Genomic DNA, 230,686 nt, shown 5'->3' with positions numbered 1-230,686 from the left:
GGTGGTGCCCGAGTGGTCGGGGTCGGCGTCGTACAGCGACTCCACGTTCCAGCCGCGGTCGGCGGGGAACGCGGACACCGCGTCCGTACCGGACTCGACGAGTCGCCACAGGTCCTCCGGCGACTCGACTCCACCGGGGAAACGGCAGCTCATGCCGACGATCGCGATCGGCTCGCTGTCCTTCTCCTCGACCTCGCGGAGCCGTTGCTTGGTCTGCCTCAGGTCCGCGGTCAGGCGCTTCAGGTAGTCGAGGACCTTGTCGTCGGTCGACATGTGCTTGCTGCCCCTTTGGGTGAGATTCCGTACCCGTAGTGATGAGGTCCGTACCGGACGCCGCAGTGGTGCGGTCTGTGCCGGGCGGACTTGCTGTCGGTCCGAGAACTGGCTGGTCAGGACTTTCCGAGTTCCTCGTCGATGATGTCGAAGACGTCGTCGAGGGTGGCCGCCGAGCTGAGGTCGTCCGCCGCGGGCTCGGGCTCCTTGTCGTCCCAGGTGGACAGGAGGGAACGGAGCCGCAGCCGGATGTCCCCGGCCAGGTCGTCGTCCGGGTCGAGCTTGGAGATGGTGACGGTCAGCTTGTTCAGTTCGCTGAGCACTCCGGCGGCGAGGGTGCCGCCTCCGGCGAGGACCGTCGTCCGCAGGTGGGTCGCGAGCGCCGCCGGGTTCGGGTGGTCGAACACGAGGGTGGCGGGCAGGCGCGAGTCGACTTCGGCGTCGAGCCTGTTGCGCAGCTCCACGCCGGTGAGCGAGTCGAAGCCGAGTTCCTTGAACGCCCGGTCCGGCTCGACGGCATCCGGTCCCGCGAAGCCGAGCACGGCCGCGGTGTGGGTGCGCACGAGGTGGACGAGCGCCCGGTCCTGCTCCGCCTCGGTGAGGCCCGCCAGGCGCTGCGAGAGCGGAACCGCGCCGGAGCCGCCGGACCGCGCGGCCCTGCGGGCGGGGGTGGGGACCAGGCCGCGCAGCATCGGCCGCACCTGCTCCGGGTGGGCCCGCAGCGCGGCCAGGTCGATCGCGGCGGGCACCGCGGTGGCGGCGCCGGTCGCGTGCGCCGCGTCGAAAAGGGCCATGCCGTCCGCGGAGGACAGCGGCACCAGGCCGCCCCGCGCCATCCGCTGTACGTCGGCGGTGTCGAGGTGTCCCGTGATGCCGCTGGCCTCGGCCCACAGGCCCCAGGCCAGCGAAGTCGCGGGCAGTCCCGCGGCCCGACGGTGCTGGGCGAGCGCGTCGAGGAACGCGTTGGCGGCGGCGTAGTTGCCCTGCCCGGGGCCGCCGAACACGCCGGCGACGGCGGAGAACAGCACGAACGCCGTGAGGTGCGTCCCGAGGGTCAGCTCGTGCAGGTGCCGCGCGGCATCCGCCTTGGGGCGCAGCACGGTGTCGAGGTGCTCCGGGGTGAGGGACTCGATCACGCCGTCGTCCAGTACGCCCGCGGTGTGGACGACGGCGGTCACGGGGTGCTCGGCCAGGAGTGCGGCAACCGCGGCACGGTCGCTCACGTCGCAGGCCACGACCGAGACCCGCGCGCCCAGTTCCTCCAGTTCCCGGCACAGTTCACCGGAGCCGGGCGTGGCGGCGCCGCGCCTGCCGGTGAGGACCAGGTTCCGGACTCCGTGACGGCTGACGAGGTGCTGTGCGGTCACGCCGCCGAGCACTCCGAGACCGCCGGTGATCAGCACCGTGCTGTCGGGGGTGAACGCCGTCGGCTCGGACGTGTCGGCCGGTACGGCGAGGCGTGCGAGCCTGGGCACCGTGGCGGTGCCGTTCCTGACCGCGATCTGTGGTTCGCCGGTCGCCACCGCGGCGGGCAGCTTCGCGAGGGACTTCTCCCGCCCGTCCGCGTCGACCAGTACGAAGCGCGTCGGGTGCTCCGACTGTGCCGACCGCACCAGGCCCCACACGGGGGCACGCACCAGGTCAGGGACGTCCTCATCGGGCCCGGCCGCCACCGCGCCGCTGGTCAGCAGCACGAGCCGGGACGCGGCGAACCGGTCGTCCGCGAGCCACTGCTGGAGCAGGCCGAGGGTGAGGCGCGTGGCCTCGCCCGGGGTCGTCGCGCCCTCGCCGGGCGTCACCACCACGTCGCGGGGCACGGGCGCGCCCCCGTCGACGGCGGCCATGAGGGCGGCCAGGTCGCTGTGCTCGTCGACCGGCTCGCCCGCCGCGGTGAGCGCGTGGGCCGTGCGCGCGGTGTCGCCGCCGAGCACCGCCCAGGTGCCGGTGTCGGGGGCGGCGTCCGGCATGGGTACCCACTTCACCTCGAACAGCGAGTCGCGGTGGGCGGACCGGGCGAGGTCGAGCTGGTCGGCCGACAGGGGGCGCAGGGTCAACTCGTCGACGGCGGCGACCGGTTCGCCGGCGCCGTCGGCGACAAGCACCGCCACGGCGTCCACGCCGACCGGTGTGAGGCGGACCCGCAGCGTCGTCGCGCCCGTCGCGAGGAGCCGTACCCCGGCCCACGAGAACGGGAGCCCGTCCGCGCCCACCCCGAGCCCGACGGCCTGCAACGCGCCGTCGAGGAGGGCCGGGTGCAGGCCGTAGCCCTCGTCGGCGAGGCCGTCCGGCAGGACCACTTCGGCGAACACCTCGTCGCCCTTGCGCCAGGCCGTGCGCGGGCCCTGGAAGGCGGGGCCGTGGTCGAGGCCGGAGGTGGCGGCGACGGTGGTGCGGTACGCGTCCAGGTCGACCGGTTCGGCCTCGTTCGGCGGCCAGGCGACGAGGTCGTCGGTGACGGGTGCCGCCTCGGCGGCGAGGGCTCCGGTGGCGTGGCGGGTCCAGTCCCCGCCTCCGTCTCCCCGCGAGTCCACGGTGAACGCCCGCCTGCCCGCCGCGTCCGGCCCGGCGAGGCTGAGCCGCAGCTGCACGCCGTCCCGCTCGGGCAGCACCAGGGGCGCCTCCAGGACCAGGTCGTCCAGTGCCGTGCAGCCGGCGTGGTCACCGGCGCGCAGCGCGAGGTCCACGTAGGCCGCGCCGGGGAGCAGCGCGGTGCCCTGTACGCGGTAGTCGGAGAGCCACGGGTGGGTGCGCAGGGACAGCCTGCCGCTGAGGACGAGGCCCTCGGAGTCCGCGAGTTCGGTGACGGCGACGAGCACGGGGTGGTCGACCCGCCCGAGGCCCGCCGAGGTCACGTCGCCGGACGCGGTGTGCGTCGCCGTGGGCCAGAAGCGCTCACGCTGGAACGGGTACGTGGGCAGGTCCACCCGGCGTGCCCCGGGCAGGTCCCACCGGACCCGGCCGCCGCGCGCGAACAGTCCGGCCGCCGAGGTCATAAGGCGGGCGGGGCCGCCGTCGCCGCGCCGCAGCGATCCGGTCACCACGCCGTCGGCGCCGACCAGTTCGCCGAGGCCCGCCACGAGCACCGGGTGTGGGCTCACCTCGACGAAGGTCTTGTGGCCCTCCGCCACCAGGGTGGAGACGGAGTCCGCGAACTCCACCGTCCGCCGCAGGCTCCGGTACCAGTACGCGGCGTCCATGTCACGGGTGTCCAGCCATCCTCCCGTGAGCGGGGAGAAGTAGGGCACGTCTCCGGAGCGCGGTGTGACGTCCGCGAGGCCCGCGAGGAGTTCCGCCTCGATCCGCTCGACGTGGTGGGAGTGCGGGGCGTAGTCCGCGAGGACCCGCCGCGCCCATACACCCCGCGCGCCGCAGGCCTCCATCAGTTCGTCGAGAGCGGCGGCGTCACCGGACACGACGACCGAGGCCGGGCCGTTCACGACACCCACCGCGAGCCGCCCTTCCCAGGGCGCGAGGAGTTCCCGTACGGCGTCCACGCCGAGCGCGACCGACACCATGCCGCCCTGGCCGGAGAGCGCGGCCAACGCCTTGCTCCGGACGACGGCGAGGCGCGCCGCGTCCTCCAGCGACAGGGCGCCCGCGACGCACGCCGCCGCGATCTCGCCCTGCGAGTGCCCGAGGACGGCGCTCGGCTCGACGCCCCACGACCGCCAGGTGGCGGCGAGCGACACCATGACGGCGAACAGGGCGGGCTGGACGACGTCCAGCCGCTCCATCAGCTCCGGATCCCGGATCGCGGCCGGCAGCGACCAGTCGACGTGCTCTTCCAGTGCCTGTGCGCATTCCGCCATCCGCGCGCGGAACACCGGTGAGGACTCCAGCAGTTCGAGCGCCATGCCGACCCATTGCGTACCGTGGCCGGGGAACACGAACACCACGCCGGTGCCGTGGTCTTCCGCCACGCCGGTCACGACGTTCGGTGCCTCGCGGCCGGCGGCCAGAGCGGTGAGGCCGGAGAGCAGTTCCTCCCTGCCCTTGCCCACCAGGACGGCCCGGTGGTCGAACGTCGACCGGGCCCGCAGCGAGTGGGCCACGTCGGCGACGGACACGGCCTCCGCGTGCTCAAGCCGCTCGCGGAGCCGAGCGGCGTGTTCCCGCAGCGCTTCGCCTGACCGCGCCGACAGCACCCACGGCACGACCGCGCCCTGCGGCAACGGCTCCGAGCCCTCCACCGGCTCCAGTACGGGGGCCTGCTCGATGACGGCATGCGCGTTGGTGCCACTGAAACCGAACGACGACACACCCGCCCGCCACGGCCGATCCACCACAGGCCACTCACGCTCACCGGTCAGCAGTTCTACCGCTCCTGCGGACCAGTCCACGTGCGACGACGGCTCAGACACATGCAACGTGCGCGGCAGTATCCCGTGCTGCATCGCCATGACCATCTTCATCACACCGGCGACGCCAGCAGCAGCCTGGGTGTGGCCGATGTTCGACTTCACCGAGCCGAGCCACAGCGGACGATCGGCGGGGCGATCCTGCCCGTAGGTGGCGAGGAGTGCCTGGGCCTCGATCGGATCGCCCAGCTTCGTGCCCGTGCCGTGGGCCTCGACCGCGTCCACATCTGACGGGGCCAGGCCCGCGCTCGCCAAGGCCTGGCGGATCACCCGCTGCTGAGACGGGCCGTTCGGAGCGGTCAGGCCGTTGGACGCGCCGTCCTGGTTCACCGCAGAGCCACGTACCACCGCAAGGACCTGATGCCCGTTGCGCTGGGCATCCGAGAGACGCTCGACGACCAGCATGCCGACACCCTCACCCCAGCCCGTGCCATCGGCGCTGTCGGAGAACGCCTTGCACCGGCCGTCCACCGACAACCCCCGCTGACGGCTGAACTCGATGAACGCACCCGGCGTCGACATCACCGTCACACCACCCGCAAGGGCCAGCTCACACTCACCCGCACGCAACGCCTGAGCAGCGAGATGCAACGCCACCAGGGACGACGAGCACGCCGTGTCCACCGTCACCGCCGGACCCTCGAAACCGAACGTGTACGAAAGGCGCCCGGACATGACGCTCGCCGCGCTGCCCGTCGCCACGTGTCCGCCCACGTCCTCCGCCGCCCCGTCGAGGACCAGCCCGTAGTCCTGCACGTTCGAGCCGACGAACACACCCACTCGCTCACCGCGGACCGCGTTCGGGTCGATGCCCGCCCGCTCGATGACCTCCCACGAGGTTTCCAGGAGCAGCCGCTGCTGCGGGTCCATCGCCAGGGCCTCACGCGGCGAGATGCCGAAGAAGCTGGCGTCGAACTCCGCCACGCGGTCCAAGAAGGCACCCATGCGGGAGTACGACGTACCCACGCCCTCGGGGTCCGGGTCGTACAGCCCCTCCAGGTCCCAGCCACGGTCGGCCGGGAACTCCGCCACCGCGTCACCGCCCTCGGTCACCAGACGCCACAGGTCCTCCGGCGACTCGACCCCGCCGGGGAAACGGCACGCCATCGCCACGATCGCGATGGGCTCGTCGGTCGCGCCCGGCGCGGTGGTGTCCGGCGCGAGGTGCGGCCCGCCGTGCGGTTCCAGTACCTCCGTCAGCAGGTGTTCGGCGAGGGCCGCCGGGCTGGGGTAGTCGAAGACCACTGTCGTCGGCAGCGCCACGCCGGTCGCGGCCGTCAGCCGGTTGCGCAGCTCGACGGCGGTCAGCGAGTCGAAGCCCAGCTCGCGGAACGCCCGGTCGGGGTCGACCGCGCCCGCCGAGGCGTGGCCAAGGACAGCGGCGGCCTCCGCGACCACGAGGCCGCGTGCCAGTTCACGCTGCTTCGCCGCGTCGAGTCCGGTGAGGTGGCGGGCCAGCTCCGAGCCGTCCTCGTCAGGTCCATCGGATTCGGCGGTGCGGTCCGCCGTCGCGGCACGTGCCTCGTCGAGGTCGGAGAGCAGCGGGCTGGGCCTGCCGATCGTGAACGCGGGGGCGAACCGCTCCCAGTCGACGTCCGCGACGACCGTGCTCGCCGTATCACCGCCGACCGCGTCGGCGATGGCGCCGACGGCGAGGTCGGGCGACAGCGGTAGGAGCCCGCGCCGGGACAGTTGCCGCTGCGCCTCGCCCTCGGCCATCCCGCCTCCGCCCCACGGCCCCCACGCCACCGCCGTGCCGGGCAGGCCGTGCGCGGCGCGGTGCTCGGCGAGCGCGTCGAGGTAGGCGTTCGCGGCGCTGTAGGCGACCTGGCCGCCGCTGCCCCAGGTACCGGCGATCGACGAGTACGACACGAACGCGTCGAGCGGTGTGCCGGCCAGCAGCTCGTGCAGGTGCGCGGCGCCCGCCACCTTGGCGGTGACCACGTCCGCGAAGCTCGCGAGGTCGGTATCCCCTGCGGGGGCGCTGGCGTTGAGGCCGGCGGTGTGCACGACGGCGCGGACCGGGTCACCCGCGGCGGCCAGGCCGTCGAGAAGGGCGGCAAGGCCGTCCTTGTCGGCGATGTCGACGGCTGCGATCGTGACGCGCGCGCCCAGTTCGACGAGTTCGGCCTCCAGCTCTGCCGCGCCTTCGGCGGCGCGGCCCCGGCGGCTCGCCAGCACGACGTGCTCCGCGCCGTTCGCCGCCGTCCACCGGGCGGCCCTGGCGCCCAGGGCGCCGAGACCGCCGGTCACCAGGACCGTGCCGCTCGGTGTCCAGCCGGAGGCCGTGGCGGCACGTCCGGTCCGCTTTGCCCGCTCCGCGCGCCGGAGCCGGCGCGCGAAGACGCCGGTCGCTCGTACGGCGACCTGGTCCTCCGGCCCGCCCAGCAAGCCGCACAGGGCTGCGACCGCCTGCTCGTCCACCGTCTCCGGCAGATCGACCAAGCCGCCCCAGCGGCCCGGGTGCTCCAGGGCCACGGTCCGGCCGAGGCCCCACACCATCGACTGCGCGAGCCCGGTGACCGTGTCACCGTCGACCACCGACACCGCACCCGACGTCACGCACCACAACGGCGCCTGTATGTCCGCGTCGCCGAGCGCCTGGACCAGCGCGAGGGTGGCCGCGACGCCGTGCGGTACGGCGGGGTGGTCAGGGTGCGGGGACTCGTCGAACGCCAGCAGGGACAGGACCCCGCTGAACTCCTGCCGCGCGCCTTCACGCGTCTCCTCGGACGCGAGGGCCGCACTGACCGCCTCGGCCAGCTCCGCGCGATCCGTACCGTCGGCTTCTACGGTGACGAGTGCCAGGCCGGAGCCCTCGAGCAGGTCGCGGAGCGCGTCGGCGCGCTCGTCGTTCCCGAGCGCCACGACGAGCCAGGTGCCCGAGGCGCGCGTCGTCTCCGGCCGGCCGACGGCCTTCCAGTCGACGGCATATCGCCACTTGTCCACGGTGGACTTCTCGCGGCTCTGGCGCCGCCACGACGACAGCAGTGGCAGCACAGTGCGGAGTGACTCGCTCACGCCGTCGTCGGTGATGCCCAGGGTCAGCGCCAGCTCGTTCGCCTCCTCACTGTCCGCCGAAGCGTCCACGGAGGCGTCCACCGCTGCCCAGAACCGCGCCTCGTCCGCGTCCTGCACGACCTCGCTGATGTGCGGCCGGGCGTCCAGCCAGTAGCGCTTGTGCTGGAAGGCGTACGTAGGCAGGTCGACGCGCCGCGCGCCACTGCCCGCGAAGTACGCGGCCCAGTCGACCGCCACGCCCCGCGCGTGCACCGCACCGACCGCCGTGACAAGGGCGTTCTCCTCGGGCCGGTCGGCCCGCAGCACCGGCACGAAGGCGGCATCCGGCGCCGACTCCTGCCCCAGCGCGGACAGCGTTCCACCCGGCCCGACCTCGACGAACGTACCGACACCCTCACCCACAAGGGTGCTCACAGCATCGGCGTACCGCACCGACTCGCGGACGTGCCGGACCCAGTACTCCGGCGAGGCCAGTTCGTCGGCACTCGCGCGCACGCCCGTCAGCGTCGACACGATCGGCGTCTTCGGGGTGCCGTACGAGACGCTTTCCAGCACCGCACGGAAGTCGTCCAGCATCGGCTCCATCAGGGGTGAGTGGAAGGCATGGCTGACCTTGAGCCGGGTCACCTTGCGGCCCGCCTCGCGCCAGCGCTCGCCCACTGCCTCCGCGTCGGCCGCCGCGCCCGAAATCACCACCGACGTCGGGCCGTTCACCGCCGCGATACCCACCGTGTCCGGCAGGCCCTCAGCGACCTCCTCCTCCGTCGCCTGGATCGCCACCATCGCACCGCCCTCAGGCAGCTCCTGCATCAGCCCCGCACGGGCCGACACCACCTTCACCGCATCCGCCAGCGACCACACACCCGCCACATGCACGGCAGCCAGCTCACCGATCGAGTGCCCGGCGAGCGCATCGGGACGGACGCCCCACGACTCAAGGAGGCGGAACAGCGCCACCTCCACCGCGAACAACGCGGGCTGCGTCACCCCGGTCTGGTTCAGCGCATCGGCGTCCTCACCGAACAGGACCTCACGGACCTCGGGAGCCAGGAGATCCAGCACCTCGTCCAAGGCCTCCGCGAACACCGGGAACCGCGCGGCCAACTCCCGGCCCATCCCCAGCCTTTGCGACCCCTGACCAGAGAACAGGAAACCCACCCGGCCGGACTCGTCAGCCGCTCCCCTGGTCACGGCACCGCTCGCCCGGCCCTCGGCCAAGGCCGCCAGAGCAGCCAGGAACTCGGAACGGTCGGAGGCGACCACCACCGCGCGGTGCCCCAGCGCCGACCGTGACGTGGCGAGTGAGTAGCCGATGTCAACGGGCGCGTGCTCGTCCACCACGGACAGCAGCCGCTCGGCCTGGCCACGCAGCGCGCCCTCGTCACCCGCCGACAACACCCACGGCACCAGGCCGTCGTACGCGGACTCCGGCTCCGGCGCCTGCTCGGGGGCCTGCTCGATGACAGCGTGCGCGTTGGTCCCACTGAACCCGAACGAAGACACACCCGCCCGCCACGGCCGGTCCACCACCGGCCACTCACGCTCGCCGGTGAGCAACTCCACAGCGCCTGCGGACCAGTCCACGTGCGACGACGGCTCAGACACATGCAACGTACGCGGCAGTACGCCGTGGCGCATCGCCATCACCATCTTGATCACACCCGCCACACCGGCGGCAGCCTGCGTGTGGCCGATGTTCGACTTGATCGACCCCAGCCACAACGGACGATCATCGGGACGGCCCTGGCCGTACGTGGCCAGGAGCGCCTGGGCCTCGATCGGGTCGCCCAGCTTCGTGCCCGTGCCGTGTGCCTCGACCGCGTCCACATCTGACGGGGCCAGGCCCGCGCTCGCCAGGGCCTGGCGGATCACCCGCTGCTGCGAGGGCCCGTTCGGAGCGGTCAGGCCGTTGGAGGCGCCGTCCTGGTTCACCGCCGAGCCACGCACCACCGCGAGGACCTGGTGCCCCTTGCGCTGGGCGTCCGAGAGGCGCTCGACCAGCAGCATGCCGACACCCTCGCCCCAACTGGTGCCATCGGCACTGTCGGAGAACGCCTTGCAGCGGCCGTCCACCGACAGCCCCCGCTGACGGCTGAACTCGATGAACGCACCCGGCGTCGACATCACCGTCACACCACCCGCAAGCGCCAGCTCACACTCACCCGCACGCAGGGCTTGCGCAGCGAGATGCAGTGCCACCAGGGACGACGAGCACGCCGTGTCCACCGTCACCGCCGGGCCCTCGAAACCGAACGTGTACGACAGGCGCCCCGAGGCCACGCTGGCCGCGTTGCCGGTGGCCATGTAGCCACCGACGTCCTCGGCTGCGTCGCCCACCACAAGGCCGTAGTCCTGCGCGTTCGACCCCACGAACACGCCGACGCGTTCGCCGCGCAGCGACGCCGAGTCGACCCCGGCGCGCTCCAGCAGTTCCCAGGAGGTTTCGAGCAGGAGCCGCTGCTGCGGGTCCATCGCGGACGCCTCACGCGGGGAGATCCCGAAGAAGCCCGCGTCGAAGCCGCTGACGTCCGAGAGGAAGGCGCCCGAGCGCAGGTACGTGGTGCCCACCGCGTCGGGGTCCGGGTCGTACAGCGCCTCCACGTCCCAGCCGCGATCGGCCGGGAACTCCGCCACCGCGTCGCCGCCCTCGGTCACCAGGCGCCACAGGTCCTCCGGCGACTCGACGCCGCCGGGGAAACGGCAGCTCATCGCGACGATCGCGATCGGGTCGTCGGTCACAGCCACGAGGGGGCCGCCGGCCTCGGCCTCGTCGAGGACCGCGCCCAGCAGCTCGGCGCCCAGGTGTGCCGCGAGCGCGGCGGGAGTCGGGAAGTCGAAGACCAGCGTGGACGGCAGAGCCGACTCGGTGGCCGCGCCCAGGCGGTTGCGCAGCTCGACGGAGCTGAGCGAGTCGAAGCCGAGTTCCTTGAAGGCGCGGTCGGGTGCGACGGCGTGCGCGGAGCTGTGGCCGAGCACGGCGGCGACGTGGCCGAGCACGAGGTCCAGCAGGGCCTTGTCCCGCTCGGCCTCGCTCAGTCCCGCCAGGGACTGAGCCAGCGCGGAGCGAGCCGCTACGGGCGCGGCGGTCCTGCGTGCCGCGCCGCGTACGAGACCACGCAAGAGGTGCGGTATGGGCTGCGAACGTGCCTGTCGGCGCAGCGCCGGCAGGTCCAGCGGCACCGGCGCCACCACGGCCCGCCCGACGGCACCCGCCGCGTCGAACAGCCTCAGCCCCTCGGCCTCGCTGAGCGGGACCGCACCGCTGCTGGTCAGGCGCCGTACGTCGGTCTCGTCGAGGCTTTCGGCCATGCCGCCTTCGGCCCACAGACCCCACGCCAAGGAGGTGGCGGGCAGGCCTTGGGCGCGCCGGTGCTCAGCGAGTGCATCGAGGAACGTGTTGGCGGCCGCGTAGTTGCCCTGGCCGGGGTTGCCGAAGACGCCCGAGGCCGAGGAGAAGAGTACGAACGCGGACAGGTCCATGTCGGCGGTCAGCTCATGCAGATGCCAGGCCGCGTCGACCTTCGGCCGGAACACCGTGTCGATCCGCTCGGCATTCAGTGAGCCGATCGTCCCGTCGTCCAGCACACCAGCCGTGTGCACCACGGCGGTCACGGGGTGCTCGGCGAGCAAGGCCGCGAGAGACTCCCGGTCCGATACATCACAGGCCGCGAGGACGATCTCGGCGCCCTGCGCGGTGAGTTCGTCCCGCAGGGCCTCCGCGCTCTCGGCAGCCGCACCGCGCCTGCTCACCAGCAGCAGGTTGCGCACACCGCGCTCGGCGACCAGGTGCCGGGCCACCAAAGCGCCCAGCGTGCCCGTCGCCCCGGTGACCAGGACCGTGCCCGCGCCGAAGCCGGGGTCGTCCACAACCGGCTGCCCGGCCCTGGCCAGACGGGGTACCAGGACCTCACCGCAGCGCACCGCGAGCTGCGGCTCGCCGGTGGCCAGTGCCGAAGGCAACACCTCACGCGAGCCCGCTTCGTCGTCGACATCGACCAGCACGATCCGGTCCGGGTTCTCCGACTGAGCCGAGCGCACCAAGCCCCATACCGCTGCCTGCGCGAGATCCGCACCCCGGGTCACGACCACAAGACGAGCCGCCTCGAACCGCTCCCCCGCAAGCCAGGCCTGGACCGCCTCCAACGCCCAGGACGCAGCCTCACGCGCACCCGCCACCGGATCCGACCCGGAACCGACCGGGCACGGCAGAACGACGAAGTCCGACGACTCCGCGTCCTGCGACCGCCCCAGCTCCTCCAGGTCGGTCCACCGAGTCGCCGGGAGGTCACCGTCGGGCAGAGCGACCGGCACCCAGTCGACGCCGAACAGCGCATCCCAGTCCTGCCGCGCCGCCAGCACCTCCGACACCGGCCGCAGCTCCAGCGAATCCACAGTGGCCACCGGAGCACCCGCCCCGTCCGCGACCACCACAGCCACCTCGCCCGAGCCCGTCGGCGTCAACCGCACCCGCAGCACCGTCGCACCCGAAGCATGCAGCCGCACACCCGACCACGACACCGGCAACCGGCCCAAATCCTCGGCCTCACCCATCAGCCCAACAGCGTGAAACGCCGCATCCAGCAATGCCGGATGCAGACCAAAGCCTCCCGCGTCCAGACCCTCCGGAAGTACGACCTCGGCGAACACCTCGTCGCCCGCGCGCCAAGCCGACCTCAAGCCCTGGAACACCGGCCCATAGCTCAAACCGGCATCCGCCAGCCGGTCGTAGAACCCGTCCAGCTCCACAACCTCCGCCCCCACAGGCGGCCACGCCTCCAAAGACACCCCACCCGAGCGCCCGCCCTCACACAACACACCCGTGGCATGCCGCGTCCACGAACGCCCCTCCTCCACCTCACCCACACTGGAGTGAACCGTCAGCTCCCGCCTACCCGACGCACCCTCACCACCCACCCACACCTGCACCCGCACCGAACCACCCACCGGCAACACCAAAGGCGCCTCCAGCGACAACTCCTCCACCAGATCACACCCGACCTGATCCCCCGCCCGCACCGCCAACTCCACAAACGCCGAACCCGGCACCACCACCGAACCCCGCACCACAAACTCACCCAGCCACGGAAGCGACTGAACCGACAACCGCCCCGTCAACAACACACCATCCGTACCGGCCAGAGCCACACTCGCACCCAGAAGCGGATGCTCCGCAGCCCCCAGACCCGCCGCCGACACATCACCCACCGACGGCACCACGTCCAGCCAGAAACGCTCACGCTGGAAGGCGTACGTCGGCAGGTCCACCACCCGCGCCGGGCCGCCCGCGAAGAACGCAGCCCAGTCGATCGTCACGCCCCGCGCGTGCAGCGCGCCGACCGTGGTGACAAGGGCGGCCTCCTCGGGCCGGTCGGCCCGCAGAGCGGGCAGGAACACCGCGTCGGGCGCGCTGTCGGCACCGAGTGCGGACAGGGTTCCGCCGGGCCCGATCTCGACGAACGTAGCCACACCGTCGTCCGCCAACGTGTTCACGGCGTCGGCGAACCGCACCGACTCCCGCACGTGCCGCACCCAGTACTCCGGCGACGCCAACTCCTCGGCACTCGCCCGCTGACCGGTCAGCGTCGACACGATCGGAAGCGCGGGCGTGTCGTACGAGACGCCCTCAAGCACCGCACGGAACTCGTCCAGCATCGGATCCATCAACGGCGAGTGGAACGCATGGCTGACCTTCAGCCGGGCCACCTTCCGACCCGCCTCACGCCACCGCGCGGCCACCGCATCCACATCAGCGGACACACCCGAAACGACCACCGACGAGGGGCCGTTCACCGCGGCGATACCCACGGTGTCCGGCAGGTCGGATGTCACCACCGCCTCGGTCGCCTGGATCGCCACCATCGCGCCGCCCTCGGGCAGTGCCTGCATCAGCCCGGCACGGGCCGACACCACCTTCACCGCGTCCGCCAACGACCACACACCCGCCACATGCGCGGCAGCCAACTCGCCTATGGAGTGCCCGGCGAGGGCATCCGGACGCACACCCCACGACTCAAGCAGACGGAACAGCGCCACCTCCACCGCGAACAGCGCAGGCTGCGTCACCCCCGTCTGATTCAACGCATCCGCGTCCCCACCGAACAGGACCTCACGGACCTCAGGCGCCAAAAGATCCAGGACCTCGTCCAGGGCCTCCGCGAACACCGGGAAGCGGCCCGCCAGTTCACGCCCCATGCCGAGCCGCTGCGAACCCTGGCCCGAGAACAGGAAGCCCACCCGGCCGGACTCCTCAGCCGCTCCCCTGGCCACGGCACCGCTCGCCCGGCCCTCGGCCAAGGCCTCCAGAGCGGCCAGGAACTCGGAACGGTCGGAGGCGACCACCACCGCCCGGTGCTCCAGCGCCGCGCGTGAGAACACCAGCGCACGGCCCACATCCGCCACGGTCGGGGCCGACGGCTCAGCCATGAAGGACCTGAGCCGCGCGGCCTGCTCCCGCAATGCCTCGGGCGTGTGCGCCGACAGCGCCCACGGGACGGCCGCCCCATCCGGGAGCGGCTCGGAGACGTCCGCCGGCTCCAGTACGGGGGCCTGCTCGATGACGGCGTGCGCGTTGGTGCCGCTGAAGCCGAACGAGGACACGCCTGCCCGCCAGGGTCGGTCCACCGCGGGCCACTCGCGCTCACCGGTGAGCAGCTCTACGGCGCCGGGGGACCAGTCCACATGCGGAGACGGCTCAGATACGTGCAGGGTGCGCGGCAGTACGCCGTGGCGCATCGCCATGACCATCTTGATCACACCGGCGACACCGGCGGCGGCCTGCGTGTGGCCGATGTTGGACTTGATCGAGCCGAGCCACAGCGGCCGGTCGGCGGGGCGGTCCTGCCCGTAGGTGGCCAGGAGCGCCTGGGCCTCGATGGGGTCGCCCAGCTTCGTGCCGGTGCCGTGTGCCTCTACCGCGTCCACATCGGACGGGGTCAGGCCCGCGCTGGCCAAGGCCTGGCGGATGACCCGCTGCTGCGAGGGCCCGTTCGGAGCCGTCAGGCCGTTCGAGGCCCCGTCCTGGTTCACCGCCGAGCCGCGTACGACCGCGAGGACCTGGTGGCCGTTGCGCTGGGCGTCCGAGAGGCGCTCGACGACCAGCATGCCGACGCCCTCACCCCAGCCCGTGCCGTCCGCGTCCGCTCCGAACGCCTTGCAGCGGCCGTCCACGGCCAGGCCCCGCTGGCGGCTGAACTCGACGAACGCGGCAGGCGTCGACATCACCGTCACACCGCCTGCGAGGGCCAGTTCGCACTCGCCCGAGCGCAGCGCCTGCACCGCCAGATGCAGGGCCACCAGGGACGAGGAGCAGGCCGTGTCCACCGTGACGGCGGGGCCCTCGAAGCCGAACGTGTACGACAGGCGGCCGGAGATGACGCTCGCCGCGCTGCCGGTGCCCAGGTAGCCGTCCACGCTGTCCGGCGCGGCCATCATCAGCGTCGTGTAGTCCTGGCCGTTGGTGCCGACGAACACGCCGGAGCGGCTGCCCCGCAGGGAGTTCGGGTCGACGCCGGCCCGCTCGAAGGCCTCCCAGGAAGTTTCCAGGAGCAGCCGCTGCTGCGGGTCCATCGCGAGGGCCTCGCGCGGCGAGATGCCGAAGAACGCCGGGTCGAAGTCCGCCACGCCGTCGAGGAAGGCACCCATGCGGGAGTACGACGTACCGACGCCGGCGGTGTCCGGGTCGGGGTCGTAGAGGGACTCCAGGTCCCAGCCGCGGTCGGACGGGAATTCCGTCACCGCGTCCTCGCCCGCCAGGAGCACCCGCCACAGGTCCTCCGGGCTCGCCACGCCGCCGGGGAAGCGGCACGCCATCGCCACGATCGCGATCGGCTCGTCGGTCACCGCGGAGACGGCGGCGGGAGCGGCGGACGCGGGGGCCGCGCCGGACAGTTCGGTACGCAGATACGTGGCCAGGGCGGTGGCCGTCGGGTAGTCGAACACCACGGACGCGGGCAGGGCGAGGCCGGTCGCCTCGCTGAGGCGGGCGCGCAGTTCCACCGCTGTCAAGGAGTCGAAGCCCAGCTCCCGGAACGCACGCGTGGCGGAGAACGCGTCGCCGGACACGTGGCCGAGGACGGTGGCCGCCTCGTACCGGACCAACTCGGTGAGCTGGCGCTCCTGTTCGGCCTGGTCAAGGCCTGTGAGTCGCCGCGGGAGCGGTGATGCGCCCGTCCGGGCCTTCGGCTCCGCGTCGAGCGCGGCGCGGACCTCGGGCAGTTCGCTCAGGAGGGGGCTGGGCCGCTGTGCCGTGAAGGCGTCCGTGAACCGGGGCCAGTCGACATCGGCGATGGTGACCTGCCTGTCGCCGTGTTCGAGGGCCGTTCCGAGTCCGGCGAGGGCCGCCTCGGGGGCCATGGCGGCCAGGCCGCTGCGTCGCAGGTGGGCGGCCTGTCCCGAGTCCTCGACCATGCCGCCGCCGTCCCACGGGCCCCACGCGACGGCCGTGGCGGGCAGGCCCGCCGCCCTGCGGTGGTCGGCGAGGGCGTCCAGGTAGGCGTTCGCGGCGGCGTAGGCGGCCTGGCTGCCGCTGCCCCACACGCCTGCGATGGACGAGAACAGCACGAACGCGTCCAGCGGCTTGTCGGCCAGCAGCTCGTGCAGGTGCCGTGCGCTGTCGGCCTTCGTCGCGAGGACGGCGGTGAAGTCGCCGAGGTCCGGGGGGAGTTCGGCGAGGGCGGCGGTGCGCTCGATGCCCGCCGTGTGGACGACGGCGGTGAGCGACGGGACGCTGTCCAGCAGGGTCGCGACGGACTCCCGGTCCGCCACGTCACAGGCGGCGATCGTGACGCGCGCGCCCAGCTCGACGAGTTCGGCCTCCAGTTCGGCGGCGCCATCGGCGGCCGGGCCGCGGCGGCTCGCGAGGACCAGGTGCTCGGCGCCGCGCGCCGCCAGCCAGCGCGCCACGTGGCCGCCCAGGGCGCCGGTGCCGCCGGTGATCAGGACCGTGCCGCGCGGTGTCCAGCCCTCCGTGGACGCGTTGCCCAGGGGTGCGGGGAGCAGCCTGCGGCCGAGGAGGCCGGTGCCGCGTACGGCGATCTGGTCCTCGCCGGTCGTTCCGGCGAGCGCCGAGGCGAGGAGGTCCCCGGTCGTCTCGTCCCGCGCGTCGGGTAGGTCCACCAGGCCGCCCCAGCGGCCGGGGTGCTCAAGGGCTGCCACCCGGCCGAGGCCCCACACCATCGACTGCGCGAGCCCGGCGGGCGCGTCGCTCCCGGACGCTGCCACCGCGCCCGAGGTCACGCACCACAGCGGTGCGGCCACGTCCGCGTCGCCGAGCGCGCGTAACAGGCCGATCGTGGCCGCGAGGCCCGCGGGCACGGTCGTCCCGGCCTCGTCGGCGAGCCCCAGCAGCGACACGACGCCGCGGGGGGCGGGCTGCCCGCTCAGCTCCCGTGCCCAGTCGGCCGTCAGCGGGTCCGCGTACAGGACGTGGACGTCCGCGCCGTTGCGGGTCAGTGCCTCGCCGACCCACTCGGCGCGGTCCTCGTCGGCCGGTGCGACGACGAGCCAGGTGCCGTCGAGGCGACGGGAGCCGGGGGTGACGGGCCGCCAGTCGACGCGGTAGCGCCAGGCGTCGGCGGTGGAGCGGTGGCGCTCCTTCGTGCGCCACGCGGAGAGGCGGGGCAGCACCGCGCTCAGCGGGTCGTCGGACGAGACGCCCAGGGTCCGGGCGAGGTCGGCGGGGTCGCCCTCCTCCACGGCCTCCCAGAACTTCGCCTCCACCGGCGATGTCCGCTCGCCGGCCGCCGCGGCGGCCGGTGCGTCCAGCCAGTAGTGCTCGCGCTGGAAGGCGTACGTCGGCAGCTCCACCCGGCGGGCGCCTGCGCCGTCGAAGCAGGCGGCCAGGTCCACCGCGACACCGCGGACGTGGAGCCGGCCGACGGCGGTGGTCAGCGCGACGAGTTCGGGCCGGTCGCCGCGCAGGGCGGGGACGAAGACGGCGTCCGGGGCGCCGGCCTGCCCGAGGCCGGACAGCACACCGCCGGGGCCGATCTCCAGGAAGACGTCGACGCCCTGCTCGCGCAGCGCCGTGACCGCGCCGTGGAACCGTACGGACTCGCGGACGTGCCGCACCCAGTACTCCGGCGAGGCGAGTTCCTCGGCACTCGCCCGCGTGCCCGTGAGCGTCGACACGACCGGAATCTCGGGCGTCCCGTACGACACCTCCTCCAGCACCGCGCGGAAGTCGTCCAGGATCGGGTCCATCAGCGGCGAGTGGAAGGCGTGGCTGACCTTGAGCCGGGTGACCTTCCTGCCCGCCTCGCGCCACCGCTCGGCCACTGCGTCCACATCAACGGCCGCGCCCGAGACGACCACCGAGGAAGGGCCGTTCACGGCGGCGATACCGACGGTCTCCGGCAGGTCCGACGCCACCTCCGCCTCGGAGGCCTGGATCGCCGTCATGGCTCCGCCGGCCGGCAGCGCCTGCATGAGGCGGCCCCGGGCCGACACCACCTTCGCGGCGTCGGCCAGGGACCACACGCCCGCCACGTGCGCGGCGGCCAGCTCGCCGATCGAATGCCCCGCCAGCGCGTCCGGGTGGACGCCCCAGGACTCCAGGAGGCGGAACAGGGCGACCTCGACGGCGAACAGCGCGGGCTGCGTCACGCCCGTCTCGTTCAGCGCGTCGGCGTCGTCACCGAACAGCACCTCACGCACGGCCGGGTCGAACTCGCCCAGTACGGCGTTCAGCGTCTCGGCGAACGCGGGGAGGTGCTCGGCCAGCTCGCGGCCCATCCCGAGGCGCTGCGAGCCCTGGCCGGAGAACAGGAAGCCGAGGCGGTGGTGCTCGGCCTCCCCGGCCACGACGCCGGGCGCGCTGTGGCCCTCGGCGAGCGCGGTGAGCCGGTCGAGGGTGGCGGCCCGGTCGTCGGCGAGGAGCACGGCGCGGTGTTCGAACGCCGACCGGGTCGTGGCCAGCGAGAAGCCGACACCCACCGGGTCGAAGCCGGTGTCCCCCGCCACGGCGGACAGCAGCCGGGCCGCCTGCGCGCGCAGCGCATCGGGGGTGCGGCCGGACAGCGCCCAGGGCACGACGGGGACGGTGCGCGGGGCGGTGTCGCCGGAGGGCGCGGCCTCGGGGCCGGCGTCGGGGCCGGGTGCGGGCGCCTCCTCCAGGATGACGTGGGCGTTGGTGCCGCTGACGCCGAACGAGGACACGCCGGCGCGGCGCGGTTCGTCGGCCCGCGGCCACGGCTGCCGCTCGGTCAGGAGCGCCACGGTGCCCGCCGACCAGTCGACGTGGCTGCTCGGCTCGTCGATGTGCAGGGTGCGCGGGAGCACGCCGTGGCGCATCGCCATCACCATCTTGATGATGCCGCCGACCCCGGCGGCCGCCTGGGCGTGGCCGATGTTCGACTTCAGCGACCCCAGCCACAGGGGGTGGTCGGCGGTGCGCTCCGCGCCGTAGGTGGCGATGAGGGCCTGTGCCTCGATCGGGTCGCCGAGCGTGGTGCCGGTGCCGTGGGCCTCGACGGCGTCCACCTGCTCGGGGGTGAGGCGGGCGTTCGCCAGGGCCTGGGTGATGACCGCCTGCTGGGACGGGCCGTTCGGGGCGGTCAGGCCGTGGGAGGCGCCGTCCTGGTTCACCGCGGAGCCGCGGACGACCGCGAGGACGGGGTGGCCGTTGCGGCGGGCGTCCGACAGGCGCTCGACGAGCAGCATGCCGACGCCTTCGCCCCAGCCGGTGCCGTCGGCGCTGTCGGAGAACGCCTTGCAGCGGCCGTCCTGCGCGAGGCCGCGCTGGCGGCTGAAGTCGACGAACGTACGCGGCGTCGACATGAAGGTGGCGCCGCCCGCGAGCGCGAGGGAGCACTCCTCGCGGCGCAGCGCCACCATCGCGAGGTGCAGGGCCACCAGCGAGGACGAGCACGCGGTGTCGACGGTCACCGCGGGGCCTACGAGGCCGAGGGTGTAGGCGATCCGGCCGGACGCGATGCTGCCCGCGCTGCCGTTGGCGAGGAAGCCCTCGAACCCTTCGGGGGCCTGCGGAAGGCGCGCCGCGTAGTCGTTGTACATCACGCCCGCGAACACGCCGGTCCTGGAGTCCCTGGCCCGCGCCGGGTCGATGCCCGCGCGCTCGAACGCCTCCCAGGAGGTTTCGAGCAGCAGGCGCTGCTGCGGGTCCATCGCGAGGGCCTCGCGCGGGCTGATCCCGAAGAACGCCGGGTCGAAGCCCGTGGCGCCCTGGAGGAAGCCGCCGTGCCGGGTGATGGAGGTGCCCGCGTGGTCGGGGTCGGGGTCGTAGAGCGCGTCGACGTCCCAGCCGCGGTCGGTGGGGAACTCCACCACGGCGTCCCCGTCGTCGGCCAGCAGCCGCCACAGGTCCTCCGGCGACTCGACGCCGCCGGGGTAGCGGCAGCTCATGCCGATGATGGCGATGGGCTCGTTGTCGCGCTCCTCGACCTCGCGCAGGCGGCGGCGTGCGGTGCGCAGGTCGGTGGTGGCCCGCTTGAGGTAGTCGCGGAGCTTGTCCTCGTTCTGCATCTGGCGTGTGCTCCTTGTAGCGGTGCGGGCGGGATCGGCGCGGTCGGGCCCGGTCACGAGGTCTCGAGTTCGTTGTCGAGGTAGCCGAAGAGTTCGTCGTCGGTGGCGGAGGCCACGTCGGACGCGGCGTCGTCGTCCGCGTCGCCGGCCCGTGCGTCGCTCCACTTGGCGAGCAGGGCGCGCAGCCGCAGGTCGGCCTTGGTGGCGGCGCCGTCGTCGGTGAGGGCGAGCAGCGCGTCCTCCAGCTGGTCGAGCTGGTCGAGCACGTTGGTGCCGGGCTCGGGCTCGGTGCGCGGCAGCAGCGTGAGGACGTGCCGGGTGATCGCTGCGGCCGACCCGTGGTCGAACACGAGCGTCGAAGGCAGCCGCAGGCCGGTGGCCTCGGTGAGCCGGTTGCGCAGTTCCACCGAGGTCAGCGAGTCGAAGCCGAGGTCCTGGAGGCCGCGGCCGGGGTCGATGTGGGTGCCGGCGGCGTGGCCGAGCACGGCCGCGACCTGGGCGCGGACGAGGTCGAGCACCGTCTGCTCGCGCTCCGCCGCGGACCGGCCCGCGATGACGTCGGCGAACGCGATGGTGGCGGGGGGCGCCGTGGTGACGCGGCGCGCGGGGGCGCGGACCAGGCCCCGCAGCATCGGCGGCAGGGTGCCGTCGGCGGCCTGCCCGCGCAGGGTCGCGGTGTCCAGGAGGACGGGGGCGAGGACCGCGCGGTCGTCCCGCGCCCCGGCGTCGAAGAGCGCGAGCGCGTCCTCGGTGGGCAGTTCGAGGACGCCGGAGCGGCCGAGCCGGGCCCGGTCGCCCCCGTCGAGGCCCGCCGTCATGCCGCTGGCGGCCGCCCACAGGCCCCAGGCCAGGGAGACGCCGGGCAGGCCGAGCGCGTGGCGGCGCCGGACGAGGGCGTCGAGTGCGGCGTTCGCGGCGGCGTAGCTCGCCTGGCCCGCGCTGCCGAGGATCCCGGCGGCCGAGGAGAACACGACGAACGCGGACAGGTCGGCGTCCCTGGTGAGTTCGTCCAGGTGCAGAAGCCCGTCGACCTTGGGGGCGAACACGTGGTGGAGCCGCTCCGGCGTCAGGGACTCCAGTACGCCGTCGTCGACGACGCCCGCCGTGTGCACGACCGCGCCGAGCGGCCGGTCGAGGGAGGCGAGGAGGGCCGCGAGGGCGTCGCGGTCGGCCACGTCGCACGCGGCCACGGACACCTCGGCGCCCAGCGCGGCCAGTTCGTCGCGCAGTTCACGGGCGCCTGCGGTCGCGAGTCCCTTGCGCCCCGCCAGGACGAGGTTCCGGACGCCGCGTTCGGTGACCAGGTGCCGGGCCACCAGGGCGCCGAGCGTGCCGAGGCCGCCGGTGACCAGGACCGGCCGGTCGGGGTCGAGCGGAGCGGGCACGGTGAGGACGGCCTTGCCGGTGGGCCCGGGCTCGCCGAGGTGGCGGTACGCCTCGGCTGCACGGCGTATGTCCCAGGTGCGCGTGGGCAGGGGGCTGAGGGCGCCCGCCTCGAACAGGGCCAGTACGTCGGTGAGGATCTCCTGGAAGCGGTCGGGGTCCGGCCGCTTCCCGTCGTACGCGGCGTCGAGCACCACGTCCGCGCCGTCGCCGGTCCCGGTCGTGTGCGCCTTCGCGCCCCAGTGGCGCGCGAGTTGCACGGCCGCCGTGCCGACGTCACCGTCCGCCGCGTGGACGAGGACGGTCTGGCCCCGGCGCAGCCGTGCCAGGTCGTGCAGGGCGTGGTAGGCGGTGACGAAGGCGTGGGCCTGTGCCGCGGCGCGGGCGAAGGACCAGTCGGCGGGCATCGGGGCGAGCAGCCTGCGGTCGGTGACGGCGAGCGGTCCGCGGCCCGTGGCGGCGCGGCCGAGCACGCGCTCGCCCACCGCCAGGTCGGTCACCTGCGCGCCGACCTCGGTCACCACGCCCGCGACGTCGTCGCCGTACGGTACGCCCTGGAGGTCGAGGCCCGCCGCGCGGACGGCGACGCGGACCTCGCCGGGCGCGAGGGGCGCGGCGGCGTCGGGGTGCGGCACGAGGGCGAGGTCTTCCAGGGAGCCGCCCGCCCCGGCGTCGAGCCGCCACGGGCCGCCCGCGGGCGGGGTGAGCAGGCCGTCAGGGGTGGCACGGGTGAGCCTGGGTGTCTTCACCTGGCCTGCGCGCACGGCCGTCTGGGGCTCGCCGGAGGCCAGGGCGGCGGCCAGGGCGAGGGCGGGGTCCGTGGTGTCGTCGAGGTCGACGAGGGCGAACCGGCCGGGGTTCTCCGTCTGCGCCGAGCGCACCAGGCCCCACACGGCGGCCTGCGCCGGGTCGGGCGTATCGGTGTCGACGGCGCCGCGGGTCACGAACACCAGGCGGGCGTGGGCGGTGCGCTCGTCGGCGAGCCAGTCCTGGGCCAGGCCCAGGGCCCAGGAGGCCGTCTCGCGCAGGGACTCGCCGCCCGTGCCGGAGGGGCGGGGGCAGGGGGCTAGCAGGTCGGTCACGCCGTCGAGGGCGTCGAAGCCGGACACGGTCGGCGCGGCGGTGCCGAGGTCGTCCGTGCCGAGGACGGCGGGCTCGGCCTGCCTGTCCCTTGCCTCTTCTGACTCTCCTGCCTCTTCTGACTCGTCAACGGGGACCCACTCCAGTGCGAGCAGGGCGTCCGCGGTGCGGGACGCGACCTTGCGCAGCTCCGCCGGGCGCATCACCAGGGACTCGACACTCGCCACGGGCCGGCCGGCCGGGTCCGCGACGGCCAGGGCCATCTCGTCCTGCCCGGTGGGCGACCAGCGCACCCGCAGGGTGGACGCGCCGACGGCGTGCAGCCGTACGCCGGTGAAGCCGAAGGGCAGCCGGGGGCCGCTGCCGGTCTCGTCGAGGGCGCGCAGCACGGGCGCGTGCAGGGCGGCGTCGAGCAGGGCGGGGTGCACGCTGAAGCCCTCGCCTCCGGTGCCGTCCGGCAGGCCCACCTCCACGTACACGTCGCGGCCGAGGCGCCAGGCGGCGCGCAGGGCGCGGAACACGGGCCCGTAGCCGTAGCCGAGTTCGGTGAGGCGGTCGTAGACGTCGTCGACGTCCATGGGCGTCGCGCCCTGCGGCGGCCACGCGGCGAGGTCGGTCGCCTGTGCGTCGCCGGTCGTGAGCGTGCCGGAGGCGTGCTCGGTCCACGGCGCGTCCCGGTCGGCGTCGCCGGCCCGGGCGTGCACGCGGACGCTCCGCCGTGCGTCGGTCTCCGCGCCGACGGCGACCCGCAGGTCGACGCCGCCGCGCTCGGGCAGGACGAGCGGTGCGTGCAGGGTCAGTTCCTCGACCGTGTCGAGGCCGCAGTGCGTGGCGGCGTGCAGGGCGAGGTCCAGGAAGCCCGTGCCCGGGAACAGGACCCGGCCGCCGACGCCGTGGTCGGCGAGCCACGGCTGGGTGCGCGTGGACAGCCTGCCGGTGAACACGACGCCGTCGGAGTCGGGAAGCGCGACCGCGGCGCGGAGCAGCGGGTGGCCGCCCGTGGCGACGCCGAGGGCGGCCGTCGCCCCGTCGCCCGCGGGGGCGGCGGTGAGCCAGTACCGCTCGTGCTGGAAGGCGTAGGTGGGCAGGTCCACGCGGCCGCCCCGGCCGCCGATGGCGGCGGCGAGGTCGAACCGCGCGCCGCGGACGTGGAGTCGGGCCGCCGCGTGGGTCAGCGCGTCCGGTTCGGGCCGGTCGGCGCGCAGCGTCGGTACGAACACGGCGTCGGGGGCGCTGTCCTGGCCCATCGTGGCGAGTGCGCCGCCGGGCCCGAACTCCACCATCGTCGTGACGCCCTGCGCGGCGAGGGAGGTGACGCCGTCGGCGAACCGCACGGGTTGGCGCACGTGCCGCACCCAGTAGTCCGGTGTGGTCAGCTCCTCGGCGCCGACGGGGGCGCCGGTCAGCGTGGACACGATCGGAATCGCGGGGGCCGCGAACGACACGCCCTCCAGGACCTGGCGGAACGCGTCGAGCATCGGCTCCATGAGCGGCGAGTGGAACGCGTGGCTGACCCGCAGCCCCGTCACCTTGCGTCCCTCCGCCTTGAGGCGGTCGGCGAGGGCGAGCACCTCGAGTTCGCTGCCGGAGAGGACCAGGGAGTTGGGGCCGTTGATGGCGGCGATGCCGACGTGCTCGGAGCACTCCGGGGCGATCTCGTCCTCGGTGGCCTGCACGGCGACCATGACGCCGCCGGAGGGCAGGGCCTGCATGAGCGCGCCGCGCGCGGCGACGATCGCGCAGGCGTCGGCGAGCGAGAACACGCCCGCCACGTGGGCGGCGGCGAGTTCACCGATCGAGTGGCCCGCGAGCGCGTCGGGCCGCAGCCCCCAGGACTGCCACAGCCGGTACAGCGCGACCTCGACGGCGAACAGCGCGGGCTGCGCGTACTCGGTGCGGTCGAGGAGGGCCTGGTCGTCGCCGAAGACCACGTCGCGCAGCGGCCGGGCGAGCAGCGGGTCGAGGTGGGCGAACACCTCGTCGAGCGCGTCGGCGAACACGGGGTGCGCCTCGTACAGGCCGCGGCCCATGCCGGTGCGCTGGGAGCCCTGGCCGGAGAACAGCACGGCGAGCGTGCCGCCGTCGGGGGCGCCGCGCAGGACCGCCGGGTGGTCGGCGCCCTCGGCCAGGGCGTCGAGGCCCGCGAGCAGTGCGTCGGTGTCGGTGCCGACCACGACCGCGCGGTGGTCGAGTGCGGCCCGTCCGGTCGCGAGGGTCGCGGCGACGTCCACCGGCGAGAGGCCGGGCCGCTCGTCCACGGCGGCCGTGAGGCGGGCGGCCTGCTCGCGCAGCGCGGTGGTGGTGCGGGCGGACAGGGCCCAGGCCAGCGTGCGGCCGTCGGGCTCGGTTGCCGGGGCTGTGGCGGGCTCGGCCTGTTCGAGGATGACGTGGCCGTTGGTGCCGCTGACGCCGAACGCGGAGACAGCTGCCCGCCGGGGCCTGTCGGCCTGCGGCCACGGCCGCTGCTCGGCGAGGAGTTCCACGGCGCCGGTCGTCCAGTCGACGTGCTGGGACGGCCGGTCGACGTGCAGGGTGCGCGGCAGTACGCCGTGGCGCAGGGCCTGCACCATCTTGATGACGCCGGCGATGCCCGACGCCGCCTGGGTGTGGCCGATGTTGGACTTCAGCGCGCCGAGCAGCAGCGGCCGCTCCGCGGGGCGGTCCTGGCCGTAGGTGGCGAGGAGGGCCTGCGCCTCGATGGGGTCGCCGAGCCGGGTGCCCGTGCCGTGGCCCTCGACGGCGTCCACGTCCGCCGCGGACAGGCCCGCGTTGGCGAGCGCCGCGCGGATGACGCGCTGCTGCGCGGGCCCGTTGGGCGCGGAGAGGCCGTTGGACGCGCCGTCCTGGTTGGTCGCGGAGCCCCGGACGACGGCCAGTACCTCGTGGCCGTTGGCGCGGGCGTCGGAGAGCCGCTCCAAGAGGACAAGGCCCGCGCCCTCGCCCCAGCCGACGCCGTCGGCGGCGTCGGCGAACGGCTTGCACCGGCCGTCGGGGGCGAGGCCGCCTTGGAGGCTGAACTCGGCGAAGGCCGTGGGCGACACCATGATGGCGGCGCCGCCCGCCAGGGCCATGGAGCACTCCCCCGACCGCAGGGCCTGGACCGCGAGGTGCAGGGCGACCAGGGACGACGAGCACGCGGTGTCCACGGTGACGGCGGGCCCGCGCAGGCCGAGGGCGTAGGCGATCCGGCCCGAGACGACGCTCAGCGCGTCGCCGGTGAGCCGGTAGCCGTCCATCTCGGGCGTGGCCTGCTCCAGGGTGCCCGCGTAGCTCTGCGGCGAGGCGCCGACGAACACGCCGGTGAGGCTGTCGCGCACCGAGGACGGGTCGATGCCCGCCCGCTCGAAGGCCTCCCAGGCCAGTTCGAGCACCTGCCGCTGCTGGGGGTCCATCGCGAGGGCCTCGCGCGGGGCGATGCCGAAGAAGCCCGCGTCGAAGCCGTCCGCGTCGTAGAGGAAGGCGCCCTCCAGGGTGCGGCTGCGGCCCTGGGCCTCGGCGTCGGCCGGGTAGAGCCGGTCGGGGTCCCAGCCCCGGTCGTCGGGGAAGGGCCCGATGGCGTCGCGCCCGGCGAGGACGAGGGACCACAGGTCCTCAGGTCCGCTGACGCCGCCGGGGAAGCGGCAGCTCATCGCCACCACGGCGATCGGCTCGTCCGCGTCGCGGGCCGCGGTCCGGCCCGGCGCGGCGGTCTGCCGCTCGCCGAGCACCAGCGTGCGCAGGTGCTGGGCGAGCGCCGTCGGCGTGGGGTGGTCGAACACGACGGTCGTGGGCAGCCGCACGCCGGCGGCCGTGTTGAGGCGCTTGCGCAGCTCGATGGCGGTGAGGGAGTCGAAGCCCAGTTCGCGGAACGCCCGGTCCGGTGTGACGGTGTCGGGCCCCTCGTGGCCGAGGACCGCCGCCGCGTGGTCGCGGACCAGGTCGAGCAGGAGCCGGTCGCTCTCGGCGTCGGTGAGCCCGGCGAGGCGGTCGGCGAGGCCCCCGCCTGCGGCGGGCCGCTCGGCCGCGTCCTGCGCGGCGAGGGCGAGGACCTCGGGAATCTCGCTGATCAGCGGGCGCGAGCGGGCGGCGGTGAAGCCGGGGGCGAAGCGGGCCCAGTCGACGTCGGCGACCGTCAGGGTCGGCTCGCCCGTCGCGAGGGCGGTGGCGAGCGCGCCGACCGCGAGTTCGGGCCGCATGGGGCGCATGCCCCTGCGGCGCAGCTGCTCGTCCAGGTCGCCGGTCACCATGCCGCCGCCCGCCCACATGCCCCAGGACACCGAAGTGGCGGGCAGGCCGGCGGCGCGGCGGCGCTCCGCGAGGCCGTCGAGGAAGGCGTTGGCCGCTCCGTACGCGCCCAGTTCGCCGCTGCCCCAGACCGCGGAGCCCGAGGAGAACAGGACGAACGCGTCGAGGTCGCGCCCGGCGCACAGCTCGTCGAGGTGGGCCGCACCGCCGGCCTTCGCCGCGAGGGCGTACGCGAGGTCCGGGACGTCGGTGTCGGCGAGGGGCAGCGACGGCACGGTGCCCGCCGCGTGGAAGACCGAGCGGACCGGCGTGCCGTCGGCGTCGAGCCGCGCGAACAGGTCGGCGAGCGCGGCGCGGTCGGCGGCGTCGCAGGCGGCGACGGTGGCCCGGACGCCCAGCGCGGTCAGCTCGGCCTCCAGTTCGCGGGCGCCGGGGGCGTCCGCGCCGCGGCGGCTGGTCAGCACGATGTGCTCGGCGCCGTTGCCCGCGAGCCAGCGGGCGACATGGCCGCCGATGGCGCCGGTGCCGCCGGTGATGAGGACGGTGCCGGCGGCCCGCCAGGCGGGGGCCGCCGCCGGCGCGGGGGCCGGTGTCAGGCGCCGTACGGAGGTGCCGGAGGCCCGGATCGCCAGCTGGTCCTCGTCCGTCCGGCCGGCGAGGGCGGCGGCGAGCCGCGTCGCGGCCCTGGCGTCGGGGGCGGGGGGCAGGTCGACGAGGCCGCCCCAGCGGTCCGGGTGCTCCAGGCCGACGGCGAGGCCGAGGCCCCACGTCTGGCTCTGCGCCGGGTGGGTCAGCGGGTCGGAGCGGCCCACGGACACCGCGCCCGTGGTGGCCAGCCACAGCGGCGCGCCGATCCCGGCGTCGCCGAGCGCCTTCACCAGCGCGAGGGTGGCCGAAAGGCCGCTCGGGACGGCGGGCGCCGCCGGGTCGGGCCGCTCGTCGAGCGCCAGCAGGGACAGTACGCCGCTGGGGGCGACGGCCGCGGCGCGCAGCGACTGCGTGGAGCCGTCGACCTCCAGGACGTCGGCGCCGTGGGCGCGCAGCGCCTCGACGGCCGCCGCGCGCCACGGGTGCTCCGCCTCCGAGGGCGAACCGACCACCAGCCACGTGCCGGTGAGGGCGGGCGCGGTGGCGGCGCCGAGCGGGCGCCAGGTGATCCGGTGGCGCCACGCGTCGACGGTGGACCGCTCCTGGCTGCGGCGCCGCCAGTCGGCGAGGCTGGGCAGGACGTCGGTCAGGGGCGCGTCGGCGGGCACGTCCAGGGTCGCGGCCAGGTCGCCGCGCTCCACCGCGGACCAGAACTCCGCGAAGGCGGGGTCGTCGCCCGCGGTCGTACGGGCCGTCTCCTCCAGCCAGAACCGCCTGCGCTGGAAGGGGTAGGTGGGCAGGTCCACATGGCGTGCGGCGGGCACCGTGGCGCGCCAGTCGAAGGGCAGGCCCTCCACGTGGGCCTCGGCGGCGGACAGCAGGAAGCGGTCGAGGTCGCCGTCGGTGCGGCGCAGCGTGCCCACGACGACGGCCTCGGTGTCGGCCGCGTCCAGGGTCTCGCGCACTCCGAAGGTGAGCACGGGGTGCGGGCTGCACTCGACGAACACGCCGACGCCCCGGTCGAGGAGGCCGCGCGTGGCCTCCTCGAAGCGCACGGTGTTCCGCAGGTTCCGGTACCAGTAGCCGGCGTCCACCTCGGCCCCGGTCAGCCACTCCCCGGTGACCGTGGACAGCATGGGCACGCGTGCGGTACGGGGCTCCACCGCGGCCAGCAGGCCCGCGAGTTCCTCCTCGATGTGCTCGACGTGCGGCGAGTGCGACGCGTAGTCCACCGGAATGCGACGGGCCCGTACCTCGTCGGCGGCGCAGGACTCGACCAGCTCGTCCAGCGCGTCGGCGTCGCCCGCCACCACCACCGAGCGGGGGCCGTTGACCGCCGCGACCGAGATCCGGCCGGCCGAGGGCGCGATCCGCTCGCGCGCCTCCTCGGCCGTCACGGCGAGGGACACCATGCCGCCCTGGCCCGAGAGCGCCAGGATCGCCTTGCTGCGCAGCGCGACCACCCTGGCGGCGTCGACGAGGGACAGCGCACCCGCCACGTGCGCGGCGGCGATCTCGCCCTGGCTGTGCCCCACGACCGCGTCCGGCTCCACGCCGTACGAGCGCCACAGCGCGGCGAGGGAGACCATCACCGCCCACAGCGCCGGCTGCACCACGTCGACGCGCTCCAAGGCGGCCGCGTCGGCCAGGACGTCGTACAGCGACCAGTCCACGTACGGGGCGAGCGCGTCGGCACACGCGTCCAGGGAGGCGCGGAAGACCGGCGACGAGCGTGCCAACTCCGTGCCCATGCCCAGCCATTGCGAGCCCTGGCCGGGGAACACGAACGCCACCTTGCCCACGGGCCGGGCGACGCCGATCGCCACGCGGGCGGACTCGGCCCCGTGCGCGACGGCGGCCAGCGCGTCGGCGCCGCCTCCGATCACCACGGCCCGGTGGTCGAACACCGCCCGGGACAGCAGCGTGTCCGCCATGTCGGCAGGCGCCGACACCTCGGCGGCCAGGGCCAGTCGGGCGGCGTGGGCGCGCAGGGCGCCCTCCGTGCGCGCGGAGAACACCAGCGGCAGGGGCGTCGACGCGGCCGGGGTCTCCGGGTGCGCGGGGGTGTCGTCGGGCGCCTGCTCCAGGACGGCGTGGGCGTTGGTGCCGCTGATGCCGAACGAGGACACGGCGGCCCGCCGGGGGCGCGCGACCTGGGGCCACGGCGTGGTCTCGGTGACCAGGGACACCGCGCCCGACGACCAGTCGACGTGCGGTGTGGGCTCGGTGATGTGCAGGCTCCTGGGCAGCACGCCGTGGCGCAGCGCGAGCACCATCTTGATGAGGCCCGCGACGCCGGACGCCGCCTGTGTGTGGCCGATGTTGGACTTCACCGAGCCGAGCAGGAGCGGCCGGTCGGCCGGGTGTTCCTGGCCGTACGTGGCGAGCAGCGCGTCCGCCTCGATCGGGTCGCCCAGGCGCGTGCCGGTGCCGTGCGCCTCGACGGCGTCGACCTCGGCGGCCGGTACACCGGCGTCGGCGAGCGCCTGCCGGATCACCCGGCGCTGCGCGGTGCCGCTGGGGGCGGTGAGGCCGTTGGACGCGCCGTCCTGGTTGATGGCGGTGCCCTTGATCAGGGCGAGGACGGGGTGGCCGTTGCGCCGGGCGTCGGAAAGGCGTTCCAGGAGCACCATCGTGGCGCCCTCGGCGAGTCCGAAGCCGTCCGCGCTCGCCGAGAACGCCTTGCACCGTCCGTCGGGGGCCAGCGCGCGCTGCCTGCTGAACTCCACGAAGAGCCCCTGCGACGGCATGACCGTGACGCCGCCCGCGAGGGCCAGGGGGCACTCGCCGCGCCGCAGCGACTGCACGGCCACGTGCAGGGCGGCCAGCGACGAGGAGCACGCGGTGTCCAGGGTGACGGCGGGGCCCGCGAAGCCGAAGGTGTAGGAGAGCCTGCCGGAGGCGACGCTCGCGGTGTTGCCGGTGAGGAGGTAGCCCTCCAGGTCCGCGGGCGCCTCGTGCAGGCGCGGGCCGTAGTCCATCGTCATGGCGCCCACGAACACGCCGGTACGGCTGCCGCGCACCTCGGCGGGGTCGATGCCGGCCCGCTCCAGCGCCTCCCAGGAGATCTCCAGGAGCAGCCGCTGCTGGGGGTCCATCGCCAGTGCCTCGCGCGGCGAGATGCCGAAGAACTCCGGGTCGAACTGGTCGGCGTCGTGCAGGAACCCGGCCTCACGCTGGTAGTAGCCACCGGCGCGCTCGGCGTCCTCGTCGTAGCGCCCGTCGAGGTCCCAGCCGCGGTCGGTGGGGAACGCGGTGACGCCGTCGCCGCCCTCGGACAGCAGCGCCCACAGGTCCTCGGGGCTGCGCACGCCGCCGGGGAGGCGGCAGCTCATCGCGACGACGGCGATCGGCTCGTCGTCACCGGCCGCCGTGCGGGCCACCAGCTCTGCGTTCTCTGCGTTCTCTGCGTTCTCTGCGTCCTCGGTCGGCGTGCCGAGCAGGACCCGGTCGATGTGTGTGGCGAGCCCCCGGCACGTCGGGTTGTCGAACACCGCCGACACGGGCAACTTCAGGCCGGTGGCCGCGTTGAGCAGGTTGCGCAGGGTCACCGCGCCTGCCGAGTCGAGGCCGAGTTCCAGCAGCGGCGCGTCCATGTCGGCGGTGGGCTCGACCTCGCCGACGACGGCGGCCAGTTGGGCGCGGACCAGGTCGAGCAGGAGTCCCCGGCGGTCGGGGGCGTCCGTGAGCCGGTCGGCGAGCGACGGGGCGGGCTCGGCCGCGGGCTCCGCGTGCAGGGGGTAGCCCGGCAGCGGCACGGCGCGGGCGTCCCGGCCCGCGAACACCGCCTCCCAGTCGGGGAGTACGCCGTGCGTGTGCAGTTCGCCGAGGGCGGCGGCCATCTGGTCGGCGCCGCCCCGCCCCTTGCGCAGCGTGCCGACGGCGACGGCGTCCACGGCGGCGTCCTCGGCGGTCTCCTGCACGGCCTTGGTGAGGACAGGGTGCGGGCTCGGTTCGAGGAACAGGCGGTGTCCTGCGGCCAGTGCGGCGCGCGTGGCGCTCTGGAAGTCGGCGGTGCCGCGCATGTCACGGCACCAGTGGTCCGCGGTGAGGGTGAGCGGGTCGACCCTCCCGCCCGTGGTGGCCGTGTAGATCGGCACGTCCGTCGGGCGGGGGCGGATCGGGGCGAGTCCTGCGCGCACCTGGTCGAGGACGGAGTCGACCTGGCGGCCGTGCGCCGCGATGCGGATGGCGATGCTCCGGGCCCTGACGCCGTCGGCGGCGAGTTCGGCGATGAGCGCCGTGGCCTCGTCCTCGGTGCCGGAGACCAGGACGGACCCCGGAGCGTGCACGGCGGCCAGGTCGAGTCCGTCGTAGCGGGTCAGGCGCTCGCGTACGTCGTCGGCGGAGGCGAGGACGGAGATCATCACACCGCGTTCGAGCAGGTCCGTCTGTGCCTGGCTGAACAGGGCCATGGCCCGCGCGCCGTCCTCCAGGGACAGCGCGCCCGCGACCGTCGCCGCCGGGATCTCGCCGGCGCTCGATCCGATCACGGCGCCGGGCCGCACGCCCCAGAACCGCCACAGCGCGGACAGGGCCACCATCATCGCCCAGAGGGCGGGCTGCCCCACGTCCGGCCGGTCGAGGGACGGTGTGTCCGTCTTGCCGCGCAGTACGTCCATCACGGGCCAGTCCACGTACGGCGTGAGGGCGTCCGCGCAGGCGTGCAGGTGCTCGGCGAACACCGTCGACGCGGCGAGGAGTTCGTCGGCCATGCCCAGCCACTGCGGGCCGTGCCCGGGGAACACGAAGGCGATGCCCTCCGCGGGGTCGCCGGCCGGGGACGGTGGGACGAGACCCGGCAGGGCCGAGCGGCCCTCGCTGAGGGCGAGGAGGTCGTCGGCGAGCCGGGCGCGGTCCCCGCCGATCAGTACGGCGCGCCGGGCGAGCGCGGGCCGGGTGGTGGCGAGGGAGTAGGCGAGGTCGACGACCGGCAGCTCCGGCTCGGCGTCGAGCAGTGCGCGCAGGTCGGCGGCGCGCGTCCGCAGCGCCTCCGGGCTGTGTGCCGACAGGGGGACGGGCACGGCGGGCCCGTCCTGCACGGTACGGCCGGGGCCGGGCCTGCCCGAGCGCAACGCGGCTTCGACCAGGGCGGGGACCGTGTCGGGCCACTCGCCTTCGCTGCCATCGCTGCCTTCGCTGCCCAGCCGGTAGGCGAAGACCGCGTTCCGCGCGCTGTCCTCGCGCCCGAGCACGACGAAGGCTCCGCCGTCCCCGACGAGCGCCACGTCGCAGTCACCGGACCGGAGGGCGGCGAGGGCCTCGGCGAGAGGGGTGTCCGACCGGCGCGAGAGGCCAGAGGGGCCCGAGGAGCCCGAGAGGCCGAGCACCCGCGCCAGCTCGCCGGCGGCGCCCCCGCCCGCTTCGCCCTCGCGCGCTCCGTCGCCGCCGCCCGCTCCGGCGGCTGCCGCGAGGAAGACTCCGACGCCCGTCCGGTCGCCCGCGCCGATGCCCGCGTCCTCACAGGCCGCCCACGCCGACTCCAACTCGCCCGTGCGGTCCACGGCGTCGCCCGCCCGGTCCACGGACTCGCCCGCCCGGTCCACGGACTCGCCCGCCCGGTCCGCGAGTGGCGCCGTCCGGTCCACGGGCAGCGGCACACCGGTCAGCTCGGTCAGTACACCGGGATTCCGCTCTGCCCGCACTGGTGCCACGGGCGCGGCCCCGATGACGACGACATTGCTGGTGCCCACTCGTCGTGATTCGCACATGGCAGTCTCCGCCCCCGTGAGTCGTCCACTAGAACTGAACGCGTGGTTCGTGACCCGAATTGGATCGAGCCTTTCTCAGCCAATACTCCGCAACAACGAGCGCAAGTCAAAACCAGCTCTTCAAAAAATGTCAACCGACGACCATTTTCGGACTGGCGCGCTCGCGCTGTCGTTTACATCGCGCTTACAGCACGTTTACGAGCGGCGCCAGGCCGGGCAATGCCCGCCGGGCGTACGGACTCCCGGAGTTCACTGAGCGGACTTCCCGAATCTGCGCGTTCCTAGACGGCCACCGGTAGATCCGCAGGGCTCACTCCTGCCTCATGGCGCAGGAAGTGTTGCCCCATCGGGCAGAAATCGCGGGAAACCCCGGATGGCCAGAACGGCCACATCAGAGCCATGCGCCGGGCGCTACCGACCGGACAACCGCCCGGTTCTGGCCACGAGGTCGTGTTATCGCGCCACGCCTTAATAAGTCATTACTGTCGTGGAACGTCGGCGGAAAGAGATGCCTCACCCCTTGCGCGAGGGGCGCCACGCCCGGGTACGCGCGGATCTGCCGCCGAGAGGGAGCTGGGCCACGGCGGGCCGACGCGGCTCCGGCGGCCACACCCCGAGAAACTGCATGTCGAAGCGCTGCTGAGCGGCCTCTGACCGCTGGGCGCAGAGCACACTCGGGGCGATGTGGCGAGAGCGCCGCCCTCCCGGGTGATCACTTCACGCCACCGCCGGAGGACTGCCCAGGGCGGCGAGACGGCCGGTCAGGTCACGGCCGCGAGGAGGGAAGAGGGGGCCGGCACGATTAGCGCGCACGATTAGCGCGCACCGGCCGCTCACAGGGGCGCGGAAAGGCATCGCGCACACGCCAATTTCCCCGACCGGAGTCAGGCCAGAGTCGGGCCGGGTTCGGTGCTGGCGATACGTGAGCTGATTTCTTGATGCCGTATTCAGCGCGGCTCGGGCAGAGCCGACCGTCCGAATGGGCCTTCAGGTGACAGTTCAATGCGGCACGCCGCGAAGTACCGGAATTCACAGGGCGGCCACGGGGGTCAAGCCCCTCTTCTCCACACCCCCCGTGCGGACATCGGCCTCGTCGCAGATATCCAGGAAGCCACACCCCGTGAAGCCTGGTCGGATGCGCAGCCACCTCACGCCGGGGCGGGCGGGTGCGTTATCCGTACTCTCAAGCAGGAACCAACCCTAGCCCGATAGGTGCCGCCCGCACCAGACGCTCTTTCTGTGGCCATCGGCGACGAAAACAACATTCCCCCACCCACCCGTCGGGCCCGCGTCCCGGCCAGGAACGCCCGCGCGGATATGCCGCAGCGAACCATCGGGCCCACCGTCACCTGGCGTTACTCTGCGTAATTTTGCGACTGCGATAGTTGCCTGTGGCACATGCCAGTGGCCGGGCGCGGACTTCGAAGAGGAAGCTTCCGTGCCCGTTTGGTCACTCCGGCGCTCCGTTTCCTGCCCGCTTCGGGCCCTTCCACATGCTCTCCGTGGCCCAACTCACATGCCCGGGGCCGCCGGTGCGACACAACCGGCGGCAGCGACACGAGCACCGCCGCCGGGGCCGGGAAGCGGACCGCTCAGCGCGGGTGAACAGCGAACCGATGGCGGCCACCAGGGCAGGCAGGCGGAGGCGACGCCCAACCCCCCGGGGTCTAGGCTCCGTTGACATGCATGTAGTCGCGGTCCTGGCGCTCGACGGGGTGTCGGCGTTCGACCTGTCCATCCCCTGTCAGGTGTTCGCCCTCGCGACCCGCCCCGACGGCTCACCCGTGTACGACGTACGTGTCTGCGCCGACCGGACCGTGACCGCGATGGCGGGGCCTTCGGCTCCGTTCCGGCTCTCCACCCCCTACGACGTGGAGGACGCGCGCGGCGCGGACACCGTGGTCGTCCCCGGGCTGCCCGCGGAGCGCCCCCCGCACCCGCGTGCCGTACGGGTGTTGCGGGACGCCGCGGACCGGGGCGCCCGGATCGCGTCCATCTGCACGGGGGCCTTCGCCCTCGCCCACGCCGGGCTGCTCGCCGGGCGGCGCGCCACCACGCACTGGCGGTTCGCCGACGCCCTGTCCGAGCGGTACCCGGACACCCACGTCGACCCGTCCGTGCTCTACGTCGACGAGGGGCAGGTGCTCACCTCGGCCGGGATCGCCGCCGGCCTCGATCTGTGCCTGCACATGATCCGCCTCGACCACGGTGCGGCCCTCGCCGCCCGCGCGGCGCGGATGCTGGTGATGCCCCCTCAACGTACGGGCGGACAGGCGCAGTTCATCGAGTACCGCACGCCCGAGGGTGACTCGGCGGACCTCGGCCCCACCTTGCAGTGGATGCGGGACAAGCTCGGCGAACCCCTCAGCCTCACCGACATCGCCGCCCACGCCACGATGAGCCGCCGCAGCCTGGCCCGCCACTTCCGCGCCCAGACGGGCACCACGCCCTTGCGCTGGTTGCTCGCCCAGCGCGTGCAGCGCGCCCGCGAGTTGCTGGAGACGACGTCGCTGCCGCTGGCAAGGGTGGCGGAGACCACCGGCTTCGGCTCCCTGGAAGCCCTCCGCCACCACTTCGTCCGGCAGGTCGGCACGACGCCCTCCGCCTACCGGACGTCCTTCCGCGCCTGAGCGTGCTCCACGGAGCGGCTGAGCGCACTCACCGGGGGCAGCAGAGCACGCGCTTGGGAGCGGCAGAGCACGCGCTTCGGTGCAGCAGGGCACGGTCTTCGGAGCGGCTGAGCACGCTCTTCGGAGCCGCTGAGCCGTACGCAACCCTGTGCCGCCCGGCCCGGTGGCCTGGCCGCATCTTGCGCGTCGCAGGCACGCGCACCGGTGCCGCTGCTCGCCGACGGCCGCGAGACTGAAGGCGTTTCCGCGCCCCGGCCCCGGCCGGGAGCGCGCCCTCCCGCCGTCTTCCCGGAGGCCCCTTCATGCCACCCCTGTCCGGAAGCACCCCTTCGCTCCCTGCGGCCGCCGACCGTCCCCCGCGCCGCGTGCGGGTGCACACCGTGCTCTACGACGGCGTCGAGGAGCAGGACTTCGCCGGTCACGTGGAGGTGTTCGGCATCGTCGGCGAGGACCGGCTCACGCAGTCCTTCGTCACCCCGGACGACTCCCGCCGGGTCAGGACGTCCGCGGGGATCGACATCGTCTGCCGGGATCCGTGGTCGCCCCGCGGAGCGGACGTGATCGTCGTGCCCGGGGCGGGGTACGGCGACGGCTCGGCCCTCCAGCGGGAGGTGCGGCGCGGTGTCCTGCCCGCCGCCCTGGCTGCCGCCCGCAGGCACGGGGTGGTGCTCGCGGGGGTGTGCACGGGCACCATGCTGCTCTCCGCCGCCGGGCTCACCGCCGGGCGTCCCTGCACCACCCACCACGTCGCGGTCGACGACCTGCGGAAACAAGGCGGGCGCGTGGTCGCGGGCCGGGTCGTCGACGACGGTGACCTCGTCACCTGCGGAGGTGTCACCTCCGGCATCGACCTGGGGATCTGGCTCGTCGAGCGGTTCTTCGGAGCCGACACGGCCCTCTTCGCCGAGGAAGTACTCGAATACGAACGCCGTGGAGCGGTCCACGTGACGTGACCGACCCGCCCGCGCGCCCGGACACCCACCCCGCGCACACCCCCCAGCCGCCCGCACCCACCCACCCCACGAGACGAGACGAGACGACCCCGTGAACCGACGTACTCTGCTGCGCACCGCGACAGCCCTGGGGGCCACGGGCCTCGCGACCGGCGTCTCCACCGACGCGTCCGCCACGACCAGTTCCTCGTCCCCGGGACGCCGCGGCCCGCTCCGCGTGCACGTCGTCCTGTTCCAGGGCGTGGAGGAACTCGACCTGGCCGCGCCCTACGAGGTGTTCAGCGCCTCCGACCACTTCACCGACCGCGACGTCGAAGTCCACTACGTCACCCTGGACGGCCTGCGCACCGTCAAGGCCGCCTACGGGACCACGCTCCGCGTCGACCGGCGGTGGGCCCCGGACAAGGCGGACCTCCTCGTCGTGCCCGGTGGCGGGTACGCCCGCAAGGAGGCCCCCGGGGTCTGGGCGGAGATCCGGCGCGGCGCCCTGCCCCGCGCCCTGGCCGAGGCGCGGCGCCCGGGCCTTACCATCGCCGGTCTGTGCACCGGCGTGATGATGCTCGCCGCCGCCGACGTCACGCGCGACCGCCCCTGCACGACCCACCACAAGGCGCGCGCCGACCTCGCACGACAGGGAGGCGTACTGAAGAACGCGCGCGTCGTCGACGACGGTGACCTGGTGACCGCCGGAGGTGTCACCTCGGGCCTCGACCTCGCGCTGTGGCTGGTCCGCCGCGAACTGGGCGCCGACGCCGCGCTGGGAGTCGAGCAGATCCTCGAGTACGAGACCCGCGGAACGGTCTGGACGGCCCCCCGGCACACTCCCCTCCCGCAGCGCCCCTGAGCCCCGTGAAGCGGCGGGGTGTCGTGTGAGTAGGGTGCTCGGTGGTGCTGCCGTGACGACGGGATGACGCTCGCCCCACCGGCGGCACCGCTCACACGAACAGGGGGGTGCGGGGGCGCCGCTGTGGAGAGGGATGGATGATGCGCAAGGTCACGGCTGCGATGGCACTGGGCCTGTCCGTCGTGCTGCTGACGGGCTGCGGCGGAGGTGACTCCGACTCCGAGGGCACCAAGGGTTCGACTCCGCACGCGGGCAACAAGACACAGCAGGCGCAGCAGGACGAGGGCAAGGACTCCGCCGCCGGGGCCACCGGTGTCGACGGGATGTGGAAGCCGATCAACAAGAGCCCGATCGCCACCATGAAGATCACCGGGAACACCGTCACCACCACGGGCAAGTTGGCCTGCCCCGGCACCCTCAAGCCCGGCAAGAAGAAGTCGGTCATCACGCTGGACTGCGAGACGAAGGACCCGGAGCGCTCGCGGGGCACCCTGGAGCTGGACAAGGACGGCACGCACCTCTACGTCTCCTGGGACGGCCCCGCCTGGGGCAACATCCTCGACTCGCTCCGCCGGGCCTGAGCAGGCAGTCCGCACCTCACCCGCACGGCCCGGCCGAGGCGGTCCGCACCTCACCCGCACGGCCCCGCCGGGGTGCTCCGGCCTCCCGGAGTACGCAGGATGGTGCATCGGGCCAGGTGGAGAGGTGGAGCACGGCGTGGCGGGACATGCACGGGCAGGGCACGAGTGACGGCCTCGGGCAGGGCCGCACGGCTGCTCGCGCGCCTGGCGCTGCTGGCGGCGGCCGGCACCTTGGTGGTGCTGGTCGTCGCACTGCGTGAGGGCGGCCTCCTGATCCTCGGGGCCGGGCTCCTCGGGCTCGTCGTCTGTGCCGCGGGCGTGTGGTGGCTGCTCGCGCACCGGGGCGCGGTGCGCCTGCTGGGGGCGCTCGTCGCGGTGGCCGCGCCCGTCGCGGTCCTGGTGTACTTCGCGTACGACGGCCTGTGGCTGGCGGCGCTCGTCCTGATGCTGTGCTGGGGCGCCACGCTGCTCTGCGCCCGGGCCGCGCTGCGCCAGTCGGTCGCGCGGCGGACCCGGCGGGCGGTCACCGCGGCGCGGCCGCGGCAGCCGGTGCTCATCATGAACCCGAAGTCCGGCGGCGGAAAGGTCGACGACTTCCAACTGCCGCAGCGGGCCCGGGAGCTGGGCGCCCGCGTGCTCCTGCTCGACCCGGACGCCCCGGCCGATGTCGCGGACCTGGCCCGCCAGGCGGTGGCCGACGGCGCGGACCTGCTCGGCGTCGCGGGCGGCGACGGCACCCAGGCCCTGGTCGCGTCGATCGCCGCCGAGCACGACCTGCCCTTCCTCGTGATCTGCGCGGGCACCCGCAACCACTTCGCCATGGACCTCGGACTCGACCGCTCCGACCCCGCCCGCTGCCTCGACGCCCTCACCGACGGCGAGGAACTGCGCGTCGACCTCGGCGACGTCGCGGGCCGCGCCTTCGTCAACACCGTCTCCTTCGGCGTCTACGCCGACGTCGTACAGCGCCCCGAATACCGCGACGACAAGGCAGGCACGGCCCTGAACCTCATGCCCGACCTGCTGACCGGCGAAGCGGTCCGACGGCTCGACGCGCGGGCCGACACCACCGCGCTCACCTCCCAGCAGGCGCTCCTGGTCAGCAACAACCCCTACGGCTCCCCCGACGACCTCGGCGCCAGCGGCCGCCGCCCCCGGCTCGACAGCGGTGAACTGGGGGTGCTCGGCATCCGCGTGGAAGGCGCGGCCCAGGCCGCGGACCTGGCCGTGCGCGGAGCACAGTCCACCGGCCTGACCGTCCTGACGGCGCGCCGGGTCGAGGTGACCTGCGACGCGGACGAGATCCCCGTGGCGGTCGACGGCGAGGCCCTGCGGATGCCCACACCCGTCGTCTGCACGCTGCGCCCGGGCGCCCTGCGGGTCCTGGTGCCCCGCGACCGCCCCGGCAGCGTGCCTCCCGCACCGCCCGTGAACTGGCGGCGCGTCATCGACCTCGCCCTCAGCCGACCCGGACGAGCCCCGGAAGGGGGGACCCGTGACTGACCAGAGCCCCGAGCCGGCCGCCGGCTCGACCCACCACGCCGAAGCCTCGGCAGCCCTGTCGGCCGCGTCAGCCGTCCTCACCGATCTCCGCGCGGTCGACGGCGCGCTGTACGCCGCCGTGGCCGCGACGCCCACGCCCACCCTGGACCGGGCCCTGCGACGCCTCTCGCACGCGGCCGACCACTCGAAGATCTCCCTCGCCGTCGCGGCCGGCCTCGCCCTCGTGCCGGGGCGCCCCCGGCACGCGGCCCTGGTCGGCGTCGGAGCGGTCGCGCTGGCCTCGGTGACGGCGAACCTGTTCGGCAAACGCATGGTCCGCCGCCGACGGCCCGACCGTGAGCAGGCCCGCGTCGTCGTGGACCGGCACGTGCCGATGCCGGAGTCGGCGTCCTTCCCCTCCGGCCACACGGCCTCGGCCACTGCCTTCGCCACCGCCGTGGGCGTCGTGCTCCCGGTGGCGGCGGTCCCGCTCGGGGCCCTCGCGGTCGCCGTCGGCTACTCCCGCGTCCACACCGGCGTGCACTACCCGGGCGACGTCGCGGCGGGCGCCGTCCTCGGCTTCGCCGCCGCGGCCACGTCCCTGACCGCCCTGCGCGCCCCGCTGCGCCGCCTCACGATCTGAACCCTCCCTGGCGCCCGGGGCCGCCTGCTAGAATGATCCAGTTCGCCTTCGGCGCCCCAACGGGTGCGTCCGGAGGCTTTTTTCATGCCTTCAGACACCTCGGCGTCCAGTACGCCCGCCACCACCAGTTACCGAAACCTGCTCCGCAACCGCGAGTTCACCGGCCTGTACGCGAGCCTCACCCTGGAGGTCGCCGCGAGCACCCTGTCGGGCTTCGCGCTCGGCACGCTGGTCGACCAGCGGACCGGCTCCCCGTTCCTGACAGCCGTGAGCATGTACGGCGCCACCTTCGCCACGGTGCTAGGCGCGTTGACGCTGATGTCGGTCGCGGACGGGAGCCGCCCCCGCCGGACCCTCGTCACGCTCCAGTGCGTCTCGCTCATAGGCGTCGCCGCACAGGCGGTACCGGGGCTGCCGCTGGCCGCCCGGTTCGGCCTGCTCCTCGTCCTGGGGTTCTTCCAGTCCCTGGGAACCGGCACGCGGATGGGCCTGCTCGCCGAGGCGGTGCCGACCTCCTCGTACGCCCTGGCCCGGTCGCTGATGAACATCACCACGGGCGGCATGGCCGTCCTCGGCTACGCCGTCGGCGCCGTACTCCTGCGGTACGTGAGCCCGCAAGAGGTCTTCGCCGCCGCGACGACCCTGATCGGAGGGGCGGCGGCCGTGGTGGCGATGACCGTCCGGGAGCGCTCGATCCGGCTGGCCCCCCGGCCCGGCCTGCGCCGGACCTGGACCACGAACGTCGCGCTCTTCTCCCACCCCGGCCGGCGCGCGCTGCTGCTGAACCTGTGGGTGCCCAACGGTCTGATCGCCGGCTGCGAGGCGCTGTTCATCTCCTACGCCCCCAAGCACGCGGGCACCTTCCTGGCCGCGGGCTCGGCGGGCATGCTCCTCGGTGACCTCACCGTCGGCCGGCTCCTCACCGCCGACCAGCGACGCCGCTGCGCCTTCGCCCTGCGCCTGCTGCTCGCGCTCCCCTACCTGCTGTTCGCCGTGCACCCGCCCGTGCCGGCGGCGACAGCCGCGGTGTTCATCGCCAGTGCCGGCTTCGCCGCCACCCTGCCGCTCCAGGAACAGCTCCTCGCGCTGACTTCCGACCCGGTCCGCGGCCAGGTGCAGGGAGTCGAGTCCGCCGGCCGCATGACATGGCAGGGCATCGGGGCGGCGATCGCCGGTGGTCTGGCGCAGCACTCCACGCCCCAGACGGCGATCACGGTCGCGGCGGCCCTCTCCGTCGCCGTCACCGTTGTCTCCCGTCCCTTCGTGGCGCGCGCCCGAACCGTCCGCGTGGAGACGACCGACAAAACCTGCTGATCGCTCACCGGCGGCAACCGCCCACGCGAACGACATCGCGCGAGGTCGACGGGGAGCGCCCCGGTCACTCCCCCGTGTGCGCTCGCGAGGCACCGCCCGCGGTGCTCTTCCCGGGCAGGCCCGAGCGGGCCGCAGCCGCGTGCAGGGAGCGCAGGGCCAGCACGAGGACGCCGATGTCGTCCAGGTAGATGGGGTCCGGGAGGAGGTCCACCGGCGAGATCACGTAGATCAGAGCACCCCAGAAGGCCAGCTTGTTCTCCACGGGAATGCCCGCTTCGCGCAGCAGGCGCCGGGCCCGCACGAGCCGTACGAGCAGCACGAGCGCGGCGACCGCAGCCGCCACGAGTACCACCGCCACGATCACGAGCAGCACCACCGGCCAGTGATCCGTCATGGTTTGCCTCCGGCTGTGCGGCCCGGGCCTCGCGTGGCGCGGGGCCGTCTGTTGCGCGACGGGTACCCCGGCGGCCCGCGACCCACGCAAGGGGGCGGGTTCCCTCACCCGACAGGCGGTGCGACCGTCAGGCAGCCTCGCGCAGGGCCGACTGGCGTCAGCACCCGCTGACGAACCACCGGGCACCGAGGGGCCGGTCGCCTCCCGGTGCCCGGGGGCGCGCGTCTGACGCCGCATAGGATCCGATCACCAGACGCGGCCTGCTTCAGCGCCGTGCCGACTTCGTCCCTGGAGGCGACATGAGCAGCGCTCTTCTCGTGATGGACGTCCAACGGGCCATCGTGGACATCGCCGACGACGGCTCCGGATACCTGCCGCGCGTACGCAAGGCGATCGACGGGGCCCGGGCGGCGGACATACCCGTGATCTACGTAGTCATCGCGCTGCGCCCCGGGTTCCCGGAAGTCGGCACCCGCAACAAGGCCCTGGCGTCCATCGCGCGAGCAGGCCTCTACGTCGAGGGCTCCCCCGGCACCGAGATCCACCCCGACATCGCGCCCCGGCCGGGGGACGTGGTGGTCACCAAGAGGCGGGCGAGCGCGTTCTCGGGCAGCGATCTCGACGTGGTGCTGCGGGCTCGCGGCATCGACAACCTCGTCCTCACCGGCATCGCCACCAGCGCGGTCGTCCTTTCCACGCTGTGTCAGGCCAATGACCTGGACTTCGGCCTCACCGTCCTGTCCGACGCCTGTCTGGACACCGACCCGCAGTTGCACCAGGTCCTCATCGACCGGCTGTTCCCGCAGTGGGCCGACGTGGTCACCGTCGACGACTGGGTCAAGGCGAGCGGGCCTCAGTAGCGCCCCTCGCGGAGGCCGGCCACGAGGCACTACGCGCCGCCCCGCGAGCGCGGCTCCTCCATGCGCGCCAGCCACGTGGTGAGCAGCTCTTCGAGTGAGGCGGCCTCCGCGGGGGTCAGGAGGCTCAGCAACTGGCGCTCGTTGCGCATGTGGTCGGTGAACGCCTCGTCGATCAGCTCGCGTCCGGGCTTGGTGAGGGCGACGATCCGGCCGCGCTGGTCGTCGGCGGAGCGGCGCCGGGTGACCAGTCCGGCCCGCTCCAGGCGGTCGATCCGCTTCGTCATCGCCCCAGTCGTCACCATGGTGTGCGCGGCCAGCTCGCCGGGCGCCCGCTCGTACGGGGCGCCGGCGCGGCGCAGGGCGCAGAGCACGTCGAACTCCCCCTCGCCGAGGCCGTAGTGCCCGTAGACGAGGCAGAGCTGCTCGGTGAGCTGCTCGGCCAGGCGGTGCAGGCGGCCGATCACCCCCTGCGGGGAGACGTCCACGTCGGGCCGCTCGCGGCGCCAGTCGACCTGAATGCGGGCCACGCGATCCAGTGACCGCCGGTCTTCCACGCCCACCACTTCCACCTCTTCCACGCACGCCTCCTGACCTGCGCACCCATATTAGCTTCCCGGGAAGCTATATTGCCTTCCATGGAAGCTAATGCACGATGGGTAGCGCTGACCGCGGTCGCCCCGGTGGCCTGGGGGACCAACTACTTCGTCACGCACGAGTACCTCCCCGCGGACCGCCCGCTGTCCGGAGCCGCCCTGCGCGCGCTGCCCGCGGGGCTCCTGCTGCTCGCCCTGTGCCGGCAGCGGCCGCGCGGCGCGTGGTGGTGGCGGTCCGCGGTGCTCGGGCTGCTGAACGTGAGCGTGTTCTTCGTGCTCGTCTACATCGCCTCGCAGCTCCTGCCGACGAGCGTCGCCGCCACGGTCATGGCGGTGTCCCCGCTGACGATGATGCTGATCGCCTGGCTCCTGGTGGCCGAACGCCCCAGCGTCACGCACCTGTCGGGCGCGGCGGTCGGACTCGCCGGGGTGTGCCTCATGGTGCTCACGGGGGTGGAGGGGGTGAGCGTGCCGGGTGTCCTCGCCTCGGCCGCGGCCATGCTGATGTCGTCCTTCGGCTACGTCCTGGCCAAACGCTGGAGCGGGGACGCCGACGTCCTCGCCTCGACCGCGTGGCAGCTCACCGCGGGGGGCTTGTATCTGCTCCCGGCCGCCGCCGTCGTGGAGGGGCCGCCCGCCGCGCCCTCCCTGTCGGAGGTCCTCGCGTTCGTGTACGTCGCGCTGGCCGGCACCGCCGTGGCCTTCGCGGCCTGGTTCGCGGGGCTGCGTCATCTGCCCGCGGGGACAGTGGGCCTGATCGGGCTGCTCAACCCGTTCGCGGGCGTGCTGCTCGGCACGGCGGTCGCCGCGGAGGTGCTGACCGTGCAGCAACTGTGCGGCCTCGCCCTGGTGTTGGCGGGGGTCGTCCTCGGCCGCCCCGCAGGCGCGCGCCGCCCCGAGGAGACCCCTGTCTCCGGCGGGGACCCCGCGCGAGAAGCCTCTGCCTGCGGCCCCCGGTGAGGTCCCTTCCAGCCCGGCGCCCCCGAGGCGCGCCAGCGACCCGGGCAGGAGACCCCGCCGGGTGACCAGCGTGGAGGCGCCGGCGCGAGGCCGGCGCCAGAGCAAGGTCAGGCGCGTCGCTGGGCGGCGGCCCGGCGCTGCCGCTTGCCGAGCGGCGCCTGGGAGAGGTCCTCGGCCTGGGCGCGGAGGTTCTTGTAGCCGTAGCCGCGCTGCGTCAGCCATGCCTTCGCCGTCTCCTCGGCGTGCTCGGTGGCCTCCAGGATGTCCTCCTCTTCCTCCCCCTCGGCCTGGAAGCGGAAGGTGAAGGCGGGCCGCGCGGCGATGTCGTAGCTGAGGTGCCCCTCGGGCGTGAAGGCGGCGCGCAGCATGTCGTGCTCGGCGGCCCGGGCCAGGAGTTCGGCCCGCTGGTCGGGGTCAAGCCCGTCGAAGACACCGCGCACAGTGATGCGGAAGGTACGAGTACTCATCCGGCGACCTTAACCAGCGGGAGCGTACCGGCTCCACCGCGTTACGCGGTGCCCCGGCCGTCACGCCTCGCCCGGCTCCCGCGCCTCCATGCGGCGCCGCACCTGGTCCTCCTGGGCCAGGCGCCGCAGCAGTTCGAGTACGGGACCGGAGAGGGCGAGGACGATCACCGCCTGCTCGGCCAGGGCGGGTGAGTCGTCGAAGTCGGCCGCGCGTTCGAGGTCGAGGCGGGCGATCGACCGGGCCAGCTCCCCATAGGCGGCGAGCCGGTCCAGGCGGTAGTTGGCGTCGAGCCGCCGCAGCTCCCGCAGGACCGTCGTCAGGCCCTGGACGTGCGGGGAGTCGTCGGGGACCTGCCAGTCCATGGCCGCGATCAGGTCCGCGGCGTCCGCCTCGGCCGCCGCTTCGGCCGCCGCCTCCAGCCGCTCGTCCCCGGCCGGGGCCTGGGCGACGGGCACCGGAAGGGCGTAGCTGATCGCCTTCAGCGTGCCGTCGGTGCTGTCGGCCTGGTCGACCGCCGCGAGGACGTCCCCGGTGGCGGCGATGGACAGGCCGCCCAGCGTCGTCAGGGCCTTGATCAGGCGAAGGCGCTGGACATGCTCCTCGCCGTACTCGGCCAGGGTCGCGGCCGTCGCGCGGCCCGCGGGCAGCAGCCCCTGGCGCCGGAAGTACTTGATGCTGGCGACCGGTACGCCGGTCCGCTGGCTTAGCTCGGAGATTTTCACGCGGCTTCCTCGACGACGGGGGACGCGTCCCGGCACCCCCTCACGGCAATTGGACACCACCAACTCGATACTGTCACTATCTAACGCTGGATACCTCAAGTATCTAGTTACGTAGCGTCATCGCACTGGAGCGTCCATGCCTTCCCCTCAGCCCTCGTCCGCGCTCCGCAGCCCCCGGCTGTGGATCGGGACGGGCATCATCGTCGCGGTGGTCTCCACCTTGTTCGCCCTGCTGTATGTGGGCGGCAACGTGAACCCCAAGGGCAACCTGCGCGACCTGCCCGTCGCGCTGGTCAACAACGACCGCGGCGCGGGCGAGGGTGACCGGCACGTCAACATCGGCGACCAGGTCGTCTCCGGCATCAAGAAGGCCGCCGCGGACAACGACAGCTTCGACTGGCAGGTCCTCAGCCAGGCCGAGGCCGACAAGCGCCTCGGCCAGGGCAAGGTGTACGGCGCCCTCGTCGTGCCGAAGGACTTCACCGCGACGGTCAGCGGGCTCACCGGCGCCCAGCAGAAGAACCCCGCCGCGCCGACCCTGAAGGTCCTCACCAACCAGGCGGCCGGCAGCTTCGGCTCGTCCATGGCCAGCCAGGCCACGCAGAAGGCCGCCCACGCCGCGTCCGCGCAGCTCGGCAAGGAACTCCTCAGCCGGGCGGGCCAGCAGAAGGCCCCGCTCGCCCCCGCCGCCCGGCTGATGCTCACCGACCCGGTGACCGTGCAGGTCGCCGACGGCCACCCGCTGGACACCCACAGCGCGATGGGCCTGAGCGCCTTCTACTACGCCCTGGTCCTGCTCGTCTCCGGCATGCTCGCCGCCAACGTCATCCACTCCCAGGTCGACACCGCGCTCGGCTATCTGCACTCCGACTTCGGCCCGTTCCGCCAGCGCAACCCGCTGCGCCGGACCAGCCGGGTGCGCACCCTCGCCGTCAACTCCGTCCTGATGCTCGGCCTCTCCGTGGTCATGGGCTCCCTCGTCGAGCTGGCCACGGTCGGCGTCCTCGGCATGGACGCGTCCCACCTCGGCCTGCTCTGGCTCTACTCCGTGGGCACCATCGCCGTCGTCGGGCTCAGCGCCCTGGGCCTGCTCGCCGTCTTCGGCACCCCCGGCATGCTGCTCTCGACCATCGTCTTCGTCGCCATGGCCGTCCCCTCCTCCGGCGCCACGGTGCCGCTGGAGGCGCTGCCCGGGTTCTTCCGCGCGCTCGCCGAGTTCGAGCCGCTGCGCCAGCTCACCGGCGGCCTGCGCTCCCTGCTGTACTTCGACGCCCAGGGCGACGCCGGACTGACCCGCGCCTGGCTGTCCATGGGCATCGCCCTGGTCGTCTCCCTGCTGTTCGGCTTCGGCATGACCCGCCTGTACGACCGCAAGGGCCTGCACCGCGTGCCCGCCGTGCCGGCCGGGGCCACCGAGGCCACGCCGGAGCCCGCGTCGGTCTGACGCGAACCCCCGGGCGGACCTCTCCAGCGGCCGGGCCGGAACGGTGCACACCGTTCCGGCCCGGCCGTCGTCATGCCCGGGGCCCCCCGACCTCCAGGCACGGCCAGTCCGCGAGGTCCCGTAGCAACTGCCGGTCGTGCGTGGCGACGACGACGGCCGCGCTCGTGCCGCGGATGGCCTCGGTCACCTCGTCGACCAGGGCCGACGACAGGTGGTTGGTCGGCTCGTCCAGCAGGAGCAGGCCGGGCCGCCCGGCAAGGGCGAGGGCCAGGTCGAGGCGCCGCCGCTGCCCCTGCGACATCCGCCCGACCGGGGTGCGCAGCGCCTCGGAGTCCAGCAGGCCGAGCGCGCCGAGCGGTACCGCGTCCGCGTCGCGGAGCGCCCCGCTCGCCACCAGGCGCCCCACATGGCGGGCGTGCGCCTCGCGGGCGGTGAGCGCGGGGTCCTGCCCGGCGGTCTCCTGAGTGACCCGGACGACCCGCGCGCCCCGCGCCGTCCGGACGTACCCCTCGGTGGGCGCGAGCGCACCGGCGAGCACGGCGAGGAGCGTGGACTTCCCCGCGCCGTTCGGCCCGGTGACGAGAAGCCGGTCGCCGCCGTCGACGCTGAGGTCGACCGGCCCCGCGAGGCGCCCGTCGACCGCGACGCCGTGCGCGCGCAGCTGCGGCGCTCCCCGCCGGACGCCCGGGTCCGGCCAGCGCAGCGCCGCCGGGGGCTCCGGCACGTCGACCCGGTGCGCCTCCAGGGCGTCCTGCTGCCGCTTGAAGGCCTGGACGACGCCCGGCGCGCGGGACTGGCGCTGGTGCTTGCCGGTGCCCTTCTCCGGCCGCCAGCCGGTGGAGAGCCGGTCGCGGGCCTGCGCCACCGCGTCCTTCAGGCGCCGGTGCTCGGCCTGCTGCTCCTCGTGGTCCTGCTCCCAGCGCTCGCGCTCACGGCGCCGGGCGTCCTGCCAGGCGTCGTAGCCACCCGCGTACAGGCGCGGTCTCCCGTCGCGGGCCGGATCGAGGTCCAGGAAGCGGTCCGCGACGTCGCGCAGCAGCGCACGGTCGTGGCTGACGACGGCGAGGCCGCCGCCGTGCGCGCGCAGCCTGCGCGTCAGGAAGTCCAGGCCTTCGGCGTCGAGGTGGTTGGTCGGCTCGTCGAGCAGCAGGACGTCGTGGTGCGCGCCGAGCAGGCAGGCGAGGCGGACCCGGTAGCGCTGCCCGACCGAGAGGGTCGCCAGGGGCCGCGCGCGGTCGGCGCAGGCACCGAGGGCCTCCAGGGCGATGTCGACGCGGCGTTCGGCGTCCCAGGCGTCGAGCCGGGTGGCGGCGTCGAGCGCGGCGGCGTAGCGGTCGTCGGCGCCGGGGTCGCCCGCGGCCAGGGCCGCGGTCGCCGCGTCCAGGGCGGCGAGGGCCGCGAGCGAGGCGGCGAGGGCCTCGGAGGTCAGGGTGCCCACGGTCGCGCCGTCCGCCACGGCCAGCTCCTGGCGGGCCAGGCCGATCGTGCCGGCCCGGTGCACGGTGCCCTCGTCGGGCGTGATCAGTCCGGCGAGGGCGTGGAGCAGCGTGGTCTTGCCGCGGCCGTTCTCGCCGACGACGGCGATCCGCGCCCGGGCGGAGACCGTGACCGATACGTCGTTCAGGACGCGCCGGGATCCTCGGGTGACCGTGACGCGGTCGGCGCGGACGTGGGCGCTGTCGCCCGCCTGGAGGGGCAGGGACAGGGCTTCGGGGGTGGGCGTGAGGTTCAAGGGGTGCTCCGCAGCTCGCAGGGGAGCCGGGCAGCGGAAGGTGGCCGCCCGGCGGGAACCGGGACGGCGAGCGCGGATTCAGCAGGAAGGGGGCGCCGCCGTCAGCGGGCGGAGCGGACCTTCTGCGACCAGATGCCTCGTGCCATGTAGATCATCGTAACAATGGCGGCGCCGCCGCTCATCCGAATTTCCGCCGCCCCTCCGACTGTGGTGTTTCCGGCCCACCGCACTGCACCCTGGTCGCCGGATCGCCGCACCGGGGCGGCGGCCGGGCGGAGAGGCAGGGGCATGGGGCAGGCATTCGGTTCCTACCAGAACGAGATCTACCTCAACGGGCTCGGCGGGGTCGTGCCGGACTTCCCGATGGGCTTCGCGGAGTGGGAGGCCAGGGCCGAGGCCGCGCTGCCGCCTTCGGTGTGGTCGTACGTCGCGGGCGGCGCGGGGGACGAACGCACGCAGCGCGTCAACGTCACCGCGTTCGAGCACTGGGGGCTCGTCCCGCGCATGTTCGTCGGCGCCGCCGAGCGTGACCTGTCCGTGGAGCTGTTCGGCTTGACCCTGCCCTCCCCCGTGCTCATGGCGCCCATCGGCGTGATCGGCCTGTGCGCGCAGGACGGGCACGGGGACCTGGCCACCGCCCGGGCCTCGGCCCGTACCGGCGTGCCGATGATCGCCTCCACGCTGTCCGTCGACCCGATGGAGGACGTCGCCGCCGAACTCGGCGGCACTCCCGGGTTCTTCCAGCTCTACACCCCCACCGACCGCGACCTGGCGGAGAGCCTCGTACGCCGTGCGGAGGCGGCCGAATTCAAGGGCATCGTGGTCACGCTCGACACCTGGGTCACCGGCTGGCGCCCACGCGACCTGAGTGGCGGCAACTTCCCCCAGCTGCGCGGCCACTGCCTCGCCAACTACTTCTCGGACCCGGTCTTCCGCGCCCAGCTCGACCGCACGCCCGAGGAGGCACCGCAGGACGCCGTCCTCAACTGGGTACGCGTCTTCGGCAATCCGCTCACCTGGGCGGATCTGCCCTGGCTGCGCTCGCTGACCGAGCTGCCGCTGATCCTCAAGGGCCTCCACCACCCCGACGACGTGCGCCGGGCCAAGGACGGCGGCGCCGACGCCGTCTACTGCTCCAACCACGGGGGCCGGCAGGCCAACGGCGGGCTGCCCGCCCTCGACGCGCTGCCCGGCGTGGTGGCGGCGGCCGACGGGCTTCCGGTGCTCTTCGACTCCGGCGTCCGCAGCGGCGCGGACGTGGTGAAGGCACTCGCCCTGGGAGCCACCGCCGTCGCCGTCGGCCGCCCCTACGCCTACGGGCTCGCCCTCGGCGGCACGGACGGCGTCGTCCACGTGCTCCGCTCACTGCTCGCCGAGACCGACCTGATCATGGCCGTCGACGGCTATCCCACGCTCGGCGACCTGACGCCGGAAGCACTGCGGCGCGTGGTCTGACGTCGTGGCGTGTCGAGCCGGGGAAGCGGGGTACTGGGATTCTCACGCCGCCTCGATGCCGAAACCGCGCGGTCGCGTCGAGCGAGGTGGATTCACGTCCGGCGGTCCCTGCCGCCGGACGCCTTCGCTGACGACCCAGCCGGTACAGCGTCCCGAACCAGCCGGTACGACATGGCGGAAACGGGCGCATACTGGTAGATATCTGGACATGGGAGGACCCAATGATCGCGATCGGGCTTGTCCTGCTCATCATCGGCCTGGTGGCCGGAATCTCCATCCTCTGGACGATCGGCGTCATCCTCGTCGCCGTCGGTGCCGTCCTGTGGGTGCTCGGCGCCGTCGGGCACGCGGTGGGCGGCCGGCGGCACTACTGGTAGGGCGCCTGACGGCCACGGCCGCCGCGCGCTCCCCCGAGCCGCGGCGGCGCCCGCACCAGCCCTGAGAGGGAGTCGCCATGCCACGCCCCGCGATGGTCGACGAGTCGTACTGGCTGACCACCACGCCCGCAACGCGCTATCCGACCCCCGACGCGGACCTGACGGCGGACGTCGCGGTCGTCGGCGGCGGCATCGCCGGCCTCTGCACGGCGTGGGAGCTGACCCGCGCTGGCCTCGACGTCGTCGTCCTGGAGGCGGACCGGATCGCCGCGGGCGTGAGCGGCTACACGACGGCCAAGCTCAGCGCCGCCCACGGGCTCATCTACGCGCGCCTGGAGGCCGAGCACGGCGCCGACGGCGCCCGCCGCTACGCGCTCTCCCAGCAGGACGCCGTCGAGCGGGTCGCGGACCTGTGCGCGGACCTCGGCATCGACGCGGACCTGGAGCGCGCCCCCGCCTTCACCTACCTCCAGGACCCCGAGCGCGTCACTGAACTCCAGGAGGAGGCCGCGGCGGCGCGGCGGGCCGGGCTCGACGCCTCCTTCGTCTCCGACACCGAGCTGTCCTTCGACGTCGCGGGCGCGGTGCGCGTGGACGGCCAGCTCCAGTTCCATCCGCGGAAGTTCCTGCTCGCCCTGGCCGAGCGCCTCACCGCGGCCGGGGGCCGCGTCTTCGAGCGCGCCCGGGTCACCGAGCTGCACGACGGCCACCGCTGCCGCCTGACGACCGAGGCCGGGGTCACCGTGGAGGCCCGCGACGTGGTCATCGCCACGCACTACCCCGTCTTCGACCGCACCCTGCTCTTCACCCGGCTCACCACCCACAGGGAACTGGTGCTCGCGGCGCCCGTGCCCTCGGCCGCGGCCCCCACGGGCATGTACCTCACACCGGAAGGCGGGACCCGTTCGGTGCGCAGCGCGCCCTACGACGACGAGCGGCGCCTCGTCATCGTCACGGGCGAGTCCTTCACACCGGGCACGGCCGACGTGCGCGAGCGCTTCGCCCGCCTCGACGCCTGGGCCCGCGCCCACGTCCCGCACTTCGCCGAGGCCGACAGCGGCTACCGCTGGGCCGCGCAGGACAACGACTCCCTGGACCACCTGCCGTACGTCGGCCACGCCCACCCCGGCACCCAGCACGTCTACGTGGCCACCGGCTTCGGCGGCTGGGGCATGAGCAACGGCGTCATGGCGGGCCGGCTGCTCGCGGCCCACATCACCGGCGGGCCGCGGCCCGACTGGACCGAGCTGTACGACCCGCGCCGCCTTCCGCCGATCCGCGAGGCGGGCCAATTCGCCGCCCATCAGGCGGCCGTGGCCAAGCACTTCGTCGGCGACCGGCTGCACACCGGTCACGTCGACTCCGTCACCGACATCCCGCCCGGCAGCGGAGCCGTCGTACGCCTGGACGGCCGGCGCTGCGCCGTCTACCGCGCCGAGGACGGGCAGGTCAGCGCGGTCTCGGCCCGCTGCACCCACCTCGGCTGCCTGGTGCACTTCAACAACGCCGAACAGGCCTGGGAATGCCCCTGCCACGGCTCCCGCTTCGCCACGGACGGCTCCGTCCTGCACGGGCCCGCCACCCGGCCCCTCGAACGGCGCGAGACCCCGGACCCGCCCGCTTGACGCTCCCCGACAGCTCGCACGCCACCCCCGCGAAAGGTTGTACGCGGCGCACGTGGCGATCACCACGGTGATGAAGACGCGGTGAAGACCGTAAGGTCACCTCGTTCACATCTGTCGCCGGGAGGCACGCGCGTCCCGGCACCACACGTGGGGGATCAGTCATGCAACACCGCACTCGCATCGCCGTGTTCGGCTCCGTGCTCGCCGCGGCCGCCGTGGGCTTCGCCGCCCCCGGGGCCCAGGCCGCCGCGCCCGAGGGCATCACGATCACGAAGGTCACGGTGAACGACGGCAAGCCGGTCGTCCTCGGCACCACCGCGGGCAAGACCTTCAAGGTCTCGGTGACGGCGGACACCGACTCCGCGATCACCGAGTCCGACATCACCCTGTTCGGCCCGGACTCGAACCTGGCGCAGCCGCAGACCACCCCCAAGTGCACCTCCGAGGGTACGAAGGCGACCTGCACGGGGACGTTCACGATCGACCCCGACGTCGACTTCTACGACAACAAGCCCGCGGGCACGTGGTACGTCAACCCCCTGCTGGTCTCCGACACCGACAGCATCTACGCGGAGAAGGCCGGCAAGTTCAAGCTCCAGCGTGAGTCGAAGCTGACCGTCAACGCCTCGCCCGAGCCGATCAAGAAGGGCAAGACGCTGACCGTCACCGGCGCCCTGACCCGTGCCAACTGGGAGACCCACAAGTACGCCGGCTACACCGGCCAGTCGGTGACCCTGGAGTACAAGAAGAAGGGCGCCACCGCCTACACCGCGGTGAAGACCGTCAAGTCCGACAACAAGGGCAACCTGAAGACCACGGTCAAGGCCTCGGCCGACGGCTACTACCGCTACAACTTCGCGGGCACCTCCACCGCCGGCGCGGTCGCGGCCGCCGGTGACTACGTCGACGTGCGTTGATCACTTCGCCGTAGTCGCCGTGCCCCGGGCACAAGGTGAGCGGCGGGCGCGCGGGGCACACCGCGCGCCCGCCGCGCCGTTTCACAGGACCGGCCGCTCCTGAGCCCATGGAGCGGCCGATTCCAGTTGTCCGGCGAGGGCGAGCAGCAGCCCCTCGCTGCCGAGCGGCCCGCCGAACTGCACCCCCAGGGGCAGGCCTTCGGGCGTGCGGTAGAGAGGGACCGACATGGCGGGGCGGCCCGTGATGTTGGCGAGCTGCGTGAAGGGGTTGGGCGCGAGGTTCCGCACGACGGCCTGCTTCCACAGCGTGGTCCTGCTGAGCCGGCCCGCCACACCCGCCTTGAGCAGGGCCTTGCCGACCTGCCGGGTCAGCCAGGGCGTGTCGAGTTCGCCGATCCTCACCGGCGGCCGGGCGAGCGTCGGCGTGAGCAGCACGTCGTACGTCTCGTGGAACACGGTCAGTTGACGGGCGTAGGTGTTCCAGCGGGCGTGCCGCACGGAGTGCTCGACGGCGCCGACCGCGCGGCCCGCGGCGGCGATGAGGTGGGTGTCGAGTTCGAACCGGTCGTCGCCCGCGCCGGTCCTGTGCTTCAGCTCCGCAAGGGCCGCGGCGTTCTCCACCGCGTACATGGTCATGAAGTCGTCGGCCATGCGCAGACCGTCGACGGCGGGCTCCGCCTCCTCCACCTCGTGGCCGAGGCCGGTCAGGAGCTTGACCGCCACCTCGACGGCTTCGACCGCCTCGCGCGCCACCGGGGTGCCGATCGGCGAGCGGGTGCTCACGCCGACGCGCAGCTTCGGCGGGGTGCGCCGGGCCAGTTCGGCGTACGACTCCTCGGGGCGGGCCGCGAGATAGGGGCCGCCCGGGTCGGGGCGGGCGGTGAGGACGTCGAGCAGGGCCGCGCTGTCACGCACCGTGCGCGAGATCACGCCGTCGCTCGCCGCGCCCGCGAGCAGCTCCCCGTACGCGGGGCCCGCGGGCACCAGGCCACGCCCCGGCTTGAGGCCGAAGAGGCCGCAGCACGCGGCGGGTATGCGGATCGAGCCGCCGCCGTCGTTGGCGCCCGCGGCCGGGACGATGCCCGCGGCGACGGCGGCCGCGGAGCCGCCGGAGGAGCCGCCGGGGGTGTGGCCGAGGTTCCAGGGGTTGCGGGTCGGCCCGTTGGCCTCGGGCTCGGTGATGCTCTTGATGCCGAACTCCGGGGTGTTCGTCTGCCCGAAGACGACGAGTCCGGCGTCCAGCCACCGCCGCACGGTCTCGCTGTGGCGCGCCGCGACGAGCCCCTGGGCCGCGCGGGAGCCGCGCCCCGTCGGCCGCCCCGCGTAGTCCTGCATCAAGTCCTTGACCAGGAAGGGGACTCCGGCGAAGGGCCCGGCGAGGTCTCCCGCGGCACGCTCGCGCGCGACACCCGGCATCGGGCGCACGATGGCGTTGATCTTCCCGTTGACGGCCTCGGCGCGCGCCAGGGCCGCTTCGAGCAGCTCGCCCGGTGACGCCTCACCCCGCGCCACCAACTCGGCAAGCCCGACCGCGTCGTACGTGCTGTAGTCCTCGTAGTCCACCGCGCACCCCACCTGACTCGGCGTCATAGATCCCCGGAGGGTAGATCGTCCGCGTGGCGAGCGGCAACGGGGCCGCACGCGCCCCGGCGGGCCTGTCGGGCCCGGCGGGGCCGGAGTCAGCCGGGCACGCCCATGCTCTGCGTGCCGATCACCGACAGCAGCCGCAGGGCCTCTTCGGACGGCGTGCCGGGGACGGCGCTGTAGACGAGGATCCGCTGGTCCCGGTCGGTGAGGTCCAAGACGTCGCCGCGTACGGGGACGGGGCCGACGAGGGGATGCGCGAAGGTCCCGCAGAAGGCGGGCCGGTCGGCCACGTCGTGCGAGGCCCAGAGGCGGGCGAACTCCTCGCTGCCCGCGAGGAGTTCCTCGACCAGGCCGGTCACCTCCGGATCGTCGGGGTAGCGGGCCGCGGCGGCGCGCAGGTGCCGGGCCGCGGCCCCGGCGAACGCGTCGGCGTCCGAGATGCCGTACAGCCGGCGGCCCTGCCGGTGCGGGCCGAGGTAGGCGCGCCGGACGAGGTTGCGGTCCCGGCGGGAGAGGGCGGAGAAGTCCTCCATCAGCGCGGCCGCCAGGTGGTTCCAGGCGAGGACCTCGTACGTCGCCGAGAGCACGACGGCCGCCGCGTCCGGCATCCGGCGCAGCAGGTCGACGATGCTGGGCCGCACCTCCCGCGAGGGGCCGGGCGGGGCGGCGGGCGGGGCTCCGGCGAGCCGCAGGAGGTGGTCGCGCTCGGCGTCCGTCAGGCGCAGCGCGCGGGTGACCTGGGCCAGGACCTCCCGCGACGGGTGCGGGGCGCGGGCCTGCTCCAGGCGCGCGTAGTACTCGGCCGAGATGAACGCCAGCTGCGCCACCTCCTCGCGGCGCAGGCCCGGGGTGCGCCTGCGCGGCCCCGCGGGCAGGCCCACGTCGGCGGGGGTGACGCGCTCCCGCCTGCTGCGCAGGAAGTCGCCCAGTTCTCGTCGTTCACGTTGATCCACACGTCCAGTGTGGACGCACGCCGAGGCGGGCATCCAGGCACTGTCAGTGCCTGGATGAGCGGGGCGGGCGGGCCCAGGCTCGTCGGCATGAACAACACACCGACCTCCTCCACCTCCACCGCGGGCCTGCTCACCGGCAAGGTCGCCTTCGTCACCGGGGCCGGCCGCGGCATCGGCGCCGCCGCCGCCCGGCTCTTCGCCCGTGAGGGCGCCCGGGTGGTCCTCGCGGCCCGCACCGAGACCGAGCTGAAGGCGGTGGCCGAGGAGATCCGGGCGGCGGGCGGCACCGCGGAGCACGTGGTGTGCGACCTGTCCGACGCGGCGAGCCTCCGCGCCGCGGTCGACCGGTGCGTGGAGCTGTACGGCCGGCTCGACGCGGCCTTCAACAACGGGGCGGCGGGTCAGCGGCCCGGCCCGATGGAGCAGCTGTCCGAGGCCGACTTCGACCACGTCTGCGCCGTGAACCTCAAGGGCCCGTGGCTGGCCATGTCCGCCGAGGTCGCCGCCATCCGCGCCACCGCGGGGCGGGGCGCCATCGTCAACACCTCCAGCGTCGGCAGCCTGATGGCCAACCCCGAGCTTCCGGTGTACGGCGCGACGAAGGGTGCCCTCAACAGCCTCACCGCGTCGGCGGCGGCCACGTACGGCCCGGAGGGCATCCGCGTCAACGCCATCGCGCCCGGCACCACGCTCACCGAGATGCTCCTGGAGTGGGACGCGAAGTCCCCCGGCACCATCGAGCAGCTCAACTCCCTGACCCCGCTGGGCCGTGCCGCCGCCCCGGAGGAGATCGCCGAGGCCGCCGCGTGGCTGCTCAGCGACCGCTCCTCCTACGTCACCGGCACGGTCCTGCGGGTCGACGGCGGCATGCGGGCCTGAGCCGCCGCCCGCAGGACCGCCCGGCTAGGCGCGGTCCGAGGCCGCCCGCGGACCCGCGTGGTCGCGCTTGCCGCGCCGGTAGGCGATCTCACCGAGCAGGACGTCGAGCGCGAGGAACGCGGCCAGCGGGATGCCGAGCAGCGGCACGAAGTAACCGAGCACCGCGATCGCCGCCATCAACGGGACCAGGACGTACGCCGGGACCTGCTGCCAGGCGCCGCGCGGCAGCGGGCGGCCGAACGCGTTGCCGCTGCCGCGCAGCCACCACATCCGGTAGCCCCACACGATCAGCAGGACCAGGGCGAGCGCCAGGGCGGCGAGCGCGATCTGGTTCGCGAGGCCGAAGAGGGTGCCGGAGTGCGCGTCGATGCCCCAGCGGGTCAGCTTGGCGAGGACCGGGAAGTCGTCGAACCGCAGGACGTCGGTGACCTCGCCGGACGTCGGGTCGACGGCGACGGAGTCCTGCTTCTCGGGCCAGGTCCGCTGGATCTGCTTGACGACGTACGCGGAGGAGTCGTCGGCGGGCGGGACGATCTCCACCGGGTTCCCGAGGCCCTTGGCGCGGGCCGCCTTGAGGACCGCGTCGAGGCCGACGTCCGCCGCGTCCCCGGAACGGCCGCTTCCGCCGGTGCCGCCGCCGTGCCCCGCGTGCTCCCCGGCTCCCGCGCCTGCCGCGCTCGTCGACACCGTGGGCGTCGTCTGGCCGAGGGCCTCGCGCAGGTCGCTGATGCTCTCCCCCGCGTACGTCGACCAGGTCAGGCCCGTGGCGGACAGGAAGAAGAGGCCTCCGGCCGCCCACACGCCCACCGAGCCGTGCAGCGAGAGCAGGCGCCTGCGGCCCGTCGTGCCCCGCAGCTTGCGCCGTGCCCGGCGGCGCCCGAACCACAGCACGACACCGCCGCCCGCGATCACCCACAGCCAGCTCGCGGCGAGTTCGCTGTAGAGGCGGCCCGTCTCCCCCAGGTGCAGATCGCGGTGGAGGCCCGAGATCCAGGTGCGCAGCGGCAGCGCTCCGCTGGAGCCGTAGCTCTCCTCGGCGCCGCGCACCTCGCCGGTGTACGGGTTCACGAAGACGGCCAGGGTGCGGTCATCGGCGACGCCCGGCACCCCGGAGAGCAGCACGCGGGTCGTCGCGCCGTCCTCCGGCGAGGGCCGCACCGCGGCGACCGTGCCCTTGGGGTGGGCCTCGCGGGCCGCGGCGACCTGCCGCTCGATGGGCAGTTCCCGGTCCCCCACGGGCACCGTGAGCTGATCGGCGTACACGGCCTTCTCCGCCGTGTACGAAGCGGCGTACAGGAGTCCCGTCGCGGCGGCGACGAGCAGGAACGGGGCGATGAGCACCCCGGCGTAGAAGTGCAGCCGCAGCACGAGCGGGCGCAGCGAGGACGACGCTGACCACGCCGAACGCCGCGGGGCGGGCTCCACCGTGGGGGCGTGCCGCCCGTCGGGCGGGGCGGGGGCAGGAGGTGCGGCGGACATGTCGTGCTCTCCTGATGCCGGTCGGTGGTACGTGGTGCTCCGGTGGTGACCGGACCGGTCCATGGGTCGAGCGGCGCGAGGAGCGAGTTCCCGGATGTCTATGTGATCTATGACACTCCCGTGCGACGTCTGCGGTACGACAACAGCGCACGTCATCGGCACGGGCGGGTGACATGTGTCGACCCCTTCCGCGCCGCCGGGACGCGCCCTTACCCTTGCTGACCTCCGGTGCGACCGCGAGCCTTGGCCCGCGCACGGAAGCAGCTTGTGAACAGGGGTGGTTCGCAGGGTGAAATCCGCGCGACGATGGGGCGTATGACGGCGGCGCAACGTGCCATGACCCAACTGGAGTCGTGGCCGAACCTTGTAAGCGGCTCTCCCCGGTGCACCGTGGGACGCTCGTTCGGCACACCGGGCCCACCGGGAAGAAAGGGCTACGAACTGGTCCATTTCCACTGCGACGACGCCGCTGACGTCTGCCTCACGCGGGCGGCCGTCGACCGGCTGCGGCCGCAGCTCGCGCACAGTACCGCGATCCGGGTGCGGCCCGGGGCGTCGTGGATCACGGTGCTGCTGGACTGCGACATGGACATCGCACTCCTGCTCACGCTCGTGAGCGTCGGACTCAAGGCCCACGACGACGCGTTGGCCGTGAGCCGTGGTGAGGGGCAGCGGGGCCGGCCCGCCGAGTGCCCCTCCCCTCCGTGCGACTGGGAGGCCCGCGCGCAGCCCGTGCCCCTCATCCCGCTCGCGCCGCCGGTGCCCGCGCCGTCCGTGGCGAACCGCCGGGGTCTGCGGGCGACGTGGAAGGCGTTCGGGCGGCTCATCCCGCACGGGCACTGAGCCACTCGACACCGCCGCGGGCAGGGACGTGCCGGTCGCCCTACCCCTTCTTCTTCTCCTTCTCCGCCCGCCAGGTGGGCGCGAGCACCGACCAGATCTCCTCGTCATGCCGTACGCCCCGGTACAGGTAGCTCTCCTTGAGCACTCCGTCGCGGGTCATGCCGAGCCGCTTCGCCACAGCGATGCTGGGCGCGTTGCCCGACGACACCCACCACTCCACGCGGTGGATGCCGCGCTCCTCCACGGCCCAGTCGATGAGGGCGCGTGCCGCGCGGGTCACCAGGCCCTTGCCCACCCCCGCCGGCTCCAGCCAGCAGCCCGCCTCCGCGGTGCCCTGCTCGATGTCCATCCGGCGCAGGATGACGGCGCCGACGAGCCCGCCGTCCCAGTGGATGCCGCAGATCCGCCCCGCGTCGGCGGCGGCCTTGTCCGCGTACGCCTGGAGGTAGGCCCGGCTCGACGCCACGTCGGTGATGATGTCCGGCAGGCCGTTGTGCCGCCCGATGAACTCCCGGCCGCGGTCCACGTGCGCCAGGAACTCCTCGGCCTGCCACGGCTCCAGCGGCCGCAGCTCCGCGCCGTCGTCACCCAGGGGTGTCGCGTACATCGTCACCTCCCGCTCGCCACGGGCGCCGTGAGCAGCGTGAGGTCCACCGCGTCCGCCATGGCCTGGAAGCCCGCGTCGTTGACGTGCAGACCGTCGCCGCTGCCGAGGTCCGGGTGGATGCGCTCCGGGTCCTGGGGGTCGGCGACGGCCGCCGCGGTGTCGACGTAGGCGTCGAAGGCGCTGTCCGCGCCGCGGATCCAGGCGTTGACCTCGCGGGCGACAGCCTGGCCCGCCGGGCTGTCGTAGCCGTCGAAGATGGTGCCCTTGTAGGGGCCGATGGTGGTGGCGATCGCGGTGAGTCCGGCCGCGTGCAGGCGGTCGGCGAGCGTCGTCAGGCCCTTGACGAGTTCCTCGGCGGTGGGCGGGGCCGCGGGCTCGGGGTAGGCCAGCTGGCCGGGCGTGCCGATGTCGTTGACGCCGATGTGGACCAGGACGTGGGTGACGCCCGGCACGGAGAGCACGTCGCGCTCCAGCCGGGTCAGGGCGCTGTCGCCGACCTCGTCGGTGAGGAGGCGGTTGGCCGACAGGCCTTGGTTGACCACCCAGCCCGCGCCGTCGGGGAGGCGCGCGTTCAGCAGGTCGGTGAAGCGCCGGTCGGCGTCGGGGGTGCTGCCGAAGCCCTCGAACCACGAGTCGCCGAACGCCACGGTGACGGGCGTCCCGGCCGGGGCGAGGACGTCGGCCCCGGTGATGTAGTGCCGCGTCACGAGGAGTTCGAGGCCCTCGGCGCTGTCGAGCGAGGCGGCGCTCAGGGCGTTGCCCGGGACGGCGTAGCCCGTGGTGTTGGGGACGGCCGCGTAGGTGCTCAGGCCGGTCTCCTCGGGCAGGTACAGGCTCAGCGCCCACTCCTCACCCGCGTGCACCACGCGCTCCACGGCGTCGCTGATCACCTCCGCGCCCGGCTCGACGACGACCTCGGCGGCCCCGTCGAACAGCACGGGCGTGTCCGTCGCGGTGTCGATCGCGCTGTGCCGGGTGCGCCGCGCCAGGCGGGCACCCGCGATGCGCAGGGGCGTCTTCCCGTACTGGTTGCTCAGGCGTATGCGCAGGGCGCTGCCGCCGCCCGCGAGGCGGATGACCTGACGGACGGTCTGGTCGGTGAAACCACGGCGCTCGAAGAGTTCGATGGACTCGTAGGAGCCGAGGACCGCGGAGCGGAAGGCGGCGGTCCAGGCCGTCTGCGAGGAGTGCGGGTGCGAGGTGGAGCGGAGGCTGTTCGATGCCGGAGTCTCTACGTTCATGATCGACTGAACCGGGGAGGTCGGGGAGTTATTTCCGGCCACGCCCTCCGAATTCAGCGGCCGGACTGGCCAGGCGCCTTCCTCGCCGCCCAGCTCACCGGCCTGCCCAGCGTCCCGCGCGATCGGACCCTCAGCTCATCGAATCCGCGCTGGAACGAACGTTCTACCGCGAGCGGCGAGGTTCCGGAGGGCGGGGAACGCCTCGTGCGGCGCTCTCCGGAGCGTCGTACGGCGACAGCCTCAGGCGGCGGTGGGGGTTGCCGCGGTCAGGCGGGTGATCTCGGCAGCGACGGCCTGCGGGTCGGCGGCGACGGTGGTGTGGGCGACGCCGTCCAGCTCCGCGTGGGTGCCCACGCGGACGGCGTGCCGCGCGTTGCGCAGGAGGTCGAGGTCGTTGATGTCGTTGCCGAACGCGTTGTACTCGTCGATCCCCAGGGAGGTCAGGGCCTCCCACTTCGTGGTCCGGCCCGGGGCGAAGTCGATGATGCCCTCGTCGAGGTGGTGGTTGACGCTCATGCCGAGCGCGCGTCCGGCCTCGGCGACGGCCGCCATGTCGCGCGCGCCGACCACGAGGAACTTCACGACGTCGGGCAGCTCCGCGAGCCGCACACCGCGGGCGAGGCCGCCCTGGTCGACGCGGGCCCGGATCGGGTGGTCGTCCGGTCCGGTGTAGGCGTAGTCCCACGGGCCGTCGGCGTGGTAGCCGCCCTGGTGGCGCTCGACTTCCACCAGCAGCTCGGCGAGCTGTTCGCGGGGGAGGACGGCCCGCGCCGTCACCTGGCCGCCGACCGAGACGAGGCTGCCGTTCCCGCCGATCAACAGGGCGGAGGGGAAGGCTCCGCCGAGCACGGGCAGCAGGTCGCGGACGGGCCGCGCGGAGGCGAAGACCAGCTGGTGGCCCGCGCGTTCACACGCGTCGAGGGCGGCGAGGACGCGGTCGTCGATGGCGCGTCCGTCGAAGCAGAGGGTCCCGTCGATGTCGAAGACGGTGGTCCGGGCACAGGGGATGATCATCGCTGGATGCTATCCAGTCGAATGAACACCGATCACACGACCCGTTCGTATGACTGTCGGTGACTCCTTGATCCATTGGGCTGTTGGGTACGACGAGGGGGCCGGAGCAGCCGGTCCGCCGGGGCGGATGGTTCCCATCGGCCAGACGAGGCAAGGAGCAGGTTGTGAACGGCAGTCGGGTGAGGAAGCTGTCCCGCTGGGCGCTGGTGGCCGCTGTGGCCGTCGGACCGGTCGTCGTGTCGGCCGGCGCGGCGCACGCCGACGAGACGCACCGCGACTCACACAACGCGCCGGTGGTGGCGCTGATCAACACCGGCCAGATCGACGACCCGATGGAGGACGTCCTGGAGCACACCCTCAACTTCGGGGACGGCTACAAGTGGGACTGACACCGCGCGCTAGCTGACGCGCCGCGGACCGGGGCCGGACGGCACAGACGCCGTCCGGCCCTCGCGTTCCCCGGGTCCGGGGAGCCTCAGCTCGCCCGGCCCGGCCCGGTGGACGCGCTCGACGGCCTGGCCCCAGTACGTGCCCACGACCATCAGCGAGGCACCCAGCGCGGCGAGCACGGTGAAGCGTTCGCCGCCGAGGCCGATGCCGACCGCGACGGCCCACACCGGCTCGGTGCCGAGCAGCAGGCTGGCCCGGCTCGCCGAGCTGCGCTGCACCGCCCAGGTCTGCGCGAGGAAGGCGAACACGCTGCAGAACAGGGCGAGATACACCAGCTGCCCCCACACTGCGGCATCCGCGGAGCCCAGCGCCGGAAGCCCGCTCGCGGCGGGCACCGCGAACACCGCGGAGCCGACGACCGTCTGGACAGTGGTGAGGTGCAGCGGCCGCACCGCGCGGCCCGCCGTGAGACGGCCCACGAGCGCCACGTGCGCCGCCCGCACCACCGCGGCCGCCAGCATCAGCAGGTCGCCGCCCCGCAGCCCGTGGAAGCCGCTGCCGGACACCAGAAGGCCGACGGCCACCAGGCACACGCCGGTCGCGGCGAAGAAGCGCGGCGGCAGCCGCCCCGCGCCGGACGTCCGGTCGAGGAACGGCGTGAGCACGATGGTGAGGCTGATGATCAGGCCCGCGTTGGCCGCGCTGGTGTGCGCGATGCCGTACGTCTCCAGGACCAGGACGGCCGCCTGCGTGAGCCCGAGGAGCCCGCCCGCCGTCAGCTCGTCGCGCGTGCAGCGACGGCCCCCGCGCCGCACGGCGACCAACGGGACGCAGATCGCCGCTGACAGCACGTACCGCGCGCACAGCACCACCATGACGGGCAGCACGTCGACGGCCGTCTTCGCGGCCAGATAGCTGGAGCCCCACACGAGGGCGACGAGCAGCAGGACGGCGTCGGCACGGCGGGCCGAGAGGCCGGGGTTCGGGGACACGCGGCATACGCTGCCCGCTCGCGATGTTGAAGCCAAGGGCGTGCTTCTTCAGCAACGGTGAAGCATCGCTACATCGTTCTCTACGATGAGCCGATGAACGAGCGGCAGCTACGTATCCTGCGGGAGCTGGGCGAACTCGGCAGCGTCACCGCCGCCGCCGAGGCCCTGCTGATGACGCCGTCGGCGGTGTCCCAGCAACTGCGGCTGCTCCAGCGGGCGATCCCCGTGCCCCTGACCGAGCGCGACGGCCGCCGCCTCGTGCTCACCGACGCCGGGCAGGCCCTGGCCGACGCGGCGGTCGGCGTGGAGAGCGCGCTCGCCCACGCCCGGCACACCATCGACGCGTTCCTCAACGAGCCGGACGGACCGGTGTCCGTGGCCGCCTTCCACAGCGCGGCCGGTACGTTCTTCCCGCTGCTGCTGCGCGACCTGGCGGGCCCCGGCCACCCCCGGCTCGCCCTCGCCGACGAGGACGTGGCGCAGGACCGCTTCCCGCTGCTCACCCGGGACTACGACCTCGTGCTCGCCCACCGCCTCGACCCGGCGCCGCCGTGGCCGCGCTCGGTCACCGCCACCACGCTGCTGCGCGAACCCCTGGACGTGGCCCTGCCGGTGGACCATCCGCTGGCCGCCAAGCGCCGCCTCACCCCGCAGGACGTCGCGGACCAGCCCTGGATCACCGTGCACGACGGCTTCCCGCTGCTCGCCACCATCGACGCCATCGCGACCGCGGCGAACCGGCGGCTCGACATCGTGCACCGCGTCAATGAGTTCACGGTGGTCGCCGAGGCCGTCGCCGCGGGCGGCGGCCTCGCCCTGATGCCCCGCTGGACCACGCGCCCGCACCCGGCCCTGACCCTCAAGCCGCTCAGCGGCGTCCACGCCCGGCGCCACATCGACGTGCTCCACCGGCCCGAGCGCGCGGCCCGCGGCGCCGTCCGCACGGTGCTCACCGCGCTGCGCCGCGCCGCGGCGGCCGTCCGCGACCGCGACCCCGCGGGACAGCCCTCTCCTGCTCACGGCACGGCCCGGACGAGTGCTCGCGGAACGGCCCGGACGAAGCGAGCTAATCCTCCTGAGCGGCCCGATCTTGGCTGATATACGCTTCCGCTACTTTCATGGCCACCATCCCGGGGGGGATTTCTCCATGACCACGCAGTCGCGCGCGCTTCTGGGAAGCGCGCTCGCGCCCGTACTCGCGCTCGCCGTCGCCGCGCCGAGCGCGCAGGCGGCCCAGCAGCGACCGACACCCGAGCCCACCAAGGCCCCCGCGACCGCCGAGGCCGCTCCGCGCGGGCTCGTGGGCCCGTGGACGGCCCCCACGGAACTGCCCGGCGTCACCCAGGTCCACGACCTGAAGTCGAACCGCGGCGGCACGGTCGTCGGCCTGTTCACGCAGGAAGGCAAGCGCGTGGTCGCCCTCAGGCCCGCGGGCAGCACGAGCTGGCAACCCGCCCGGCCCGCGGCGGCGAAGGCCTCGCTCCACCGGACCGACGACGGCGCGGTATCCCTTCTGGCGTGGGAGGAGCCCGCGGACGGCGGCCCCGCTGAGCTGCGCGTCTCGCGCCTCGCCCCGGACGCGACGGACTTCGCCCCGGCCGAGACCGTGCTGACCGGCGGCGGCTCGGTGTACGCCCCCGCCATGGCGGCCAACGCCGCGGGCCGTGCGGCCATCTCCTGGATGGACGCCGACCGCCGCCTGACGGTCGTGGAGCAGTCGGGCCCGGGCGAGGAGTGGACCGCGCCCGTCACCCTCGACCAGCTGCCCGAGCCGATCGAGCGGCCGGACAACTCCTACGTCTACCGGCTGCGCGACCTGCGCCCCGCCGTCGCCGACGACGGAACCGTGGCGATCGTCTGGGGCGGCAACAGCTTCTACGAGGGCGACGGCGTCGACTCCGACCCGACCGCGTACAAGTGGCACTACAAGTACCTGGAGAAGGCCGCGGGGTCCGGCTCCTGGAGCGCGCCGCGCGATCTGCCGCAGCTCGGCGAGACGCCCGAGCAGGTCACGCTCGCCGCCCACCCACGGGGCGGCTTCCACCTGCTGTCCCACGACGCGTACGCGCGCAAGCCCGCCGGAGCGGACTGGGGCGCCGCCCAGGCCACCGGGGTCGGCGCGGACGCCAACCGCCCGGCCGAGCTGTTCACGGCCCCGAACGGCGACGTCACCGTCGTCGGCGGCGGCCCCCGCGTGACGACGCTGCGCGCCGCCACGGGCCGGTGGACCGAACCGCGCACGCTCGACAGCAACGTGGCCGACGACTCCGTGAGCAGCGCGCGGACCGCGACCGGCGCTCTGGTCATCACGTACGCGCGCAAGCGCTACGACCTCGGCTCCGTGGTGCGCACGGACTTCGTCACGCAGACCATCGGGGACCACGGCATCTCCAAGCCGCGGATCCTCAGCACCCCCACCGCCGGCCACTTCAGCGGCGGCCGGGTGACCGTCGACGGCCAGGGCCGGCCCGTGGCGGTGTGGACCGAGACCGAGGGCCGCGACCGGCGGACGTTCACCGCCGGCACGGGCAAGCGCGCCCTGCCCAAGTGGCACGACCACGCCGACGACACCAAGGCGGACCTGATCGGCGTCTCCTCCTCCGGCTCGCTCGACCTCTTCACCCAGGACGGCTCGTCGCGCCCCTTCCAGCTGGGCGCCTGGCCGCAGAAGACCCGTCTGGTGCCCTTCGGCGACTTCGACGGCGACCGCTGCAACGACGTCGTCGCGCGGATGCCCGGCGGCGAGGCCCGGCTCTACACCCCGGTCTGCGAGGGCCTGCCGCTGCCGGAGTCGCCGTACAAGAAGCTGGCGCGCGACTGGAGCAAGTACGACACGCTCTTCGCCTCCGGCGACCAGACCGGGGACGGCCGTCCGGACCTGCTGGCCCGCGACAAGGCCACCGGGCACGTCTACTTGTACGCGCACGACGGCCGGGGCGGCTTCGCCCCGCGCGTGAAGATCCGCTCGTCGTGGACCGGCTACCAGCGGGTCATCGGCGCGGGCGACCTCAACGGCGACGGTGTCGGCGACGTCCTCGCCCTCGACAAGTCCGGTGAGCTGTGGCGCTACGACGGCACCCGCAGCGGCCGCCTCAAGGACCGCGTCCGGGTCTTCAAGGACTGGGGCGCCTCCTACAAGGACGTCGTCGGCGCCGGTGACGTCAACGGCGACGGCAAGCACGACCTCGTCTCCCGCGACACCTCCGACCGCCTGTGGCTGAACGCCGGTTCCGGCACCGGGACCTTCGCCAACCGCACACAGCTCGGCGACAAGCCGTACTGGAGGCACTGGGTGTCGATCGGTTAGGACGGCGGCGCCCAGGAGCGGATCCGCACGCCGGGACCGCTACTGGGCGCCCTTCCAGCCGTACGCGTACGCGGCGACCCAGGTGATCTCCAGCTGCGCGCTGCTGCCCGGGGCCGCCGACGGGCCCTCCAGGGCGCTCTCGTTCTGGAGCACCCAGGACAGGGGGCGGTCGGGCACGTTGCGGGTGTCGTGGCCCACCTGGCGGCCGTCGACGAAGAAGCGGACCCGGCCTGGGGTCCACTCGGTGGACACGGTGTGCCACTGCGTCCAGTCGTCGGCGCCGTGGAACGTGCCCTGTTCGCCGCCGCCGCAAGGGTGGTGGAAGGCCGTCAGGGAACCCGTCCACTCGCCCTCGGGGTGGTTCATCTCGCAGCCGCCGCCGTAGTGCAGCCACGCCGACTTGTATCCGTCGGCGGGCTTGGTCACCTTGATGCGGGCGCTGAACTTCCCGTACCTCATCTGCATCACCGCGCGCGGGACCACCGCCGCCGCGTGCACCGGGCCGCCGTCGGCGGGCCGCCACATCCGGATGCGCATCCGGCCGTCGCCGTCCTCGGCGGGGCCGACGCTCACGGTGTCCTCGGGGTGGTAGACGCCCGCCACGCTGCGGCCGCGCTGCCGCTCGTTGGCCGTGTCGCGCCAACCGGTCGGGTACGCCCACCAGTTGTTCCGGTACGCGCCGCGGAGCCCGCCGCAGTACGCGGCGGAGGTGTCCACGTGGTGGTCGCAGTCGCTGAACGAGCCGAGCGGCACCCGGTCGCCGTTGAAGTCCTCCGCCAGGACCTGCCAGTACGGCCCGCAGTCGCCGCGCGGCAGCTTCGCGCCCGCGGTGCGGCAGGCGTCGGCGGACCGGGGCGCTCCGTCCGCCCGGGGCAGGGCGAGCAGCCCGGCCAGCAGGATGACGCCCACGGCGGCGAACAGGGCGGGCCTGCGCCGCCGGTGCGGTGCTGCGTGAGTCCCCATGGCAGTGCGGCTCCTCCCGTGCGCGCGGTGCGGCTCCGGCGCGGTGGTGAGGGTGGTGCGCCGGGGAGGAGTGCATCCTTGCCGGACGGGAGGGGGAGCGCCATCCCCCGAGACGGCTCATTTCATGCCTGGCGTGTCCGCCCGTCCGGGTGTGGGATACACGGACCACGGCCGCGCGCACGGCTCCGTGCCGCCCTGCCGGGGGTCGGGGGGCACGCGAGCCGGTGCCCGTACGCATGGCGTACAGGCCGGCGTCGACGCCGACGGCGTACCCCGCTCCCCCCGTCGCGGCCGGTCCCGTCCGCGACGGAGGCCGGTGCCGGACCTCCACCGCAGCCGCCCGTCCCTCACGTCGGCGGCGTAGGCGTCATGGTCGTCGCCGACGCGCGTGGGGGCGGGCGGCGCCCCGCCCCTGACGGCCCGGGCGGGGCGGCGCTCACGGGGTGTCCCCTCGCCAGTCCCACAGGCCCGGCGAGGCGGCCCGCGGTCCGTACTCCGCGCGCCCGCCCGGTCCGTACCTCCCGATCTCGGTGTCGAGGAGCGCGCCCTCGCCGAGCTGTCCCTCCGTCCATCCGGTGACGTCCAGGAGCAGGCCGTCGAGCGGGCCGCCGACCAGCTCGCGGTAGTCGCGGCCCGGCTGGGGCCCCGGGTCCGGTGCGTCGTGGTCCGTGCCGTACACGCGGCGACGCCGTATCACCTCGTCCATGCCCCGAGCCTCGCATCCGGCACTGACAATCGCCGAGCCCGCCCTTCCCCAGCGACCGCCGCGACCTGCTGTGGGTCAGATCACGATGACCCGCGCGGTGCCCGCTCCTACGATGCGTGGCCAAAGCATCTATCCACGCGCCGCCCCGCACCGCACCGCCCCGCCAAGGAGTTGGAACCGTGACCACGGTCGATGACACACGCGAGAGCTACTACGAGCGGACGGGCGAGGACCTCTACAAGCCCACGGCTCACGCGGGCGGCGCGTGGAGCTGCGACGAACAGCACTTCAGCCCGCTCGCGGGGCTCGTCGCGCACGCGATCGACCGGCACCTCGCGCGACGGCCCGGAGGCCCGGCGCCCCTCGCCCTCTCCCGGATCAGCTACGACATCCTCGGCCGGATCGCCCTCGACGAGTGCGGGATCACCGTGGAGACCGTGCGTCCGGGGCGGACCATCGAACTCCTCGAAGCGACCGTGGTCATCGGGGGCCGGCCGGTCGTCCGCGCCCGCGCCTGGCTGCTCGCGTCCCTGGACACCTCCGCCGTGGCCGACAGCCCGCACGACCGGCTGCCCGCGCCCGAGGCGCTCGCTCCCTGGGCGATGACGCAGGAGTGGCACGGCGGCTACATCTCGTCCGTCGACGTCCGCAGGACCCCTCCGTCCCGCAGGGGCCGCGCGGCCGCCTGGCTCTCCTCACGCGTCGACCTGGTCGCGGGGGAGCCGAGCAGCGCCCTCGCCTCGTACCTCGCCCTCGTGGACACCGCGAACGGGATCGCCGTACAGCAGGACCCCACCGACTGGATGTTCCCGAACCTCGACCTGACGATCCATCTGCACCGGCAGCCGCGCGGGCCGTGGACCGGCCTGGACACCACCGTCACGTTCGGCCCGTCGGGCCAGGGGCTCACCAGCAGCGTCCTGCACGACATCGACGGACCCGTCGGCCACGCCGAGCAGATCCTGACCGTCCGCCCGCAGCCCCACGGCCAGGAGCACGACGGCACTGGCGGCCGCCCCGGTGAGCGGTAGTACCGCGTGGCGCCGGACTAGGGTGACGTCATGATCGATCTGCCCCTCTCCGCCCTTGAGGTCTCCGTCGTGGAGGGCGGCGCCACGCCCGCCGACGCGCTGCGCAACTGCCGGGCCGTCGCCGGGGAGTTGGCGCGACTCGGCTACCACCGGCTGTGGTTCGCCGAGCACCACCACTCCCCCGCCATCGGCGCCTTCCCGCCGGTGCTGCTCGCCGCGGACACCGCCGCGGCCACCGCCGCGATACGGGTCGGCTCGGGCGGCGTGCTCGCCCCCAACCACGCCCCGCTCACCGTCGCCGAGCAGTTCGCCACCCTGGCGGCCCTGCACCCCGGCCGGGTCGACCTCGGCATCGGCCGGGGCCCCGGCACCTTCCACGAGCCCACGGCCCGCGCCCTGCGCCGGGGCGCGGGACCCGCCACCGACGCGGAGTACCGCGCGGACGTCGAGGCGATCCTCGGTTTCCTCGACGCGGAGAACTTCGGCGAGCTGCCCGAGCCGTGGCTGCTCGCCTCCAGCGACGCCGGGGCCGAACTGGCGGCGGCCCTGGGGCTGCCGATCGCCTTCGCCCACCACATCCGCCCCGACAACACCGCGCGGGCCCTCGAGCGCTACCGGGCCGCCTTCCGGCCGTCCCGCTGGAGCGCGGCGCCCCGGGTCCTGGTGTGCGTCGAGGCCGTGTGCGCCGACACCGAGGAGAAGGCCGCCGAGCTGGCCCGGCCGATGGACGTCATCAAGGCCGGGCTGCTCAACGGCCTCGCCGAGACGCCCTTCCCCACCCCCGCCGCCGCGGCCGCGCACGAACTCGGCGAGCGGGACCGCGAGGCCGTGGCGGCGTTCGTCGCCCAGCAGGCCCGCGGCACGAAGGAGTCGATCGCCCCGCAGCTCACCCGGATCGCCGGTGCCACGGGCGCCGACGAGCTGATGCTGGTCACCCCGGTCTTCGACCCGGCCGCCCGCGTCCGCTCCTTCGAGCTGGTGGCCGAGCTGCGCGCGACGGCCGGCTAGGCCCGACGGCGGGGCCCGGGGCGCCCGGGTCCCGCCGCCGGAGTCATCAGAAGTGGACCTCCGCGCAAGCGCGGCCACGGGACTCCATGCGGCCGCCCACGTGCTCCCAGCCCTCGGCGCACAGGACGGCGCCGTTGGGCAGGTCGCGGTGGACGGGCACCGTGAACTTCTGGTGGTAGCCCCAGAAGCCCGTGGCGCTGTTCCGGTCGATGCCGCCGCCCCAGATGTGGAAGTGGCCGCTGAAGTCGCCGTTCCACGTGGTCGCCGCCTGCACGGACTCCACGCGCAGCCCGCTGCCGTCCACGCGGATGCAGGTCCGCTGGTTGCAGCCCGACGCCCCGGCGAACGCCGAGGGCGCGGCGGCCGTCACGGCCGCCCCCAGGCAGACGAACGTCGTCACCGTCCGCGCCAGCCACCGCGCCTTCGCACCCATACCGTTCACGTGCCACCTCTCTGAAGTCGTCAGCCGTACCGAAAAGCGTGACGATCTTGGCAGCGACGGCGGGCCGGACCGGCACTCCCGCGCACCGGTCCACCCTGACGGGGGATCAGGGGCGATCCATGGTGCCTACTGCGGGACGTTCAGGACGAAGTCGAACTCGGCCTCCTTGGTGTTGCCGACGTCCCGTACGTTCATGAGCAGCCGGGAGTCGAAGATGGGGTCGGTGTTGTTGCGCGGCTCGTTCGGGAAGTAGAGCTGGGTGGTGAGGACGGGGCGGCCCGGCGACTGGAGTTTCACGTGGATGTGCCGGGTGCGGCCCGGGTAGAGGCCGGGGAAGACCGTGGTGAGGGAGAAGGCTCCCTCCGCGTTGGTGAACTGGTGCCCGCGCATCCGGTAGCCGACGTTGTCGTACGCGCCCCGGTAGTCGGCCTGCCAGAAGTCGAGGAGCACGTTCGCCAGCGGCTTGCACCTGAGGCCGAAGACGTAGCCGGTGACGGTGAGGCGTATGCCCCGGGTGCCGGCCTCGATGAGGGACGTCCGGCGCGGGGAGTTGGGTTTGAAGTACGGTCCCTCGGTCTGCGGCGGGGTCGGGTCGTCGCCGTCGTCGCAGGACGGGGTCAGCTCCAGGGGCGCGGCGCCGCCCGCCCGGGAGCGGGCGAGGGCGGGGGCCGCCGCCATCGCCACCGGTACCGTGATGCCCGCGGCCAGGGCCGCCTTCAGCACCGTCTTGCGGCTCGGGCCGCGGGAGTGGCCCGCGGCGGTCTCGAAGCCCTCGCCGTCCGTGGGGGGCTCACCCGTGTCGTGCCCGTTGACGTGCGCGTCGCCGTCCATCGCTCCTCCTGGGGGTGGGGGGATCGCCGATCGGCTACGAAGCTATGCGGAGGGCCGGGCCCGGGCGATGGACGGAATGCGGTGGTCGTGGTGAATATCACCACCGCCGCGGCGGAAGTCGCCCGGGCTCGTCCCGGTCTCGCGGCGGAAGAACCGGCAGAAGTAGGCGGGGTCGGTGAACCCCACCCGGTCCGCGACCTGGCGCACGGTCAGCTCGGTGCGGGCCAGGAGCCGCTTGGCCTCGTGGGCGCGGGCCTGGCGCAGGAGTTCGCCGGGGGTGCGGCCCATGGCCGTCTTCACCGACTCGTTGAGGTAGCTCACGGAGACGCCGAGCCGGGTGGCGCATTCCCGTACCGACCACAGGGGAGTTCCGGCCGCGTCCACGAGCGTGACGAAGTCGGCGGCGACCGAGGCGGGGCGGGCGGGCGCCGTGGCCGGGGCGGCCGGGGCCGGGGCGAGGAGGCGCGCGGCGCGCACGACGAGGACGTGCAGCAGGGCCTGGAGCACGCTCGGGAAGTCCTCGGCCCCCGTCCGGTACTCGTGGTCCAGGTCGGTCACGAGCCGGTGTGCCCAGGCCGCCTCCGCGTCGGAGAGTTCGAGCCAGGAGCGGCGGCCGAGTCTGCGCAGGGTCTCCTGGTCCCGCGGGTTCTCCAGGAGGAAGTCGTCGGTGAACAGGATCAGACAGCCTTCGAGGTCCCGGACGCCGTCCCAGTAGTGCACCTGGCCCGGTGCGATGAAGCACAGGTGGGGCGGGCGCAGCGTGAAGCGGGCCAGGTCGACGACGTGGCTGCCGGTGCCGCCGGTGACGTACACGATCTCGTGGAAGGTGTGCCGGTGCGGGAAGGAGGCGCGCGACATCGGGCCGATCGTGTCGAAGGTCCCGATCGCGAACGGCAGCGCGTTCGGCTTCGGCACCTCGAGGCGGTGGATCGGCAGGCCTCCCCTCTCCGGTTCGCTGCCGTTCGCTCGGCCGCCGGGCAAGATGGTGGTCCCGCGCATGCGTACGCTCCTCACCCCGACGCGCCCCGTCGCGGTCACGCGGGCCTTGTCAGGTCCAGACCAATCGATGGGTCCACGATGACACGCGGGACGGAGCGTCTCCCACGCATCTCAGGCCAAGTTGTGACGAGCCGAGCATGACTGCCGCGGCCACGGCCGTACCCCCGTACCGGTCGTGGCCGCAAGCAGCCGCCCGTGTCCGCGCGGTCGGTGCGACGGAATCAGTGCCGTCGCACGGACCGCGCGGGGTTCTCAGTGCCCCATCCCCGCGCCGCCGTCGACCGGGATCACGGCGCCGGTGATGTACGCGGCGTCGGGCGAGGCCACGAACGCCACGGCGGCGGCGACCTCCTCGGGGCGGGCGAGGCGGCCGAGGGGGATCTGCTGGACCAGCGTCTCGCGCTGCTCCGCGGTCAGGGCCTCGCTCATGACGGTCTCGGTGAGGCCCGGCGCCACCACGTTCACGGTGATGCCGCGCGAGCCCAGCTCGCGCGCCAGGGAGCGGGCGAAGCCGACGAGGCCCGCCTTGGACGCGGCGTAGTTGGCCTGGCCCGCCTCGCCGCGCAGGCCCACGGCCGAGGAGATCACCACGATGCGGCCGCTGCGGGCGCGGAGCATGCCGCGGGTGGCCCGCTTCGCCACGCGGAAGACACCGGTGAGGTTCGTGTCGATGACGGAGGTGAAGTCCTCCTCCGTCATCCGCATGAGGAGCTTGTCGTTGGCCACGCCCGCGCAGGCCACCAGGACCTCGACAGGACCCTGCTCCTCCTCGACCCGCTGGAAGGCGAGGTCGACCTGGCCGGCGTCCGTGACGTCGCAACGCACCGCGAGCAGGCCCTCGGGGGCCTCGCCCGAGCGGTGGGTGACGGCGACGCGGTCACCGGCGGCCTGCATCGCGCGGGCGATGGCCAGGCCGATGCCGCGGCTGCCGCCGGTGATCAGTACGGAGCGGGACACTGGGAACCTCTCTGGTCGGGGTGGGGGGATGTGCGGTGGGCGTCGGCGTCGCGCGGGGCGGCGGCCGTCCGCCGGTCAGCCCGCGTGCCGGACTCTGGTCCGGGTGAGCAGGCCGCTCATGGAGGCGGCCGTGTCCATCACCGCGTGGACACAGCGGGTGCGGGTGACCGCGCCGCGCAGCTGCCGCCGCGGCGCGACCAGGGCCACGGCGCCCGCGAGCACGGAGCCGCGCCACACGGGGGCGGCTATCGACTCCCACTCCGGGAGCGTCGAAGGACCCACCGCGTGACCTTGCTCACGGATGCGGTCGAGCGGTGCGCCCGGTGCCGCCGTGCCGTCGAGACAGGCCAGGATGGCCAGGCCCGCGGCGTCGGCGTCCAGGGGCGCGCTCCACAGCCGCCGCAGCGCCGGCCGCGGTGCCGCCTCCAGCGCCGCGGCGTGCGCACCGACCGCCCGGTCGATGCAGAAGCGCAGTGCGGCCCCCACCAGCAACGGAGCGTACAGGAGCGATACTTGCCCGGTGCGTGACTGTAGAGTGACGAGTTCAGCACGCAACGCAGGCGAGGTCTGACCGACTTTAGTATCCGTGACCTCATCGACGAGGTGGGTGGATCGGTGCGGTGTCTCCGTCAGCGCGTAGTGGCCCCGAGGACCGCGCTGCTCGACGGCCCCTTCCCTGGCGAGGGCCCGTACATAGCGGTGCGCGGTGGGCGCGGGCAGCTCCGCGCGCGCCGCGACGTCCGCCAGGGGGTGCGCTCCCGGGCCCAGTTCCCGCAGGGCGCGGAGCACGGCCAGCGTGCGGGCCACCGCACTGCCGGCGTGTTCTCGCACCGCCGTGGCGGCCACCGGTCGCAGCACCGCGCACCCCTCCTCACCGGCACGGTTCGTCGCCATGCCCCGCCTGTTCAGGTCCTGACGCCATTCTCGTGGGCGGACCCGGGGGATCACCAGGCCCTGATTTTTCCGGTCCGCGTTTTTCAGGAAGTTCAACTTCCGATGAAAATGTTTCCTACGGAACGGCGCGAGCGACCACCCCGCACAGCGCGGAGAAAGGTTGGAAATTGAACAACAAGGAGGCGCTGCAGCAATTGCTGCAGTTCAAGCGCAGCCAGATCAGCCCCACCGAGCTCGGCTCGCCGCGGCGCACCGGGCGCGGCCGGCGCTCGCGCGGACTCTCGCAGGCCAGGGTGGCGCAGGAGCTGTTCGTCTCCGAGCGGACGTACGCGCTCCTCGAGCGCGGCGAGATGGCACAGCCCTCGGCCGAGTTCCTCGACAACGTGGCCACGGTGCTGCGCATGGAAGAACCCGAACGGACCGCGCTGTATGTCTACGCGCTCGGATACGAGCCGCCCTTCCCGATGGACCCGATGGCGGGCACGCACGTGGGTCCCGCGTGGCTCACGGCCGTGAATCGGGTCAAAGGCCAGCCGTGTTACATCAATGACGTGGCTTGGAACGTACTGGCGTGCAACGACGATTTCATCCGCATGTTCCCCCAGGTGCGCGGGACCACTCCGCAGCTGCCCGAGCGCAACCTGATGCGGTGGATGCTGTTGTGCGAGGCCGCGCGGGAGTGCCACCTCGTCGACTGGGAGGAGAACTGGGCGGCCAAGGTGTCGGCCCAGCTGCGCACCGCGATCGCCGCGCACCCGCACAACAAGGACCTCCAGCAGATCGACGAGGAGGTCAACGACGACCCGGTCGCGGGTCCCATCTACCGCCGGCACGACATGGCCTACGTGCATCCCGACGGGGACGCGCGCCCCATGCGCCACGCCGGGATAGCCTCGCTCGGCGTGGACCGGGAGGACACCAGCCGCTGTTGCGCCCGGCACGAGCCGTCGGTGCTCGGCTCGGTGACGATGTGCACCGCCCAGCCCCTCAAGTCCCCCGGGTCCCGCTTCTTCTTCCTGGTCTTCGCCCCCACCCTGCCGGGGGAGAGCGCATGACCATGGAATCCGGCCCGCGCCTCGTCCCGCTGGCGCCCGGCGTCCACGTGTGGTCGCCCGACGCCGCCGGCGCCTGGGGGCTCGCCAACTGCGGCCTGCTCGTCTCCGCGGGGGATGCGGCCCTGGTGGACACGCCGTACACCCTCGACCGCACCGACGACTTCCTCGCCGCTGCGCGCGCGGCGGCCGGGCCCGGCACCGGGATCACCACCGTGCTCACCACGCACGGCAACGGCGACCACGGCTGGGGCAATCAGCGGGTGACCGGCGCGGAGATCGTCTCCACCCGGCGCACCCTGGAGCACCAGTGCTTCGAGCCGACGCCCGAGCAGCTGCGGTTCCTGATCGAGGACACGGACCCCGACGAGCCGCTCGGCTGGTACTTCCGGCGCCACTTCGGCCGGTTCGACTTCCGCGGCATCACCGTCCAGGAGCCGACGCGGACCTTCGAGGGCCGCCTCGACCTCCGCGTCGGTGACATGCCGGTGGAGCTGCACGACGTGGGCCCGGCGCACACCGTCGGCGACATGGTCGTGCATCTGCCCGACGAGCGCATCGTCTTCGCCGGTGACGTGGTGTTCGCCGGTGACCACGTGTGCCACTGGGCGGGTCCGCTGGAGCGGGTGGTCCTGGCCTGCGAGCGCGTGCTCGGCTGGGACCCCGACCTCGTCGTCCCGGGCCACGGTCCGGTGCTCGACCAGGACGGCCTGCGGGGGCACATCGCCTATCTGCGGGACCTGGGCGAGCAGGCGCGGTCCTTGCACGCGCGCGGCCTCACGCCGACCGAGGCCGCGCGGCACCTCATCGCGGAGGACCGCTATCCGGAGCTGCACCTGCCCGAGCGCATGGTGATCACCCTGGCGTCGGAGTTCCGGCACCTGGAGCGGGCCGACGCGGAGCCGGACATCCTGGCGCTGATGACGGACTGCTCGCAGATCGCCTGGCAGCGGGACAGCGGCGACCAGGCCCTGTCCCCCACCTCGGTGGGCTGACGCGGTACGGCGGCGGACGCGCCGCGGGAAGGCCCCTGGATTCCGGCAGCCGGAATCCAGGGGCCTCTCCTTTCACCGGGTGGAACACGCGGCCGTCAGCGGGAGCCGCGGTGTTGCGCGCCGGCGCGATGCGGGATGGGGTGCACCTGTCGGCGCGCCGCTACAGGTTCCAGCGCACGCCGGCCGGCACACCGAGCAGAGGTTCTCCCCCACGTTCGGTGAGAGCAGGGGCGGCGGGACGCCGTCGGCCCTGCGTGAGAATGCCGCCGCCGATCCCCCGGCGGCGGCATTCGTGCGTGCGGCCCGTTGTCGTACGGTGTCCCGTCCCGTCGCGGGCCGGAGCGCCGACCGGCCGAACGGCGCCGCCCCCGGCCCGCGAGGCCGGGGGCGGCGCGCGTGAGGTGTCGGCGGTCGGTCACGGGACAGGATCCGGTCGGCTCGGGCCTCTCCCTGGCACCGGGGTCGCGCGCCCCTGAGGACGTCGCTCAACCGGCGGCCACGAAACGGTGGTTCACACCTCGACTTCCAGGCAGACCAGTCGCTTCTCCTGGCGGGCGGTCAGCGCGGCCGCCCACATCGGCTGGACGAACGGCGAGATCATCGACGCGTCGACGGCGTCGGACGAGGCGAAGCGGTAGCGCACGTCCCCGTCCTCGCACAGCGTGATGGCACGCCGCTGTTCGGCGTTCACCTCGCCCGCGTCGAAGATGTAGCAGACGCGGGGCATGCGCCCGCCGGAGTCGACCCAGGCGACCACGAGCAGGTCCCCCACCGTCACGTCCAGGCCCAGCTCCGCGCGGATCTCACGAGCGCACGCGGCGCTCGGGTCCTCCCCTCCCTCGACATGCCCCCCGGGCAGATTCCAGTAAGCCGTGTACAGCGGCTTCACCATCAGCACATCACCGTGCTCATCGGTGATGATCGCCCCGGCCGATGCGGCCAGGGTCGTAGCAGTAGCATCCATGGCATCTTCCTGAATTAGCCCCGTCATGATCTGAGCATCGGCTCATCAGGAACGGGCAGCTCGGCGAGCGGAGTCCCCAACTCCACCCAGCGGGTACGCACACGGACGCCGCGCGCGTCACCCGGCAGCGATCCGGCTCTCCGGGCCCGGGCGCTCCCGCGTCCCGGAGGGAACCATGACCGCGGCCGTCTCCAAGGCCGCACCACCAAGGAGCGCGCGGGTGGTACGCGGTACCGCCACCAGACCATCGCTCCTCCCCTGCACCACCGCGGTCCGGGTCGGGTCGCGGCGGCCCCTGGCATCACCTGATAGAACGCTCGTTCCATTCGCAGGGGCCAACCAGTCCCCGGGACTGACTCCGTGGCGCCGGGCGGGCAACCCGTGATCACCGCGGGGCGGCATCGCTGCCGACCGGGGCATGAGCAGGACCGTCGGCCGCTTACCGGTCGCTCCCGCCCCCACGGGAGAAGTCCGACAACGGCCATACGGACGAATGGAACATCCGGGCAGGTTTCCTTCCCCGTCAGAGCCAGCCTGCCCCCGGCTCCGGCGTAGACAGATCCTGATGCACTATCACAGGCGGTGTCAACGATTGAGAACGACGCATGTCATGGCCTTGGAGACTGGGGCAAGTCCACCGGGGCCTAAGCGGACCCGCCGCCCTCGCCGGACTCCCGCGCCTGAATCGCCCTGACCAGTTCGTCCAGGGCGGGCAGCAGATCCCGCAGCGTGTCGATCTGCGCCCCGTCGGCGGTGCTGCGCAGCGCCACCGACCGGGCGCCCAGCTCCTGGAGCACCGCGTGCGTGGCCAGCTTGGGCAGGTCCTCGTGCACCATGCGGCGTAAGTACGCGACCAGGGCGGCGCCTTCGGTGCGGGAGCAGAAGCCCTCCGGCACGCGGAAGAAGAGTTCGAGCCGGGCGGCGTGGTCGTGGTTGGCGCCGCGCTCGCCGTTGAGGAGGTTCGACACGTGCTGGGCGGAGATGCCGGTCGCGCGCGAGATCTCCCTGAGGCCGTACGGCTCCCTGCCCGCAGGCGTCTCCTTGAGCCGGGTCCGTTGAAGGAACCGCAGCCGCTGCTGGAAGAGCGCCTTGCGGAACGCCTCCCGCGCGTACTTCTCGCGGGGCTCGCCCTCGGGGGGTTCGCCGTTCAACAGGGCCCGCACGCGGTCGGGTTCGATGCCCGTGGCGCGGGAGATGAGCGAGAGGTCAAGGAGCCGGCCGCGCGTGGTCCCCAGGCGCGCGGCGTAGGCGTCGACGTCGTCGAGGAGACGGGCGATCACGTGTCCGGGCGCCGCTTGGTGGTCGGCTGCGTTCACCTGAGGGTCTCCATGGGCCACGGAACTCGTTGGGCGCCCTGAGAGTATCCGTCCGACCCATCCCCGGCCAGCAACGTCTTCAATTGTTGACACCATAACCGGCCTTAAAGTGTTCGACTTTCGGTCATAAGTGGCAGGTGGGCGGCGGTAGCTTCCGTTTCGTGCTCTCGCCCGTGTCCTGCCGGCCGTACAAAGCGGCGCGCGTCCCGCGCCACCGCGCGGCGGATACCCACCACCGCACTCGTTACTCAACTTGCCCTCGTGGCACAGGAAATCGGCCCACGCGCCCTGCCGCCGCGCGGGCCGACTCCGCCGTGCGAAATCGGCCTGATAATGTCCCAGCGCAGGTCAGCGGGCACACGTCTGTCACTGGGGCGGAACGGGGAGTGTGAAGGGCCGATGAGAACCGCCAGCGCACGGGCGCCGCGCCCGGGTCTCGCGAAGCGAGCGCGAAGAACCGTGCCGGGACCCGGAGCCGGTCACGTGCCGCCCTTCTCACGGCCGACCCGGGAGCGCTGACCCGTGCTGTTCGCGGGCGCCTCCGCATCCTGGCAGCTCACCGACGGGGCCGGCGTCGTCTACGCCTCGGCCCGCATCCTCGGCGCCGTCCGCAGGCGCCGCGCCTGGGTCCGCGCGCGGCGGCGGTCCGTGCGCATCATCCACGACGACCTCGGACTGCGGCCCGGCCAGGGGCTCCAGGACCTTCTGGAGGCCGTGGTCCGCCACCGGCGCAGATCCCTCACCGTCCTCCGGGTGCCCCTGCCCGCGCACGTCAGCGGCTTCTGCGTGCGCGGCGAGACGGAGGACACCATCGTCGTCACCGCCAACACCAGTGAGCGGCAAGGGCTGCACGTCCTGCTCCACGAGCTGTACCACCTGCTGTGCGGAAGCCCGCCCGGCCTGAGCCCGTACGCCGTCGCGGCCGGCGACCTGCTCGACCGGAGCACGCTGAGCGCGCAGATGCCCTCCCTGCCCCCCGACGTGGTCGAGGAGGTCCTCTACCGGCCCGCACGGCTGCGTACCGGGACGCCGCGGCGCGAGTACGCCATGGGACGCGCGGGGCGCGGGGGCTACGGGGACGGCGAGGAGGACGGGCAGGACGAGGAGTGGGCCGCCGAAGTCTTCGCCACGGTGGGCCTGTTGATGCTGTGCCTCGACCCGGAGGTCAGTTACACCGGCTCCCTGACGTCCGCCTTCGCCCACCGGCGCGCCGACGTCTGATGGCGTACGCCCTGCTGACCGCCGTCAGCCTCACCGTCGCCGCCGTCAGCCTGGCCCTCGGCACCGTCAAGGCGCTCGCGGCCCGGCGCGAACCGGCCCTGGTCCTCAAGCTCACCGCGTCGTCCCTGTTCCACTCGGCGGCGCTCTTCCTGCTCGTCACGCCCGCCGTCTACGACGCCGTCGGCGACCTCACCGGTGTGCCCCACCTGGCCGCCCCGCTGATCTCCTGCGCCGCCCTGCTGCGCGTCGGCCACGCCCACCTCCTGGCGCACCTGTGGCATCCACCGGACCGCGCGGGAGCGCCGCTGCGGCGCACGGTGACGGCCTGGGTGCCGCTGTACGGGGGTACGCTCGCCGTCCTCGCGGCCCTGTTCGCCCTGGCGGACCTCGCCGGTCCGGCCCGCCCCTTGCTGCTGGCCACCGACCACGCGCGGGTGCCTCAAGTCGTGGCGCTGCACGTCCTGTACTTCCTCGCGCTCGCGGCGGCCGTGACCGCCACCGTGCTCAAGTGCCGTTCGCTCCTGACCCTCGGCTCCCCCGGGCGCACGCCCGAACTCGACCGGTCCGTACGGGGTTTCGCGGCGGCTGTCGCCCTCGACCTGGTGCACGCGGTCTGTCTCCTGGTGGCCATGGCGGGCGCCGCGCGCGGCCGGGGCCTCGACGCGCTCGCCGAGGTCGCGTGGCTGGCCATGGCGGCGGGTGCGCTGCTGGCCGACCACAGCCTCGTACGCCTCTCGGTGCACGCCCGCCGTCAGGAGCGGCGCGACTACTTCGCGCTGCGGCCGCTGTGGCAGGCCGTGGTGCGCGGCGACCGCCGCCTCGTGCTCACGCCCGGTCTCGCGTGGGGCGCCTTGGACACGCGTATCGCCCTGTCCCGCAGGCTCGTCGAGATCCGTGACGGCGCCCGCGGCCTCAGGCCGTGGATGACCGCCGCGCCCGCGGACACCGTGGCCCAGCTGGCCCGCCGGGGCGCGTACCCCGGCGTCGACGTCGTCGCGGCGCAGGCGGCCGCCACGATTCTGTACGCCGCCAGGCAGCGCGGCGCGGGGCGCCCGGCCGCGGCGGCCGACTCCGGCTTCCCCGGGCTGCCGGGCGAGGACGTCCCCGCCGCCGGGGAACGCGCCCATCTGGTCCTGGTCGCCCGGCACCTCGACCATCCGATCGTCCTGGAGGCCCTGTCGCTGCTGTGCCGCCGGGCCCGGGAGATGTGCGGCACCGGGCACGCGTAGGACGCCGCTCTACGTCCCCCCGGTGACCGCCGCGTCGAGGAGAGGCCCCAGCTCGGCGACCGCCGCCGTCAGGGCCCGCGCGTCCCGTTCGGCGCGGGCGATGAGCAGGGCGCCCTCCAGGGTGCTGATCATGAGGGTCGCGAGGGGTTCGGCACGCGCGGCGGGCACGCCCAGGTCCGTGAGCGCCCCGGCCACCGACCGGCCCCAGCGGGCGAACGCCGCCGCGGCCGCGGCCCGGGTGGACTCCGTGGAGCCCCCGCGGTCGACCACGGCCGCGGCGACGGGGCAGCCGGTGGCGGCAGGGGCGTCCGCCAGCTCGTCGGTCCACTGGCGGGCCATCGCGGCGAACAGGGCGCTGGGCGAGGGCTCGGGGAGCCCGGCGACGAACCGCCCGACGCGCCGGGCCGCATAGTCGCCGCCCCACTCCACGGCCTCGTTGACCAACTGCTCCTTGCCGCCGGGGAAGTAGTGCTGGAGCGAGCCCCGCGGGGCCTTCGCGCGCGCCACGACGTCCCGCATCCCGGTGGCGGTGACGCCGCCGCTGCGCATCAGCTGGGCCGCGCTGAACACCATCCGCTCACGCGGTCCCCGCTCGGATCCCATCGCCTTCCTCCCTCTCCTAACACCTGCCGACGGCCCCCGCGCGTACTACTATGACAGCCGTCATATCTATGACAGCTGTCATAACCGTGGCCGCGGGGCCGGAGTACGGGGGTGCGCGCATGGACGTGGGATTCATGGGGCTCGGCGTCATGGGGCAGCCCATGGCACGCCGGCTCGCCGGGGCCGGCGCCGAGCTGATCGTGTGGAGCCGCACCGCGGCGAAGTGCGAGCCGCTGCGCGCCGCGGGGGCGTACGTCGCGAAGGAGCCCGGCGAGGTCTTCCGCAAGGCGCCCGTCGTGATCCTCATGCTCGCGAACGGCGACGCGATCGACGCCACCCTCGGCCGGGGCACGCCGGACTTCGCCGCGCGCGTCGTCGGCCGGACGGTCGTGCACATGGGCACCACGTCACCCGCGTACTCCCGGGGCCTGGAGGCCGACGTCCGCGCGGCGGGCGGGCGGTACGTGGAGGCGCCGGTGTCCGGCTCCCGCGAGCCCGCGGAGGCCGGGCGGCTCGTGGCGATGCTCGCCGGCGACCCGGCGGCCGTGGAGACGGTCCGCCCGCTCCTGCGGCCCCTGTGCCACGAGGTCTTCACGTGCGGCCCCGTCCCCGACGCGCTGGTGACGAAGCTGGCGGTGAACCTCTTCCTGATCACCACGGTCACCGGGCTCGCCGAGTCCTTCCACTTCGCCGAGCGGCACGGCCTGGACACCCGGCAGTTCCTCGAGGTCCTCGGCGCCGGGCCGATGGCGAGCGGCGTCTCGCGGATGAAGGCGCCCAAGCTGCTCGCCCGCGACTTCGGCGTCCAGGCGGCGGCCCGGGACGTCCTGATGAACAATCAGCTCGTCGCGGCCGCCGCGCGCACGGCGGGCCTCGCCTCGCCGCTCCTCGACGTCTGTCACGCGCTGTACGCGGAGACGGTGGCGCTGGGCCACGGGGAGGCCGACATGGTGGCCGTCCTGCGCGCGATCGAGGCCCGGACCGGGCGAGGGACGGCCTGACCGCCGCCCGGCCCCCTGGAGCGTATAAGAGTTGCCTTATATAAGGCAGCGGTGGCATGCTGGGAGCGTGCACGCATTCGATGTGCTGGGCGACCCGGTCCGGCGCCGCATCCTGGAACTCCTCGCCGAGGGCGAGCGGACCTCGGGAGCGGTCACCGCCGCGATCCGGGAGGAGTTCGCGATCTCCCAGCCCGCCGTGTCGCAGCATCTGCGCGTGCTGCGCGAGAGCGGCTTCACGACGGTGCGCGCCGAGGGCGCACGCCGGCTCTACGCCGTCGACGCGGCACCGCTGCGCGAGGTGGACGCCTGGCTGGAGCGCTTCCGCGGCTTCTGGGAGCAGCGCCTCGACGCGCTCGGCACGGAACTGGCCCGGGGCAAGCGGGCCGGGCGGCCGCACGTCAGCACACCAGGGGGTGGTGACCGCAGCGCGGAGCGCCGCGCTGCCCGAGAAGAGAGCGAGGAGACCTCCGATGGCTGACATCGTCGACCTGGTCAACGCCATGCACCGCCAGGTGCGGGACACCGCGACCCCCGAGGGCACGGGCCGCAGCATCGTCATGCGGCGCACCTACGACGCCTCCGTCCACGACGTCTGGGACGCGTGCACGGACGCGGAGCGCCTGGGGCGCTGGTTCCTGCCCGTCACGGGCGAGCTGCGGCCCGGCGGCCGCTACCAGCTGGAGGGCAACGCGGGCGGCGAGGTGCTGCGCTGCGAGCCGCCCCGTCTGCTGCGGGTCAGCTGGGTCTTCGGGGAGCCCAAGGAGGGCGAGTTCAGCGAGGTCGAGGTGCGCCTGACGCCCGAGGGCGAGGACCGCACCGTCTTCGAGCTGGAGCACGTGGCCGTCGTCGATCCCGAGTTCTGGGACACCTACGGCCCCGGCGCCACCGGCGTCGGCTGGGACCTTGGCCTGGTCAGCCTCGGGACGTACCTCGCCGACGGCGAGGCCTTCGACCGCGAGGCGACGCAGGCGTGGAGCGAGTCCGAGGAGGCCCAGGCGTTCCTGACCGCCAGCAGCGAGGCCTGGGGGAAGGCGAACGCGGCCTCTGGCACGCCCGCCGCCACCGCCGCGGCGATGACGGCGGCCACGACCGACTTCTACGTACCCCCGGCCTCCGGCTCCTGAGCGGGCCGCCGCGGCCTCAGTAGGGCCGGTCGCCCGCTATCGCCACCCGCTCGGCGACCCGGCGGGCGGCCCCGTAGTCGGCGACGGCGTAGTGCTGGGTGGCGCGGTTGTCCCAGAACGCGACGTCGCCCGCCTGCCAGCGGAACCGCACCTGGAACTCGGGCACGTGCGCCTGCTGGAACAGCAGGCGCAGCAGCCGGTCGCTCTCGGCCCGCTCCATGCCGAGGATCCGGGTGGTGAAGGAGGTGTTCACGAAGAGCGCGCGCCGGCCGGTCTCGGGGTGCCGGCGCACGACCGGGTGGCGCACGGGCGGGAAGGCCTCCTGCCACCGGGCGAGCCGCTCGGGACCGTGGAACCGCCGGAAGCCGGGCAGGAAGTCGTGCTCGGCGACGGCTCCTTCGACGCGCTCCTTCACCTCGTCCGCGAGGTTGTCGTACGCGGCGGACATGTCGGCCCACAGCGTGTCGCCGCCGAAGGGCGGCACTTCGCGCAGGTGGAGCACCGCGCCCATCGCGGGCCGCTCCCGGAAGGTCACGTCCGTGTGCCACACGTTCTCGAAGGTGGGCGCGGAGCCTGCGCCCTTGTCGAACCGCGCCACCTCGTCGCTGTCGCCGCGCTCCAGCAGCGGGTTGGTCTCCAGCTCGCCCCAGTGGCGGGCGAAAGCGCGCTGCCGCTCGGCGCTCAGGCGCTGTCCCCGGAAGAACAGCACCTTCCATTCGAGCAGGGCCCGGTTCACCTCGTCGCGCAGCGCGGGCGGGAGGGGCCGGGCGAGGTCGACACCGCGGATCTCGGCGCCGATGGTGGCGGCCTGGGGTACGACGTCGAACAGCTCGTACGGCCGGTCCTGCCAGCCCTGCGGGGTGCGGCGCAGCACGCGCCGCCCCTCGTACAGGCCGTCGTCGGGAATGCGCGCGGTGCGCAGCGAGCGGGGGTCGGCGGGGTGCGGGGATGCCGCGACGGACATGGGGCGCCTCCGGAACACAGGGGACCCGTACGGCATACGGCGTACGGGGAGAGCGGCGAGGGACCCGAGGTCCGCTACAAGCCGCCGCGCGCGCAGCCGCATCGGTCCGGCACGGTGGCCGTTCCGAAGGCGTGGGCGCGGTGCGTGAACATGGCCTCATCATGCGCCTGGCGGATCACGGGATCAAGGCCGCGTCCAGGGGCGGGCCGTCGCGCGGGCGGGCCGTCAGCGGAACAGGCCGCCGAGGAGCGCCACGCCCTCGCCGATGTCCGTCGGGGTGCTCGCGGCGTAGCCGAGGACGAGGCCCGGCGGCTGGGGGCGCTGGGCGTGCCAGGACAGGGGCTGCACCTTCACGCCGCGCTCCAGGGCCGCCGCGGCGAGGTCCGTGTCGGCGCGGCCGCCGGCCCCGTGCGGGAAGGTCACCATCAGGTGCAGGCCGGCGGCGGCGCCGTGCACGACGGCGCCCGGCAGATGCTCCCCGATGGCCTCGATCATGGCGTCGCGGCGGGCGCGGTGCCGCCTGCGCAGCAGGCGCAGATGGCGCTCCAGGTCGCCGGACTCCATCAGATGGGCGAGGACGAGCTGCGGCAGCGCCGCGTTGCCGAGGTCGGCGAAGCGCTTGGCGTCCACCAGGGCGGCGTGGTGCGCGCGGGGCGCGAGCAGCCAGCCCACGCGCAGGGCGGGCGCGAGGAGCTTGGACACGCTGCCCGCGTACGCGACGCGGTCGGGGAGCGTGGACCTCAGGGCGGGCACGGGCGGCCGGTCGTAGCGGTGCTCGGCGTCGTAGTCGTCCTCGATGATCAGCCCGCCCTCGCGGGTCCACTCGGCGAGTTCGCGCCGCCGGACACCGCCCAGGACCACGCCGGTGGGGAACTGGTGCGCCGGGGTCAGCAGGGCGGCGGGGGCGCCGGTGGCCCGCAGCGCGTCCACGCGGACGCCGTCGCCGTCCACGGGCACGGGCGGCGCGTCAAGGCCGGACACGCGCAGGTGCTGGCGCAGGCCGAGCGAGCAGGGCTCCTCGACAGCGACCCGGGAGATCCCCACGCCCCGCAGCACGGTGGCGAGCAGGCCGAGCGCCTGGGCGGTGCCCGCGACGACCAGCACCTCGTCCGGGTCGGCCGCGATGCCGCGGTTGCGGGCCAGCCACCGGGCGACGGCCCGGCGCAGGGCCGGGGTGCCGCGCGGGTCGCCGTAGCCGAAGTCCGAGGGGACGAGCCCGGCGAGCACGGACCGCTCGGCGCGCAGCCAGGCGGCGCGCGGGAACGCGGCGAGGTCGGGCAGGCCGGGTGACAGGTCGATCCGGGCGGGGGTGGCACGCAGGGTGTCGAAGATGTCGGTACCGGGAGGTGCCCGGAACAGCGTGCCAGCACCTGAGGGGGCGTCACGCGCCTTACGGGCAGGAGGGGTTGAGGGGGCCAGGGGCGCGGCCACCACCACGGTTCCGCCCCTCCCCCGCCCGGCGACGTGCCCCTCCTCCGTCAGCCTGCGGTACGCCTCCGTGATCACGCCGCGGGAGACGCCGAGTTCCGCGGCGAGCACCCGGGTCGCGGGCAGTCTGCTGCCGACCGGCAGCAGACCGTCGGCGACCGCGCGCCGGACCTGGCGGGCCAGCCAGTCGGCCATGCCGCCCCGCGGGGCCTGGGCGGTGTTCAGCTGGAGGAAGTCGGAGGCGGCCGTGGTCCCGGGCGCGCCGACCGCTTTGGACCTGTCAGGAGAAGATCCATTGGACCTGTTCACAGATCCATTGTGCCGACAGAGTCAAGCCATGGAGTTTCTGCTCACCACGCTCGTGATGACCGTGACGCCGGGCACCGGAGTCCTCTACACCGTCTCGGCGGGCCTCTCGCGCGGCCCGCGCGCCAGCGTCGTCGCGGCCGTCGGCTGCACCCTGGGCATCGTTCCGCACATGCTGGCGGCGATCACGGGCCTGGCCGCGCTGCTGCACACCAGCGCCCTCGCGTTCCAGACGCTCAAGTACCTCGGAGTCGCCTATCTGCTCTACATGGCCTGGAAGACGCTCCGGGACCAGAGCGCGCTCACCGCGGACCAGGACCGCGCCGCGCCGCGCTCGGCGGCCGGGGTGATCCTCGACGCCGTGCTGCTCAACCTCCTCAACCCCAAGCTCACCCTGTTCTTCTTCGCGTTCCTTCCGCAGTTCGTGCCGAAGGACCACCCGCACGCGGTGCTCCGCATGCTCGAACTCAGCGGGTACGTCATGCTCTTGACGCTGGTCATCTTCGCCGCGTACGGGCGGTTCGCGGCGGCCATGCGCGATCACGTCATCGCGCGGCCCGCGGTGGTGAGGTGGCTGCGGCGCGTCTTCGCGGGCGCGTTCGCCGCGCTGGGCGCGAAACTGGCGTTCTCGTAGCGCGAAGCCGGCGCTCTCGTAGCAGGCCCTCGCCCACCCCTTCTCCCTCTCCTGATCGGAATCACCGTGCACTTCCAGCATGCGCCCGCCCTGTGGCGGGACTTCCCCACCCTGGTCCCCGGCGTGCTGCACGCCCGCGGCATCACCCCCGACGTCCCGGTCGACGAGCCGGTCGCCCGGTACGGCGCGGCGGCGGCCGAGCGCCTCGCCGCCGCCCCGGAGGGCCAGTTCCCCGAGGTCCAGGCCTGGCGGCGGGTGTTCTCCACGCTCGGGATGAAGCCCACCCAGTACCGCTGCGCCTCCGAATCCCTGCTGCGGCGCTTCCGCAAGGAGGGCTCGCTGCCGCGCATCCACCCCCTCATCGACCTCTGCAACGCGGTGTCCCTCGCGTACGGCATCCCGGTCGGCGTCTTCGACCTCTCCCGCATCAGCGGTGACCTCGAAGTCCGGTACGCCGACGGGGACGAGGCGTACGAGACGTTCTCCGGCCGCCTGGAGTGGCCCGACGCGGGAGAGGTCGTCTTCGCCGACGACGAGCGCCGGGCCCACGCCCGCCGCTGGACCAACCGCCAGAGCGGTTACTCGGCCGTGCGGGACACCACGTCCGAGATCCTGATCATCACGGAGGCCCTGCACGCATCCGCTTCGCAGGACGTGCCGAAGCTGGTGTCCGCGCTCGCCGACGAGCTGCGCGCGGTGTGGTCGGCCGAGCCCACGGTGGCGGTGCTGACCCGGGAGGCTCCCGGGTTCACGTGCTGAGCCCGGTCAGCCGCCGTACTCGACCAGTTCGGTGGGCAGCACCACCCTCCGCGGCGGCGCGTCCGAACCGGCCGCCGTGCCGCGCTCGCGCATGCGCCGCCGCAGCAACCTGCCCGCCTCGCGGCCGAGTTCGTCGCTGTCGTACGCGACCAGGGTGAGCGGCAGGCCGAGGGCGTCGGCGAGTTCGAAGTCGTCGAAGCCCGCGAGGGCGACATCGGACCGGCTCGCGCGCAGGGCGCGGAACGCCCCTATGGTGTTGCGGTTGTTGGAGCAGAACAGGGCTGTGGGCGGATCGGGCAGGCCGAGGAGTTCGGCGGCCGCGCGCTCGGCCTGGTGGGGCTGGGTCTGGCCCTGGCGGACGTGCCGCTCGTCGCCGGTCAGGCCCGCGTCGGCGAGGGCGGAGCGGTAGCCGCGCAGCCGTTCGGTGCCGGTGTAGACGGTCGGGGGCGAGCCGAGGAAGCCGATGCGGCGGTGGCCGCGCGCGATCAGGCGCGCGGTGGCGGCGCGGGCCCCGCCGAAGTCGTCGACCAGGACGCAGTCCGCGGCGAAGCCCTCGGGCGGGCGGCTGGCGAGGACGACGGGGACGCCGTCGGCGGCCGCGGCGGCGAGGTGGCGCTGGTCGTCGCCCGCGGGCACGGCGATGACGCCGTCCACGCGGCGGCCCACCAGGTCGGCGACCAGGTCACGTTCGGCGTCCAGGTCCTGCCCGGTGTTGCCGATGACCGTCTTGAGGCCGTCCGGGGCGAGCACGGAGTCCACGCCGAGGGCGAGCCGGGAGTAGAAGGGGTTGGCGAGGTTGGTGACCACCAGGCCGACCAGACCGGTCCCGCGGCCCAGGCGCAGCCTGCGGGCCAGTTCGTTGGGCCGGTAGCCGAGCGCGTCGGCGGCCGCGCGGACCCGGTCGCGGGTGGCGGGGTGGACCCGGGGGTCGTCGCGCAGCACCCGCGACGCGGTCATCGCGCTGACCCCGGCCCGCTCGGCGACGTCCCGGAGGGTGGGCGGGCCGCTCCTGGACGCGCGCGGGGACGCACCCGTGCCGTCGTCGGGCTCCCGCGGAGTTCCGGCCATGCCGGGCCTTCCTCTCGTTCCTCCCGCCGCACGGCCTCCCGCCGCGACACCGTGTCCTAGCGCGGCACGGCGTCCCGGCCCTCCGCGTGGAGCGCGGCCCCCACCAGCGCCGCGTCCCCGCCGAGCGCGGCCGGGCGCAGCTCGACCGGGGTGTCCCCCAGGCCGTCACGCAGTGCCGGGGCGACGAGGTCCCAGGACGCGGCCATGCCGCCGCCCACGATAAGCGCCGTGGCACCGAACTCCCTGACGTACGGTGCGAGTACGCGGCCCAGGGGGCGCAGGGACTCGTGCAGGACGCGGGCGGCCCGGGGTTCGCCCGCGCGGGCGCGGGCCGCGATGTCCCGGACGTCCGTGCCCCGTTCGCCGTAACGGGCGACGATGGCCCGCCGCGAGACGGTGTCCTCCAGCGGGCGGCCCTCGGCCCGGGTGAGGTCGACGCGGCCCTGTGGCGGCACGCCGGGCCCGTCGTGGCGGACGGCCCCGTCGGCGAGGAAGGCCGAGCCGACGCCCGTGCCGAGGGTGATGCCGACGCATCTGCGGTGGCCGCGCCCGGCGCCCGCGTGCCACTCGCCGAGCGCGAAGGCGTGCGCGTCGTTGAGGAACGCCACGCCCGCGGGCCGGGGCCAGACGCCCGCGAGCAGGACCGACCCCACGTCGATCCCGTACAGGTCGTCGAACTTGCCGACGCCCTCGTAGCGGGCGACGCCCTCGTCGTAGTCGAAGGGTCCGGGAAGGGCGACGCCCCACAGCTCGCCCGCCGCCGCGTCCAGGGCGGTGGCGCAGCGCACCACGGCGCCGAGGACGTGCTCCGCGCTGCCGCGCCCCTCCAGGTCGCGGCGCACCCGGCGCACGACACGGGTGGTGTCGACGAGGGCGGCCGTCACATGGGTGCCGCCCAGTTCCAGGACGGCTCTCATGGGCCGGCCGCGGCACCGGACGCGCGGACCAGCGCCTTGACGACCCGCGCGGGGCCGCCGCGCGCGACGAGGCGGTAGGGGCCGACCGCGGCGGGGACCGTCAGGGTCTCCGCGTACGACAGCGGGTGCCGGTCGCCCGCCGCCGTGCGGATCTCCACGCCCTCGCCCTCGACGACGTTCAGGACGTGGAAGCGCCCTGCGGTGTCGTCGGTGGCCTCGGCGCCGGTGTCCAGGGTGAAGCGCCGCACTTCGTAGAACATCTCGTCCAGGGCGCCGATGAGTTCCTCGCGCCAGCCCGGGCCCGAGCGCAGCGGGCGCGGCTCCTGGACCAGGTCGCGGGCGACGGCATCGCCGCGCCGCGCGGTGTCCAGGTTCGCGAGGCCGTGCCGGAAGGGCAGGGCGCGCGGTCTGCCGTCGGCGTCGGGGCGCAGCCAGTCGTAGAAGCGCAGGCTGTACAGGTACGGCGTGGCGCTGATCTCCAGGACGAGGTTGCCCGCGCCGCTGGCGTGCGGGGTGCCGGCCGGGATGAGGAAGAGGCGGCCCTGTTCGGCGGGGAAGGTCTGGACGTGGTCCTCGGGGTCCATGGGCACGCCGTCCTGTGCGGCCTCCTCGACCTCCTTGCGGAACAGGTCGAGGTCGGCGTCCTCGCGCAGGCCGAGGAACACGCGCGCGCCGGGGCCGCCGAGCGTCATGTAGTACGACTCGTGCTGGGTGTAGGACCAGCCGAACCGCTCGCGCATGTACCGCTCGCGCGGGTGGCAGTGCACGGACAGGTTGCCGCCGTCGACGGTGTCCAGATAGTCGAAGCGGATCGGGAAGGAGGTGCCGAAGCGGGCGTGCGCGTCGGCGCCGAGCATCGCCTCGGGGTGCAGGACGCACAGGAGCTGGAAGGGGACCTCGGCCTGGAGTCCGGGCCCGGTCCCGATGACGACGCCCGCTTCGGGGGCGATGAGTTCGTAGCCGAGCGCGGTGTTGCGCGCGCCCGAGGCGAAGCCGAGCCGCCGCTGCGCCCAATGGCCGCCCCAGGGCGTGGAGTTGAAGTAAGGGCGGGTGCGCACCGGCCGGTGGGAGAGGTCGGCGAGGGTGGCGCGCAGCCCGTCGCCGTCGAGGTAGACGGGCCGGTCGGGGTCCTGGACGTCGAGCCAGGCGTCGACGCGCGGGGCGAGCTTGTCGCGGTGCCGGTCGAGCATGGGCCAGTCGACGTAGAACAGCCGCCGCAGGTCGGCCGGTTCGCCCGGCAGGCCCAGGTTGTGGCCGGTGCCCGCGGCGACGGCGGCCTCCGCGTGCCGTTTGGGCACGTCGGCGTACCACAGGACGTCGTGCGGGACGAGGGACGCGCCGGGGCCGTACACCAGGCACAGGGCGTCCCGTGGTCCGGCCGCGTCGGGCAGTTCGTCGAAGAGGTCGCCGAGGGGGTTCGTGGCGAGCTTGCAGTAGTAGGGGTCGCCGGTGCCGTCCTCGGTGCGCTCGCGCACGGCGTGCGGCGGCGCGTAGTGCGCGCGCACGTCCAGGGTGCGCACGGGCGCGGCGAGGTGTGCGGCGACGCGGGCGGCCAGCCGGTCGAAGTCCGCGGACGGGGGCCCCTCCACGGCCACCGTCCGCGGACCGCTCGGCAGGTGTGCGGCCACGGCGGGCCAGCCGGTGGCCATCACGGCCCCGGGCGCGGGGCCGTAACGCGGGTCGAGCCGGTACACACGGTCTCCTTACCGCCGGGACAGCGACGTGCCGGCTCTCACCGGCGCACGAACAGCACCGCCGCCGTGCCGAGCGCGGGCACGTCGACGCTCACCTCCCCGGCCTCCAGGGGCAGTTCGGGGCCCTTGCCGCCCAGGTAGCCCGCCCGGTGGGCGGTGCGCGCCGGGAAGCCGATCCGCACGCGGCAGGCCACCGGCTCCTCGGCGAAGGACTGGAGCCGCAGCAGCGTCTCGCCCGCCCGGGGCGTGGTGGCGCCGACCAGGCGCACGCGCGGGTCGGCCAGGGTGACGAAGCAGTGCGTGGCCGGGGCGGCCCCCGTCGCGCCCCGGGCCCGCACCGCCCGCAGCGGCCTGCTCCACGCCGCCGCCGTCCGGGTCCCGAGCCCGGTCGCCGTCGGACCGCAGGCGACGCTGTAGCGGAAGGTGGTCTCGAAGCCCTGCTCGCTCGGGAAGTTGGTGTCCCACAGGTTGTTGTGGATCCAGGAGAAGACAGTGGCGGGCTCGTCGTGCCCGAGGGTCTTGGGGAACGGCGCGTACGGCAGCGCGATGTTGCCGAACTGCACCAGCGGCGCGTCCTGCGTGGACCAGGCGACCGCGACCCCGTCGTCGGCGAGCGTCACCCAGCGGCGCACGGCCCGCATGTGGCGCGCCGAGCCCGGCACCACCGCGAGCCCGGTGCCGGTGGCGCCGCCGGAGGCCTCCATGCGGACGACGGGCTCCTCGAAGGCGAAGGGGAAGGCGAAGTAGGCGCTCTCCTTGCCGAGGGTCCGGTCCTTGTCGAGGCGGTTCTCGACGTCGAGCCGGGGAACACCGCGCGGCAGCGTGAGCGTGACCCTCAGGCGGCTCGCGCCCGCGGGACGCGTCTCGTACGTGAGCGATTCCGCGGTCGCCGTGGAGCGGCGGTCGATGAGCGCTGCGGGCGGGGCCACGGAGCGCCGCCCCAGGTGCTCCAGGCGCTCGGACGCCGTCGTGCGGCTGGAGTTGTGGTTGAACGCCCCGGCGGTGGTGTAGCTGTCGTGAACGTACGCGTTGAAGCCGACGATCGCGTCCGGCCGTACGAGTTCGCGGCCGGTCGACTTGTCGACGACGGAGGCCACGCAGGCCTGGGCGAGGTCGACGCGGACCGCCAGGTACTCGTTCTCCAGGAGCGTCGGGTCGGGGTGGGCCGCGGCGCGCGCGGCGCTCTCGGCGGGGTTCTCGCGCTCGGTGCCGCCGGTGGGGTTCCAGCCGGTGGCGGCCTTCACGACGGGGGGCGCCTCCCGCCGCTCGGCCCACCGGGTGTCGGCGCGTACCTCCAGGCGCAGTGAACCGGCGGACGGCACGTCGTCCACGCGTGTCAGCAGGAAGCGGCCCGCGTCGCGGTGGTCGTCGTTGGTCTGGGGCCTCTCCTCGTGGGCAAGGGCGCGGCCGTCGCGGGCGTCGTGCACGGTCACCGGCTGGTCGAGCGGCACCGTGCTCTCGGGCAGGAAGATCCGTACGACGTCGGTGCGGGGCCACGAGCAGGTGTTCACCACGTGGTACGTGGCCACGGCGCCGGGCGCGGCGGCGAGCCGCTGGCCGAGCCGGGCCGAGGCCCGGCGCAGCAGCGAGGCGCCGTCGTCGTGGGCGCGCATCGCCTGCCCGTACTTCCAGTGCCACTGGTGCTCGCCGGAGTGACCGCCCTCGTCGCCGTGCGTCCACGGGTCGCCGGCGCCCCAGGTGTGCTCGTCGAACAGCGACACCGCCTCGTACACACCGGCGGCGTCCCGCGTGTCGTCCTCGGCCCCCGTGGCGTCGAGGAGGGCGGCGAACGTGCCGATGGTCTGGGCGTCGGCGACCGCGGACTGGGCGGTGCGGGCGAGCGACAGCGGACGAGCGCCCGCGCCCACGCCGTCCACCCACCAGTCGGTCCAGTCGCCTTCGAAGGTGCGGATCTCGCCGCCGAGCCGCGCCTCGGCGTCGCGGAAGAAGTCCTCGTTGCGGGAGAGCCTCAGGCGCGGGTACGCCCAGGTCTCGTTCCAGCGGCGCACGGTGTCGGCGATGACGCGGCGCGGCGGCGCGTTGTCGCTGAACTTGCCCTGGACGCGCAGGTGGAGCACGTCCCACGGGTACGGTTCGCGCTTGACGTCGACGTGGTCCATGGCCCAGCCGAAGATGCCGCCCCGGTAGGGGTAGGGGTGCGTGGCGAGCGAGGTCAGATAGGCGGGCAGCAGGTCGTCGACGTCGGCGTAGGAGGTGTCGAAGCCGAGCAGCGGGCCTTCCATGTAGGCGAGGCCGTGCGGGGTGTCGGTGACCCACACCAGGACGCTCGCGCCGCTCGGGGCGCGCCAGCGGAACAGCCGGGGCAGCTGCTCGCCGCCGACGAGGTGCGGCACCGAGCGGCCCGCCCAGTTGTGCGCGACCGACAGATAGCGGACGCCCGCCTGGGCGAGGGCGTCGACGAGCCCGACGACCGCGCCCGGCACGTCGGTCTGCATGGCGGAGGTGAGGGTGACGCCGTGGCGCTCGCGGACGTCGTGGGCCAGGCGGAGCAGCTCGTGCAGCTCGTCGGTGGAGCAGGTCTCAGTGTGCAGGTTGAACGGCATCGCCGTCAGCTCGATGCGTCCCTCCCTCACCCGGCGCATCAGCTCCTCGACCTGCTCCGCGGGCCGGGCGCCTGCCCACTGCTCGAAGGACCACAGGGACTCGACGCACCAGCGGAACCGGGACTCCGACGGCCAGTCGTCGGTCGCGCGGGTCAGCTCCAGGCAGGAGTCGAGGAACGACAGGTGTTCGTTCAGGACCTGCCCCTGGGGGTCGGTGTAGCCGATGTCGAGGTGCGAGTGGTGCACCAGGTGGACCGTCCACCGGCGCTGCGGGGTGAGCTGGACGGCGATGCCGTCGGCCGCTTCCGGCAGGCCCACGGTGAGGCGCGTCGCCGCGTCCACGGTGGGCACGAGGAGCCGGGCCCCGCCGCCGGGCCCGGCCACGCGCTCCGCGCGCACCGCGGTGCCCGACTCGGTGCGCACGGCCAGCTCCGCCGGGACCCGGGAGCCGCCCGCGGGCTCGACCCGCAGCGACTGGAGCAGGGTGCCGTCGGCCGCCTCCCGCAGCAGGGGTTCCTCGCTGAGCCGGAGCGCGGCGCCGTCGAGGGTGCCCTCGGCGCCGACCACGCCGGAGCGCAGGCTGGCGCGGATGCGGTCGTTGTCCCAGTCCGCGGTGCGGACCAGGGCCCGTGTGGTCATGCGGATCTCCCCGGGTGGCGGGCGGTCAGCGGACGGACGCGGCCATGCCGCGCAGGAACAGGCCGCGGAAGACCAGGAACAGCAGCAGGGTGGGTACGGACACGATCAGGGCGCCCGCGAGGATCACGGGTGGCCCGCTGGAGGCGTAGGTGGCGCGGAGGGTGGCCAGCGAGGCCATGACCGGCTGGACGTCGGCGCTGCGGCTGAGGGTGAGCCCGAGCAGCAGGTCGTTCCAGACGGCGGTGAACTGGAAGAGGAAGGCGGCGCCGAGCCCGGCCCGCATCAGCGGTACGTGGATCCGCCAGAAGACGCGGGCGAAGGAGGCGCCGTCGATGAGGGCCGCCTCCGTCAACTCGGGCGGCATCGTGGCCATTTGATTGCGGATCAGGAAGAAGGCGAAGGGCACGGCCCAGGCGACGTACACGAGCATCAGGCCGAGCCGGGTGTCGTACAGGTTGGCGTCCGCGTACAGGCCGAACAGCGGGGCGAGGAAGATCTGGAGCGGGAACAGCGTCCCGGAGTAGATCAGCCAGAACCAGAACGCGGGCCGCGGGATCGGCAGGACCACCACGGCGAACGCCGCCATGGCCGCGACGAGCACCGCGAGAAGGCCGCACACGACGGCGTACAGGAGGGAGGCCTGGAAGCTGTCGCCGATGCGTGCCTCGTCCCACGCGGTCTTCACGTTGTCGACGAGCGCGAAGCCCTGGAACGTCCAGTCGGGCTTCCCCCGGTATTCGGCCGCGGGGGTGAGCGCGTTGACGACGAGCAGGTACAGCGGCAGCAGCCAGAGCGCGACGCATCCGGCGACGAAGGCGTGGCGTCCCATCCGGCCCATGGCGCCCTCCTCAGGCCTTCGCCCAGCCCGTGTCGGGCATCTGGCGGCTCAGGTACAGCCACGAGGAGGCGACGACGACCACGGAGAGGACGAGGGCGATCGCCGAGCCGTAGCCGACGTGGAAGAGGCGGAACGTCTCGCGGTACATGGTCAGGGCGAGGGTCTCGGACGAGCGGGACGGGCCGCCCTGGGTGAGGATCCAGATCATGTCGAAGGCCTTCAGACTGTTGACGATGGCCATGCCGACCACGACGACGGTCACGGCGCGCAGCTGCGGCAGTGTGATGTACCGGAACATGCGCCAGCCGCTCGCGCCGTCCAGCTGGGCCGCCTCCACCGTGTCCCGGGGGACGGCGCGCAGGCCGATGGCGAAGAGCACCACGTTCAGGCCGGTCGCCTGCCAGGTGCTCGCGACGATCAGCGCCAGGGTGTTCTGCGGCCATTCCAGGAGCCAGGTCTGCTGCCAGCCGTCGAGGCCGAGGGCGCGCAGGGCCTGGTTGACGGCGCCGTCGGAGGTCAGCATGAAGTACCACAGGGCCGCGGTGGCGGTCCCGGAGATCGCGAAGGGCAGCACGATCACGAGCTGGGCGGCCCCGCCCCAGCGCAGACGGTGCGTGGCGAGGGCGATGACGAGCCCGGCGAGGACCGGCAGGAGCAGCGTCCCCGCCACCCACATCAGGGTGTTGAGCAGGGAGCGGCCGAAGATGGGGTCGTCGGCGAGCCGGGTGTAGTTGTCGAGCCCGGTGTAGCTGCTCGTGAAGCCGTTGTCCTCGAAGAAGCTGCCGTACACGCTGCGCAGGAACGGGTACACGAGCAGGACACCCACGAACGCGAAGGCGGGCAGCGCCCAGGGCAGCGCGGTCAGCGGCCCGCCGAGCCGGGCGCCGGGGCGCGCGGCGTGGTGCGGGGTGCGCAGGGGCACGCGCCGCCGGACGCGGCGCTCGCGGGCGCCGGGCGTGGGCGTCCCCGCGGGGGTCACGGTCCCGGTCATGTCCCGGCCGCCTCCCGCCACACCTTCCAGGCGTCGTCGGCGCGGTCCTGCATGGTGCGCAGGACCTTCCGGTACGAGGAGGGGTCGAGCAGGAATCCGGCGAGGTCGTCGACGGTGGCCTCGACGAGTTCGGGCGGGCCCTGCTCCCAGAAGCGGTTGAGCAGCCACAGGCGGTCGCCGCGGACCTTCTTCTGGAGTCCGGCGATCACCGGGTTGGCCGGCGCGACACCGGGGTTGGGGCAGCCGTCCTGGAGGGTGTGCGAGAAGGCCTTCATCACGGCCGGGTGCAACCAGGCGCGGGTCGCCTTCAGAGCCTCCTCGTGGTCGGGTCCCTTGACGGTGGCGACGAGGGCACTGGACTCGAAGACGACGCTGGGGCGGGCCCCGGGGTCGGCCATGGGCAGCACGAAGGCGTCCATGTTCGTGCCGGGCTCGGCCCCCGCGGCCACCAGCGTCGAGCCGAGCCAGGTGCCGCAGGGCACCATGGCGACCTCGCCGTGCACGAGGGCGGCGGCGGCGTCGACGTGGTTCATGTCCATCGGCGTGAACCAGTCCCGGTCGAAGAAGGAGACCAGGGTGCGCAGGGCGCGCTCGGCGCGCGGGTCGGTGTAGCGGGCGCGGCCGTTCATCAAGTCGTCGTAGAAGCGCGGGTCCTGGCGGCTGAGGACCTCCTGGAACCAGATGAAGGCGGGCCAGCGGCCGTCGGCGGTGCCGTGCAGCGGCGTCACCTTGTTGCGCTTGAGCCGGGCGCAGGCGGCGAGGAAGTCGTCCCAGGTGCGCGGCGGCTTCAGGCCGTGCTCGGCGAACACCTCGGGGTTGTGGAAGATCACCCAGTACGCGAGGTTCATCGGCAGGCCGTAGACGCGCCCCCGCTCGGTGAACGCGGAGCGCAGCGAGGGGTCGGTCCAGCCTTTGCGCTCGGCGTGGTCCCAGGTCGCGGAGAGGTCGACGATGCCGCCGGTGCGGGCCAGGTCCTTCAGGCGGTAGCCGGACCAGTACTTGAGCATGTCCGGGGTCTTGCGGGTGCGCAGCGAGGACTTGACCACCTGCTCGAAGGACTCCAGGAGCGGGTTGACCTCGGGCACGAGCCGCAGCCCCGCGACGCCTTGCATGGCCTTGCCCGCGGCCGTCATCGGCGCGGCCCAGGCGGCGCTGTCGCCGAACACGGCCACCTTGCCGCGGGGTTGGCCGCCCGCGGTGCCGCAGGCCGTGGTGAGCGCCCCGGCGGCGGCCCCGGTGAACAGGGTGCGGCGGGCCAGGGCGGGCGGCGCGGTGGGCGTGGTACCTGACATGGGCGGCCCCCAGGTGGGTCCCGTGCGTCCCGGGTCGTCCCCCGGGTGTGTACCGGTGTGTACCGAGCGGCACCGGGTGCGTCCGGGGCGTGGCCCGGCCCGGTGTTAGCGTTAACACGAGCGAGATGGAGCGTCGCGGGGGCGGGGGCGGATGTCAAGGCCCGGCGTCGCGTTCACGCCACGCGGGCGGCGCCGGGGTGGCGTGGGGGGCGCGCGCTGTGCTGTACGACTCGGCCCCTTGGGGAGCTGCCGCCCCTCGGGGAACGGGAGTTGAGGCGCGGCGCCGCGGCTCGGGGTGGCGGGGCGGGTTCCTCGGCGCGATCCGGGTGGCCGACGGCGGCACGGTCGCCGAGGAGGCCCTGGCCCGGGGACTGGTCGGCGGCGTGGTGCCGGACCCCGCCGGGGGTCTCCCGCGCGGACGCGGACCTGGCACTGCGGCTCCTCCATCGGCGCCCGGGGACGGGAGACGCGCCCGATGACGCTGCTGCGGCCCGCCAATGTGGTGCTGGGGCGCCGGGAGTTGAGAGTGTGCGCCGGGCGGCGACTCCTCGCAGTGGACACCGAGCACGGCACCGACCACGCCCGGGCTGGCCGGGCTCGACGCGGGCTGTGCGGTGGCGGGCACGGCCAAGGCGCCCTTCCCCCTCCCCTGCGGTTCCGTGCGCCCGGACGACGGTTACTCGCGCCGAACCCCGAGCACGGCACCGACCGCACCCGGGCGGCCGGGCTCGACGCGGGCTGCGCGGTGGCGGGCGCGACCAAGGCGCCCTTCCCCCTCCCCCGCAGTTCCGCGCGGTGCAACCGGCTACGCACAGCGTGGGGCCCGGGGCGGCCGCGTGCGCGGTGCCGGTCCAGGGACCCTCGCTGGATCAGTGCGCATCACCAACAGGGGCTCTCCTGCGCCCTGTTGTGCCGGGCGCCACTCTGACCCGGCGGGGCGTGACGGGGGCGCCGTGCCTGCGAAAACCTGTTGCCCGGGCCCCCGCCAGGGCAGCAAGCTCGGGCCATGGTCATCGAACCCGCCTTCGCGCCGCTGCCGTTCGCCCTCGCCGCCCGTCCGGCGCGCGGCCGGCAGCAGGCCGGCCGACCGTGGAGGTCCACGCCGCCGCGCCGGTGAGCGAGTACCTGGTCGCGGGGCTCGTCGCCGGTTATGGCATCGCCATGCCGGTGGGAGCGGTCGCGACCTATCTGGTGGGGCTCACCGCCCGGACGTCGTGGCGGGTCGGAGCGTGCGCCGCGCTGGGCGTGGCGACCGCCGACGGCTTGTACGCCCTGGTCGCGACCGTCGCCGGGGCCGCCGCCGCCCACGTCGTCGCGCCGGTGATGGGCCCGCTGCGCTGGCTCTCCGCGGGCGTCCTGATCGTCCTCGCGGTGCGCGCGGCCACCGTGGCCGTCCGCGGCCACCGCGCCCCGCGGACGGCCACGCCCCACGAGGGCCGGCCACCGGGTCCGGCCCGCGCGTACGCCACCTTCCTCGGCATCACGCTGCTCAACCCCACCACCGTCGTGTACTTCGCGGCGCTCGTGGTGGGCGGCCGGTCCGGCACGGACCCGGACCGGCTCGACCAGGCGGTGTTCACCCTCGCCGCCTTCGCGGCCTCCGCGAGCTGGCAACTGCTGCTCGCCGGGGGCGGCGCACTCCTCGGCCGCGCGCTGACGGGCCGCCGGGGCCGCCTGATCACGACCCTCACGTCCAGCGCGGTGATCACGGCGTTGGCGGTTCATCTGCTGGTGGCCGCCTGAGGCCCACCTCTCGCCGGGCCGGATGTTGTACCAACTAGTATGTACAGCGTCCGGCCCCTCACGTCCGTCCATGTCTCCCGAAGGAGCCCGCCATGCCCCTGGTCCGCATAGACGCCCTGCGCGCCGACAGCGCGCGCCTCGACGCGCTCGGGCGTGCCGTCCACGACGCGCTGGTGGAGGCCATCGGCATTCCGCCCGACGACCACTTCCAGATCCTGACCGGCCACGACGGCAGCAGCAGCACGCTGCGGCACGGCACCTACCTGGGGGTGCGCCGTGACGACGGGATCGTCTACGTCACGATCACCATGCGGGCCGGCCGCACCCCCGACCAGAAGCGCGCCCTGTACCCGCGGATCGCCGAACTGGCCGAGGAATACGCGGGAACAGAGCCGCGGAACGTGTTCATCACCCTGTACGAGAACGAGTCGATCGACTGGTCACTCGGCCACGGCGAAGCCCAGTACGCCCCGGCCCCCTAGGCCCGGCAGCCCGACGGGTCAGTGGACCTGTCGGGCTCCCCGGTGCGTCGGGCCGTGGCCGCTCAGGCAGTGCGGGGCGGCGGAGGCGAGCGGCGTCGTGCCGGCGGCCGGGTCCTCGTGGTCGATCTGGAGCGTGGTGTGGGTGAGCCCGTACGCGTCGGCGAGGAGCTTGTCCAGGTCGCGCCGCACGGCGTGGCAGTCGCCACCGGGGTGGACGAGGACGTGGGCCGACAGGGCGGGTTCACCGGAGGTGATGGTCCAGATGTGCAGGTCGTGGACCTCGGCCACGGAGGGCGCCGCGGCGAGTTCGACCCCGATCACATCCGGGTCGAGCCCCGCGGGCGCCGCTTCGAGGAGGATCCGGCCGGAGTCGCGGAGCAGCCCGCAGCCCGCCTTGACCATGAGGACGACGACGAAGAGCGTGGCGATGGTGTCGGCGCGGGCGAAGCCCGTGGTCATGACGATGACGCCCGCGACGGCGGTGCCGATGAAGGCGTACAGGTCGTTGAGGATGTGCTGGTAGGCGCCCTCGACGTTCAGCGAGGAGCGGTTCGCCCTGGACAGACACCAGGTCGCGGCGAGGTTGACGGCCACGCCGGTGAGCGCGGTGGCGAGCACCATCCAGCCGGTGACCTCCGGCGGGTGCAGCAGCCGCTGCACGGCCTCGAAGCCGAGCCACGCGGCGGCGAGCAGCAGCGTGAGCCCGTTGGCCTGGGCGGAGAGTATCTCCGCCCGCTTCAGACCGAAGGTGTACGTGCCCTTGGCGGGCCGCGCGGCGAGCCGCATCGCGACGAGCGCGAGCACGATGGAGAAGGCGTCCGTGAGCATGTGGACGGCGTCGGAAATCAGCGCGAGGGAACCGGCCATGAAAGCGATGACCGTCTCGACGGCAATGAAAACGCCGATCAATACGAGCGCGAGCGAAAGCCATCGCCGGTCGGCGTCGGCGGAGACGCCGTGACTGTGCCCGGCGTGGCCTCCGGCCGCGTGACCATGGCCGTGGTCATGCCCGTGCTGATGCGTATGCGCGTGCCCCACGGAGTTTCCCCCCACGTGTGCCGACGGCGGCTGACGCAGGGGAGTTAAGCGCAATTCGGCGAGCGCCGCAAAGGCTGCATCGGTGACCGTTTTCAATGCCGGTTCGGGGCCCGGGTCATGGGTCTCGCGTGCCTCCAATCGCGGTGCGGAGTGGCCGAATTGGCTCTGTTCGGCGTTTCGATGAGCTGCGGCCGCCACTTGGTACTTTCCGCTCCTGCGTCACGTAAGGGCAGGTCGCGTAAGGGCAGGTCGCGTAAGGGCAGGCCGAGAGCGCGTGCTCGGCTGCCTGGGCGTCGCGACTGCACGCCATGTCGACGGCCCCGCCCTGCGGGACTCCGCGGCGTCGTAGGTTTCTACGAAAATCTTTTGGCCGCGCTCGGATTCCATGAGACTTATTCAAGAACCCTTGACATCACGGCTTTACGTGGCGCGCGAATTGGTCGATGAGTCATCTCCACTTCCGCCGGGGGTAGTTGGGACTCGGTCAGGCCGTGCGGCGAGGGGCCTGGAGAAGGTGCGCGGTTCGCAGTCGTATGGGCCAGATCCATACAGATATCGCCCTGATGCACCCTAGTTACCACTTCGTAACTGGCCAGTTGGTGCGCAAATGCCTGCTTTGAGTTGATCTTGAGATGTTCTGATGGGTGGGCCGATTCAGCGCGTTTGGGGGCGAGGGACACCTGTCGCCCCGTATGAGTGATTTAGCCGCGGGGGTGCCGTTATGCCATTCGTCGAGTGAGGCGTGCAGACCGTAGAAGCATCGAACTGAATTCCCGGAAAAGAGACCTCTTCTTGACCGCCATTTCCATGAGCCGACGCACACTTCTCGCGAGCATCGCCGCCGGGGCGGCCGTCGCCGCGCTCCCCGCGATCGGCAACGGCCGCGCGTACGCCGCCGGCGCGACCGGTCTGCCCGAACTGCCCGACGACTCGGGTCTTCCCGACACCGACCGGGGCAGGACCGTCTGGGCGTACAAGCTCGGCGGCAAGGCCGTGAAGGAGGCCGCTTCCGCCGCTCTGACGACCGGCTCCGTGGGCGCCTTCCTGGCCACCGAATTCGACCGGGCGCGTGCGCAGGACAACACCTTCGCCCTGTTCGAGGCGCTCGCCCACGCCGGGAAGTCGGTCCGCGACAGCGTCTCCACCGCTCTCGCGGGCGGCGACAAGGCCATCGACACGTACCTGGCGGACGGCTGGCAGTCGCCTGTGGTGACCGACCTGCGGGCCGAGACCTTCTCCGTCATGAACGCCGGAGGCAAGGGGGTCCGGCGCGAGGCGGCCAAGGCCCTGGACGACGGAACCCGCGAAACCCTCGGCACGTTCCTGGCGGAGACTCAGTACACGGCACACGCCGAGGACGAGAAGGTCGAGGTCTTCACCCTCCTCCACGGCGCGTCGCCCGAGGTGAAGAAGTACGCCGAGCGCGCACTCGCCGACGGCTCCCCGGAGGCCGTCCACTGGTTCCTCGCCACCGGCCAGCACATCGCCCGGGCCCGCGACGAGGAGAAGGCCACGATCGACCAGCTCGTCGCCATCGTCGAGCGTGAGGGCAAGCACGCCAAGGCGACGACGGAGCGTGCCGTCGCCGCGTCCGACCAGGCCAAGGACGCTGCGGAGAAGGCCAAGAAGGCGGCGCTCGCGGCGGCCGACGAGGCCAAGGCCGCGCAGCAGGACGTGGGGAAGTCCGCGGGCGCCGCCCGCAAGGCCGCCGGTGCGGCCCGGGGCGCGGCCGCGGCGGCGACGACGGCCATCCACGCCTCGCGGACCGCGCAGGCGGCCTCCGCCCGCGCCACCCGCGCCGCGCAGGCCGCGGCAGCCGCGGCCGCCACCGCGGGCCGGGCCGCCGCGGGCGCCTACAGCGCGGCCATCGCCGCCTCCAAGGACGCCTCGCAGGCCCGCGCGGCCCGCCTCGCCGCCGAAGGCGCCCGCGACGCGGCCAAGAAGGCCCGCACCGCGGCCACAGCCGCCGCCGCGGCGGCCACCGCGTCCCGGCAGGCCTCGAGCGCGGGCGGGGCCGCCGCCTCCGCCGCGCGGAACGCCGCCGCGGCCGCGAACGCCTCCGCCGCCGCTGCCACCGCGGCCGGCGTCGCCACCTCCCAGGCCCGCGAGGCGCGCCGGGCGGCGGCCGATGCCAACGCCGCGGCCGCGCGCGCGGGCCGCGCCGCCGGCACCTCACAGACCCTGGCCGACAGGGCGGCCGCCGCGGCCTCCGCCGCGCACCGGGCCGCGAACTCCGCCGCCGACCACGCGGACAAGGCCGCCGACGCGGCCGAGGACGCGGCACGGAACGCGGGCAAGGCCGTCGAGTACGCCAAGCGCTCGACCGCGTACGCCGAGCAGGCCGTCAAGGCGGCCACCACCGCCAAGAACGCGGTCAAGGAGGCACAGGAGGTCGAGAAGGCCGCCCGGGAGGCCGAGGCGAAGCGGATCGAGGAGGACACCGAGGCCGGTCTCGAACTGGCCCGCGAGCAGGCCCGGCAGGAGGCCGAGAGCCTCGAACGCATCGAGCGCCGGCGCGACCTCGCCGACCAAGCGAGCCAGGAGACCAAGGACCTCATCGCCCGCGCCGAGCGGGCCCTGAAGGCGGGCGACCGGGCCGAGGCCACCGAGGCGGGCCGCGCGGCCGCCGCCGGCCTGCTGGACAGCCACGGCACCTGGACCCGGGAAGCCGCGGAGTTCGCCCTCGCGGGAACCGAGCACGACGTCCTGAACTGGGTCGACGTGGACCGGCTCGCGGCGCGGCGGCAGGACGACCGCGAAAGCGTCCTCGTGCTCGCCGAGGTCGCCCCGCCCGCGGTGGCCGAGGCCGCGCGAAAGGCCATCGACAGCGACGACCCGGACGCCGCAACGCAGTTCCTCGAGACCGGCCGGATCCAGGCGGCCCGCACCGACAACCGCGTCGCCGTCTTCAAGGTCCTCGGCCAGAAGCCCGGCAAGGCGGTCAAGGCCGCCGCCGAGGCCGCCCTCGCGGACGGCAGCGCCGAGGCCCTTGACACGTTCCTCACCTCGGGCCTCGGCAAGGCGCTCCAGGAGGACGACAAGGTCGAGGTGTTCCGGCTCCTGAACTCCGGCGGCCCGAACCTGAGGTCGGCGGCCCAGGTGGTCCTTGAGGGCCCGGCCCGGATGCGGCGCTTCTTCGTCGCGCGGGACCACCACGGCATCGCGAAGGTCGACCACGACGCCGCGAGCCACGTCTCGGCGGTCCGGGCGTCGATCGCGCACGCAGCGAAGGTGGCCGCCGAGGCGCTCGAGGACGCCGCGCGCGCGTCCAAGACCGCGGCGGAGGCCAGGAAGGCGGCCAAGGAGGCGTCGGACTGGGCGGCCAAGGCGAAGAACTACGCGGCCGACGCCACCAGGTCGGCAGGCGAGGCACGCGAGAACGCGATCGCGGCGGACGCCTCCGCCCAGCAGGCGCGGAACTCGGCGCAGACCGCGAAGAAGGCCGCGGCCACCGCCCGCACGGCGGCCCGCACGGCGAACTACGCGGCCAACCAGGCGTACGGCTCCGCCCGCAGCGCGGTCGCGTCGGCGAACTCCGCGCAGGCCTCCGCGGCCAGGGCGAGGGCGGCCGCCGTCCAGGCGGGCAAGGACGCCGGTGCCGCGGCTGCCGCCGCGAGCGAGGCCCGCAGCGTCGCCATCGCCAAGCGGAAGGCCGAGGCCGCCGCCGCGGCCAGGGAAGCCGTGCGCAGGGCCAAGGCGGCCAAGGAGAAGGCCGAGAACCCGGCCGACACCCCGGCCAACGACCAGTGCGTGGTCGACAAGCCGGGGACCTGGCTCGGCCACACCGCCCAGGAGTGGCAGGACGCGACCGGGCGGGCCAGCACCGTCCTCGGAACCCTGAGCCTGGGGGCCATGGGCCTCGGCGGTCTCGCGCTCGCCACCGGCATCGGCGCTCCGGCCGCGCCCTTCCTGTTCACCGCCGGGGCCGTGCTCGGCGGGGCGTCCTGGGTGGCGCAGGGCTTCAACGTCCTCGCGCACGGCTTCGACGACCGCCTGGGCCGCGGCTGGTGGAGCGGGCCCTTCAAGGAGTCCCTCGGGATGTTCGCGCTCGGCGGCATCTTCATGGGCAAGGGCGCTGTCGCCAGCAAGCTGGGCTACGGCTTCGAGATCGCCAAGGACGGCGTGAAGAACGCGGGCTCGGCGATCAGCGACGCGGCCGGAGGCATCGTCACCACCACCATCGGACTGCTGACCTGGTAGCGGGGCGTCGTCCCGCCGCCGGAAAAGCACACCGCGAAGAGACGGGGGTGGCGGCACCCGGCCGTCACCCGCCCGTTCGCCCTCCCCCTCTGAGAGATTCGTTCATGTTCGGTTCCGGACTTTCCACCGGCCAGTGGTGGGTGCTCGCGTCAGCCTCCGCCTTTCTCCCCGGCTTGGCCATGCTGCCGTATACGAGGAAGGCCGAGAAGAAAGCGCTGGTTCCCCTCTTCTACGTCGTGCCCGCCGCTCTCGTGGCCCTCGGCATCGCGGGCGGCGCCGCGGCGCGCGGCTACGGCCTCACCGAGTCCCTTGAGATGTACATGTGGTGCATGGCGGGCCTTGCCCTGCTGATCGTGCTCGGCCGCCCCGAGATCAAGAGGAACGAAGAGCTTCAGGCGGCGGGCAAGGAGCTGGAGCAGCCGTCGCCGCTGTATCTGCTGGTGGTCTTCGTAGCGCTGGGAATCGCCGCCGTGCTCGCCTTTCTGATCCGGGGTCATCTCATCGGCTGACGCCCCGCGACATCTGTCTTTCCGCTTTTCCTCTCGTCCCGGACGGCCAGAGGTCCTTCCCGGGACCGTCGGACTGCCGGGCTCACCCATGACCGCTTCACGAAAAGGACATCATTCGATGAATTCCCCACGTCCCCTACGACGCGTCCTCGCCATCGGCGCCGCCGCGGCCGCCGGTGCCGCGGTGGTCGCCGCCCTGCTCCCCTCGGCCGGCGCATCCGACGCCGCGGACCGGCACCGGGCGGACGCGGCCCGGGCCGTCACGGCCGCCGACGGCCGGCCCGGCTACGCCGTGGAGGACTTCAACTACCCCGGCGCCGACCGGATCCTGAAGGACAAGGGCATCGTCCTCAAGCGCGGCGACGGGCACATCACCCTGGCCGCATGCGGCTCCGCCGCCGGCCTGATGGAGGTCTACTCGCGGAGCGACGACAGCATCTGCTTCCGCACCACCGGCACCTCCGGCTTCCTCACCATGGAGATCCCGGCCGTCTTCGGCGTGAAGACCACCGCCATGGACGCCGATCTTGAGCTGACCGCGGGCAAGAAGAAGACCACCGTCGAGGTGGACAAGAACACCTACAAACCGGTCGGCGAGTCCGTCGACCCCGAGGGGCGCGAACACGTCCTCGTCGAGATCCGCACCTCCAAGTAACCCCTGCTCGCGGGAGTATGCACACCTCATGAAGTCAACGCTCCACCGGCGTAACGGACTTGCCGTCCTGGTCGCGGCCGCCGTCGTCGTCACCCCCCTCGCCTCCGGCGTCTCCGCACACGCCGTCACCGGCGGCAAGGAACCCGACAACCTCCGCGCCTACACCGCACGCCTGGACATCGGCGGCGGCGAGCGGGCCTGCACCGGCGCGCTCGTCGCCCCCCAGTGGGTCCTCACCGCCAAGTCGTGCTTCGCCGACAAGCCGGCCGAGTCGATCGACGTCCCCGCGGGAGCGCCCAAGGCGGCCACGAAGGCCGTCGTCGGGCGCACCGACCTGACCACCGGCGCGGGCTCCGAGCGCGAGGTCGTCAAGCTCGTCCCCCGCGGCGACCGGGACGTCGTCCTGGCCAAGCTGTCCGCTCCGGTCACCGACGTCACCCCCGCCGCCCTCGCGGCCGACCCGGTGCGGGCGGGGCAGGACCTGACCGCCACCGGCTACGGACGCACCAAGACCGACTGGTCGCCGCTGGACCTGCACCACGGCACGTTCACCGCGGGCGCGCCCGGCGGCACGGACGTGGAGCTGACCGGAAGGGGCGGGGACGCCATCTGCGCCGGGGACGCCGGGGCGCCCCTGGCCGTGGGCGGCGAGGACCGGCCGCTGATCGCCGCCGTGGCCTCCCGCTCCGACCAGGCGGGCTGCTTCGGCATCGACCCGGCCCAGAAGTCCACCAAGGCGATCGCGTCCCGCGCCGACGACCTCGCCGCCTGGGTCGGTGAGCAGACCGGCCAGGCCGGCTTCGTCGACTTCGACGGCGACGGCGTCGAGGACATCGCCATCGGCGACCCGTACCACACCGTCGCGGGGAAGAAGCAGGCCGGATCCGTGCGCGTCGTGTACGGCGGCGGCAAGGGCACCGCCCAGATCGACCAGAGCCTGTCCTTCGTGCCCGGCGGGCCCGAGGACTACGACCGGTTCGGGCACGCCCTGGCCACCGCCGACTACAACAAGGACGGCTACACCGACCTGGTCGTCGGCATCCCCTACGAGGACCTCAAGGGCCAGGCCGACTCCGGCATGGTGACCGTGGTCTACGGCTCCCCCACCGGCCTCGGCAAGGGCCGGGCCTCGACCAACTTCGAGCAGGGCGAGGGCACCGGCGTACTGAAGAACTCCGCCGCCGAGGCCGGGGACATGTTCGGCTACTCCGTGACGGCCGGGATCACCAGGACCGGCAACCCGTTCATCTTCGCCGGCTCCCCGGGCGAGGACCTCGGCTCGACGAAGGACGCCGGTTCGTCCGTGTACATCACCGGCGACACGAGCTTCGGCATCACCCAGGGCGGCGGGGCGGCGGGCGCCGCCGAGGCCGGTGACCAGAACGGCTGGTCGGTCGCCTCCGACGCCAACCACATCGCGATCGGCTCGCCCGGAGAGTCCATCGGCCCCAAGGCCAAGGCCGGCGCGGTGAGCGTGCTGCGGCACCCGGACAAGGCCGGGGTCAAGCCCGCCTTCGTCGCCGACTTCAACCAGAACAAGGACTTCGTCGCCGGCAACGCCGAGGCCGGGGACAAGTTCGGCTACTCCCTGTCCATGACCGCGTTCCGGGGCGACGGCGAGAAGACGGCGGCGTCCTCCGCCCTCGCGGTCGGCTCTCCGGGCGAGGGCATCGCCCCTCCCGGTGGCGGCGCCGAGAAGAAGGAAGCGGGCCACACGCACGTCCTGCGCATCTCCGCGGGCGGCGGCGGCAGCCAGCTCGCCTCCGTCTCCCAGATGAACACGGTCAACCAGAACGAGGCCGACACCGCGGGCGGCTCCGAGCCCTACGACCACTTCGGTGAGCGCGTCGCGATCGCCAACCGCGCCCCCGGCAAGGTCCCGGGCCGGTTCGACCTGGTCCTGGCCGTCGGCTCACCCGGCGAGGACCTCGAAGGCATCAGCAACACCGGCGCCGTGCAGACCTACTCGGCCATCGGCAAGCCCGGCGACGGCGACCGGTGGATCGAGGTCGGCAGCAACGGCATCCCCGGCCCGAAGAAGACGAACCAGTACCTCGGTACGACGCTCACGGCCACACCGACCCACCTCTACATCGGCACCCCGTTCGGGCCGGCCGCCAAGGGCGCGGTCCACTCCCTGCCGTGGACCACGCTGACCGGCGGCCCGTCGCAGCCGGCCAAGGTCTACGAGCCGGGCAAGGACGGCATCCCCAACGAAGGCGAGCGCTTCGGCACCAGCGTCCAGTAGTCCCCGAACCCGGTCCCTCTGGGACGCGCGGCCCCGACCGGCTCCTCCGGGACGCGCGGCCCCGACCGGCTCCTCCGGGACACGGCGACCTCATCGGGCCCCCGGCTCAGCACGGCGCTGGGCCGGGGGCCGCGGTCGGTGGCTGCCGGGCCGGGAGCGCGGCACTTGCCGGGCTCCTCCCGCAAGCGCGGTGCCTGCCGGTCCCGTACCGGGAGCGCGGCACTTGCCGGTCCCGGGAAGCGGAGAGCCGGACTTCCTTGCCCACTCGCCCCCTCCCCTGCCACACCACACCTGATGTCCACTTATGGCATGAAACCGCAGCACTCCGCGTCCACCGCTCCGCACACCCCCGAAGACACCCCCGAAGGCGTCCGCGCCCGGGCCACGTCGGGCGCCAGGGGTTCCGGGCACCGGGTGCGACGCGCGGACGGCTCGCTGCGCTTCTCGATGCCGACGGGCCGGCGGACGCCGATGCTCATGGGAGCCGCGTTCTTCGCCCTGCTCGCGGGAGTCACGCTCGCGCTCCCGGGCCCGGTCGAAGGCGAACGCCTCACCGACGCACTCGGTTTCGGAGCCCTCTGCGCGCTGCTGCTGATCGCCTACTTCGTCTTCGCCCGGGACCACACCGAGGCGAACCCCCAGGGCATCAGCGTCCGTCGCTTCGGATTCCTGCGGAATTCCTGGGCCTGGGAGGAGATCCACGACATACACATCGAGCTGCGGGAAACCAGAGGCCGGCGTACCGGCAGCCGCTCGGTGGTCGTCGTCCTGCGCAACGGACGCACCTCCAGGCTGACCGTGCCGGGCAGCGACGACACGGCCAGTGCGCGGTTCTCGCTCGATGCGGCCCAGCTCATCCAGTACTGGCAGCGGCACACCCGCCGCCCCGCCGCCGTCCCCATCACCGTCAAGCGGCCCTGAGGTCCTGAGGCCCTGAGGTCCCGAGGCCTTCCGGGACGAACTCCGCCATGGGGAGGAAACGGCGCGAGGTACCCCATATCCCCGCCCCACACGCCTCACCTTGTGACTCACGCCACGCCGGACCACTAAAGGATCTTGTTTCCGCGTATCCACACAGCGGTATCCCGTGTGCCACGATGCCACCGTGTTGCTCAACCGCTCAGGAAATCACCACTGAATCACTGATGACTTCTTGAACGTTCGGCTGGCCGTCATACGGGGAGACGAGAATGCCGACACTGATGGTTATCGGGTACCGGGAGGACCTCGATCGGGCGCTGCGACGCCGAGGTCTCGACCCCTTCTACATCGTGCAGCAGCCGGCGAGTGCGCTCCACGGCCTTGACTTCACCCGCGTCAACGACATCGAGAACGCCCAGGAAATCCTGCGGGCGGTGCTCTCCGCGCGCGTGCGTGACGTCGTGGGAGTACTCACCGTCCATGAAATGGGTGTGTTCGGTTCCGCCTATCTGCGGCAGCAGTTGAACCTGCCGGGAAACACGGACTCCAGGACGGTCCCCTACTTCCGGGACAAGTACCTCCAGAAGAGCGCACTGCCCGCGGACATCGCGCGGGCACGCTGTCGATACGTCTCCCGGGACACCGCGTTCACCGATCTCGTCGACGACCTGGGCGACACCTTCGTCGTCAAACCCGCGACCGGAGCCGGGTCCCTGCGCACGAGTGTCGTCCGCTCTCCCGAGGAGTACGCACGCGCTCTGGAACCGTTCCCCGGAGACTCGGAGGTCGCGGTCGTCGCGGAATCGTTCATCGCGGCGCCGGAGGTCTACATCGACGGCATCTGGGAGAACGGCTGCCTGCGGTGGTCGTCCATGACGCGCTACCACGACTCACCGCTGAACGCCGCGCGAGGCGGCGTCCTGGCCGCGCACCTCCTGGACAAGAGGCGGCACGCGACGCTGTTCTCCCGCGCGGAGACGCTCGCCCACCAGGTGCTCACGCACCTCGGCGCGCCCGCGTGCGTCTTTCATCTGGAGGCGTTCGTCCAGGAGTCGGGGCTGACGTTCGGCGAGTGCGCCATCCGCCTCCCGGGGGCCCTTTCCCCGCAGATCAATCAATTGACCTACGGCGTCGACCTGTTCGACGTCGAGATCAGCCTCGCGCTCGGAGAGGGGGTCACACAAACCCTGGACGACCGCACGCCGGATCGTTTCCACGGCTATCTGCTGCTGCGCCGCCCGCAGCGGGGAAAGCTGGCCCAGGAGGATTTCGAGCGCGCCTTCCAGTTCGACGAGATCGAGTACTCTTCCGCTCCTGACACGCCACTCGGACCGTATGGCAAGGTGGGCCATGCGATCGTGTCCGACCACGACGAGCTGAAACTGCGGCAGACGATCGAGGAGATCGTCCACTTCAACGAAGGCGGCTGACCGCCGCCGCTGCCGCGGAAAAGGGCTCCCTGGCGTTTCTGCGCAGAGCGCAGCACGCCCCCATCGACGTCGTACGTGCGGAGCAGGCGCGGCTTCGAAAGTGTCCTCAACCTTTCCCAGCACGCGCTCGCGGCTGTTCCGCGCTCTTTTCGGTTGGAGGTCTTCGCTCTCATGCCGGACCAACGTTCTCCTTTGACCATGTCCGATGTGCTCGAACGTGCGGCTCATGGCACGTCCCGGGGTGTCACCTTCGTCGGCGGCTCGTTCCTCTCCTACGCCGAGCTGTGGGAGTCCGCCCGTCGCATCGCCGAAGGGCTGCGCGCCCACGGCGCCGCGCCGGGCGACCGGGCGCTGATCGCCGCCCAGGATCCGGAGAGTGTCGTCCGCGCCTTCTGGGGGTGCGTGCTCAGCGGGGTCGTGCCGTGTCCGGTCGCGCCGCCCGCCGACCCGGCCCGGTGGCGCGCTCACCTCGGCCAGCTGCGCACGCTCCTGGGCGACCCGCTGTTCCTCGTCCCCAAAGCGGCTCACGGGGACCTGCCCGCAGCCGGCCTGCGGACCGTCACCGTGGAGGAGCTGAGCCAGGCCTCCCCCGAGCACCAGCGCCCCCACACGCCCGGGCCCGACGACCTCGCCCTGCTGATGCTCACCTCCGGGTCCACCGGCGCAAGCAAGGCCGTCAAGCTCACCCACGCCAACCTGCTGGCGGCGGTCGCGGGCAAGGCGGAGGCGCTGGACCTCGGGCCCGACGACACGATGATGAACTGGATCTCGGCCGACCACATCGCCGCGGTCGAGGCGCACCTGCTGCCGATGTCCCTGGGCGCGGAGCAGGTCGTCGCGGCACCGGCGACGGTCCTCGCGGACCCGGTGGAGTTCCTCAGGCTGCTCACGGCACACCGGGTGCGCGTGGCCTTCACCCCCAACTTCCTCTTCGGGCAGATCAACCAGGCCCTCGCGCAGGGGCCCGCCGAGCGGCAGGACATCGACCTGTCGCGGGTGCGGCACATCATCTCCGGCGGCGAGGCCACCGTGACCGCCACCGTGCGGGCCTTCGTGGACGCGCTCGCCCGCTACGGGCTGCGCGAGGACGTCGTCGTACCCGCGTTCGGCATGACGGAGACGTGCGCGGGCAGCGTGTTCCACCGCGACTTCGCCGTCCGTGACCGGACCACGGAGTTCCCTCCGCTCGGCCGTCCGGTACGGGGGCTGCGGATCCGGATCGCGGACGGCGGCGGCACGGTGCTCGCCGCCACCGCCGAGGAGCCCGCCGCCGAGGAGCCCGCCGCCGAACAGGACGCCGCCGCGCGGGAGGTGGCCCACCAGCCGGGTGTCCCGGGTGAGGTGCAGTTGCGCGGCCCGATGGTCACCTCCGGGTACTTCGGCGACGAGCGGGCCACCGCGCGGGCGTTCACCGCCGACGGCTGGTTCCGCACCGGCGACCTGGGGCACCTCGACGCCGACGGCCGGCTGACGCTGGTCGGCCGCACCAAGGACTCCATCATCGTCAACGGCGTCAACTACTACAGCCACGACCTGGAAGCCGTCCTCGACGAGCTGGGCGAGGTCAGGCGTGGACAGGTCGCGGCCTTCCCGATCCGGCCCGAGGGCGCGGACTCCGAGCAGCTCGCCGTCGCGTTCGTGCCCGCGGGTGCCCCCGTCGGCGAAGCGGCCGACTCCGCCCTGTACCGGGCGATCGTGGCGATCCGCAGCTCCACGGTGATGCACTGGGGCTTCCGCCCCCAGCTGATCCTCCCGGTCGCCGTGGCCGACATCCCGCGCGGCAACCTCGGCAAGGTCCAGCGCTCCCGCCTCCGCGCGGCCGTCGAGGCGGGCGCCCTGGACGGCGCGGCGCGCAGGGCGGACGAGGTCGGCACCCGCTTCCTCGGCGCCCACGTGCCCCCGGACGGCGAGGCCGAGACCACCCTCGCCGCCCTCTACGCCCGCGTCCTGAACACCACCGAGGTGTCCGCGACCGCGAGCTTCTTCGACCTCGGCGGCACCTCCCTCGACGTGCTGCGACTCAAGCTGGAGATCCAGAACGCGTTCGGCATCGACGACGTCCCGATGGCGACCCTCCTCCAGGCGCCGACCGTACGAGCGCTCGCCGCGCGCCTGACCGCCGGGCGGGGCGCGGGCGGGGACGCGGCCTACGACCCGCTGGTGCCCTTGCAGGTGACCGGGGACGGCACGCCGCTGTTCTGCGTGCACCCCGGCCTCGGTGAGGTCCTGGTGTTCGTCAACCTCGCCAAGTACTTCACGGGCGAGCGGCCGTTCTACGCGTTGCGGGCCCGCGGATTCGGCCGGGGCGAGACCCACTTCGGGTCGTTCGCCGAGATGGTGACCACGTACGTGGCGGCGATCCGGCGGGCCCAGCCGCGCGGGCCGTACGCGGTCGCGGGCTACTCCTACGGCGGCGCGGTCGCGTTCGAGATCGCCAAGCGCCTCGAGGCCGACGGCGAGGAGGTCGGCTTCGTGGGCGTCTTCAATCTGCCACCGAGCATCTCCGGCCGCATGAACGAGATCACCTTCACCGACGGCGCGATCAACCTGGCGCTGTTCCTCGAACTGATCGGCGCGGCCGACGTGGAGCGCCTCACCGCCACCCTCCGCGCGCTGCCCGAGGCCGACCAGCTGGCCTACCTCGTCGAGCAGGCGCCGCGGCGCCGCCTGACCGAACTCGACCTCACCGTCGAGCGGTTCACGGCGTGGGTGGAGCTCGCGCAGAGCATGGTGCGCCTGGGCCGTACGTACGAACCCTCGGGATCGGTCGGGCAGGTACGCGTCTTCTACTGCACGCCGCTGCGCGGCACCAAGCAGGCGTGGCTCGACGACCAGCTGCGCCACTGGGACGACTTCACCCGCGGCCCCAACGAGTACATCGAGGTCGACGGGGAGCACTACACCCTGATGAGCCCGCGGCACGTGCGGAGCTTCCAGGCGACCCTGCGGCGGGAACTGGCCCGCGCGCTCGGCCGATGAGCCGCCTCCGGACCCCCGCCACCGCCCACACGAGCAGGAGCCGTTGATCATGCGAGGCAAGAAGATCCTCATCACCGGGGGGACAGGTCAGGTCGCCCGGCCCGTCGCCGAAGCGCTCGCCGCCGACAACGAGGTGTGGTGCCTGGGCCGCTTCGGCGACCGGACCGCCCGCGAGGAGCTGGAGGAACGCGGCGCCCGCACCTTCACCTGGGACATGGACTGCAGCGACCTGGACGGGCTTCCGCACGACTTCACCCACGTCCTGCACTCGGCGGTGTACCGGGGCGAGAGCGGCGACTTCGACGGCACGGTACGCGTCAACTCCGTGGGCACCGCGCGCCTGATGACGCACTGCTCCACGGCGGAGGCGTTCCTGTACGTGTCGTCCGGGGTGGTCTACGACCGGGCCGACCCCGCCCACCGCTACCGGGAGAGCGACCCCCTCGGCACGGGGGCGCCGTGGCTGCCGACGTACCCCGTCGCCAAGCTCGCCACCGAAGGGGTGGTGCGCGGCCTCGCCGAGGCGCTCGCGCTGCCCGCGGTGATCGCCCGGCTCAACATCGCCTACGGCCCGTACGGCCACGGCGGCGTGCCCATGATCATGTTCAGGGACATGCTGCGGGGCCGGCCGTGCGCGGTGCCCCGCGAGGGCCAGAACTACTGCAACCCGGTGCACACCGACGACATCGTGCGCCAGGTCCCGCTCCTGTGGGAGGCGGCGCGGACCCGCGCGCGGGTCGTGAACTGGGGCGGGGACGAGGAGGTCGGCATGACCGACCTCCTGGAGCACATGTCCGCGCTCACCGGGGTGCCGCTCACGCTGGACCGCGGCGAGGGCAGCCGGGGGACGGCCATGTTCGACCAGAGTCTCCGCCGCGACCTCATCGGGGACTGCTCGGTCGGCTGGAAGGCGGGCATCGCCCGCACCCTGGCCGAGCTGTTCCCGGAGTACCGCGACCGTGTCGAGGCGACCGTGACGAAGAGGAGTGCCTAGCGTGCGCAGGACCGCAGACATCGACGCGCTCGACGACGTGCTGTGTGCCGCCCTCGGCTCGCGCGTGCCCGTGTGTTCGCTGGAGCGCATCGGCCGGGACGCCGCCGCGTTCGCCGCCCTGGATCCGGTGCTGGTGGAGCGGCCCACCCTGGTCGGTGGCGGGGTGCCGTACGCCCCGAGCGGTCCCGCTCCCGCGCGGCCCGCGCTCGACGCGCTGCTCCGGCGGGCGGAGGAGCTGGGCGTGCCGCAGGTCCTCGTGCCGCAGGTGCGCCGCGGTGACGACACGAGCGCGCTGCGCGAGGCCGGTTTCGTGCGGATCGCCACGGATCCCGAGTGCGTCTTCCGGCCGGACGGGGACGTGGACGAGGCGCTGCGGACCCGTGTCGGCGCCGACCGCCTGGGCGAGCTGCGCCGCCGCCACGCCGAGGCCGCCCGCGAGGTCCGCTGGGAGCGGGTCCCGCTGCGTGACCTCGACGGGTGTGCCGGGGCGCGCGAGGGCTTCGTAGCGCTGCACGAGGGCGCCGTCCCGTACAACGCCGCCGCCCTGGACGCGCTGGCCGGCGGCCCCTTGGCGGCGCGCACCGAGATGCTCGTGGCCCGGCGCGGGTCCGCCGTCGTCCAGGCCGGGCTCCTGACGAGGTCCCACAACGGCCGAGGGGTCTACCGGCTGACCCTGGCCACGCGCGACGACGACCCCGGCGCGGCGCGTGACCTGCGGGAGGCGGGTCTGTACGAGGTGTACCTCGACGCCCAGCGGTCGGGGCTCGACTGGGTGCACCTCGGCCGGGGTGACGCCAGGCTCATGCGCGGGTTCGGTGCCGATCTGTTCGTGCCCGTCGACCACTGGCTGCGGGCCCCCGGCCTCACACCGGCGGAGGCGGACGCGGGGGCGGACGCGGGCGAACCCGCCCTCTCGGCCTTCGCGGCTCCCCCGGTCGCTTCGGTACCGGTGCCGGGCCCGGCCCGGTTCCGCGCTCAGCCTCGCTTCGACGTGGTCGACCTGTCGAGCAACACCAATCCGTTCCTGGGGGCCGCGAGCCGCTACCCCGAGCTGGACACGGCGGAACTGGCCCGGACGTATCTGTCCACGGTCGCGAGGCTGCCCGGCCACGAGGGGGTCGGCGCGCTCGGCGCGGACCACGTGCTGTTCACGAGCGGGGCGGTGGACGGCGTGCTGCTGCTCCTGGCGGCGCTCGCCTCGCCCGGCGAGCGCGTCTGCGTCACGTCACCGACGTTCCCGCTCTACGACCACTTCGCGCGCGTGCTGCGCCTTCCGGTCGTCGACGTACCGCTGCGCGGCGACGACCTGTCCGACCTGGACGTCGAGCGGATCCTGGCGGCCGAGCCGCGGGTGACCATCCTGTGCGACCCGAACAATCCGGTCGGGACCAGGCTCGACGAGGAGCGGGTGCGCGCCCTGGTGACGGGCGGTCAGGGACTCGTGGTGATCGACGAGGCCTACGTCGAGTTCAGCGAGAAGCCCTCGTACGCCGGGCTCGTCGCGCGCTACGACAACCTCATCGTGCTCAGGACCCTGTCGAAGGCGTGGGGGCTCGCCGGCGCGCGCTGCGGCGTCGTGCTGTCCCGGCCGGGCGTCGTCGACGCGCTGCGGCGGGTGCAGGTGCCCTTCGGGTTCACCAACGCGTCGCAGCGGGCGGTGCGGGACCGGCTCACCGACGCGCCGCGCGTGCTCCACAGCGTCCGGCGCGTCCGTGCCGAGCGGGAGTGGATGGCGGCCACCCTGGCCGGCCATCCCGCGGTGGAGCGCGTCTTCCCTTCGGAGACCAACTTCTTGCTGGTCCGGCTGCACAAGCACGAGCGGGTCATGGACCGGCTGCGCGACGCGGGAATTCTCGTCGCGGACACCGGGCGCGTCATTCCCGATACCTGTCGCATCTCCATCGGGGACCGCCGCGCGAACAATTCTCTGCTCGCCGCGCTCTCCGCCGCTCTATGACGCGGCGAGCCGAACAGGGTCGTTCGCCCCGCCCTTTTCCTCTATCACTAGGAACGACAGGACTTCGTCGCCGATATTCCTCATGTCATGGAGGTGGTGACCGCCTTCGGCGACGCGGAAGCGCCGCGTGTGGCCGCGTTCGTACGCGATCTCCCTGCTGGTCCCGTCGCCCAGGTGCTGGCGGGCCCGGCCGCTGGTCAGGGCTATCCAGACGTAGTCGAGGACGTGCCGGTGGACGGGGATCCGCTCGCCCGGTCCGAGGCGGGTCTCCCAGATCCGCACGGCGTCGGTCTCCGCCAGGAGCGAGTGGCCGACGCGGCCGTTGTGGGCGTTCTTCTCGAAGTCCTCGTGCAGCGGCGTGCTCCAGCGGTCGAATGCCTCCGCCACGATTTCACTGACCAGCGGGAGAGCGGTGTGAGCCTCATGTCCCATGACCCGGTTCCTTTCGGTTTCGGGCGTGCCGAGGTGTCCCCGGAACGGGTGGCCGACTGTCCGGCCCAGGCTATATCCAGCGGAAATGCAGCGGCAAGAATCAGTCGGATTTCCGGGCAGGGCCGCGGGTAATTCCCGGCCCGTGCACGGCCGGTGGTGGAGCGGCACCCGGGTCCAGGGCGGCCGTGACGAAGGCACCAGTGGTGTGGTGCACCTGGCTCCCGTCGTCGCCGGACATGAGGCGTCCCGCGGTGATCCCCCGCACCAGCAGCGTGGCGGCCAGGAACGCCGTGGTCGCCTTCATGAGGCATCGAGAACGGCTACGTCACCGGGGCCTACCGTGGCACGGGAGACCGCCGTCAGTCGCGGAGCCCGCCCCCGCGCGGGTCGCCCCGCCCGGCGGTCCTGGCGTGCAGGTGGCCCACCGTGGGGAAGGGCGGGCGCGCGGGGAGGACCGCGGTCAGCTCGTAGCCCGCCTTCGCCGCGACCCGGCAGGACGCCGCGTTGTCGACCTGGTGGAGGAGGTGCAGGCGGCGCAGCCCCGCGGTCTCGAAGGTGTCGAACGCCCAGGCGCTCAAGGCCTCCAGGGCCCGCGAGGCCACGCCGCGGCCGCGTGCGGAGGCCGCCGTCCAGTAGCCCACCTCTCCCACTCCTGACGCGGCCCGGGGGTTCTTCAGCGCGACGTTCGCCACCGGCGTGCCGCCGGTCACGTCCTGTTCGAGCACGGCGAAGCTGAGGTAGTCGCCCCGCTCCCGGCCCCGGTGCCGTGTCTCCAGCCAGCGCGCGGCGTCCCGCGCGTCCTCGACGGGCCGCCGCGTCCACCGCCGCAGGTCGGCGTCCCGATAGGCGTCGATCAGTGCCGCCGCGTCCGTGTCCGCCCAGGGCCGCAACAGGAGGCCCGGGGCCACGGGCACGCCGGGGCCCGCCGTCGGGAACACGTACAGGACCTGCGGTTCCCCCCAAGCCACGAAGTGGTCGGCGGGGGTGGCGCCCAGGGTGTCGAGGAGGCGGCGCGAGCGGGTGTTGGCGTGCTGCGTGACGGCGACCACGCCGGGGATGGCGGAACGTATCGCCTGCCGGGCCCAGCCGACGACGGCGTGCACCGCCTCGCGGGCGTAGCCGTGGCCCCAGTGCTCGGGCAGGAGCTGGTAGGACACCTCGGTGCGGCCGTCGTGGCCGTCGGGCTCGGCCGCCACCAGGCCGAGGACCGCGCCGTCGTGCCGGACCACGGTGAACGCCCCGGGCACGCCCACGCAGTGCCGCTCGCGGGCGCGGACCACGTCGGCGGCCACCGGGCCGCCGAGGTGCCGCCGGACCTGCGGGTCCGTCCACAGCCTGACGGCGTGCGGCACGTCCGGCCGCGCGACCGGGCGCAGGGTCAGGCGCTCGGTGGCGAGCGTCGTGGGCCAGTCGCGCACAGGGCGCTCCAGCGCCTCGGCCGGCGCTGCGAGTCTTTCCGCTGTCGTGCCCCCATCGGATGTCATGGCCCCATCGAAGCAGAGCCAAGATCGAGGCTCACAGGGGCGGTGTCGCCGGGGCCGGGCCCAGTGTCGTCGTACCGGGGGCGGCCCGGTGGCCGAGGCCGGTGCGGTAGGCGTCCAGGGCGGCCTCGACGCGCCCGGTGCGCCGCAGCAGGTCGCCCAGGAGGCGGCACAGGTCGGCCAGGTCCCCGGCCGCGCTGGAGCGCTCCAGGAGGGACAGGGCCGCGCAGTAGTGCTCCTCGGCGGTCTCGGTGTCGCCGCGCTCCTCCGCGATCAGGCCGAGCAGGCGGTGCGCTCCGCCCGCGTGCACGGCGCCGCGCTCGGCGCCCAGCGGTCCGGTGTCCGCGCCGCCCGCGCCGGCGGTGAGCAGCGGCCGCAGGAGGGCCTCCGCCTCCTCCGTCTTGCCGCGCCGCCGCAGTACGTCGGCGAGTTCGACCTCGACCTGCTCGGTGAAGAGCGCGGCCCGCTTGGAGGCGAGCATGTCGCGGGCCGTGCGCAGCTCGCTCTCGGCGCCTTCCAGGTCGCCGTCCTGGGCGTGGACGTAGCCGCGCATCCAGTGGCAGTGGGCGAGTTCGGTGCGGATGTGGAGCTGGCGGTACAGCTCCTGGGCCTTGGCGAGGGAGGCGTCGGCCTCGGCGGTGCGGCCCTCGGCGATGAGCGTACGGGCGACGCCGCGGTGCATGTGCGCGACGAGCGCGGGGTCGCTGACGCGCGGGGCGAGGGCGAGGGCCAGCTCGGCGGCGTGCGCGGCGCGGGCGTGCGCGCCCATGTCCATGTACGGCGCGATGGACGCCGTGTACAGGAGCAGGAGCGCGTCGGGGTCGTGCAGGCCCGCCGCGTCGAGTTCGTCGAGGGTGGTCTCCAGGAGGTAGCAGGCGTAGCGCAGTTCGCCGGTGAGCAGGTGCGCGGTGGCGCGGCCGCGGATGGCGGGGACGCGGCGCGGCAGCGGCTCGTCGGCGAGGAGGCGCTCCACGGCGGCGAAGCAGTCGCGGGCGTCGGTCAGCTCACCGGATTCCAGGAGGCAGTCGCCGAGCCCCTGGAGGGCGCTCGCCTGCTCGGGGACGAGGGCGTGCGCGACGGCCTCCTCGTGCAGCGCCCGGAAGACGGCGGCGGCGTCCTCGGGCGCGCCGGTGGCGAGGGCGCGCCGGGCGTCGGTGAGCCGCAGCCGCAGGTCCGTGGCGAGGCGGGCGGGCCGCCCCGTGGCCAGCTCCTCGTAGCCGACGCCGAGGCGCCCCGCGAGGTGTCTGAGGGCGGCTTCGGATGGCCGTACCTTGCCGGACTCCAGCGTGGACACGTACGCGGGCGTGTAGACCGGTTCGGCGAGCTGCCGCTGGGTGAGCCCCCGTTCGGTGCGCAGCCGCAGCACGCGGCGGCCGATCTCGGCCGGGTCGTCGAGCCGCGCCCCCTCGGGGCTGTTTTCCGCCACCTCTCCCCCTCCGTGGATCCTCTGTAGGTCCGTGACCTGAGCTAAGTCGATGGGCACGGAGGTTGGAAAGGGGCCGGACGGGTTTGCCGGATGGCGTGAACTCACTCTCAACTCAGCCGCCTCAAGTGAAACTTCACGTACCCATTGCCTCTTCCTTCGCGGGCCTCTACGTTGAGCGGCGCGTTAATCCTACTTAACTCCCCGCTTAACTCGCGGACTTGAGGAGATCCCCCACATGGGCACCGATATACCCGGCATATCCGGCATACCCGAGCGCGGCAGACGCAAGCGCCTGCGGGTCGCCCTCGCGGCGGGCGCGACGCTCGCGGCGACCCTGTCCGCCACCGGCGGCGCGGCCGCGCACCCGGAGCCCTCCACCACCGGCTCCCCGCAGCAGGTCGAGTACTTCGGCAAGGACGGGCACCCCCGCCACACCGACGTGCCCGCGCCCGCCCCGCTCAGCGGCGATGAGCGGTCGCGGATCGCGGGCGACGGCGACGTCGTGCCGATCGTGCGGAACGGCCCCGTCGGCACCAAGGCCGACGTCGTCTTCATCGGCGACGGCTACACCGCCGCCCAGCAGGAGGACTTCCACGCCGACGTCCGCACCAAGTGGGCGGAGGTCTCCAAGGTCGAGCCGTACGCCTCGTACAAGAACCTCTTCAACGTGTGGGCGGTGGACGCCCACTCGCGGCAGTCTGGTGTCTCGGGCGATCCGTCGAGCACCGTCCGCAAGGACACCGCGCTCGGCTCGTCCTTCTACTGCGACGGCATCGAGCGCCTGCTGTGCGTCGACACCAACAAGGTCGAGTCGTACGCCCGCAAGGCCGCGGACCCCGACGTGGTCATCGTGCTCGCGAACTCCACGAAGTACGGCGGCGCGGGCTACAACGACATCACCTCGCCCTCCGGCTACGACGGCATCGCCACCGGCTCCTCCGACAACGCCAAGTCCTCGCAGGTGATCGTGCACGAGCTGGGCCACTCGCTCGGCAAGCTCGCGGACGAGTACTGGTACGACGAGTACGGCACCTACACGGGCGCCGAGCCCTCCTGGCTGAACAGCAGCAAGCTCACGGCCGCCCAGCTGAGCGCGCAGAAGAAGAAGTGGTACCGCTGGATCGGGCAGGCCTCCCCCGACGGCGGCACCGTCGGCGCCTACGAGGGCGGCAACTACTACCCGCGCGGCCTCTACCGGCCCACCGACAACTCGATCATGCGCACGCTGGGCCGGGAGTTCAACCTGCCCGGGCGCGAGGCGATGATCGCGGGCTTCCACCGCCACGGCTCGGTGGTGACCAGCACGACGCCCACGGACACCGTGGTGCGCCGCAAGGAGCGCGTCACCGTCGAGGCGCGCGACGGCGTCCGCCTGCGGTGGTACGTCGACGGCCGCCCGGCCAAGAAGGTCAAGGACGCGCGGTCCGTCACGCCGCGCTCCCTCGGCGTGCCCGCCGACGGCCGCCCGCACACGATCTCCGTGCGCGCCAAGGACACCACCAAGGCGGTCCGCGACCCCGCGCTGCGGAGGCTCCTGACGGGCGAGCTGACCTGGCGCGTCACCCGCTGAGCCACCGGCCCGCATGACGGGGCCTCGGGCGGGGCAGCCTTCTGGCCGTCCCGCCCGGGGGCGGCCCGCCGCCCCGCCCCATTCACCGGAGGTGCGACGCCGTGACCGCCGAAGCCCCGCAGGCCCTCCTCACCCAGGCCCGCGACCTGCTGCCCGGCCTCGTGACGACGCGACGCGCCCTGCACCGCGCACCGGAGCTGGGTCTGCGCCTGCCGCGTACGCAGCGCACGGTCCTGGCGGCCCTGGAGGGCCTGCCCCTGACGGTCACCACGGGGCGGCGGCTCAGCTCCGTCGTGGCCACCCTCGACGGCGCGCGTCCCGGCCGGACGGTGCTGCTGCGCGGCGACATGGACGCGCTGCCCCTGCGTGAGGACACCGGCCTCGATTTCGCCTCCGAGGTGCCGGACGCCATGCACGCCTGCGGGCACGATCTGCACACGGCGATGCTGATCGGCGCGGCCCGGCTGCTCGCCGCGCGCCGGGATGAGCTGAGCGGCCGCGTCGTGTTCATGTTCCAGCCGGGCGAGGAGGGCGAGGGCGGCGCCCGGCACATGATCGACGAAGGGGCCCTCGGCGGCCCTGGTGACGGCGGCGTGGACACGGCTTTCGCCCTGCACGTGTCCACCCGGCTCGCGTCCGGCACCGTGCACCTGCGCCCCGGCCCGACGCTCGCCGCCAACGACACGCTGGAGGTGACGGTCCACGGCCGCGGCGGCCACGCCTCGGCGCCGTACCGGGCGCTCGATCCCGTACCGGTCGCCTGCGAGATCGTGCAGGCTCTCCAGACGATGGTGACGCGCACGGTCCACGTCTTCGACCCCGCCGTGGTCACCGTCGCCCGGATCGAGGCGGGCACCACCACCAACGTCATCCCGGAGACCGCCGAACTCCACGGCACCCTCCGTACGCTGACCCCGGCCACGCGGCAGCGGGTGCGGGAGGGCGTGGCCCGCGTCGCGCACCACGTCGCGGCCGCGCACGGCGCCACGGCCGAGGTGCGGCTGCCGGAGGGCTATCCGCCCGTGGTCAACGACCCGGACAGCACCGCGGCCGCGCGGGCCGCCGCGACCGCGCTGCTCGGCCCCGGCAGCGTCCACGAGCTGACCGAGCCGGTCATGGGCGCCGAGGACTTCTCGTACGTCCTGGAACGGGTGCCCGGCGCCATGGCCTTCCTGGGCGCCTGTCCTGCGGGGACGTCACCGCAGGACGCTCCCGACATCCACTCCAACCGGGTCGTCTTCGACGAGGACGCCATGGCCGCCGGGAGCGCCGTCCACGCGGCCGTCGCCCTGCACCACCTGGGCGACGGACCGCGCGGACGCCCCTGACGGCGGTCAGACCACCGCGCCGTCACCGCTCTTGTGCCGCGCGGCCTCCAACGGGCTGCGCGGACGGGGGCCTTCCGATGGGCGTGCGGGCCGTCGGGGCGCCGGGCTCCGCCGCTCCAGGAGGACCGCGGCGGGCACCGCGACGGACACCGTCGATGCCATGCCGAGGACGACGCCGGCGATCAGCGCGAGGGAGAAGTCCGCGAGCGAGTCACCGCCGAGCACGGCGAGGGCGGCCAGGACGAACAGCGCGCCCATGCCGGTGTTCACGGTGCGCGGCAGGGTGCGGATGACGGCCTTGTTGGCGAGGTCCGCCAGGTCGGCCCGCGGGTCGCGGCGCCGCGCCTCGCGGACGCGGTCGAAGACGACGACCGTGTCGTTGACGGAGTAGCCGATGACGGTGAGCACGGCCGCGAGGAAGACGCTGTCGACGGTCTTGCCGAGCCAGGCGAACAGGCCGACCACCAGGACCACGTCGTGGACCATCGCGACGACGGCGGCCGTCGCGAAGGTCCACCGGAACCGTACGCTCAGATAGATCAGCTGGGCGGCGACGGCGATGCCGAGCGCGATCAGCGCCTTCTGGCGCAGCTCGGCGCCGAGGCTCGGGCCGATGCGCTCGTCGCGCTCGACGGTCACCTCGCCGCCGGGCCCCGCCAGGGCCTCCTTGATGCGCTGCTGCTCGTCGTCGCTGAGGTCGCCGGTGCGTACGGTGATGTCGTCCTCGCCCGACTCCTGCACCACCGCGCGCGGGAAGCCCGCGTCCGCGACGGCCTCGCGGGCGGTGTCGGCGTCCAGGCGCTGGCTGGTGCTGTACTCGACCATGCGCCCGCCGGTGAACTCGACGCCCAGGTCGAGGCCGCGCACCACGATCCCGGCGACCGCCACGGCCACCAGGAGCGCGCTGGCGCCGAGCCAGCGGCCCCGGTGGCGCACCAGCCGGGGGTTGCGCCGCGCGAGCAGGGTGCGGACGCGGCCGGTGGTGGCCAGGCCCGTGAGCCGGGGCCGGGCGCGGACGAAGCGGCGGCGCACGGCCGCCTCGGCGAGCGCCCTGGTGACGACGAAGGACGCGACCATCGACACCAGGACACCGATCGACAGGGTCACGCCGAAGCCCTTGACCGGGCCCGTGGCGAAGAAGAACAGCAGGCCCGCGGCGAGCAGCGTGGTGACGTTCGAGTCGACGACCGCGCTCCAGGCCTTGGTGAAGCCGGTGTGCAGCGCCTTGGCCATGCTGCGCGGGGCCTTGGCGGCCCGGGTCTCGCGGCCGGGGCGGTCCGCGCGGGGGCCCAGGTACTCCTCCCGCGCGCGTTCGAAGACCAGGACGTTGGCGTCCACCGCCATGCCGATGGCGAGGACGAACCCGGCGAGCCCGGGCAGCGTGAGGGTGGCCCCCACCGCGAGCAGCGCGGCGTACGACATGAGTCCGTACAGCGCGAGCGCGAGGGTGGCGAGGGCGCCGAGCAGCCGGTAGACGACGATGATGAACAGGCCCGTCAGGAGCAGGCCGATGAGTGCGGCCTGGATGCTCGCGTCGATGGCGGCGGCGCCGAGCGTCGGGCCGACGGTGCGCTGTTCGACCACCTCGACGGGGACCGGCAGGGCGCCGCCCTTGACGAGGGCGGCCAGGTCGCGGGCCTCGCCCTCGTCGAAGCCGCCGGTGATCTGGGTGCTGCCGCCGGTGATGCCTGCCTTGCAGCCCACGTCGGCGTTGACGCCGGGTGCCGAGATGACCTTGTCGTCGAGGACGATGGCGACGCGCCGCTGCGGCGCGTCCTGCGGCGCGCAGGCCGCGTCGCCGGTGACGCGGGCCCAGTCCCCGGCCGCCTTGGAGCGGAAGTCGAGGGTGACGTACCAGCCGTTGAGGCTCTGCTGGTTGAGGACCGCGTCGGCGTTCTTCACGCCGTCACCGGTCAGGGCGGTCGGGCCGAGCTTCAGATGGCCGCCGGGCCTGTCGGGGTCGGGCAGGGTGCGGGAGCCGTCGGCGGCTGGCGCGGCGCGGCCGGGTGTATCGGCCGCGCCCGTCACCGGGTGCACGGTCAGCTGCGCGGTGCGGCCGATGACTTCGGCGGCCTCGCGGGGGTCGCGTACGCCGGGCAGTTCGACGACGATCCGCTTGGCGCCCGCCTGGGCGAGGCTGGGCTCGGACACGCCGAGGGCGTCGACGCGCTGGCGCAGCACCTCGACGGCCCTGCGGGTCGCGGCCTCGTCGGCCTTGACGGTGGGTGAGTCCTTGGTCTCCAGGACGATCTGGGTGCCGCCTCTCAGGTCGAGGCCGAGGCGGGGTGACTGGGTGAGGGCGAGGAACAGCGAGGCGGCGACGGCGACCAGCGCCACGATCGCCCGCCACAGAGGTGCGCGGGGCATGCGTGTACTCCACATCCACGATGAGGGCATGACGAAGGGGGACGGCGCGGCGGCCGGGCGCGCTGAGCGCCCGTCAGGCGGCGTCCTGAACGGTGTCGTTGCTCATCCGTGGCGGTGGGCCGCGGGGCCGGGGCCCGGTGTCGGCGTGCTGCCGGGCCGGGGCGGTGCCGGGCGCGTGCGCCGCGGGTCCGCCGAGGGGCCGGTGCGGCGCGCGGTCGGTGGCCCAGGTGCCGGGGTGGGGCGGCTGCGGGAGGTGCGCGTGGTGCGGGTGCGCGGCCGTCGCGTGGACGACTCTCGGCAGGTCCGGTGCGCGGGGGCCGACGCTGTCGCCGCGGGAGGGACCCGCGCCGAGGGCCTCGGCGTGCTGGACCGCGGCGACCGCCCGGCCCTGCACCACGCCGACGGCTCCCGCGGCGCGCGAGGGCACGGCGAAGGCGAGGACGGCGACGACCACCGAGAGCAGCGAGGCCGCAAGGCGGGCGGACCGGGTGCGGTGCTGCACGCGGGCCTCCTGGCCGGGTCGGTGGATCGCGGTCGGTGGATCGCGGTCGGTGGATCGCGGTCGGTGAAGGACGGTCGGTGGGACGCAGTCGGTGCGGGACGGTGGTGGATCGCGGTCGGTGCGGGGCCGTCGGTGGATCGCGGTCGACGGGTCGCCGTGCCGGTCGCGGGCGGTCGGTGGCCGGGCGCCCGCGCTCGGGGCGCCAACCGCTCAACGCGGGAGGGAGCGGGCAGGTTCCCGACGGGCCCGTGCGGGGGCGCGGCGGATGGATCGGCGGATGGATCGGCGGCCCTGGCTTCGCCGTGGGCAGAACGTACTTCGCCCATGGCAGAACACCACCACCGCGGCCCCCTGCGCTCCTACGCTGATGCCGTGACCAGCCACGCGACGAACGCCACGCCCCTTCCGCCGCGGCCGGACCGGGGAGCGCGCGTCATCCCCTTGCGCCCGGCCGCGCCCGCGGCTCCCTCGGCCCCCGCTCCCAAGGAGCCCCTGTGGCGCGACCTCGTCGGCGCCGTGCTGCGACGGGAACGCCTGGCCCAGGAGCGCACGTTGAAGGACGTCGCGGACGCGGCCCGGATATCGGTGCCTTATCTCTCCGAGGTCGAGCGGGGCCGCAAGGAGGCGTCGTCGGAGGTCCTCGGGGCCGCCGCGCAGGCGCTCGGCCTCGGGCTCGCCGACCTGCTCGGCCGTGCGCACCACGAGCTGACGTCCTCGGTGCGCCGGGCGCGCGGTGGCCTGCGCGGGCCCGGCGCCGGAGCCTCGGGCCCGCGGGCGCCGCGGGCCTCGGTGACGCTCGGTTTGGCCGCCTGACTTCGGAGAGGAGGGATGGCCCGCGGGGTCCGCGCCCGTCACCGGGGCGCGGGCCCCGCGGGCCAGGGGGTCACGCCTTCGGCCACCACGGGGCGGTGGCGTCCCGCAGCGTGTTCGTGCCGCAGTGCACCTCGCCCATGCCGATGTGGTACGTGTACCAGTCATCGATGTAGGTCGTGGTGAAGCCCGCCTTGGCGTACACGGAGTTCACGGCCTCGGTGAAGATGTCCTTGCCGCCGATGACCGGGCCCCACTGCTGGGGCGCGAGGTAGCGGGTCGGGCTGAGCAGGACGCCGTTGACCGCGCCGGGGATGTAGGCGCTGTTCTGCCAGGCGGCGGCCCGGGTGCGGGCCTTGCCGCCGCTGTCGGCGCGGTTGTCGTCACCGCGCAGCTGGTTGAACTTGCGCAGCGAGTCCGGGCCGAGGCGGCGCAGCTTGCGGCTGTTGCTCAGGCCGCTGTCGCCCTGCCCGTCGCGCACGTACAGGCCGGGCACGCGCACGATCTCGGCGTCGGTGACGCCGGTCTCGCGCTTGAGGATCGCCAGGTTGGCCTCGATGCGCTCGGCGGCCAGCTTGTTGTCCGCCTTGAACTTGGCGGAGCCGAGGACCTTGTCGATGGTCTCCTTGGGCGCCGGGACGTCGGCGCCGCGCGGCACGGAGAACATCTTCTTCGCCCCGTGGCCCTCGCGCTTGGCCTTGCGGAGCAGCTCCACGCCTGCCTTCGGGTCGGCCACGCCGATGCGCCAGCCGCGCTCGGTGTCGGCGGGCAGGAACTGGACGAACTCGTCCACGTGCCCGACCGACAGCCAGGAGGTGTCGAGCAGCAGCGGGTCCTGGGCGCCCTGCGACTTCAGGAACGTACGCATGGATTTGGCGGGCTTGGAGCCGTTGTCCTTGCGGTAGCCCTGGATGATGCGCCCGGCGGGGTAGTCCTTGGTCCCCAGCTTGTAGGGCGGAATGGTCTCCAGGTTGCCCATGGAGTTGAGCGTCCACTCCTCGTTGGCGCCGGCCTTGGCGACCTGCACCACGCCGACGTCGGGGCCGCGGAGCTTCTCGAACAGCTCGCGGCCCGCCGGGCGGTCGAGCTGCGCGGAGCGGATCAGCACGCGCATGGTGCGCGGCTTGCCGTCCGGGCCCGGCATGCCGGCGTAGCCCGGCTCCACGAAGTCCTGCGCCCAGATGTCGCCGTACTTGGTGAAGGTGGTCAGCGGCTTGCTGATGCCGGCGTCCTTGACCTGCTTCGCCAGGTTCTTGACGAACTTCTGCTGGGCCTTGCTGTACGGGTCGCGGCCCGACACCTTGGTCACCAGGACTTCCTGGGCCTTCTGCAGGTGGTGCTGGGTGAGCACCGGCGCGGTGCGCAGCACGACGTCGTCGGAGCGGGCCGGGCCGTCGCCGCCGACGGTGAACCGTACGGTGATGTTGCCGTTCCACTTGGCGGCGTCCCGCACCACGTCGGTGGCCTCGATGCCCAGCTCGACGCCGGAGCGCAGTTCCTTCGCGGTGAGCTTGTCGGTGGGCTTCAGCAGGACCCAGCGGCCGTCGCGGTGGATGAACAGGCGGGCCTTCTTGGCGCCCGCGCCCACCACCTTCACGGTGCCGTGGCTGCTCGCGGCGGCGTCGGGCAGCGGCACGGTCCGCAGCCGGGCCAGGTCGAGGGCGTCCTTGGCGCCGTTGACCTTGGTGTCGGACGCGTCGTTGCACTTGGCGAGCTTGGCGCTCGACAGCGGCCGTCCGTTGCCGTCCTTGACGGGGCAGCGCTTGGCGTCGTCGTCGATGTTCGGCAGCACGATCGCGCCGCGCTCGCGCGTCCAGGTGTTCTCGCCGCTCGTGTCGCTGTCGCCCTCGACGTCCACGCGCCCGTCGCGGTTGACGTCGGCGCGCAGGTCGGGCTTGTTCGCCGGCGCCGGGGTGGCGGCGTCGGCCATGGCCGTGGTCCCCGTAGCCGCGAGGACCCCGGCCACGCCGGTCGCCAGGGCTATCTTTCTCCAGCTGTGCGTGTGCACAGTTCCCCTCTCCTGTCAGGGCCCTCTGGTCGGTTGGTCGGTCGGCGAGGGCCGCTGAAGGAAAAGAGTCCGCGCGGGGCCGGGGGGTTGCCCGGTACCGGCGAGCGCCGGAAGTCGGATGCCGGCAGTCGGTTGCCGGTTGCCCGGTGCCGGCTGTCGGGCGGGTCGGGGAGCCGGTGTGAGTGCCGGGGACGTCGCGGGTGGCCGTCGGGCGTCCCGGCCGCGGCCGTCAGACGGAGCCGAGGTCCGAGGTCACCCACCGCTGCGGGCGCAGCCGGAGGACGATCTGCTCGCCGTGCTCCTTCCAGGCCATGTCCACATAGCCGTCGACCTTGTCGGCCGGGAGGTAGCGGGCGGAGATCTCGTGCAGCTGCTCGCGCGTGGCGGGCTCCGTCGCGACGACCGGGCCCTCCACCGACACGTACCGGATGGTCGGCTCCAGGCGGTCGACCATGAGCGTGAACCGCCCGGCGGCGGCGATCAGCCGGGCCTTGCGCGACTCCTTGCCCGTCATGATCCAGATCTCGCCGCCGGGCTCGTACTGGTACCAGATCGGGACGGTGAGCGGGGCCCGTCCCTCCTCCCCCGCGTCCACGGACAGCGCGGCGATGTGCGCTTCCGCCAGGAATTCCTCGCGTTCCTCACGCGTGAGGGCCATCTGCGTCTCCTTCGTCGGTACTGCCGGTACGTCGTGACCGTGCGGTCGGCGCCCCGGACGGCAGGCCGCGGAGCACGACGCGACATCCCTACCCCGCCGAAAGCCCGTTTGATTCCCCCGTCGGCCGGTCTTCGCGAGGACGGCGGCCCGGGCGGGCCGTCAGCGCCCGGGCGGGGTGAGGCCGTAGCGCCGCACGACGTCGTCGAACCAGTCGGGGTGGCCGTAGGTCAGTCCGTACTTCTCGGCGAGTTCCTCGAAGGCCCCGCTGTCGGTCGCGCTCGCGGCCACGAGGTCGGCCAGCTCCTGGAAGTAGTGCGCGAAGCCGCCGGGCGTGATGATCTCGATGATGCGGCCGGGGGTGTCCCCGGCGTTCCACATGGCGTGCATCTCGCCGCGGGGCTTGATGATGTAGCCGCCCGGGCCGAGCACGGTCTCGGCGTCGTCGGAGCGGAAGCCGATCTCGCCCTCGACGACGATGGAGTACTCGTCCTCCCTGCTGTGCATGTGCGCCGGGGTGATCACGCCGACGCCGAACGGGTGCTCCACGATGGACACCGGACCGCCGGAGATGTCGCTGCTCAGCTTGAAGTCGGCCCCGAACCCGGAGAGGTGGGCGCTGTGGCCCTCCCCCGGCTGTACGACTGTGAGGCGCGGGACGCTGGTGCTCATGGGGTGTTCCTCCGTGACCGGGTGCGGGTGTGCGCCCTGAGCGCCAAGTCGCTCTCTCGTGGCGGGACTTCGGTGCGCTCTGCGGGGCCGTCGTGGTGGGTTGTACGACGTGGCCACCCTGCCCCATCGGTTTCGTTACAGTCAACGCCTTTAAATGAACTGCCAGGTGCGTGACCGTGGCCAGGACAGGGCCCCGCCACGGCCTCGGCGGGCCGTCACCCCGCTACCCCTGGGCGGCCGAGCGCCCTGAGCCATGGCCGAGGTCGGTAAACCTTCCCGTGACAAAGGGAAATTCGGCCAATGATACGGCCGAGGGGGCATTGTCATGTCGACGGGACTTCCGCCACTCTGGACGCCGCGTCGCCGATCTCTCCCTGAATGCTGATGGGTCGTGGCGCCCCATGCGTCACAACAGTCACAGCGATTGCGCCGCCCCTTCTTCCTCTCCCTGAGCGTGCGCCGGCTTCTCGTGGGGCACCTCTCCGGAATCGACCGAGAACCATCGGGGTAAGCAAAACCATTGCCGGTATAGGTGAGTTGCCGCTCCTTCACTCCGGGAGCAGGCGGAAATCACGGCACGTTGCGGAAATTCGCGCATCAGCAGCGGGGCGGATCGGATCCATCGGGGCCGGTCCGGCATGCGACGAACAGGAGCAGACGCAGGTGATCCCTCTTTTTTCGGTGCACCGCGGGTCCTGGTTCACGGAACGGCACGCGGACGGCGAGGCCCCGCGCGTGCGGACGCTTGAGCTGCGCCTGCGCGGCGAGCCGGACGCGGAGGCCCTGGCGTCGGCGGTTCAGGACGTCACGGCCGCCGGGGGCGGCGGCGACGCCGGGGTGGTCCGTCTCGCCGCGGACGAGTACGTGGTGCGCCTTGCTGTGCCACGGCACGGCACGGGGCGGCTCGCACGGCTCGTACGGGATCTGGAGGCCGCGTACGCCGCGCACCGGCGGGGTGGCGGCCCGTCGGGGCGGCCCCCCGCGGTCGATGGTCGCCTCTCCGCCGGTTCCACGGTGGAATTCGGCCTTGATCACGGCCTGTTGCGCGCGGTCGATGCGGCGGCCCACGCGTGTGGGGTGACGGCTCCCGCGTTCCTGCGGGCGGCGTTCGCCGTGCTGCTGCGGCGGCGCGGCGGGGGCGAGGGCCTGGCGTTGGGCCTGCCGGTCGCGGGGTGCCCCGGCGCCGCCGAGCCCGGGGAGGGGGCGCCGGACCTCGTGTGGCTCGTGGCCGACGCCCCGGCGGTGGCGGAGGACCTGTGGCGGGACGACCCCCCGTTCGCCACGCTGACGCGCCGGCTGCGGGACCGGGAGGCGGACGCGGACGGCGGTGACGGCCTTCCGTTCGCGCTGTACCGCCCGCTCGACGGGCCTCGCGACAGCGGGACCGTCGGTGTGCTCCAGTACGGCGCCGCCCTGGGCGGCCAGGGGGCGGCGATTTCGCTCGCGCAAGAGTTCGTGCGCGTCGTCCGCCAGGTCGTGGCCGAGCCGCGGCGGCGGGTCGGGGCGGTAGGCGTGTCCCTGGTGCCCCTCGATGCGCGCGACCTCGACGCGTGGGAGCGGTGGTATCCGGGCCTCGCGGAGGTCTGGCCGCTCACCCCGTTGCAGTCGGGGCTGCTCTTCCACGCGCAGTTGGGCGACTCCTCGCGGGACGCCTATCGGATGCAGTTCGTCATTCAGTTGCGCGGGCGGGTGGAAAGCGAGCGGATGCGGGCCGCCGGGCAGGCCCTGCTCGACCGGCACGCGAATCTGCGCGTGGCTTTCACGGCCGGTTCCGACGGGGAACCCGTACAAGTCGTGGTGGACGGAGTGCGGCTGCCCTGGCGAGCCGTCGACTTACGGGAAAACAGCACGGATTCGCCTGCTGACAGGGCCCTTGCCGAGTTCTTGGACGAGTTATCGGCCGACGAATCGCGTACGCCTTTCGACGTGAGTGTTCCTCCCTTGCTGCGGATGGCGTTGGCACGCACCGGAGAAGAGCGGTACGCACTGGTCGTGACGGCTCATCATGTCCTTTTCGACGGGCTTTCGCTGCCGCGTCTGGTCAGGGACCTCCAGCGGTTGTACGGGGCGGGCGGGGGCGCCCCTCCGGGGCCGCGAAGGCCGGAATTCCGGGATTTCCTGGTGTGGTGGTCCGGGCAGGACCGGGCCGCCGCCGCGCGGGCGTGGGCCGAGGAGCTGGCGGGGGTGACGGAGCCGACGCTGCTGGCTCCGGTCGTGGGGGCGGCCGATGCGGGGGTGGGGTCGGGCGCGGTGGCGGGTGAGCCGGGAGTGGGCGGGACCGGGGTCGCCGGGATCGGGGCCGCCGGGGCCGGGGCGGCGTGGACCGGGGCGGCCAGGCCCGCAGCGGACGAGCCCACTGCCGAGGGAGCCGCGAGCACCCTGGGCATCGAAAGCATCCCGGCCACCGCAGGCCCCGAGGGAGCCGCAGACATAGCAGGCCCTGGGACCATCGCATACACCGAAAACCCCACGGTCACCGCAGACACCGCAGCTCACAAGGCCACCACAGACATAGCAGACCCCGAAACCATCGCAGACACCGCAAGCCCCGCGGTCACCACAGACTCCGCGGCCACCGCAGACGTAGCAAGCCCCGCGGCTACCGCGACCACCGCAGACACCTCAAGCCCTGCGGGCACTACAGACACCGCAAGCTCCGCAATCCCCGCAGCCACCGAAGACATGGTAGGCCCGGCGGCCACCGCAGACATAGCAAGCCTCGCTGCTACCGCGACCACCGCAGACACTTCTAGCCCCGCGGCCACCGAAGACACGGCAAGTCCCGAAGCCACCGCAGCCACCGCAGGCCCCGCGTCCACCGCAGACGTATCCAGCCCCGAGACCACCACAGCCATAGCAAGCCCCGCGCCCACCACAGACACCGCAGAAGCCGAAATCCCCCTACCCCCCGCAACCGTCCGGGCCCTCGCCCGGCAGGCGGAGGGCCTCGGCGTCACCCTGGACACCGTGGTGCGGGGCGCCTGGGCGCTGCTCCTGAACGGGCTGACCGGGCGGTGGGACGTGGTCTTCGGGGCCACCGTCCCCGGGCGGCCGCGGGAGGTGCCCGGCGCGGATGCGATGGCCGGGCTCTTCGTCAACACGCTTCCCGTGCGCGTGCGCCTCGCGCCCACGGACACCGTGGCGGACGTGCTGCGCGGCATGCGGCAGCGGCAGGAGGCGCTGCCCCACCACATCTGCGGCCTCGCCGACATCCACCGGGCCACCGGCACGGGCCTGTTGTTCGACACCCTGGTCACGTCCGAGTCGTACACCGTGGAGCACGGCGACGAGGACGGCGCCGGATTCGCGGTCACCGGAGTCCGCGCGTGCGCCGCCACCCACTATCCGCTGACGGTGACCGTCACCACCGATCCGTGCCTGCGTCTGGCCCTTCAGTACCGGCGTCCCCTCGTCGACCGCCGCGCCGCCCGGGCCGTCGCCGACCGCCTCGGGCGCGTCCTCCGGCAGATCGCCGCCGACCCCGGCACCACGGTCGCCCGTCTCGACCTGCTCGCGCCCGCCGAGCGCGCGGACCTGCTGACCGGGCACGACGACACCGCCGCCCCGGTCGCGGCGGACACCGTCCCCGGGCTCTTCGCGCGGCACGCCGCCGCGACACCCGACGCGGTGACCATCGAGTGCGGCGACGAGACGCTGACGTACGCGGAAGTCGCGGCGCGCGCCGCCCGGCTGGCGCGCGAGCTGCTCCGGCGTGGCGTGACGAGGGAGACCGTGGTGGCGGTCTCGCTGCCGCGCTCGCCCGACCTGGTGGTGACGCTGCTCGCCGTGATGACGGCGGGCGGGGCCTATCTGCCGGTGGACGCCGCGTATCCCCCCGAGCGGATCGCCTATCTGCTGGCGGACTCCGGCGCACGGCTCGTCGTGACGGACGACGCGACGGCGGCACGGCTGCCCGAACTGGCCGTGCCCGTGCTGCGGTTGGACGATCCGCGGGCCGTCACGTCGTCGGCGCCGCTCGACGACCGGCCGGTCACCGACGCCGAGCGCGGCGGCCCCCTGTCCGTCACCGGCACCGCGTACGTCATCTACACGTCGGGCTCGACCGGGCGGCCGAAGGGCGTGGCCGTCACCCACTCCGGCGTGGCCGCGCTCGTCGCCACGCAGCGGAAACGGCTCGGCCTCTCGGCCGCCGCGCGGGTGCTCCAGTTCGCGTCGCCGAGCTTCGACGTCTCCGTGTACGAGGTGTGCATGGCGCTGCTCACGGACGCCACGCTGATCATCGCCTCGCAGGACGAACTGGCCCCCGGCGCCCCGCTGACCGGCACGATCGCCGCGCGGCGCGTCACGCACGTCTTCCTGCCGCCCGCGGTGCTCGGCGCGCTGCCGACGGGCTCGCTGCCCACCGTCACCTCCCTCGCGGTCGGCGGCGACGCGGCCACCCCCGACCTCGTGACGGCGTGGGCCGACGGCCGCGACCTGGTGGACGCCTACGGGCCGACCGAGACCACGGCCATCGTGACCTTCAGCGACCCGCTCGTCCCCGACGGCCGCACGCCGCCCATCGGCCGCCCCGTTGCCCGCACCCTCCTGTACGTCCTCGACGGCGCGCTGCGCCCCGTGCCCCCGGGGGTGGCGGGCGAGCTGTACGTGGCGGGCGCGTCCCTGGCGCGCGGCTACCTGGACCGCCCGGGGCAGACGTCGGACCGCTTCGTCGCCTGCCCGTACGGGCCGCCCGGCCGCCGCATGTACCGCACCGGGGACGTCGTGACCCGGCGCCCCGACGGCCAGCTCGTCTTCCTCGGACGGGCCGACGACCAGGTGCAGATCCGGGGCTTCCGCGTCGAACCAGGCGAGGTCCAGGCCGCGTTGAGCGAGCACCCGGGTGTCGCGCGGGCGGTCGTCGTGGCCGACGAACGGGACGGCGACCGGCGTCTCGTGGCCTATGTGGTGCCGGCGGCGGGCACGCCCGGACCCGGCACCACGGAACTGCGGGCCTTCGCGGCCGAGCGGCTGCCCGCGTACATGGTGCCCTCGGTGGTCGTGCCCCTGGCCGCGGTGCCGCTGAGCCCGAACGGGAAGCTGGACCGGCGCGCGCTGCCCGCGCCCGGCCACGGCGGTACGGCGACGCTGGGGCGGGCGCCGCGCACCCCCCGGGAGCGGGCCCTGTGCGCGCTCTTCTCCGAGGTGCTCGGCGCCGGGAACGTGGGGATCGACGACAGCTTCTTCGACCTCGGCGGGCACTCCCTGCTCGCCACGCGCCTCGCCAACCGTGCGCGTGCCGTCCTGGGCGTGGACGTCCCGATCCGGGCGGTGTTCGAGGCCGCCACCGTGGCGCGCCTTGCGGAGCGGCTGGGTGCGGCGGCCCGGTCGTCCCGCCCCGCGCTGCGCAGGGCCGACGTACGGCCCGAGCGGGTCCCGCTGTCGTTCGCCCAGCACCGCCTGTGGTTCCTGCACCGCTACGAGGGCCCTTCGGCGACGTACAACCTGTCGTACGTCCTGCCGCTGAGCGGGGAGTTGGACGTGCCGGCGCTCGCGGCGGCGGTGCGGGACGTGGCGGTGCGGCACGAGAGCCTGCGCACGCTGTTCGTCGCCGACGACCGGGGCGACGCGGCACAGGTGGTCGTGCCCGGGCCCGATGTCGTCCTCGACGTGCCCCTGCGGGACGTCGCGCCGGAGGCGGTGGACGCCGCCGTGGCGGAGGAAGTCGCGTACCGGTTCGACCTGTCGGCGGAGCTGCCGGTCCGGGCGTGCGTGCTGCGCCGCGCCCCCGACGAACACGTCCTGGTCCTGCTCCTGCATCACATCGCCGCCGACGGCGAGTCCATGCGGCCCCTCTCCCGCGACCTGGCCACCGCCTACACGGCCCGGCGCCAGGGCGAATCCCCGCGGTGGCCCGCACTGCCGGTGCAGTACGCGGACTACACCCTCTGGCAACGCGAACTGCTCGGCGACGAGGACGACCCCGACAGCCTCCTTCGCACCCAACTCGCCTACTGGCGCGACGCGTTGGAAGGCGTTCCGCAGCCACTGCGGCTGCCCACCGACCGGCCACGACCGCCGGTGGCGAGCCACGCCGGCGACACCGTCGCGTTCGCGCTCGACCGTGACGTCATGGCGGCCGTGGAAGAGGTGGCGCGGGCGCAGGACGCCACCGTGCCGATGGTGCTGCAATCCGCCCTCGTGGTGCTGCTGCGCCTGATGGGCGGCGGCGACGACGTGACGCTCGGGGTGCCGATCGCGGGGCGCACGGACGAGGGCCTCGCGGACCTCGTGGGGTTCTTCGTCAACACCTGGGTGCTGCGCGCCGACCTGTCGGGCGACCCGACCTTCGCGGACGTGGTCCAGCAGGTACGGGACAAGGCCGTCACCGCGTACGACCACCAGGACGTGCCCTTCGAGCGCCTCGTCGAAGCCCTCAACCCCGAGCGCTCCACCGCCCACCACCCCCTTTTCCAGGTGATGTTCGGCTGGCGCACCACGGATCACGAGGTCTTCGACGTGCCGGGGCTGCGATCGGCCTTCCGGCTGGTTCCGACGCGGACCGCGAAGTTCGACCTCGTGTGCGCGCTCGCCGACACGCCGGGGCACGGAGTCGTGGGCGCCCTGGAGTACGCCACCGACCTGTTCGACCGGAGCACCGCCGAGGCGCTGGCGGTCCGCTTCACGCACCTCGTGGGGCGGTTGGCCGCCGAACCGCGGGCCCGGCTCGGGGCGGTGGACCTGCTGGCGGCCCCGGAGCGGGAGCGGCTGCTGCGCACCTTCAACGCCACGGACGTGACCACGCCCGACCTGACGATCCCCGCGCTCTTCGCGCGGCGGGTCGCCGCCGCGCCGGACGCCCTCGCGGTCGTGTGCGGCGAGGACTCCCTGACGTACCGCGAGCTGAACGCGCGGGCCGACCGGCTCGCCCGCGAGCTGGTGCGGCGCGGGGCCGGCCCCGACGCGCTGGTGGCCGTCGCGCTGCCGCACTCGGCGCGGCTCGTCGTCGCGCTCCTGGGCGTCGTGAAGGCCGGCGCGGGCTATGTGCCCGTCGACCCCCGGTATCCGAGCGCCCGCCTCGGCCTGGTCCTCGCGGACGCCGACCCGTGCCTGGTCCTGACCGACGCGGCGACCCGCGGCGTTCTGCCCGCCACCGTCGAGGAGTTGCTGCTCCTGGACGAGGTGGAACTCCGGGCCGGCCCCGGGCCCGCGCCCGCGCCCTTGTCGCCGGGGCACCTCGCCTACGTGATGCACACCTCCGGCTCCACGGGCACCCCCAAGGGCGTCGGCGTCACCCACCGCGGCGTGGTGCGGCTCGCCCTCGACCGCGCGTACGCGGGCACCGGCCACGAGCGCGTCCTGATGCACTCCACGCAGGCCTTCGACGCCGCCACGTACGAGCTGTGGGTGCCGCTCCTGAACGGCGGCACGATCGTGGTGGCCCCCGCCGCGCCCCTGGACCCGGCGGCCCTCGCGGCGATGATCGCCGAGCACCGGGTGACCGGGATCCTGGTGACGGCGGGCCTCTTCCGGGTGGTGGCCGACGAGCTGCCCGAGGCGTTCGCGGGCGTCCGCGAGGTGTGGGCGGGCGGCGACGTGGTGTCCCCGGCCGCGGTCGGGCGCGTCCTGGCCGCCTGCCCGGGCGTCACCGTCGTCGACGCGTACGGCCCGACGGAGGCCACCATGGCCGCGTCGGCGCACAAGATGCGCGAGGCGGCCGACGTCGGCACCGTCGTACCGATCGGGCGACCGCTCGACAACACCCGCCTGTACGTCCTGGACGCGGCGCTCCGGCCGGTCCCTGCGGGCGTGCCGGGCGAGCTGTACATCGCGGGCGACCGCCTCGCGCGCGGCTACCTGGGCCGCCCCGCCCTGACGGCGGAGCGCTTCGTGGCCTGCCCGTTCGACGGGCCCGGTGACCGCATGTACCGCACCGGGGACCTCGTGGCGTGGACGCCCGAGGGCCGCCTCGTCTTCCACGGCCGTACGGACGCGCAGGTGAAGGTGCGCGGCTTCCGGATCGAGCCCGGCGAGGTCGAGGCCGTGCTGAGCGCGCACCCCGGCGTGGCGCAGGCCGTCGTGGTCGCCCGGGCGGGCGGGGGCGGGCTCACGGCGTACGTCGTCCGGCTCGGCGACGGCGGCATCGCGGGCGTGGGCGACATCGACTTCCACGTCGGCGTGAGCGCGGCGGAGCTGCGCCGGTTCGTGGCGGACCGGCTGCCGGAGTTCATGGTGCCCGCGGCGTACGTGCTCCTCGACCGGTTGCCGCTGACTCCGCACGGCAAGCTGGACCGGGCGGCGCTGCCGGAGCCCGAGCTGACCACCGGCGCGTACCGGGCGCCCCGGTCGCGGCGTGAGCGGGTCCTCGCGGACGTGTACGCCGACGTGCTCGGCCGGGGCCGGGTCGGTGTCGACGACGACTTCTTCGCCGTGGGCGGGGACAGCATCCGCTCGATCCAGGTGGTCTCCCGCGCCCGGGCGCTGGGTGTGGAGGTCACCCCGCGCCAGGTCTTCCAGCACCGGACGGTGGCCGCTCTCGCCCGGCTCGCGCCCGCCGCCCCCGAGGGCGGGGCGGGGCGCCGCGCCGTCGCGGAACTCACCGAACTCGACGGCGGCGGAACGGGGTTCCTGCCGCTGCCGCCCATCGCGCGGTACGTCCGCGAGCGCGGCGGCGACACCGACCGGTTCGCCATGTCGGTCCTGGTCGACCTGCCCGACGGCATCGGCCGGGCCGGGCTGCTCGCCACCCTGGACGCGGTCGTCGACCACCACGACGTGCTGCGCTCACGCCTGGTGACCTGCGCCGAAGCGGGCGAGGGGCTGCTGGTCGCCGCGCCGGGCGCGGTGGACACCGGTGCGCTGCTGCGCCACGTGGACCTCTCCGGGCGCGAGACCCCGGCGGACGGTGCGTGGTGGCGGCGCGCGGTCGCCGCGGAGCGGAGCGCGGCGGCGGGCCTCCTCGATCCGGCGGGCGGGGTGATGGCGCGGTTCGTGTGGTTCGACGCGGGCCCGGCGGCGGGCGCGGGGCAGCTCCTCGTCGTGCTGCACCACCTGGTGGTGGACGGCGTGTCGTGGCGCGTCCTGCTCCCCGACCTCGCGGCGGCCTGGGCGGACGTGCGCGCGGGGCGGACACCCGTACTGCCCGCGGTGGGCACGTCGTTCCGGCGGTGGGCGCACGCCCTCGTCACGGAGGCGGGCAGCGACAGCAGGGCGGCCGAGCTGCCCCGGTGGCTGGCCGTCGTGGACGGCCCCGACCCCGTGCTGGGCACCCGGCGGTTCGATCCCGCCCTGGACGTACGGTCCACCGTGGACACGGTGCGGCTCCGGCTGCCCGCCTCGGTGACCGACGCGCTCCTCACCACGCTGCCCGCGGCCTTCCGCTGCGGGGTCAACGACGGGCTTCTCGCGGGCCTCGCCCTCGCCGTCGCCCGGCTGCGGCGGGAGCAAGGCGTCGACGAGCGTTCGCTGCTGCTGGCCCTGGAGGGCCACGGCCGTGAGGAAGCGGCGGTCCCCGGCGCCGATCTGTCGCGTACGGTCGGCTGGTTCACCAGCATGTTCCCCGTACGCCTCGACGTGTCCGGATGCGACATCGAGGAGGCCTTCGCGGGCGGGGCCGCGGCCGGCGGCGCGGTCAAGGACGTCAAGGAGCAACTCCTCGCCGTGCCCGACGGCGGCATCGGCTACGGACTCCTGCGCACCCTGAACCCGCGCGCCGCCGCCGTGCTCGGCCCGCGCTCCACCGGGCAGATCGGCTTCAACTACCTGGGCCGGTTCTCCCCCGCCGACATGCCGGAGCGGCTGCGCGGCCTCGGCTTCACGCAGGTCGCAGGGATCGGCGAGCCGACCGCCGAGACGGCAGCCGACATGCCCGCGCTCGCCGCGGTGCAGATCAACTCGATGGTCGTCGACACCGCGCACGGGCCGTGCCTCGACGCGGAGTTCGAGTTCGCCACGGGCGCGGTGACCCATGCGCGGGTGCGGCGGCTCGCGGAGCTGTGGTCCGCCGCCCTCGACGGGCTCGCCCGCCACGCCGGAACGCCAGGCGCGGGTGGGCTCACGCCGTCGGACGTGCCGCTCGTGCCGGTGCGCCGGCGCGACATCGAGGTGTGGGAGCGCCGGTATCCGGGGCTCGCCGAGGTGTGGCCGCTCACTCCGCTCCAGTCGGGTCTGCTGTTCCACACGCTGTACGCCGACGGTGAGCCGGACGCCTATCACGTGCAGTTCGTCCTCCATCTGCGCGGGCACGTGGAGGCCTCCCGGATGCGGGCGGCCGGGCAGGCGCTCCTCGACCGGCACGCGAACCTGCGGGCGGCCTTCGTCGCGGGGGCCGACGGTGACTCCGTACAGATCGTGGTGGACGGGGTGGAGCTGCCGTGGCGCGAGCTGGACCCGGCAGGGGGTGGCGGGGGCGCGGATTTCGAGGCGCTGCTGGCCGAGGACGTGCGGGAGCCCTTCGACGTGACGGAGCCCCCGCTGCTGCGGATGGCGCTGGCACGCCTGGCCCCTGAGCGGTTCGAGCTGGTCCTGACGGCCCATCATCTTCTTTTCGACGGCTGGTCGTTGCCTCTCCTCACGCAGGATCTGCTGCGGCTGTACGGATCGGGCGGCGACGGCTCCGCGCTGCCGCGTGCGCCGCGCTATCGGGACTTCCTGGTGTGGCTCGCCGGGCAGGACCGCGCGGCGGCGGCCGAGGCGTGGGCCGGGGAGCTGGCGGGGGTGACGGAGCCGACGCTGCTGGCGCCGGTGGCGGCGGCCGCGCCCGGCCCGGCGGAGGCCGCTCCCGGCGCGGCGGAGGCCGCTCCCGGCGCGGCGGAGGCCGTCCCGCGCGCGGCGGCGGCCGAGGGCTTCGGTCAGGTCGAGGTGCCCGTCCCCGTGGGCCTGGCGCGGGACCTCGCCGCCCGTGCGGCCGAGTTGGGCGTCACCCTCAACACCGTCGTACAGGGCGCCTGGGCGCTGCTCGTCGGCGGCCTGACGGGCAGCGCCGACGTGGTATTCGGCGCGACGGTGTCCGGGCGGCCCGCCGCCGTGCCCGGCGTCGACGCGATGGCCGGGATGTTCATCAACACGCTGCCGGTGCGGGTGCGGTGCGCGCCCGGCGACCGCGTCGCCGAGGTCCTCACCCGCCTCCAGGACCGGCAGGCGGCACTTCTCGACCACCATCACTGCGGCCTCACCGAGATCCACCGGGCCACGGGGACGAGCGTGCTGTTCGACACCCTCGTCGCCTTCGAGTCGTACCCCGTGGACCGGGTCGGCTTCGGCGAGGCGAACGCGGCCGCGGGGATCGAGGTCACCGGGATCCGCCCGCTGTCCGGCTCGCACTACCCGCTGACCGTGATGGCCGCCGCCGACCCCTGGCTGCGGCTGACGCTCCAGCACCAGCGGAACGTGGTCGACCGGGCCGCGACCCAGACCCTCGCGGACCGCCTCCAGCACGTGCTCACCCAACTGGCCGCCAAGCCCGACCTGTTGGTGGGTGGCCTTGAGGTGCTGACGGCGAGCGAGCGGGAGCGGCTGCTGCACACGTGCGACGACACCGCCGTCGGGGCGCCGGAGCGGACCGTCGTCGACCTCTTCGAGGAACAGGCCCGGCGGCGGCCGGACGTGTACGCGGTGGTCCACGGCCAGGCGTCCCACACCTATGCCGAGGTCGGCGCGCGCGCCGACCGGCTCGCGCGCGCCCTCGTCGGCCGTGGCGTGACCCCGGAGACCGTCGTGGCACTCGCGCTGCCGCGCGGCACGGACCTGGTCGTGGGCGTCCTGGGCATCCTCAAGGCGGGCGGCGCGTATCTGCCGCTCGACCCCGGGCACCCCGGCACCCGCATCGGCCACATCCTCGCCGATGTGGGCCCTGAGCTGATCCTCACCGACGCCGCCACGGCCGGGAAGCTGCCCTGCACGGGCATCCGGGCCGTGCTCCTCGACGACCTGCCGGACATGGACGGCGGCGAACCGGTGGGCGAGGGCCAGGAGTTGCCACCGGGCCCGCGCCCCGAGCACCTGGCGTACGTCATCGCCACCTCGGGTTCGACGGGGCGGCCCAAGGGCGTGGCCCTCACGCACGCCAACCTCCTCAACCCGTTCGCCACGCTCGCCGGGCAGGTCGGTATCCCCGGCCGGCGGATGCTGACCGGCACCTCCATCGGCTTCGACATGGCCGCCTTCGAAATCTTCTGCACCCTCACCACCGGCGGCTGCGTCGAGATCGTCCGTGACGTGCTGGCCCTCGCCGAGCGCGACGGCTGGGACGTCGACGTCATCAGCTCCGTGCCGTCGGCCTTCGCGGAACTCGTCGACCGGATCGGCGCCCGCGTCCGCCCCGAGACCCTTGCGCTCGGCGGTGAGGCACTGCCGCCCGCCCTGGTCGAACGCGTCCGCGCGCGCTGGCCCGGGGTCCGGATCGTCAACGGCTACGGCCCCAGCGAGGCGTTCTACGCCACCTCTCACGTCCTGGAACCCGGCCGCGACTACCCCCACGCCGTGCCGATCGGCCGCCCGCTGGACAACGTGCGCGCCTACGTCCTGGGGCCCGGCCTGACCCCGGTCGCCCGCGGCGCCACCGGCGAGCTGTACCTGGCGGGCGCGGGCCTCGGCCGCGGCTACCACCGCCGCGCCGCCCGCACCGCCGAGCGGTTCGTCGCCGACCCCTACGGGCCCCCGGGCACCCGCATGTACCGCACGGGCGACCTGGCCCGCTGGAACGCCCGGGACGAGCTGGAGTACGCGGGCCGCGCCGACGACCAGGTCAAGATCCGCGGCTACCGCGTGGAACCGGGCGAGATCGAGGCCGCCCTCGCCGCCCACCCCGGGGTGGGCCGGGCCGCCGTGGTCGCCCAGGGCACCTCCGCCGCGCGCCGGCTGGTCGCGTACGTCGTCCCCGGCGACGGCGAGGCGCCGCCGCCCGCCGAGCTGCGCGCGTTCCTCACCGGGCTGCTGCCGGACTACATGATCCCCGCGGCCTTCGTCGCCCTCGACCGGCTGCCCCTGTCCCCGCACGGCAAGCTGGACCGCACGGCGCTGCCCCGCCCCGAGTACACCCGCACCACGGCCTACCGCGCGCCGCGCACCCCTCGGGAGCGGGTGCTGTGCGAGCTGTTCGCCGAAGTGCTCGGGGCGGAGAACGCCGGGGCCGGCCCCGTGGGGATCGACGACAGCTTCTTCGACCTCGGCGGGCACTCCCTGCTCGCCACGCGCCTGGCCAACCGGATGCGCTCGGCCCTGGGCGCGGACGTCCCGATCCGGGCCGTGTTCGAGGCCGCGACCGTGGCGCGCCTTGCGGAGCGCGTGGGTGCGGCGGCCCGGTCGTCCCGCCCCGCGCTGCGCAGGGCCGACGTACGGCCCGACCGGATCCCGCTGTCGTTCGCGCAGCACCGCCTGAGGTTCCTCGACGAGCTGGAGCCGCTGCCGACGTACCATCTGCCGCTCGTGGTCCGGCTCCGCGGGCAGCTGGACGTGCCCGCGCTCGCGGCGGCGGTGCGGGACGTGATGGCGCGGCACGAGAGCCTGCGCACGCTGTTCGTCACCGACGACCGGGGCGACGCGGCACAGGTGGTCGTGCCGGAGAGCGACGTCGTCCTGAACATGCCCGTACGGGATGTCGCACCGGAGGCGGTGGCCTCGGCGGTGTCCGAGGAAGTGGGCCGCGCGTTCGACCTGTCGGCGGAGCTGCCGGTCCGGGCGTGCGTGCTGCGCCGCGCCCCCGACGAACACGTCCTGGTGCTCCTCCTGCACCACATCGCCGCCGACGGCGAGTCCATGCGGCCCCTCTCCCGCGACCTGGCCACCGCCTACGCCGCCCGACGGCGGAGCGAGGCACCGCGATGGGCCGCACTCCAGGTGCAGTACGCGGACTACACCCTCTGGCAACGCGAACTGCTCGGCGACGAGGACGACCCCGACAGCCTCCTTCGCACCCAACTCGCCTACTGGCGCGACGCGTTGGAAGGCGTTCCGCAGCCACTGCGGCTGCCCACCGACCGGCCACGACCGCCGGTGGCGAGCCACGCCGGCGACACCGTCGCGTTCCGGCTCGCCCCTGAGGTGCGGTCGGCGCTTGAGGACGTGGCCCGTGCGCACGGCGCGACCGTGCCGATGGTGCTCCAGTCCGGACTCGTGGTGCTGCTGCACCTGCTGGGCGGGGGCGACGACCTGGCCGTGGGCTCCTCCATCGCCGGACGCACGGACGAGGGCCTCGCGGACCTCGTGGGGTTCTTCGTCAACACCTGGGTGCTGCGGGCCGACCTGTCGGGCGACCCGACCTTCGCGGACGTGGTCCAGCAGGTACGGGACAAGGCCGTCACCGCGTACGACCACCAGGACGTGCCCTTCGAGCGCCTCGTCGAAGCCCTCAACCCCGAGCGCTCCACCGCCCACCACCCCCTGTTCCAGGTGATGTTCTCCTGGCAGCGGGGCATGGGCGACCTCGAACTCACCGAGCTGAAGGCCACTCCCGAGCCTGTCGTGACGGGGACCGCGAAGTTCGACCTGCTCTTCCAGGTCGACGAGCCGTCGCGGGACGACCGGCACGCGGAGCACGGCCTCTCCGGGCTCGTCGAGTACGCCACCGACCTGTTCGACCGGAGCACCGCCGAGGAGCTGGCCGAGCGGTTCACCCGCCTCGTCGGCCACCTGGTGGCGGACCCCCGGGCGCGTCTCGGCGCCCTGGACGCGCTGACGCCCGCCGAGCGGGACGTGCTGCGCGACCTCAACGACACCGCCGCGCCCACCCCGCCGGTGACGGTCCCCGCGCTCTTCGCGCGGCGGGTCGCCGCCACGCCGGACGCCCTCGCGGTCGTGTGCGGCGAGGACTCCCTGACGTACCGCCAACTGAACGCGCGGGCCAACCGGTTCGCCCGCGTCCTGGTGCGCCACGGCGTGGGCCCGGAGTCGGCCGTGGCCGTCGCCGTGCCGAGGTCCCCGGAGTACGTGGTGGCGGTGCTCGCCGTCCTCAAGGCCGGAGGCGCGTACGTACCGCTGGCGCACGACCACCCGCCGGAGCGCCTGGAGTCGCTGCTGCGGGACGCGCGCCCGGCGCTCCTCGTGACCGCGTCCGACGTGGCAGCGGGGCTGCCCGACGGGCCGTGGCCGCGCCTCCTCGTCGACGCGCCCGGCACCGTCGCGGCCCTCGCGGGCGAACCGGACGACGACCTGCCGGAGGGCGGGCTTCCGGACCGCCTCGCCTACGTCATCTTCACCTCCGGGTCCACGGGCGTGCCCAAGGGCTCCGGAGTCAGCCACCGCGCCGTGGTGGACCTGGCGTCGGACCGGGTCTGGCAGGGCGGCGCCCAGGAGAGGGTGCTGCTGCACAACACCCCGACGTTCGACATGGCCGTCTACGAGCTGTGGGTGCCGCTCCTCGGCGGCGGCACCGTCGTGCTCGCCCCTCCCGGCAGGCTCGGCGTCGACACGTACGCGGCGGTGCTCACCGAGCGGCGGGTGACCGCGCTCCTCATCACACCGGGCCTCCTGCCTCTGCTCCACGACGCCCACCCGGACGCCCTCGCCGGACTGCGCGAGGTGTGGACCGGCGGCGAGACGGTGCCCCCGGACACGGTGGCGAGGCTGCTGCGCGACCGGCCGGACGCCGTCGTCAACGGCTACGGGCCCACGGAGGCCACGGTGTTCGCCACCCGCCGCCGGATCACCGCCGCCGACCGGATCGGCACGACGGTCCCCATCGGGCGGCCGATGGACAACACGCGCGCGTACGTACTCGACGCCCTGCTGCGCCCCGTACCGCGAGGCGTGGAGGGCGAGTTGTACCTCGCCGGGCCGGGCCTGGCGCGCGGCTATGTGCGGCGCCCCGGGCTCACCGCGGAGCGGTTCGTGGCCTGCCCGTACGGCGGGCCCGGCGAACGCATGTACCGGACCGGGGACGTGGTGGTGTGGACGGCGGACGGCGAGTTGCTGTTCCGCGGACGCGTCGACGACCAGGTGCAGATCCGCGGCTACCGGGTCGAGCCCGGCGAGGTGGAGGCGGCCCTCATGGCGCACCCGGGGGTGGGCGGGGCCGTCGTGGTCGCCCGGGAGAGTCCGGGGGGCGGCGGGAAACGGCTGGTCGCCCATGTGGTCCCGGCGGCGGAACACCGTTCTGCTCCGGCCGAGGGGTACCGCGGTTCCGCTCCGGATGCCGGGGCCGTCGCGGGGGACGCCGACATCGCCGAGGAGCCCTTGGCCTCCGACGAACTGCGCGCCCACCTGGCCCGGCGCCTGCCGCCGTACATGGTGCCCGCCTCGTTCGTCACGCTCGACGCCTTCCCGCTCACCCCGCACGGCAAGGTGGACCGCCGTGCCCTGCCCGCTCCCCCGGACCCCGGGGCCCTCCCGGGCGCCGCCCCGGTGCGGCCGCGCACGGACACCGAGCGGGCGGTCGCCGCGATCTGGGCGCAGCTGCTCGACCGCGACGAGGTCGGCGTGCACGAGAAGTTCTTCGAGGCCGGCGGGACCTCCCTCTCCCTCCTCGCGCTGAGCCGCCGCCTGGCCGCACTCGGCCCGCCGGCGGTGCCGCTGAGCGCGCTGTTCGAGCACACCACGGTCGAGGCGATGGCCCGCCTGGTCGACGGCCGCCCTCTCGGCGAACCCTCCGACGAAACGAGGTACGAGCTATGAGGTACGACCTATGACGCACCCGAGCCCGTCCGGCCGGGAGGCCGTGGCCGTCGTCGGCGTGGCCCTCGCCCTGCCCGACGCCGACGACCTGGACGCCCTGCACCGGAACCTGCTCGACGGCAGGACCAGCGTCCGGCCGCCGGGCCGCGACCGGGTCCACTACGCGGGAGCGCCCGCGGACGCCGGCTACGTCCCCCTGGCCTACCTGGACCGGATCGACCTCTTCGACCACCGGTTCTTCGATCTGTCGCTGCGCGAGGCCGAGTTGATGGACCCGCACCAGCGCATGGCCGCCCAGCTCGCCCACCGGGCGCTGGAGAACGCCTGCTACGCGCCCCGGGACCTGAGGGGCTCGCGTACCGCGGTCGTCCTCAGCACGCCCGAGCCGCACTACGCCGGCCTGTACCCGGACGACGACCCGCAGCAGCTCCTCGGCTCGCACCCGTCGGCCACGGCCGCGCGGATCTCCTACCTCTTCGACTTCGCCGGGCCCGCGCTCGTCGTGGACACCGCGTGCAGCAGCAGCCTGACCGCGCTCGCGGTCGCCGTGCGGCACCTGCGCGAAGGCCAGGCGGACCTGGCGCTCGCGGGCGGGCTCAGCCTGTACCCGGTGCTGATTCGCGAGCGCGACTTCCTGCCCATGCTCGGCATCGTGTCCGCCGACGGGGTGTGCCGTCCCTTCGACGCCGCCGCGGACGGCTCCACCGCGGGTGAGGGCGGCGGGCTCGTCGTGCTCAAGCGCCTCTCGGACGCGCTCGCCGACGGCGACCACATCCACGCCGTGGTGCGCGGCGTCGCCGTCAACCAGAACGGCTTCCGCGCCACGAGCATGAGCGCCCCCAGCGCCCGGGGCCAGTGCGACGCGATCGTCGAGGCCTGGCGGGAGGCGGGCGGGGCTCCGCCCGACTACGTGGAGTGCCACGGCTCGGGCACACGGCTCGGCGACGTGATCGAGGCCGAGGGGCTGCGGCAGGCCTTCGCCGAAGCCGGGGCCCTGGGAGCCGCAGTCACGGGCGAGAGCGGGGCCGGGGCCTTCGCGGCGGCCGGGAGCGACGGGAGCGATGCCCCCTGTGGCATCAGCAGCATCAAGGGCAACATCGGTCACATCAACCACGCCGCGGGGATCGCGGGCCTCCTCAAGGTCCTCGCCGGGCTCCGGCACGGCACGCGCTACCCGAACGCGAACTTCAGCGCGCCCAACCCGCTGATCGACTTCAGCGGCCCGGTGCGCGTCGACGCGCGGGCCACGGCCTGGGCGCCCACACCGGGCAGGACCCGCCGGGCAGGCGTCAGCTCCTTCGGTCTGACCGGGACCAATGTGCACGCCGTCATCGAGGAGCCGCCGCCCGTGCCCCCGGCGCCCGCCGCGCCGGAGCCGGGGAGCGAGCTGGTGACCCTCTCCGCGAAGTCGCCCCGGGCGCTCGCCGTCTACGCGCGGCGCGTCGCCGACTTCCTCGACTCCACCGGACACCGCCTTCCCGACATCGCCCACGCGCTGAACCGGGGCCGCGACGACCACCCGTACCGCTGGGCGGGCACCGCGCGCGACCGCGCCGAACTGGCCGCCGCGCTGCGTTCGGCGCCCCACGCCGAACGGGAACCCGCCGCGGCGGCCCCCGTCGTGCTGCTCTTCTCCGGCGACGCCGACCTCGGTGACGAGACCTGGACGGCCCTGCGCGCCGCCTTCCCCGCCCTCGCCGACGCCGACGCCGACGCGGGTGAAGGCCCGCCCGGGGCCCGCCTCTTCGCCCGGCTGCTCGCGGGCCACCGTCTGGCGCGCGCCCTCGGCCTCGCCGGGGCGCGCCTGATCGGCTCCGGCGTCGGCAACCTCGCCGTACGGTCCGCCCAGAGCCCGGCGGCCGACGAGGCCCGGGACAAGGCCGCGGACACGCCGATCACCGGGCAGGTCGACGAGTCCGGGCTCCGGCGCGCCGCCCGCGGCCTCGTCGACGAGGGCGCCGTGGCGGTCGAGCTGGCCGCGGACGGCACCCTGGCACGGGAGCTGGCCCGGGTCGCCCCGGAGCTGCCCGTCGTACGCCTCTACGCCGACCCCACGCGGGACGGCGTGCTCGCCGCGCTCGGCAGGCTCTACGCGCTCGGCGCGGACCTCGACTGGGGCGCGTACTACGCCGGGACGGGGGCCCGGCGCGTCGAGGTGCCGACCTACCCGTTCGACGCCGACGCGGTGTCCTGCTGGTGCCTGCCGCCGGGCGGCCCGCCGCCGGCCCCCGAGCCCGCCCCGGTACCGGTACCGGCACCGGCAGGACGGGCCGGAACGGGCGACACCGAGGCCGAGTTGGCCGCGCTCTGGGCGCGTGTCCTCAAGGCCGACGGGGTCGGCCCCGACTCCAACTACTTCGAGCTGGGCGGCACGTCCATCGCGGGCATCACCGTGCTGCGGGCGGCCGAGGAGCACTTCGGCGCCCGCCTGACCTTCGCCGACCTGCACCGCAACCCCACCTTGCGGGCCCTCGCCGCGCGCATCGACGCCGTGCGCGCGGCGGGCCCCGGGCGGGACGACTGGACGATCACCCCGCTGCCGCGCCCCGGCCGCCTGCCGCTCTCCTACAACCAGGAACAGCTCTGGTACCTGGACCGGCTCAACCCGGGCAGCCCGCTGTACAACATCCCCGCCAACACCCGCTACGCCGGTGACTTCGACCTCGAGGCGTTCCGCGGCGCCCTGCGCGACGTGGTGGACCGGCACGAGGTGCTGCGCACCCGCATCCTGGACGAGGACGGCAGGCCGTACGCGCTCGCCGACCTGCCCGAGCCGCGGGTGGAGTGCGTCGACCTCGCGGCGCTGCCGGAGGAGCGGCGCACCGCCGAGCTGGCCCGCGCGATCACCGCGGAGGCGACGGCGCCCTTCGACCTCGGGCGCGGCCCGCTGCTGCGCACCGTGGTCGTCAAGCTCGCCGAGCGGGACCACGTGGTCCTGCACACCGTGCACCACATCGCCTTCGACGGCTGGGCCCCCGCCGTGTTCTTCCGCGAGCTGTCGGCCTGCTACACCGCCCGTGTCGCCGGACGCCGGGCCGACCTGCCCGAACTGCCGGTCCAGTACGCGGACTTCGCGGCCTGGCAGCGGCGCTGGCTCGACGCCGAGCGCGTGGAGCGCGGCCTGACCTACTGGCGCCGCCAACTGCGCGACCTGGACGCCCCCGAGCTGCCGCTCGACCGGCCGCGCCCGGCCGCGCAGTCGTACCGCGGCGACTACGTGAAGTTCACGCTCGACGAGGACCTCGCCCGGCGGCTGGGCGCGTTCAGCGCGGGCGAGAGCACCACGAGCTTCGTCACCATGCTCGCCGTGGTCGATGCCCTGCTGCACGTGTGGGCGGGCCGGCGGGACGTGGTCGTGGGCGCCGCGACCACCGGCCGGTTCAACCCCGCGACGCACGACCTGATCGGCTACTTCAACAACCTGCTGCCGTTCCGTACGAAGGTCGAGCCCGGGATCACCTTCCGCGAGCTTGTCGGCCGGTGCGCGGCCACCGCCGCCGGGGTCCTGGACCACGAGGAGATCCCGTTCGCGAGGATCGTCGCCGACGCCGACCACCGCGATCCGTCACGGCACCCGGTCTTCACGGTCTGCTACACCCACCAGAACACCACCGCCGCCACCATCGACCTGGAAGGCCTGCGCCCCGTGGCCCTGCGGGGCGACCTCTCCGGGGTCTCCGGAGTCGCCCCGGGCACCTCCAAGTTCGACCTCACCTTCGGCCTGCACGACCAGGACGACAGCCCCATGGACGGGTACCTGGAGTACGCGGTCGACCTGTTCGACACCGCCACCGCGCACCGCCTGGTCGACCTCTTCCAGGGCATCGCCGAGGCCGTGACGCGAGCACCGGACCGGCCGCTCGCGGAACTCTCCCGGCTTCTCGACCCCACCGGCGGACACGACGACGCCGAGACGTCCGGTGCTCCCTCGCAGGACACCGCGTCCCCCTCGGCCGACGCCTGGCCTTCCCTGCTCGTCGGTGAGCGCCGCGCGCTGTCGGACACGCGCCTGGTCAGCGAGGTCTTCGAGGAGCACGCCGCGCGGCGCCCGGACGAGGCCGCGGTGATCGACGCCGCGGGGGAGCACACCTTCCAGGAGATCGACCGGCGCGCGAACCGCCTTGCCCGGCGGCTCGTCGCGCACGGCGTCGGCCCGGACGGCGTCGTCCCGGTGCTCGCCGCGCGCGGAGCGGACCTGGTGGTCGCCTGGCTCGGCGTCCACAAGGCGGGCGCGGCCATCGCTTCCCTCGACCCGGCCGTACCCGAGCCGCGCCTGCGGTCCGTGCTCGCCGGGGTCGGCGCCGCCGCCGTGGTCCTGGGCGAGGGCCTGGCCGCCCCGGGCGCGGACGGCGTCCCGGTCGTCAGGATCGCCGACACCGTGACGGACCCGGACGAGGGCGGCGCGCCACCGCGGCGGGCGGGCCCGCGCAATCTGGCCTACGTGGTCCACACGTCGGGCTCCACCGGGCTCCCGCAGGGCTGCGAGGTCGAGCACGGGGGCCTGCTCAACGCCCTGGCCTGGTACGGCGACGCGGCCGGGATCGAGCCCGGCGACCGCCTCGCGCAACTGGCCGCCACCGGCTTCGACCTGGCCATGTTCGAGGTCATGGCGGCCCTGTACCACGGCGTCGCCCTGTACGTCGTCGCGGATCCGCTCCAGACCCCCGACCGGCTCCTCGGGGAGCTGGCCGAGCACCGCGTCACGGTGGCCGCCATGCCGACGCCGCTCGCCGAGACGGTCCTCGCGGAGCTGCCCGACCGGCCGGACCCCGCGCTGCGCCTGGTGCTCGCGGGCGGTGACCTGCTGCGGGTGCGCCCGCCACGGCACGCGCCCTTCGCCCTGGTCAACGTCTACGGGCCGACCGAGTGCTCCGTCTGCGTGACCGGGAGCCGGGTGGCCGACGCGGAGGCCGCCCCCGACGTCATCCCGGACATCGGCCGGCCCCTGCCCAACGTCCGCGTCCACGTCCTGGACCCCCGCCTGGCACCCGTGGCGCGGGGCGAGCGCGGCGAGGTCTACGCCGGGGGCGCGCACGTCGGCCGCGGCTACCACGGCAGGCCGGGCGCGACCGCGGCCCGCTTCGTCGCCGACCCGTTCGCGGACGGGCCCGGCGCCCGCATGTACCGCACCGGCGACCTGGCCCGGGTCCGCCCCGACGGCACCCTCGAATTCCTCGGCCGCGCCGACGACCAGCTCGAACTGCGCGGCCACCGCGTGGAACCCGCCGAGGTCGAGCGCGCGCTGCTCGCGCATCCACGGGTGCGCGAGGCGCTCGTCCACGCCGCGGAGCAGCCCTCCGGCGCCCCGCTCCTGGTGGCGCACGTAGCGGGCGACGACGTACCCGACGAGGACGAGCTGACGCGGTGGGTGGCCGGCGCGCTGCCGGAGTACATGGTGCCGGGCCGCGTCCGGCGTCATGCCGCGCTGCCCAGGACGAGCAACGGAAAACTCGACCGCCGGACGATGAGGAAGAGGGACATGGCCGAACGCGACACGACCGACGAGCTGACGACGGTGGTCACGGCGGTGACCCCGGGAGCGGTCCTCGACGACGCCGGGCGCGAGGCCGAGCGGGTCCTCGCCGCGATCTGGACCGAGCTGCTCGGCGTCGCGCGGGTGGCGCCGGACGACAACTTCTTCCGCATAGGCGGTGACTCGCTGCTGAGCGTGGGCATCGCATCCCGGGCCACCCGGGCCGGGCTCCCCCTCACCCCGCACGACGTGCTGAGCCATCCGACGCTGCGCGACCTCGCCGCGGTCGCCGCGAAGGGCGCCGCCCCCGGCGCCGCGCCCCGGCCCGCCGCCGCCCTGCCCGTGCCGCGCGAGCCGGTCCCGCCCGCGCCCCTGGTCCAGGCCCTGCTCGGCGCCGCGCCCGACGGGGCCCGGGACTTCGTCACGCCCCTCCTCCTGGAGACGGCCGAGGGCATCGGCGCGGACGCGGTACGCGCGGCCTTCGACCGGCTCGTCGAGGTGCAGGAGCCGCTGCGCTACCGGTTCCGGCACAACAGCCTGGGCTGGCGCATCGAGTGTGCCGGCAGCGAGAGCGCCCGGATCCTCGACCACCGGGTGCTTCCGCCGCTGGACGAGGAGCAGTTGCAGGCGTATCTGGAGGCCGACCTGGACGAGCTGCTCGCGGACGTCGACCCGGTGCGCGGCCCGGTCCTGCGGGCCAGGTTCTACGACCGGGGCGCCGACCTGCCGGGCGTGGTCGTCCTCGCGGTCCACCACTTCGTCTTCGACTCCACCTCGTTCGTGCCGCTCGTGGAGGACCTCAACGCCGCCTTCGCGGGCGACGCCCCCGCGGCCCCGCGCCGGGCCGCCTGGCGCGAGTGGACGCACCTGCTGCGCGCGATGGCCACGTCCGACGAGGTCGCCGGCGAACTCCCGTACTGGAAGGGCGTCCTGAGCGCGGCGGCCGGGACGCGGCCCGTGCCCGAGAACGGCACCGACGGCGCGCCCGCCGGGCTCGTGCGCCGCCGGGTGACCGCCGACAAGGTCGCGGCGCGGCTCTCCGAGAGCGGGCCCACAGGGCAGAGCGCCGCGCTCGCCGCGGTCGCCGTGGCCTGGTCGCGGTGGCGCGGCGAGCCCGACGCGTTCCTGAGCACGGTCGGCATGGGCAGTTCGCCGAACGCGCTGTGGAACGGCGACCGGAGCGATGCGATCGGCTGGTTCACGCATCTGTTCCCTGCCCATCTGCGCGTCGCGCCCGGCGCCCGGGTCGCCGAGGCCCTGCCGGGCGTCGCCTCGGCCCTGCGCTCGGTGCCCAACGACGGCATCGGCTACGGCGTCCTGCGCCACCTCAGCCCCGCGACCCCCGCGGTGGCGAGCGTGCGCGCGCTGCCCGAGCCGCCGGTCCTGGTCGAGCACGTGGCCAACGCCAACGACGGTCTGACCAAGCTGGGCGGCCCGTATGTGCGGCCCCGGCCGATGACCCTGGTGTCCGTGCCCCACTCGCTGCTCACGCAGGTGCCGATCGTGGTCGAGACCCACGTCCTGGGCGGGGCGCTCGAACTCGGTGTGATCCACCGCGGTTCGATCGCCGCCGCCGACATGGAGGAGCTCGCGGACCACCTGGTCGAGGCGTTCGCCGAACTCGCCGCCGACGAGGGCCGCTGAGTGCCCCCGGTGACGGCCATCAAGGCGGTCGCCTGCTACCAGCCGGACCAGGTCCTTCCGGTCGCGGAGCTGCCCGGGCTCGCGGAACTCGGCGCGGGCGAGCGGGAGACCTGCGCGCGGCTCGGCATCGACGAGGTCCGCGCGGACGACTCGCTGAGCGCGTTCGACCTGGCCGTGCGCGCGGCCCGGCAGGCCCTCGCGGAGGCGCGCCTCGACGCGGCCGAACTCGGCGCGCTCGTGCTCATCGACGCGCGCGTCCCGGACACCCTGATGAGTTCGGCGGCGACCCGGCTCCAGGCGCTGCTCGGGGCGGAGCGGGCCCTCACCTTCTCGGTGGGCGGCCTCGGCTGTGTCTCCCTCACCCCGGCGCTGCTCACGGCCCGGGGCCTGCTCGCCGCCGACGGGGACCTGGACAACGTCCTGGTCGTGCACGGCAGCAAGCCGCCGACCCCCCTGCGCTACCGCCACCCGGTGACGGTCAGCGGCGACGGCGGAGCCGCCGCGGTGATCTCGCGCCGCGGCCCCGTCCGCGTCCTGGACATCGTCCAGGAGACCAACGGCGACCACTGGGACCTGTTCCGCGTCGACTACCGGGACCGGCCCACCGCCCGATGGCGGGAGGAGTGCCGCGACATCCCGCAGTACTCCTTCCGGCTCGCGGTGGAGTCCCGCATCCGGCTGCGCGAGCTGTACCGGCGCCTCCTCGACCGGAACAACCTCGCGCCCGGGGACATCTCCCGCCACATCGGCCACAACCTCTCCGAAGGCACCTTCCGGTTCACGGAGGAGGCACTCGGCATCAAGATCAGCCCGACGTGCTTCGACAACCTCCGCCGGTACGGGCACCTCGGCCCGAACGACGTCCTGTTGAACCTCCGCACGGAACTCGACCGCGGCGGTCTTTCCGAGGGGCAGCGCGCGGTGCTGCTCAGCGCCAGCCCGGTCGCCGCGTGGAGCCTGCTGCTCGTGGAGACCGGCGACGGCGCCACGACCCACTACCTGTGAGAAAGAGGGCCCGCATGGACACACCGAACGGGAGGGGCGCCGCCGACGCGGCGTCCGTGACCGAGGAGCTGCGCGCGTATCTGTCCGGCGCCCTGGGCCGGGAACTGGGCCGGGACGACGAGGACGACGACTACTTCGCCCTCGGCCTGGTGACCTCGCTGTTCGCGATCGAGCTGGTGAACTTCGTCGAGCAGCGGTACGCCATCGAGGTCACCGTCGACGACCTCGACCTGGACCACTTCCGCACCCTCGGCCGGCTGCGGGACTTCGTCCTCGCGAAGGCCGCGAGCCGGGGCGCGGCGGCGTGAACAGCACGGCCGCGGTCGATCTGACGGCCCTGGGCGCGCGGTTCGCCGACGTGGTCCGCGAGGACGCCGCCGCCTGGGACGCGCGCGGCGAACTGCCCGTCGACGTGCGCCGCGCGGTCGCCCGCGAGGGGCTGCTCGGCGCGGATCTGCCGCCCCGCCACGGCGGGCTCGGCGCCTCGCCCGCCCAGCTCGGCGAGGCGTGTGCCCGGCTCGGCGGCGTGTGCGGCTCGCTGCGCGGCCTCGTCACCGTGCAGGGCATGGTGGGCGCCGCCCTGCTGCGCTGGGGCACCGCCGCACAGCGCGAGCGGTGGCTGCCCGCCCTCGCCCGGGGCGAGCTGATCGCCGCCTTCGCCGCGACGGAGACGGAGGCGGGCAGCGACCTCACCGCCGTCACCACCGCGGTCGAGCGGCACGGCGACACGTACACGGTGACCGGCGAGAAGCGCTGGATCACCTTCGGCGAGGTCGCGGACGTGTTCCTGGTCCTCGGCAGCACGGAGGGCCGCCCCGCGGCGGTGCTCGTGGAGGCCGGCCTGCCCGGCGTGCGGCGGGAGCCGGTGCGCGGCCAGCTCGGCCTGCGCGCCGCCCACCTCGCCCACGTACGGTTCGACGGCGTGCGCGTACCGCGCGAGAACGCGGTCGCTCCGCCGGGGTTCGGCCTGTCGCACGTGGTGGGCACCGCGCTCGACCACGGCCGGTTCACGGTGGCTTGGGGCTGCGTCGGGCTGGCCGAGGCGTGTCTGCGCGCGGCGGCCGGGCACGCCGCGCGGCGCACGCAGGGCGGCGTGGCCCTGGCCGAGCACCAGCAGGTGCGCGCGCTCCTGGGGCGCGCGGTGGTGGACAGCCGCGCCGCCCGGGAGCTGTGTCTGCGGGCGGCGCGGCTGCGGGCGGCCCGCGACCCGGACGCCGTCGCGGAGACCGTCGCCGCCAAGTACGCGGCGGCGCGTGCCGCCACCGCCGTGGCCGGCAGCGCGGTGCAGGTCCTCGGCGCGTCCGGCTGCGCCCCCGACAGCCTGGCGGGCCGCTGCTACCGCGACGCCAAGGTCATGGAGATCATCGAAGGCTCGGCCCAGGTGTCCGAGCTGCACATCGCCGACCACCTGCTGCGCGCCCACGGACACGGGCACGCCCGGCGCAGGACCGAGCCAGAGGGAGGACCCCGGTGAGCGCACAGACCCGCGGACCGCACGACAGCACGGCGGCCGGGCCCGGGACACGCCCCGCGCGGGCCCCGGAACCCACGGTGAAGTGCCTGGTCTGGGACCTCGACGACACCCTGTGGGACGGCGTCGTGCTCGAAGGCGACGCGCCCGTGCCCTTCGCGGCCGCCGTGCGGGCCGTGCACGCCCTCGACCAGCGGGGCATCCTGCACGCGGTGGCCAGCCGCGGCGCGTACGACGTCGCCGCCGCGCACCTGGCCGCGCACGGGCTCGACACCCTCTTCACCGTCCTGGAGGTGGGCTGGGGCGCCAAGTCCCAGGCCGTCGAGCGGACCGCCGCCGAGCTGACCATAGGGCTCGACACGGTCGCGTTCATCGACAACGACCCGGTGGAGCGGGCCGAGGTGGCCGCCGCGCTTCCGGAGGTGCGCTGCTATGCCGCGCACGAGGCGGAACTCCTCGCCTCGTACGCGGAGTTCACCCCGAGGTTCATGACGGACGAGTCGGCGCAGCGGCGCCGGCTGTACCGCACCGAGCGGCGGCGCAAGGCCGCGGAGGCCGAGCACACCGGTCCGCCCGCGCACTTCCTGGCCTCGCTCGACCTGGTCCTCACGGTCCGGCGGGCCACCGGGGCCGACCTGGCCCGCGCGCACGAGCTGACCGTGCGCACGCACCAGCTCAACACCACCGGGCGCACCTTCGGCCTGGACGCGCTGCGCCGCCTGTGCGAGGACCCCGGGCACGAGGTGCTCGTCGCCGGTCTGACGGACCGCTTCGGCTCCTACGGCACCATCGGGCTCGCCGTCACCGCACTCCGGGACGACGCGACCGTGCTCGAACTGCTGCTGATGTCCTGCCGGGTGATGTCACGCGGCGCCGGCGCGGCGCTCATCGACCACATCGTCACCGGGGCCCTGGCCGCGGGCCGGCGCCCGGTCGCGGAGTTCGTACCCACCGACGTGAACCGGCAGATGCTGGTCACGCTCCGCTTCAGCGGTTTTGCGGTGGTGGAGGACGCCGGTGGCCGCCTCACCCTGGCCATCGACCCGGACAACCCGCCGCCCGCCCGCAAGCACCCCGTACGGGTGGTCACCGCATGAGCGGCGCCACCGGCGACACCGGCCGGAACGAGGAGGATCGCATGGGCCAGAACGGCCAGAACGGCCAGAACGGCCAGAACGGCCAGAACGGTCGGAGCGGCGTCGGCAGCGGTGTCATCGGCGTGGTCGGCGCCGGGACGATGGGCGTCGGCATCGCGCAGTGTCTCGTCGAGGCCGGGCACCGCGTGGTGGCCGTCGACCCCGAGGAGGCCGCCCTCGCCGCCGCTCCGGCCCGGCTCCGCGACGGCGTCCGGCTGGCCCGGATGGTGCGTAAGGCGGCCGCGGCCGTCCCGCCGGGGCAGGCCCTCGCGGCGGTCACCTGGACCGCGCGCCTGGAGGACCTGGCCGGCGCGTGGTTCGTGCTCGACTGCGCGCCGGAGCGCATCCCGCTGAAGGAGAAGCTGTTCCGCGAGCTGGACGAAGTGTGCCCGCCCGGGGCGGTGTTCGCGACGGTGACCTCGGCCATCCCCGTCGAGCGGCTCGCCGCGCGGACGGCACGGCCGGAGCAGGTGCTCGGCATGCACTTCATGAACCCGGCGCCGATGAAGCCGACCGTGGAGGTCGTCCGCGGCCCGCGGACGTCCGACGCGACCCTGGACACCGCCCTCGCGCTGCTCGCGGGCCTCGGCAAGAAGGGCATCGTGGTCGCCGACGGCCCCGGCTTCGTCGCCAACCGGGTCCTCATGCTCACGATCAACGAGGCCGCCACGGTGGTGCAGCAGGGCACCGCGGACCCCGCCACCGTCGACCAGATCTTCCAGGAGTGCTTCGGACACCCCATGGGCCCGCTGGCCACCGGCGACCTGATCGGCCTCGACACCATCGTGGACACGCTGCACGTCCTGCTGGAATGCACCGGCGACCAGCGCTTCCAGCCCTGCGAGGGGCTGCGTGCGCTGGTCGCCGACGGTCATCTGGGCCGCAAGAGCGGCCGGGGTTTCCACCGCTATCCGGCCCGCGCGCCGAGGTGACCCGGCGCGCGGCGCCTTCCCGCGGGTGAGGGGCGCGCCCTAGGGGGCGAGCCGGTAGGCGTTGGTGATCGTCTCGGTCACGGTGTTGCCCGAGGTGTCCTTGAGGTACACCCGGTACGAGGCGGCCTTGGCCGTCGCCGGGTGGCGCACGCTCGCCGTGCGCGCCCCCTGGGCGTCGGTCGTGACGGGGGCCGGCTTCCAGGTGCCGCCGCCGTCGTAGGAGACCTTGACGGTCAGCTTGGCGATCCTGTCCGGGCCCGCGGCCGCGCCGGCCACCTTCAGGGGCACGGTCAGCGTGCCGCCCGCGGGGGCCGTGCCGTTCAGGGCCAGCTTCGGCGCGAGGCGGACGGTGGAGAGCGGCAGGTCGGTGGGCTCCTCGTCGGGGGTCCTGGCCGAGGTGAAGGTCCAGGCCACGGACACCTTCGTGCTGGTCGTGGTGGCCTTGGCCGGCCGGCCGGCCTCCATGGTCAGCCGGTAGGGCGCGGAGGCGGCGGGAAGTTCGGCGCCCAGCGCGCCGGGCTCGCCCTCGGCGATGGTCCGGCCACCGGACTCCAGGCGGGTGAAGCCTCCGGTCGTGAGCGAGTCACCCGCGTGTCCCGCGCCGTCGTTGAACAGCCGTACGTAGGCGTCCATGGAGTTGCCCGCGCGGCGCGCACCCTGGCCCTGCTCGGCCTTGAGGTCGGGGCCGACGACGCCGGTGTTGAAGTTCAGCGTGTAGCGCTTGCCCGCCTTGTACGCGGTCGGCTCGGTGCCGTAGTTGATGACCGGCACCCCCGCGTCGTCGAGCTGCGCCATGGCCCACATCCAGCGTATGCCCTTGGTGTTGACGTAGGTCGTGCCCGAGGCCGGGAGGTTCAGGGTGGTCTGCGACTGGATCGGCGATCCGTAGTCGTTCGCGCCGAGCGGGGTGACGGAGAGCGTGCCCTTGCGCCGGGCGGCGGAGGAGCCCACGCCGTACTTCACCTCGGCGACCTCGGCCTTGGTGGTGGCGTGCTTCAGGCCGGTGAACCAGCTGCCGGTGCGGCCGAAGGCGAGGCGGTAGTCCTTCTTGGCGGAGCTGCCCGGCACCTTCCACACGCCGTTGTACTGGGCGTTCAGCGTGCTGGAAGAGGCGCCGAGCCCGGCCGTGCGGATGTCGGCGTCACCGCCCAGGCTCCAGCTGCCCGCGATCCCGGCCGCCGGGTCGTCGTAGCTGAGGTCCGACGCCGTGAGGCGCGCGGCCCGGTCCGGGGCGGTGACGGCGATCGGCTTCGCCTTGCGGGAGTCAAGGGTGAGCGTGGAGTCCGCGCCGACCTTCAGCTTCGGCTGGACGAACACCGCGAAGGGCTTGGACGGCCCGTAGACGGAACTCTCCAGGCCGTAGGTGCCCTTGGGCAGCCGCACGGTGGCCGTGCCGCCGCTGTGGTAGGGGACGGTGAACTTCGTCTGCGTGGCACGCTCGGTGAGCGTGGTGGTGTAGCTCGCCGCGTGCTCGCCGTTGACGTCCAGGTGCTTCAGCGTGACGTCGTACGACTCGACCTCGCGGTCGACGACGAGGCCGGTGCGGACCGACTGTCCGTCACCGGCGGCCAGTACGGTGCCGCCGTAGATGCCGTCGGCCGTGCCGGGCTTGGTGTCGGCGGTGACGGCGGTCTTCGCGGTGCCGCCCGCCGGGACGGTGAGCTTGGTGTCCTTGAGGGTGAACATGCCCGCCGGGGCCGGGCGGCCGGACGGGTCCACGGTCGTGGTGGACAGCGTGAGGGTGACCGGCTCGGTGCCGTGGTTGCGGTAGGTGAGCGTCTTCTTGACCGGCTTGTCGTCGGTGTGCGGCCAGGCCTGCGTACCGAAGGTGAGGGTGCCGGGCTCGGAGGAGACGGACGCGGAGACCGCGCGCGTCAGATCCACGCGGCCCGCTCCCTGCTCGTACGCGTTGAGCTTGGGGTTGGGCTTGGCGGAGCCCGTCAGCACGGACTTGAGCCGCTGGCCCGACCAGGTGGGGTGCTGTTGCAGGAGCAGGGCGGCGGCCCCGGCCACGTGCGGGGTCGCCATCGAGGTGCCCGACATGGCGACGTAGCCGTCGCCCTCGTCGTCGGACAGCAGCGTGGTGCGCGCTGCGGTGATGTCCTCGCCGGGCGCGGTGAGGTCCGGCTTGGGGACGCCGTCGGCCGTGGGGCCCCTGCTGGAGGTCTCCGCGATCTTGTCCCGCTTGTCGACCGAGCCGACGGTGAGGGCTTCGGGGGCGCTGCCCGGCGCGTTCAGGGTGTGCGGGCCCGGGCCGTCGTTGCCCGCGGCGATGACGAACAGGGCCTTGCCGGAGAGCCGGGCGACGGCCTCTTCCAGGGGCTCGGTGCCCGGTGTGTCGAGGCTGCCGAGGCTCATGTTGACGATCTTGGCGCCACTGTCGACGGCCCACTGCATGCCCGCGGCGATGTCGGAGTCGTAACCGGCGCCCACCTCCTCGGAGATGACCTTGCCGTCGAGGATCCGGGCGCCGGGCGCCGCGCCCTTGCGCTTGCCGCCCGACTTGGCGCCGGAGCCCGCGAGGGTGGAGGCGACGTGCGTGCCGTGGCCCATGCGGTCCTTGGCATCGGGCGCCGCGGTGAAGTTCTTCTCGGTGACCTCGACGCCCTTGAGGTCCGGGTGCGTCTGGTCGACGCCGGTGTCCAGGACGGCGACCTTGACGCCCTTGCCGGTGTATCCGGCGTTCCACATGGTGGGGGCGCCGATCTGCGGCACGCTCTTGTCGAGCGTGGGGCGCACCTTGGCGTCCAGCCAGACGTGCGCGACAAAGGGAGCGGCGGTGGCGCGGACGTTCGCGCGCCCGCCCGTGCCGCGGGTGAGCGCCGACCACAGGCCCGGCGTGCCGGACTTGGGCGTGCTGAACGCCTCGCCGCCGACGGCGGGCAGGGCGCGGCGGTCACGGGCGTGGCCCTTGAACGTGTCGGCCGCCTTGAGGCTGTTGGTCCGGCCGGGCCGGTATCCGACGATCAGCGGGAGCGACGTGGTGTGCGCGTCGTCGTACTTGTCCGCGACGAGCCGCGTGACGTCGAAGAGCCGCCGGTCGAGCCGGCCCGCGGCGATCAGTGACTCGGCGTCCTGCGGCACGACGAACACGTGCCCGGCCTCGCGCCGCACCGAGATCGCCAGCTGTGCGCGGCCCTCGCCGCGGATCAGCCGGACGACCTTGCCGCCCTTCGCCGCGACAACCACCCGGTCACCGGTGATCAACGTGACCGTCGCCGTCCTGCCCGCCCGGGCTCCCCGCTCGCCCTCGGCGCCCGCGGCCTCATCCGTGCCCGCGGCGCGGTCCGGCCGCGTCACGGTGTCGGCTGCCGCCGCCCCCGTGAGCAGCGCTCCGGCCACCACGGCGGCCATGGCCGCCGCCCCCACCCTCGATATGCCTGCCACCCGAATTGCCCGTCCCTTAAGCGTGTTGATGTGACGCCCCGTGAGACGAGATCATGGCACGGGTGGTTCACGGGAGACGGAAGAGATCTCGGTGAACAGTGGCGGGCCGGCGTCCGGCCGAAGAGCGGACTCAGCGGCGGTACGCGTCCGTCGCGATCCCGGCGAACGAGCGGATCAGCGGGTTCGTGTCGCCCGCGCGCCAGGCCACCAGGACCCGGCTGGGCTCCATGTCGGCCAGCGGCACCACGGCGAGACCGCGGCCGGGCTCGTGCCCGAGCGGCGTCATGCCGACCGTGCCGCTCCACAGGACCGCCTGCCGGCACTCCTGGACGGCGCGCACCACCGGGCCCTCGCGCGGTTCCCCGCCGTTCCAGTACGCCTGCCAGAGGCTGTCGGTGCCCTCGGGGAACAGGAACCAGCGGCGGTCGGTCAGATCGGCCAGCCGCAGACGGTCGTGCCGGGCCAACGGGTCGTCGGCGCGCAGCAGCGCGCCCACCGGGTCGGCCCGCACCTCCCGTACGGCGAGACCGGTCTCGTCGAAAGGCCCGCGGGTCAGGGCGACATCGACCTGGCCCGCGTGGAGCCCGCAGGTGGGGTCGGTCAGGTCGGTCTCGCGGACGCGGACCTCGACGCGCGGGTGCCGCCCGCGGAAGGCGGCGGCCAGGCGGGTCGCGGCGGGGTCGGCGCCGTCGCCCAGGATGCCGACGGTGAGGGTCGCGGCACCGGCCGCAGCGGCCACGCGGCCGCGGACCCGCTCGGCCCTCTCCAGCAGGGCGCGCGCCTCGCCGAGCAGCACCGACCCCGCGCCGGTGAGCCGGACCCCGGCGGACGAGCGGTCGAAAAGGGCGGCGCCGAACTCAACCTCCAGCCGCCTGATCGCCCGGCTCAGCGGCGGCTGGCTCATGTGCAGCCGGGAGGCGGCCCTGCCGAAGTGCAGTTCCTCGGCGACCGCCACGAAATAGCGCAGCGTGCGCAGTTCCATGGCGGTCACGATACCCGTGGGGTATCGAGGTGACAGAAGGGGTCTTGGACGCGGGCGGCGCCCCGGCGGTGGAATCGACGCATGACCGACACACCGAACACCCACCACACCCCGGGCACCGGCCCCACCGTCACCGTGGTCGGCCCCGGCGAGGGCGAGGCCATCGTCCTGGGCACCACGCGCATGCGCGTCCTGGAGGACGGCACCGCCACCGGACAGCGCCTCGGGGTCACCGAGTCCGTCCTCGCACCGCACACGCCGGGACCGCCGCAGCACCGCCACACCCTGCACGACGAGGGCTTCTACGTCGTCTCCGGCACGGTGCGGTTCACGGTCGGCGCGCAGGACCACGACGTGCCCGCGGGCGCCTTCGTGACCGTCCCGCCCGGCGCCCCGCACACCTTCGCCAACGTGACCGACGAACCGGCCGTCCTGCTCAGTACGTTCACCCCGCCCCTGTACGTGCAGTACTTCCGGGACCTCCAGGACGCGGCAGCCGGCGGCCGGGCCCTGACCCCGGAGGAGCATCTGCGGACGATGAGCCGCTACGCCACCGAACCGGCCACCGACTTCGCCTCATGAGCGTCGCCTACGGCGTCCTCGCCGGTCTGCTCACCGCCGGGCTCGCGACGGCATGGCGGTGACGCCCACCTCGCGGAAGCCGGTCACGGCGTCGAGCACAAGTGGCCGCGCGGGTCCGTGACGCCGGCCTCGCCCGTCAGGATGTGCAGGGAGAACTGGAGGTCGCGCAGTCCGCCGAGGGAGCCGAGGTCCCGGGCCGTGTGGCTCTCCAGGGCGCGCAGGTGGGAGCGGACGGTGAACTCGGAGAGCCCGAGGGCGCGTGCGGCGGGCTCGATGTGCGCGTCGTGCGCGAGCCAGACCGCGGCGGTGGTGAGCAGATTCCTGCGGTCGCCACGCGCGCCGCACAGCAGGTTGTCCGCCCAGGCCGTGGCCTCGGGCGAGGCGAGCAGCGCCTCCAGGGTGGGTGTCGCGCCGCCGACCAGGGTGAGGGACCGCTCGGGCCGGTGCCGGTCGGCGAGCAGGTCGAGGGCGAGCCCGACGGTCACCCGGTCCCTGACGGTCGAGAAGTCCATCCCGAGCAGTTCCTCCGCCTTGGCCACGCGGCGCCTGACGGTGTTGCGGTGCACGCGCAGCCTGCGGGCGGCCACGGCGTAGGGGTAGGCCAGGGCGGTGGGCAGGGTGTCCCGCAGCTGTTCCCACTGCTCCTGTGGCCGCAGCAGCGGGTCGAGGAGGCCGCGGGCCCAGCGCCGCGCCCCGTCCCGCGGCAGCACGCTGACCAGGTCGGTGCTCTGCGCGGACAGCGCCACCGCGTCCGGGCGGCGCAGGGCGAACCGCTGTGCGGTGATGGCCTCTTGGAGGGCGTCGGCGAGCATCACCATCGGGTACGTGCCGCTGCCGCCCAGCGAGGCGTCGGCGCCGAGGTCTGCGACCAGGCGGGTCAGCTCGGTGGCCACCGCGTCGCCGGTGCGGCGCGGCCGGATCGGCTCGACGACCAGGATCCGGCGGTCCTCGCGCGGATCGGCGACGACCAGGGCGCGGCCCGCCGTACCCGCTTCGCACCGGCGCAGGACGGCGTCGCGCCGGTCCTGCGGGACGTCGACGACGAACACGCGGACGGCGTCCGGCGTGAGCAGGCCGGGGGCCTGCGTGGCCATGACCCTGCGCGCCTTGTCGACCTCGGCGTCCAGGAGCAGTTCCACGGCCGCCGTGCGGGCCGCGTGCGCGGCGTCGGCGGCGGCGCGGTGCTCGCGCCGCGCCTGGTCGAGCAGGCCGAGGAGGCGCGCGGCGTGCCGCATGAGCCGCAGTTCGGCGTCGTCGTAGGGGGGTGAGCGGCGGGCGACGGCCAGTACGGTGTTCGTGTCGTCCGCGGCGGACACGGCGCCGACCGTGGAGAGGTCGCCCATCGCGGTGCCTGCACCGGTCCACGCCGTGTCACCCGCGGCGGGGGACGACGCGCCGCCCGCCGACGAGAGGGGGACGAGCCGCGTGTGCGGGCCCTGTGACCGGTCGCGCGCGAGGCCCTCACGGGGGCCGCGCAGGAACGCCTCCGCCACGGCCTCGGCCGCGGTCTCGGGCGAGGCCGCGAGCACGGCCCCCGGCTCGCTCACGAGGACCTGCGCCCGCAGGGCACGCGCGAGCCAGTCCGCGATGCGCTGCATGGCATCGGGGTCGGCGGCCCGGGTGGGCAACTGCTGGACGAGGGTGGTGAGGTGACCGGCGTGGGACTCCACGGCGGCGAGCCTGCGCTCGGTGAGTTCGCGGCCCGCGGCGGCCCACGGCCGCGGCGGCGCGGTGGTGGTCAGGAGCGGGACGCCGAGCGCGGCGGAGGCCTCCCGGACCGCAAGGGGGAACGGCTGGTGGGTGTCCGACAGGACGCTCGCCACGAGGCCCGCGCACCCGTCGAGGGCCATCTGCTCCAGGAGGGTCTCCAGGGCGACCTCCGCGCGGCCCCTGAGCCGGAACGGCATCTCGGTGAGCAGGACGAGGGAGCCGGGCTCCAGGCGCCGCTGCGGCTCGCCCTCGAGGAGGCGGGGCAGGGTCAGGGTCGCCAGGCCGGCGACCCTGACCGCCTCGTGCGGTGCGGCGGCGACGCCTCCGGCGAAGGCAAGTCCGAGTTCGATCCTGCCGACCAGCGCGCCCAGCGTCAGCACGTCATCTCCCCCGTAAATCCCCCGTGCGTACGACGTGTTGTCCGCCCCGGTTGTCCCGGCCGCTTCACCACGGCACCTACTCAACGGCTTGCGTCCAGGGATTGCAAGCGACAAGGTGTGCACTACCCGCAAGTTGCGGAGACTGTCGGAAGGAGGGGCGCGTGGCTCGCGAGCGATCCGGTCGGACCGTCGCGCACCTCGTGCTCGCCACCCGCCTCAAGGTCCTCCGCGAGGCGGCGGGGCTTTCGCTCAAGCAAGCCGCGGCGGCGCTCGGCGCGCACCCGGCCACGGTCCGCCGGATCGAGCAGGCCCAGACGTCCCTGGACGTGGGCCAGGTGTCCGTGCTCCTCGCGGCGTACGGGGCGGCGCGGGCGGAGACCGAGGACTTCCTCGGCAAGTTGGCGAGTGCCAACGCGCCGGGGTGGTGGCACCCCTGGCGCGCCGTGATGGACCCGTGGCAGCTGGACCTGATGAGCGTGGAGTCGGCGGCCGGAATCGTACGCACTTGGGAGCCCGCACTCGTTCCGGCGCTGTTGCGCACGCCGTCCTACGCCCGTGCCGTCGACGACGTCCTGCGCCCGGACCTGTCCCCCGCGGCCAAGGACCGCAGGACCGACCTGCTCGTCCAGCGCCAGGAGCGGTTACGCACCCAGCAGACGCGCATCTGGGCCGTGATGTCGGCCGCGGCCCTGCACACCCGCGTAGGGGCGCCGGGGGTGATGACCGAGCAGCTGAAGGTGTTGCGGTCCACGGCCGAGCGGGCCGACGTCACCTTGCAGATCCATCCGCTGGACGGGCCCCCGCACGCGCTGACCGGCAAGCCGCCGCTGACCCTGTTCCGCGTCGAGGTGCCGGAGATCTCCGACCACGTGGTCAGGGAGGGCGGCCTGGCCGGTACCGCCGACGTGTGGGACGCGCCCGACACGGTGACGGCCTACCGTCTGCTCCTCGACTACTCCTGCGCCACCGCCCTCCACCCCGACAAGTCGAAAGAGGTGCTGGACCTCTCATGACCGAACCGATGAAGCTCCCGCCGCGGTTAGACGAGATCGACAAGTCCGTCGCCCACAGCGCCCGCGTGTGGAACTACTGGCTGGGCGGCAAGGACTGGTACGAGGCCGACAGGACGGCCGGTGACGCCTACCGCGCCAAATACCCCCTGATCGAGCCGTTCGCCCAGGAGTCGCGGGGCTTCCTGGTGCGCACCGTCACCTGGCTGGCCAAGGAGGCCGGGATCCGGCAGTTCCTGGACGTGGGCGCGGGGCTGCCCACGGCCAACAACACCCACGAGGTGGCCCAGCGCATCGCGCCGGAGTCCCGGGTGGTGTACGTCGACCACGACCCGCTGGTGCTCCTGCACGTCCAGGCGATGGGCAAGAGCACCCCCGAGGGCGCGATGGACTACGTGCTCGCGGACATGCGCGACACGGAGACGGTCCTCGCGGGCACGGCCAGGACGCTCGACATGACGCGGCCCGTCGCCCTGGTGATCAACGACGTCCTCGGCCACATCGTGGACTGGGAGGAGGCCCTCGGCCTGGTGCGGCGCCTCGTGGACCGGCTCCCCTCGGGCAGCTATCTGTCCCTGAGCCATTCCACCGCGTCGGACGACAAGCACCGCGAGGTGCAGGAGGAGTACAACAACTCGGGCGCGATCCCGTACATCTTCCGCGAGCCGGAGGTGACCGTCGCGTTCTTCGAGGGCCTGGAGATGGTCGAGCCCGGCTATGTGTCCTGGCCCCACTGGCGGCCCGAAGCGACCACCGGCACCCTCACCGCGCGAGCGGGGTGGGGTGGTGTCGCGCGGATACCGTGACGGCGCGCGGCGCGGGCCGTGAGCCGCACCCCGCGAAGCCCCCGGCCCCGACGGCCGCGGAGCACGCGCAGGTGGTGCGGCGGCTCACGCGTGCGGCGGCCCGTTCCGGGGCCATGCTGATCGCCGAGATCGCCGCCGTCGCCGACGGCTGGGCGGTGCTCGTGGACCCGGCGGCCGGCGTCGTGCACGCCACCCCGGAGTCCGCGGGGCCCACGGGGCTGCGGGCCGCCGCGCACCCCCAGGCGCACCCGCACGCGACCGTCCATCAGGTGCCGGGGACGCAGGGCGGCGTCCTCGTCGTCTGCCCCGGCGTCGCGGCGTCCCCGCCGCTGACGGCGCTCGTCACGCAGTGCGCCGTCGACCTGCTGCGCCTGCGGGCCCGGCACGCGGAGGAGACGCGCGGCGCCGAGCAGCGCGTGCACACCGCCGTGCTGCGGTTGCTGCTGCGCGGCCAGCACCGCCTGGCCACCGAGGTGCTCGGCGGTGAGACCCCCACGCACGCCACCGTGTACCGCCTCACCGGGCGGGCCCTGCACACCGCGCATCAGGCGCTGTGGCGGGCGACGCAGCCCGACCTGTCGAACGGCACGCGCACGCTGGTCAGTCTGGACGGCACGGAGCTGACCGTGGTCGCCCTGCACGGGGCCCGAGACCTGCCCCGTGCCGACGGCGGCCACCCGACGCTCGCGCTCGTCGCGCGCGTCGCCGACCGGCACCAGCTGACCGGGGGCGCGGCGGCCCCCGCGCCCCTGGACATGTTCGTCACCGCGTGGGCCGAGGCGGGGAGCACGCGCAACAGCACCTCCATCGGGCGCCTCACCTCGGTGACCGGCCTCGGGGCGCACGGGCTGCTCCGCGTGATCCCGGCGGACCGCCTCGTCGCGTGGTCCGCGGCCGTGCTCCAGCCGCTGGACGGCAGGGAGCGGCGCACCCTGGAGGCCTGGCTGCGCTCGGGCTCCGCGCAGGCCGCCGCCCCCGCCCTCGACGTGTCCGAGGGCACCGTCCGCTCGCGGCTTCGCGGCATCGGCGTCCTCCTCGCGGCCGACCTCGACCACCCCACCGTGCAGGCGCAGTCGCTGCTCGCGCTGCGCGCGCCCGCCTCCCCCGTCCCCGCGGCTGCGGCGGAACCCCTGCGGCCGCGCCCGCCGTTGCCCGCCGCGCTGCTCAGCGCCGAGCACGCGGGGCGCTGGGCGTCCGGCCTGCTCCAGCCCCTGGACCCCCGGCTGCGGATCGCGCTGCGCTGCTGGCTCGCGCACCGGGGCCGCACCGCGCCCGCCGCCACCGAGCTGGCCCTGCACCGGACCACCCTCACCACCTGGCTCGCCGAGTGCGGCAGGCTCCTGGACCTGGACCTGTCGTCGGCGACCGTCCGGGCGGAGCTGCGCCTCGCCGTGGAGACGGTCGCCACCGCCGACGACGTACCGGCGGCGCTGCCGCGCCGGGGCGGCCGTACGTACCGCGAGCCGGGGCGGTAGCCGCCCGCGCACACGCCGTACCTGCGCCACCTGGTGGTAACAGAATTCGCCACGACGCTTCTCCTGGTTCACACGGGGCTGGTGAGCTGACCGCGCCCACATCACCCATCACAGGAGGCGCGAGTGAATCTCGTCGTCAACGGCGACGCGGAGAGCGGGGCGGGCGGCAGCGCCGAGCCCGTCTCCACCGTGCGCGGCTGGAAGGTCGTCCAAGGAGCCCCGGCGCTCATCTCGTACAGCCTGGGCGGCGGTTACCCGACCGCGTCCGACCCCGGCCCCGCGCGGCGCGGCAGCCGCTTCTTCTCGGGCGGCGACAGCCCGCGCACCGCGCTGACGCAGGACGTCGCCCTGCCCCGGAGCGGCCCCACCGGGCGCCGGGCCGTCGACGCCGGGAAGGTGCGCTACACCGTGACGGCCTGGCTCGGCGGCTACGCGGGGCAGGAGGACGGCGCCCGGCTCTCCGTGGAGTTCCGCGACGCCGAGGGAACGCCGGTGGCGCTCAGCGTGCTCGGGCCCGTGAGCGCCGCCGAACGCGAGGGCCGTACGGCGCTGCTCGAGCGCACGGCGGCGGCCCAGGTGCCGCCCGGCGCCCGCTCGGCGCGGGTCCTCCTCGTGTTCACGCGCAGCGGCGGCGGCACCTCCAACGACGGCTACGCCGATGCGATCTCCCTCACCCTCGAGCCCACCGGAGGCCGCTGATGTCCGTGAACCGCCGTGACCTCCTCAAGGCCGCCGCGGCCGCGGGCGCGCTGAACGTCGCCTGGCCGCTGGCCGCGGGTCTCACGCCCGCGCAGGCCCGCGAGGCCGCCGAGCGGCTCGGCGCGGAGTACGACCGCGCGCCGTTCACCCTTGGGGTGGCCTCCGGTGATCCGCAGCAGCACTCGGTGCTCCTGTGGACCAGACTCGCGCCCGAGCCGCTGGCCGCCGAGCAGCGCCTCCCCGAGGTCGTCGAGGTCGAGTGGGTCCTCGCCAAGGACGCCCGCCTGCGGCACGTCGTCGCGCGGGGTACGGCTCCGGCCTCCGCGACGCTCGGGCACAGCGTGCACGTGCCGGTGGGCGGGCTCGCCCCGGGCCGCCACTACTGGTACGCGTTCAAGGCGCTCGGCAGGACCAGCCGGGTGGGCCGGACGCGGACCGCGCCGCGCGGCCGGGTGCAGAAGGTGACCTTCGCCGCCGCCAACTGCCAGGCGTTCCACGACGGCTTCTACGCCGCCCACCGCGGGATCGCCCGCGAGAACGTGGACTTCGTCGTGCACCTCGGCGACTACATATACGAGCACGGGCAGGTCGGCGGCGTACCGGAGAAGCACGTGCGCGACCACGACGGTCCTGAGATCCTGACGCTCGCCGACTACCGCAAGCGGCACGCCCTGTACAAGGGCGACAAGTCGCTGCGCGAGGCGCACGCCGCGCACCCGTGGTTCCTGACCTGGGACGACCACGAGGTCGTCAACGACTACAGCGGCACCGGGGGCGGCGCGCCGTTCATGCGCCGCCGCGCGGCGGCGTACCAGGCGTGGTTCGAGCACATGCCGCACCGGGACTCCTTCGGCGGGTCGGCCCTGCCGGACCCGGAGATCCACCGGGTGCGCCGCTGGGGCGACCTGCTCGAACTCGCCGTGCTCGACCTGCGGTCGTACCGTTCGGCGCAGAACCTGCCCGACGGCACCATCCTCGGCGCCGAGCAGAAGGCGTGGCTCAAGAAGACCGTCGACAGGGCCCCGGACTCCTGGCACGTGTGGGCCAACTCGATCATGCTGAGCCAGCTGCGCGGCAGGCCCGGCGGCTCGTACATGTTCACCGACCAGTGGGACGGCTTCCTCGCCGAGCGCAAGGAGGTCCTCCAGCACGTGCACGGCAGCGGTCTCGAGGACCTGGTGGTCATCACCGGTGACTGGCACTCGGCCTTCGTCGACGACATCCGCACCGACTTCGACGCGCCCGAATCGCCGCTCGTGGGCACGGAGTTCACCGCGCACTCGGTGACGTCGGGCGCGTACTCGCCGGAGTGGAACGCCGCCAACGGCCCCCTCATGGGCAAGGCCAACCCGCACCTGAAGTACTTCGAGGGCAACCGGTACGGCTACGACGTGTACGAGGTGACTCCGGAGCGCTTCAGCGCGCACATGCGGGTGGTCGGCGACCGCCGCGACCCGCGCTCCCCCGTCACCACGCTGACCACCTTCCACGTGGACCGGGGCCGGGCCGGGTCGTACGAGGACGACACCACGAAGGCGTCGCCCGCGCAGTACCGCAGGGACTGACGGGGAGTCCGGGGCCGGTCAGGGGCGCCAGTCGAAGGGGAAGTGCTTGCTCGACCCGCCCCGGTACTCGTGGGAGAAGTCGAAGCCTTCGGCGTGGTCGCGGTCCACCACGCCCCAGGTGGCGATCTGGCCGGGCCCCACCTCCGCTCCCGGCGCGTTGACGAGCTGGACGCGGCGGGTGGGGTCGGCGGTGGGGCCGGTCAGGGCGACGGCTCCGACGGCGACCTTGTCGGCGACGTCGGCCCGCCAGTACGAGAGGTCCTCGGCCGCGTCGAAGCGTACGGGGGCGTACTGGACGTCGCGCAGCTCGCTGATGAGGGCGCCGAACTCGCCCGGCCAGCCTCCGACGTGACCTGCGAAGATCTGCTGGAGCGCGTCCCGCTGGGCTTGGTCGCCCTTGGCGTCTATGTAGAGCATCACCTTCATGGTGGCGTCCGGGTCGCCGACCCACATGTTGCCGGCGAACTCGCCGAGCGCGACGACGCCGAGGCCGTCCAGGCGCACGTCCCCGAAGTGCCCCTCGTGGATCTGCCAGACGAGCGTGAACAGGCAGTCCCCGTGGGTCGGGGCCTGGGCGAAGGTGCAGGGGCAGGGGAGGGAGCAGCTGCACACGTCGAACCACTCGCCCCGCAGATGCCAGTCGGGCAGCGAGCCGTCGTCCCCGCCGGCGCGGACGACGCTGGGCATGGCGGGCGTCGCGGTCTGCGAAGTCGCGGACGTTGTGCACATGGTGGGGCCTCCTGAGGGATAAGGGGAGGATACCGGGTGGGGGTATGCGCCGTTGACGTGGAGGACGCTACGGGTACGCCCTCCCGGACGTCAAGTACCCCCCGGGGGTATTAGTCGACAGGAGGCGGCTCGACGCTCCCGCGGCACGTGATCGTCATTCGCCCAGTGGCTGAAAACAGTTCATTCTCCGGAGACTTACCGCCCCGTCCCGGTGCGCCTACTGTCCACCGCGTTCCCGTCCCCCGTGCGACGAAGGAGTCGACATGGAACGCCGTACCATGCTGCGCGCCGCCGTTCTGAGTGCCGGAGCCGCCGCGTTCTCCGGTTCCCTGTGGCGGCAGGCCGCCGCGTATCCCGCCCTGCCGGGCCCCGGCCCCTACGGGCCGCTCCAGGCCGCCGACGCCAACGGCATCCGGCTCCCGGCGGGCTTCACCAGCCGGGTCGTCGCCCGCTCCTCCCAGAAGGTGCCCGGCACCAACCACACCTGGCACGGGGCGCCGGACGGCGGCGCCTGCTTCGCCGACGGCTCTGGCTGGATCTATGTGTCCAACGCCGAACTGGGCAGCGGCCAGGGCGGCGCGGGCGCCGTGAAGTTCAACAGCTCCGCCCAGATCACCGGCGCCTACGCCATCCTGTCCGGCACCCAGCGCAACTGCGCGGGCGGCGCCACCCCGTGGAACACCTGGCTGTCGTGCGAGGAGGTCGACACGGGCCTCGTCCACGAGACCGACCCGTGGGGCGTGAACCCGGCGGTGCAGCGGCCGGCCATGGGCCGGTTCAACCACGAGGCGGCCGCCGCCGACCCGGTCCGCAGGGTGATCTACCTGACCGAGGACAAGTCCGACGGCCGCTTCTACCGGTTCGTGCCCACCACCTGGGGCAATCTGTCCTCCGGCACCCTCCAGGTGCTCAGGGAGAGCGGCGGCGCGCTGTCCTGGGCCACCGTGCCCGACCCGGACGGCAGCCCCACCGCCACGCGCTACCAGGTCTCCGGCGCGAAGGTCTTCAACGGCGGCGAGGGCTGCCACTACCGCGCCGACATCTGCTACTTCACCACCAAGGGCGACAACCGCGTCTGGGCCTACCACGCGGCGAACAACACCCTCGCCGTCGTGTACGACGACAACGTCAGCGGCGCCCCGCTGACCGGTGTGGACAACGTCACCGCCGCCGCGGTCGGTGACCTCTACGTCGCCGAGGACGGCGGCAACATGGAGATATGCGTCATCACGCCCTCCGACGTCATCGCCCCGTTCCTGCGGATCAGCGGCCAGGCCTCGTCCGAGATCACCGGGCCCGCGTTCAACCCCGCGGGCAACCGCCTGTACTTCTCCTCGCAGCGCGGCACCTCGGGCTCCAGCAGCGGCGGCATCACCTACGAGGTCACCGGTCCCTTCCGCAACAGCCTGTGAACTAGGGCCCGTTCACCGCGCCGTCGGCGCCCGGGCTCACCAGGCCCACCTCGTAAGCGAGGATGATGGCCTGTGCCCGGTCGCGCAGCGACAGCTTGGCCAGGATCGCGTTGACGTGGGTCTTCACCGTGGACCTGCCGATGCCGAGGGCCTGGGCGATCTCCGGGTTGCTCAGGCCACCGGCCACCGCGCGCAGAACGTCCGTCTCGCGCGCGGTGAGGGCGTCCAGGCGGCCGTCGGGGCGCGGGCGGGCGGAGACCGCGCCGCCGGCGAAGGCGTCGATGAGGCGCCGGGTGACGGCCGGGGCGAGCAGCGCCTCGCCGGCGGCCACGGTGCGGATGGCGTCGACCAGGTGCTGCGGCTCGCAGTCCTTCAGGAGGAAGCCGGAGGCTCCCCCGCGCAGGGCGGCGAACACGTACTCGTCACGGCGGAACGTGGTCAGCACCAGGACCCGTACCGGCGGGTCGAGGGCGGTCAGCAGGCGCGTGGCCGTGAGGCCGTCCATGCCCGGCATCCGGATGTCCATCAGGACCACGTCGGGGCGGTGGGCGCGGGCCAGTTCGACGGCCTCCGCGCCGTCCGCGGCCTGGCCGGTCACCGTCAGATCCGGCTCGGCGTCGATGACGGCGGCGAAACCCGCCCGCACGACCGCCTGGTCGTCCACGACGACCACCCGCACCGTCATGGCCCGCCCTCCCCGGCGTGATCCCGCCCCGCTCGATCCGTACGCCGGGAAGACTACGCGGACTACGCGGGCCGTACGCCGGGAAGACCACGCGGGCGAGCGCCCGGCCGCCCCCTCGCGCGCGGCCCCGCGCCCGGTCAGGATCCGGCGGCCGCCGCCTCGATCAGGCAGAACGCGTTCCCCTCGCCGAGTGGCGTCACCGAGGTCAGGGTGAGGCCCGCCCGCTCGCACACCTCCGCGAAGTCCTCGCGGGTGCGTTCCCTTCCGCCCAGGTTCACCAGCATGTTGAGGTCGCTGAGGAAGAGGCCCGCGCTCTCGGGGGCGACCGCGGCGGGCAGCAGGTGCTCCACGATGAGCACCCGTCCGCCGGGCGGCATGGCCGCGCGGCAGTGGCCGAGGATGGTGACCGCCTGGTCGTCGTTCCAGTCGTGCAGGATGCTCTTGATCAGGTAGAGGTCGGCGCCCTCGGGGACCGACTGGAAGAAGTCCCCGGCCACCAGGGAGCAGCGGTCCTCCACCCCGTGCCGCCGCAGCGTCCGGGGCGCCTGTGCCAGGCCTTCCTCGGTGTCGTAGAGGACGCCGGACAGGGCGGGGTGCTCGCGCAGCACCGGGGACAGCAGGGTGCCGTCCCCGCCGCCGATGTCGGCGACCGTGGTGAAGCGGCTGAAGTCGTAGGCGTGCGGAAGCTGCGCGGCGGTGAGCGAAGTGGACTGGCTCATCGCGGCGTTGAACAGCTCCGACAGCTCCGGGCGCTCCTTGAGGTAGGGGAAGAAGTCCGTGCCGAAGACCGACTTGAAGGTGGTCCCGCCGGTCCGCACGCCCTCGTCCAGGTGCTCCCAGGCCCGCAGTATCACCGGCTCGGCGAAGATTCCGACAAGGGCCGCGAGCGAGTCGGGGCGCCCCGGGTCGAGGAGGGATCCCGCGGGGGTCACCGCGTAGGAGTCCCGGCCGCGTTCCTCAAGGATGCCGAAGGCCGCGAGGGCGCGCAGCAGCCGGGAGGTGGCCTGCGGCTGCGTCCCGGCCTCCGCGGCCACCTCGGCGGCGTGCCGCTCCTTGTCGCCGATGATCTCGACCAGCCGCAGCCGGATGGCCGCCCGCAGGGCCTGGGGCGCCAGGCCCCCCAGGACCAGCTGGATCACGCGCCCGCGGTCCTCGGCGCTGGGCGTCCGGGTCTCGTCGTTCGTGTCCGCCACCGTCACTCCCCTTCCGGTCGGGTCGCGCGTGCCCTCGCCGCACGGACGACCATGCAACTTAGGTAAGCCTAACTTGGATCGTCGGCGGCGACCTCCGGATCCGGCCAACTGGGCACACGCGCAACGCTGCTGCCGGTCTCGGCGTCCGCGGTGGGCCGGTTCCGCCGACAGCCGGGGCGGAAGCGGTCACGCGCTCCGCGTCCGCCACTCCGGGGCGAGGACCGCCCACTGCTGGGCGTCGTGGCGCACGCCGTCGTACGGCCACGACGCGCGGCGCACGCCCTCCAGCGTCATACCGAGGCGCTTGGCCACCGCCGCGCTGCGTTCGTTGTCCGCCCGGCAGACCCACTCCGCGCGGTACAGGCCCCGGGTGGTGAACGCCCAGTCGAGGAGCGCCTCGCAGGCCTGGGTGATCAGGCCGCGCCCCTCACCCGCGGGCTCCAGCCAGCAGCCCACCTCGCACGTGCCCGAAGCGGCGTCGAAGCTCACGAACAGCACGCCGCCGACCAGGGTGCCGTCGCGCCAGATGCCGTACAGACGGGCCCCGTCCGCGGCCTGCCGCTCGGCGTACCGGCGCAGCGTGGCCCGCGCGCCGTCGAGGCCCTCGGCGACGAAGGCGGCACCGACCCACGGCCGGATGTGCTCGCGGGCCCGGTCCAGATGGGCGGCGAACTCCTCGGCGTGCCAGGGCTCGAGCGGGCCGAGGCGGGCGTCGTCCCGCAGCGGGAGGGCGAACATGAAGACCTCGCATTCACACAACACTCGTTATGTCTATGTACGGTAGCAGCATGCCACGCACCAAGGGAGATCACGAGGCCCGCCGCCGCGACGTGTCCGAGGCGGTCTGGCGGGTGCTCGCCGCGCACGGCTTCGGCGGTCTGACCCTGCGCGCCGTCGCCGCCGAGCTGGGCGCCACCACCGGCCTGCTCACCCACTACTTCCCGGCCAAGCGCGACCTGGTCGCGCACGCCCTGGACCTGCTCGACCGGCGCACCGCGGCACGCCCCCGGCGCACCGCGGGCACGGGCATCGCCGCCGTGCGCGCCGCGCTGCTCGACGTGCTGCCGCTCACCGCGGAGGCGACCGACAGCAACCGCATCTGGGTGTCCTCCTGGGACACCGCGCTCGCCGACCCCGGCCTGAGCGAGGAGTACGCCCGCAAGTACGGGCGCAGCCGGGAGAAGCTGCGCGACCTGGTCGCCGCGGCGCAGGACCTCGGCGAACTGCCCGCGGGGGACCCCGCGCGCATCGCCGCCGGAGCGCAGTCCTTCGTCCTCGGCCTGGTGGTGCAGGCCTTGTTCGCCCCGGCGGCGTTCTCGCCGCGGCACCAAGTCGCGCTCCTGGACGACTACCTGGCCGGACTCGCGGCGGCGCCGGCCGCCGAGGACTGACCCGTCCCCCCGGAGAGCTACGGACCCTCTCGCCCCACAGCGGGACGCGGGGCCGGGCCAAGCCGCCGTAGCCTCCCTTCTGGGTACGCCGAAAGCCGTGCTCCCCGACCGCCCCTCGCACGGTGACCACCGAGGACGCCCGCCATGACCACTCACCACCTCCCGCGCCCGCTCGCCGCCATGGCCCGCGAGCCGCGCGAGGACCTGCTGACCACGCGGGCCATGCCGCTGCCGCCCTGGTCCTGGCCTCGCGGCCCGCGGTGGCTGCGATGGCTGCGGTGGTTCCCGCACGCCACGGTCGTCCTCGCGGCCGCCGCGGTGGCGGCGACCGGCGCGGACCTGGCGGCCCGGCTCCTGGCCGTCGGGCACGCGGCCTGCTGGCCGGTGGCGCTGCGCCGCCCCGTGCCCGCGTGGTGGCTGTCGACGGCGTTCTTCGTCGTCGTCGCCGTCGCGCATCCGCCCTCGCACGCCAACGAGGTGTGGACGTGGACCGTGCAGGCGGGCGCGCTCTTCCTGCTCGCCCTGCGGGTGCGGGCGGTGTCCGCGGCCGTGGCGGCGGGCCTCGCCGCCGTGGCCGGGGTGGTCCTGAAGACGGCGGGGGCCACCGTCGGCTCCTGGGACCTCGTGCTCTTCGGCCTCGCGCTGTTCACCGCGGCGGCGCTGGTCGGCACGGTGGCCCGGGGGCGCCGGGAGGACCGCGCCCGGCTCACCGCGCAGATCGCCGCCACCGCGCAGGAGCGTGCCGCGCGCACCGTCCTGGAGGAGCGCACCCGCATCGCCCGCGAGCTGCACGACGTCGTCGCCCACCACATGTCGCTCATCTCCATCCAGGCCGACGCGGCCCCCTACCGCGTGCCGGATCCGCCGCCGGAGCTGGCCGCCGAGTTCGCCTCGATCCGCGCCACCGCCCTGGAGGGCCTCACCGAACTGCGGCACCTGCTGGACCTGCTGCGCGCCGACGCCCCCGGCTCGGGCCCGGCCGCCACCAGCCCCCAGCCCTCGCTCGCCGCGCTCGACACCCTCGTGGCGAACGTGCGCGCCGCGGGGCTGCCCGTCGCCGTACGCGTCGACGGCGCCCCCAGGCCGCTGCCACCGGGGGTGGAGCTGTCGGCGTACCGAATCGTCCAGGAGGCGCTCAGCAACACCCTGCGCCACGCGCCCGGCGCCGAGGCGGCCGTCGAACTCGCCTACGCCCCGGACGCGTTGCGGCTGCGCGTCACCAACGGCCCCGCCGCCCAAGCCGCCGAGCCTGCGCCCGGCGGCGGCCACGGCCTCACCGGCATGCGCGAGCGTGCCGCGATGCTGGAGGGCGACGTCGCCACCGGGCCGCTGCCGGGCGGGGGCTGGGAGGTCACCGCCGTACTGCCGGCGCGGCGCGCCCCGCTCCCCCTCACCCGCCCGGCCCTCACCACGGACAAGGACTCCCCCGCATGACGATCCGCGTGTTGATCGCCGACGACCAGGCCATGGTGCGCGAGGCCTTCTCCGTCCTGCTCGGCGCCCAGCCGGACCTCGACGTCGTCGCCACGGCCGAGGACGGCGCGGCGGCCGTGGCCCGCGCCGCGGAACTCCGGCCCGACGTCGTCGTGATGGACATCCGCATGCCCGGCCTCGACGGCATCGAGGCGACCCGCCGGATCACCACCGACCCCGCCTCACGGACGAAGGTCCTGGTCCTGACCACCTTCAACCTCGACGAGTACGTGTACGAGGCGCTGCGCGCCGGAGCCGCGGGCTTCCTCCTCAAGGAGGCGTCGGGCCTCCAGCTCGCCGACGGCATCCGGGTCGTGGCCCGCGGCGATGCCCTGCTCTCCCCGGACCTGACCAAACGGCTCATCACCGAGTTCGCCCGGCTCGGCCCGGCGGCGAAGCGGCCCACCGGCGTGGTCGTCGACCGGCTCACCGCACGCGAGACCGAAGTGCTCGTACGGGTCGCCCAGGGCCTGTCCAACGCGGAGATCGCCACGGCCCTCACCGTCGCCGAGGAGACCGTCAAGACGCACGTGGGCCGGATCCTGCACAAGCTGGGCCTGCGCGACCGCACCCAGGCCGCCGTCTTCGCGTACGAGTCGGGCCTCGTCACACCGGGGGACACCGCCTGACGCCGGGGGTCAGGGGCGAAAGCCCGGAGGCCAGGGGGAATCGCATTTGCTTCGAGTGCACTCGAACGCTTTAGCGTGAGCGGCACGACGGTGATCGGCGAGACCTCGCTCGACACCGCGACCCACTTCTCGCGGGCGCCCGCCGCGCGCCGGAACGGAAAGGGCCTGAGCGCCACCATGAACACCTCCTCCGACCACACTTCGATCGAACCGATCCGCACGGTCCGCCTCGGCACCGACGGCCCCCTCGTCGGCGTCCAGGGCTTCGGCGCCATGGGCATCAGCGCCGCCTACGGGCGGACGGACGACGCGGCGGCCCGCGAGACCCTGGCGGCGACCGTCGAGGCGGGCGTCACCCTCATCGACACCGCCGACATGTACGGCGCCGGTGCCAACGAGGAGTTCCTCGCGCCGTTCGTCGCCGCGCACCGCGAAGACATCACCCTGGCCACCAAGTTCGGCATCCAGACCCGCCCCGACGACCCCGGCCACCGGGTGATACGCAACGAACCCGCGTACGTCCGCGAGGCCGTCGAGGGGAGCCTGCGCCGACTCGGCGTCGAGGTCATCGACCTGTACTACATGCACCGCAGGGACCCCGCGGTCCCGCTCGCCGAGTCCGTCGGCGCGATGGCCGACCTGGTGCGGGAGGGCAAGGTCAAGCACCTCGGCCTGAGCGAGGTCACCGGTGCCGAGCTGCGCGAGGCGTACTCCGTGCACCCCATCGCCGCGGTGCAGTCGGAGTGGTCGATCTTCAGCCGCGACGTCGAGCACAGCGTGGTCGGCGCGGCCGCCGCGCTCGGGGTCGCCTTCGTGCCGTACTCGCCGCTCGGCCGCGGCTTCCTGACCGGCGCCTTCACCGACGCGAGCACGGACCTGTCGAGCGACGACTTCCGCCGTTCGGTGCCGCGCTTCAGCGGCGACAACGCCACGGCGAACGCGGCTCTCCTGGCGCCCCTGCGTGCCATCGCGGCCGACCACGGCGCCACCACGGCCCAGATCGCCCTGGCCTGGGTGCAGCAGCGGGCCCAGGCGCACGGCCTCGCGGTGGTGCCGATCCCCGGCACCCGCAAGCGCGGCCGCCTCCTGGAGAACGCCGCAGCCACCAGGATCACGCTGACCGAAGCGGAACTGGCGCTCCTGGAGCCGATCGCGGGCCGGGTCGCGGGCGACCGCTACCCGGACATGTCCCTCACCTCCGCGGCACGGGAGACTCAGGCCTGACGACGGGCCGTCAGAAGCCTCCCGGCGCCTTGCAGTCGCACCCCGTCGGGGGTCTCGTGGCGGCGGAGCCGCTCGGTCAGGCGGGTGTGGGCGAGGGCCCGGGTGTCGGTGTCGACCTGCTCCAGGAGGTGGCGGCCCGGGCCCGACGCGAGCATGAAGCGCGCCGCGTCCTCGGCGTCGCGCCCCCAGATCCCGTACGCCTGCACGCGTACGGCCCGTACGTCACGGAAGCCTGCCTCCGTGAGCAGTCCCGCGGCGGCGTCGGCGTCGGCCAGGGAGAACATGCCCGGGCCTCCGGGCGCGCCGAACCCCCGCATCGGCAGGACGTCGTCGAGCGAGCCGAAGGCCCGCAGCCACTCGGTGTCCTCCGGTGCGGCCACGCTGAGGAAGGCGATCCGGCCGCCGGGGCGCAGCGCGCGGGCGATGTTGGCGAACGCGGCGACCGGGTCGGTGAAGAACATGACGCCGAAACGGCTGATCGCCACGTCGAAGGTCCCGGGGGCGAGGGGGTGGACCTGGGCGTCGCCGTGCACGTACGAGACGTTGCCGAGGCCTTCCTCCGCCGCCCGCTCCCGGGCGCGCTCCAGCATGGGCGCGGAGAGGTCGAGGCCGAGTGCGCGGCCTGGCTCCGCGGCCCGGGCGGCGAGGCGGGTGGTGGCCCCGGCCCCGCAGCCGACGTCCAGGACGTGGTCACCGGGCTTGAGGGCGGCGGCCTCCAGGAGGGGCTGGTCGAAACCGCCGTTGACCGCGTTCCAGCGGTCGTGGTGAGCGGCCCAGTGGGCGCCCTCGTAGCCGTTCCATGCCTCTGCCTGGGCGGTGTTGGCGATGCCGTGCATGCGGGATGACCTCCAGCGGTGGGAGCCGGACGCCCTAGAATGGGCGAGTGCCCAAATAGTATGGGCGCGCGCCCATACTGGCAATCGCCTTGTCCCGGGAGGGTTTTGATGTCACCGCGCGGAGTCGCGATCCCCGATCTGCGAGAGCGGCTGTTCGACGCCGCGGAGCGGGTTCTCGCCCGCGACGGCGCCGCCGCCCTGACCGGCAGGGCGGTCACGGAGGAGGCGGGCTGCGCCAAGGGTGTGCTGCACGCGCACTTCGCGGGGCTCGATGTGTTCATCGCGGAACTCTGCCTGGACCGGTTCGCCCGCGCGGCGGCGCGGGCCGGGGACCTGCCGGGCCGGGCGGGCACGGCGACCGTGGCCGAGCACCTCGCCGGCGTGGCCGCGGCGGTCCTGTCCCTGGACCCCGCGGTCGTGGAGCTGGCCGTGACGCGCCCGGCGGCCACGCTGCGGATCCGCGCGGCGTGGCGGGAGGGCGCGCCCGGCCTCGGCGCGGTGCAGCAGTCGGTCGACGCGTACTTGCGCGAGGAGCAGCGCCTCGCGCGGGTACCGCAGGACCTGGACACGGCATCCGTCGCGCTCGCCCTGGTCGGGACACTGCACCATCTGCTGATGACGGGGTGGATGAGCCCGGCAGACCCGCAGGCCGAGGTGGAACGACTGATCCGGGTGCTGGTGGGCACGGCCTGAGCGAGGGGGTCCGGCCGCGCGGACGCCGCGGCGAGCGCTCGGCCGCACGGGCAACGCGGCGCGAGGGCCTCGCACAGCCACGCGGGCGCCCCGGCGAGGGCTGAACCACACGGGCAACCCGTCGAGTGCTCGGCCGGGCGGGTACCACCGCGCGGGCACCGCAGCGAGGCGGGTCCAGCCGTGCGCGGGCCTCCCGGCCAGGGCGGCTCAGCTGTGCGGGCGCAGCGGTGGGCTCGCCAACCCCTTCTCCCGGCCGCTGAGTTCGGTGTCCAGGGTCTGCTGCGCCACCCGCATCGCCTCGGCGTACTTCGGCTCGGACATGCGCTGCCAGGCCTCGTCGGGCGCGACCTCCTCGCGGCGGCTGACCACCCACCAGATGGTGCCGAACGGGTCCCGCACCCTGCCGCCCCGGTCGCCCCAGGCGCTGTCGGAGACCTCGGTGACGACCCGCGCGCCATGGGCGACCGCGGCGGCCATGGCGGCGTCCGCGTCGGGGACGTAGACCCGCAGCAGCGAGGGCATCACCGGCCAGTCGGGCCGCCGGTCGAAGGCCAGCACGACCGTGTCACCCACCCGGATCTCGCCGTGGCCGATGCTGCCGTCCTCGACCGGCACGCGCGCCAGCTCCTCCCCGCCGAACGCGGCGGCGACGAAGTCGAGCAGTCCCCCGGTGTCGTCGGTGACCACCCAGGGCGCGACGCTGGTGTATCCCTCGGGTGCGGTGCCATTCATCGTTGCCGTCCCTTCATGCCGTTCTGCCTTGCCACGGCGCGTCTTCCGGTGCTTGCGACGTGAACGACGATAGGGCGCAACTAGGCCAGTTTATGTCCTAGTTGAGAGATGTAGCGTCCGGCGGGTTGCTTCTGGCCTTCGGTGCCGGCGCGTCATCGTGCTGCCCTGGCCGGGGCAGCCGGGCGGCGTCCAGCGTGTCCAGTAGTTCCCGCAGCCCGGCCAGCGCCGCGCGGGCCGCTGTCGTCATGCCGGTCAGGGCCGCGCGGCGGTCGGCGCCCGCGGCGAGGCCCGCTTCGGCGTGGTGGACGAGACGTACGGTGTGCTCGACGACCGTGCCGTGCAGACCCGTGGCGACGCGGCGGCGCTCGCCGCTGACCGCCTCGCCGACGCGGGCGGCCATCGCGTCGAGCACGTGCCGCTCCCAGCGTCCGCCGTCGCCCCGGCGGGCGCGGGTCAGCAGGCCGAACGCCCAGACGGGCAGCAGCCACGGCACCGTCACCAGGCCGACGGCCGCGAGCAGCGCCACGGCGCCGGGGCCCGCCGACTCGGCCGGGTCGCTCACCACCGCGAGCCCGAGCACCGCACCGCCGACGACGCCGACCGCGACCGGCGCGGGCCAGGTCGCCCGGGCGGGCCCATAGGCGCCCACCGCGTGCAGCGCGATCAGCTCCACGGGCCACGCGAAGGCGAGGGCCGCGAGCCAGGCGAAAGGCAGCGCCCCCGCGACCGTGGCCGCCGCCCAGGCCAGGGACACGGCGAGCGGGACCGCGAGGGCGGTCGCGGGGGCCCGGCGGCGCAGCGGCAACGAGGCCGCGTGCGCTGCCAACAGGGCGGCGAGCACGACCGGTTCGCCGGGGCTCGCGCCCGGCGCTACGGAGAGCAGCGGCCCCACCGCGCAGGCGGTGAACAGCGCCGCGTCCACGGCCCTCGGCCACCAGGTGCGCGGCGCCCGTGTGGGCAGGGCCGCGCTGACGGTCCAGCCGCCGCCCTCCCCCGGGCCCGCCGTCAGCCGCCCGGCGACGGACGCGGCCCGTGCCGCCAGGTTCGCGAGCCCCCGGCCGGTGCCGAGGCCGCTGCCCGGCGCCCCGGGTTCCCGTGCGGACGCGTTCGTCACAGCGACCGCCACCTCCCCGAAGCCGTAGCGGACCCGCACGACGACCGGCGCCCCGGCGGCGTACCGCATCGCGTTCGTCAGGGCCTCCTGGACGACACGGTACGCGGTCACACGGACCTCGGCCGGCAGGGGGCCGGGACGGCCGCGGACGTCGAGGGTGACGGGCACGCCGAGGCGTTCCAGACCCGCGCACAGGGGCGGCAGGACCTCGTGCAGGGCTCCCTCGCCCCGTTCGTCGGCGACCACCGAGACCAGTTCGCCCAGGGCTGCCAGGACGTCACGGCCCGCGGCGGCACCGTCGGCGAGGGCCTTCTCGGCCAGTTCGGGCCGGGTGTCCGCGAGCCGCAGCGCGGCGGCTCCCTGGACGGTGACGGCGGTGAGGTGGTGTCCCGCGGTGTCGTGCAGGTCGCGGGCGAGCCGTTCGCGTTCGGCGCCTGCCGCGGCGCGGCGTTCGCCGTCCACGTCGGCGAGACGGGCGAGGAGGCGGGCGCGGCGGTCCGCCCGGTGGGCGCGCAGGCGCCCGCACAGGACGATCACGAGGTGCAGCAGGGCCCCCGCGAGCAGGTCGTCGAGGAGCGGGCCCGTCACGCCACCGCCCGGCGCGGGCAGCGGAGCTGAGGCGGTGGCGAGCACCGCTCCTGTCAGGGCGAGCCGCGCGGGGCAGCGTACGGCCAGGGAGAACAGCGCGATCCAGACGGCGACGGGCAGCGCGGGCGTAAGGGCGGCCTCGGGCAACAGCGCCCGGGTCACCGCGTCGGCCGGGAGCACCGCGCAGAACACCGGCACCGGTGCCGCCGCCCGCCATACCAGGGCCGCCGCCGAGACGAGCACCGCGAGGGATCCGAGCGCCCACGCCCAGGCCGCGGCCCTGCCCGCGCCGACAACGGCGTCGAGGACCACCGCGGCCACGTGCCCGACGAGCAGCACCCCGGGGACCAGCGCCGCCCCGCGCCAGGCAAGAAGCACCCCGGGACCAACCGCCGCCCCATCCCTGGCAAGAAGCAGCCCGGGGACCACCCCACTCACGCGCCGGGCGAGGAACATCCGGGGAACCCACCTCCGTCACGTACCGGGCAAGGGAGGGCCCGCACCCGCCGCCCTCACGCCTCCAGCAAGGACCGGGCCGGGCCCCGCCGCGCCAACAGGGTCGGCCCACGCTCGGGCCCCCACCGACCCTACCGACCCCCCTCTCCACCCCTGGGTGGAGAGGGCATCGCCCCGTCGGCCGGTGCCCGCCCCCTGCCCGCGCAGGACGCGCCCCCGCGCACAGCACGGTGTCCTTGAGCCATGAGCATCGATCGACGTACCGCCGTCACGGGAGGCATCGCCGCCGGGCTCGCCCTGGCGACCGCGTCCGCCCTGGCCCGCGCGACCCCGGCGGCCCCTGCGCCGAAGGGCGCACCCGAGAACGGGGCGATCACCGTCCGGGGCGAGTCCCCCGCCCGCACGAGCATCCCCGTCGCCCGCGACCCGAGAGCTTCGGGCGGCGCCTATCTGGCCCTGGGGACCGCCAAGGAGCCGCCCGCGCAGGGCGGTTGGTTTGCCACGTACAGGTTCGACGTACCTGTGGCGGGACCGTACCGCCTGGAGGCGGTGACCTCCGTGCCCGTGGAGCAGCCGCACGCCGAACAGCCGGGCTCGTACCTCCGTCTGACCGTCAACGACGCCGCGCCGGTACCGCTCGCCCACGCCCAGCCCCACTGGTACGAGTCCCCGAAGGCCTGGGGCGAGCTGTCCCGGGTCGAGCTGGGCGACGTCGAGCTGCGCCGTGGCGCCAACACCCTCACGTTCACCGTCGAGGGCCCGACCGTCCTCGACGCGTACACCGGATACCGCTTCCTCCTGGACGAGTTCATCCTCACCCCGGTCCCGGTCGCACTGCGCGCCGTGCGCGTACGGGACCGGGCGGAGGGCTCGGCGGACAACCTCGGTCACTACCGCGACGAGAAGCACGCGGCCCTCGTCTTCGAGCTGAACGCGGCGGCGCCGGAGCCGCTGAGCGTCTCGTACCGGCTGCTCGACCACTCCTCGAAGAAGGTGGCCTCCGGCTCGGTACGCGTGCCGGCGGGCGCCACCGGTGCCGCGCTGCCCCTGCCCGCGCTGCCGCCCGGCGCCTACCGTGCCGTCGCGGCGCTCGGCCCGGGCAAGGCCCGGCCTGCGGCCACGGTCACCGGGCGCTTCGCCCGGCTGCCGGAGCAGCGGCCGGTGCGCGGCCCGGCGAACCGCTTCGGCGTCAACGTCGCCAGCTACGCCCTGGTGCCGCCCGCACGCCTGCCCGCCTTCGCCTCGGCCCTGGCGGCGATGGGCGCCGGGTACGTCCGTGACGGAAGTTCCTGGCCCGCCGCGCAGCGCACCCCGGGCGCCCCGTTCGCCGGGGAGCCGTTCGACACCGCCCTCGCGGCGTTCAGGGGCCACGGCCTGAAGGTCGTCGAGGTCGTGTCGCCGCCCCCCGGCTGGGCGTTGACCGCGACCTCCGTGCCGCTGCCCGCCGACCTGCGCGACGCCTACCACTACACCGCTCACCTGGCGGGACACGGCAGGCGCGCGGTGCCCGACGCGCTCCAGCTGTCGAACGAGCCCGACGTCGACGACACCGCGAGCACCGGGGACCAGCACGCCGCGTACGTGAAAGCGGCGGCGCTCGGCATCGCGGACCGGCCGGACGCGCCCCCGGTGGTGCTCCCCGGCATCGCGCAGGAGGGCGTCTTCCAGGAGCTGATGCTCCGCAACGACGTGGTGCGGTACGCCGACGCGTGGAGCTTCCACGGCTATCCGCCCCTGGACAACCCCGACCCCGAGCCGTCGTCGGCGCCGGAGGACCAGCAGGAGCTGCGGGAGCGGTTCGTGCCGCCGGGACGCGAGATGGCGATGTGGATGACGGAGTGCGGGGCGTTCCTGTCCGCCAGGCCGGGCCGCGACCCCGCGTACGCCACGCAGCGCGCCCAGGCCCGCTATCTGGTGCTGTCGACGGTCGAGAGCCTGGCGGCGGGCACGGACCGGCAGTTCTGGTTCTGCGGGCCGCCGTGCACGGACGACGGCGTGTCGTTCGCGCTGTTCAGCCGGGCCTTCCAGCCGCTGCCCGCGTACAGCGCGTACGCGGCGCTCACCGCGCTCCTCGGTGAGGCGAACTTCGTCAGCCTGGTGGCGGAGTTGCTGCCGCGCGCGGCCGGTTTCGTCTTCGCGGACGGCGCGGGCCGCACCGTGACGGTGGTGTGCGCGCCCCGGCCGAGGTCGGTGGACGTGCCGGTGCCGGACGGGCCGACGCGCGCGTACGACATCATGGGCGCGGCCCGGGGCACGCCGTCCCGGTCGCGGCGGGGAACGGTCCGCGTCAAGGCGTCCCGCGACCCGCTCTACCTGGTGACCGACGCGCCGCCCGAGCGGCGTCCGAAGCCGCCCGCCGGTGCCGGCCGCACCCGGACGCGCCCGTTGTCCCCGGCCGAGCACATCGTCCTCGACCAGCGGTTCGCGGCGGCCGAATCGGCGCCGGACAAGGCCGACGGCAACGCCGAGCCGCCACTCGGCTACCGCCTGGGCAGGACGACCCGCATGCACCTGGCCGTCTACAACTTCAACCCCACCGCGCGGACGGTCACCCTGACCGCGCGCCCGTCCGCCGGCTGGTCGGTGACGCCCCGGCGCGTGGCACGGGTCCGGGTGCCCGCGGGCGGGCGCGTGCGCATGCCCTTCACCGTGACGGCGGGCGAGCGGGTGACGACCGGCGTGGACCACCCGCTGACCTTCGAGGCCCGCCTGGGCGACGAGGCGGTGCCGCCGTCGGTGTCACTCGTCCAACGACGGCCCCAGACAGGTGACTAGCGCAGGCCGAACTGGGTGCGGCCGTCGAGCTTGCCGTTGGTGAAGGAGAACGACGCCACACCGTACGTGGACTTCTGCTCGCACACGTAGATCGCCGACTTCGCGCCCTTGGCCTCGGTGTCGGAGGAGCGCACACACACGCCCTTGCCCGCGATGGTGTGCATCTGGGCGACGGTCTTGCCCTTGGTGATCTTCTTGTACTTGGCCTTCGTCATCTTGCCGTTGGACGTCTTGCCGTCCAGACCGGTCTGGGACTTGATCTCCAGCTTGCCGTTGCCGAAGAAGAAGTCCGCGGCGCTGGCGCGCTTGTTGCCCTTGCACGTGTACGTCTTGCTGGAGTAGCCCGGGTAGCTGCTGCTCGCGGTCTTCTTGCAGGCGCCGCTGCCCGCGACCGACTGCAGCTTGGCGACGCTCGCGCCGAGCTTCACCTTGTCGTACTCGGCGCGCGTGATGGTGCCCGTGCCCGCGGCCTGCGCGGTCGGGGCCAGGGCGGCGGTGAGAGCGGTGGCGAGCAGACCGGCGGTGACCAGGCTCTTGCGCGACATGCGGGTTCCTCATTCTTGCGCGAAAACGGCAGGGCTGAGGGACGTCACGAAGGCGCAGCCCCCCACCCTTCGAACAAAGCGAAGTATAGGGAGATGTCGATCTTCTTTTCGAATACTTTCCAGGGATGACGGCTCATAATGGGTGACAAGCCCCACATCGCACACGGAGCCTCATGTGCCGCGTCCCGACCCGGGCCTGGAGCGCGTCTGGTACGTCTCCTACGGCTCGAACATGCACCTCGACCGCCTCATGACGTACATCGCGGGCGGCCGCCCCCCGGGCTCGGCCCGGGACCACCCCGGCTGCCGCGACCGGCGGCCGCCGGAGGTCTCCCGCCCCGTGGAGCTGCCGGGCGCCCTGTACTTCGCGACGGAGTCGGCGCTGTGGACGGGCGGGCGGGCCTTCTACGACGCGGACGCCGAGGGGCTCCTGTACGCGCGGGCCCACCTGGTGACCCGTGGGCAGTTCTCCGACATCGCCGCCCAGGAGATGTACCGCAGCCCCGGGACCGACCTCGATCTGACGGCGGTGGTCCGGGACGGCCGCGCCCGCCTCGGCGACGGGCGCTACGAGACGCTGGTGTGCCCCGGACTGCTCGAAGGCCTTCCGCTGCTCACCTTCACGGCGCCCTGGCGGCTGGCGGACGCGGTCCTCAACCGCCCGGCGGGCGCGTATCTGCGGCACCTGGGAGCCGGCCTGCTGGAGACGGCGGCCTGGGGTGAGGCCGCCGTCTCCGCCTACCTCGCGGCCCGTCCGGGCGCCCTGGGTCACTGGACGGCCGAGCGGGTCGCGCGGCTGCTCGCGCGCTGACCTGTGGGTCAGCCGCGCAGCGGCCCCTCGCAGCGGAAGTCGGACGTACCGCCGCGTCCGTCGGTCCAGATCTCCACGTCACCGAACGAGCAGTTCATGTCGGTGAGGTTGTTGTCGCCGCCCTTGGCCCGGTCGAGGATGAAGTAGTCGACCGTCTCGGACATGTCCTTGTAGACCACGTCCTCGTCCTGGGAGTCGCTGAGGCGGGCCGTGATCCGGCCCGTGCAGGCGAAGCGCGGGCGGTCCTGCGAGCCGCCTGCCGCGCACTGCGGGGCGAGGCCGGTCGTCGCCTTGAAGGAGGCGCGGACCTGGGCCGCCGTGGTGTCGCGCAACTCGCCCACCGGGACGTACTTGGTATCGGGCACGAACAGGTCGTCGACGTCGGCGATCTGGTCGTCGAGGAAGGCGTCGTACTCGCTCTGGATGTGCGTGTCGTTGCCGAGCCGGTCGCGCCAGGCGTCGAAGGCCGCCGGGTCGTCCTTACGGAGGAGGCGGTACATCTCCTGGAGTTCGGCGGGGTGTTCGGTCCACAGGTACTCGAAGAACGTGCCCGCGTAACTGTAGAAGCGGAAGCCGTCGCCGTCGTACGTGGCGTGCAGGAGCTGGTCGACGGTCATGCGCGGGCCGCCGCCCGCGGTGTCGGCGATGATGCCCTTGACCAGGGACTTGCGGACCTTGATGCCGTCGTCGCGGGTGGCGCCGTCGAAGAACTCCGCGGTGCCCTCGTCCATCGCCGTGGTCCGGTCCCCCTGGTACCAGGGGCCCTCGCCGAAGGAACCGGGCACCGCCCAGCGGCCGTTGAGGTAGTGCGTGTACTCGTGCCGGAACAGCTCTTCGAGGGTGAGCGAGGAGTCCTGCGGGACGCGGCGCTGGTAGGTGTAGAAGGTGGCGCCCTTCTCGATGTACATGCCGCCGTTGTCCGTGCTCAGGCCGGTCAGGAGCGGCTGGAAGTTCTCGTACTCGGCGCGCGAGGAGTACAGGACCACGCGCAGGCTGGAGTTGGTGTCGCCCTTCAGCGGCTCCTGGGTGCCGACCACGCGGTGGAACTGCGCCTTGACCTGCTGGCTGGCGTAGTAGAGCTGGTCGACGGTGGCGCGGCCGAGGGCGTGGCGCACCACGATCTGGTCCGTCCCCTGCTTGCCGTAGGTGTACGTCTGGGGGAACAGCTTCTTCTCGATGTCCTCGCGGCACACCTGGTACGGGGCGCAGGCCTCGAACTCGACCAGCCAGGTGGCCACCTTCGCCCACGGCGCGCTGAGGTCGCCGAACGTGCGGGCGGTGACGTCCAGGAGCCCGCCGAGCCCCGAGACGATCTCGGTGCGCAGCGCCTCGACCTGGCCCATGCGTCCGTACTCCAGGAGGGCGTCACGCGCCACCCAGGCGTTCTGCGTGTCCTTGAGGTGCCCGTGGCCCGCGAACGCCTTGAACGCGGCGCGGTAGGAGGGGTCGGCGGCGACGGCCGCGTGGAAGGCGGTGTCCCTGTTGCCGGGGTAGACGCCCAGGTAGTTAAGGGAGAGTCCGGCGAGCGCCGCGCCGGCCCAGGAGCGGTCCTTGTAGGTGGCGGGGCGGTCGGCGTCCATGGTCTTCAGGACCCGCTTGACGAGCGGCAGTTGGTGCTGGCGCAGGCCGGGCGCGCTCGCCGCGTACAGGGCCTCGCGGAGCGTCTCGGCGTTCGTACCGGTCGCGTCGAAGGTGCGGGCGGCCGAGCCGAAGGCGTCGACGGCCGCCCGCATGGCCGCGACCGTCGGCGGGTCGGTGACGTCGATCTCGTCGCGGGAGAAGTCGTGGTACGCGACGGCGTGCAGATAGGTGAACATCTCCAGGAGATGGCTGCCGTTCTTGCCGTCGTGGCTCGCGGCGAGCGCGCCCGCGCGCCGCGACACGGCCTGCACGTGCGCGTCGGACATCACCGGGGCGAGGCGCCGGTCCCAGGTCCAGATCAGCGAGCGCAGACAGCCGTCGGCGGTGACGGCGCGGTCGGCGAGGAAGTCGGCCAGGCCCTCAGGCGACAGCCGGGTGACGTCGTCGAGCGTGCACCCGGCGGCAGCGGTCCGCTGCTCGGGCCTGGGCGTACGGGGGCCGGGGACCCGGCCGTCGGTGAGGCCGCCGGGGGCCGGCAGGCGCCGCGCCTCGGGCTTGGGCGCCTTGGCGAGGCGGTCGGCCCGGTCGTGCGGGTCGGGCGCGGCGGGCCCCGGTAGCGCGGCGGCCTGCCGTATCGCGCCGGGTGACGCGGACGGGGTGTCCGCCTGCCCGAGCGGGGCCGCGGTCACGCAGAGGGTCACCGCTGTCGCGGCGGTGAGCAGGGATCTGCGCAGGGTTCTCGAAGGAAACACAGAGGGCTCCCAGGGTGGGGGTCATGGGAAAGCACGGGGACAGCAGCGGTGGCTCGCACCCAACTGCCCGTTCTGTCGCGGTACTTGGCGCCCGGTCCCGTCCAGGACCCGACGCCATGTGACGCGTAACGTAGTAATGTGAAATTGCACTGACAAGGGGTCAGGCGCTCCGTTATCCAGCTGTGTCCCGGCCGGACCGCCCGCGAGGAGCGGGCCCTTCGCCCCGCGACCGAGGAGGATCACCCGTGTCCGCATCCACACCCCGCACCCCCGCCGAGCCCGCGGCCGACGCCCCGCGAGCCCCTCGCACGGTCAGCCACGACCTGCCCGTCTCCCCGGAGTTCGAGCGGTTCATGGCGGGCGGCTGGGAGCCGAGCCCGCTGCCCGGCGACCTCCGTCTGACGGCAGCCGATGTCACCCCGGCCCGCCGGGCGCGCCTGTCCGCCCGCTTTCCCGGGGAGCGGCTCCTCGTCCCCGCGGGGGAGTTGCGGGTCCGCTCCAACGACTGCGACCACCGCTTCCGGCCGCACAGCGCGTACGCGTGGCTGACCGGCCTGACCGGCGAGGACCAGGCAGGTCACGTGCTGGTCCTGGAGCCCGACGGGCCGCACCGGCACGAGGCGGTCCTGTACGTACGGCCCCGCTCGCCGCGCGCCGACGGCGGCTTCTACCGCGACCGGCGCTACGGCGAGTTCTGGGTCGGCCGCCGCCCCGACCTGGCCGAGGCCGAGCGCATGACCGGCGTCCGCTGCGCCCACCTGGACGACCTGGGCCAGCTCCCGCCGGGCCGCGACGCGACGACGGACGGCGCCCTCGCCGCCGCCCTGAGCGAACTGAGACTCGTCAAGGACGCCTGGGAGGTGGCCCAGCTCCAACAGGCCGTGGACCACACGACGGCGGGCTTCGAGGACGTGGTCCGCGCCCTGCCGCGCGCCCTGCGCCACCCGCGCGGCGAGCGCTGGATCGAGGGCGTCTTCGGCCTCCGCGCCCGCGCCGAGGGCAACGGCACCGGCTACGAGACCATCGCCGCGTCCGGCGCCCACGCCTGCGTCCTGCACTGGATACGCAACGACGGCCCCTTGGACGCGCGGGACCTGCTCCTCCTGGACGCGGGCGTGGAGACCGACACGCTCTACACCGCCGACATCACCCGTACGCTGCCCCTCTCCGGGCGCTACTCCCCCGTCCAGCGCCAGGTGTACGAGCTGGTGCTCGCCGCGCAGGACGCGGGCATCGCCGCGCTCAGGCCGGGGGCGCGCTTCCGTGACTTCCACCGCGCCGCGACGCGGGTGATCGCGGAGGGCCTCGCCGAGTGGGGCGTCCTCAAGAGCCCCGACGGCGACTTCCACCGCCGCTACACCCTGTGCAGCAGCGGCCACATGCTCGGGCTCGACGTGCACGACTGCGCGCAGGCGCGGGCGGACGCCTATCTGGACGGGGTCCTTGAGGACGGCCAGGTCCTGACCGTCGAGCCCGGCCTCTACCTCCAGCCGGACGACGAGACGCTGCCGCCCGAACTGCGCGGCATCGGCGTCCGCATCGAGGACGACCTGGTCGTCACGGCGGAAGGCGCCCGGCTCATGTCCGGCGCCCTGCCGCGCACGCCCGACGAGGTGGAGGCGTGGATGGGGCGACTCATGGAGGACGCCGAGGACTGAGGGGCAAGCGCCCCCCGGCAGACGCTAGTTGGGGCCGTGCGAAGGATCCCTTGGCAAGCCCGGTGCAATGTGAAATATTACTGGCGTGTCCACGAGGAACTCCACGGATGTCATCGTCGTCGGGGCGGGCGTGGTCGGCGCGGCCTGCGCCTACTACGCGGCCCGCGCAGGCCTCGACGTCACAGTGATCGACCGCGGCTCCGTCGCGGGCGGCACCACGGGCGCGGGCGAGGGGAACCTGCTGGTCTCGGACAAGGAGCCCGGCCCTGAGCTGGATCTGGCCCTGCTGTCCACGCGGCTGTGGCGCGAGCTGGCCGACACCCTTCCGTCACGCGTCGAGTACGAGGCCAAGGGCGGCCTCGTCGTCGCCTCCGACGCCCACGGCATGGCGGCGCTGCGGGAGTTCGCGGCACGCCAGGCCCGGTCCGGCGTCAGGGCCGACGAGGTGCCGGGCGACCGGCTCCCCGATCTCGAGCCCCATCTGGCTCCGGGCCTCGCGGGCGGCTTCCACTACCCGCAGGACGCGCAGGTGCAGCCCGCCCTCGCCGCCGCGCATCTGCTGCGCGCGGGCGGCGAGCGGGTGCGGCTGCGGCTCGGCGAGGAGGTCACCGGCGTCCTCACCGGCCCCGGAGGGCGGGTGCGCGGGGTGCGTACGGTCGCGGGTGACGTCCACGCCCCGCACGTGGTGAACGCGGCCGGGACCTGGGGCGGCGAGATCGCCCGGCTCGCGGGAGCGTCGCTGCCCGTGCTGCCCCGGCGCGGCTTCGTCCTCGTCACCGAGCCGCTGCCCCGCGTGGTCCGCCGCAAGGTGTACGCGGCGGACTACGTGGCCGACGTCGCCAGCGACTCGGCCGCGCTCCAGACCTCCGCCGTCGTCGAGGGCACCCCGGCGGGGCCCGTCCTGATCGGCGCGAGCCGGGAGCGGGTCGGCTTCGACCGCACCCTGTCGGTGGCGGCCCTGCGGCGCCTCGCCGCCCAGGCGGTAGGGCTCTTCCCGGTGCTCGCCACGGTCCGGGCCATGCGGACGTACGCGGGCTTCCGGCCCTACCTCCCCGACCACCTGCCCGCCATCGGGCCCGACCCCCGCGCCCCGGGCCTGCTGCACGCCTGCGGACACGAAGGCGCCGGGATCGGCCTCGCCCCGGCGACGGGGCTGCTCGTCGCCGCGATGCTCCGCGGCGACGAACTCCCGCTGGGCGTCAAGCCGTTCAGGCCCGAGCGGTTCGCCGATGACACCGACCCCGGAAAGGAGCCCGGGCATGGCGCGTGACCGCACCCCCGCCGACGTCGTCGGGGCCGCCCCCGACGCCGCGTTCGAGATCACCTTCGACGGGCGTCCCGTCCCCGCGCTGCCCGGCCAGTCCGTGGCGGCCGCGCTGTGGGCCGCGGGCATCCTCGCCTGGCGCACCACCCGGGTCGGCGGACGGCCACGCGGCGCGTTCTGCGGCATCGGCCAGTGCCACGACTGCCTGGCCACCATCAACTCACGGCCGAACAGGCGCGCTTGCCTGGTCCCGGCCAGGCCCGGCGACGCGGTCACCACACAGGAGGGACACGGGCATGCGGGACTCGGCGTCTGAGGCGGCCCAGGCACACCGGACGTACGAGAGGCCGTACGACCTCGCCGTGGTCGGCGCGGGCCCGGCGGGCCTCGCGGGCGCCGTCACCGCCGCCGAACACGGCCTGTCCGTCGCCCTCCTGGACGCCTCGGCACACCCCGGCGGCCAGTACTACCGCCACCCCGACCCGGCCCTTGGCGCCACGCGCCCCGAGGCCCTGCACCACGACTGGCGGTCCTTCGCGGACCTGCGCCGCCGCCTGGAGGCCACTACGGTGACCCATTTGGCGCGGCACCACGTGTGGACGGTCGTACGCGAGGCCGACGAGGACAGCGCGGACGGCGACCTGTGGGCCGTGCACGCCCTCACCGGCGAGGACGGCGACGGGGAGCGACCCGTGCGCGTTCGCGCCCGCGCGGTACTGCTCGCGACCGGTACGTACGAGCGCCACCTCCCCTTCCCCGGCTGGACCCTGCCGGGCGTCGTCGCCGCGGGCGGGGCCCAGGCGATGCTGAAGTCCGGGCTCGTCCTCCCGGGCAGCCGGGTCGTGGTGGCGGGCAGCGGGCCCCTGCTGCTCGCCGTGGCCGCGTCGCTCGCCTCGGCGGGGGCCCGGGTGCCCGCCGTGGTGGAGGCGTCGGGCTACCTCGCGTACGCCCGCCGCCCGCGCACCCTGCTGACCAACCCGCACAAGCTCCTGGAGGGCGCGGCCCACGGCACGGCCCTGCTGCGACACCGGGTGCGGCCCCTCCTGCGCAGCGCGGTGACCCGCGTGCACGGCACCGACCGGGTGGAAGCGGTCAGCGTCTCCCGGCTCGACCGGGACTGGCGGCCCGTGCCGGGGACCGAACGCCGCCTCGCCTGCGACGCCCTCGCCGTCGGCCACGGCCTGGTCCCCCAGCTCGAACTGGCCACGGGGCTCGGCTGCGCGACCCGGCGCACACCGGACGGGACGCACGCGCTCGCCCTCAACGCCCTCCAAGGCACCTCGGTGCCCGGCGTCTACGCGGCGGGCGAGGCCGGTGGCGTCGGCGGCGCCCAACTCGCCTACACCGAGGGCGAGCTGGCGGGGCTCGCCATCGCCGCCCGCGCCTTGGGCCTGCCCGCGCTGCTCGGGGGCCCGCGCGTGCGCGAGCTGCGGCGGCGCCGGCGCCGGCTGCGCGCCTTCGCCGACGTGATGGCGCGCGCCCACGCCCCGGGCGCGGGCTGGACGCGGTGGCTCGACGACGCCACGGACGTCTGCCGCTGCGAGGAAGTCACCGCGGGCGGCGTCCGCGAGGCCGTCGACCACTTCGGCGCCCGGGACGCCCGCACCGTCAAGCTCCTCACGCGCGCGGGCATGGGCTGGTGCCAGGGCCGCGTGTGCGGCACGGCCGTCGCCTGCCTCGCGGCGGCAGCGGCGGACACGCGGCAGCCCCCGCCCCCGGAGCGCAGGCCCCTGGCGGTGCCGGTGCCGCTGGGGGTGCTCGCCGCGGCGGACGCGGAGGCTCGCCCCGGTGACACGGACACAGGCTCGGACTTGGGCCCGGGCTCCGGCCGCCCCGACCCCGGGGACAGCCCTTGCGGCTGATGGGGAGTCACGCCGGTCGGCCGATCCCGCCCGGCCCTTGTCGGCACCCCGCCCCGCTCAATAAAATGTCACACACCACAGAAGGGTGGCCTTCATGACCACGAGCCCCTCCCCCCTCGCCTCCTGGACCCCCGACCGCCCGTGGCGCGGCATCATGGTCGCCACCGCGCTGCCGCTGCGCGAGGACCTCTCCGTCGACCACGACGCGTACGCCGAGCACGTCCGCTGGCTGATCGACAACGGCTGCGACGGCGTCGTGCCGAACGGCTCGCTCGGCGAGTACCAGACCCTCACCGACGACGAGCGCGCCCGTGTCGTCCGCACCGCCGTTCAGGCCGCGGGTGACGGCGCCCGCGTCATGCCGGGCGTCGCCGCCTACGGCAGCGCTCAGGCGCGCCGCTGGGCCGAACAGGCGGGCGAACTGGGCTGCGGCAGCGTCCTGTTGCTGCCGCCCAACGCCTACCGCGCCGACGAGCGCGCGGTGCTCGACCACTACGCGGAGGTGACCCGGGCGGGGCTGCCCGTCGTCGCCTACAACAACCCCGTCGACACCAAGGTCGACCTGACCCCGACCCTGCTCGCACGGCTGCACGGCGCGGGCGGCGTCGTGGCGGTCAAGGAGTTCAGCGGCGACGTGCGCAGGGCGTACGAGATCGCCGAACTCGCCCCGGACCTCGATCTGTTGATCGGCGCCGACGACGTCCTGGTGGAGCTGGCCGTCGCCGGCGCGGTCGGCTGGGTCGCGGGCTACCCCAACGCCTTCCCCGCCTCCTGCGCCGCGCTGTACCGCGCGGCGACCGCCGGTGACCTGGAGGCCGCGCTTCCGCTGTACCGCTCCCTGCACCCCTTGCTGCGCTGGGACTCCAAGACCGAGTTCGTACAGGCCATCAAGGCCTCCATGGACATCGTCGGGCGGCGCGGCGGCCCCACCCGGCCGCCGCGCACACCCCTGTCCGACACGGTCGGCGCCCAGGTGCGCGCCGCCACGGAGAAGGCCGTCGCCGACGGCCACCACTGACCCGGGGGCTACCGCCATGCGTACGCGTCACGTCTTCCACGCCGTGGACTCGCACACCGAGGGCATGCCCACGCGCGTGATCACCGGCGGCGTCGGGGTGATCCCCGGCGCCACCATGGCCGAGCGCCGGCTCCACTTCGCCGAGCACCTGGACCACTTGCGCACGCTCCTGATGTACGAGCCGCGCGGGCACGCCGCGATGAGCGGCGCGATCCTCCAGCCGCCCACCCGCCCCGACGCCGACTACGGCGTGCTCTACATCGAGGTCTCCGGCCTGCTCCCCATGTGCGGGCACGGCACAATCGGCGTGGCCACCGTCCTCGTCGAGACCGGCATGGTCCCGGTCACCGAGCCCGTCACCACCGTGCGGCTCGACACCCCGGCCGGCCTGGTCGAGGCCGACGTGCAGGTCGAGGACGGGGCGGCGAGGTCGGTCACGTTCACCAACGTGCCCGCGTTCCGCGTCGGCCTCGACCGCAAGGTGGAGGTGCCGGGGTACGGGACGGTGACGTACGACCTCGCGTTCGGCGGGAACTTCTACGCGTTCGTCGAACTGGACGCGCTGGGCCTGCCGTTCGACCGCGCCCACAAGGAGGAGCTGCTCGCGGCGGGCACGGCGATCATGGCCGCGGTCAACGCGTCGGACGAACGGCCCGTCCACCCGGTCCAGAGGGAGATCGCGGGCGTGAAGCACGTCTACCTCGCCGCGCCCGGCTCCGACGCCCGCCGCTCGCGGCACGCCATGGCCATCCATCCGGGCTGGTTCGACCGCTCCCCCTGCGGCACGGGGACCTCCGCGCGGATGGCGCAGCTGCACGCCCGCGGCGCCCTGCCGCTGGACCGCGACTTCGTCAACGAGTCCGTCATCGGTACGGAGTTCACCGGCAGGCTCGTCGCCGAGACGGAGGTCGGCGGGGTGCCCGCCGTCGTGCCGCGCATCACCGGGCGCGCCTGGATCACCGGCACCGCCCAGTACTTCCTCGACCCCGACGACCCGTTCCCCGGAGGGTTCCTCCTGTGATCACCGCCCTGGCCCCGGTTGTCTCGCGCAACCCGGCCGACCCCTCCGACGTGGTGGTACGCACCGCCGCGCCCGGCGCGTTCGCCGCCGTCGACACCGTCGAGCGGGCCCGCACCGCGCAGCCCGGCTGGCACCGGGGCGGAGCGGCGGCCCGCTCGGGCGCGCTCGGCGCCGTCGCCGCGGCCGTCGAGGCGGCCGCGGACGAGCTGGCCGCGCTCGCGGTCCGCGAAGTGGGCAAGCCGCTGACGGAGGCCCGCGCCGAGGTGGCGCGCACCGCCGCGATCTGGCGGTACTACGCCGAGGCCCCGTACGCGGCCGACGGCTCCGTGCACGAACCGGCCACCGGCGCGGGGCTGCTGCTCACGCGCCGCCGCCCGCACGGCGTCGCCGGGCTCGTGACCCCCTGGAACTTCCCCTTCGCCATCCCCAGTTGGAAGGCGGCCCCGGCCCTCGCGACCGGCAACGCCGTCGTCCTCAAACCCGCGCCGGAAGCCACCGCTTGCGCGCTCCGCCTCGCCGAGATCGTCCAACAAGACATGCCCGAAGGGGTGTTCACGGTCCTCCCGGGCGGCGCGAGCGAGGGCAACGCGGTCGTGTCGGCGGCCGATGCCATCTCCTTCACGGGCTCCACCGTGGTCGGGCAGTCCGTGGTGGTCCGCGCCGCCGCGCGCGGCATCCCCGTCCAGGCGGAGATGGGCGGCCTGAACGCGGCGATCGTCCTGCCGGACGCCGACATGGCGACCGCCGCCGCGCACCTCGCCGCCGCGATCGCCGGGTACGCGGGCCAGAAGTGCACCGCGACCAGCCGCGTCATCGCCGTGGGCGCGGCCCTCGCCCCGCTGCGCGAGGCCCTGGCCGAGCGGTTGCGGTCCGTGACCGTGGGCGACCCCGCCGACCCGGCCACCACCTGCGGCCCGCTCATCTCCGAGGGGGCCCGCGACGAGGTGACCGCCGCCAGGAAGGGGCTGTCCGAACTCGCCGGGGCCCGCGCCCCGCACGGCGACGGCTGGTACGCGGCCCCCGCCCTCGTCACGGACGTGCCGCCGGGCCACCGCCTGCTGCGCGAGGAGGTCTTCGGTCCGCTGGCCGTGCTGCTCGCAGCCGACGACCTGGAGCACGCGGTCCGCCTCGCCAACTCCACCCCGTACGGCCTGGTCACGTCCGTCCACACCGCGTCGCTCGACACCGCCCTGCACGGCCTCGACCACCTCGACACCGGCATGATCCGCGTCAACGCCCCGTCCACGGGCGTCGACTTCCACCTGCCGTTCGGCGGCACCAAGGCCTCCAGTCACGGCCCGCGCGAACAGGGGCGCGCGGCCCTGGAGTTCTACACGTCGAGCCGCACCTATACCTTGGCTCCCGCTCTGTCCCCGTGAAAACAACGTGACATTGTACGCTGGTGATCCACTCGGCCGACGGGCCCGGGCACGGTGCGCGCGCGAAGACGCGCGGGCGCCGCGCGGGCGCGGGCACGGCGCGAGCGACGGTCACGAAGGGACACCACGACCATGGGCCACCTCAAGCAGCGCAACCTCATCACCACCAGGGAGCGCCTGCGCGACCAGGTGGCCCACGCCCTGCGCGCGGCGCTGATCTCCGGTGAACTGCGCCCCGGCGAGGTGTACTCGGCGCCCGGCCTCGCGGAGGACTTCGGCATCTCCGCGACGCCCGTGCGCGAGGCGATGCTCGACCTGGCCCGCGAGGGCCTGGTCGAGCCGGTCCGCAACAAGGGCTTCCGGATCACCGAGGTCAACGAACGCGACCTGGACCAGTACTCGGAGATCCGCGCCCTCATCGAGGTCCCCATGGTCGGCCGGATCACCCGCTCCGCCGCCCGCGAGGACCTGGAGGCGCTGCGCCCGGTCGCGGAGGACATCGTCCGCGCCGCCCGCGAGCACGACCTCATCGGCTATCTGGAGGCCGACCGCCGCTTCCACCTCTCGCTGCTCGCCCTCGGCGGCAACGACCGCCTCGTCGAGACCGTCGGCGACCTCCGCAAGCGCTCCCGCCTGTACGGCCTCACCGCCCTGGACGAGAGCGACCAGCTCCTCCCCTCGGCCCAGGAGCACATCGAGCTGCTCGACCTGATGGTGGCGGGCGAGGCGAAGGCCGCGGAGAAGTGCATGACCCGCCACCTCGGCCACGTCCGCTCGCTGTGGGCCGAGGGCGCGCCGGACCAGCGGCGAAAGCCCGCCCGCGGCGGCCTCGGCGTGCGGCTCGGCTCCGGCTGACCGCTGCCGCCCGCGCCACCGCCCGGCCCGCCTCCGGACACGGCGAAGACCCCCTCGGTGAGGGGGCCTTCACACGGAGAGCGTGACGCTCGGCCTGGCCGCGCCGTGGCGGCGCGACCCCGCCCGCCGCGTCAGTCCTGGCGGCTGGTGACCTCGACGAGGTGCATGCCGAACTGGGTCTTCACCGGGCCCTGGACCTCGCCGACCGGGGCCGAGAACACGACCTGGTCGAACTCGGGCACCATCTGCCCGGGACCGAACGAGCCGAGGTTCCCGCCGTCGCGCGACGAGGGGCACGAGGAGTGCTTCTTGGCCAGCTCGGCGAAGTCCGCTCCGCCCGCGATCTGCTCCTTCAGCTGCAAGGCCTCGGCCTCGGTCTTGACCAAGATGTGCCGCGCGGTAGCCCTAGCCATGTGTTTCATCCTCTCGAATACACGTCAACGCCGCCCAGGGTACGTGCCCGGTACCCGCCTGGCACTTCGTACCCGCACGCGGTGACACCCGCCATCGCACTAACGGTTAGCATTTCAGAACGGTTGCTCCTCCGTACCTGATAGCGTCAGGGCATGACCGTGACGTCCGGGCGCCGTGAGCGCAAGAAGGCCGCGACCCGCCAGAAGATCGCCGACACCGCCATGCGGCTCTTCCTGGAGCGCGGCTACGACGCGGTCGGCATCCGGGACATCGCCGCCGACGCCGACGTCGCCGTCACCACCCTCTTCGCCCACTTCGCCTCGAAAGAGGCCCTGGTCTTCGAGCAGGACGACCACTTCCAGCAGCGCCTCACCCAGGCCGTCACGGAGCGGGCACCGGACGAGCCGCTCATCCCCGCCCTGCGCCGCGAGGTCCAGGCCATGGTCCGCCACTGCACCGCGGAGGGCACTGCCCCGGTCTACCGCATGATCGACGCCTCCCGCGCCCTGCGCGAGTACGAGGAATCCATGCGCCTTCGCCACGCGGAAGCCCTGGCCACAGCCCTCGCCGCCGACGACGGCCTGCCCCAGAGCGCCACGGCCTGCCGGACCATCGCCCGCTTCGTGACCGAGGCCTACGCGCTGGCCCGTGACGCGGACGACCCCGACGCGGCCCTCGACGAGATCTTCACCATGATCGAAGCGGCCTGGGAGAGCGCCGGCACTCGCGGAGAGGCCTGAAGCCCCCGCGAGAGAGAACGCTGACTCCCGTACGCCTTCGGGAAGTTGAGGCTCCCACCCCATTGACGCATGGCATGCCCACAACTAAACAACTCTGAGAGCGCTCTCAGAATCGGCCGCCCTCCCACCCTCCGAGGTGCCCCATGCGAGCAAGACGCGCCCCCTTCCGCACCGCCCTGCTCACCGGCCTCGCCGCCCTCGGCCTGACCGCCCCGCTCCTCGCCCCCGGCGCGGCGAACGCCGACGTGCCCCCGGCCCCCGGCTGGACCCTCCAGTGGAGCGACGACTTCGACGGGCCCGCCGGCGCGCCGCCCTCCGCCGCGCACTGGCAGATCGACACCGGCCACAACTACCCCGGCGGCCCCGCGAACTGGGGCACCGGCGAGGTCCAGAACTACACCTCCTCCCCCGACAACCTGGCCCTCGACGGCGGCGGCAACCTGCGCATCACTCCGCTGCGGGACGCCGCCGGCACCTGGACGTCCGGCCGCGTCGAGACGCGCCGCGCCGACTTCAAGGCCCCGGCGGGCGGCACCCTCGCCATCGAGGGCCGCATCCAGATGCCGAACGTCACCGGCGAGCAGGCCCTCGGTTACTGGCCCGCCTTCTGGGCGCTCGGCGCGCCCTACCGCGGCAACTACTGGAACTGGCCCTCGATCGGCGAGTTCGACGTGATGGAGAACGTGAACGGCATCAACTCCGTCTGGGGCGTGCTGCACTGCGGCGTGAACCCGGGCGGCCCGTGCGGCGAGACCAACGGCATCGGCGCGAGCCGCGCGTGCCCGGGCGCCTCGTGCCAGTCGGCGTTCCACACGTACCGCTTCGAGTGGGACCGGTCGGCGAGCCCGAACGTGCTGCGCTGGTACGTCGACGGGCAACTGTTCCACAGCGTCGACCAGAACCGCGTGGGCGCTCAGGCGTGGAACGACATGACCGGTCACGCCGGGTACTTCATCCTGCTCAACGTCGCGATGGGCGGCGGCTTCCCCGACGGCGTCGCGGGCCGCGCCACCCCGGTCGCGGCGACGGTGCCGGGCCGCTCCATGCTCGTGGACTACGTGGCGGTGTGGACGCGAGGCGGCGGTGGCGGCGACCCCGGCACGCCGTCCACGCTCCACCTGCGCCCCGGCGGCACGCTCGGCGAGGCCACCGGCGCCCCCTCCACCACCACCCTCGCACCGGCGGGCGGCACCAACCACGACGGCACCCCGCACGTCCCGCAGACGTTCACGGCGACCGGCGTGAACGGCACCCACGACGGCGGCGCGACCCGGTTCGACCTCCTTGTCGACGCGGGCTCGGCGGTCGCCAACGGGCAGCAGGTGAGGGTGAGTTACGACCGCACGGGCGACGGCTCCTGGGACCGCACGGAGACCTACCGCTACTTCGCGACGGACCCGGTACCGGGCTACGAGCACTACACCGAGGGCCAGGGCCTGAAGTCGGCCACGGGTGAGCACGGCACGATGCGCGGCGGCACGGTCCGGGTCGAGGTCTGGAACGCGATCGGAAACGCGACGAGCACGCTGGGCACCGGCAACCAGTCGGTCGTACGGATCCCGTTCGGCTGACACCCGGCCCGCCCCCCACAGCCCGCCCCGGCAGCACGAACAGTCACCCTCCGTACGCATTCCGTAGCCACGGAACACACTCCACCCCGCTGCCGGGGCGTGGTCGTCGTGCTCTCCGCGCAGGCCAGTAGACTTCTCGGCTGTGGCGGACACCCAGTACGAAGACCTGTTGCGGCGAGTGCTCACCTCCGGGACGGCCAAGGCCGACCGGACGGGCACCGGTACCCGGAGTGTCTTCGGGTACCAATTGCGCTACGACCTCTCGCAGGGGTTCCCGCTGGTCACCACCAAGAAGGTGCACCTCCGGTCCATCGTGTACGAGCTGCTGTGGTTCCTGCGCGGCGACGCGAACGTCCGCTGGCTCCAGGAGCACGGCGTCACCATCTGGGACGAGTGGGCCGACGCCGACGGCGACCTCGGCCCGGTGTACGGCGCCCAGTGGCGTTCCTGGCCCGCCCCCGACGGCCGGCACATCGACCAGATCAGCGAGGTCCTGGACACGCTGCGCCGGGACCCGGACTCCCGCCGGATGATCGTCTCCGCCTGGAACGTCGCCGACCTCGACAAGATGGCTCTGGCCCCGTGCCACGCCTTCTTCCAGTTCTACGTGGCCGACGGCAAGCTCTCCTGCCAGCTGTACCAGCGCAGCGCGGACCTGTTCCTCGGCGTCCCCTTCAACATCGCCAGCTACGCCCTGCTCACGCACATGGTGGCGCAGCAGGCCGGCCTCGAACCGGGTGATTTCATCTGGACCGGCGGCGACTGCCACATCTACGACAACCACGTGGAGCAGGTGACCGAGCAGCTCTCGCGCACCCCGTTCGCGTTCCCCGGCCTGCGTCTGCGCCAGGCCGATTCGCTGTTCGAGTACGCGTACTCCGACGTGGAGGTGCTCGACTACCGGCACCACCCGGCCATCAAGGCCCCGGTCGCGGTATGACCGGGATGAACGTCGGGCTGATCTGGGCCCAGACCCTCGACGGCGTGATCGGTGCGGGCAACGCGATTCCCTGGCGGCTGCCCGAGGACATGGCGCACTTCAAGGCCACCACCCTCGGTCACCCCGTGGTGATGGGGCGCAAGACGTGGGACTCGCTGCCGCCGCGCTTCCGCCCCCTGCCCGGCAGGCGCAACGTCGTGGTGACGCGCGACCCGCAGTGGACGGCCGAGGGCGCCGAGCGCGCCGGGTCGATCACCGAGGCCCTGGACCGCGCGGCCGCACCCCTGGAGTCGGCCGCCCCTGCCGCGGCCTGGGTCATCGGCGGCGGCGAGATCTACCGGGCGGCCCTGGAGCACGCCACGACGCTCTCGGTGACGGAGGTCGACACGACGGTGGACGGCGACACCTACGCCCCGGCACCGGACCCGACGTGGAGGATCACCGAGGACAAGGGCTGGCAGACCTCCACCTCCGGGCTGCGCTACCGCATCCGCACCTTCACCCGCTGACGCCCCCGCACGGCCGCGGACGAGGCCGCTCGCGTCACCTCAGGAGCGACTCCAGGAAGTCGCTGCCCAAGCGCGCCACCACGGTGACGTCCAGCTGGTACTGCACGTACCGCCCGTGCCGCCGGGTCGTGAGCAGGCCGGCCTCGCGCAGGGTCTTCAGGTGGCGCGAGACCTCGGGTGCCGTCATGTCGAAGCCCTTCGCCAGTTCGCCCGTGGTGTACGGGGCGCGGGCCAGGGCCCAGCACAGGCGCATGCGAGCCGGGTGGGCGACGGCCGTCAGGCGCTTCTCCATCAGCCTCGACGTGCCCGGCCCCGGCCGTACCTCCGGGGTGGAGACCGGGTACTCGACGACGGGGCGCCACCCCGGCGCGTACCGCACGACCAGGTGGGGCCGACCGAACGCGCTCGGCACGAACGTGACGCCGGCTTCGATGCCCGGCTGCGTGGCCTCCGTGCGCCCGTGGGCGAGCTTGTCCACGTGGATGCGGCGGCCCCGCGCGTCCTCCCTGAGCGTCACGGTGGGCGACACCGCGTGGAGCGCGTCGGTGAGGCTCTTGCGCCGCAGCAGCTCCGTCTTCTCGCGCGCGTCCGCGGCGAGTTGAGGGCGGACGCGCTTCCAGACGTCGGCGAAGAACGCCTCCTCGCAGTCCTCCAGAAGACGCCGGATCCAGGCGCGGACCGCGGCCGGGTCCGTCAGGAGGTGGTGGGCGAAGTCGAGCTGCCGGGGGCCGCGCGCGGAGGCCCGTTCGAGAGCGGCGTCCCGAGCGGCGTCGTCCACCAGCGGGGAGCCGCCACCGTCACCGCGCAGCACGCAGCCGGAGGCGTTGATCTCGAGGGCGGCCTCGACGTACGTGTCGTCGTCGAGCTTGTCCAGCTCGTCCAGCTCCTCCGCCAGGGTGGCGGGTGGCATCGGGCCCTTGGGCAGCAGGATGTCGGACCGCGTCGACCGCCACAGGAACTCGGCCTCCGACATCCGGCTCAGGAGGTCCGGCTTCAGCCCCGCCGCCGTCGTCGTCACCCAGCCGTGCAGGCCCGGGTGGTGGCCCGGCTCGGAGAGCACGTGCAGGGCCGCGCTCAGCTCGGCCAGAGGGGACGGTCCGAAGACGACGCGGTCCCGCGGCAGCCCGGTGATGTCGATGGTGACGCTCATGGGCTCCATGGTGCACGGGCCCGCCGGCCGCCGGCGCGCCGATTAGCCGGGGGCGTCAATCGTCACGGCCGCCCGCCGCGGCCGGGCACCACCGCGGTCCCGCTCAGCCGGTGCGGCGGATCCTGAAGCGGTCGGCTGCCGCCGGGTCCCGGTCGGCGACCTGGACGGGCGGCCAGGCCCACTGCCACACGCCGATGCCCGGCGTACGGGAGAAGCTGATCCGCCCGCGGGTGCCCTCGACCGCGACGCCCGGCCAGGACGCGGCAATGTCCGCCCGGCCCGTGCCGTGCGCGCGCAGGACCTCGGCGAGGACGGCGATCGTGTCGTAGCCCTCGAAGGCGACGAAGGAGGGCGGCTCGGCCAGCTGCTCACGGAGGGCCTTCTCGACGCGTGCGCCGAGCGGGCCGAGGTGCTCGGGCAGATAGCGCAGGAACGGGATCCCGGCGCCGTCGGCGTCCAGCAGCTTCGCCCACTCCGGGAGTTCCGGCTGCCCGGCCGGAGCGCCGATCAGGAGGTCGGCGAGGCGCCGGTCGCGGCGGACGGACTCGACGATCGGCACCGCGGGCTCGGGGTGGCCGACCAGGAGCAGCAGGGCCGTCGCGCGGCGGTCGACGAGTGCGTCACACACCGCGTCGGGGGTGAGCGCGCTCATGTCGAGTTCGACGACGTCGCCGCCGCGCGGAGTGAGGTGGTCCCGCAGGATGCGGGTCCCCGATGCCCAGTAGACGCTCGGCTGTGCCGCCACGGCGATGCGCCGGTGGCCCGCGGCGATGAGGAAGTCCGCGTAGATCCGCCAGCCGTGGGACTGCGCGGGGGCGAGGCGGGCGACCCAGTCCGTCGGCTGGTCGGTGAGCGCGTCGAGGACCGCCGACGAGCAGAGGAACGGCAGGCCCAGGGCGTCGGCCCGGGCGGCCGCGGCGCGGGCGACGACGCTGTGGTACTCCCCCGCCAGGGCGGCCACCCCCAGGCCTGCCAGCTCGTCCACGGCCGCCGCGGCCCGCCGCGGATCGGCCGCGGTGTCCCGGACCACCAGTTCCAGCGGCCGCCCGCCGATCCCGCCGGCGTCGTTGACCTCGCGGGCGGCCAGCTCCAGTCCGGCGAGCAGGTGCCGGCCCGCCTCGGCCCAGCCGGGCCGGGTGAGGGGGACGAGAGCGCCGATCCGGACGGACGCCCCGTCAGTCCGCCCTGCGCCGGGGGCCGATGGTGTCGTACTCATGTCGTGCTTCCTGCCCTTCTGGCGGGGCCCGCGTGGCGGCCCCTGCCGCGCCGGGTCTCCTTGAAGGCCCAGGTCATCTTAGGTTCCATCGCGAAGCGGAAGAGGCGCTGCACGGGCGGGGTGCACAGCAGGGTGACGACGGTGGCGGCGATCAGGGTCACGGCTATCGCGCCCAGTGGCCGGTGGATCCAGTCGTGCTCGTACCAGTCCCAGAACCGGGAGCCTTTGGCGAGGAAGCCGTGCAGGAGGTAGCCGTACAGGGTGCCCGCGCCGAGCGCGGTGAACCACAGCCTGCGCCCCGGCACCCACGCGAAGAAACACGCGACCAGGAGCAGGGAACAGCCGAACATCGCCAGTGTCATGACGCCGCCGGCCCACCCGGGCGCGGCCAGTTCCTGGGCGCTGTCGCGGCGGTAGAACCAGGCCGCGTTCATGCGCGGGGCCGCCCAGTAGGCGAACACCAGCGCCGCCGCGAAGACGGGGACGGCCAGGACGCGGGCCTCGCGGCGGCGCACGATGCGGAAGTGCTCCGGCTTCAGGCACAGGCCGAGGACGAAGAACGGCAGGAACTGAAGGACCCGTTGGAGGTCCAGGTCGTCGCCGATCTCGGGGGAGGCGGAGGCGAGTACCGCGATGGCGAGCGCGAGCGGGACGGGCCAGCGCACGGTCTTCCACACCGGCGTGGTCAGGCGCCAGATGAACAGGGCGGCCAGGAACCACGTCAGGTACCAGGGGTCGAGCAGGCTGACGGGGTACGTCGGGTCGTCGTCCGCCTGGCGCTTGAACAGCGTGTACGCCGCCTCGAAGAGGACGTACGGGACGGCGATGCCGGTCACCAGGCGCTTCACGCGCCCCGGGCTCGCGTCGAAGCTCCGGGAGAAATAGCCGGAGATGACGATGAACGCGGGCATGTGGAAGGTGTAGACGGTGATGTAGAGGGCCGCCGCGGCACGGCTGTCGTCGCGCAGCGGCTCCCAGGCGTGTCCCATCGCCACCAGCACGATCGCCAGGTACTTGGCGTTGTCGAAGAAGGAGTCCCGCTTGGGCGGCGCCGGTCGGGCCGGTTGCGGCCGTACCGCCTGCGGCTCGGGCGTGTGCCGGTCCGGGGTGCGTGGGGGGACGCGGGGCAGACGCAGTGTGTCAGTCACGGGCCCTCCCGGGTGAACCCGGGAGCTTGCACGCGCGTCTTACGTCAACTGTGGGGGTGGGGAAGGCGCTGGACATCCCCAGCACCCTCCCATTCCCCTTGTGGCGCGTTCAACCCTCGGGCGTGTGACCCACCGCTCACACGTCGGCGCCGGGCATCGACGTGGCACCGATCCGGGCCGGCAGGCCCGCGGCGAACGCGCGTGCCGCTTCCAGGTCGTCCGTGTCGGGCCGCCCCTTCCTGATGCCGCCGACGGGCTTGAAGATGCCCCATGTGTCCCACGCCCGGCAGGAGAAGGTGTCGACCACGTCGAAGTTCCGCTGCTCCAGGAGCCGTACGAGGGGACGCGTGAAGGGCTGGAACGGCGTTTCGGGGAACCCGCTGGAGGCGAACACGAACGCGTTGCGCCGCTCCCCCTTCGGGAGGGACGCGGCGAACTCGCGCAGCCGTGGGTGGAGGGCCCTCAAGTAGACCCCCGAACCGAATCCCACGAGGTCGTACGAGGCCAGCTCCGCGACATCGACCTCTTCGGGGGCGACGACCGGGGCGCGCAGAGCCCGACCCATGACGTCGGCGACCTTCTTCGTGTTGCCGTGCGACACGGACACACAAACAATCATGGCCTTCAAGGCGATGCTCCTCTCGTTGCGGGCGCCCATAGGACACGGCGCGCGCCGCGACCGTGACACCCCCTGACTGTGACCTGCGCCACTCGCCGCGCGAGGGCGCGCGGCGCCTTGGCTACGATCTCCGTGATGAGCAATCGACAGCAGGGCACCGGGACCGCGGCGAGGCGCGTCGCCCCGCTGCTCGTGCTGCGCTGCGCGGCCCTGTTCGCCGTCCTGGTGTGGATGCTGCCGGTGTGCGGCCACGCTTCGGCCGCGCCCGCCGCCTCTTCCCTTTCCTCTGAGGCGACTGAAACGAACGCTCTATTTAGTCGCGGGCATATGTGTCCCGGGATGGAGCACGGGCCTGGCGACGCGCACTGCCGCCCGACGGCCGGGACCGCCGTCGCCGGCAGTTCGCCCACGCCGGTGCCGCTCCCGCTGTCGCCGGACGTGACCGCCGCCCCGTGGGTGACGGAGTCGGCGGCCGCGCGCGGGGCACCGGCCGATCCCGCCCCCACCCCCGGCATCCATCAATTGCAGGTCCAGCGGACCTAGGAGCGACCCGTCGCACGGCCCGGCGTCCCTCGCCGCACGGCCGTGCCCGCCGCCCCACCCCGCCGCCGTCCGCCGGCGCGCGGGCCGCCGACCAGTCGCAACGTACCGCCGCACGCCTTCGTGCGGCGGGGACAAGGACATGCCATGGGTTCCGCAGGAGCCAAGCAGAAGCGCGCCGACCGTCGCACGAGAATCCTGGAGCACGGCGCGGTCTGGGTCACGTACAGCGACAAGGCCGACGCCTCCGAGGTGCGCGCCCTCAAGGCGCGGGTGGAGAAGACCCCGTACTCGCTGATGAGTCCGTACGCCGGTCAGTCCGCGCCGCTCACCCTGTCCGCCTGGGGCAAGCAGCTGAGCGTGACGTCCGCCGCCGATCCCCGGGTGGGCGAGTTCTTCGAGAAGTACGTCCAGGGCGCGCAGACCCCGGAGCCGGGCGCCGCCTGCATCGGAGGCAAGGCAGCGTGAACAAGCTCAAGCGGAACCTCGTCGTCACGGCCGTGATCGCGGCCGTCCTGGCCGCCGTCTTCGGCACCGCCCTGCTGCTCTCCCCGGACGACCGCGGCGGCGGTGGCATGGACGTGGAGGCCGCCGCCGAGGCGCTGCCCGTGCGCGCGGACAGCCACCGCCTCACCGATCCGAAGAAAAGCGAGCTGACGGTCGTCGAGTTCCTCGACTTCGAGTGCGAGGGGTGCGGCGCGATGTACCCGGTCGTGGAGAAACTCCGCGAGGAGTACGGCGACCGGGTCACCTTCGTCGCCCGCTACTTCCCCATGCCGGGCCACCGCAACGGCGAACTCGCCGCCCGCACCGCCGAAGCGGCCGCCCGGCAGGGCAAGTTCGAGGAGATGTACACCAAACTCTTCACCACCCAGAAGGAGTGGGGCGAGTCGCGGGAGTGGAAGGAGGATGTCTTCCGCGGCTACGCCAAGGACATCGGCCTGGACATGAGGGAGTTCGACGCGGCGCTCGCCGACCCGGACACGGCCGGGCGTGTCCAGGCCGACCAGCGCGACGGCCTCGGACTCGGCGCGCGCGGCACCCCGACGTTCGTCGTCGACGGCACGCTGGTGCCGACACCCGCCTCCTACGACGACTTCAAGGCCCTCATCGAGAAGCGCCTGGCGGACTGACACGCAGCCCGCCCGGGGGGCTCAGCGCTTCAGCAGGAAGGTGAAGTCACCGGAGAGCTTTCCGCTCAGCCGGGCCGCCGATACGAGTTTGCCCTCCGCGATCAGCCTCTCGACCCCGGCCCGGGAAAGGCCGCACCCTTCGGCGATCAGCCGTACGGGCCGGACCGGGATCGGCGCCGCGAAGCGGACCGAGACATCGACCGCGTCACGGTCCAGCTGATCCGATCCGCCGGTGTCGAGGCGCCAGGCGTTGTCCCAGTCGAGGGCGACGCGGTTGCGGCGCCGCACGTCCGGGTCCTGGAGCAGCTCAGCGGCCAGGCCGGGGTCGTTGTCGTGCATCCGGTCCAGCAGCTCGGGCTGTACGGACCGTACGTTCATCCGCTCCAGGACCGTGAGCTTGGCCGTGTCCCCGCAAGCGGTGCAGAGCACGAGGAGCCAGGCGTCGAGGAGCTTGTGGTGGGCGTTGACGCGAAATTTTCCGTTCGCCCGGAAGCGCTGCGCCCCGCACGCGTGGCAGCGACGGAGGACGAGCGGCAGGCAGGTGGGCATGACCACCCAGTTGATGAGCACAGAAGTACACCGGTTCCAGTGAGAAGTCCGCAGCAAAAGGCGGCGCGGCGCGCACCGGCGCGACGCGCGACAGATCAGCGCTCGGGAGATCTCACAGGGTGTACAACGGCACGTCCTTGCCTAGACGACTCGGTCCGCCGACACGCTAGCGGCGCACGGCGGCGCCGCTCCACCGGTTTTCGAAGTACGGGCCGCCCTGGCGGATGCGCCGGCTAGCCGCAGAGTTCCGCGAAGCGGCCCGTGTTGATGTTGCCGCCCGAGATGATGACGCCGACGCGCGGCGGGGCCTGCGGGAGGCGGCCGGCCAGGAGGGCCGCGAGGCCGGTCGCCCCGCTGGGCTCGATGACGATCTTCAGGCGCTCGAAGGCGAACCGCATCGCGTCGCGGATCTCGTCGTCGGAGACGAGCACGACCTCGTCGACGAGGCGCTGGTTGATGGGGAACGTCAGCTCGCCCGGTGTCTCGATGGCCTGGCCGTCGGCGATGGTGCGCGGGACGGGCACGGAGACGCGGTGGCCTGCCTCCAGGGACCGCTTGGTGTCGTCGCCCGCCTCCGGCTCCACGCCGATCACGCGGATCTCCGCGTTCAGGCCCTTCGCGACCGTGGCGCTGCCCGCGATCAGGCCGCCGCCGCCCACCGGGCTGACCAGGGCGTCCAACGTGCCGACTTCTTCGAGGAGTTCGAGCGCTGCGGTGCCCTGGCCCGCGATGACGTCCGGGTGGTCGTACGGCGGGATCAGGGTGAGGTCGCGCTCGGCGGCCAGTTCCTTGCCGATGGCGGTGCGGTCGCCGGAGTAGCGGTCGTACGTGACGATCTCGGCGCCGTACCCCTCGGCGGCCTGGCGCTTGGAGAGCGGGGTGTCCTCCGGCATCAGGATCACCGCGCTGCTGCCCCGCTCGCGGGCGGCGAGGGCGATGGCCTGGGCGTGGTTGCCGGAGGAGAACGAGGCGATGCCCTTGGCCAGTTGCTCGGCCGTCAGCCGGGCCACGGCGTTGTAGGCGCCGCGGAACTTGAAGGCGCCGATCCGCTGGAAGTTCTCGCACTTGAGGAAGACCTCGGCGCCCACGCGGGCGTCCAGGGTGCGGGAGCGGAGGACGGGCGTGCGGTGGGCGACGCCCTTGATCCGGGCGGCTGCGGCGCGCACGTCGTCGAGGGTGACCAGGGGGGTGCTCGTCATGCGGGTGCTCCTGGTGAGGTGTCGGGCCCGGGCTGCGGTGCGCCCTGGGCGCGGGACTTGGCGAGGTAGCTGTAGGCGGAGGCACGGGAGATGCCGAGGCGGGCGGCGACCTGCGGGACCGCGCCCCGGACGGCGAAGACGCCGTGCTCGTCGAGGCCGCGGAACAGCTCGACGCGGGCGTCGCGGTCCAGCTCGCCCCACGGGCGGCTCCGGCGGAGCTGGTGGCTGTCGACGATCGAGCTGACGACAGACTCCACGTCGTCGCCGAACGTGGTGGTCGGCACCTCCGACGGGGCGGCCACGCCCGCGAGTCCGCCGAGGAGGGCGCTCGCCTGCTGGACCGCGGTGATGTCGAGGTTGACGCACAGCGCGCCGAACACCGCGCCGCCGCTGTCGCGCAGCAGCACCGTGGAGGACTTGACCAGCTTTCCGCCCTGGGTGCGGGTGAGGTAGTTCAGCTCGTCGGCCGCGTCGTCGCCACGCGCCAGCATGCCCATGCCGATCTCGCTCATCGCGCCGCCGACGCTGCGGCCGGTGACGTCCCCGGCGATCGCCACGACGGACTTCTCCGGCCGCCGGTAGTCGTGGACGACCGCCTCGCACAGCGGCCCGAAGGTGGCGACCAGGCCATCGGTCACCGGTGCGAGGGCGGCGATGATCGCGTCGCGCTCCGCGTTCCGTACGTCGTCGGCGCTCCCGGCGCTCATGTGGCAGCCCCTCCCCTGCCGTAACAGCTGGTGTGACAGCTGATGTAACAGCTCTGGACTTAACGTACACGCCTTGGACGGAAAGTCCAGAGCTGCGGGGAGCTACGCCTCGGGCGCCGCGGCCTCCAGGTCGGCCACGCTGCCGGACATCACGGCGGGGATGTGCCGCGTGAGGTGCTCCAACGGCCAGTCCCACCAGGCCAGTTCGAGCAGCCGGGCGATGTCGTCGTCGCTGAAGCGGCGGCGCAGGAGGCGGGCCGGGTTGCCGCCGACGACGCCGTAGTCGGGGACGTCGTCGACGACGACGGATCCGGAGGCGACGACCGCGCCGTGGCCGATGCGGACGCCCGGCATCACCAGGGTCCGGTAGCCGAGCCACACGTCGTGGCCGACGACGGTGTCACCGCGGCCGGGGAGCCCGGCGATGAGGTCGAAGTGGTCGGCCCAGGAACCCCCCATGATCGGGAACGGGAACGTGGACGGCCCGTCCATGCGGTGGTTGGCGCCGTTCATGATGAACCGCACACCCTCACCCAGGGCGCAGAACTTCCCGATGACGAGCTTCTCGGGCCCGTAGTGATAGAGCACGTTGCGGGTCTCGAAGGCCGTCGGGTCGTCGGGGTCGTCGTAGTAGGAGAACTCGCCCACCTCGATCAGCGGCGAGGTGACCAGCGGCTTGAGGAGCACCACGCGGGGCTGCCCGGGCACGGGGTGCAGGACGGTGGGGTCGGCGGGGATGGCGGGGACGGGTGGCATGGTGGCGCCTTTCCGGTGCGAACGAGTTGCGGGCGCGGGTGCGCCCGTCCCAGGATTCCCTGGTCAACCGGCCGATGGCACGCGGTTTACGAGGCCGCGGGCGCGCCGGTAAGACCCCGTGAACGCGCCCGGGCCCCCGGTGCGTCCACTGCGGGACGTGCCGGGGGCCCGGGCCAGGCGCGCGTAGACGCGTGAGGGAGCTATCGCACCGTCACCGTGAAGACGGGCGACACGGTGGCGCCGCTCTTCATGCGCAGCTCGTTCTTGCCCTTCAGGCCGAGCTTGACGCGCAGGGAGTACGCGCCGGACTTGTTGACGGTGGTGGAGGCGGGCAGCGCCTTCCACGTGCCGCGCTGCTTCTGCTCCAGGCCGACCTTGCTGCCCGCCTTGATGCCGGTGGCCTTGCCGCTGACGCGCAGCTCCTGCCAGGCCTTCACCGAGGTCGCGGACGGCTTGGCGGTCAGCGCGGCCTTGGCGGTGGGGCTGTTCTTCTGGGTGCCGAGGCTCTTGCCGGTCTTGACGTCCCAGATGGCGTACGGCGTGCCACCGCCCTGCGTCTTGCTGTACAGGCGCTTGCCGTCGGCGCTCAGGTGCAGGTAGATGCCGTCGTTCACGGTCTGGCCGGGCTTGAGGGCCTTGCCGTTGTAGTACGGCTTGCCGCCCTTGACGGCGATGGTGACACCGGCGCCGATGTCGATCTTCACGGGCTTGGCGGCGACGCTCTGGACCGCGGCGGGCCGCTCGGGGGCGGGCGTGCTCGCCAGCGCGGCCGCGGCGGGGGCCAGGAGGGCCGTACCGGCGAGAACCGAGACGGTGGCGGTACGGAGGGCGCTGCGGCGGTGGGTGGTGGTGCGCATAACGACGGTGTTCCCCTTCACGGTCATGAAACTGTTCGCGTGCACGACGCGATGCCGCCGTCGGGCGGCGCCGCGCGGTGCGGTCCCGTTTTGTTCCCACCGTCCGTGCTGTCCTTGCTGTCCGGTGGGTACTGAATCAACCTAGTTCACCCGTCATTACGGCTATCCGAAGATCGTGTAACGGCACCCCATAGATCACTTCACGGCATCGCATCAGCCCGATTCCGGCGCTTTCGAGGATGCGATCGCCAGTCCCCCCGCCCCCTCAGCCGTCGATCCGTACGCCCTGCTTCCGGGCGTACCCCGACCGCCCCTTGGTGTGCCACCACTCGGAGACCTCGATCCGCAGCGACTGCGCTATCCACGCCACCAGGCCCTCCGGCGGGGTGCCGTTGAAGACGTTGACGTCGCTGTTGTCACGCTCGCAGCGGACCGACCAGCGGCCGTCGGGCGCGACGACGTCCACGTACACGTCGAACTTGCGCCCCTGGAGGACGACTTCGAGGCCCGTGACCTCCAGGACGACGCCTGCGCCCTCGTCCCACCTCCCCACGACTCTCGGCGCCAGCAGGTCCCGCACTTCCTCTGGAGTCAGCATCCGTCCAGGGTCTCGCACCGCCCCTGCCCCGGATCGCCGGATGCTGCTATCGTCCACCTCGAAACGAGGTACCTCGTTTCGAGCCATGACGAGCTGTGGAGGTGCGACGGTGTTCACCGAGGAGTGGGTGACGGCGCGGGCCAGGGACGGTTACGAGCGCGGGCGGGCGTCCTTCCCGGTCCGCCCCGAGCGCTCGGCGCTCCTTGTCATCGATATGCAGGACGAGTTCGTGCGCCCCGGCTTCAGCCCGTACTGGGTGCCGGCGGCCACGCGCATGGCGCCCCGGCTGCGCGGCCTGGTCGAGCACTGCCGCGCGGCGGACGTGCCCGTCGTCTGGACCGTCTTCGACGACACGCACCTCGCCCTCGACCGCCCGCACGCGCTGCGGTACCTGCCGCACGGCGACAGCGGGTGGACCAGGCCGGGGCCCGCGCGGGTGTGGCACGAGATGGACCCGCGTGCGGACGAGGTGGTCATCCGCAAGCCGTCGTACGGGGCGTTCTACGACACCCCGCTCGACACGATCCTGCGCAACCTCGGCCGGGACACCGTCATCGTGACCGGCACGCTCACCAACTACTGCTGCGGCACCACGGCACGCCAGGCGTACGAGCGCGGCTACCGCGTGGTGTTCGGCGCGGACGTCACCGCGACCGACGACGAGACCCGCCAGGAGCCGGAACTCGCCGTGCTGCGCAAGGGGTTCGCCCTGGTCCTGGACGCGGCGGAGATCAGCGCGCGGCTGACCGGAGCCGCCGCCTGACCCCGCCCGGCCCCCGCCCGGCGACCCGGCAGCACGGCAGCCCGGCCCCCCGGCCGCCTCCACGGACCCGCAACACCGCGGCAACACCCCCGCAGAGTTGGCCGCCTAGCCTCGCCTGTCGTGAGTACGGACACGCGGAACACCCCGGCCCCACCAACCCCCACACCCGGCGAGGGCGGTCTGGAGAGGGGGCTCCGGCGGCGGCACATGAACCTGATCGCGCTGGGCGGGGTGATCGGCGCCGGGCTCTTCGTCGGCAGCGGCGTGGTCGTGCGGCAGACCGGGCCCGCGGCCGTCCTCTCCTTCCTGGCCGCCGGTGTCCTGACCGTGCTCGTCATGCGGATGCTCGCCGAGATGACGGTGGCCCGGCCCGCGCTCGGCTCCTTCTACGCCCATGTGCGCGAGACGCTCGGCGCCCGGGCCGGGTTCGCCGTCGGCTGGCTGTACTGGTACTTCTTCGTGATCGTGGTCGCCGTGGAGGCGGTGGCCGGCGGACGGATCATCCAGCTGTGGCTGCCCGGCGCGCCGTTGTGGGCCGTCAGCCTGATCCTGATGGCCCTGCTCACGGCGACCAACATGGTCTCGGCGCGCTCCTTCGGCGAGTTCGAGTACTGGTTCTCGTCCGTGAAGGTGCTCGCCATCGTGGTGTTCCTGTTCCTGGGCGCGCTGTACGTCCTCGGGCTCTGGCCCGACGCGTCCGGCGGCCTCGGCCATCTCACCGCGCACGGCGGCTTCGCGCCCGAGGGCGTGGGCGCGGTGCTCGCCGCCGTCGTACCGTGCGTCGGGTTCTTCACCGGCGCGGAGATCGTGACCATCGCGGCGGCGGAGTCCACCGAGCCCGAGCGCGCCGTCGCCGCGGCGATCCGGTCGATCGTGCTGCGGGTCGTCGCGTTCTACGTCCTGTCCATCCTCGTCGTCGTCGCGGTGGTCCCCTGGACCGACGAGGCCGTCGAGGTGAGCCCGTACGCGGCGGTCCTGGAGCGCCTGGACGTGCCCGCGGCGGCGACTGTCATGAACGCGGTCGTCCTCGTGGCGGTCCTGTCCTGCCTCAACTCCGCGCTCTACACCTCCTCCCGGATGCTGTTCGCGCTCACCCGCGGCGGTGACGCGCCGCGCGGCTTCACCCGGCTCAGCCGGGGCGGTGTGCCCCGTCGCGCGATCCTCGCGGGCACGTCCGTCGGCTACGCGTCGGTCATCGCGGCGTGGATCTCCCCGGACGTCGTCTTCCAGTTCCTCATCGACTCGTACGGCGCCATCGCGCTCTTCGTCTATCTGGCGATCGCCGTCGCCCAGCTGCGCATGCGGCGCACCCTGGAGCGCGAGGCCCCCGACCGGCTCACCCTGCGCATGTGGGGTTACCCCTGGCTGAGTCGCCTCACGATCGCCGCCATGGGCGCGGTCGTCCTCGCGATGGCCTTCCTGCCGGACAGCCGGGCCCAGTTCTGGCTGAGCCTGGTGACGGTGGCGGTCGTACTCGGGGCGTACGAGGTGAGACGGCGCCGCGGGCAGCCGGGGCTGTAGGCCCGCTGTCGGACGCTGTAGGCCCGCTGTCGGTGGCTCGTCGGCGGGACGCGACACCTTGGTAGGACAGCCACCCGGAGAGCACCGGGCGGACCCGACCCCGAGGAGCCCCCATGCCCACGCCCGTCACGATCATCGGCGCCGGACTCGGAGGACTCACCCTGGCCCGCGTCCTGCACCTGCACGGCATCCCGGCCACCGTCCACGAGGCGGAGCCCTCCCCCACGGCCCGCGCACAGGGCGGACTGCTCGACATCCACGACTACAACGGCCAGATCGCCCTCACCGCCGCCGACTTGATGGCGGAGTTCCAGGGCATCGTCCTGGAGGGCCGCCAGGCCATGCGGATCCTCAGCCCGGACGGTTCCGTCCAGGGCGAGGTCGCCGACGACGGCACGGGCGGACGCCCCGAAGTACAGCGCGGCGAACTGCGCCAGATCCTGCTCGACTCGCTCCCGGCCGGCACCGTCCGGTGGGGGCACAAGGCCACCGGCGTCCGCGCCATCGGCGGAGGGCGCCACGAGGTGACGTTCGCGGACGGCGACACCGTCGTGACGGACCTGCTGGTCGGCGCGGACGGCGCGTGGTCCCGGGTCCGGCCGCTGCTCACCGCCGTCACGCCCGCCTACATCGGCAAGTCGGTGGTCGAGACCTATCTGTTCGACGCCGACCACCGCCACCCCGCCACCGCGGAGGCGGCCGGCGGGGGGTCGATGATCGTGCCCGCGCCGGGCAGGGAGATCTTCACGCACCGCGAGAGGGGCGGCACGCTCCACGCCTACATCGGCCTGTCCGAGCCGCAGGACTGGTTCGCCGCCATCGACTTCACCGACCCCGCCGGGGCCGCCGCTCGGATCGCCCGGGAGTTCGACGGCTGGGCGCCCCAGCTCACCGCGCTGATCACCGACAGCGATGTCGCGCCGACCCTGCGCCCCCTGTACGCCCTGCCGCACGGGCACCGCTGGAACCGGGTGCCGGGGGTGACCCTCCTCGGCGACGCCGCCCACCTCGCGGCCCCCAACGGCGAAGGCGCCAACCTGGCCATGCTCGACGGCGCCGAACTCGGCCGGGCCGTCGCCGCGCACCCCGGCGACATCGAGGCCGCGCTCGACGCCTACGAGCCGGCCATGTTCACCCGGAGCGCCGAGCCCGGCCCTCTCGACGGCATGGAGGACCACGAGATCGACTTCGAGAACGGCGCGGGCCAGGCCATGCTGGAGCTGATCACCGGCCACGGGCGCTGAGCCGTCGGGGCGGCGGGGCGGGTCATGAGCCGTGGCCGGAGGTGGTGCGGGGGCGGGGGTGGCGGGTGATGGCGCCGGGTGGGAAGTGCTCGGCGCCGAGCACTTCGTCTGCGTCGTAGAGGGTGACGGTGAGGTCCGGCATGCCGCGCAAGGGGGTGAGGTCGACCTGCCGGTGCCCGTCCGAGCACGTGATTTGCAACGTCGTGAGGCGGGGCAGAGCCCTTCGTACGCGGGCGAGATCGCCGAAGCCGTCGCGGCAGTTCAGCCGCAACCGCCGGATGTCCGCTGATGGGGGCAGTCGTTCGAGCATGGACGCACTGGCATCGGCCTGCAACATGAGGAGATCCAGCCGCGGAAGGGACGATACGAGCGGCAGTCCGTCGACGAAACCGTACAGGTTCAAAGCGGTCAGCTTCTGCCAGCGCTCGATCCCCTCCAGCGTCCCCAGACTCGTGCAGGTGTCCTCCCCGAGCCTGAGGCTTTCCAGGTCCGCGTGGACGGGCAGCGTGCGAAGGCCCCCGGGTTCAAGGTCCGTATGCAGGCCCAGATGCCTCACCTGCGGGAGATGACGGAGTGCCTCAGCGCACTGAACCCGGCTTCCGGTGAGGTCGAAGCTCCTGATGGTCGTATGAGCCAGCGCGGAGAAGTCCGAGAGGTTGGGGCAACTGGCCAGGCTCACGTGGGCCAAGCGGGGAAGAACACGAAGGAACCCCGCCTCCAGCAGCTCGGAGTTGCTGTCGAGATAGAGCCAACGCAGCTCGTCCGACGCGACCGCTTCGGCGATGTCGCGGGCCGGGACGTCGCCGTGCAGGTAGACGCGCTGAGGCGACGGCAGGATGCGCAGCAGAGCGAGCTGCTCCCTCGATTGGACGGACACGTGGCTGAGGCCGGGCAGGAGACTCAGCACTTCCTGGGCGTAGTCGGTCGCGTCGAAGTTGTACCAGCCGTTCTGCAGCGCGATCTGCACGTCCTCGACGGCACTCGCACGGAACTTCTTCATCACCGTCAGCGCGGCGTCGCCCCCGACGAGAACGGCGGTGCGGACGACCGCCTCCGCCTCGTCGTCCTCCAGGCCGTCCGGCCCGGGAAGCAGGTCCAGGATGACAGGCCCGGCCGCGGCCAGCGCCCGCGCTTCCGCGCCGCTGCGCGGCGGCAGCAAGCCCTCCGTACGCCGACGCACCTCCACCCGCACCCCCGGGTCCAGCTCCGTCGCGTACTCCAGGCAAGCCGTGGCCAGCAAGTGCAACCGCACCCGGTGCTTGGCCACGCGGTCGCCGCGGGCGATCAGGCGGCGGAGCAAGGTCGCGCGTTCGGCGGGGCGGGCGTGGGCCACGGCCATGCGGAGGACGTCCTCCCAGCGGCTGTCGTGGGCGTTGCGGACGAGGAGCGGGAGGTCTCGCGCCTCGACGGCGGCCTTGGCGCCGAGGTAGTCCTGGAACGTGCGGTGAACGAAATCGACCGTGTCCGCGCTGGGCCGGCGGAGCAGACCCGAGCGGGCGAGGAGATGGGCGAGGACGGCCTCCGCGTCCGCCTGCCGGGCCACGTGCGGCATCGCGGGCAGCACGTCGGCCACGAGGTCGACGGCGGTGCCCTGGTCCAGCTCGGACTGGTCGTTGCGGATGAGCCAGTAGGCCAGGCGTTGCAGGATCTGGACGCTCTGGTGCTCGGTGAGGCAGAGGCCCTCGGGGGCTTCGATGTCGCGCTCCCGGTCGCGCCGGTGGAGGAGCATGGACAGGGCGGCGCCGTACAGCTCCATGCGGCCGTGCGGCAGATGGCCGCGCCGGTCGCGGTGGAGCGCGCAGACCAGGGCGCACAGCAGCGGCGTCGTGGTCAGCCGGGACAGCTCGCGCTGCGAGCGCACCGCGTCCTTGAGGGAATCCCCGAGCGCGGCCAGGTGCGCGCGCTCCGGCCCGGTCGGGACGCCGGCGGCGGCCGCGTCGTGCCAGCGGGTCAGGAACACCGCCACGTCCCGGCTGCCCATCGGCCGCACCGTCAGCTCGGCGAAGCCGCCGTCGGCCAGCCAGCCCTCGGGCACGGCGGAGGGCCGGGTCGTCACCACGTACGCGGCGCGCGGGTAGGCCGCGAGCAGCTCGTGCAGCCATTGCCGGGTCCGGGCGCGCTGCGCCTGCGGCACCTCGTCGAGGCCGTCGACGAGCAGCAGCCCCCGGCCGTCCAGGAGGACCTGGTCGGCCCAGCCGGGCGGCTGAGCGCCCGCGCGGGGGCAGCCGGTGGCGGCCAAGTACTCGTGCGGGGCGGGCAGTTCACCGCGCCGGACCAGCGTCCGCAGGGGCAGCACGAAGGGCACGCGCTCCGCCAAGTGGGCCAGTTCTGCGGGCAGTTCGCGGCGGGCCGTGGCGACCGCGAGCCACTGCACCAGGGTGGTCTTGCCACTGCCCGCGAGGCCGCGCACCAGGACCCGAGAGCGTCCCGCGAGAGCCTGCTCCGCCCGCTCGACGTTCATCGCCGTCCCGTCGGCGCGGCCACCGGCGAGCGCGCCCGGGGGCAGTCCGTGGGCGGGCGTGGCGAACTCCAGGCTGAGGTACGCGGCGTCCAGCGGCCAGCAGTTCCGCTCCGGCCGTGACAGGTCGAGGCCGATCACCGAGAGCTGCCCGTACCGGTGCGCGACGTACTGCCGGTACCAGGTCTCGAACCGCTCCCGCCCGTCCGCAGGGGCGGCGGGCGGGACGGCCCGGTCCCGGAGGCGCAGCAGCTCCTCCGGTTCGGCGCCGAGCGCGACGGCCAGGGCCGCCACCGTCGCGTCGCTCGGCACGCCCGCGCCGTTGAGGGCCTGGCTCACGGTCGTGCGCCCGAGCCCGGCCCGCCGGGACAGCGTGATCATCGAGAGGCGCCGCCGCGCGCGCAGGTCCCGCAGCCGCCTCTTCAGGTCCGCCAGCGCTTCCGTTCCGTCCTCGCTCGCCCCCACCGGCCCCTCCACGGATTGCGCCCCCTCGTCGTCCGAATCCGTTCATCTTGGTCCAACCGAACGTCGTCGTACGGGACTTCGGACATCTTCCTTTCCACCGGACACCCGCTCCCCTCGGAAGGGAACCCCCTCATGAACTCCACCCAGGCCCCCTGGGCCCTGATCGCCCTCGCGCTGGTCGCGGCGGTGCTCACCGCGGCCCTCGTCGCCGTCACCACCGCCCTGCTCGCCCGCTGGGACGGCGCCTCCGTGCCCGCCGCCCTGCTGCGCGCGGGCGCCGCCTTCGGCGCGGCGCTCACCCTGGCCACCGCGCTGCTCGCCCTGTGCCTGCCGTGGGCGGGCCCGGCCGCTTGACACCCCAAACATGGGATGTTCCCATGTTTGGGCGCCCAGAGGAGACGTACGTCCACGAACCCGCCCCGCAGAGAGGCCCCCGCCGATGCCGCTGCGCACCACCGCACGGACCAACCTCGTCGATCTCGTCATCGCCCAGATGGAGAGCCTCATCGCCGACGGCGAGTGGCCGGTCGGGGCGAAGATCCCGGCCGAGCCGCAGCTCGTGGAGCAGCTCTCCGTCGGCCGCAACACCGTGCGGGAGGCCGTCCGCGCCCTGGTGCACACCGGGATGCTCGAACCCCGCCAGGGCGACGGCACCTATGTGCGCGCCAGCAGCGGCCTCGGCGCGGCCGTGCAGCGGCGGCTGCGTGAGGCGGGCGACCTGGAGGCGTACGAGGTGCGCGCGTCCCTGGAGCGGGACGCCGCGCGGTACGCGGCGGAGCGCCGCACCCCCGAGGACCTCGCCGTGCTGCGGTCGGCGCTCGCCGAGCGCGGCCGGGCCTGGGAGGCCGGTGACATCGAGGCGTTCATCGACGCGGACATGGCCTTCCACCGCGCGGTGGCGGCCGCCGCCCACAACAGCGTCCTCGCCGATCTGTACGGGCACCTCAGCGACGCGATGCGCTCGACGCTCCAGTCGGTCGTGGGCGCCCCGGTCCCGGACTCCGTACGGCACCAGATCGGGGGCCACCGGGCGATCCTCGACGCCATCGAGGCGCGGGACCCCGCCGCGGCCGAGTCCGCCGTCCTCGCCCACCTGGCCGAGGGCATGGCCGCGCTGCGCGAGCAGCCGCTGGACGGCGCGGACGCCGACGGCACGGCCGACGCGGGCGCGGACACCCCCGCGCCCACCCACTGACACCCCACCCTTCAGGAGACACGGCATGCGCAGGGAAGCGCCCGCCGCCACGGCCACCGTGGCGCGGGACGACGACACCACCGGCACGGCACCCGGCCAGGCCCCGCCCGGCGTCACCGGGCGCCGCGCGCTCTACCTCGGGCTCGGCGTCGTCCTGCTCGCCCTGAACCTGCGCCCCGCACTCGTCGCCGTCTCCCCGCTCGCGGACACCATCCGGGACGACAGCGGCATGTCGGCCACGGCCACCAGCCTCCTCACGGCGCTGCCCCTGCTGTGCTTCGGCCTGCTCGCGCCGGTGGCGCCCGGGCTCGGCCGCCGCTTCGGCATGGAGCGCTCGCTGTTCGGCACCATGGCCCTGATCTGCGCGGGCACCGCGCTGCGGATGCTGGACTCGGTGGTCGCCCTGTTCGCGGGCACGGTCGTCATCGGCGCGGGCATCGCCGTCGCCAACGTGCTCCTGCCCGGCCTGATCAAGCGGGACTTCCCGGCCCGCGCGGGCTTGATGACGGGCCTGTACTCGATGTCGCTGTTCGGCGGCGCCGCGCTCGCGGCCGGTGTCACCCTGCCGGTGCGGGACGCCTCGGGCATGGACTGGCGGACCACCCTCGCCTGTTGGGGCGTGCTCGCCGCGCTCGCCCTCGTGGTGTGGCTGCCGCAGGTGCGCTCGCGCACCCGCGTCGGCGCGGCGGCGGCCCGGCAGGCGGCCCACCCGGTGCGCGGCCTGTGGCGCTCGCCCCTGGCCTGGCAGGTCACCGCGTACATGGGGTTGCAGTCCCTGAACTACTACGCCGCCGCGGCCTGGCTGCCGACCCTGCTCCAGGACTCCGGGATGAGCGCGGGCGACGCCGGGTGGATGCTGTCGTTCTCGGCGCTGCTCGGCATCACCGGCTCGTTCGTGACCCCGGTGATCGTCGGCAGGCGGCTCAGCTCCGGCCTGCTGTCGACCCTCGGCGCGGTGCTGTGCGCGGCCGGGTACGCCGGGCTGCTCGCCGCCCCGGTCGGCGGCGCCTACGTGTGGATGAGCCTGCTCGGGCTCGGCCAGGGCGCCGCGATCAGCCTCGCGCTGCTCTTCCTGGTGCAGCGGGCCCCGGACGCCCGGCACGTCGCGCAGCTGTCCAGCATGGCGCAGTGCTTCGGCTACGTCCTCGCTGCCACAGGGCCCGCCATCCTGGGGGCCGTGCACGACGCCTCCCACGACTGGACGATCCCGGTGGTGGTGCTCCTGGTGCTGCTCGTCCCGCAGGTCGTGGTGGGCCTCGGCGCGGCCCGCGACCGGCACGTGAGCGGAACCGCGTAGAGCGTGCGGACAGCCCTGTGGGGCGGGCCGGTCGGGCCCGCCCCACAGGGCTTCACCTCGGCGTCCGGGAGACGTCAGGGAGTCTGCTTGGTCACCTCCAGGTCGGCGGTCGGCTTGGTGACCCTGCCTCCGGGAGGCCCAGTGGTGCTGGAGTTGTTGCCGGCGACCGGGTCCTTGGTCGCCGACGACACCGTGGCCGTGTTGTCGAGGTCGTCGCCGTCACCGGTGTAGGTGGCGGCGAGCTTCACCTTGAACACCCAGCTCACCGAGGCGCCCGGCGCCAGGGTCGCGAGGGGCCCGCAGGTCACCGTGCGGCCCGCGGTGCACGGGTCGTCCGACGAGACGAAGCCGAGCGCCGTGGGCAGGACGTCGGACACCTGGACCTGCTCGGCCTGGGACGGGCCCCTGTTGGTGACCGTCACCGTGTAGTCGAAGGTCTCGCCCGGGGCGACGGGCTCGTCCGTCGCGGGCCTCTTCACGATCGCCAGGTCGGCGGAGGGCGCCGCGACCCCGCCGTCGGGCGGTCCCGCGGTGTCGGTGTCGTTGTCGCTGGCCGGGTCGATGTTGTCGGCGGTGACGTGCGCGGTGTTCTTGATGTCGCTGCCGTCGCCCTGATAGGCGGGGTCGACCTTGACCGTCAGCGTGTACTCCACCGTCTCGCCGACCCTGAGCGGGGTCGTGCGCCGGCAGTTCACGACCTGCCCGGAGACCGTGCACCCGGAGGGCGACGAGGAGACGTACGACAGGCCCACGGGCAGGTCGTCGGTGAGCCTGACGTTGTAGGCGTCGGCCGACGGGCCCCTGTTGGTGACGGTGATCTTGTAGTCGAAGTTCTCACCGGGGCGCGGCGCGGTGTCGCCGACGGCCGTCTTGGTCACGGCCAGGTCGGCCGTGGGCTTGTTGACCTTGCTGCCCGGAAGGCCGGCCGCCGCGCTGGTGTTGTTGGCCGGGACGGGGTCCGCCGTGTCCGAGGAGACGGTCGCGGTGTTGCGGATGTCGCTGCCGTCGCCGGTGTACTCGGAGTCGAGGCGGACGGTGAACGTCCAGGTCCTCGACGCGCCCTGTTCCAGGACGGCCTGCGGCCCGCAGGTGACGTCCTGGCCGGAGGCCGTGCAGCCGTCCGCCGAGCCCACGAAGGAGAGGCGGGCGGGCAGGGTGTCGGTCGCCTGCGCGTTCAGCGCCCGGGAGGGCCCGTCGTTGGTGACGGTCACGGCGTACTCGAAGGTCTCGCCCGGCGCGATGGGCGTGGTGGTCGTGGGCTCCTTGCCCGCCCACAGGTCGGCCTGGGGATCGGAGACGCCGCCCGGCGGGAGGACCGGCCTGCTCGTGTTGTTGCTGAGGTCGGGGTCCTTGGAGTCGGAGGTCGACGTCGCGGTGTTACGCAGGTCGGAGCCGTCGCCCTGGTAGGCGGCGCTCAGCTTGACCTTGAACGTCCACGTCACGGAGGCACCAGGGGTGAGCTTCGCGTGCGGGCCGCACGTCACCCGCTGCCCGGAGGCCGTGCAGGGGTCGGCCGACGACACGAAGGTGATGCCGTCGGGCAGCGTGTCGGTGGCGGTCACGTTGCGGGCGTCCGAGAGGCCCGCGTTGTAGGCCTGGACCTCGTACTCGAACTCCTGTCCTGGCACGGTCGGGCCGGTGCCGATGGCGGTCTTCACCGTCGACACGTCCGACTGGGGCGTGAAGGGGCCCGGCGGCGTGACCGGGTCCGGCTTGTTGTTGTCCGGGTCGGGGTCGGTGGCGTCCGACGTGCCCGACGCGCTGTTGCCGAGGTCCGAGCCGTCGCCCTGGTAGGAGGAGGACAGGCGGGCGAGGAACGTCCACCTCTTGGTCTGGCCCACACCGAGCTGCGGCTCGGGGCCGCAGGTCACCGTACGGCCGCTGGCCGAACAGCCGTCGGCGGACGACACGAACGACATGCCCTCGGGCAGCGTGTCCGAAGCCGTCACGTTGCGCGCCACCGAAGGCCCGTTGTTCTTCGCCGTCAGCGTGTACGTGATCAGCCCGCCGGGCGGGGTGTCCGCCCGGCCCGCCGCGGGCAGGGCGCGGCTCAGCTGGGTGGTCACCCGCGGCGCGGAGCCGGACGGCGCCGCCGCCCGCGCCGGGGCCTGGCCGGACCACTGCGGCAGCGCGCAGATCAGCGCGGCGACCGCCGCGCCCACGAGGGCGCGTCGGCGATGTCGTGTCGTACTCATCTCACATCGGTTCCGTTCGTGCTCCGGTCACGTACACCGCTGTACGGACGCGCGAGGGGAGGTGTCCCGCCACCGTGGCGGGGCCCGTCAAGTGGGGGTGTTCTCGGCCGTCTTGCCGAGTTCGAGGTCGGCGGTCGGGGGCTCGACCCGGCCGCCGGGCACGGTGGCGCTGCCGCTGTTGTTGCCGGTGTCGGGGTCGGCCGTGTCGGCGGCCGCCGTCGCGCCGTTGAGGACGTCCGTGCCGTCGCCGCTGTAGCCCGCGTCGAGCCGCACCCGGAACGTCCACGACGTGGAGGCCCCCGGCGCCAGGGCCGTGACCGGTCCGCAGGTGACCGTGCGGCCCGCCGCCGTGCAGGCGTCGGCGGACGACACGAAGGTGAGCGAGGTCGGCAGGGGGTCCGTGACCCGCACGGCGCGCGCGACGGACGGGCCCTTGTTGGTGACCGTCACCGAGTACGCGTACTCCTCGCCGGGTGCCACCGTCGCGCTGGTCGTCGTGCGCTTGACGGTCACGAGGTCGGCGGCGGGCGCCCGCACCCCGCCCGGGGGCAGGGCGGCCGTGCTGGTGTTGTTGGCGGTGTCGGGGTCGGTGACGGCGTGGGTGACCCTGGCGACGTTGCCGAGGTCGGCACCGTCGCCCTGGTACGCGGCGTCGAGCTTGACGCGGAACGTCCAGGACACCGTGGCACTCGCGGCGAGCCTGGCCGCGGTGGGGCAGGTGACGGCACGCCCGGAGGCCGTGCAGCCGTCGCCGGACGACACGAAGGTCAGACCGGTCGGCAGGGTGTCGGCCACGCGCACGTCGGCGGTGTCGGACGGCCCGTTGTCGCGGACGGTGATCCGGTACTCGAACTCCTCGCCCGGCCGCACCGGGCCCGGCCCGACGCCCGCCTTGGTGACGGAGGCGTCGGCCAGCGCGGTCACGGCGGTGGAGGCGGAGGCGGTGTTGTCCGCGGGGTCGGTGTCGGTGCGGTTGCCGGGGGCGATGACCGTGGCCGTGTTGGTCAGGGTCGTCGGCTGGGCGGGGGCGGTGCCGGTGACGGTGTAGGTCACGGAGCCGCCGCGCGCCAGGTCGGCGGTGGTGTCGAGGGGCCCGGTCCCGGACGCCCTGCCGCAGGCGCTGCCCGTGTCGGCGGAGCAGGTCCAGGTCACGTCGGTGAGCCCGGGGGCCGCGTCCTTGACGGCGGCGCCGGTCACCGCGTTGGCGTCGCTGTTGGTGACCTTGACGGTGTACGTGACCGGTCTGCTCCCGGCCGCGGCGGTGGCGGGCTTGCCGGACTTGGCGAGGCTCAGGTCCGTCGGGACGTTGATCTTGAGGTCGCCGACCTCGTGGTTGTTCGTGGCGCCGCCGGTGCCCGCCGAGAAGCCGACGCGCAGGGTGGACGGCAGCGACGGCTGGCCCGTGATGGTCGACACGTCGTAGTCGCTGATGAGCTTGGTGAACGCGGTGTCGGGGCCGGAGTCCGACCAGACGGACACCAGGGCCTTGCCGTCCTTCGGCTGCACCGCGATCCGCACGGTGCGGAACTTGGCGCGGCTGCCCGTCTCCACGGTGCCGCCCGGGCCGCTGGCCGACGTGCCGAACCGGTAGCCGGTGGTGCCGCTGCCGCCGCCCCGCAGCACGACCTTGTTGGCCTGGGTGCCCGGGCCGCTCGCGCCGGTCATGCTCGACGAGAAGTTGCCGAATTCGTCGAGGCCCACGCCGAGGAAGGCGCCGGGCACGCCGCTGCTGGTGCAGCGGATCGCGCTGCCCGCGCAGGCGTAGCCGAGGGCGCCGCCGAGCGCGCCGGTGCCGGTGGCCGCGGAGCCGTCGGCGAGGAAGAAGGCCATGCCGTCGCCGCGCTTGCCGTCGAAGGTGGCGCCGCCGTAGGTGGCGTACGTGAACTCCGCGACGATGCCGAGGCTCGTGGGGAAGGCGTCCTTCATCTGCCACGAACCGGCCCTGGACGCCTGTGCCGGGGTCAGCCGCAGCCAGCCGTCCGAGTAGGAGGCGCTGCCCGTGGCGGTACCCAGGTCGTTGCCGTTGTCGAAGCTCTCGTGGACCGGGAAGGCCAGCTCCGCCCGCGCGAGCGAGGCCGCCGCCGGGGCGAGCGCCCCGCAGACCAGGGCGCCGAGCGTGCCGAGCGCGAGCAGCAGGGCGGTGAGCCGCCCCGGCCCCGGACGCCGGGAGGCCGTCACCGCCGCGGCCCCCGGCCCGTCCCGCGGCGCCGGACCGCCGCCACGAGGAGGCCGCCGCAGGCCACCGCCGCGCCCGCGACCCAGCCGAGCCAGGCGGGCACGTCACCGCCGGTGTCCGGCAGTTCGCCGTGCTCGCCGGTCTTGACGTACACCGTGTACGGCTGGTTCTGGTTGTCGCTCGGGTCCGGGTCCCTCGTCGTGGAGGTCACCGTGGCGACGTTCTCGATCCTGCCGAGGTGGCGGGTCCGCGCCGTCGCCACGCGGACGGTGAGGGTGTACGAGACCGAAGCGCCCGAGGCGAGGCGGTCGGGGCCCGGGCAGACGATCAGCCGCCCGCCGTCGTCCGGGGCGCAGCCGTCCGGGGAGCCGACGAAGTGCAGCCCCTTGGGCAGCGGGTCGGTCACCCGCAGCCCGCGTGCGGTGCCGGGGCCGTGGTTGAGCACGGTGATCCGGTACGTGAAGGTCTCCCCCGGGCGGACCCAGGAGCGGCCGCCGGGCAGCACGGCCGTCTTGGTCAGCGAGAGGTCGGCGCGGGCCCAGTCCGGCGGGACGGGCAGGCCGGTCACGGACGCCGTGTTGTTGCTCGCGTCGGGGTCGCGGGTCTGGGAGGACACCGAGGCCAGGTTCACGATGTCCCGGCCGTCGCCCTCGTAGTCGTCGGCGAGGCGCACGGTCACGACCCAGGTGTGGGACGCGCCGACGGCAAGCTCGGGCAGCGGGCCGCAGGTGACGGTCCGTCCGCTCGCGGTGCAGCCGTCCGCCGACGACACGAAGACGAGGGCCTGGGGCAGCCGGTCCTGGACCGTGACGCCGACGGCCTGCGAGGGGCCGTGGTTGACGGCGGTGATGCGGTAGGAGTACACCCCGTCCGGCCCCGGAGCCGCACCCGCCGCGCGCCGCCCCGGCCCCGCCCCGGGGCGCGACCGGACCTCCAGGTCGGCCCTGGAGGACGAGGCGGGGCGGCCCCGGTGCTCGGGGGCCCGGGCCGACGGTGACGACGACGGGCCTGAGGCCTGGGGGGCGGCGCCGATGCGTCGGGGCTCAGCCTCGTCGCGGGGAGCACGCGGGGCGCGCGGGGTGCCCGGGGTGCGCGGGGGCGGGCCCGACCGCGAGGGAGCGGCGGCTTTCGGCGGGGCGGACGTGCGGGCGGGCGACGCCTCACGCGGCGACGCCTGCGGGCCCTGCCGGGGCGCCCCGGAGCCCGTGCGGGGCACCGAGGCCGAGGGCACGGGCGTACCGGAGGGCGGGCCCGAGGGGGAGGCCGCCGCCGCTGCCGGAGAGGGGGAGGCCGCTGCCGCCGGTGCCTGCGAGGGGGACGCGGGCACGGGCCCCGAGGGCGACGGCGACGCGCCCGCGCGGGGTGACGCGGCGTCACCGGAGGGCGGGGGCGCGGACACCGACGGCGGCACTTCGGCCCCCGACGCACCGGACACCGGCCCTGCCGCCGGGCCAGAAGCCGGGCCTGAGGCCGAGCCTGAGGCCGGCCCTGCCGCCGGGCCTGAAGCCTGGCCTGCCGCCGGGCCGGGTGGCGCGCTCGACGGCGACGGTGCCGGCGGAGCCGCGAGCGCGGCCGCCGTGACCGCCGCCGCGGGCGGCGCGACCAGTGCCGCCGCACCTGCCGCGAGCGCCACCGCGCCACGCGGCCAACGGCGGACAGCCGCACGCCCTCTGAGGTTGTGTCGCATCGAGAGAGACCCCTTCACATCGGGCACGGCAAGGCGGCACCGTTCCGGTCCGACCGAAACGCAAGATCTGTTTATCCGACTTTTTCCGCTTTGAGATGATCAAGAGGGGCGAACGAGTGAGAGGCGGACACCGAACAGCCCAGCGGGAGCGGCACCCTGAGGCCCCGTGAGCCGCGCACACCACGACGAGACCCCAGGCCAGGGCCTGGGGTCTCGTCGTGGCGGGGATCCCCCGAGCTAGCGGACCGTCAGCTCCGCGATGCCGGGGCGCTCCTTGGCGTCGGGCTCGCCGTGTACCGTCACCCGGACATAGCGGGCGAGCCGCGCGGAGCCCTCCGTCCGGTGCCAGTGCCGCCCGTCGAGGGACACCTCCACGGCATACGACTTGGGCTCGACTCCGGTCCACGTCGGCGTGACCTCGCCGACGCGGACAGGCTCGCCGAGGTCGGCCGTGAGGGCGCCGCTCGTCTCGTTCGGCACCCAGGCCGTCGCCGTGTTGCCGTCCACGGCGGCGCCCGCGTACATGCCGGGCTCCTCCGACGAGGCCTTCGCGGCGACGCACCGGGCCGCGTTGCCGGTGGGCGCGAGGTCGGGGCGGCGGGTCTTCAGGACGACCGGCGCGCCCTCGCTGACGACCTGCTCGCCCCGCGGCGTGTCGAGCGTCATCGGCTTCCCTTCGGTGAGCCGTACCGTCGTGCGGTGCGCGCCCAGTTCGATGTCGTACGTCCGCCCCTGCCAGGTCAGGCCGCGCAGCGTGACGCCCTCGCCGAACTGCGGGGGCAGCGTCGGGTCGAGGCGCAGCCGGTCCTCGCGCATCCGCATGCCGGTCAGGCCCTGGGTGAAGGTCTGGAGGAAGCCGCCCTTGCCGGTGAGGAAGTCGTGCGCGGGCGAGCCCGACAGCGGATCCTCGGCACCGGCCTTGTCCCCGCGGGCCTCGGAGAACTGCGCGAACGGGCCCCGCACGAAGGGCTTGATGGACCGTTCCATGTACGTGTACGTGGAGCAGCCCGGCTCGCCGATCCCGGCGGCGTCGATGGCGTGCACCGAGTCCGTCATGGCGGGGCCGTCGGGGTCGGTGCGCTGCGCGTAGTAGTCGAGCGTGGCGGCCGCCGCGCCCTCGGGCATCCGCCACTCCAGCGGATACATCAGGAGCACCGTGTCGGCCTGCTTGATCTTGCTGCCCCGGTAGCCGTCGTACTGCTCGAAGACCTTGCGCCGGGCGTCGTACGGGATGCGGATCCTGTCGGCGATCCGCGTCCAGGCGGCGGGGGCCCGCTCGCCGAGGATCTCGGCCGCGCGCGTGGCCTGGCGCAGGGC

Annotated in this window: 156 protein-coding genes and 2 pseudogenes (2 of these 158 only partly in view); 86 read left to right on the top strand and 72 right to left on the bottom strand. The window is 73.9% G+C overall.

Going from position 1 to position 230,686, the window contains the following annotated elements:
- From AC07GB_RS05990 to AC07GB_RS05980, 3 genes are all read right to left on the bottom strand, one after another.
- Positions 1–273, bottom strand: partial view of a type I polyketide synthase gene (locus AC07GB_RS05990; protein WP_478842015.1) — the 5' end (the start) only. The gene continues 14,736 nt to the left of window position 1, outside the view; the window shows 273 of its 15,009 coding nt (coding positions 1–273); the start codon lies at positions 271–273; its stop codon lies beyond the left edge, outside the window.
- Positions 274–389: 116 nt separating this feature from the next.
- Positions 390–20,132, bottom strand: a complete 19,743-nt coding sequence (locus AC07GB_RS05985; protein ID WP_478842014.1) for a type I polyketide synthase — start codon at positions 20,130–20,132, stop codon at positions 390–392.
- A gap of 53 nt (positions 20,133–20,185) precedes the next feature.
- Positions 20,186–33,118, bottom strand: a complete 12,933-nt coding sequence (locus AC07GB_RS05980) for a type I polyketide synthase (RefSeq protein ID WP_478842013.1) — start codon at positions 33,116–33,118, stop codon at positions 20,186–20,188.
- Between the two features lie 1,682 nt (positions 33,119–34,800).
- Here AC07GB_RS05980 and AC07GB_RS05975 point away from each other — a divergent pair.
- From AC07GB_RS05975 to AC07GB_RS05945, 7 genes are all read left to right on the top strand, one after another.
- On the top strand, positions 34,801–35,748 hold the full coding sequence (locus AC07GB_RS05975) for a GlxA family transcriptional regulator (RefSeq protein ID WP_478842012.1): 948 nt from the start codon (positions 34,801–34,803) through the stop codon (positions 35,746–35,748).
- Between the two features lie 302 nt (positions 35,749–36,050).
- Positions 36,051–36,701 carry a DJ-1/PfpI family protein gene (locus AC07GB_RS05970; RefSeq protein WP_478842011.1) on the top strand — a complete coding sequence of 217 codons (651 nt, stop codon included), beginning with the start codon at positions 36,051–36,053 and terminating at the stop codon, positions 36,699–36,701.
- Between the two features lie 91 nt (positions 36,702–36,792).
- On the top strand, positions 36,793–37,545 hold the full coding sequence (locus AC07GB_RS05965) for a DJ-1/PfpI family protein (RefSeq protein ID WP_478842010.1): 753 nt from the start codon (positions 36,793–36,795) through the stop codon (positions 37,543–37,545).
- A gap of 137 nt (positions 37,546–37,682) precedes the next feature.
- Entirely contained in the window at positions 37,683–38,126 is a 444-nt protein-coding gene (locus tag AC07GB_RS05960; RefSeq protein ID WP_478842009.1) for a hypothetical protein, read from the top strand.
- A 165-nt stretch (positions 38,127–38,291) separates the two neighbouring features.
- Entirely contained in the window at positions 38,292–39,629 is a 1,338-nt protein-coding gene (locus tag AC07GB_RS05955; protein WP_478842008.1) for a diacylglycerol/lipid kinase family protein, read from the top strand.
- Between the two features lie 55 nt (positions 39,630–39,684).
- Positions 39,685–40,251, top strand: a complete 567-nt coding sequence (locus AC07GB_RS05950) for a phosphatase PAP2 family protein (RefSeq protein ID WP_478842074.1) — start codon at positions 39,685–39,687, stop codon at positions 40,249–40,251.
- Between the two features lie 84 nt (positions 40,252–40,335).
- Complete coding sequence (locus tag AC07GB_RS05945) at positions 40,336–41,565, top strand: MFS transporter (RefSeq protein WP_478842007.1); 1,230 nt, start codon at positions 40,336–40,338, stop codon at positions 41,563–41,565.
- A gap of 64 nt (positions 41,566–41,629) precedes the next feature.
- Here AC07GB_RS05945 and AC07GB_RS05940 read toward each other — a convergent pair whose 3' ends face one another.
- A complete protein-coding gene (locus AC07GB_RS05940) occupies positions 41,630–41,959 on the bottom strand; it encodes a YkvA family protein (RefSeq protein ID WP_478842006.1) in 330 nt (109 codons plus the stop codon).
- Between the two features lie 299 nt (positions 41,960–42,258).
- Between AC07GB_RS05940 and AC07GB_RS05935 the strand changes: the two genes are divergently transcribed.
- Positions 42,259–42,819, top strand: coding sequence for a cysteine hydrolase family protein (locus AC07GB_RS05935; RefSeq protein WP_478842005.1), 561 nt, complete (start codon positions 42,259–42,261; stop codon positions 42,817–42,819).
- Between the two features lie 29 nt (positions 42,820–42,848).
- Here the strand turns inward: AC07GB_RS05935 and AC07GB_RS05930 are convergent, their stop codons facing one another.
- Complete coding sequence (locus AC07GB_RS05930; protein ID WP_478842004.1) at positions 42,849–43,397, bottom strand: MarR family winged helix-turn-helix transcriptional regulator; 549 nt, start codon at positions 43,395–43,397, stop codon at positions 42,849–42,851.
- Between the two features lie 57 nt (positions 43,398–43,454).
- Between AC07GB_RS05930 and AC07GB_RS05925 the strand changes: the two genes are divergently transcribed.
- Positions 43,455–44,372, top strand: a complete 918-nt coding sequence (locus AC07GB_RS05925; RefSeq protein ID WP_478842003.1) for a DMT family transporter — start codon at positions 43,455–43,457, stop codon at positions 44,370–44,372.
- Between the two features lie 107 nt (positions 44,373–44,479).
- Here AC07GB_RS05925 and AC07GB_RS05920 read toward each other — a convergent pair whose 3' ends face one another.
- Positions 44,480–44,839, bottom strand: coding sequence for a DUF6204 family protein (locus tag AC07GB_RS05920; RefSeq protein ID WP_478842002.1), 360 nt, complete (start codon positions 44,837–44,839; stop codon positions 44,480–44,482).
- A 60-nt stretch (positions 44,840–44,899) separates the two neighbouring features.
- Entirely contained in the window at positions 44,900–45,562 is a 663-nt protein-coding gene (locus tag AC07GB_RS05915) for a MerR family transcriptional regulator (protein ID WP_478842001.1), read from the bottom strand.
- 136 nt (positions 45,563–45,698) lie between these two features.
- Between AC07GB_RS05915 and AC07GB_RS05910 the strand changes: the two genes are divergently transcribed.
- A complete protein-coding gene (locus AC07GB_RS05910) occupies positions 45,699–47,006 on the top strand; it encodes a YhgE/Pip domain-containing protein (RefSeq protein ID WP_478842000.1) in 1,308 nt (435 codons plus the stop codon).
- Between the two features lie 70 nt (positions 47,007–47,076).
- Here the strand turns inward: AC07GB_RS05910 and AC07GB_RS05905 are convergent, their stop codons facing one another.
- A complete protein-coding gene (locus AC07GB_RS05905) occupies positions 47,077–48,738 on the bottom strand; it encodes an ABC-F family ATP-binding cassette domain-containing protein (RefSeq protein ID WP_478841999.1) in 1,662 nt (553 codons plus the stop codon).
- Positions 48,739–49,026: 288 nt separating this feature from the next.
- Here AC07GB_RS05905 and AC07GB_RS05900 point away from each other — a divergent pair, with 288 nt between their 5' ends.
- The 4 genes from AC07GB_RS05900 (at position 49,027) to AC07GB_RS05885 (ending at position 53,112) form a co-directional block, all read left to right on the top strand.
- The gene (locus AC07GB_RS05900; RefSeq protein WP_478841998.1) at positions 49,027–50,193 is read left to right on the top strand and encodes an alpha-hydroxy-acid oxidizing protein; all 1,167 of its coding nucleotides are present in this window, start codon (positions 49,027–49,029) and stop codon (positions 50,191–50,193) included.
- A gap of 221 nt (positions 50,194–50,414) precedes the next feature.
- Positions 50,415–50,570 (top strand): DUF6131 family protein, encoded by a 156-nt coding sequence (locus tag AC07GB_RS05895; RefSeq protein ID WP_478841997.1) that lies wholly within the window; start codon positions 50,415–50,417, stop codon positions 50,568–50,570.
- A gap of 77 nt (positions 50,571–50,647) precedes the next feature.
- A complete protein-coding gene (locus AC07GB_RS05890) occupies positions 50,648–52,195 on the top strand; it encodes an FAD-dependent oxidoreductase (protein ID WP_478841996.1) in 1,548 nt (515 codons plus the stop codon).
- A 161-nt stretch (positions 52,196–52,356) separates the two neighbouring features.
- Positions 52,357–53,112 carry a calcium-binding protein gene (locus AC07GB_RS05885; protein ID WP_478841995.1) on the top strand — a complete coding sequence of 252 codons (756 nt, stop codon included), beginning with the start codon at positions 52,357–52,359 and terminating at the stop codon, positions 53,110–53,112.
- 81 nt (positions 53,113–53,193) lie between these two features.
- Here AC07GB_RS05885 and AC07GB_RS05880 read toward each other — a convergent pair whose 3' ends face one another.
- A complete protein-coding gene (locus tag AC07GB_RS05880; protein WP_478841994.1) occupies positions 53,194–54,702 on the bottom strand; it encodes an amidase in 1,509 nt (502 codons plus the stop codon).
- A gap of 89 nt (positions 54,703–54,791) precedes the next feature.
- The gene (locus AC07GB_RS05875) at positions 54,792–55,652 is read right to left on the bottom strand and encodes a helix-turn-helix transcriptional regulator (protein WP_478841993.1); all 861 of its coding nucleotides are present in this window, start codon (positions 55,650–55,652) and stop codon (positions 54,792–54,794) included.
- 87 nt (positions 55,653–55,739) lie between these two features.
- Here AC07GB_RS05875 and AC07GB_RS05870 point away from each other — a divergent pair, with 87 nt between their 5' ends.
- Positions 55,740–56,531, top strand: a complete 792-nt coding sequence (locus AC07GB_RS05870) for an SDR family NAD(P)-dependent oxidoreductase (protein ID WP_478841992.1) — start codon at positions 55,740–55,742, stop codon at positions 56,529–56,531.
- Positions 56,532–56,555: 24 nt separating this feature from the next.
- Here AC07GB_RS05870 and AC07GB_RS05865 read toward each other — a convergent pair whose 3' ends face one another.
- Positions 56,556–58,010: a PepSY-associated TM helix domain-containing protein gene (locus AC07GB_RS05865; RefSeq protein WP_478841991.1), complete on the bottom strand. Its 1,455-nt coding sequence runs from the start codon at positions 58,008–58,010 to the stop codon at positions 56,556–56,558.
- A 390-nt stretch (positions 58,011–58,400) separates the two neighbouring features.
- On the opposite strand from AC07GB_RS05865, the gene AC07GB_RS05860 reads away from it, so the two are divergent.
- Positions 58,401–58,853: a luciferase domain-containing protein gene (locus tag AC07GB_RS05860; protein ID WP_478841990.1), complete on the top strand. Its 453-nt coding sequence runs from the start codon at positions 58,401–58,403 to the stop codon at positions 58,851–58,853.
- Positions 58,854–58,893: 40 nt separating this feature from the next.
- On the opposite strand, the gene AC07GB_RS05855 is transcribed toward AC07GB_RS05860, so the two are convergent.
- The 3 genes from AC07GB_RS05855 to AC07GB_RS05845 form a co-directional block, all read right to left on the bottom strand.
- The gene (locus tag AC07GB_RS05855) at positions 58,894–59,460 is read right to left on the bottom strand and encodes a GNAT family N-acetyltransferase (RefSeq protein ID WP_478841989.1); all 567 of its coding nucleotides are present in this window, start codon (positions 59,458–59,460) and stop codon (positions 58,894–58,896) included.
- Positions 59,461–59,462: 2 nt separating this feature from the next.
- On the bottom strand, positions 59,463–60,701 hold the full coding sequence (locus AC07GB_RS05850) for an SGNH/GDSL hydrolase family protein (RefSeq protein ID WP_478841988.1): 1,239 nt from the start codon (positions 60,699–60,701) through the stop codon (positions 59,463–59,465).
- Between the two features lie 240 nt (positions 60,702–60,941).
- Entirely contained in the window at positions 60,942–61,715 is a 774-nt protein-coding gene (locus AC07GB_RS05845) for an HAD hydrolase family protein (RefSeq protein ID WP_478841987.1), read from the bottom strand.
- A gap of 164 nt (positions 61,716–61,879) precedes the next feature.
- Here AC07GB_RS05845 and AC07GB_RS05840 point away from each other — a divergent pair, with 164 nt between their 5' ends.
- Positions 61,880–62,104: a hypothetical protein gene (locus AC07GB_RS05840; protein ID WP_478841986.1), complete on the top strand. Its 225-nt coding sequence runs from the start codon at positions 61,880–61,882 to the stop codon at positions 62,102–62,104.
- 9 nt (positions 62,105–62,113) lie between these two features.
- On the opposite strand, the gene AC07GB_RS05835 is transcribed toward AC07GB_RS05840, so the two are convergent.
- Positions 62,114–63,097: a DMT family transporter gene (locus tag AC07GB_RS05835; protein WP_478841985.1), complete on the bottom strand. Its 984-nt coding sequence runs from the start codon at positions 63,095–63,097 to the stop codon at positions 62,114–62,116.
- A 93-nt stretch (positions 63,098–63,190) separates the two neighbouring features.
- Between AC07GB_RS05835 and AC07GB_RS05830 the strand changes: the two genes are divergently transcribed.
- The gene (locus AC07GB_RS05830) at positions 63,191–64,195 is read left to right on the top strand and encodes a LysR family transcriptional regulator (RefSeq protein WP_478841984.1); all 1,005 of its coding nucleotides are present in this window, start codon (positions 63,191–63,193) and stop codon (positions 64,193–64,195) included.
- A gap of 49 nt (positions 64,196–64,244) precedes the next feature.
- The gene (locus AC07GB_RS05825) at positions 64,245–66,404 is read left to right on the top strand and encodes an FG-GAP repeat domain-containing protein (protein ID WP_478841983.1); all 2,160 of its coding nucleotides are present in this window, start codon (positions 64,245–64,247) and stop codon (positions 66,402–66,404) included.
- Between the two features lie 39 nt (positions 66,405–66,443).
- Here the strand turns inward: AC07GB_RS05825 and AC07GB_RS05820 are convergent, their stop codons facing one another.
- A complete protein-coding gene (locus AC07GB_RS05820) occupies positions 66,444–67,367 on the bottom strand; it encodes a glycoside hydrolase family 16 protein (RefSeq protein ID WP_478841982.1) in 924 nt (307 codons plus the stop codon).
- A 436-nt stretch (positions 67,368–67,803) separates the two neighbouring features.
- Positions 67,804–68,073, bottom strand: coding sequence for a hypothetical protein (locus AC07GB_RS05815; RefSeq protein WP_478841981.1), 270 nt, complete (start codon positions 68,071–68,073; stop codon positions 67,804–67,806).
- Positions 68,074–68,252: 179 nt separating this feature from the next.
- Between AC07GB_RS05815 and AC07GB_RS05810 the strand changes: the two genes are divergently transcribed.
- Together AC07GB_RS05810 and AC07GB_RS05805 are read left to right on the top strand one after the other, a co-directional pair.
- On the top strand, positions 68,253–69,104 hold the full coding sequence (locus tag AC07GB_RS05810) for a thioesterase family protein (protein WP_478841980.1): 852 nt from the start codon (positions 68,253–68,255) through the stop codon (positions 69,102–69,104).
- Between the two features lie 30 nt (positions 69,105–69,134).
- Positions 69,135–70,112 carry an MsnO8 family LLM class oxidoreductase gene (locus AC07GB_RS05805; protein ID WP_478841979.1) on the top strand — a complete coding sequence of 326 codons (978 nt, stop codon included), beginning with the start codon at positions 69,135–69,137 and terminating at the stop codon, positions 70,110–70,112.
- 46 nt (positions 70,113–70,158) lie between these two features.
- Here the strand turns inward: AC07GB_RS05805 and AC07GB_RS05800 are convergent, their stop codons facing one another.
- From AC07GB_RS05800 to AC07GB_RS05780, 5 genes and pseudogenes are all read right to left on the bottom strand, one after another.
- Complete coding sequence (locus tag AC07GB_RS05800; RefSeq protein WP_478841978.1) at positions 70,159–70,554, bottom strand: hypothetical protein; 396 nt, start codon at positions 70,552–70,554, stop codon at positions 70,159–70,161.
- Between the two features lie 129 nt (positions 70,555–70,683).
- Positions 70,684–71,385: pseudogene (locus AC07GB_RS05795) on the bottom strand (dioxygenase family protein); the annotation flags it as partial.
- 42 nt (positions 71,386–71,427) lie between these two features.
- Positions 71,428–72,384 carry a helix-turn-helix transcriptional regulator gene (locus AC07GB_RS05790; RefSeq protein ID WP_478841977.1) on the bottom strand — a complete coding sequence of 319 codons (957 nt, stop codon included), beginning with the start codon at positions 72,382–72,384 and terminating at the stop codon, positions 71,428–71,430.
- Positions 72,385–72,636: 252 nt separating this feature from the next.
- On the bottom strand, positions 72,637–73,341 hold the full coding sequence (gene fabG, locus AC07GB_RS05785) for a 3-oxoacyl-ACP reductase FabG (RefSeq protein WP_478841976.1): 705 nt from the start codon (positions 73,339–73,341) through the stop codon (positions 72,637–72,639).
- 75 nt (positions 73,342–73,416) lie between these two features.
- The gene (locus AC07GB_RS05780; RefSeq protein ID WP_478841975.1) at positions 73,417–74,235 is read right to left on the bottom strand and encodes a helix-turn-helix domain-containing protein; all 819 of its coding nucleotides are present in this window, start codon (positions 74,233–74,235) and stop codon (positions 73,417–73,419) included.
- Between the two features lie 194 nt (positions 74,236–74,429).
- Between AC07GB_RS05780 and AC07GB_RS05775 the strand changes: the two genes are divergently transcribed.
- Positions 74,430–75,290, top strand: a complete 861-nt coding sequence (locus AC07GB_RS05775; RefSeq protein WP_478841974.1) for a helix-turn-helix domain-containing protein — start codon at positions 74,430–74,432, stop codon at positions 75,288–75,290.
- Positions 75,287–76,282, top strand: coding sequence for an MBL fold metallo-hydrolase (locus tag AC07GB_RS05770; RefSeq protein WP_478841973.1), 996 nt, complete (start codon positions 75,287–75,289; stop codon positions 76,280–76,282). Before AC07GB_RS05775 ends, AC07GB_RS05770 begins: the two co-directional genes overlap by 4 nt.
- Before the next feature lie 511 nt (positions 76,283–76,793).
- On the opposite strand, the gene AC07GB_RS05765 is transcribed toward AC07GB_RS05770, so the two are convergent.
- The gene (locus AC07GB_RS05765; RefSeq protein WP_478841972.1) at positions 76,794–77,246 is read right to left on the bottom strand and encodes an NUDIX domain-containing protein; all 453 of its coding nucleotides are present in this window, start codon (positions 77,244–77,246) and stop codon (positions 76,794–76,796) included.
- Between the two features lie 644 nt (positions 77,247–77,890).
- Positions 77,891–78,562, bottom strand: a complete 672-nt coding sequence (locus AC07GB_RS05760) for a helix-turn-helix transcriptional regulator (RefSeq protein ID WP_478841971.1) — start codon at positions 78,560–78,562, stop codon at positions 77,891–77,893.
- A gap of 522 nt (positions 78,563–79,084) precedes the next feature.
- Between AC07GB_RS05760 and AC07GB_RS05755 the strand changes: the two genes are divergently transcribed.
- Both AC07GB_RS05755 and AC07GB_RS05750 read left to right on the top strand, forming a co-directional pair.
- A complete protein-coding gene (locus AC07GB_RS05755; protein WP_478841970.1) occupies positions 79,085–79,783 on the top strand; it encodes a hypothetical protein in 699 nt (232 codons plus the stop codon).
- Positions 79,783–81,012, top strand: a complete 1,230-nt coding sequence (locus AC07GB_RS05750; RefSeq protein ID WP_478841969.1) for a DUF6545 domain-containing protein — start codon at positions 79,783–79,785, stop codon at positions 81,010–81,012. The genes AC07GB_RS05755 and AC07GB_RS05750 overlap by 1 nt, the downstream gene beginning before the upstream one ends.
- A gap of 9 nt (positions 81,013–81,021) precedes the next feature.
- Here AC07GB_RS05750 and AC07GB_RS05745 read toward each other — a convergent pair whose 3' ends face one another.
- Positions 81,022–81,615, bottom strand: coding sequence for a TetR/AcrR family transcriptional regulator (locus tag AC07GB_RS05745; protein WP_478841968.1), 594 nt, complete (start codon positions 81,613–81,615; stop codon positions 81,022–81,024).
- A 119-nt stretch (positions 81,616–81,734) separates the two neighbouring features.
- On the opposite strand from AC07GB_RS05745, the gene AC07GB_RS05740 reads away from it, so the two are divergent.
- The 3 genes from AC07GB_RS05740 (at position 81,735) to AC07GB_RS05730 (ending at position 83,740) form a co-directional block, all read left to right on the top strand.
- Positions 81,735–82,616 (top strand): NAD(P)-dependent oxidoreductase, encoded by an 882-nt coding sequence (locus tag AC07GB_RS05740; RefSeq protein ID WP_478842072.1) that lies wholly within the window; start codon positions 81,735–81,737, stop codon positions 82,614–82,616.
- A gap of 67 nt (positions 82,617–82,683) precedes the next feature.
- Positions 82,684–83,094 (top strand): ArsR/SmtB family transcription factor, encoded by a 411-nt coding sequence (locus tag AC07GB_RS05735; RefSeq protein WP_478841967.1) that lies wholly within the window; start codon positions 82,684–82,686, stop codon positions 83,092–83,094.
- Positions 83,087–83,740 (top strand): SRPBCC family protein, encoded by a 654-nt coding sequence (locus AC07GB_RS05730; protein ID WP_478841966.1) that lies wholly within the window; start codon positions 83,087–83,089, stop codon positions 83,738–83,740. The genes AC07GB_RS05735 and AC07GB_RS05730 overlap by 8 nt, the downstream gene beginning before the upstream one ends.
- A 16-nt stretch (positions 83,741–83,756) precedes the next feature.
- On the opposite strand, the gene AC07GB_RS05725 is transcribed toward AC07GB_RS05730, so the two are convergent.
- Together AC07GB_RS05725 and pdxR are read right to left on the bottom strand one after the other, a co-directional pair.
- On the bottom strand, positions 83,757–84,704 hold the full coding sequence (locus AC07GB_RS05725) for a TauD/TfdA dioxygenase family protein (RefSeq protein ID WP_478841965.1): 948 nt from the start codon (positions 84,702–84,704) through the stop codon (positions 83,757–83,759).
- A gap of 225 nt (positions 84,705–84,929) precedes the next feature.
- Positions 84,930–86,441, bottom strand: coding sequence for a MocR-like pyridoxine biosynthesis transcription factor PdxR (gene pdxR / locus AC07GB_RS05720; protein ID WP_478841964.1), 1,512 nt, complete (start codon positions 86,439–86,441; stop codon positions 84,930–84,932).
- A 28-nt stretch (positions 86,442–86,469) separates the two neighbouring features.
- Between pdxR and AC07GB_RS05715 the strand changes: the two genes are divergently transcribed.
- Complete coding sequence (locus AC07GB_RS05715) at positions 86,470–87,072, top strand: LysE family translocator (protein ID WP_478841963.1); 603 nt, start codon at positions 86,470–86,472, stop codon at positions 87,070–87,072.
- A gap of 66 nt (positions 87,073–87,138) precedes the next feature.
- Positions 87,139–87,831 carry a B3/B4 domain-containing protein gene (locus AC07GB_RS05710; protein WP_478841962.1) on the top strand — a complete coding sequence of 231 codons (693 nt, stop codon included), beginning with the start codon at positions 87,139–87,141 and terminating at the stop codon, positions 87,829–87,831.
- Positions 87,832–87,837: 6 nt separating this feature from the next.
- On the opposite strand, the gene AC07GB_RS05705 is transcribed toward AC07GB_RS05710, so the two are convergent.
- Genes AC07GB_RS05705 through AC07GB_RS05675 form a run of 7 tightly spaced genes read right to left on the bottom strand, consistent with a single transcriptional unit; the run spans position 87,838 to position 97,834 of the window.
- A complete protein-coding gene (locus AC07GB_RS05705; RefSeq protein WP_478841961.1) occupies positions 87,838–88,899 on the bottom strand; it encodes a LacI family DNA-binding transcriptional regulator in 1,062 nt (353 codons plus the stop codon).
- 56 nt (positions 88,900–88,955) lie between these two features.
- Positions 88,956–89,816: an ROK family protein gene (locus AC07GB_RS05700; protein ID WP_478841960.1), complete on the bottom strand. Its 861-nt coding sequence runs from the start codon at positions 89,814–89,816 to the stop codon at positions 88,956–88,958.
- Positions 89,813–91,510 carry a class I mannose-6-phosphate isomerase gene (locus tag AC07GB_RS05695; RefSeq protein WP_478841959.1) on the bottom strand — a complete coding sequence of 566 codons (1,698 nt, stop codon included), beginning with the start codon at positions 91,508–91,510 and terminating at the stop codon, positions 89,813–89,815. Before AC07GB_RS05695 ends, AC07GB_RS05700 begins: the two co-directional genes overlap by 4 nt.
- Before the next feature lie 38 nt (positions 91,511–91,548).
- The gene (locus AC07GB_RS05690; RefSeq protein ID WP_478841958.1) at positions 91,549–94,713 is read right to left on the bottom strand and encodes a glycoside hydrolase family 38 N-terminal domain-containing protein; all 3,165 of its coding nucleotides are present in this window, start codon (positions 94,711–94,713) and stop codon (positions 91,549–91,551) included.
- Positions 94,714–94,738: 25 nt separating this feature from the next.
- Positions 94,739–95,551, bottom strand: a complete 813-nt coding sequence (locus AC07GB_RS05685) for a carbohydrate ABC transporter permease (RefSeq protein ID WP_478841957.1) — start codon at positions 95,549–95,551, stop codon at positions 94,739–94,741.
- 10 nt (positions 95,552–95,561) lie between these two features.
- Positions 95,562–96,542, bottom strand: a complete 981-nt coding sequence (locus tag AC07GB_RS05680) for a carbohydrate ABC transporter permease (RefSeq protein WP_478841956.1) — start codon at positions 96,540–96,542, stop codon at positions 95,562–95,564.
- Positions 96,539–97,834, bottom strand: coding sequence for an ABC transporter substrate-binding protein (locus AC07GB_RS05675; RefSeq protein ID WP_478841955.1), 1,296 nt, complete (start codon positions 97,832–97,834; stop codon positions 96,539–96,541). Before AC07GB_RS05675 ends, AC07GB_RS05680 begins: the two co-directional genes overlap by 4 nt.
- 1,113 nt (positions 97,835–98,947) lie before the next feature.
- Between AC07GB_RS05675 and AC07GB_RS05670 the strand changes: the two genes are divergently transcribed.
- Positions 98,948–99,577, top strand: a complete 630-nt coding sequence (locus AC07GB_RS05670; protein WP_478842070.1) for a LysE family transporter — start codon at positions 98,948–98,950, stop codon at positions 99,575–99,577.
- 92 nt (positions 99,578–99,669) lie between these two features.
- Entirely contained in the window at positions 99,670–100,059 is a 390-nt protein-coding gene (locus AC07GB_RS05665; protein ID WP_478841954.1) for a tautomerase family protein, read from the top strand.
- An 18-nt stretch (positions 100,060–100,077) separates the two neighbouring features.
- On the opposite strand, the gene AC07GB_RS05660 is transcribed toward AC07GB_RS05665, so the two are convergent.
- On the bottom strand, positions 100,078–100,953 hold the full coding sequence (locus AC07GB_RS05660; RefSeq protein ID WP_478842068.1) for a cation diffusion facilitator family transporter: 876 nt from the start codon (positions 100,951–100,953) through the stop codon (positions 100,078–100,080).
- A 951-nt stretch (positions 100,954–101,904) separates the two neighbouring features.
- Between AC07GB_RS05660 and AC07GB_RS05655 the strand changes: the two genes are divergently transcribed.
- The 9 genes from AC07GB_RS05655 to AC07GB_RS05615 all read left to right on the top strand — a co-directional run bounded on the left by AC07GB_RS05655 (position 101,905) and on the right by AC07GB_RS05615 (position 116,990).
- Positions 101,905–105,297 (top strand): ALF repeat-containing protein, encoded by a 3,393-nt coding sequence (locus AC07GB_RS05655; RefSeq protein ID WP_478841953.1) that lies wholly within the window; start codon positions 101,905–101,907, stop codon positions 105,295–105,297.
- Positions 105,298–105,401: 104 nt separating this feature from the next.
- Complete coding sequence (locus AC07GB_RS05650) at positions 105,402–105,806, top strand: hypothetical protein (RefSeq protein WP_478841952.1); 405 nt, start codon at positions 105,402–105,404, stop codon at positions 105,804–105,806.
- Positions 105,807–105,924: 118 nt separating this feature from the next.
- Positions 105,925–106,461, top strand: coding sequence for a hypothetical protein (locus AC07GB_RS05645; RefSeq protein WP_478841951.1), 537 nt, complete (start codon positions 105,925–105,927; stop codon positions 106,459–106,461).
- 28 nt (positions 106,462–106,489) lie between these two features.
- The gene (locus AC07GB_RS05640) at positions 106,490–108,709 is read left to right on the top strand and encodes a trypsin-like serine protease (RefSeq protein ID WP_478841950.1); all 2,220 of its coding nucleotides are present in this window, start codon (positions 106,490–106,492) and stop codon (positions 108,707–108,709) included.
- 309 nt (positions 108,710–109,018) lie between these two features.
- On the top strand, positions 109,019–109,630 hold the full coding sequence (locus AC07GB_RS05635; protein ID WP_478841949.1) for a hypothetical protein: 612 nt from the start codon (positions 109,019–109,021) through the stop codon (positions 109,628–109,630).
- Between the two features lie 269 nt (positions 109,631–109,899).
- Complete coding sequence (locus tag AC07GB_RS05630; RefSeq protein WP_478841948.1) at positions 109,900–111,060, top strand: ATP-grasp domain-containing protein; 1,161 nt, start codon at positions 109,900–109,902, stop codon at positions 111,058–111,060.
- A 198-nt stretch (positions 111,061–111,258) separates the two neighbouring features.
- A complete protein-coding gene (locus tag AC07GB_RS05625; protein WP_478841947.1) occupies positions 111,259–114,039 on the top strand; it encodes an alpha/beta fold hydrolase in 2,781 nt (926 codons plus the stop codon).
- A gap of 49 nt (positions 114,040–114,088) precedes the next feature.
- Positions 114,089–115,033 (top strand): NAD-dependent epimerase/dehydratase family protein, encoded by a 945-nt coding sequence (locus tag AC07GB_RS05620; protein WP_478841946.1) that lies wholly within the window; start codon positions 114,089–114,091, stop codon positions 115,031–115,033.
- Position 115,034: 1 nt separating this feature from the next.
- Positions 115,035–116,990, top strand: a complete 1,956-nt coding sequence (locus tag AC07GB_RS05615) for an aminotransferase class I/II-fold pyridoxal phosphate-dependent enzyme (protein WP_478841945.1) — start codon at positions 115,035–115,037, stop codon at positions 116,988–116,990.
- Here the strand turns inward: AC07GB_RS05615 and AC07GB_RS05610 are convergent.
- The 4 genes from AC07GB_RS05610 to AC07GB_RS05595 all read right to left on the bottom strand — a co-directional run bounded on the left by AC07GB_RS05610 (position 116,985) and on the right by AC07GB_RS05595 (position 120,329).
- Positions 116,985–117,422: a cupin domain-containing protein gene (locus AC07GB_RS05610; RefSeq protein ID WP_478841944.1), complete on the bottom strand. Its 438-nt coding sequence runs from the start codon at positions 117,420–117,422 to the stop codon at positions 116,985–116,987. The genes AC07GB_RS05615 and AC07GB_RS05610 overlap by 6 nt on opposite strands.
- 100 nt (positions 117,423–117,522) lie before the next feature.
- Positions 117,523–117,726, bottom strand: a complete 204-nt coding sequence (locus AC07GB_RS05605) for a hypothetical protein (RefSeq protein WP_478841943.1) — start codon at positions 117,724–117,726, stop codon at positions 117,523–117,525.
- Positions 117,727–117,781: 55 nt separating this feature from the next.
- A complete protein-coding gene (locus tag AC07GB_RS05600; RefSeq protein WP_478841942.1) occupies positions 117,782–118,840 on the bottom strand; it encodes a GNAT family N-acetyltransferase in 1,059 nt (352 codons plus the stop codon).
- Between the two features lie 97 nt (positions 118,841–118,937).
- Positions 118,938–120,329 (bottom strand): helix-turn-helix domain-containing protein, encoded by a 1,392-nt coding sequence (locus AC07GB_RS05595; RefSeq protein ID WP_478841941.1) that lies wholly within the window; start codon positions 120,327–120,329, stop codon positions 118,938–118,940.
- A gap of 235 nt (positions 120,330–120,564) precedes the next feature.
- Between AC07GB_RS05595 and AC07GB_RS05590 the strand changes: the two genes are divergently transcribed.
- Positions 120,565–121,899, top strand: coding sequence for a M64 family metallopeptidase (locus tag AC07GB_RS05590; protein WP_478841940.1), 1,335 nt, complete (start codon positions 120,565–120,567; stop codon positions 121,897–121,899).
- A 101-nt stretch (positions 121,900–122,000) separates the two neighbouring features.
- Entirely contained in the window at positions 122,001–123,227 is a 1,227-nt protein-coding gene (locus AC07GB_RS05585) for a M20 metallopeptidase family protein (RefSeq protein ID WP_478841939.1), read from the top strand.
- A gap of 6 nt (positions 123,228–123,233) precedes the next feature.
- On the opposite strand, the gene secD is transcribed toward AC07GB_RS05585, so the two are convergent.
- Complete coding sequence (gene secD / locus AC07GB_RS05580; protein ID WP_478841938.1) at positions 123,234–125,594, bottom strand: protein translocase subunit SecD; 2,361 nt, start codon at positions 125,592–125,594, stop codon at positions 123,234–123,236.
- A 73-nt stretch (positions 125,595–125,667) separates the two neighbouring features.
- Positions 125,668–126,096 carry a hypothetical protein gene (locus AC07GB_RS05575; protein ID WP_478841937.1) on the bottom strand — a complete coding sequence of 143 codons (429 nt, stop codon included), beginning with the start codon at positions 126,094–126,096 and terminating at the stop codon, positions 125,668–125,670.
- 372 nt (positions 126,097–126,468) lie between these two features.
- Here AC07GB_RS05575 and AC07GB_RS05570 point away from each other — a divergent pair, with 372 nt between their 5' ends.
- Complete coding sequence (locus AC07GB_RS05570) at positions 126,469–126,909, top strand: helix-turn-helix domain-containing protein (protein ID WP_478841936.1); 441 nt, start codon at positions 126,469–126,471, stop codon at positions 126,907–126,909.
- A gap of 70 nt (positions 126,910–126,979) precedes the next feature.
- Here AC07GB_RS05570 and AC07GB_RS05565 read toward each other — a convergent pair whose 3' ends face one another.
- From AC07GB_RS05565 to AC07GB_RS05555, 3 genes are all read right to left on the bottom strand, one after another.
- On the bottom strand, positions 126,980–128,836 hold the full coding sequence (locus tag AC07GB_RS05565) for a protein-arginine deiminase domain-containing protein (protein ID WP_478842066.1): 1,857 nt from the start codon (positions 128,834–128,836) through the stop codon (positions 126,980–126,982).
- Positions 128,837–129,143: 307 nt separating this feature from the next.
- Positions 129,144–129,572, bottom strand: a complete 429-nt coding sequence (locus AC07GB_RS05560; RefSeq protein WP_478841935.1) for a pyridoxamine 5'-phosphate oxidase family protein — start codon at positions 129,570–129,572, stop codon at positions 129,144–129,146.
- Between the two features lie 159 nt (positions 129,573–129,731).
- Entirely contained in the window at positions 129,732–130,241 is a 510-nt protein-coding gene (locus AC07GB_RS05555; protein WP_478841934.1) for a cupin domain-containing protein, read from the bottom strand.
- 663 nt (positions 130,242–130,904) lie between these two features.
- On the opposite strand from AC07GB_RS05555, the gene AC07GB_RS05550 reads away from it, so the two are divergent.
- Genes AC07GB_RS05550 through AC07GB_RS05520 form a run of 7 tightly spaced genes read left to right on the top strand, consistent with a single transcriptional unit; the run spans position 130,905 to position 158,450 of the window.
- Positions 130,905–146,789, top strand: a complete 15,885-nt coding sequence (locus tag AC07GB_RS05550) for an amino acid adenylation domain-containing protein (protein WP_478841933.1) — start codon at positions 130,905–130,907, stop codon at positions 146,787–146,789.
- 10 nt (positions 146,790–146,799) lie between these two features.
- On the top strand, positions 146,800–153,906 hold the full coding sequence (locus AC07GB_RS05545; RefSeq protein WP_478841932.1) for an amino acid adenylation domain-containing protein: 7,107 nt from the start codon (positions 146,800–146,802) through the stop codon (positions 153,904–153,906).
- 9 nt (positions 153,907–153,915) lie between these two features.
- Positions 153,916–154,911: a 3-oxoacyl-[acyl-carrier-protein] synthase III C-terminal domain-containing protein gene (locus AC07GB_RS05540; protein WP_478841931.1), complete on the top strand. Its 996-nt coding sequence runs from the start codon at positions 153,916–153,918 to the stop codon at positions 154,909–154,911.
- 14 nt (positions 154,912–154,925) lie between these two features.
- Positions 154,926–155,219, top strand: coding sequence for an acyl carrier protein (locus AC07GB_RS05535; protein ID WP_478841930.1), 294 nt, complete (start codon positions 154,926–154,928; stop codon positions 155,217–155,219).
- Entirely contained in the window at positions 155,216–156,385 is a 1,170-nt protein-coding gene (locus tag AC07GB_RS05530) for an acyl-CoA dehydrogenase family protein (RefSeq protein ID WP_478841929.1), read from the top strand. Before AC07GB_RS05535 ends, AC07GB_RS05530 begins: the two co-directional genes overlap by 4 nt.
- Positions 156,382–157,479: an HAD-IIIC family phosphatase gene (locus tag AC07GB_RS05525; protein WP_478841928.1), complete on the top strand. Its 1,098-nt coding sequence runs from the start codon at positions 156,382–156,384 to the stop codon at positions 157,477–157,479. The genes AC07GB_RS05530 and AC07GB_RS05525 overlap by 4 nt, the downstream gene beginning before the upstream one ends.
- Positions 157,476–158,450: a 3-hydroxyacyl-CoA dehydrogenase family protein gene (locus AC07GB_RS05520; RefSeq protein ID WP_478841927.1), complete on the top strand. Its 975-nt coding sequence runs from the start codon at positions 157,476–157,478 to the stop codon at positions 158,448–158,450. Before AC07GB_RS05525 ends, AC07GB_RS05520 begins: the two co-directional genes overlap by 4 nt.
- 39 nt (positions 158,451–158,489) lie before the next feature.
- On the opposite strand, the gene AC07GB_RS05515 is transcribed toward AC07GB_RS05520, so the two are convergent.
- Positions 158,490–161,837 (bottom strand): S8 family peptidase, encoded by a 3,348-nt coding sequence (locus AC07GB_RS05515; RefSeq protein ID WP_478841926.1) that lies wholly within the window; start codon positions 161,835–161,837, stop codon positions 158,490–158,492.
- Positions 161,838–161,967: 130 nt separating this feature from the next.
- Positions 161,968–162,819: a LysR family transcriptional regulator gene (locus AC07GB_RS05510; protein WP_478841925.1), complete on the bottom strand. Its 852-nt coding sequence runs from the start codon at positions 162,817–162,819 to the stop codon at positions 161,968–161,970.
- 81 nt (positions 162,820–162,900) lie between these two features.
- On the opposite strand from AC07GB_RS05510, the gene AC07GB_RS05505 reads away from it, so the two are divergent.
- The gene (locus tag AC07GB_RS05505; RefSeq protein WP_478841924.1) at positions 162,901–163,401 is read left to right on the top strand and encodes a cupin domain-containing protein; all 501 of its coding nucleotides are present in this window, start codon (positions 162,901–162,903) and stop codon (positions 163,399–163,401) included.
- Between the two features lie 83 nt (positions 163,402–163,484).
- Here AC07GB_RS05505 and AC07GB_RS05500 read toward each other — a convergent pair whose 3' ends face one another.
- Positions 163,485–165,491 carry a helix-turn-helix domain-containing protein gene (locus AC07GB_RS05500; RefSeq protein WP_478841923.1) on the bottom strand — a complete coding sequence of 669 codons (2,007 nt, stop codon included), beginning with the start codon at positions 165,489–165,491 and terminating at the stop codon, positions 163,485–163,487.
- Positions 165,492–165,652: 161 nt separating this feature from the next.
- Here AC07GB_RS05500 and AC07GB_RS05495 point away from each other — a divergent pair, with 161 nt between their 5' ends.
- From AC07GB_RS05495 to AC07GB_RS05475, 5 genes are all read left to right on the top strand, one after another.
- Positions 165,653–166,504, top strand: coding sequence for a helix-turn-helix domain-containing protein (locus tag AC07GB_RS05495; protein WP_478841922.1), 852 nt, complete (start codon positions 165,653–165,655; stop codon positions 166,502–166,504).
- On the top strand, positions 166,501–167,307 hold the full coding sequence (locus AC07GB_RS05490; RefSeq protein ID WP_478841921.1) for an SAM-dependent methyltransferase: 807 nt from the start codon (positions 166,501–166,503) through the stop codon (positions 167,305–167,307). Before AC07GB_RS05495 ends, AC07GB_RS05490 begins: the two co-directional genes overlap by 4 nt.
- Positions 167,304–168,782, top strand: a complete 1,479-nt coding sequence (locus AC07GB_RS05485) for a helix-turn-helix domain-containing protein (protein ID WP_478841920.1) — start codon at positions 167,304–167,306, stop codon at positions 168,780–168,782. The genes AC07GB_RS05490 and AC07GB_RS05485 overlap by 4 nt, the downstream gene beginning before the upstream one ends.
- A gap of 123 nt (positions 168,783–168,905) precedes the next feature.
- Entirely contained in the window at positions 168,906–169,481 is a 576-nt protein-coding gene (locus AC07GB_RS05480) for a phosphoesterase (RefSeq protein WP_478841919.1), read from the top strand.
- On the top strand, positions 169,481–171,046 hold the full coding sequence (locus AC07GB_RS05475) for an alkaline phosphatase D family protein (RefSeq protein ID WP_478841918.1): 1,566 nt from the start codon (positions 169,481–169,483) through the stop codon (positions 171,044–171,046). The genes AC07GB_RS05480 and AC07GB_RS05475 overlap by 1 nt, the downstream gene beginning before the upstream one ends.
- Before the next feature lie 18 nt (positions 171,047–171,064).
- Here the strand turns inward: AC07GB_RS05475 and AC07GB_RS05470 are convergent, their stop codons facing one another.
- Positions 171,065–171,733 carry a DUF1326 domain-containing protein gene (locus AC07GB_RS05470; protein WP_478842064.1) on the bottom strand — a complete coding sequence of 223 codons (669 nt, stop codon included), beginning with the start codon at positions 171,731–171,733 and terminating at the stop codon, positions 171,065–171,067.
- 305 nt (positions 171,734–172,038) lie between these two features.
- Here AC07GB_RS05470 and AC07GB_RS05465 point away from each other — a divergent pair, with 305 nt between their 5' ends.
- A complete protein-coding gene (locus AC07GB_RS05465) occupies positions 172,039–173,187 on the top strand; it encodes an alkaline phosphatase PhoX (RefSeq protein ID WP_478841917.1) in 1,149 nt (382 codons plus the stop codon).
- 1 nt (position 173,188) lies between these two features.
- On the opposite strand, the gene AC07GB_RS05460 is transcribed toward AC07GB_RS05465, so the two are convergent.
- The 3 genes from AC07GB_RS05460 to AC07GB_RS05450 all read right to left on the bottom strand — a co-directional run bounded on the left by AC07GB_RS05460 (position 173,189) and on the right by AC07GB_RS05450 (position 175,803).
- Positions 173,189–173,872, bottom strand: a complete 684-nt coding sequence (locus AC07GB_RS05460; RefSeq protein ID WP_478841916.1) for a response regulator — start codon at positions 173,870–173,872, stop codon at positions 173,189–173,191.
- A 137-nt stretch (positions 173,873–174,009) separates the two neighbouring features.
- On the bottom strand, positions 174,010–175,065 hold the full coding sequence (locus AC07GB_RS05455) for a methyltransferase (RefSeq protein ID WP_478841915.1): 1,056 nt from the start codon (positions 175,063–175,065) through the stop codon (positions 174,010–174,012).
- Between the two features lie 186 nt (positions 175,066–175,251).
- Complete coding sequence (locus tag AC07GB_RS05450) at positions 175,252–175,803, bottom strand: GNAT family N-acetyltransferase (RefSeq protein ID WP_478841914.1); 552 nt, start codon at positions 175,801–175,803, stop codon at positions 175,252–175,254.
- A 50-nt stretch (positions 175,804–175,853) separates the two neighbouring features.
- Between AC07GB_RS05450 and AC07GB_RS05445 the strand changes: the two genes are divergently transcribed.
- The 4 genes from AC07GB_RS05445 to AC07GB_RS05430 all read left to right on the top strand — a co-directional run bounded on the left by AC07GB_RS05445 (position 175,854) and on the right by AC07GB_RS05430 (position 179,782).
- Entirely contained in the window at positions 175,854–176,456 is a 603-nt protein-coding gene (locus AC07GB_RS05445; protein ID WP_478841913.1) for a TetR/AcrR family transcriptional regulator, read from the top strand.
- A gap of 144 nt (positions 176,457–176,600) precedes the next feature.
- A complete protein-coding gene (locus tag AC07GB_RS05440) occupies positions 176,601–177,890 on the top strand; it encodes a sensor histidine kinase (RefSeq protein WP_478841912.1) in 1,290 nt (429 codons plus the stop codon).
- Positions 177,887–178,558, top strand: a complete 672-nt coding sequence (locus AC07GB_RS05435; RefSeq protein WP_478841911.1) for a response regulator — start codon at positions 177,887–177,889, stop codon at positions 178,556–178,558. The genes AC07GB_RS05440 and AC07GB_RS05435 overlap by 4 nt, the downstream gene beginning before the upstream one ends.
- Positions 178,559–178,735: 177 nt before the next feature.
- Entirely contained in the window at positions 178,736–179,782 is a 1,047-nt protein-coding gene (locus AC07GB_RS05430; RefSeq protein WP_478842062.1) for an aldo/keto reductase, read from the top strand.
- On the opposite strand, the gene AC07GB_RS05425 is transcribed toward AC07GB_RS05430, so the two are convergent.
- Positions 179,773–180,618, bottom strand: coding sequence for a class I SAM-dependent methyltransferase (locus AC07GB_RS05425; RefSeq protein ID WP_478841910.1), 846 nt, complete (start codon positions 180,616–180,618; stop codon positions 179,773–179,775). The two genes, AC07GB_RS05430 and AC07GB_RS05425, sit on opposite strands and share 10 nt — an antisense overlap.
- Before the next feature lie 108 nt (positions 180,619–180,726).
- On the opposite strand from AC07GB_RS05425, the gene AC07GB_RS05420 reads away from it, so the two are divergent.
- The gene (locus AC07GB_RS05420) at positions 180,727–181,311 is read left to right on the top strand and encodes a TetR/AcrR family transcriptional regulator (protein ID WP_478841909.1); all 585 of its coding nucleotides are present in this window, start codon (positions 180,727–180,729) and stop codon (positions 181,309–181,311) included.
- Positions 181,312–181,518: 207 nt separating this feature from the next.
- On the opposite strand, the gene AC07GB_RS05415 is transcribed toward AC07GB_RS05420, so the two are convergent.
- On the bottom strand, positions 181,519–182,043 hold the full coding sequence (locus tag AC07GB_RS05415; protein WP_478841908.1) for a VOC family protein: 525 nt from the start codon (positions 182,041–182,043) through the stop codon (positions 181,519–181,521).
- A gap of 97 nt (positions 182,044–182,140) precedes the next feature.
- Positions 182,141–184,123 (bottom strand): sensor histidine kinase, encoded by a 1,983-nt coding sequence (locus tag AC07GB_RS05410; RefSeq protein WP_478841907.1) that lies wholly within the window; start codon positions 184,121–184,123, stop codon positions 182,141–182,143.
- A 321-nt stretch (positions 184,124–184,444) separates the two neighbouring features.
- On the opposite strand from AC07GB_RS05410, the gene AC07GB_RS05405 reads away from it, so the two are divergent.
- Complete coding sequence (locus tag AC07GB_RS05405; RefSeq protein WP_478841906.1) at positions 184,445–186,976, top strand: COG1470 family protein; 2,532 nt, start codon at positions 184,445–184,447, stop codon at positions 186,974–186,976.
- On the opposite strand, the gene AC07GB_RS05400 is transcribed toward AC07GB_RS05405, so the two are convergent.
- A complete protein-coding gene (locus AC07GB_RS05400) occupies positions 186,973–187,521 on the bottom strand; it encodes a hypothetical protein (RefSeq protein ID WP_478841905.1) in 549 nt (182 codons plus the stop codon). The two genes, AC07GB_RS05405 and AC07GB_RS05400, sit on opposite strands and share 4 nt — an antisense overlap.
- 232 nt (positions 187,522–187,753) lie before the next feature.
- Here AC07GB_RS05400 and AC07GB_RS05395 point away from each other — a divergent pair, with 232 nt between their 5' ends.
- Positions 187,754–188,332, top strand: a complete 579-nt coding sequence (locus AC07GB_RS05395; protein WP_478842060.1) for a histone deacetylase — start codon at positions 187,754–187,756, stop codon at positions 188,330–188,332.
- An 8-nt stretch (positions 188,333–188,340) separates the two neighbouring features.
- Here the strand turns inward: AC07GB_RS05395 and AC07GB_RS05390 are convergent, their stop codons facing one another.
- Positions 188,341–190,665 carry a collagenase gene (locus AC07GB_RS05390; RefSeq protein WP_478841904.1) on the bottom strand — a complete coding sequence of 775 codons (2,325 nt, stop codon included), beginning with the start codon at positions 190,663–190,665 and terminating at the stop codon, positions 188,341–188,343.
- A gap of 245 nt (positions 190,666–190,910) precedes the next feature.
- Between AC07GB_RS05390 and AC07GB_RS05385 the strand changes: the two genes are divergently transcribed.
- From AC07GB_RS05385 to AC07GB_RS05350, 8 genes are all read left to right on the top strand, one after another.
- Positions 190,911–192,323: an aminopeptidase P family protein gene (locus tag AC07GB_RS05385; RefSeq protein WP_478841903.1), complete on the top strand. Its 1,413-nt coding sequence runs from the start codon at positions 190,911–190,913 to the stop codon at positions 192,321–192,323.
- Positions 192,324–192,408: 85 nt separating this feature from the next.
- Complete coding sequence (locus tag AC07GB_RS05380; protein WP_478841902.1) at positions 192,409–193,593, top strand: NAD(P)/FAD-dependent oxidoreductase; 1,185 nt, start codon at positions 192,409–192,411, stop codon at positions 193,591–193,593.
- Positions 193,583–193,903, top strand: coding sequence for a (2Fe-2S)-binding protein (locus AC07GB_RS05375; RefSeq protein ID WP_478841901.1), 321 nt, complete (start codon positions 193,583–193,585; stop codon positions 193,901–193,903). Before AC07GB_RS05380 ends, AC07GB_RS05375 begins: the two co-directional genes overlap by 11 nt.
- The gene (locus tag AC07GB_RS05370; protein WP_478841900.1) at positions 193,884–195,449 is read left to right on the top strand and encodes an FAD-dependent oxidoreductase; all 1,566 of its coding nucleotides are present in this window, start codon (positions 193,884–193,886) and stop codon (positions 195,447–195,449) included. Before AC07GB_RS05375 ends, AC07GB_RS05370 begins: the two co-directional genes overlap by 20 nt.
- A 94-nt stretch (positions 195,450–195,543) precedes the next feature.
- Positions 195,544–196,467, top strand: coding sequence for a dihydrodipicolinate synthase family protein (locus tag AC07GB_RS05365; RefSeq protein WP_478841899.1), 924 nt, complete (start codon positions 195,544–195,546; stop codon positions 196,465–196,467).
- A gap of 16 nt (positions 196,468–196,483) precedes the next feature.
- Complete coding sequence (locus tag AC07GB_RS05360) at positions 196,484–197,488, top strand: proline racemase family protein (protein WP_478841898.1); 1,005 nt, start codon at positions 196,484–196,486, stop codon at positions 197,486–197,488.
- Positions 197,485–198,867 (top strand): aldehyde dehydrogenase family protein, encoded by a 1,383-nt coding sequence (locus AC07GB_RS05355; protein WP_478841897.1) that lies wholly within the window; start codon positions 197,485–197,487, stop codon positions 198,865–198,867. The genes AC07GB_RS05360 and AC07GB_RS05355 overlap by 4 nt, the downstream gene beginning before the upstream one ends.
- Positions 198,868–198,999: 132 nt before the next feature.
- Positions 199,000–199,722, top strand: coding sequence for a GntR family transcriptional regulator (locus tag AC07GB_RS05350; protein WP_478841896.1), 723 nt, complete (start codon positions 199,000–199,002; stop codon positions 199,720–199,722).
- A 131-nt stretch (positions 199,723–199,853) separates the two neighbouring features.
- Here the strand turns inward: AC07GB_RS05350 and AC07GB_RS05345 are convergent, their stop codons facing one another.
- Positions 199,854–200,135 (bottom strand): peptidylprolyl isomerase, encoded by a 282-nt coding sequence (locus AC07GB_RS05345; protein ID WP_242714899.1) that lies wholly within the window; start codon positions 200,133–200,135, stop codon positions 199,854–199,856.
- A 153-nt stretch (positions 200,136–200,288) separates the two neighbouring features.
- On the opposite strand from AC07GB_RS05345, the gene AC07GB_RS05340 reads away from it, so the two are divergent.
- From AC07GB_RS05340 to AC07GB_RS05325, 4 genes are all read left to right on the top strand, one after another.
- The gene (locus tag AC07GB_RS05340) at positions 200,289–200,876 is read left to right on the top strand and encodes a TetR/AcrR family transcriptional regulator (protein ID WP_478841895.1); all 588 of its coding nucleotides are present in this window, start codon (positions 200,289–200,291) and stop codon (positions 200,874–200,876) included.
- Between the two features lie 143 nt (positions 200,877–201,019).
- A complete protein-coding gene (locus AC07GB_RS05335; RefSeq protein ID WP_478841894.1) occupies positions 201,020–202,447 on the top strand; it encodes a glycoside hydrolase family 16 protein in 1,428 nt (475 codons plus the stop codon).
- A 142-nt stretch (positions 202,448–202,589) separates the two neighbouring features.
- Entirely contained in the window at positions 202,590–203,387 is a 798-nt protein-coding gene (locus tag AC07GB_RS05330) for a thymidylate synthase (protein WP_478841893.1), read from the top strand.
- 5 nt (positions 203,388–203,392) lie between these two features.
- Entirely contained in the window at positions 203,393–203,896 is a 504-nt protein-coding gene (locus tag AC07GB_RS05325) for a dihydrofolate reductase (RefSeq protein WP_478842059.1), read from the top strand.
- 34 nt (positions 203,897–203,930) lie between these two features.
- Here AC07GB_RS05325 and AC07GB_RS05320 read toward each other — a convergent pair whose 3' ends face one another.
- The 4 genes from AC07GB_RS05320 to AC07GB_RS05305 all read right to left on the bottom strand — a co-directional run bounded on the left by AC07GB_RS05320 (position 203,931) and on the right by AC07GB_RS05305 (position 208,017).
- Entirely contained in the window at positions 203,931–205,046 is a 1,116-nt protein-coding gene (locus AC07GB_RS05320) for a DUF5937 family protein (protein WP_478841892.1), read from the bottom strand.
- Between the two features lie 103 nt (positions 205,047–205,149).
- The gene (locus tag AC07GB_RS05315) at positions 205,150–206,262 is read right to left on the bottom strand and encodes an ABC transporter substrate-binding protein (RefSeq protein ID WP_478841891.1); all 1,113 of its coding nucleotides are present in this window, start codon (positions 206,260–206,262) and stop codon (positions 205,150–205,152) included.
- Positions 206,259–207,410: an acyltransferase family protein gene (locus AC07GB_RS05310; protein WP_478841890.1), complete on the bottom strand. Its 1,152-nt coding sequence runs from the start codon at positions 207,408–207,410 to the stop codon at positions 206,259–206,261. The genes AC07GB_RS05315 and AC07GB_RS05310 overlap by 4 nt, the downstream gene beginning before the upstream one ends.
- Positions 207,411–207,546: 136 nt before the next feature.
- Complete coding sequence (locus tag AC07GB_RS05305; RefSeq protein WP_478841889.1) at positions 207,547–208,017, bottom strand: flavodoxin family protein; 471 nt, start codon at positions 208,015–208,017, stop codon at positions 207,547–207,549.
- Positions 208,018–208,164: 147 nt separating this feature from the next.
- On the opposite strand from AC07GB_RS05305, the gene AC07GB_RS05300 reads away from it, so the two are divergent.
- The 3 genes and pseudogenes from AC07GB_RS05300 (at position 208,165) to AC07GB_RS05290 (ending at position 209,702) form a co-directional block, all read left to right on the top strand.
- Complete coding sequence (locus AC07GB_RS05300) at positions 208,165–208,572, top strand: hypothetical protein (protein ID WP_478841888.1); 408 nt, start codon at positions 208,165–208,167, stop codon at positions 208,570–208,572.
- A 195-nt stretch (positions 208,573–208,767) separates the two neighbouring features.
- Positions 208,768–209,037 (top strand): annotated as a pseudogene (locus tag AC07GB_RS05295) (DUF3105 domain-containing protein); the annotation flags it as partial.
- Positions 209,034–209,702, top strand: coding sequence for a DsbA family protein (locus AC07GB_RS05290; protein ID WP_478841887.1), 669 nt, complete (start codon positions 209,034–209,036; stop codon positions 209,700–209,702). The pseudogene AC07GB_RS05295 and the gene AC07GB_RS05290, both read left to right, overlap by 4 nt.
- A gap of 21 nt (positions 209,703–209,723) precedes the next feature.
- Here the strand turns inward: AC07GB_RS05290 and AC07GB_RS05285 are convergent, their stop codons facing one another.
- The 6 genes from AC07GB_RS05285 to AC07GB_RS05260 form a co-directional block, all read right to left on the bottom strand.
- Entirely contained in the window at positions 209,724–210,272 is a 549-nt protein-coding gene (locus AC07GB_RS05285; RefSeq protein ID WP_478841886.1) for a DUF1062 domain-containing protein, read from the bottom strand.
- Positions 210,273–210,484: 212 nt separating this feature from the next.
- Entirely contained in the window at positions 210,485–211,450 is a 966-nt protein-coding gene (locus AC07GB_RS05280; protein WP_478841885.1) for a threo-3-hydroxy-L-aspartate ammonia-lyase, read from the bottom strand.
- Positions 211,447–212,157: a helix-turn-helix transcriptional regulator gene (locus tag AC07GB_RS05275; RefSeq protein WP_478841884.1), complete on the bottom strand. Its 711-nt coding sequence runs from the start codon at positions 212,155–212,157 to the stop codon at positions 211,447–211,449. The genes AC07GB_RS05280 and AC07GB_RS05275 overlap by 4 nt, the downstream gene beginning before the upstream one ends.
- A 102-nt stretch (positions 212,158–212,259) precedes the next feature.
- Entirely contained in the window at positions 212,260–212,913 is a 654-nt protein-coding gene (locus tag AC07GB_RS05270; RefSeq protein ID WP_478841883.1) for a CatB-related O-acetyltransferase, read from the bottom strand.
- A gap of 200 nt (positions 212,914–213,113) precedes the next feature.
- Positions 213,114–213,797: a hypothetical protein gene (locus AC07GB_RS05265; RefSeq protein WP_478841882.1), complete on the bottom strand. Its 684-nt coding sequence runs from the start codon at positions 213,795–213,797 to the stop codon at positions 213,114–213,116.
- A 238-nt stretch (positions 213,798–214,035) separates the two neighbouring features.
- Positions 214,036–214,368 (bottom strand): hypothetical protein, encoded by a 333-nt coding sequence (locus tag AC07GB_RS05260; protein WP_478841881.1) that lies wholly within the window; start codon positions 214,366–214,368, stop codon positions 214,036–214,038.
- A gap of 109 nt (positions 214,369–214,477) precedes the next feature.
- Between AC07GB_RS05260 and AC07GB_RS05255 the strand changes: the two genes are divergently transcribed.
- The 3 genes from AC07GB_RS05255 (at position 214,478) to AC07GB_RS05245 (ending at position 217,896) form a co-directional block, all read left to right on the top strand.
- Positions 214,478–215,131, top strand: a complete 654-nt coding sequence (locus tag AC07GB_RS05255) for a cysteine hydrolase family protein (protein WP_478841880.1) — start codon at positions 214,478–214,480, stop codon at positions 215,129–215,131.
- Positions 215,132–215,251: 120 nt separating this feature from the next.
- Positions 215,252–216,652, top strand: coding sequence for an amino acid permease (locus tag AC07GB_RS05250; protein WP_478841879.1), 1,401 nt, complete (start codon positions 215,252–215,254; stop codon positions 216,650–216,652).
- 113 nt (positions 216,653–216,765) lie between these two features.
- The gene (locus tag AC07GB_RS05245) at positions 216,766–217,896 is read left to right on the top strand and encodes an FAD-dependent oxidoreductase (protein WP_478841878.1); all 1,131 of its coding nucleotides are present in this window, start codon (positions 216,766–216,768) and stop codon (positions 217,894–217,896) included.
- 22 nt (positions 217,897–217,918) lie between these two features.
- Here AC07GB_RS05245 and AC07GB_RS05240 read toward each other — a convergent pair whose 3' ends face one another.
- Positions 217,919–220,819 carry an NACHT domain-containing protein gene (locus AC07GB_RS05240; RefSeq protein WP_478841877.1) on the bottom strand — a complete coding sequence of 967 codons (2,901 nt, stop codon included), beginning with the start codon at positions 220,817–220,819 and terminating at the stop codon, positions 217,919–217,921.
- 132 nt (positions 220,820–220,951) lie between these two features.
- On the opposite strand from AC07GB_RS05240, the gene AC07GB_RS05235 reads away from it, so the two are divergent.
- The 3 genes from AC07GB_RS05235 to AC07GB_RS05225 all read left to right on the top strand — a co-directional run bounded on the left by AC07GB_RS05235 (position 220,952) and on the right by AC07GB_RS05225 (position 223,311).
- The gene (locus AC07GB_RS05235) at positions 220,952–221,173 is read left to right on the top strand and encodes a hypothetical protein (protein ID WP_478841876.1); all 222 of its coding nucleotides are present in this window, start codon (positions 220,952–220,954) and stop codon (positions 221,171–221,173) included.
- A gap of 85 nt (positions 221,174–221,258) precedes the next feature.
- Positions 221,259–222,014: a FadR/GntR family transcriptional regulator gene (locus tag AC07GB_RS05230; RefSeq protein WP_478841875.1), complete on the top strand. Its 756-nt coding sequence runs from the start codon at positions 221,259–221,261 to the stop codon at positions 222,012–222,014.
- Positions 222,015–222,039: 25 nt separating this feature from the next.
- Positions 222,040–223,311 (top strand): CynX/NimT family MFS transporter, encoded by a 1,272-nt coding sequence (locus AC07GB_RS05225; RefSeq protein ID WP_478841874.1) that lies wholly within the window; start codon positions 222,040–222,042, stop codon positions 223,309–223,311.
- Positions 223,312–223,385: 74 nt separating this feature from the next.
- On the opposite strand, the gene AC07GB_RS05220 is transcribed toward AC07GB_RS05225, so the two are convergent.
- The 4 genes from AC07GB_RS05220 to AC07GB_RS05205 all read right to left on the bottom strand — a co-directional run.
- Positions 223,386–225,506, bottom strand: coding sequence for an isopeptide-forming domain-containing fimbrial protein (locus AC07GB_RS05220; RefSeq protein ID WP_478841873.1), 2,121 nt, complete (start codon positions 225,504–225,506; stop codon positions 223,386–223,388).
- An 87-nt stretch (positions 225,507–225,593) separates the two neighbouring features.
- Entirely contained in the window at positions 225,594–227,684 is a 2,091-nt protein-coding gene (locus AC07GB_RS05215) for a hypothetical protein (protein ID WP_478841872.1), read from the bottom strand.
- Positions 227,681–229,369, bottom strand: coding sequence for a DUF11 domain-containing protein (locus tag AC07GB_RS05210; RefSeq protein ID WP_478841871.1), 1,689 nt, complete (start codon positions 229,367–229,369; stop codon positions 227,681–227,683). The genes AC07GB_RS05215 and AC07GB_RS05210 overlap by 4 nt, the downstream gene beginning before the upstream one ends.
- Before the next feature lie 237 nt (positions 229,370–229,606).
- A protein-coding gene (locus tag AC07GB_RS05205; RefSeq protein ID WP_478841870.1) for a discoidin domain-containing protein crosses the window boundary here: on the bottom strand, positions 229,607–230,686 show its end. It continues 1,653 nt past the right edge of the window; only the last 1,080 of its 2,733 coding nucleotides appear in the window; its start codon lies beyond the right edge, outside the window; the stop codon is at positions 229,607–229,609.

The sequence above is a fragment of the Streptomyces sp. NPDC045778 genome, assembly GCF_056431945.1.
This window is presented reverse-complemented; position numbering and strand designations above follow the sequence as displayed.

Bases quoted from the DNA above. Each gene is read 5' to 3' on its own strand.
- AC07GB_RS05985 (WP_478842014.1), bottom strand. From the start codon at position 20,132: ATGCAGAACGAGGACAAGCTCCGCGACTACCTCAAGCGGGCCACCACC.
- AC07GB_RS05980 (WP_478842013.1), bottom strand. From the start codon at position 33,118: ATGTGCGAATCACGACGAGTGGGCACCAGCAATGTCGTCGTCATCGGG.
- AC07GB_RS05975 (WP_478842012.1), top strand. From the start codon at position 34,801: ATGCATGTAGTCGCGGTCCTGGCGCTCGACGGGGTGTCGGCGTTCGAC.
- AC07GB_RS05970 (WP_478842011.1), top strand. From the start codon at position 36,051: ATGCCACCCCTGTCCGGAAGCACCCCTTCGCTCCCTGCGGCCGCCGAC.
- AC07GB_RS05960 (WP_478842009.1), top strand. From the start codon at position 37,683: ATGATGCGCAAGGTCACGGCTGCGATGGCACTGGGCCTGTCCGTCGTG.
- AC07GB_RS05945 (WP_478842007.1), top strand. From the start codon at position 40,336: ATGCCTTCAGACACCTCGGCGTCCAGTACGCCCGCCACCACCAGTTAC.
- AC07GB_RS05940 (WP_478842006.1), bottom strand. From the start codon at position 41,959: ATGACGGATCACTGGCCGGTGGTGCTGCTCGTGATCGTGGCGGTGGTA.
- AC07GB_RS05935 (WP_478842005.1), top strand. From the start codon at position 42,259: ATGAGCAGCGCTCTTCTCGTGATGGACGTCCAACGGGCCATCGTGGAC.
- AC07GB_RS05925 (WP_478842003.1), top strand. From the start codon at position 43,455: ATGGAAGCTAATGCACGATGGGTAGCGCTGACCGCGGTCGCCCCGGTG.
- AC07GB_RS05920 (WP_478842002.1), bottom strand. From the start codon at position 44,839: ATGAGTACTCGTACCTTCCGCATCACTGTGCGCGGTGTCTTCGACGGG.
- AC07GB_RS05910 (WP_478842000.1), top strand. From the start codon at position 45,699: ATGCCTTCCCCTCAGCCCTCGTCCGCGCTCCGCAGCCCCCGGCTGTGG.
- AC07GB_RS05900 (WP_478841998.1), top strand. From the start codon at position 49,027: ATGGGGCAGGCATTCGGTTCCTACCAGAACGAGATCTACCTCAACGGG.
- AC07GB_RS05895 (WP_478841997.1), top strand. From the start codon at position 50,415: ATGATCGCGATCGGGCTTGTCCTGCTCATCATCGGCCTGGTGGCCGGA.
- AC07GB_RS05890 (WP_478841996.1), top strand. From the start codon at position 50,648: ATGCCACGCCCCGCGATGGTCGACGAGTCGTACTGGCTGACCACCACG.
- AC07GB_RS05885 (WP_478841995.1), top strand. From the start codon at position 52,357: ATGCAACACCGCACTCGCATCGCCGTGTTCGGCTCCGTGCTCGCCGCG.
- AC07GB_RS05880 (WP_478841994.1), bottom strand. From the start codon at position 54,702: ATGACGCCGAGTCAGGTGGGGTGCGCGGTGGACTACGAGGACTACAGC.
- AC07GB_RS05870 (WP_478841992.1), top strand. From the start codon at position 55,740: ATGAACAACACACCGACCTCCTCCACCTCCACCGCGGGCCTGCTCACC.
- AC07GB_RS05865 (WP_478841991.1), bottom strand. From the start codon at position 58,010: ATGTCCGCCGCACCTCCTGCCCCCGCCCCGCCCGACGGGCGGCACGCC.
- AC07GB_RS05855 (WP_478841989.1), bottom strand. From the start codon at position 59,460: ATGTACGCGACACCCCTGGGTGACGACGGCGCGGAGCTGCGGCCGCTG.
- AC07GB_RS05850 (WP_478841988.1), bottom strand. From the start codon at position 60,701: ATGAACGTAGAGACTCCGGCATCGAACAGCCTCCGCTCCACCTCGCAC.
- AC07GB_RS05845 (WP_478841987.1), bottom strand. From the start codon at position 61,715: ATGATCATCCCCTGTGCCCGGACCACCGTCTTCGACATCGACGGGACC.
- AC07GB_RS05830 (WP_478841984.1), top strand. From the start codon at position 63,191: ATGAACGAGCGGCAGCTACGTATCCTGCGGGAGCTGGGCGAACTCGGC.
- AC07GB_RS05825 (WP_478841983.1), top strand. From the start codon at position 64,245: ATGACCACGCAGTCGCGCGCGCTTCTGGGAAGCGCGCTCGCGCCCGTA.
- AC07GB_RS05820 (WP_478841982.1), bottom strand. From the start codon at position 67,367: ATGGGGACTCACGCAGCACCGCACCGGCGGCGCAGGCCCGCCCTGTTC.
- AC07GB_RS05815 (WP_478841981.1), bottom strand. From the start codon at position 68,073: ATGGACGAGGTGATACGGCGTCGCCGCGTGTACGGCACGGACCACGAC.
- AC07GB_RS05805 (WP_478841979.1), top strand. From the start codon at position 69,135: ATGATCGATCTGCCCCTCTCCGCCCTTGAGGTCTCCGTCGTGGAGGGC.
- AC07GB_RS05790 (WP_478841977.1), bottom strand. From the start codon at position 72,384: ATGCGCGGGACCACCATCTTGCCCGGCGGCCGAGCGAACGGCAGCGAA.
- AC07GB_RS05780 (WP_478841975.1), bottom strand. From the start codon at position 74,235: ATGGCGACGAACCGTGCCGGTGAGGAGGGGTGCGCGGTGCTGCGACCG.
- AC07GB_RS05770 (WP_478841973.1), top strand. From the start codon at position 75,287: ATGACCATGGAATCCGGCCCGCGCCTCGTCCCGCTGGCGCCCGGCGTC.
- AC07GB_RS05765 (WP_478841972.1), bottom strand. From the start codon at position 77,246: ATGGATGCTACTGCTACGACCCTGGCCGCATCGGCCGGGGCGATCATC.
- AC07GB_RS05750 (WP_478841969.1), top strand. From the start codon at position 79,783: ATGGCGTACGCCCTGCTGACCGCCGTCAGCCTCACCGTCGCCGCCGTC.
- AC07GB_RS05745 (WP_478841968.1), bottom strand. From the start codon at position 81,615: ATGGGATCCGAGCGGGGACCGCGTGAGCGGATGGTGTTCAGCGCGGCC.
- AC07GB_RS05740 (WP_478842072.1), top strand. From the start codon at position 81,735: ATGGACGTGGGATTCATGGGGCTCGGCGTCATGGGGCAGCCCATGGCA.
- AC07GB_RS05730 (WP_478841966.1), top strand. From the start codon at position 83,087: ATGGCTGACATCGTCGACCTGGTCAACGCCATGCACCGCCAGGTGCGG.
- AC07GB_RS05725 (WP_478841965.1), bottom strand. From the start codon at position 84,704: ATGTCCGTCGCGGCATCCCCGCACCCCGCCGACCCCCGCTCGCTGCGC.
- AC07GB_RS05715 (WP_478841963.1), top strand. From the start codon at position 86,470: ATGGAGTTTCTGCTCACCACGCTCGTGATGACCGTGACGCCGGGCACC.
- AC07GB_RS05705 (WP_478841961.1), bottom strand. From the start codon at position 88,899: ATGGCCGGAACTCCGCGGGAGCCCGACGACGGCACGGGTGCGTCCCCG.
- AC07GB_RS05700 (WP_478841960.1), bottom strand. From the start codon at position 89,816: ATGAGAGCCGTCCTGGAACTGGGCGGCACCCATGTGACGGCCGCCCTC.
- AC07GB_RS05690 (WP_478841958.1), bottom strand. From the start codon at position 94,713: ATGACCACACGGGCCCTGGTCCGCACCGCGGACTGGGACAACGACCGC.
- AC07GB_RS05685 (WP_478841957.1), bottom strand. From the start codon at position 95,551: ATGGGCCGGATGGGACGCCACGCCTTCGTCGCCGGATGCGTCGCGCTC.
- AC07GB_RS05680 (WP_478841956.1), bottom strand. From the start codon at position 96,542: ATGACCGGGACCGTGACCCCCGCGGGGACGCCCACGCCCGGCGCCCGC.
- AC07GB_RS05675 (WP_478841955.1), bottom strand. From the start codon at position 97,834: ATGTCAGGTACCACGCCCACCGCGCCGCCCGCCCTGGCCCGCCGCACC.
- AC07GB_RS05665 (WP_478841954.1), top strand. From the start codon at position 99,670: ATGCCCCTGGTCCGCATAGACGCCCTGCGCGCCGACAGCGCGCGCCTC.
- AC07GB_RS05655 (WP_478841953.1), top strand. From the start codon at position 101,905: ATGAGCCGACGCACACTTCTCGCGAGCATCGCCGCCGGGGCGGCCGTC.
- AC07GB_RS05650 (WP_478841952.1), top strand. From the start codon at position 105,402: ATGTTCGGTTCCGGACTTTCCACCGGCCAGTGGTGGGTGCTCGCGTCA.
- AC07GB_RS05645 (WP_478841951.1), top strand. From the start codon at position 105,925: ATGAATTCCCCACGTCCCCTACGACGCGTCCTCGCCATCGGCGCCGCC.
- AC07GB_RS05640 (WP_478841950.1), top strand. From the start codon at position 106,490: ATGAAGTCAACGCTCCACCGGCGTAACGGACTTGCCGTCCTGGTCGCG.
- AC07GB_RS05635 (WP_478841949.1), top strand. From the start codon at position 109,019: ATGAAACCGCAGCACTCCGCGTCCACCGCTCCGCACACCCCCGAAGAC.
- AC07GB_RS05630 (WP_478841948.1), top strand. From the start codon at position 109,900: ATGCCGACACTGATGGTTATCGGGTACCGGGAGGACCTCGATCGGGCG.
- AC07GB_RS05625 (WP_478841947.1), top strand. From the start codon at position 111,259: ATGTCCGATGTGCTCGAACGTGCGGCTCATGGCACGTCCCGGGGTGTC.
- AC07GB_RS05620 (WP_478841946.1), top strand. From the start codon at position 114,089: ATGCGAGGCAAGAAGATCCTCATCACCGGGGGGACAGGTCAGGTCGCC.
- AC07GB_RS05610 (WP_478841944.1), bottom strand. From the start codon at position 117,422: ATGGGACATGAGGCTCACACCGCTCTCCCGCTGGTCAGTGAAATCGTG.
- AC07GB_RS05605 (WP_478841943.1), bottom strand. From the start codon at position 117,726: ATGAAGGCGACCACGGCGTTCCTGGCCGCCACGCTGCTGGTGCGGGGG.
- AC07GB_RS05590 (WP_478841940.1), top strand. From the start codon at position 120,565: ATGGGCACCGATATACCCGGCATATCCGGCATACCCGAGCGCGGCAGA.
- secD (WP_478841938.1), bottom strand. From the start codon at position 125,594: ATGCCCCGCGCACCTCTGTGGCGGGCGATCGTGGCGCTGGTCGCCGTC.
- AC07GB_RS05565 (WP_478842066.1), bottom strand. From the start codon at position 128,836: ATGGCCGACGCCGCCACCCCGGCGCCGGCGAACAAGCCCGACCTGCGC.
- AC07GB_RS05560 (WP_478841935.1), bottom strand. From the start codon at position 129,572: ATGGCCCTCACGCGTGAGGAACGCGAGGAATTCCTGGCGGAAGCGCAC.
- AC07GB_RS05555 (WP_478841934.1), bottom strand. From the start codon at position 130,241: ATGAGCACCAGCGTCCCGCGCCTCACAGTCGTACAGCCGGGGGAGGGC.
- AC07GB_RS05545 (WP_478841932.1), top strand. From the start codon at position 146,800: ATGACGCACCCGAGCCCGTCCGGCCGGGAGGCCGTGGCCGTCGTCGGC.
- AC07GB_RS05535 (WP_478841930.1), top strand. From the start codon at position 154,926: ATGGACACACCGAACGGGAGGGGCGCCGCCGACGCGGCGTCCGTGACC.
- AC07GB_RS05520 (WP_478841927.1), top strand. From the start codon at position 157,476: ATGAGCGGCGCCACCGGCGACACCGGCCGGAACGAGGAGGATCGCATG.
- AC07GB_RS05510 (WP_478841925.1), bottom strand. From the start codon at position 162,819: ATGGAACTGCGCACGCTGCGCTATTTCGTGGCGGTCGCCGAGGAACTG.
- AC07GB_RS05505 (WP_478841924.1), top strand. From the start codon at position 162,901: ATGACCGACACACCGAACACCCACCACACCCCGGGCACCGGCCCCACC.
- AC07GB_RS05490 (WP_478841921.1), top strand. From the start codon at position 166,501: ATGACCGAACCGATGAAGCTCCCGCCGCGGTTAGACGAGATCGACAAG.
- AC07GB_RS05475 (WP_478841918.1), top strand. From the start codon at position 169,481: ATGTCCGTGAACCGCCGTGACCTCCTCAAGGCCGCCGCGGCCGCGGGC.
- AC07GB_RS05470 (WP_478842064.1), bottom strand. From the start codon at position 171,733: ATGCCCAGCGTCGTCCGCGCCGGCGGGGACGACGGCTCGCTGCCCGAC.
- AC07GB_RS05465 (WP_478841917.1), top strand. From the start codon at position 172,039: ATGGAACGCCGTACCATGCTGCGCGCCGCCGTTCTGAGTGCCGGAGCC.
- AC07GB_RS05460 (WP_478841916.1), bottom strand. From the start codon at position 173,872: ATGACGGTGCGGGTGGTCGTCGTGGACGACCAGGCGGTCGTGCGGGCG.
- AC07GB_RS05450 (WP_478841914.1), bottom strand. From the start codon at position 175,803: ATGTTCGCCCTCCCGCTGCGGGACGACGCCCGCCTCGGCCCGCTCGAG.
- AC07GB_RS05445 (WP_478841913.1), top strand. From the start codon at position 175,854: ATGCCACGCACCAAGGGAGATCACGAGGCCCGCCGCCGCGACGTGTCC.
- AC07GB_RS05440 (WP_478841912.1), top strand. From the start codon at position 176,601: ATGACCACTCACCACCTCCCGCGCCCGCTCGCCGCCATGGCCCGCGAG.
- AC07GB_RS05435 (WP_478841911.1), top strand. From the start codon at position 177,887: ATGACGATCCGCGTGTTGATCGCCGACGACCAGGCCATGGTGCGCGAG.
- AC07GB_RS05430 (WP_478842062.1), top strand. From the start codon at position 178,736: ATGAACACCTCCTCCGACCACACTTCGATCGAACCGATCCGCACGGTC.
- AC07GB_RS05425 (WP_478841910.1), bottom strand. From the start codon at position 180,618: ATGCACGGCATCGCCAACACCGCCCAGGCAGAGGCATGGAACGGCTAC.
- AC07GB_RS05420 (WP_478841909.1), top strand. From the start codon at position 180,727: ATGTCACCGCGCGGAGTCGCGATCCCCGATCTGCGAGAGCGGCTGTTC.
- AC07GB_RS05415 (WP_478841908.1), bottom strand. From the start codon at position 182,043: ATGAATGGCACCGCACCCGAGGGATACACCAGCGTCGCGCCCTGGGTG.
- AC07GB_RS05405 (WP_478841906.1), top strand. From the start codon at position 184,445: ATGAGCATCGATCGACGTACCGCCGTCACGGGAGGCATCGCCGCCGGG.
- AC07GB_RS05400 (WP_478841905.1), bottom strand. From the start codon at position 187,521: ATGTCGCGCAAGAGCCTGGTCACCGCCGGTCTGCTCGCCACCGCTCTC.
- AC07GB_RS05395 (WP_478842060.1), top strand. From the start codon at position 187,754: ATGCACCTCGACCGCCTCATGACGTACATCGCGGGCGGCCGCCCCCCG.
- AC07GB_RS05375 (WP_478841901.1), top strand. From the start codon at position 193,583: ATGGCGCGTGACCGCACCCCCGCCGACGTCGTCGGGGCCGCCCCCGAC.
- AC07GB_RS05370 (WP_478841900.1), top strand. From the start codon at position 193,884: ATGCGGGACTCGGCGTCTGAGGCGGCCCAGGCACACCGGACGTACGAG.
- AC07GB_RS05365 (WP_478841899.1), top strand. From the start codon at position 195,544: ATGACCACGAGCCCCTCCCCCCTCGCCTCCTGGACCCCCGACCGCCCG.
- AC07GB_RS05360 (WP_478841898.1), top strand. From the start codon at position 196,484: ATGCGTACGCGTCACGTCTTCCACGCCGTGGACTCGCACACCGAGGGC.
- AC07GB_RS05350 (WP_478841896.1), top strand. From the start codon at position 199,000: ATGGGCCACCTCAAGCAGCGCAACCTCATCACCACCAGGGAGCGCCTG.
- AC07GB_RS05345 (WP_242714899.1), bottom strand. From the start codon at position 200,135: ATGGCTAGGGCTACCGCGCGGCACATCTTGGTCAAGACCGAGGCCGAG.
- AC07GB_RS05340 (WP_478841895.1), top strand. From the start codon at position 200,289: ATGACCGTGACGTCCGGGCGCCGTGAGCGCAAGAAGGCCGCGACCCGC.
- AC07GB_RS05335 (WP_478841894.1), top strand. From the start codon at position 201,020: ATGCGAGCAAGACGCGCCCCCTTCCGCACCGCCCTGCTCACCGGCCTC.
- AC07GB_RS05325 (WP_478842059.1), top strand. From the start codon at position 203,393: ATGAACGTCGGGCTGATCTGGGCCCAGACCCTCGACGGCGTGATCGGT.
- AC07GB_RS05320 (WP_478841892.1), bottom strand. From the start codon at position 205,046: ATGAGCGTCACCATCGACATCACCGGGCTGCCGCGGGACCGCGTCGTC.
- AC07GB_RS05315 (WP_478841891.1), bottom strand. From the start codon at position 206,262: ATGAGTACGACACCATCGGCCCCCGGCGCAGGGCGGACTGACGGGGCG.
- AC07GB_RS05300 (WP_478841888.1), top strand. From the start codon at position 208,165: ATGAGCAATCGACAGCAGGGCACCGGGACCGCGGCGAGGCGCGTCGCC.
- AC07GB_RS05280 (WP_478841885.1), bottom strand. From the start codon at position 211,450: ATGACGAGCACCCCCCTGGTCACCCTCGACGACGTGCGCGCCGCAGCC.
- AC07GB_RS05275 (WP_478841884.1), bottom strand. From the start codon at position 212,157: ATGAGCGCCGGGAGCGCCGACGACGTACGGAACGCGGAGCGCGACGCG.
- AC07GB_RS05270 (WP_478841883.1), bottom strand. From the start codon at position 212,913: ATGCCACCCGTCCCCGCCATCCCCGCCGACCCCACCGTCCTGCACCCC.
- AC07GB_RS05265 (WP_478841882.1), bottom strand. From the start codon at position 213,797: ATGACCGTGAAGGGGAACACCGTCGTTATGCGCACCACCACCCACCGC.
- AC07GB_RS05260 (WP_478841881.1), bottom strand. From the start codon at position 214,368: ATGCTGACTCCAGAGGAAGTGCGGGACCTGCTGGCGCCGAGAGTCGTG.
- AC07GB_RS05245 (WP_478841878.1), top strand. From the start codon at position 216,766: ATGCCCACGCCCGTCACGATCATCGGCGCCGGACTCGGAGGACTCACC.
- AC07GB_RS05235 (WP_478841876.1), top strand. From the start codon at position 220,952: ATGAACTCCACCCAGGCCCCCTGGGCCCTGATCGCCCTCGCGCTGGTC.
- AC07GB_RS05230 (WP_478841875.1), top strand. From the start codon at position 221,259: ATGCCGCTGCGCACCACCGCACGGACCAACCTCGTCGATCTCGTCATC.
- AC07GB_RS05225 (WP_478841874.1), top strand. From the start codon at position 222,040: ATGCGCAGGGAAGCGCCCGCCGCCACGGCCACCGTGGCGCGGGACGAC.
- AC07GB_RS05220 (WP_478841873.1), bottom strand. From the start codon at position 225,506: ATGAGTACGACACGACATCGCCGACGCGCCCTCGTGGGCGCGGCGGTC.
- AC07GB_RS05210 (WP_478841871.1), bottom strand. From the start codon at position 229,369: ATGCGACACAACCTCAGAGGGCGTGCGGCTGTCCGCCGTTGGCCGCGT.